The following is a 185,912-nucleotide window of genomic DNA, read 5'->3' on the forward strand; positions in this document are numbered from 1 at the left end:
GGTAGGTGAGGCGCACCACATTCCCGCGCGCCGCCCATGCCCCGCTCCCTGAGGAGGTGCACGCGTTGAAGAAGAGCAGCACGACGGTCCAGGAGCCCCCGGGTGCCGTCGTCCACCGGTCCACCCCGCCCCCGCCGTGGCAGCCCCGTACGGACCCCGCCCCGTTGCTCCCCGACCGCGAGCCGTACCGCGTACTGGGTACGGAAGCCGCGGCGGACGCCGACCCCGAGCTGCTGCTGCGGCTCTACGCGGAGCTGGTCCGCGGCCGTCGGTTCAACGCGCAGGCCACCGCCCTCACCAAGCAGGGCCGGCTGGCCGTCTACCCGTCGAGCACCGGCCAGGAGGCCTGCGAGGTCGCCGCGGCCCTGGTGCTCCAGGAGCAGGACTGGCTCTTCCCCAGCTACCGCGACACCCTCGCCGTCGTGGCGCGCGGTCTGGACCCCGTCCAGGCCCTCACCCTGCTGCGAGGCGACTGGCACACGGGATACGACCCGCGCGAGCACCGCATCGCGCCGCTCTCCACACCGCTGGCCACGCAGCTGCCGCACGCCGTCGGGCTGGCGCACGCCGCGCGTCTCAAGGGTGACGACGTGGTCGCGCTCGCCCTGGTCGGCGACGGCGGCACCAGCGAGGGCGACTTCCACGAGGCGCTGAACTTCGCCGCCGTATGGCAGGCGCCCGTCGTCTTCCTCGTGCAGAACAACGGCTTCGCCATCTCCGTCCCGCTCGCCAAGCAGACAGCGGCGCCGTCGCTGGCGCACAAGGCCGTCGGTTACGGGATGCCGGGACGGCTGGTCGACGGCAACGACGCGCCGGCGGTGCACTCGGTGCTCGCCGAGGCCGTGCGGCGGGCCAGGAGCGGCGGCGGCCCGACGCTCATCGAGGCGGTGACCTACCGCATCGAGGCCCACACCAACGCCGACGACGCGACGCGCTACCGCGGCGACGCCGAGGTGGAGGCGTGGCGCGCCCACGACCCGGTCCGGCTGCTGGAGCACGAGCTGACGGAGCGCGGGATGCTCGACCAGGACGGGATCAGGAAGGCCGCCGACGACGCCGACGCGATGGCCGCGCGGCTGCGCGACCGGATGAACGCGGAGCCGGAGCTGGACCCCATGGACCTCTTCGCGCACGTCTACGCGGAGCAGACCTCGCAACTGCGCGAGCAGGCGGCCCAGTTGCGGGCCGAGCTGGACGCGTCGCAGGAGCCGGCCGATTCGGTCGACGGCGTATCGGGACAGGGTGAGACGCGATGACCACCGTGGCCTCCAGGGCAGCCGGGACCGCCAAGGCGGCGAAGCCGGCCACCATGGCGCAGGCGTTGCAGCGCGCGATGCGGGACGCGATGGCCGAGGACCCGTCCGTGCACATCCTCGGTGAGGACGTCGGCGCGCTCGGCGGGGTCTTCCGGGTCACCGACGGACTCGCCGCCGAGTTCGGCGAGGACCGGTGCACGGACACACCGCTGGCCGAGGCCGGGATCCTGGGCACGGCGGTCGGCATGGCGATGTACGGGCTGCGGCCCGTCGTGGAGATGCAGTTCGACGCCTTCGCCTATCCGGCGTTCGAGCAGCTGACCAGCCATGTCGCCAAGATGCGCAACCGCACGCGCGGCGCGCTGCCCCTGCCGATCACCATCCGGGTGCCGTACGGCGGCGGGATCGGCGGTGTCGAGCACCACAGCGACTCCTCCGAGGCGTACTACATGGCGACGCCGGGCCTGCATGTCGTCACCCCCGCGACGGTGGACGACGCGTACGGGCTGCTCCGGGCCGCCATCGCCTCCGACGACCCGGTGGTCTTCCTGGAGCCCAAGCGGCTGTACTGGTCGAAGGCGCAGTGGTCACCCGAGGCGCCGGCCACGGTGGAGCCGATCGGCTGCGCCGTCGTGCGGCGTACGGGACTGAGCGCCACTCTGGTCACCTACGGCCCCTCACTGACCGTGTGTCTGGAGGCGGCGGAGGCGGCGCGCGCGGAAGGCTGGGACCTGGAAGTGGTCGACCTGCGCTCACTGGTGCCCTTCGACGACGAGACGGTCGTCGCCTCCGTAAGGCGCACGGGCCGCGCGGTGGTCGTCCACGAGTCCAACGGCTTCGGCGGGCCCGGCGGGGAGATCGCCGCCCGGATCAGCGAGCGGTGCTTCCACCATCTGGAGGCGCCGGTGCTGCGGGTCGCCGGATTCGACATCCCGTATCCGCCGCCGATGCTGGAACAGCACCATCTGCCGGGTGTGGACCGGGTCCTCGACGCGGTCGCGCGGCTTCAGTGGGAGGCGGACAGCTGATGGCCCAGGTGCTCGAATTCAAACTGCCGGATCTCGGCGAGGGACTGACCGAGGCGGAGATCGTCCGCTGGCTGGTGGCGGTCGGTGACGTCGTCGCGATCGACCAGCCCGTCGTCGAGGTCGAGACGGCCAAGGCGATGGTGGAGGTGCCGTGCCCCTACGGGGGCGTGGTCACCGCGCGGTACGGCGAGGAGGGCACGGAACTGCCGGTCGGCGCACCGCTGTTGACGGTCGCCGTCGGAGCGTCGGAGCCGCAGTCGCAGCCGGAGCGGGAACCGGCCCCGGTCGCCGAGGGCGGATCGGACGGGACGTCGGGCAACGTGCTGGTCGGTTACGGCACGGGTGCGCCGGCGGCCCGGCGGCGCCGGGTCCGCCCCGCGACGGCCGTGGTCGCGCCGGTGGTGCCGGTCGTGCCGGTGGTGCCCACCGCGCCGGTCGCGCCTGCCGTGCCCACCGGGCCCGTGCCGGTCATCTCGCCCCTCGTGCGGAGGCTGGCCCGGCAGAACGGGCTCGACCTCCGGGCGCTGGCCGGCTCCGGACACGACGGGCTGATCCTGCGGTGCGACGTCGAGCGGGCCATCGAGCGGAGAGAACAGGTCGCGGAGGCACCGCCCGCACCCACGCCCACGAGCGCGCCGGCCCCGTCCGGGGCGGTCACCGAGCGCGTACCGCTGCGCGGTGTGCGAGGCGCGGTCGCCGACAAGCTCAGCCGCAGCCGGCGCGAGATCCCGGAGGCCACCTGCTGGGTCGACGCGGACGCGACGGAGCTGCTGGCGGCCAGGACCGCCGCGAACGCGGCGGGTGGCCCGAAGATCTCGCTCATCGCGCTGCTGGCGCGGATCTGCACGGCGGCGCTCCAACGATTCCCGGAGCTCAACTCCACGGTGGACATGGAGGCCAGGGAGATCGTCCGCCTGCGCGACGTCCATCTCGGGTTCGCCGCCCAGACCGAGCGCGGGCTGGTCGTCCCCGTCGTACGGGACGCGCAGGACCGCTCGGCGGAGTCGCTGAGCGCGGAGTTCGCCCGGCTGACCGAGGCGGGCCGGTCGGGGACGCTGACCCCCGGCGATCTGACCGGCGGGACGTTCACGCTGAACAACTACGGCGTGTTCGGCGTCGACGGCTCCACGCCGATCATCAACCACCCGGAGGCCGCGATGCTGGGCATCGGCCGCATCGTCGCGAAGCCGTGGGTGCACGAGGGCGAGCTGGCCGTACGCAAGGTCGTCCAGCTCTCGCTCACGTTCGACCACCGGGTGTGCGACGGCGGCACGGCGGGCGGCTTCCTCCGGTACGTGGCGGACTGCGTGGAACAACCGGCGGTGCTGCTGCGCACGTTGTAGGCGCGGCGGGGGAGCCGCGTCATGTGCCGCGCCGCGGGCCGGTGGTGCCCCGGCAGGGCGTACCTCTCGGGTCTTGCCGGGCTCGCGTGCCCCGTGCCCCCGTGCTGCGCTCTGCCGCGTGCCGGGGAGCCACGGCGTACCACCGTGACAGCAGCCGTCGCGCGCCGGGCGCTCCCCGATCCGGCCCCGTCGACAACCCGTCCCGAGGGAAGTCGGCGGCACGCCCGCGATGAGGTTCGGAGTCTCCGCCAGAAGCCGTCCCGCGCGTGCCCCGCGCGCGTTCGCGTCGGCGGGCTCGCCCCCTCGGTGGAGAGTGCGCTGTGCCGGGCATGACGCGGCTCCCGGCCGCCCCACAGCCCCCTCAACACCCCTTCAACATCACGGTCGTACATCGCATACGTTCTGACGCGCGATCGCGGACCATACTTCACTCATGACCATGAGCGCCCATGACGCCATCGTGCTCGCCGGAGGTGCCGCCAAGCGGCTCGGCGGGGTGGACAAGCCCGCCGTCAGCGTCGGCGGGCGGGCTCTGCTCGACCGGGTGCTCGGTGCGTGCGGTGGTGCCGGGCGGACCGTGGTCGTGGGGGGCCGACGGGCCACCGTGCGGCCCGTGCACTGGGCGCGTGAGGAGCCGCCCGGCGGCGGGCCGGTCGCCGCGCTCGACGCGGGGGTGCGGCACGTCCAGGCGGACACCGTGCTCGTGCTGTCGGCGGATCTGCCGTTCCTGACGCGGGAGACGACGCGCCGGCTGCTGGACGTACTGGCGGCGGACCCCGAGCGGGAGGGCGCGCTGCTCACCGACCCGGACGGCCGGGACCAGCCGTTGGTCGCGGCGTACCGTACGGAACCGCTGCGCCGCGAGATCGCCCTCCTCGCCACCGAGTACGGCAGCCTCGCCGGGCTGCCGCTACGGCTGCTGACGCATGAACTCGACCTCGCCCGCGTCGCTGCGGACGCCGACCCGCTCGCGTCCTTCGACTGCGACACCTGGGAAGACATCTCCACAGCGCGGGCACGCATCAGGGAGCATGGGACCGTGCTGGACGAATGGATCACCGCAGTCAAGGACGAACTCGGCTACGAGCTCGACGTCGACATCACCGTCCTCCTCGACCTCGCCCGCGACGCCGCGCACGGTGTCGCCCGCCCCGCCGCGCCGCTGACGACCTTCCTGGTCGGGTACGCGGCCGGCCGGGCGGCGGCCGGGGGCGGCGGTCCCGAGGCGGTGGCAGAGGCGTCCCGCAAGGCCACGGCGCTCGCGCTGCGCTGGGCCGACGAGGCGGCCGGGGAAGACGGCAAGGCCAAGGGGGCCGAAGCCGGATGACGGCTCAGGACCGCGAGGTCGACGGCTCCGACGGGGTCGATGAGGTCCTGGCGCTGTTCGCCAGGCAGCCCGCAGCCGCAGCCACAGCCGCAGCCGAAACCGAAGCGACAGCCCCGGCCGCAGCCCAAGCCGCAGCCGCAGCCGGTGCGGGGCGTCGCCGCGCCTCGGCGTGGGCCGAGGCCCGTACCGTCGCCGCCCGCGCCGGTCGCCCCGCCCGCTCCGGCCACGACACCACCACCGCCCACGCCCGCCGGGTCCCGCTCCAGCAGGCCCTGGGGCATGTCCTGGCCGAGCCCCTGGCCGCGCTCACCGATCTGCCGTCGTTCGACACCTCCGCCATGGACGGCTGGGCGGTGTCCGGACCCGGCCCCTGGTCCGCGGAGCCGGAGCAGCCCGCCCAGGGCGCGGGCATACTCGCCGGCCACGCCGCCACCACCCCGCTCCCCGACGGCACCGCGGTACGCATCGCCACCGGCGCCCGCGTCCCGCCCGACACCACCGCCGTGATCCGCAGCGAGCACGCCCGCACGGACACCACCGGCCATCTCCACGCCGAACGCCGGGTGGTCCAGGGCCAGGACATCCGTCCACGTGGCCAGGAGTGCCGATCCGGCGACCAACTCCTGCCCGCCGGGGCCCTGGTGACCCCGGCCGTGCTCGGCCTGGCAGCCGCCGCGGGCTACGACGAGCTGCTCACCGCCCGCCGCCCGACCGTCGATGTCCTGGTCCTCGGCGACGAACTGCTCGTCAATGGACTGCCCCACGACGGTCTGATCCGCGACGCGCTCGGCCCGATGATCGCGCCCTGGCTGCGCGCGCTCGGCGCGGATGTCATCGACAGCCGCCGGGTCGCCGACGACGAACAGGCGCTCTACCGGGCGGTCACCGAGTCCGACGCCGATCTGGTCCTCACCACGGGCGGTACGGCCGCCGGCCCCGTCGACCACGTCCACCCCGTACTCGCCCGCGCGGGCGCCGAACTGCTCGTGGACGGCGTCGCCGTACGCCCCGGCCACCCCATGCTGCTGGCCCGGCTCGCCGCCGGCCGCCATCTGGTGGGCCTGCCGGGCAATCCGCTCGCCGCCGTCTCCGGGCTGCTGACGCTCGCCGAGCCGCTGCTGCGGACGCTCGCGGGCCGGGCGAGCCGGCCCGCGTACCACGCGCCCGTACGGGACGAGGTGCACGGCCACCCGCACGACACCCGGCTCGTGCCCTTCGTCCATCACGACGACCGGCTCGTGCCCCTGCGCTACAACGGCCCCGCCATGCTGCGCGGGATCGCCGTGGCGGACGGGCTGGCGGTCGTACCGCCCGGTGGCGCGCGGCCCGGGGACGAGCTGGAAGTACTCGACCTGCCGTGGGCCGCCGACGCTGCCTGGGCCGACACCACCGCCTCCATCGATGACGGGTGTTTCACGTGAAACTTCCCGGCCACGACGCGATGGCGCGTCATGCCGACGAACATCTGGTCACCGGCCGGGTGAAGCTGCCCCGCCGGATCGTCGACCGGCCGTTGCGGCAGGTCAGCAAGCGACTGCTGATGGCGCTGGGGGTGCTGGCCACCACGGTCTTCATCGTCTGGATCGACCGCACCGGCTACCACGACAACGCCGACGACTCGGTCGATTTCCTCGACTCCGTCTACTACGCCACCGTCACGCTCTCCACGACGGGTTACGGCGATATCGTCCCGTACAGCGACGCGGCCCGGCTCATCAATGTCGTGCTGGTCACGCCGCTGCGCGTGCTCTTCCTGATCATCCTGGTCGGCACCACTCTTGAGGTCCTCACGGAGCGCACCCGGGAGGAGTGGCGGCTGAACCGCTGGAGGTCCAACTTGCGTGACCACACTGTCATTGTCGGCTTCGGTACCAAGGGCCGGTCGGCGATGCAGACGCTCTGTGCCACCGGGCTCAAGAAGGACCAGATCGTCATCGTCGACCCGAGCGCGAAGGTGATCGAGGCGGCCAACGCGGACGGGTTCGTGGGCGTCATCGGCGACGCGACCCGCAGCGATGTGCTGCTACGGGCCGAACTCCAGCGGGCACGGCAGATCGTCATCGCCACCCAGCGCGACGACACGGCCGTGCTGGTCGCGCTGACCGCGCGCCAGCTCAACCGCGGGGCGAAGATCGTCGCCGCCGTGCGTGAGGAGGAGAACGCGCCGCTGCTGCGCCAGTCCGGCGCGGACGCCGTGATCACCAGCGCCAGCGCGGCGGGCCGGCTGCTCGGGCTCTCGGTGCTCAGCCCCGTCGCGGGCACGGTGATGGAGGACCTGATCCAGCAGGGCAGCGGCCTCGATCTCATCGAACGGCCGGTGATAAAGGCCGAGGTGGGGCGGAGCGTACGGGAGACGGACGACCTGGTGGTCAGCGTCCTGCGCGGACACCGGCTGCTGGGGTACGACGACCCCGCCGCCAGCCCGCTCCAGCTCACCGACCGCCTGATCACGATCGTGCGGGCGGACCCGCCCAACCCCGAGCAGGCCAAGGCCGATTGACCGTACGGCCGATTTGCACAGCACACGATTCCCACGCCCCCGGGTCCGTTCATACCGGCCCGGGGGCGTTCGTACGGGCCCGGGAGGGCGTTCGTACGGGCCCGGGACCGGTAGCGCGGACACGACCGGGGGTAGCCTCCCGACCATGTATGCGATCACGATTCCGGAACCCGGTGGCCCCGAGGCGCTCGTCTGGGACGAAGTGCCCGATCCCGTACCCGCCGAGGGCGAAGTCCTCGTCGACGTCGTGGCGAGCGCGGTCAACCGCGCCGATCTGCTGCAACGCCAGGGTTTCTACAACCCGCCGCCCGGCTCGTCCCCGTACCCCGGTCTGGAGTGTGCGGGCCGGATCGTCGCGCTCGGACCCGGTACCGAGGGCTCGGGGTGGTCGGTCGGCGACGAGGTGTGCGCACTGCTCTCGGGCGGTGGTTACGCGGAGAAGGTCGCCGTTCCCGTGGGCCAGTTGCTCCCCGTACCGGAGGGCGTGGACCTGGTCACGGCCGCCGGGCTGCCCGAAGTGACCTGCACCGTCTGGTCGAACGTCTTCATGATCGCCCATCTCCGCCCCGGCGAGACGCTGTTGGCGCACGGCGGCGCGAGCGGTATCGGCACGATGGCGATCCAGCTCGCCAAGTCGGTGGGCGCGCGTGTCGCCGTCACCGCGGGCGGGCCCGAAAAGCTGGCGCGCTGCGCCGAGTTGGGCGCGGACATCCTGATCGACTACCGCGAACAGGATTTCGTCGAGGAGCTGAAGAAGGCCACGGACGGGGCGGGCGCGGACGTCATCCTCGACATCGTCGGCGCGAAGTATCTCGACCGCAATGTGAAGGCCCTGGCCGTCAACGGACGGCTCGCCGTGATCGGTATGCAGGGCGGCGTGAAGGGCGAGCTGAACCTGGGCGCGCTCCTCGTCAAGCGTGCCGCGATCACGGCGACCTCGCTGCGGGGGCGCCCGCTCGGCGAGAAGGCGTCGATCGTCGCCGCCGTACGGGAGCATGTCTGGCCGCTGATCGGTGCCGGGCAGGTGCGGCCGATCGTGGACCGTACGTTCCCGATGTCGGACGCCGCGCAGGCGCACCACGCGCTGGACGCGGGCGACCACATCGGCAAGATCCTGCTGACGCGCCCGTAGATACGCCCGTAGGTACGCGAGTAGGTACGCCCGTAGATAGGCCCGTCGATACGCACCGGTCGGTCTTCGTGGGCCCGCGAAGACCGACCGGATCGCCAGTCCCTGCGGTTCACGGCCAGGGCCGAGAGCAAGGAAAAGCCGCCGCTTGCGGCGGCGGCGACTATTCCTGTGCCGGTTCTGAGCAGTGTGCGACGGCTTCAGAGGTACGGGCCCGACCTGATCGCGCCGTGGCCGCCCGGGTCCTCGCCGTCCTCGTCGTCCTGCGGCGACGCACCGGGCGGCAGCGCCCTGCGCATCTGCTCCAACTGCGCCCGCGCCGCCATCTGCTGGGCGAACAGCGCCGTCTGGATCCCGTGGAAGAGGCCCTCCAGCCAGCCCACCAACTGGGCCTGCGCGATGCGCAGTTCGGCCTCCGAGGGAATGGCCTCGTCGGTGAACGGAAGCGAGAGGCGCTCCAGCTCGTCGACGAGTTCGGGGGCGAGGCCGTCCTCAAGCTCCTTCACCGAACCGGCGTGGATCTCCTTGAGCCGTACCCTGCTCGCCTCGTCCAGAGGAGCCGCCCGCACTTCTTCGAGCAGCTGCTTGATCATGCTGCCGATGCGCATGACCTTCGCCGGCTGTTCGACCATCTCCGTCACCGGGATCTCGCGCGGCTCGTCGTCCCCGTGTCCGCCGCCGAGCGCCATCCCGTCCTGTCCCACCACGAGAACGTGGGGGTTGCTCTCCTGCGACCGTTCGTTCCTCGGCATTTCCATATGTTCATTGTCGCGCACCCGGGTGTCGGCGCGCGGTGGGGCCTGTGGCGGAGCGAATCGCTCTGCCACAGGCCCCCACAGGCCCTCACCGGCCCTCACCGGCTCCGACGCGCCGGGGCCCGGTGTCAGATCGCCGCGCGGCGAGCCAGTGCGCCCCGGGAGCGGGTGACCAGCGCGGCCAGTACCGCCGCGCCGAGCGGGACCACGACGAGCAGCATGCCCAGCGTCTCCCACGGGATGACGACCGGCACGAACGGTGCCGTGGCCTCCTGCATGCCGCCCCAGCCCTCGTCCAGCGCCTGCGCGTACATCTGCTCCTCCGCGCGCCGTTCGGTGAAGCGCAGCCCGATCGCGGGCAGAATCCCCGACGCCGAGCCGAGTACGACACCCATCGCGGCCACCACCCCGCACTGGAAACCGCTCAGTGCCTTGCGGACCCTCGGCGGGGCTCCGACAGCGGCGAGGGTCTTGAGGTCGGGTTCCGCGTCCGCCTGGGCGAGGCCCGTGGCGATACCGGCGGCGCCGATGGTCACAAGACCCGCGAAGACGGCGAGCGCCAGCAGCGTGCTGTCGTTCTCGGGGGTGAAGCCCTTCTCGATGGTCAGCGGGGAATCACTGCCGGTCTTGGCCAGTTCGCTGTTGAGCCGCTGCTCCTGGGCGTCGCTCGGCAGCCGCTCGGTCGAGAAGAAGGAACCGTACGGGACGGTCGTGAAGCCCGCCTTCTCGGCCGCCTTCGGAGGCACGATCATCGTGACGCCGTAGGCGTTTTGGCTGCCGCCGTACTGGTGGGCCGGGATGGACTTGACGGCGCCCGGCGGCTCCTCGCCCTTCATGTCGGCCGCGTCCGCCTCTTCGATGTCGGCCGCCTCGATGAGACGGACGGTGATCGTGCCGTTCGCACCGTCCTTGGGAGCGGGCACGCTCTTGGCGGTCACCGCCCCGCCGCGCGCGCCGCCCTGGTCGGCGGCCTGCCCGGTGTCCTGACCGGCACCCTTGCCGCTGCCGTCGGGGACGATGTTCTGCTTGAGGAAGGACACGGCCCGCCCGTTCGCCAGCGCCTCGCGCGCGTCCGGATCGTCGATCTTCAGCACCTTCAGCAGCCGGTCGTCGCCGATCAGGATCTCGCCGCCGGAGTTGCCGATGCCGTACTCGTCGTGGACGCAGCGCCAGTCCTTGGCGAGCTTGCGGCGCTCGGCCTTGGAGTACTTCTCCGCCGGGTCCTCGCCGGAGGCGTCGTACGCCCACAGGGGGCACTCGTACGCCTTGGGCCGGACGATCTCGTACCGTCCGCAGTCCTCGCCGCCGCCGTAGGCGGAGCAGTTCTTCTTGCCGACCACGACCCGGTCCACATCGGCCCGTACGTCCGTCGGAAGCAGCTTCTGCGTGTTGTCCCGCATCGACGGGACGTCCACGGCGGAGTCCGGGGACAGGATCGCGACCGCCCCGTACGGGAGCAGCGGCTCGTACCGGGCCTCGGACTGGGCGTCCGAGCTGGCCGTGTACGTCGCCACCGCCACCGTGCCCGCGACCGCCGCCAGCACCGCCGCCACCGCGGGAGCCGTACGCCCCCTGTTCCGCACGGCGTCCCGCAGGGCGAGGCGCGGCGAGAGCGGCAGCCAGCGGCCGATCCGGCCGAAGAGGCCCACGAGGGTGGGTGTCAGCGCCACCACACCCAGTTCGGCGAGCGCGCTGCCGCCGCCGACGATCATGGACTGGTCGGAGACCGTCGAGCCGTACAGCGCGGTGCCCGCGCCGAGCACGACGGCGCTCAGGCCCAGGATCGGCAGCACCCGGTTGGCCTTCCGGACCCCGCGCCGGCCGGTGAGCGAGGCGACGACGGTCTGCCGCGACGCGGTCACGGCGGGCACGATCGCGGCCAGCAGGCCGGTGACCACCGCGAGCAGCGCGATGCCCAGCAGTTCCAGCGGCCGGATGTCGAAGCCGCCGAAGCGCTTGCCGAGCACGTCTTCGAGGACGGGCCGGAGCGCGAAGGTCAGGCCCATGCCCAGGGCCGTGCCGACCACGGCGGCCACCGCGCCGATCACCAGTCCGCCGCTGAGGACGATGGCCCTGATGTGGTGCCGGTCGCCGCCGTTGGCGCCGACCAGACCGAGCTGGCGGCGGGAGCGGCGGGCGCCGACGGCGAAGGCGGGGCCCGCCAGCAGGCAGATCTCCAGCATCACGAGGCCGACGACGGTGCTCAGGATGGCCAGCTGGGTGGCGTTGTTGCCGGAGCTGTTGTCCCGCGCCCACTCCTCCTTCTGGTACAGCAGCACGTCCGAGTCCGGCGGCGGGCTGAGCGCGACCGCGCGGGAGGTGACCGTGGCGCCCTTGGTGTTGACCTCCTTGACCATGTTCCACGTGAAACCGGCGTCGCCGGGGACGGTGGTCAGATAGGTGTCGCTCGCGTCCGTGCCGGGCAGCTCCGCTGCCGCCAGTGCCTTGTCGAGCGGGGCGAGCAGGGCGCCGGGAAGGGCGTTGACCTGGGCTTCCTTCAGCTCGTTCGGCAGTTCGTACGCGCCGACGATCCGGTACGTGGTGTCGAGACCGCGCGCGGTGAGCTTCGAGCCGACCCGCAGACCGCTGCTCTCCAGGAACGCGTTGGTCGCGGCGACCTCACCGGGCTTGCCGGGGAACCGGCCGCGGTCGAGGACCATGATGCCCTCGGCCATCGGGTCCGCCGCCTTCAGCTCGCGTACGGAGGTGTTGCGCAGGCCGTGCGCGGTCTTGAGCTTGGCCATGCCGACGGTGTCGACGAGGGACTTCGTGCCGGCCGGGAGGGCCGCCTCGATGTCCGTCTTCCCCTCGGGCCACGGCTCGTTGTCGTAGTTCTTGACCGGCTGGTAGTTGTCGCCCTTGGGGTTCTGCATGATCGCGGCGCCGCCGAGGCCGGGGTCGTTGACGCGGGCGTCCGCCTTCCCCAGCTCGCGGTCCATCTGCTGGGCGGTGGACAGTTCCGAGCTGCGCTGCGTCAGATCGGCGGCGCTCACACCGACGATCGGCAGGGCGAGCATGGCGAGGACGAGGAAGCTGCGTCCCTTGAAGCGCCAGGCGTCACGGCGGGCTATGCGGATCGCGGCGCGCCAGGAGTGGTACCAGTTCCTCACCGTTCGGCCGCCTGGCCCGTGAGGAGCGACTCGGCGTCGCTGCGGATGGTCTGGTCGACGACGGCGCCGTCCCGGAGGAAGACGACCCGGTCGGCCCAGGCCGCGAAGCGCGGCTCGTGCGTGACCAGGACACCGGCCGCGCCCGCGTCGCAGCGGCTGCGCAGCAGGGCGAGGACGGACTCGCCGGTCTCGGAGTCGAGGGCGCCGGTGGGCTCGTCGGCGAGGACGAGGCGGCGGTCGCCGACGAGCGCGCGGGCGATGGCCACGCGCTGCTGCTGGCCGCCGGACATCTCGTCCGGAAAGCGGTCGGCGAGCTGTTCGAGGTCCATCTCGCGCAGCGCGGCGACGGCCTCGCCGCGGGCCTTGCGGGCGGATGTGCCGTCCAGCTCGCGGGGGAGGGCGACGTTCTCGGCGGCGGTGAGGGCCGGGATGAGGTTGTAGTCCTGGAAGACGTAACCGATGCTGCGGCGGCGCAGCGCGGCTATCTCCTTGCGGCCCGCGGTGGTGAGGTCGGTGTTCTCGACGATCACCTGGCCGGACGTGGGGGTGTCGAGCCCGCCGGCGATGGTGAGCAGCGTGGACTTGCCCGAGCCGGACGGGCCCATGACGGCGACGAGTTCGCCGGGGAACACGTCGAGGTTGATCCCGCGCAGGGCGTGGACCTCGGTGGCGCCACTGCCGTGGACGCGGGTCAGGTCCTTGAGCTGGAGCACAGGATGCGATGCCTGGTCAGGCATGGGTGGATCCCCCTTGAGAATGGATCTGGTACGTGGGGTCTGTGGTGCGGATTTGGTTCGTCGGTGATGCGTTCGCAGCGCGAGCGGGCTTCGCGACGGCGGGTGTCGGTCGCGTCAGCGGGCCTTGGGGCGGCCGAGGCCGGCCCGTGGGGCGGACTTGCCCGGCTCCCCCGCCCCCGCCCCTGTCGGACGCCGATCGGCGTCCCGCTCCTCCCCGTCCTGCCTCTTCCGCTGCTTCTCCTTCTCAGCCGCCATCAGCGAGAGCCGGACGAGCCTGGCCTCGCAGTGGTCGAGCCAGCGCGCCTCGGCCTCGGTCTGGAAGATGAGCTGTTCGAGGACGAGCAGCCACGCCACGTCGTCCCGGTTGTCCGGGGAGACGTCGGTGGCCTGGGCCTTGAGCCGGGTGTAGTCCTGCATCGCCTGCACCGTGTGGTGGCGCTGGGACTGGATCACTTCCCGGATGTCGACACCGGGGGCGCCTACGGCCATCGCGAGCTTTATGGCGAGTTCGTCGCGCGGCGGACTGCGCCGGTCGACCGGTGAGCGGAACCAGTTCCGCAACTCCTCACGACCGGCGTCCGTGATCACGTAGAGCGCGTGGCCGGCCTCGTCCTCACCGTCCTGGACGACCATGCCGTCGCGCTCCAGACGGTTCAGCGTCGTATAGACCTGGCCGACGTTCAGGGGCCAGGTGGCGCCGGTACGGGATTCGAACTCCGTACGGAGCTGAGAGCCGTAGCGCGGTCCCGGTTCGAGGAGGGCCAGTAGGCCGTGGCGGATCGACATACTCAGTATGTATACCGAGTATGGCCTTCGCGGCAAGGGCCTTGAGAGGGACGTCGCGCGTCAGTCCTAAGGGGGACGTAAGGGCGTCGCGAGATGTACGAGGGCGATAAAGGTGCAGCTCAGAGCTGGTTCCGGAGTCGGTGTGCGGGGCTTCGCGGGTCAGCGTCGACGGAGTCGTACGCCCAGAAATCCGATCCCTAGTCCCATCAGCGCCATACCGATGCCGAGGGTCAGCGCCGGGACGGCGCGGGCGACCGGCTGGGGGACGGCCTGGCTGGTCTGCTCCTGCGCGGAGGCGTCCTGAGGGGACGTAGGGGGCGAAAGGGGCGTGTCCGCCGAGGCTTCCGAGTCGTCCGTCAGGTCCACGTCGTCGTCGCCGTCACTCTCGTCGCGGCGGTCGGGCTCCGGCTCGGGTTCCGTCTTCGGATCCTTCTTCCCCTCGTGCTTCTTCTCCTTCTTCGGCGCGGCGGAGCGTGACGCGGAAGTGGTGGCGGACGGCGAAGCGGAACCGGACGGTGTCATTCCGTTCGTACGCGGGGAGGTCGGCGTCGGTGACGGCGCTCCGTCCGCGGACCCCTCGACGGACTCCGGCTCCGAGACCTCGGGACTCGGGGACGTCCGGCCCGGCCGCGGCCGTCCCTGCCCGGCCTGGTTCCCCGCCAGCGAGGAGGTCGCGCTCGGGGTGGTGCGCGACGGGCCGGCACGTGGCGGCTCGCGCTCCTCGGCGTACGCGAGGGGCGCGGCGGTCAGTAAGAGGGAGGCGAGCGTGCCCGCGAGCGTGCAGGAGGTGCGGAGCCGTGCGTGGAGCCGTGACGTCACAGACTCAGCGTCACATGTGGTGACAGAAGCGGCATCTCGGCGACGACCGGGCGCAACGGCCGCCGTACACTCCCGCGATCACGCGCCGATCACGCGCCGGCCCATCACGCGCCGATCACGCGCCGACGGGACCCAAACCGCCCGGACCCGCGCCGTCCGAACCGGCGGCGCCGCCCGGACCTTCGCCGGCCACCGCGGCCCGCAGAGCTACTCCGGGTTGCCCGTCGAGATCTTCAGCTCGAACTCCTGGTCCTTGGGCAGCACCGCCGCGCCCTGGCGCGGGAACTGGTCGACCACGATGTCCTCCGCCTGCGTGGGGTCGTTGACGTCGGTCTCCGTCCACGTCCACCCCGCGGACCGCAGGCACTCCTTGACGGAGAGGATGTCCTTGTAGCGCAGGTCGGGTGCCTGGACCTTCTTCGGGTCGACACCGTCCTCGTACGCGTCCGAGCACTTCTCCTTGTCGATGGTCCGGTTGCGCTCGGGCGGCCGGTGTCCCTCCACCGCGGAGCCGCTGGGCTTGGCCTCCGAACCGCCCTCCCCCGCGTCGTCGCCCTGCGTCAGCGCGAACGTCAGACCGCCGATCGCCGCGATCGCGACGACGATCGAGCCGATGATCACCGGCATGTTCCGCTTGCTGCCCCCGCCCCCGCCACCGTGGGGCCCCATCGGCTGCTGCGGCGACATCGGGTACGTGGGCGCCGGTGTCTGGTAGCCCTGGTTGTGCTGCGGCGGGTAGCCGTACGTGGGCGGCGGCGTCTGCATCGGTGCCTGGCCCTGCATCGCCGGTGTCGGCGGGCCGTACGCCCCCGGCTGGTACGGCGTCTGCATACCGGCCTGCGGCGCCGGCGTCCCCTGGTCCACCGGCGGGAAGACCGCCGAGCCCACGCCCGCGCCGCTCGTCGACGGGGCGCCCTGCACGATCACCGGCGCGCCGGTCTGGCCCTGCGGAAGCACCCGCGCGCACTCGTCGCGCATCGCGGCGGCGCTCGGGAACCGCTCGTTCGGGTTCTTCTTCAGCGCCCGCGCGACCAGCGCGTCCATCGCGGGTGTGATCGAGCGGTTGATGGAGGAGGGCGCGACCGGCTCCTCCTGCACATGCGCGTACGCGATCGCCAGCGGCGAGTCCGCCTCGAACGGCAGCCGCCCCGTCAGCAGTTGGAAGAGCATGATGCCGACCGAGTACAGGTCGGAGCGGGCGTCGACACCGCGCCCCAGCGCCTGCTCGGGGGAGAGGTACTGCGGTGTGCCGACGACCATGCCGGTCTGCGTCATCGACGTGACGCCGGACTGCATGGCCCGCGCGATGCCGAAGTCCATCACCTTGACGACGCCGCGCTTGGTCATCATCACGTTGCCGGGCTTGATGTCGCGGTGCACCAGACCCATCTCGTGGCTGGTCTCCAGCGCGGCGAGCACGTCCGCCGTCACCTTCAGCGCGCGGTCTGCGGGCATCGCGCCGTAACTCTGGATGTCGGACTGGAGCACCGAGCCGAGCGGCTGGCCCTCCACGTACTCCATGACGATGTACGGCATGAGCGAGCCGTCCAGCTCGTCCTCACCCGTGTCGAAGACCGAGACGATGTTGGTGTGCGACAGCTTCGCGACGGCCTGCGCCTCGCGCCGGAAGCGCTCGCGGAAGGACTGCTCACGGCCGAGTTCGGTGTGGAGCGTCTTGATCGCGACCTGCCGGTCGAGCGCCGCGTCGTACGCGAGATAGACGGACGCCATGCCGCCCTCGCCGAGAAGGTCACGAAGCTGATACCGGCCGCCCGCGACCGAACCGCCCGCGTAGCGGCCCTGTGCGCCGTCGTGGCTCATGACTGTGCTTCCCCCTCGGCACGGCGACGCGGTGATGTCAGTGGCTTCGCGCTGATCCGCACCCGCACTCGCGTGATCCCGTGATCCCGTATTTACGGGCCAAGTCTGCCGCAGGGCAGTGACACGTCAAGCCAGGTGCCCGTTCCGTGACCCTACGCACAACAAGCGTCTCGGAAGCGTTACAGGAAAAGCATGGGACGAGCATGGAATTTGCGCGCGTGCGGCCGTACCGGGTTTGATGACCGGTCCATCTCCAATTGGCGTGCCGCGCGAAGGCTGTAGCGTGACCGGCACAGCGTCACCCAGGATCCGTACCGGCTCCTGGACCCGTGACTTCCCCCATCCATCCCAGGCACCACCGCGCCCCCGCGCACGCGGGCGGCACGCGGACAGAAACGACGGCGAGGACTGATGGCACCCGAACCCGAAGCAGACAGCGGCGGAGTGTCCGATGCCGCTGACTCGTGGGGCGTCGGCGGGCTGGTCGGAGACGGCCGCTACCGGATGACGTACCGCCTCGGCCGGGGCGGTATGGCGGAGGTGTACGCGGCGGAGGACGTCCGGCTCGGCCGTACCGTGGCGGTGAAACTGCTGCGGGCCGACCTCGCCGAGGACCCGGTCTCCAAGGCGCGCTTCACCCGCGAGGCCCAGTCGGTGGCCGGCCTCAACCACCATGCCGTGGTGGCGGTGTACGACTCCGGTGAGGATGTCGTGAACGGCCAGACCGTGCCGTACATCGTCATGGAGCTGGTCGAGGGCCGCACGATCCGCGATCTGCTGCTCAACGCCGAAGCGCCGCCGCCCGAGCAGGCGTTGATCATCGTCTCGGGTGTGCTCGAAGCGCTCGCGTACTCGCACCAGCACGGCATCGTGCACCGTGACATCAAGCCCGCGAACGTGATCATCACGCACGGCGGCGCGGTCAAGGTCATGGACTTCGGCATCGCGCGCGCCCTGCACGGCGCGCAGTCGACCATGACGCAGACCGGCATGGTCATGGGCACGCCGCAGTACCTCTCCCCCGAGCAGGCGCTCGGCAAGGCCGTCGACCACCGGTCCGACCTGTACGCCACGGGCTGTCTGCTCTACGAACTCCTGTCGCTGCGCCCGCCGTTCACCGGTGAGACGCCGCTGTCCGTCGTGTACCAGCATGTCCAGGACATCCCCGTCCCGCCGTCCGAGGTCTCGGACGTGGTGCCGCCGGAGCTGGACGGGCTGGTCATGCGCTCGCTCGCGAAGGACCCGGACGACCGGTTCCAGAGCGCCGAGGAGATGCGCGGTCTCGTCCAGTACGGCATGCAGATGCTCCAGCAGCAGGGCAGCCACGTCGGCACCTGGAACACCGGGCCCGTCGACCTGCACGAGGGCGGCACCCCGGCGATGGGCACCGCCGCGACGACCGCGCTCGGTCACCCGCCGCACAGCGACACCGCGCAGCGCCCGCTGCTGCCGCCGCAGAACCCGAACGACGGCGGTTACGACGGCGGCCACCACGGCGGCGACGGGCGCGGCGGCCGGGGCAAGATGTGGCTCTTCGCGCTGTTCGCCGTGGTCGCGATCCTGGCGGGCGCCGCGTACGCGGTGAACAACATGACCGGCACCACCGACGGGAACAAGCAGGACGAGAAGACCTCGCAGAGCCCGTCCAGCACCCCGAGCGACAAGCCGTCGAAGTCGGACGAGGAGTCCGCGCCGACCGAGGACGACCAGGACACCTCCACGGGCGGCAACCAGCAGCCGGAGTACCCGTCGGACGACGATTCCCCGAGCGAGCGGCCGTCGGAGTCGGACGAGCCGTCGAATCCGCCGTCCTCGACCGACCCGGGCGACGACGAGGGGACGACGGACGGTGGCAGCGGCGATCCGTCGTCGGATCCCACGCCGTCGGGCGACACGGGCGACCCGGAGGGCGGGACGAACGAGGGCGGGACCACGGAGGGCAACACGGGGACGCCGGGCGGCGCCGCGGGCGACCCGGGCGGGGGAGTCGTCGAGGGTACGGCGGCCGGCGCGGGAAGCCAGCGCTGACCGTCCGACGAGCGGCCGGGGCGGCGCCCCGGTCCCCGCGGCCTCGCGGTCACCCCGCGAAGGCCTCGCACACCTCTTCGTACCTCCGCGTCCACCACACCGCCAGGGCCGACACCGCGGGGAACTGCGGGTCGGCCCTTCGGTCGTCCAGCTGGTAGCGCCAGCGCAGTATCCAGAAGTCGTTCAGCCGCTCCCACCACACCCGGTGGACGGCGGAGGCCAGTTCGGCGGCGTCGGCCCCGGACACGAGCCGGTAGGCGCGCGCGTACGCCCGTACCTTCTCCAGGTCCAGCTCTCCTGACGGCCGTACGAAGAAGATCGCCGCCGCCCGGACCGCCTCTTCGGCGCGGGGCTGGACGGAGAGGCGGTCCCAGTCGACGATCGCGACGGGCTCGGTGCCCCGGTAGAGCAGATTCAGCGGATGGAAGTCGCCGTGCACCCAGCCGGTGGCCGCCTCGGCGGCCGGGGGCGGCCGGTGGTGGGCGTGCCGCTCCAGGAGGGTGCGGCGCTCGCGCAGCCGGTGTTCGGCGAGGGAGTCGAAGCCGTCGCGCGGGGTGCGCGAGCGGGCCAGGGCGAGTAACTCGTCGATGAGCGCGAAGGTGTCGGCCGGGTCGGCGGAGTCGTACGCCCCGTCGTACGCGAGGCGGTCCGTCCGGTCCGTCGCCGACTCCATGACCTGTCCCAGACAGGTGTGTACGGCTCCGAGGAGCCACCCGAGCCGCCGCGACGCGGCGGGCGTGAGCTGGGCGCCGGTGCGGTGGCGGCCGTCGATCCAGGGGTGGAGCGCGTAGCAGTGGCCGTCGACGACGGCGACGGTGCCGCCGTCGGTGTCCCGGACGGGCGGTGCGACGGGCACCCCGAGCGCCTGGAGGCGGCGGGTGGCGCGGTGCTGGCGGGCGATGGACTCGCGGTCGCCGTCGAGATGGTGCTTGAGGAAATAGGTGCCACGGGTGGTGGTGAGCCGGTACCCCCGGTTCAGCAGACCCTGGGCGACCGGCCGGCAGGCCAGGGGCTCGCCGCCGTGGTCGTAGCGTCGGAGCAGGTCACCGAGCGGCAGAAGGCCGAAGGGGAGGTCCACCACGGGTGGAGCGGTCGCGACATAGGGCATGGTCGCGGTCGTTGCAGATGAGCACGGCACCCTTCAAATGATAGATCACGCAGCGTGGCGATCGTGTCGCTGTCCGCTCCGGCCGTCACCACGGCCGCCGCTCGCGCTCGCGCTGCCGCTCAGCTCGGCCGGCTGCCGGGCCGGGTGCCCGTCGGCCCCCGCGGTCGAGTACTCAAGGACGTGCACCGTCACGAACTGCGGCGTCAGGCTCATGTAGACGGGCTCGAACGGCTCTCCGTCGACATGGTGCGGACCCGGCCCGAACAGCGCCAGCTCGTCCGTCGTCGGCCTGATCATGCTCGCGGTGCCGGTGAACTGGACCGACCAGAGATCGGGCTCGCCGGTGTTGAAGTTGTCGGCGCCGTACGCGACCACGCTGCCGCTGCACGCGCGGTGGTACCCCATGCCGCGGTGCAGGCGCAGGACCACGTTCTCGTCCTTGACGATGTGCCGGGCGGGGGCCACGAAGGGCATCGCCCGCATGCTGGTGGCCACCCGCCCGTACCGGACTCGGCCGAGGAGGTCGATCGCGCGCAGATCATCGGTGGACATGCCATCCACTCTCTGTCACCGATCGTCGACGGAACAGAGCAGCCCGCCCCGGAAGAAGGGGACCTTGGTCCTTGCCGGGCCTTCGGGGAACTCGGGCCGGGAAGGGCCCTTCGACAGGTTTCAGCGCCGTGCGCACCGCCCCCCACGGTCGCTCAGCGCTGCTCGGCCTGGATCCTCGCCACGTACGCGGCGGCCTGTGAGCGCCGTTCCATCCCCAGTTTGGACAGCAGGCTGGAGACGTAATTCTTGATCGTCTTCTCGGCGAGATGCAGCCGCTCGCCGATCGCGCGGTTGGTCAGTCCCTCGCCGATGAGATCCAGGATCTTGCGCTCCTGGTCGGTGAGGTTCGCGAGCTTGTCGTCGCCCTTGGGGGTGTTGCCCTCGCGCAGCCGCTGGAGCACCCGCGCCGTCGCGACCGGGTCCAGCAGGGAGCGGCCGGCCGCCACGTCCCGTACGGCGGTCAGCAATTCGTCGCCGCGGATCGCCTTGAGCACGTAACCCGAGGCGCCCGCCATGATCGCGTCGAACAGCGCCTCGTCGTCCGAGAACGAGGTGAGCATCAGACACTTGATGCCCTCGTCCCTGGAACGGATCTCGCGGCACACCTCGACCCCGCTGCCGTCCGGCAGCCGTACATCCAGCACCGCGACGTCCGGCCGGGTCGCCGGGATCCTGGTCAGCGCGTCCGCGGCCGTACCCGCCTCGCCCACGACCTCGATGTCGTCCTCGACGGCGAGCAACTCGTGCACACCCCGGCGCACGACCTCATGGTCGTCCAGCAGAAATACGGTGATTTTTCCCTTTTCAGGCACGAGATCAGTCAAACACACTTCCCCCTATCCCCGTCGTGGGCCGTCGGGATAACGTGCCGTTGTTCCGGCGGCCTGCAAGGCTGTGACCAGTGGTTGTCCCCGACTTTTGCGATTTACTTGGAAATCCAAGCAAAATCGCAGGTCAATAGGGGTTTCGCAGGAATGCGACCCACTGGGTAACGTGCCTGTGACAGGGCGCTCGCCGGGGCACCTGTCACGCCTGTCCCGGCCGGGCCGCACCCACCCCGTGCACGCGTCCGGAAGCAGGCGAGCCGCACTGGTTCCCGGCGGATCCCGGGGACCGGACCGACGGAGGAGCACGCACGTGACCGTGGAGAGCACTGCCGCCGCGCGAAAGCCGCGACGTAGCAGCGGCACCAAGCGCGCCGGCGCCAAGACGGCGTCGCAGCCGAAGGCTTCCGAGCCCCAGCTCGTACAGCTGCTGACGCCCGAGGGCGAGCGCGTCAAGAACGACGAGTACGACGGCTACGTAGCCGACATCACCCCCGAATCTCTGCGCGGGCTCTACCGCGACATGGTCCTCACGCGCCGTTTCGACGCCGAGGCCACGTCCCTCCAGCGCCAGGGCGAGCTGGGCCTGTGGGCCTCGCTGCTCGGCCAGGAGGCCGCCCAGATCGGCTCGGGCCGCGCGCTGCGCGACGACGACTACGTCTTCCCGACGTACCGGGAGCACGGCGTCGCCTGGTGCCGGGGCGTCGACCCGACGAATCTGCTCGGGATGTTCCGCGGTGTGAACCACGGCGGCTGGGACCCGAAGACCAACAACTTCCACCTCTACACGATCGTCATCGGCTCGCAGACGCTGCACGCCGCCGGCTACGCGATGGGCGTGACCAAGGACGGCGCGGACTCGGCCGTCATCGCCTACTTCGGCGACGGCGCGTCCAGCCAGGGCGACGTCGCGGAGGCGTTCACCTTTTCGGCCGTGTACAACGCGCCGGTCGTCTTCTTCTGCCAGAACAACCAGTGGGCGATCTCCGAGCCCACCGAGAAGCAGATGCGCGTGCCGCTCTACCAGCGCGCGCAGGGCTTCGGCTTCCCCGGCGTCCGCGTCGACGGCAACGACGTACTGGCCTGCCTCGCCGTGACGCGCGCCGCGCTGGAGCGTGCCCGCACCGGTCAGGGCCCGATGCTCGTGGAGGCCTTCACCTATCGGATGGGCGCGCACACCACCTCCGACGACCCGACGAAGTACCGGGCGGACGAGGAGCGCGAGGCGTGGGAGGCGAAGGACCCGATCCTGCGGCTGCGCGCCTATCTGGAGCGGGAGTCGGTCGCCGACGAGGCGTTCTTCACCGCCCTGGAGGAGGAGAGCGAGGCGCTCGGCAGGCGCGTGCGGGAGGCGGTGCGGGCGATGCCCGACCCGGACCACATGGCGATCTTCGACCATGTCTACGCGGACGGGCACGCGCTCGTCGACGAGGAGCGGGCGCAGTTCGCGGCGTACGAGGCGTCGTTCTCCGACGGCACGCACGCCGCTGAGGAGGGCAAGTAGCCATGACCGTACAGAAACTCCCCCTCGCGAAGGCGATCAACGAGTCGTTGCGCGTGGCCCTCGACACCGACCCCAAGGTCCTGATCATGGGCGAGGACGTCGGCAAGCTCGGCGGCGTCTTCCGGGTCACCGACGGTCTCCAGAAGGACTTCGGCGAGAGCCGGGTCATCGACACCCCGCTCGCCGAGTCGGGCATCGTCGGGACCGCGATCGGCCTCGCGCTGCGCGGCTACCGGCCCGTCGTGGAGATCCAGTTCGACGGCTTCGTCTTCCCCGCGTACGACCAGATCGTCACGCAGCTCGCGAAGATGCACGCCCGCGCGCTCGGCAAGATCAAGATGCCGGTCGTCATCCGTATTCCGTACGGCGGCGGCATCGGCGCCGTCGAGCACCACTCGGAGTCGCCGGAAGCCCTGTTCGCGCATGTCGCGGGGTTGAAGATCGTCTCGCCGTCGACGTCCGCGGACGGCTACTGGATGATGCAGCAGGCCATCCAGAGCGACGACCCGGTCATCTTCTTCGAGCCCAAGCGGCGCTACTGGGACAAGAGCGAGGTCGACACCGAGGCCATCCCGGGCCCGCTGCACAAGGCGCGGGTCACCCGGACCGGCACGGACCTGACGCTCGCGGCGTACGGGCCGATGGTGAAGGTCTGCCTGGAGGCGGCAGCCGCCGCGGCCGAGGAGGGCAAGTCGGTGGAGGTGCTCGATCTCCGCTCGATGTCCCCGATCGACTTCGACACGATCCAGACGTCGGTGGAGAAGACGCGCCGGCTGGTCGTGGTCCACGAGGCACCGGTGTTCTACGGCTCCGGCGCGGAGATCGCCGCCCGGATCACGGAGCGCTCCTTCTACCACCTGGAGGCTCCGGTGCTGCGGGTCGGCGGCTTCCACGCCCCGTATCCCCCGGCACGCCTGGAGGAGGAGTACCTTCCGGGCCTGGACCGAGTGCTCGACGCCGTCGACCGCTCGCTCGCGTACTGAGGAGTGCCGTGACCATGACTGCTGACACTTCTACCCGCTATCGAGAGTTCAAGATGCCCGACGTGGGCGAGGGACTCACCGAGGCCGAGATCCTCAAGTGGTACGTACAGCCGGGCGACACCGTCGTCGACGGCCAGGTGGTGTGCGAGGTGGAGACGGCGAAGGCGGCCGTCGAACTGCCCATCCCCTACGACGGGGTGGTGCACGCGCTGCGCTTCGAGGAGGGCACGACCGTCGACGTCGGCGCGTCGATCATCACGGTGGACGTGGCGCCGGGGTCTCCTGCGGAGGAGGCGCCCGCGCCCGCCCCTGCTCCCGCTGCGGCTCCCGCTCCTGAGCCCGAGGCCGCCGAGCCGAAGGGGCGCCAGCCGGTGCTCGTGGGCTACGGCGTCTCGGAGGCGTCCACGAAGCGGCGTCCGCGCAAGGGGGCGTCGTCGGTCCCCGAGCAGGGCGTCGCGGCTGCGGCGATCCAGGCGGAGATGAACGGGGTGGCATCGCCTCCCGCGGCCGAGGGCCTGTCCCGTCCGCTGGCGAAGCCGCCGGTACGCAAGCTCGCCAAGGACCTCGGCGTCGACCTGGCGACGATCACGCCCACGGGCCCGGACGGGATCATCACCCGCGAGGACGTGCACGCGGCGACGGCGCCTTCACCGGAGGCCGCCGCCCCGGTGGCGGCTCCGGCGCCCGCCCCGGCCGTGACCGCTCCGGCCGGCCGGGAGACCCGTATCCCCGTGAAGGGCGTACGGAAGGCCACGGCGGCGGCGATGGTGGGCAGCGCGTTCACCGCGCCGCACGTCACGGAGTTCGTGACGGTCGACGTGACGCGCACCATGAGGCTGGTGGACGAGCTCAAGTCCGACAAGGACATGGCGGGTGTACGGGTCAACCCGCTGCTGCTCGTCGCCAAGGCGCTCCTGGTCGCCGTCAAGCGGCACCCCGAGGTCAACGCCACCTGGGACGAGGCCGCCCAGGAGATCGTGGTCAAGCACTACGTCAACCTCGGCATCGCGGCGGCCACGCCGCGCGGCCTGCTCGTCCCGAACATCAAGGACGCGCACGACAAGACCCTGCCCCAACTCGCCGAGTCCCTGGGCGAACTGGTGTCCACGGCCCGCGAGGGCCGGACGACCCCGGCGGCCATGCAGGGCGGCACGGTGACGATCACCAACGTCGGCGTCTTCGGCGTCGACACGGGCACGCCCATCCTCAACCCGGGCGAGTCCGCGATCCTGGCGGTCGGCGCCATCAAGCCCCAGCCCTGGGTCCACAAGGGCAAGGTGAAGCCCCGCCAGGTCACCACCCTGGCGCTGTCGTTCGACCACCGCCTGGTGGACGGCGAGTTGGGCTCCAAGGTCCTCGCGGACATCGCGGCGATCCTGGAACAGCCGAAGCGACTGATCACCTGGGGCTGACGGCTCACGCGACGACCGGAAGGGTCGCAACTCCGCACGGAGTTGCGACCCTTTCGCTTCTACGCGCCCCTGATGGTCACGGAGCGGAGCGGGTATATCTGTTTCGGTGACCGACCGCAGTCGGCCGGTCAGGGACCGAGGGGAGACGTTCATGGGTGAGCACGGTGACGGCAAGGGCGGCACAGAAGGGGACCAGAAGCAGACACCGAAGGAGTCGGACGGTCAGTGGACCAGGCCCGTGCCGCCCAAGAAGTGACCGACGGCTACACGCGGTTGCTGGCGGGGCTGACCAAGTCCGGCGCGCTGGCCGAGGATTGGCGAGGCGCGTTCGAGCGCGCCCCGCGTGCGGAGTTCGTGCCGGAGACGGTATGGGCACCGGACGACACGTCCCCGACCGGCCACCGGCGGATCACCCGCGCCGCCGAGCCCGATGCGTGGCGGGCACTGGTCGACGCCGACGGGGTGGTCGTCACACAACTGGACGACGGCGCCCACGACGGCCCCGGCGTCCCCACGTCGTCCGCCTCCAAGCCCTCCCTGGTGGCGGTGATGCTGCGGCATCTGGATGTCGCCGCCGGCGCCCGCGTGCTCGACATCGGCACGGGCACGGGCTGGACAAGCGCCCTGCTGACGGCCCGGCTCGGCGACCGGGCCGTCACCACGGTGGAGGTCGACCCGCGCGTCTCCGCACAGGCCGCGCACCGCCTGAAGGACGCGGGGCTCCCGCCCGCGCGACTGGTCGTCGGCGACGGCCTGGCGGGCTGGCCCAAGGGCGCGCCGTACGACCACATCCACTCCACGGCGGCCGTCCGCCGCGTGCCCCGCACCTGGATCGGACAGACCCGCACGGGCGCGACCCTCGTGACACCGTGGGGCACGCCGTACGCCAACGCGGGCCTGCTGCGCCTGGTCCGGGGCGAGCCCGGCGCCCCCTCGTACGGCCGCTTCGTGGACAACGTCAGCTTCATGTGGATGCGCGCCCAGCGCCCCCACACGGTGACGCTCCCACCCACGGAACCGGACCTGCTCGGCCCCTCCGCGATGGACCCGGACCTGGCGGTGTCGAACGTGGACGTGGCGTTCACGATCGGCCTCCACGTCCCGGACGCGCGCTACGTCCACACCTGGGACGCCGCGAACCCGTCCGCCACCTACCGGATCATCCTCTCGGACGGCAACGGCTCCTGGGCGTCGGTGCGTTACGAGTCCTGGGACGCCCCGGACGCGGTCCGCCAATGGGGCACCCGCCGCCTCTGGGACGAGATCACCACGGCCCAATCCTGGTGGCAGGACCACGCCCGCCCACCCCTGACCCGCTTCGGCCTGACGGTGACGGCCCGGGGACGCCAGGAGGCATGGCTGGACGAACCGTCACACACGATCGGCCCGCCTCGACAGGGGACGCCTTCCGGCGCCGCCGGGGAGCCCTGGATATGAGCGAGACGCGTCGATCTGTCCGTTCGTGGCATTCAGGGAAGGGGCCCCGCTCAATGCGCGGTCAGGTGGAGGCCGCAGACGCCGCGTAGTGCTGCAAGTAATCACTCAGCAGCGGTTCGAGCTGGGCCAGTTCACCGTCGTTGGCCGCGTGCCAGAGACGGTTCTCGATCCAGAACCGATGGGCGAACTCCTCGAACGACGGCGCACACCACAGGATCGCGGCTCTCTGCTGCTCCGCATCGCCGAGATCGACGTCTGACTCTTCCCCGTCGCGCACTGCCTCGTACTCGTACTCGTAGTTGAAGCCGGAGTGCACCACGAACGCCTCGCCCGACGGGCGGAGGTAGAGGTACCAGATGACGCAGTCCTGCTGATCCCGCAGAAACGGCACGAGGAAGGCACCGGGCTCGACGGGACTGGGCACCGGATTCGAGATATCGGTCCAACAGCCGGTCGCCGAGACCGCGTCCAGCGAGAGGCGCAGATTCGCGCTGGTCTGGAACGTGACGAAATCCTGCGGCAGCGTGAGGCCCCTGGCGGACAGATCCTCGGCCAGTTGGCTGAGCCTCGCGACCTCTTTCGGGATGGGTTCGCCAATGCCCCCGAGCCATTGGAAGGCGCCCGTGAACCGGCTGGAGTCGAGCGGCGGCAGACTCTCGTAGGAGTAGCGCTCGTAGGTGAAACGGCAGGCACGGTACTCGCCGAGGTCGGTGGCGCACCAAGCGGCGTCGAATCGGACCGGAGGCGGGACGGACGCTGACTGCTTACTCATCGGAACCTCCATTGATCACCGCGAATTGATCACAGCGAGTGCACTCGCCGGCGTCAGCATCGCATCGGCCACTGACAATCCCCGCCACGGGCCGGGAGCGGCTGACGGGGCGCGCCGCAGTCCGCCCACAGCGTCTTGTCGCCTTGCGGGACTCCAAGGAGGGCGTTGACCGCGTATCTGGGGCCGGGGGCGTAACTCCCCGGCTCAGGCGCGGCGTTGGCGGGAGGCCTCGTAGAGGATGGCCGTTGCCGCGTTCGAGGCGTTCAGGGAGGTTGCCGAGCCCGACATCGGGATGCTCACCGTGTGGTCGCACAACTCGCGCCAGCCCGCGCTCAGGCCCGTCGTCTCGTTGCCGATCAGCAGCAGCGCCGGCTGGGTCAGGTCGAACTTGTCGGCGTGGGCGTCGCCGTGTTCGTCCGTGCCGATGACCGCGACGGGGCGGCCCTGGGCGCGTTCCTTCGTCAGCCACTGCGCGACCTCGTGGTGCGACGGGCTGCGGACGACGGGGAGGGCGAACAGCGAGCCCGTCGTGGCGCGTACGGCCTTCGGGTCGTAGACGTCCGCCGCGTGGCCGGTGACGATCAGGCCGTCCGCGCCGAAGGCGTCCGCCGAGCGGATGATGCTGCCGATGTTGCCCGGCTGGGTGGGGCGGTCGAACAGCACGCCCAGGAAGGCGTCATGGACGCGGATACGGCTCAGGTCGTCCGGTCGCATCTCGACCACGGCCAGGACCTCGGGTGCGCCGTCGGAGCGTTCGCCGAGTTCGGCGAGGAGTTCGGGGGCCATCGCGACCCGGTCCGTCACGTTGCCGCGCAGCAGCTCCTCGGCCCAGCGCGAGAGCGGGCGGCTCGCGTCGTACAGCAGGGCGCGTACGGTCCAGCCGTGTTCGACGGCCATCGTGATGGGGCGTACGCCCTGGACGAGGAACTCGTTCTGGCGCTTGCGCTTGTTGCGGTTGGCGAGCAGCGCGTGCCACTGCTGGAAGCGGGCGTTGCGGGTTGTGATCCGCTGACCGGCCACCCGTCCCCCTCGATGTCGGTCGACGTCTGACCGAGGAAGGTTACAGGGGGGCGCGCGGGGCTCGGTCCGCCGCGGACGGCGGCTCCGGCGACGACGAAGGCGCGGCCACCATGTGGTGGCCGCGCCTCTTACCGCATCCCGCAGGGGGGTCAGTCGCGCTGGGCGCCGGCCGGGAGCTGGCGGAGCTTCATCGTCTTCGCCGTCGACGCGCCGGAGTAGTAGTCGAGCAGCTTCGCCGCGTCGTTGTAGCGGTCGGTGCCGTTCAGGATGACGCCGACGTGCGTCTTGCCGTTACGGGTGGCCGCGAAGATCAGGCAGGGGCCGGCGGCCGTGCCCGTGCCGGTCTTGACGCCGAACGCGCCGCTGTACGAGCCGAGCAGCTGGTTCGTGTTGTGCCAGGTGTACGTGCGCGTGCCGCCCGTGCTGCTGGTGGCGGACGTCTTGATGGTCGTCGTCTTGACCACCGTGCGCAGCGCGGAGTTCTTCAGCGCGTACTGGGCGATGGTCGCCAGGTCGCGCGGGGTCGTGTAGTTGTTGCCGGCCTGGGAGATGCCGTCGAAGGAGTCGAACTTGGTGTTCTTCAGGCCCAGTTCGGTGGCCTTCGCGTTCATCTTCGAGATGAACGACTTGGTGCGCGCGGCCTCCGTGGAGCCGGTGCCGATCGCGTCCGCGAGGGCGTACGCCGCGTCGCAGCCGGACGGGAGCATCAGGCCGTAGAGGAGCTGGCGGATCGTGACCTTGTCACCGGTGCGCAGGTCCGCGGTGCTCGCGCCCTCGCGGACGACGTAGTCGCGGTAGGACTGCTTGACGGTGACCTTGCGGTTGAGGTCGATGCCCTTGGTGTTCAGCACCACGGCGGCCGTCATGATCTTGGTGGTGCTCGCCATCTGGCGACGGGTGTCCCCCGTCTTGGTGTAGCGCGCCTTGCCGGTGTCGCTGTCCAGCAGGAAGGCGCCCTTCGCCGACAGGGTCGGCAGAGCGGCGGCGGCCTGGGCGGCGGGCGCGGACTCGGTCGCCAGGGCCGCGGGGGCGGCCAGGGCCGTGCCCGTCAGCATCGCGCCGGCGGTGAGGGCTACGACCGTGGAACGGCGAACGTTTCGGACCACGCCCGGGAAGCTGGTTATCAAAGGAAGTCTCCGATGTCGCAATTGCCTTGGTCTGAAGTGAATTGGGGCCCCGTTGGTAAACGGGGGGTCCACAGAAAGACGTGTGAAACGGCGGAATGGATGTGCGACACGCCCGGGAAATCTGCCGTTCCGCGATGTGGACGGGATCCCCGTCGCATCCCTGTTGTATCTAAGCTGTGCGCATGCCTGCCGCCCCCGTCGTCCCCGTGAGACAGCCACCCGCCGCCGACCGTGTCTACAGCCACATCAAACAGGGTGTGCTCGACCGGCACTACCAGGGCGGCACCCTCCTTACGGAGGGCGAACTCGCCGAGGCCGTCGGGGTGTCGCGCACCCCCGTACGCGAGGCGCTGCTCAAGCTGGAGGTCGAGGGGCTGATCAAGCTCTATCCCAAGAAGGGCGCCCTCGTACTCGCCGTCTCCGCGCAGGAGATCGCCGATGTCGTCGAAACGCGCCTGCTGGTCGAGGAGTTCACGGCACGCAAGGCCGTCCCCGCGTCCGCGCCGTTCATCGCGCGCCTGGAGGAACTGGTCGAGGAGCAGCGCCGCCTCGCCGGTGAGGGCGACCTTGCCGCCGTGGCCGTCGCAGACCGGTGCTTCCACGCCGAGATCGTGCGCAACGCGGGCAACGAGATCCTGTCCAAGCTCTACGACCAGCTCAGGGACCGGCAGTTGAGAATGGGCGTCGCCGTCATGGAGGCGCATCCCGAGCGGGTCCGGACCAGCATCACCGAGCACAGCGAACTGCTCGAAGCCATCCGGGCCGGTGACGCCGACGCCGCCGCGCGGTGCGTGCGCGCCCACGTCGGCCGCGTCAAGGTGCTCATCCGGGGTGAGGGCCGGTGAGCGCGCCCTCGGCGGGAGGAAGTTCGGGTCGCGACAGCGCCGGGGCCGGCGGAAGTTCCGGTCGCGACGGTCGCGACGGCCGCGACGGCCGCGACGGCCGGGGCCCCGCCCTCAGCCTGCCCGGTGATCCGCCCGGCGGCCGGCGCGCCGTCGCCGTGTGGAGCATCGGCGTGGCCGTCTACTTCGTCGCCGTCATCTTCCGTACGAGCCTCGGCGTCGCCGGACTCGACGCCGCCGACCGCTTCGACGTCAACGCCTCCGCCCTCTCCACGTTCTCGATCCTCCAACTCCTCGTCTACGCCGGGATGCAGATACCCGTCGGCCTCATGGTCGACCGGCTCGGCACCCGCCGGGTCCTCACCCTCGGCGTGACGCTCTTCACCCTCGGCCAGCTCGGCTTCGCCCTCGCCCCCACCTACGGCATGGCCCTCGCCGCCCGCGCGCTCCTCGGCTGCGGCGACGCGATGACCTTCATCGCCGTACTGCGCCTCGGCGCCCACTGGTTCCCCGCCCGTCAGGGCCCGTTGATCGCGCAGTTCACCGGGCTCTTCGGGATGGCGGGCAATCTGGTCTCCACGCTCGTCATCGCCCGGCTGCTGAGCGACCTCGGCTGGACCACGACCTTCGTCGGCAGTTCCATGGCCGGTGTCGTCGTCCTCGTACTGATGCTGTTCTTCCTCAAGGACCACCCCGAGGGCCACGAGCCGCCCCCGGCCGAGCACGCCGGCGCGACCTATGTACGGAAGCAGATCGCCGAGTCGTGGCGGGAGCCCGGCACCCGGCTGGGGCTCTGGGTGCACTTCACCACCCAGTTCCCCGCCATGGTCTTCCTGCTGCTGTGGGGGCTGCCGTTCCTCGTCGAGGCCCAGGGGCAGTCCCGGGCGACGGCGGGCGATCTGCTGACGCTGATCGTTCTCGTCAACATGGTGATCGGCCTCGTCTACGGGCAGATCATCGCCCGCCACCACGCGGCCAGGGCCCCGCTCGCCCTCGGTACGGTCGGTGTGACCGCGCTCGTGTGGGGATCCACGCTCGCCTACCCCGGCCCGCACGCGCCGATGTGGCTGCTGATCACGCTCTGCGTCGTCCTCGGCGCCTGCGGACCGGCCTCGATGATCGGCTTCGACTTCGCCCGGCCCGCGAACCCGCCGGCCCGTCAGGGCACCGCCTCCGGCATCGTCAATATGGGCGGTTTCATGGCCTCGATGACGACACTGTTCGCGGTCGGCGTGCTGCTCGACGCGACCGGCGGCGACTACCGCGTCGCGTTCTCGTCCGTCTTCGTCCTCGAAGCGCTCGGGGTCACGCAGATCCTGCGGCTGCGGGCGCGCGCGGCACGACGGGAGCGGGAGCGGCTGGTGGCGAGCCGGGTGGAGGCCGTGCACGTACCCGCGTAGCCGCCGCGTCCCCCGCCGGTCCCCCGCCGAGTCTTCGTCGGGCGGCGGGAGCCGCTACGGCGTGACCGCGAACTCCCGCAGGATCGCCGCCGCCAGCTGCGCGTCCCCGTCCGTCTTGATCCGGTCCGGCACGGCGGCGGCCCGTACCCGCCCGCACGCCAGCCGGAAGTACGTCTCCCAGTCCATCACCAGCGTCACCGCGGGACCGAGCGAGGGCGAGCCGTCGATCGTGCCGCGGCCGTCCGCGTCGACCCGGACCGTCCGCAGGAACTCGACGGGGCCGTGCACGTCGAAGACGATCGCCGTGTTCGGCGGCGCGCCCGCGTCCTTCGCGACGACCTTCGGAAGGGCTTCGAGGAGCATGTCGCGCGTGACGAGCGCGCCGGCGGAGTCGAGATTGCCGGGCTTGCTCAGCGTCGTACGCAGATCCTGCTCATGCACCCAGATGTCGAACGCGCGGTTGCGCATGGCGTGTTCGAGCGTCTGCTCGGTGCCGAGCGGGGCACGGACCATGGTGTCGGGCTGGCGGTTCTCATTCCGCAGCTGACGGTTGCGGCGGATGATCGTGTACTCCAGCTCGGAGGTCATCTCCGGGGCGGTGTGGTGGCGCCGTACGTCCACCTGCATCTCCATGTAGCGGGAGATCTCGCTCTGTACGTGGTACAGGTCGCGGGGCAGTGTGTGGATGGGCCGTGGATCCCCGAGCATCTCGGTTTCCAGCCCGATGACGTGCGAGACGATGTCCCGCACCGACCAGCCGGGGCACGGCGTGCGCCGGTTCCACTCACCCTCGACGAGTGGCTGTACCAGCTCGGCTATGGCTTCAATGGAGTGGGACCAGGCATCGGCGTAGGTTTGAAGGCTGGGATGGACGGTCACGGGACCCCTCGACGGTTCTGCGGTTAGCGGGCTGGGCTGCTGGATGCGGGCGGCGGGCTGTGGGCTGCGTGGGAGGTTCGAGAGCCTAAGTTACGCTGCCCGTTGGCACCCCGGCAGTGCTTTCGTGTGACGATCGTAGGCCCGTGTAGAAGGCTCGAATGCCAGGACGGTGGTAGTGTGCGCGCCTCCCTCATCCAGATCGCAGTAGACCCGGACGAATCGGTCAATTCCCGTAGGGAGCGCGCGGCCTCCTTGGTGAGGCAGCAGCGCGGCGCCGATCTGGTGGTCCTGCCGGAGCTGTGGCCGGTGGGCGCTTTCGCTTACGAGTCGTTCGCCGCCGAGGCCGAGACGCTGGACGGTCCGACGTTCCGGGCGATGTCCGAGGCGGCGCGCGACGCGGGCGTCTGGCTGCACGCGGGCTCCCTGGTGGAACGCGCCCCCGAGGCCGTCCTGGACGGCGCCGCCGACCTCTACAACACCGCGCTCGTCATCTCGCCCGACGGCGCCCTCGTGCGCTCGTACCGCAAGATCCACCGCTTCGGTTTCGACAAGGGCGAGGCAACGTTGATGGGCGCGGGCGACGAGTTGGTGACCGTCGCCCTGCCGGATGCGGTGCTGGGCCTCGCCACCTGCTACGACCTGCGCTTCCCCGAGCTGTTCCGGGGGCTGCTCGACGAGGGCGCGCAGGTCTTCGTGGTCCCGGCGGGCTGGCCGGCCCGCCGCCGCGCGCACTGGACCCTGCTGGCCCAGGCGCGCGCGGTGGAGAACCAGGCGTATGTGCTCGCCTGCTCGACCGCCGGTACGCACGCCGGGGTGGAGCAGTCCGGGCACAGCATCGTGGTCGACCCGTGGGGCGAGGTGCTGGCCGAGGCGGGGACGGGCGAGGAGGTCCTGACCGTCGAGTTCGACCCGGCGAGGGTCGCGACGACGCGCGAGCAGTTCCCGGTCCTGAAGGACCGGCTGCTGGGCGTGACCGCGCCCGGCCGCTGACATCCAGCCGCCGACGTCCCACCGTTGACGCCCCGCCGCTGACGCCCCGAGCCCGCCCGCTCAGTCCTCCTCGCGCTCCTTCTCCGCCATCCGGATCACGCACACCGCGACCGCGATCAGCAGCGACGCGTCCGCGTCGTCCCTGAGCACGTCGATGGCGTACGTCTCGCGCACCCGGAACCACCGGCGCGAGACATGCGCCAGCAGTTCGCCGTCGTACTCGATCGCGAACTCGCGGTCCAGGATCCGCCCGCTCACGTCCAGTTCGGTGCCCTCGGCCAGGGCGACGCGGTAGTGGTTGCGCAGCAGCGACAGCCTCTTCTTACGGATGGTGGCCAGCGGCTCACCGTCCCGCTCGATCGTCATCGCGTCCCGCAGGCTGAGCAGCTTCTGACGGAGTGTGACCAGTACGCGCCCCTGAGGGTCCTTCAGCTCCAGGGTGTCGCGCAGCCGTAGCGCCTTTCCGTCCACGAGGAAGGCCTGGCGGCCCTGCTCGTCCTCGATCCAGTAGTCGTCGCCGATGGCGAAGATCTTGTCGCGCACCAAGTACTTCATGCGCCATCCGTACCCACCGGACTGCCGGGGGACGGCGGTACGGCCTCAGCTGTACGCGTACGGGGGACAGAGCCGCCCTTCGCGGCCGGCTCCGCGCGCAGTCCGCGCGCCAGCATCAGGGTCACCGCGACGGAGGCCGCCGCCAGCACCGTGATGCCCGTCGCCGGGGAGGTCCGCTCGGCGACGGCGCCCGCCACGAGCGCGCACACCCCCTGCATCGTGAGCATGCCGGCGGAGTGCAGCCCGAGGGCGTGCCCGCTCAGTTCTTCCGGGGTCAGGGCCATGAGGCGTTCCTGGGAGACGAGGCTCGCCCCGTAGCCGACCGTCGCGAGCGCGACGACGGCGGCGGCGACCGGCACCGACGGGCTCAGGAAGAAGAACAGGTGCGGCACGGCGAGCAGCAACAGCAGCGGGACCGTGAGCCGCGAGCGCAGGCGGCGGGGGACGAACCGGCCGATCAGGATGTCCCCGGTGAGCATGCCCGCCGCACCGGCGGCGAAGAGGAGCCCCGCGTGCTCGGGTGCGTAGGGCACGTACAGGGACTCGCAGCCGACGACCAGACCGTTGGGCACCCACAGCGCCAGATAGACGGTGCGACGGGGCGGGGACGACAGCAGACGCGCGTTGTTGCGCCAGGTCTGGCCGATCGACGCGCGGCCCGCGGCGCGCGGCGGCCTCCTACTGAGGCCGAGCCGCGCGACGCCCGCCGCCACCAGATACAGCGCGGCGCCGGTGAGCAGCGCGCCGCGCGGGGAGAGGAGGGCGACCAGCAGACCGCCGGTCGCGAAGCCGCCGATCTGCATCAGGCCCGAGGACATGTTGATGGTGGACCGGCCGAGCAGATAGCCCTCTTTGGAGAGGATCTCGTTGAGCAGCCCGAGGAGCACCCCGCCGCCGAGCGCGGAGAGCACACCGAGACCGAGCACGATCCCGAGGACCGCCGGCACGGGCAGTCCGGGCAGGGCGGCGGCGGCCATACCGAGGGCGAACAGCAGCGACAGCGTGACCAGGGTGGCGCGCGGGGGCAGCCGGTCGGCCGCCGACAGCAGCATCGTCGCGCCGATCACCTGCGCGAGGGAGGGGCCGAGCATGGCGAGCGCGGAGAGCAGCGGTGAGCCGGTCGCCGTGAAGACGAGCGTGCCCAGCGCGAGCCCGCTGACGGTCTGGGCCGCGACCTTGCCGGCGGAGGTGAGGAAGAGCGGGGTGAACTCCGGTGTGCGGAACAGCTCTTGGTAGGTGCGCATGCGGGGAGTCTCCGAGGCGCCACGGGCGGGACGTTAATGTTTCGCGACAGCGCGAAACATGGGAAGGGCGGGCGGGACATGGGCTGGTGGCAGGTCGACGCGGACACGCTCGCCGGGAGCCGGTTCGTCGTGTCGCCGCTCACCGAGGCGGTGGCGAGCCTGCGCGCGCTGGAGGAGGGCGGGGCCGCGCATCCCGGCGAGCGCGCGTGGCTGGACACCCATCTGCCGGCGTACCGGGCCCGGCAGGCCGCCGACCCGGTCACGGCGCTGCTGGTACGGGCGGCCTTCGGCCGCACCTGGAACGCCGACTTCATCACGCCCACACCCACCGGCCAGACCCTGACCGACCAGACCTTCGAGGACGAGCTGACCCGGATCCGCGACACCCCGCCGGCCACCGTCCGCGCCGATCTGCTGGTCTCCCTCGACGGCCCGCTGCCCGCCCTCCTCGCGGGCCGTGACGACCTCCCGGAGCGGGCGGCCGAGGCCGTGGAGTGGGTGTGGACGGAGACGGTGCTGCCGTACTGGCCACGGCGGCGGCGTCTCATCGAGGCCGATGTCGTCGCGCGTACGACGCAGTTGAGCCGGGGCGGCTGGGCGGCGGCGATGGGTGACATGCGCCGGGGGATGCGCTGGCTCGGCGGCAGCCGCCTCCAGATCTCCACCCGCGCGGACCGGTCGCAGGAGATCCCCGGGGTGCGGCTGATGTTCGTGCCGGTGACGCCGCAGCAGAGCTGGGTGTCGTGGGACGCCGACCGTTACGCCGTGGTGTACCCGTGCGCCGGAGCCCTGGCCGACGAGGGCGCCCGCCCGCCGGTCCCCGAACCCCTGCGCGCCCTGCTCGGCCCCGGCCGGGCCGGGGTGCTCGCCCTGCTCGGCTCCCCGAAGTCCACGACCCAGCTGGTGGCACTGACGGGCCAGGGCCTCGGCTCGGTGGGCCGCCATCTGCGGGTCCTGCTGGACGCGTCCCTGATCGGCCGCCGCCGGTCGGGCCGTTCGGTGCTCTACTTCCGTACGGAGGCGGGCGAGGTCCTGGTCCGCGCGAGCCGCCCCGGGGCCCGCGGGGCATGACCACCGGGCCCCGGAGGGCCGGGCGGGGCGGTACGCGGTAGCCCGTAATCCTGACGTCCGCGGGCTCGGGGGAGCGGCTCTCCGGACTGTTTCGGCCGCCGTGCGCGGGGTGCCGGAGCGTGGTGTCCGACCCGGGTGGCACCCTTGAACCATGAACGACGCGTCCGCAGCCGTGCCCGCCCCCGCGCCCCGCCGCCGTGCCCGTGTCCGTGCCCCCGAGCTGGTCGGCAGGGGCGGCTGGCTCAACACGGGCGGCACCGACCTCACCCTGGCCGACCTGCGCGGACGTATCGTCCTGCTCGATTTTTGGACGTTCTGCTGCATCAACTGTCTGCATGTCCTGGACGAGCTGCGCGAGTTGGAGCAGAAGCACAGCGACACCGTGGTGATCATCGGTGTCCACTCGCCGAAGTTCGTCCACGAGGCCGAGCACGCCGCCGTCGTGGACGCCGTCGAGCGGTACGAGGTGCACCACCCCGTCCTGGACGACCCGGAGCTGGTGACCTGGAAGCAGTACGCGGTACGGGCCTGGCCCACGCTCGTCGTCATCGACCCCGAGGGGTACGTGGTGGCGCAGCACGCGGGCGAGGGGCACGCGCACGCCATCGAGAAGCTGGTCCAGGAGCTGGAGGCCGAGCACGCCGCGAAGGGCACCCTGCGGCGCGGCGACGGGCCCTACGTCGCGCCCGAGCCGGTCGCCACCGACCTGCGCTTCCCCGGCAAGGTGCTCGCGCTGCCCTCGGGGAACTTCCTCGTCTCCGACTCCACCCGGCACCAGCTGGTCGAGCTGGCCGCCGACGGCGAGAGCGTCGTGAGGCGCGTCGGCAACGGTCTGCGGGGCCTCGGGGCGGACGGGCCCGACGCCGCGTTCAACGAGCCGCAGGGGCTCGCCCCGCTGCCCGACGGCCGGATCGCCGTCGCCGACACCGTGAACCACGCGATCCGCGCCTACGATCCCGCCACCGGCGCTGTCGAGACCCTGGCCGGCACCGGCCGGCAGTGGTGGCAGGGCTCACCCACCCAGGGGCCCGCGCTCGACGTGGCGCTGTCCTCGCCGTGGGACGTCGCCTGGTGGCAGGACCGGCTGTGGATCGCGATGGCCGGGGTGCACCAGCTGTGGACGTACGACCCGGCGACCGGCACCGTCGAGGTCGCGGCCGGCACCACCAACGAGGGTCTGGTCGACGGGCCCGCCGCCGAGGCGTGGTTCGCGCAGCCGTCCGGGCTCGCCGCGGCCGGGGACCGGCTGTGGGTGGCCGACTCCGAGACCAGCGCCCTGCGGTACGTGGAGCCGGACGGGAACGGCTTCGTCGTACGGACCGCCGTCGGCACCGGGCTCTTCGACTTCGGCCACCGCGACGGCCCCGCCGGACAGGCCCTGCTCCAGCACCCGCTCGGCGTGACCGCGCTGCCGGACGGCTCGGTGGCCGTGTCGGACACGTACAACCACGCCCTGCGCCGCTACGACCCGGCGACCGGCGAGGTCACGACGCTCGCCACGGATCTGCGGGAGCCTTCCGACGCGGTGCTCGTCGGTGACGACATCGTCGTGGTCGAGTCCGCGCGCCACCGGCTGACCCGGCTGCGGCTGCCCGACGAGGCCGTCCGCGTCGAGTCGGTGGCGCACCGCACGCGGCGCGCCTCGACCGACATCGCGCCGGGCACGCTGCGGCTCGACGTCGTCTTCGAAGCGCCGGGCGGCCAGAAGCTGGACACCCGTTACGGCCCGTCGACCCGGCTGCTGGTCTCCGCCACACCGGCGGAGCTGCTGGCCGAAGGCGCCGGCGCGGGCACGGACCTCGGCCGTGGGCTGGTGGTGGCCGACGGTGTCACCGAGGGCGTGCTGCATGTCTCGGCCATGGCCGCGTCTTGCGACGACGCGCCGGAGATCGAGTACCCCGCGTGCCATGTCCACCAGCAGGACTGGAGCATCCCCGTACGCGTCACGGCGTCGGGCACCGGCCGGCTGGGACTGGTGCTGGCCGGCCTGGACGCGTAGCGGTACGAGGACGCGCAGGGGTACGGCGCCGCGTAGAGGTACGGCGCCGCGCAGGGGTGCGGGGCGCCGGCGGGCCTACCGGTCGCGTTCGATCACCGTCGGCGGTTGTACGACCGCCCGCCGGCGCTTGGCCATGCTCGTGAACGTCGCGATGCCGATGAGGCCGACGGCCATGAGGATCACCCCGACCAGATCGAGGTTGACGCTCTCCGCCTCCCAGTCCGTCGCGAAAGTGAGGATCGCCCCCACCGCGATGAGTGCGATACATCCGCCAACGCCCATGAATCCCGCCTCCTGATACGAATGGTGGCCGTTCGGGGGCCGCTTACGCGGGTACCCGGCCCCGGAACACCCATGCAGGAGAAGGGAATTCAGCTTTCCAGAAACGCCGTCAGCGCGTTCGCGAGGAGGAACGGGTCGTCGGCGCCGCACAGTTCGCGGGCGCTGTGCATGGAGACGATGGCCGCGCCGATGTCGACGGTCTTGATGCCGTGCCGGGCCGCCGTGATCGGGCCGATGGTCGTGCCGCAGGGCATCGAGTTGTTCGAGACGAACGACTGCCACGGCACCCCGGCCCGCTCGCACGCCGCCGCGAACACCGCGCGCCCGCCGCCGTCCGTCGAGTACCGCATGTTGACGTTGACCTTGAGGATCGGCCCGCCGTTGATCCGCGGGTGGTGCGTCGGGTCGTGGCGCTCCGCGTAGTTGGGGTGCACGGCGTGCCCGGTGTCGGAGGAGAGGCAGACCGTGCCCGCCAGCGCCCGCGCCCGGTCCTCGTAGGAGCCGCCGCGTGCCAGCACCGAACGCTCCATCACCGTGCCGAGCAGCGGTCCGTCGGCGCCCGTGTCGGACTGGGAGCCGCTCTCCTCGTGGTCGAAGGCGGCGAGGACCGGGATGTACGGCAGGGCCGTATCCGAGTCGGCGGCCCCGGCGACGGCGGCCAGCGCGGCCGTACCGGCGTGCACCGACAGCAGGTTGTCCATGCGCGGCCCGGCCACCAGGTCGAAGTCACGCCCGAGGCGGGCGGGCGGCTCGACGGAGTGCGGCATCAGGTCCCAGCCGGTGACGTCGGCCGCGTCGACCCCGGCCTCCTCGGCGACGAAGCGGATCAGATCGCCCTCCTCGGCCTCGCCGAGGCCCCAGACGGGCTGCATGTGCCGCTGCGGGTTGAGCTTCAGACCGTCGGTGTTGACTCCCCGGTCCAGATGGACGGCGAGCTGCGGCACCCGCAGCAGCGGCCGGTCCACGTTGACCAGGCGGTGGCTGCCGTCCCGCAGGGTGAGCCGGCCGGCCAGCCCCAGGTCCCGGTCCAGCCAGGTGTTGAGCAGCGGCCCGCCGTACACCTCGACGGCGACCTGTCGCCAGCCGTACGCGCCGGTGTCGGGCAGCGGCTTCACCCGGAGGTTGGGGGAGTCGGTGTGCGCGCCGACGATCCGGAACGGGGTGTGCGGCTCGGCTCCCTCGGGGACGTACCAGGCGATGAGCGCCCCGCCGCGCAGGATGTACTTGCCGCCGGTGGTCCCCTCCCACGCGTCCGTCTCCCGGACCTGCCGGAAGCCGGCCTTCTCCAGGCGCTCGGCCGCGTTCGCCACCGCGTGGTACGGCGTGGGGCTGGCGGCGAGGAAGGTCATCAGGTCGTCGGTGTGGCCGCGGTCGAAGCGGGCGGATGTGCTCATGTGTTCACCCTAACGAGCCAAGCCGCGCGGCCTCCGACGCGGATGGGCCTTGCGTGCGTACGCCGGGCGGGGTAGTGACCCCGCCCGGCGTACGGACAGCCCTTCCGAACGGCGCGCCCTAGAAGGCCGCCTCGTCCAGCTCCATCAGCGAGTTGTCCACCGACTCGGCCACCACGCGCTCCACCGAGACGCCCGGCAGCACGTTCGCCGCGAAGAACTTCGCCGCCGCGATCTTGCCCTGGTAGAAGGGCACGTCCTTCGCGGAGGCCGTCTCCAGCTTCTCCACGGCCACCGCGGCGCCGCGCAGCAGCAGATAGCCGACGACGACGTCGCCGGACGCCATCAGCAGGCGGGTGGTGTTGAGGCCCACCTTGTAGATGTTCTTGACGTCCTCGGCGGTGGCGGTGAGGTCGGTCAGCATGCGCCCGACGATCGCCTCCAGGTCGACGGCCGCCTTGGCGAGCGCGTCACGGGCGGGCGCCAGCTCGGCGCCGCCCGTCCCGACGGCGAGGAACTGCTTGATCTCCTCGGACAGGCTGTTCAGCGCCTGGCCCTGGTCACGGACGATCTTCCGGAAGAAGAAGTCCTGACCCTGGATGGCGGTGGTGCCCTCGTACAGGGTGTCGATCTTGGCGTCCCGGATGTACTGCTCGATCGGGTACTCCTGGAGATACCCCGAGCCGCCGAGCGTCTGGAGCGACTGGGCCAGCTGCTCGTACGACTTCTCGGAGCCGTAGCCCTTCACGATCGGCAGCAGCAGGTCGTTGAGCGCGTGGTCCGCCTTGACGTCCTCGCCCTCCGCCTCCTTCTTGGCGATCTCGTCCTGGAGGGAGGCGGTGTAGAGCACCAGCGCGCGCATGCCCTCCGCGTACGCCTTCTGCGTCATCAGCGAGCGGCGTACGTCGGGGTGGTGCGTGATGGTGACCTTCGGCGCGCTCTTGTCCATGAACTGCGAGAGGTCGGGGCCCTGGACGCGCTCCTTGGCGTACTCCAGCGCGTTCAGATAGCCCGTCGAGAGCGCGGCGATGGCCTTCGTGCCGACCATCATCCGGGCGAACTCGATGATCATGAACATCTGGCGGATGCCCTCGTGCTTGTCGCCGACGAGCCAGCCCTTGGCCGGGTGCCGGTCGCCGAAGGTCAGCTCGCACGTGTTGGACGCCTTGAGGCCCATCTTGTGCTCGACATTCGTCGCGTACACGCCGTTGCGCTCGCCCAGCTCGCCGGTCTGCCAGTCGAACTCGTACTTCGGTACGAGGAAGAGCGACAGGCCCTTGGTGCCGGGGCCGGCGCCCTCGGGGCGGGCCAGCACGTAGTGAAGGATGTTCTCCGACATGTCGTGCTCGCCGGAGGTGATGAAGCGCTTCACGCCCTCGATGTGCCAGGAGCCGTCCTCCTGCTCGACGGCCTTCGTCCGGCCGGCGCCCACGTCCGAGCCCGCGTCGGGCTCGGTGAGCACCATCGTGGAGCCCCACTGCTTGTCGACGGCGATCTCGGCGATCTTCTTCTGCGCCTCGTTGCCCTCCTGGAAGAGGATGCCGGCGAAGGCCGGGCCCGAGGTGTACATCCAGATCGCCGGGTTGGCGCCGAGCAGCAGCTCCGCGTACCCCCAGATCAGGGAGCGGGGGGAGGTGGTGCCGCCGATCTCCTCGGGGAGGCCGAGGCGCCAGTACTCCGAGTCCATGAAGGCCTGGTAGCTCTTCTTGAAGGAGGCCGGCACCGGGGCGGTGTTGGTCTCGGGGTCGAAGACGGGCGGATTACGGTCCGCGTCGGCGTAGGAGGAGGCCAGCTCGGACTCGGCGAGCTTGGTGACCTCGGAAAGAATCGTCCTGGCTGTCTCGACGTCCATCTCCGCGAACGGGCCCGTGCCGTACAGCTTGTCGCGCCCGAGGACCTCGAAGAGGTTGAACTCGATGTCGCGGAGATTCGACTTGTAGTGCCCCATGGCGACGGCTCCGTAAGCGGTTGGGAGGCTAATTCCTCGTACGCGCAGGCGCACGCGTAATCAGTAACGACTCCGATGATGCTACCCGTCGGTAATAAGATGCAACCCCTCCCGGACATCTGTGACGAGGACGACGAGAGGCGCATGCGGCCCAACGCGTACATGGGTGAGTCTTTCCTCAGTACTCTTGGGCGCATGTACGGCTACGACCAGAACCCTGGCGCTCAGCAGCAGTACGCACCCCCGCAGCAGCCGATGGGCGGCGGATACGGGGAGCAGCCGCTGTACCCCGAGCCGTCCCCGCCCTCGCTGGCGGACGCGGTGCGCGCCTTCACGACCGGGTCGCTCTCCGCCGAGGACTTCCAGCAGATCTTCGCGACGTCGAAGGTCTACTGCCCGCGCGGTGACAACCCCGGGTTCCTGGCCCTGCACAACACCCAGCAGCCGGTCATCCCGATGTTCAGCACGCTCAAGGAGCTGCGGCGGTACGCGGGCAAGGAGTCCAAGTACTTCGTGATCACGGGCGCGGAGGTCATCGACCTGCTGCCGACGGGGTACGGCTTCGTGATCGACATGGAGGGCGACCACCGGATGGTCTTCGACGCGAAGGCCGTGGAGCAGATGGTCGACTTCGCGATGCGGCGGATGTACGGCTGAGCGGAGCGGATGCAGGGCTGTACGGCTGAGGCGGTAGCCCCGCCAATGGCGAACGCCGGGCCGGCCGCGTGTCGCGGCCGGCCCGGCGTGGTGTCGGGGCCGGGGATCTCCTAGCCGCAGTGCTCCGTGCGCTCCTGGTCCGTCATCGCGCGGGTGTGCTGCGTCTTGGTGCTCGGCGCGTCCGGCAGCGGGCCCGTGGCGTCGAACGGCACGTACCAGTAGTAGTGGCCGTAGAACCTGTCCGGGAAGTGCAGCTCGTACTGGCCGCTCACGCGCTGCATCTGCGCCTCGCGCGTCACCCAGCCGACCTCGCCGGGCCGTACGTCGACGTTCGTCTGCTCCGACTCGGTGTGCGAGCTCTCCCAGGTGTGGCTGTAGTTGGTCTCGATGCTCACCTTGAAGACCTTCGCGAAGCCGACCTCCGCGCTCAGGGACACCCCGACGCTGTTGGACTCGCCGGTGGTGTCCGACCAGCCGACGGTGGAGCGCTGGAGGTCCGCGGTGCAGTTGTAGGCGCTGTCGCCGACCTGGTGCGCCTCGCCCATGGAGACCTCGGGCGGGCCGGAGGGGTGGAAGACGCAGAGGTCGGTGCCGTTGTCGCACTTGTCGAGCAGCTCACGGATGGTGGGCTGCTCCTCGGCGGCCTGGGCGCTGGTGGGGGCCAGCGCCATGCCACCGGTGGTGAGGGCGGCGGCCAGCAGGATGGGGAGCCGGGCCTTCGTCCGGGTGCTCCTCGTGGCCTTGGTGTTCTTCATGGGTGCTCCGTGCGGTGTGGGGGGTTTGGTCTGTACGGGTCCGGTACGGCGCCGGCGGCTCAGCTGAAGCCGATCGACTGGGCGCGGTCGTTCATGAAGCTGCCGATGTCACCGGCGTTCTCCTCGAACGGGCCGTCGCGGTCGCCGCCGAGACCGGGCTCCGGGTAGAGCCAGAGCCAGCAGTTGGCCCAGGGCTGCACGGAGCTGATGCGGTTCTTCCAGTCGTCCGGGAGGTCGTACTGGTAGTTGACCCAGCCGTCCTTCTCGCACGGCGCGGTGCCGTAGACGGTCAGGGACGAGCCGCCGAACTGCGGGTCGTCGAAGAACGTGCCCTGGATGACGTCCCCGGCCACGGTCCGCGGGCCGTTGCCCTGGCCGCTCCCGGCGGCGTCGAGTGCTTCGGGGAGGGTCGCGAAGCACGTCTCCGCGTTCGTGGTGACGTCGGCGATGCAGTGCGGCTTCTCGTCGGCGGCGGCCGACGGGGCGGTGAGGGCTCCGGCGGCGAGCAGCGCCGCCGTGCCGGCCCCGGTGAGCCGGGCGAACCGAGCGAATCTTCTCGACATGGGCAACTCCATTTCGGTGGGGGGAAGTTGGCCGGTTGTCGCGGGGGCTTCTGCTCGGCGGAGTGAGCGGGAAACCGGATGCCCGCTCTTGCCCGCAATTCGGGTGCTGCGGCGCAGGTGACGCTCTGAGGCGTGACCGGTTCCGCGGGGTGAACGGGCACGGGAGTGACGGGTGTGGTGACCGGGATCGGCCAGGTTCGGCCGGGGCGGGGCCGGGCAGGGGCGCGGAATACTTCGGCGCTTGCCAGATGTTCACCGTTCAACTAAATTGGAGCCAAAGCCGAGGAGGCCCCCGATGCCCGCTGTGACCGTCGAAAACCCGCTGACCCTGCCCCGCGTCACGGCCGCCGCCGATGCGGTCGCCCGTCCCGTACTCGCCGTGTCCACCGCGCCCGGCGGCTTCGAGGGCGAGGGCTTCCCGGTGCGCCGGGCCTTCGCGGGGATCGCCTACCAGCACCTCGACCCGTTCATCATGATGGACCAGATGGGCGAGGTGGAGTACGCGCCGGGAGAGCCGAAGGGCACCCCGTGGCACCCGCACCGCGGCTTCGAGACCGTGACGTACCTGATCGACGGCACCTTCATCCACCAGGACAGCAACGGCGGCGGCGGCACGATCCGCAACGGTGACACCCAGTGGATGACGGCGGGCTCGGGCCTGCTGCACATCGAGGCGCCGCCGGAGTCCCTCGTGACCTCGGGCGGTCTCTTCCACGGCCTCCAGCTCTGGGTGAACCTGCCCGCGGCCGACAAGATGATGGACCCGCGCTACCAGGACATCCGCGGCGGCCAGGTCCAGCTGCTCACCTCGCACGACGGAGGCGCGCTGCTGCGGGTGATCGCCGGCTCGCTGGACGGGCACGAGGGCCCCGGCATCACGCACACGCCGATCACGATGATCCACGCGACCCTGCGGCCGGGTGCCGAGGTCACGCTGCCGTGGCGCGAGGACTTCAACGGTCTCGCGTACGTCCTGGCGGGACGCGGCGCGGTCGGTCCCGACCGGCGGCCCGTCCACAAGGGCCAGACGGCGGTCTTCGGCGCGGGATCGTCGCTGACGGTGCGCGCGGACGAGTCCCAGGACTCGAACACGCCGGACCTGGAGGTCGTCCTGCTGGGCGGCCGTCCGATCCGCGAGCCGATGGCGCACTACGGCCCGTTCGTGATGAACAGTCACGCCGAGCTGAAGCAGGCCTTCGAGGACTTCCAGTCCGGCCGGCTGGGCACGGTGCCGGCGGACGCCTCGTAAGCGGGCGGGCGTGGAGCGGGGCGGGGAACCGCCCCGCTCCACCTCTGAGTGACACCCCGTCACCCACCCGGCCCCATCCGTGGGACAGCGGCGCGAGCCCCGTGGTCGGGTGGGCGGATGGAGAACTCGCGCGGGAGCGGCACGCCCGGCGTGCTGCCCCCTGAGGTCTGGCGGGTGGGTGCCTGGTGCGCCGTCCTGCTGCTCGTCGCCGGGGTCGTCGGCGTCGGCGTGTGGATCGTCATCACCTTCAAGACCGCCGTCACCCCCGTTCTGCTCGCCATCCTCGGCACCGCGCTGCTCGGCCCGTTCTACCGGCGGCTCGTCGCGATGAGGATGCCGAAGTCCCTCGCCGCCGCGCTGACCTGTCTGGCCGTGGTCGCGGTCGTCGGCGGGGCCACGTACATCGTCGTCAGCGCGCTCATCGAGACCGGCGACCAGATCGTCAACTCGCTCAAGCAGGCCGGGCGGGATCTCAGCAAGCACCTCGGGGCGGCCGGGACGTCCCTGGACGATGTCGCGTCGAACGCGAAGAGCCTGCTCGGCAAGTTCGGCGGCACCGCCGCCTCCGGTGTGATCACCGGGCTGAGCGTCGTCGGTGAGCTGATCGCCACCGCCGTCCTCGCGCTGCTGCTGATCTTCTTCTTCCTCAAGGACTCCGACCGGGTCGCCGGGGCGCTGCGCTCGGTCACCCCGCGCCGTACCGGCGACATCGTCGAGGCGATGGCGCGGCGCGCGTACGGGGCGGTCGAGGGCTTCATGCGGGGGACGACGTTCATCGCGCTCATCGACGCGATCTGCATCACGGTGGGCCTGCTGATCCTGCGGGTGCCGGGCGCGGTCGGGCTCGGGGCGCTGGTGTTCGTGGGGGCGTACATCCCGTATCTCGGCGCCTTCCTGTCCGGCGCCGTCGCCGTGCTCGTGGCGCTGGCCGACCGGGGGGTGGTGATCGCGCTCTGGGCGCTGGGGGTCGTGCTGGCCGTACAGGTGCTGGAGGGGCATGTGCTCCAGCCGATGATCCAGAGCCGTACGGTGCAGATGCATCCGGCGGTCGTCATGCTCGCGATCACGGCGGGGGCGAGCGTGGCGGGCATCCTGGGGATGCTGCTGGCCGTACCGCTGACGGCGGCGGTGTTCGGGGTGATCGCGGAGATCCGGGAGCGGTACGAGGCGGCGGCCCCGTGACCGGGTCGGCGGCATCGCCCGAGGCGGCGTCTCGCGGCTCCGGCCGATGGCCGGTGACTCAGCCCGCGTCGCCGTTCTCGTAGATCTCGAACCACGTCGACTTCCCCTCCCCCCGCGGGTCCACCCCCCACGCGTCCGCCAGCATCTCCATCAGCACCAGTCCCCGCCCGCTCGACGCCAGCTCCCCCGGCCGTCGTTTGTGCGGCAGTTCGTCGCTCGCGTCCGCGACCTCCACCCGCAGCCGCCGCTTGCCGCGCTCCCCCGCCGCCTCGGCGATCAGCACCGCGTCGCCGTCGGTGTGGACGAGCACGTTGGTGGCCATCTCGGAGACCATCAGCACCGCCGAGTCGACCTGTTCCTCGTCCGCCCAGTCGTGCAGCAGGTCCTTCAACTGCTGCCGGGCGTCCGCGACCTGCTCCGGCTCGGCCTGGGAGATCGTCAGCACCGTACGGCGCGGCGGTCGCCGCGCGGGCGAGAAGTCCCGGGAGAGCAGCAGCAGCGCGATGTCGTCCTCGCGGCGGTCGGCGAGCGGGCCCGTCGTGTAGTGCGAGCTGGGCCCGTGCACCGCCGCGACCAGCGCGTCGGCGAGCTTCTCCAGCGACAGATCGGTGTTGTCCTCCAGTACGGGCCGCAGCCGTGTCCAGCCGCTCAGCATGTCGTGCCCGCCGGTCTCGATCAGCCCGTCGGTGCAGAGCATCAGGGTGTCGCCGGGCTCCAGGATCACCCGGCTCGTCGGATAGTTCGAGTCCGCCTCGATGCCCAGCGGCAGCCCGCCCGCCGTCTGCCGGATGAGCGCCGTGCCGTCCGCCGAGCGGATCACCGGGTCGGGGTGTCCGGCCCGTGCGATGTCGAGCGTGCCGTTGTCCGGGTCGACCTCCATGTACAGGCAGGTCGCGAAGCGCGGCACGGTGTAGTCGGAGTCCTCGCCCGGGTCGCTCTGGTCGGGGTGCGTGGGCCCCTCGGCGGTGGAGAACTCGTACATGCCGTGCAGGAACCGCGAGGCCCGCGACAGGACGGCGTCGGGCCGGTGCCCCTCGGCGGCGTACGCGCGCAGGGCGATCCGCAGCTGTCCCATCAGCCCCGCCGCCCGTACGTCGTGCCCCTGGACGTCCCCGATGACCAGCGCCACCTTGGCGCCGCCGGGCAGCGGGATGATGTCGTACCAGTCGCCGCCCACCTGGAGCCCGCCGCCGGTCGGCACATAGCGCGCGGCGACGCTCATCCCCGGGATCTCCGGCCCCAGCGTCGGCATCATCGAACGCTGGAGCCCCAGCGACAGCTCGCGCTCCGATTCGGCGACCTCGGCGCGCGCCAGCGCCTGGGCGAGCATCCTGGCGACCGTCGTCAGCACGGACCGCTCGTCCGGCGTGAATGTCACCGGGTTCTTGAAGGCGGCCATCCAGGCGCCCATCGTGCGGCCGGCGACGATCAGCGGCACATAGGCCCAGGACTGCCGGCCGAAGCCCTTCACGATCGACCAGGTGGCGGGGTAGCGGTCGTGGAACTCCTTGGCCGTCGGCAGATAGATGGCCCGGCCGGTCCGCACGACCTCGGCCGCCGGATAGTCCGTGTTCACGGACATGTCGGTGAAGGGCCCCTCGGCGCCGTCCGGGTTCCCGTGGTGCCCGATGATCGTCAGCCGCTCGCCGTCGACGCCGAAGACGGCGAGCCCGTCGGGGGAGAAGCCCGGCATCGACAGGGACGCCGCGACCCGCAGCACCTCGGCGGTGGAGCGCGCCTCGGCGAGTGCCCGGCCCGCGTCGAGCAGGAACGCCTCGCGTGAGCGCCGCCAGTCGCCGGCGACCGGGCTGCGGCCGGTCAGCGCGCCCGCCTGGGGTTCGACGATCTCCTGGAGGGTGCCGATCAGCTCGTAGTCCTCGCCGTACTCCCGGTGCGTGATCTGCGGCTTCGAGCGGGACCTGATGGTACGGAGCACCCGCCCCTCCTCGTCCACGACCCGCACCTGGGTCTCGGCGAGGGTCCCCTCGGCGACGGCGAGGCGTACGACGGCGTAGATCTCGTTCCAGTCGACGGGATGCAGGCGCGCGCGAGTGGCCGCCTCGCTGAGGACCGTGGGCTCGGCGGGCAGCCCGAGCAGCCGCGCCGCCTCCGCGTCGAGGGTGACGATCCCGGCCGCGTTGTCCCAGCGCCACAGACCGGTCGCGATCGCGGCCAGTACGTCCTCGGTGCGCATTGCACCACTTTAGACAGGTATGCGGGGTGAGTGCGGTGTCAAGGAGGCGTGCGGGTGGTCCGGCGACCACCGGGGCGGTCGCCGGTCGCCGGACCGTCCCCCGTATATACGGGGGAGGTGGCCTAGGCCGTGCCGGTAACCTGGTGCGGCCAAGCCCACCCGCCAAAAGCTAAGACTGGATGAACGACGATGCATCGGTACAGGTCCCACACCTGCGGCGAGCTCCGCGCCTCTGACGTCTCCACCGACGTCCGGCTGAGCGGCTGGCTGCACAATCGTCGAGACCTGGGCGGCATCCTCTTCATCGATCTCCGCGACCACTACGGTCTCGTCCAGCTCGTCGCCCGCCCCGGCACCCCCGCCAACGAGGAGCTGTCCAAGCTCACCAAGGAGACCGTCGTCCGTATCGACGGCAAGGTCTCCGCCCGCGGCGCGGACAACGTGAACCCGGAGCTGCCGACCGGCGAGATCGAGATCGAGGTCACCGAGGTCGAGATCCTCGGCGCCGCCGGACCGCTGCCGTTCACGATCAACACCGAGGACGGGGTCAACGAGGAGCGGCGGCTCGAATACCGCTTCCTGGACCTGCGCCGCGAGCGCATGCACCGCAACATCCTGCTGCGTACGGCCGTCATCTCCGCCATCCGGCACAAGATGACCGCGCTGGGCTTCAACGAGATGGCGACCCCGATCCTGACCGCGACGTCCCCCGAGGGCGCCCGCGACTTCGTGGTCCCCTCCCGGCTGAACCCGGGCAAGTTCTACGCGCTGCCGCAGGCCCCGCAGCAGTTCAAGCAGCTGCTGATGATCTCCGGCTTCGACCGCTACTTCCAGATCGCGCCCTGCTTCCGTGACGAGGACGCCCGCGCCGACCGCTCACCCGGCGAGTTCTACCAGCTCGACGTGGAGATGTCCTTCGTCGAGCAGGAGGACGTCTTCCGGCCGATCGAGAAGCTGATGACGGAGCTGTTCACCGAGTTCGGCAACGGGCGCGAGGTCACCTCGCCCTTCCCGCGGATCCCGTTCCGCGAGTCGATGCTCAAGTACGGCAACGACAAGCCGGACCTGCGGGCCAAGCTGGAGCTGGTCGACATCTCGGACGTCTTCGAGGGCTCCGAGTTCAAGGCGTTCGCGGGCAAGCACGTCCGCGCGCTGCCGGTGCCGGACACGGCCGGCCAGTCGCGGAAGTTCTTCGACGGCCTCGGTGACTACGCGGTCGAGCAGGGCGCCAAGGGCCTGGCGTGGGTGCGGGTCGGCGAGGACGGGACGCTGGCGGGGCCGATCGCCAAGTTCCTCACCGAGGACAACGTGAAGGTCCTCACCGAGCGCCTGTCGCTCGTGCCCGGCCACGCGATCTTCTTCGGCGCGGGCGAGTTCGACGAGGTCTCGAAGATCATGAGCGCGGTCCGCGTCGAGGCGGCCAAGCGGGCCGGTCACTTCGAGGAGGGCGTGTTCCGGTTCTGCTGGATCGTGGACTTCCCGATGTACGAGAAGGACGAGGACACCGGGAAGATCGACTTCTCGCACAACCCGTTCTCCATGCCCCAGGGCGGTCTTGAGGACCTGGAGACGAAGGACCCGCTGGACATTCTGGCGTGGCAGTACGACATCGTCTGCAACGGCATCGAGCTGTCGTCGGGCGCGATCAGGAACCACGAACCGGAGCTGATGCTCAAGGCGTTCGAGATCGCGGGCTACGACCGGGAGACCGTCGAGCACGAGTTCGCCGGCATGCTGCGCGCGTTCCGCCTCGGCGCCCCGCCGCACGGCGGCATCGCGCCGGGCGTCGACCGCATCGTGATGCTGCTCGCCGACGAGCCCAACATCCGCGAGACGATCGCCTTCCCGCTCAACGGCAACGCGCAGGACCTGATGATGGGCGCGCCGACGGAGCTGGACGAGACGCGGCTGCGCGAGCTGAACATCCAGCTGCGCAAGCCGGTCGCCAAGTAGGCACCCGCTCCGTGTAGGCACCCGCTCTGTTCGAAGGGCCCGGGATCGTACGTACGGTCCCGGGCCCTTCGCGTGGGTGCTCGTGGTGCTCGCCGTGCCCGGCGACCGGGCGACGCGTTGGACAGGGCGTCGGTGAACCGCCGACCGGTTCCCGGATCGTCGACGACGTACGCGACATGATCGCCGGTGCGCACCACTTGGCCCCCACGAGAGCTGAAAGGCCCCACATGTCTCACCGCGCACGGCCGCACGCAGTGGCCGCCCTCCTGCTCGCCACCGGTCTGCTGGCCGGCGCCTGCGCGGGCGGGCCCGGGTCCGGCGGAGGAGGACCGTCCGCCCCGACGGCGGTGGACGGCAAGGCGGTGACCGACGACGGGGGTGGCGAGGGAAGCGTCGACGCGCGCGGCGGTCTGGGCCGGGCCGTGCCCGACCCCCGGGCGGAGGGGCGGACCGTACGCCCGAGGGAGATCCCGTCGCTGGGCCCGAAGACCCGCGCCGCGATCCCCGACGACAGCCGCCAGGCGGTCGTGGTCACCGGCGACGCCCCGGACTCCAACCGGGCGATGCTGGTCCTCTACGAGCGCGATCCGGTGGAGGGCTGGCGGTCCGTCTCCGACCCGTGGCCCGCCCACAACGCGCTGAAGGGCTGGACCGACGACCACCGCCAGGGCGACCTCCGCAGTCCCATCGGTGTCTTCGGCCTGACGGACGCGGGCGGCCGGCTGCCCGACCCGGGGACGAGACTCCCGTACGACGAGGGCCCGGCCTTCACGATCGACGGTCTCGGCTTCGAGGGGGAGCGGCTGGCCGGGTCGTTCGACCATGTCGTCGCCATCAACTACAACCGCGCGCCGGGCACCACCCCACTGGACTGGACCCGCCCCCTGGGTGAGGACAAGGGCGGCGGCATCTGGATCCATGTGGACCACGGCGGCCCGACCCAGGGCTGTGTCTCGCTCCCGATCGCCCGGCTGACGGAGCTGATGCGCTGGCTGGACCCGGCGAAGCGCCCGCAGGTGGTGATGGGTGACGTGTCGGCGCTGGGGCGCTAGGGCGTGCCTTCGAAGTGGCGCCGTCCCGGCCGGTCATTTCTCGGCGAAACCGGAAGGGACGATGCGTAGTTTCTCCGCGATGTCCACCAGGGACCGCTGATCCGTCTCATTGAGTCGATCGAGGATGAGACGGCGTACCGAGCGGAGATGTGTGGGTGCCGCCGAGCGCACCATCGCGAAGCCGTCGTCGGTGAGTTCGGCCAGGGTGTAGCGGCCGTCTTCGGGATCGGGTGTCCGCTCGGCCCATCCCTGCCGTTCGAAGCGCTTGATGACGTTCGAGAGGCGGGAGAGCGACCCGCTGGCCAGGAAGGCCAGTTCACCCATGCGCAGCTTCCGCTGCGGAGCCTCGGACAAATGACTGAGCACGAGATATTCGAAGAGGGTGAGGCCGTGTTGGTTGCGCAAGGGGGATTCGAGTCTGCCCGGCAGAAGCAGAACGAGTGAGATCAGCCCCGTCCACGTTTCTTTTTCCTGGTCATCGAGCCACCGCGGTTCCTCGCCGTCCTCATCTCGGTCGTAGCCGTTCATGGAACCTCCCGATCCGGCAAAGAAATGTGCGCGACTTCACGCGTAAAGGTCCTTCGAAATCCCTGACGCACCTGGCGGAAATCCGGGGCCCGACGAGGAGAGTGTACCCCCCGGTACAATCCGGTCCTTGGGCACCGGAAAAGGCGTCGCCACCCGTCCGCGCATCATCGAGGCGGATACGGCCCAGGCCGTCGGGGGCGGGCTCAGGCAGGGACCTTTGAGAGCGCACCCACGATCTCGGCGACGCGGGTCTTGGCATCGCCGAAGAGCATCTGGGAATTCTCCCGGAAGAACAACGGGTTCTGGACACCGGCGTAGCCCACCGCCATCGAGCGCTTGAAGACCACCACGTTCCCGGCCTCCCACACCCGAAGCACGGGCATGCCCGCGATCGGCGAACTCGGGTCCTCGGTCGCCGCCGGATTGACCGTGTCGTTGGCGCCGATGACGAGCACGACGTCGGTGTCGGCGAGATCGTCGTTGATCTCGTCCATCTCCAGGACGATGTCGTACGGCACCTTGGCCTCGGCCAGCAGCACGTTCATATGGCCCGGCAGACGGCCGGCGACCGGGTGGATGGCGAACCGCACGTCCACACCCCTCTCCCGCAGCAGGCGGGTCAGCTCCGCGACCGGGTACTGCGCCTGCGCGACCGCCATGCCGTAGCCGGGGGTGATGACGACGGACGAGGCCGACAGCAGGAGGTCGGCGGTGTCACTCGCGGAGACCTCCCGGTGCTCGCCGTAGTCCCGGTCGTCCGACGGGTCGGCCTCGATCCCGAAGCCGCCGGCGATCACCGAGAAGAACGAGCGGTTCATCGCCTTGCACATGATGTAGGAGAGGTACGCGCCGGAGGAGCCGACCAGCGCTCCCGTGACGATCAGCAGGTCGTTCTCCAGCAGGAATCCCGACGCGGCGGCTGCCCAGCCGGAGTAGCTGTTGAGCATGGAGACGACGACGGGCATGTCACCGCCGCCGATGGAGGCCACCAGGTGCCAGCCCAGCACCATCGCCAGCACGGTGACCGCGATCAGCAGCCCGAGGCCGGGTTCGAGGACGTACGCCGCGGTGAGCGCCACGAAGGCGACCAGGGCGCCGATGTTGAGGATGTTCTTGCCCGGCAGAACCAGCGGGGCGGACTTCATCCGGGCGGAGAGCTTGAGGAAGGCCACGACGGAGCCGGTGAACGTGATCGCCCCGATGAAGACGCCGATGAACACCTCGGCCCGGTGGATGCCGTCGGCGTCCGGTCCGGCGTCGAGGTGACCGTTCCAGCCGATCAGCACCGCGGCCAGCCCCACGAAGGAGTGCAGCAGCGCGATCAGTTCGGGCATGCCGGTCATCTCCACGACCTTCGCGCGCCACAGCCCGATGACCGCCCCGACCGCGACGGCGGACAGCAGAACGACGACGGATGTGGCGTCGCCGGCGTCGACGACCCGCAGTACCGTCGCGGCGAGGGCGAGCGACATGCCCGCGACACCGTAGGCCCAGCCCTGGGAAGCGGTCTCGTGCTTGGAGAGTCCGGCGAGCGCCAGAATGAAGAGGAGGGCGGCGACCAGGTACGCCGCATCCGAGATCGAGAGGATGTCCACGTCGGTTCAGGCCTTCCGGAACATGGTGAGCATGCGGCGCGTGACGGCGAAGCCCCCGAAGATGTTGATCGAGGCGAGCAGCGTGGCCAGACCCGCGAGCACCAGGACCACGTTGTCGTTCACGGTCAGTTGAAGCAGCGCGCCCACCACGACGATCCCCGAGATCGCGTTGGTCACCGACATCAGCGGGGTGTGCAGGGCGTGGTGCACCTGCCCGATCACGTAGAAGCCGACCGCGACGGCCAGCGCCAGCACGGTGAAGTGCTGGGTGATCTGCGAGGGGGCGAAGGCGTTGAGCAGGAAGAGGGCGAGCGATCCGGCGCCCACGAGTGCCCGCTTGGCGCCGGGGGAGAGCTTCTTCTGCGCCTGCTGCGGCGGCGGGGCCGCGGGGGCGGCGGCAGGGGCCGCGGAGACCTGTACCGGGGGCGGGGGCCAGAGCACCTCGCCCCGGTGCACCACGGTCAGCCCGCGCTGCACGGCGTCATCGAGGTTCAGCGCGACCTGTCCGTCCTTGCCCGGGGCGAGCAGCTTCATCAGGTTGACCAGGTTGGCGCCGTACAGCTGTGAGGACTGCGCCGGCAGACGCGCGGGCAGATCGGTGTAACCGATGATGGTCACGCCGTTTCCGGTCGTGACGACCTGGTCCTTGACCGATCCCTCGACATTTCCGCCCTGACCGGCGGCCATGTCGACGACGACGCTCCCCGGCTTCATGGACGCGACGTCCGCGGCGGTGATCAGCCTCGGTGCCGGCCGCCCCGGTATCAGGGCCGTGGTGATGACGATGTCCACGTCCGCCGCCTGCTCGGAGTAGATCTCCGCGGCTCGCTTGTCGTACGCCTCGGACGTCGCCTTCGCGTACCCGTCGGTGGACTGCTCGACCTCGACGTCCACGGGGAGGTACTCACCGCCGAGCGACTTCACCTGGTCGGCGACCTCGGGGCGTGGATCCGTGGCACGGACGATCGCGCCCAGGGCGGCGGCCGAACCGATGGCGGCCAGGCCCGCCACACCGGCACCGGCGACGAGCACCTTGGCCGGGGGCACCTTTCCCGCCGCGGTCACCTGCCCGGTGAAGAAGCGTCCGAAGTGGTGCGCCGCCTCGATCACCGCGCGGTATCCGGCGATGTTGGCCTGGCTGGAGAGGATGTCCAGCGACTGCGCCCGGGAGATGCGCGGCACCGCGTCCATCGCGAAGGCGTCGACCTTGCGCGCGGCCAGCGCCGTGAGCAGCTCGCCGTTGGCGGCCGGGGCGAGCGGGGCGACCAGCATCGCCCCCTCGTTGAGCCGCTCCACCTCGGAGAGCGCGGGCGCGTTCACCCGGAAGACCAGGTCCGCGCCCCACGCGTCCGCGGCCGTACCGACGGTCGCGCCGACGTCGGCGTACGCCTCGTCGGTGAAGCTCGATCGCACTCCCGCCCCGGCTTCGATCACCACCTCGAAACCCAGGCCGGTCAACTGGCGTACGGTGGCGGGCGTGGCCGCCACCCGGGTCTCTCCCGGCTTGGTCTCTCGGGTCACTCCGATGCGCATCATGGGCTCTTCCGTCTGCTGAGTTCCACATAGCGGTTGCGGGGAAGCGTCCCCGAGGCGTCCCGACCGGTGCACAGTCGCCGCCGTCGTCCGTAGCTGACGCCCCGCGGCCGAGAGTCACGTTATGCGTGGCCCCTCCCCCGGACCAGAGTCCTGTCCGGCCTGGGATGTGGCAGGAGCCCCTCCGAGCCACGCCGCCCCGCTCTCCCGGTCCTGTCCCGGATCGAGGGGCGGCGCCGCCGCGCCGCCCCTCGGAGCTTCCGTACGGTCTACCAGGCCAGCGGGCCGTTCTCGTCCTGAAGCGTTCCGGTCGGACCGTCCGCGCCCGGGGTCGCGAATCCCACGACGACCTTGGCGCTCTCCTGCGCGGAGCGCCCGATGCCGAAGTCGGCGGTCATGTCGGTGGCGGTGGTGCCGGGCTCGACCGCGTTGAACTTGATGTCCGGCTGGGCCTTGGCGTACTGGACCGTCAGCATGGTGACCGCCGTCTTCGACGCGGAGTACAGCGGCAGGGGCAGGTTGAACTCCGGCCGGTCGGGGTTGTTCACCGCCCAGAACGAGCCGGCGCTGCTGGAGACGTTGACCACGACGGGGTTCGAGGATTCGCGCAGCAGGGGGAGCGCCGCCTCGGTGACCCGCACGATGCCGACCACGTTGGTGTCGAAGACGTGGAGGGCCGAGGGGCCGTCCAGGGGTACGTTGCCCAGGATGCCCGCGTTGTTCACCAGGACGTCGAGCCGGCCCTCGGCCGAGCGGATCGTCGCCAGCGCGCTGTTCACCGACGCGTCGTCGGTCACGTCCAGCCGCACGAACCGCGCGCCGAGCGTCGCCGCGGCCTTCTCGCCTCGCTCCGCGTCACGCGCGCCGAGGTAGACGACGTGGCCCAGCTCCAGAAGCTGCTTCGCCGTCTCGTAACCGATGCCCTTGTTGGCGCCGGTGATCAGTGTGACCGTCATGGGTCTTTCTCTCTCGATAGGCGGCCCGGACGGGCCGTCGAAAAGTGGGGCGGGGCTTCCGGGGGCGTCGAACGCGGTGCGTCCGGCGCCCCCGGTCCGGGGACCGGTCGGTCAGCTGGTCAGCTGCCGACGCATCTCCTCGGCGTCGTGAAGGGCCGTCATGTGCACGAATCGGCCGTCGCGGACCTGGTAGATGGCGTGCTCGACGATCTCGAACGAGGCGCCGGTGGGGGCGACCCCGAGCCATTCCTTCACCGGAGTACCGGTGTTGATGAGACGGGCGGCCAGCCGGTCACCGTCGAAGAGCAGTTCCTTCACCTCCCAGTGAAGGTCCGGGACCGCGTCGACGTCGTGCCTCTGTACCGCGAGGAGGTCGTCCCGGGTGGCCGGTTCGCCGTTGAGCGTGGTCCGGTCGTTGATGAACTCGTCCATACCGTCGAACTCATGGGCGTTGAGCGCCTTGATATAACGCTCGTAGAAAGCCCGTAGATCATTGTTGGACATGGAATATCCCTTCTGCGTGCCGGACTTTCGATGGGAGTGCTGTCGGATGGTGACCGCGCCTCAGATCTGGTTCAGTCCGCCGTCGACGTACAGGCTCGAACCGGTGATGAAGCTGCTCTCTCCCGAGGCGAGGAACGCCACGGCGGCAGCGATCTCCTCCGGGCGCCCGATCCGGCCGAGCGGCACACGCTCCGCCAGCACCCGCTTGAACTGCTCCGGGTCGGGGGTGAGCGCTGAGACGGCCGGGGTGTCCGTCGGGCCCGGGGTGACGGTGTTGACCCGGATGCCGCGCCCTTTGAGTTCATTGGCCCAGGTGCGGCAGAGCGATCGGATGGCGGCCTTGGTCGCGGCGTACACGCCGAGGCCCGCGTCACCGACGTCCTCGTTCGTGGAGCCGTTCAGGATGACGGAGGCGCCTTCGCCGAGGAGGGGCAGCGCTTTCTGAACGGTGAAGAGCGTGCCCCGTACGTTGACCCCGAAGTGAGCGTCGAAGTGATCCTCGGTGACTTCTTCGAGCGGCAGCCGCGAGGCGGAGGAGACGTTCGCGAACAGGACGTCCAGGCGGTGTCCCCGGCCGCGGATCGTCTCGTAGAGCCGGTCCAGGTCGGCCAGGTTCGCGATGTCGCCGGTCACGCCGTAAGCGGCTGACCCGATCTTCTCGACAGCGGCGTCGAGTTCGGCCCGGCGCCGGCCGGTGATGTACACATACGCGCCCTCGGCCGCGAGCCGCTCGGCACTGGCGAGTCCTATGCCGGCACTGCCCCCGGTGACGAGTGCGGTCTTTCCCTCAAGCAGTCCCATGGGGAACGTCACCCTTCAACTTCTGCATCGATCGCTACGGAAGGGAACCCTAGCACTTCCGCATCGATCGCTACGGAAAGGGTAGGCTGCGGGGGTGGAGACGATACGAAAGGGCCCGACAGGCCGACCGAGAGGCTTCGACGCCGACGCGGCTCTGGATCGCGCCATGCTGGTGTTCTGGGAGCACGGCTACGAGGGCACCAGCATGGCCACCCTGACCGGGGCGATGGGCATTTCCACCACCAGCCTGTACGCGGCCTTCGGCAACAAGCAGGAGCTGTTCCGCAAGGTCCTGGAGCGCTACGACGGCGGCCCCAGCGACTATCTGCACCGGGCCCTGGAGGAGCCCACCGCCCTCGGCGTCGCCACGGCGATCCTTACCGGAACCGTCCGGACCACCACCGGACCGGCCCACCCCCAGGGCTGCCTGGGGGTACAGGGCGCGCTGGTCGCCGGCGACTCCGGCCGGGAGGTGCGCGACCTCCTCATCGCCTGGCGCAACGACGGACACGCGCACGTGGAGGAGCGGTTCCGGCGAGCCGTCGACGAGGGCGACCTCCCGCCGGAGGCCGATCCCGCGCTGCTGGCCCGCTATGTCATCACCCTGGCGCACGGTGTCGCCGTGCAGGCCGCGAGCAATGTCTGCCGCGACGAGCTCCAGGAGATGATCGACGCCGCCCTGCGCAAGTGGCCGCCGGCCTGAGGGCTGCCAGGCTCGGTCGCGGCCGATCACGCGCGGCCGAGGACGTGGAGCGGGGTCGGACTGCGGGTGCCCCGGGCGTCTGCCGCGCAGTCGCCCGGGGCGGGGTCCGTGCCGGTGGTCAGGGGATGAGCAGCAGCTTCCCGGTGGTCGTGCGCGACTCGATGTCCTGATGGGCCCTCGCCGCCTCCGCCAGCGGGTAGCGGCCACTGATACGGACGACCAGCTCTCCCTTCTCGACGAGCGAGAACAACTCGGCCGTGCGCGCCCTCAGCTCTTCGGGCGTGCGGATGTGATCCTCGGTCACGCCGTAGGTGAGGCGGGTACTGCGGGGAATCTCGTTCATCTTGATGGTGGGCACGTCGCCGATCAGGGGCCCGTAGTACACGAAGGTGCCGTGCGTGCGCAGCACTTGGAGCGAGGCGTCGAAGGTCGTGGCCCCCGCACCGTCGAACACCACGTGCACGCCCTTGCCGTCGGTGAGCTTCCGCACCGGTTCGAGGAACGCGCCACCGGTCGACACCAGGACGTGATCGGCGCCGGCGGCGGTGGCTGTCTCGACCTTCTCCGGTCGCGACACCAGGCCGATCACGGTGCCGCCGCGGGACTTGACGATCTGGGTGAGCATCATCCCGACACCGCCCGCGGCGGCGTGCACCAGTGCGATCTCCCCCTCCCGCACCGGATGGGACACCGTGGCGAAGTGGTGCGCGGACAGGCCCTGCAACAGCAGGGCGGCGGCCGTCTCGTCGTCGACGGCGTCGGGCACCGTGACGAGACCCGTGGCCGGAATCACGATCTGCTCCGCGTAGCTGCTGTGGGTGTTGATCGTCAGCCACGCGACCCGGTCACCCGGCGCGAAGTCGAGCACGCCTTCACCGGTCTCCGCCACCACACCGGCGCCTTCGGCACCCGGCACCTCGGCGAGTGCCTGCCTGCGGATCGCGGTGTCGAAGAAATTCACCCCCACCGCGCGGACGTTCACCAGAACTTCTCCGGGACCCGGACGGGGCTCGGGCCGCTCCCGCAACCGCAGCACCTCGGGTCCGCCTGCTTGTTCAACAACGATCGCTCTCATGGGACGCGACAGTAGGCACGAGAAAATGTACCCGCGAGTACATTTTTCCGCCGGGGAGCCGCGCGGCATGCTAGTGTGTGACTACAAGCTTGAAGTCAAGCGTGAAGTCAAGCGTGAAGTAACTTTCCGAGAGGAATCGATCACGATGAGCGACCTGACCTTCCACGTGACTCCCGGGTACGGCGAAACCCTGCACAAGGCACTCGGCTACAGCCAGGCCGTCCGGGTCGGTGACCGCGTCGAGACGTCCGGGCAGGGCGGCTGGGACGACGACCTCAACATTCCCGACAGCATCGAGGAGGAGATCGTCCAGGCATTCGACAACGTCGAGCGGACGCTCGCGACCTGCGGAGCGACGTGGCGGGATGTCATCCACGTCAACTCGTACCACAAGGTGCCGCAGGGCCAGGACGTCATCGCGCAGGACCACAACGACGTGATGGCGGCGCAGTTCCGCGCGCGCCTGGGCGGTCGCGCCCCGGTCTGGACCCAGACGGGCGTCACCGTGCTCGGACTGTCCGCCATGCGGATCGAGATCCGCGTCACCGCCGTCATCGGCGACGAACGCTGACCGAACCGCTCCTCGAACCCGGCGCCGGGGACAGGCGGGAGCGAAAATGCGCCGGGCCATGTGCCGGGCCTTTTCCTCCGGTCGCGGCGAGCGTCGCCGGGGAATGCAAACATTCGACATTCTTTTCCCAAGCTTTTCGCACGGGCCCACCCGTGGGAAGAAAGGGAATCGGTCCGGAGGCGGGCACTTTTAAGGCAGTCATGCGTCGGTTCGTTACACTCGCAAGAGAATGAAACGGCCAGGGTTCATTTTCTTGAGTCGCCCTGCCGGCGAATAGGCCGAACCGGCCGGGGCGACTGATCTGGACTCGCCCGGCATGTCATGTCAGTGCATACAGCAGGAGTTGACTCGTGGCTGACGCCGCCAGCGTATTCGACGGACTCGTGGCCGCCCGGCCTCCCGTGGACACGCACATCGCTTTCGACACCGCCTGTGTGCTGGGAGGGAGTGTGGCCGGGCTCATGGCGGCCCGGGTCCTGTCCGATCACGCGCGCCAGGTCGTCATCGTCGAACGGGACGAGCTGCCCTTCGCGTCCGTGCCGAGGCCGGGGACACCGCAGGATCAGTACCTTCACTCGTTGCTGCCCGCCTGTCTGATCTGGCTGGACGGATGGCTGCCGGGTTTTTCCGACGAGGCGCGGGGTCTGGGCGCCGTCAGCGGTGAAGGGTTCGTCTCGGTGGACGGCCTGCTCAAGCCGCCGTTGAAGAACACGTCGGCCCTGCTTCTGGGAACCCGGCCGTTCCTGGAGGGTCGTATACGCGCGCGCGTGCTGGCTCTTCCCAACGTGACGGTGCTACGGGGACTGGCCCGGGGGATTCGCTGTGAACAGGGCGCGGTCACCGGAGTGACCTACGCGGAGGGCCAGGGAGCGGGCACCGTCCGGACGCTGGCGGCGGACTTCGTCGTCGACGCCATGGGCCGTCCGAGCCGTATGGCCGAATGGGTGTCCGCGGAGGGCTTCGACAAGCCGCCGCTGGAACGGCTGGTGCTGCCGATCAACTACTCCGCCGCCCGCTTCGCCCGCGATGAGCGGTCGGAGGACCTCGACCTGGCCATCGGGCTGAGCGTGTACACGCCTCAGCACGTGGTCGACGGTGTGTCGGCCGCCGCGGTGAACGCCGTGGAGGACGATCAATGGCAAGTGCTGCTGGGCGGCTACGGCGAGGACCGACCGGGCTCGACTCTCGACGCGTTCCGGGCGACGGCCGCCAAACTCCATCCGCTGTACGGTCGGGCGACGAGTGGCGCCGTCACCCGCGACGTCATGACGTTCCGCCACTCGGACAGCCGACGGCGTGACTTCACCGGTCTGAGCGACTACCCGGCGCGACTGGTGAGTACGGGTGACGCGGTGGCGTCCTTCAACCCGATCTACGGCCAGGGCATGAGCGCCGCCGCCCTGCACGCCTCCGCGCTCTCGGCCTACCTCCTGTCCGGCCCGGACCCCTCCGCCGCGGCGACCGACTTCTTCGAATTGCAGAAGGTGGTGACCGACGCCGTCTGGACCACCTCGGCCGGCCCCGACGCCGCCCGGCTCGACGCGATCAACCAGGCGACGGTGTCCGAGGAGGTCCGCCGGGCGCGCTGGGTGGGCGAGCAGATCCAGCGGGCGAGCATGGTGGACGCCGACATCGACATAGAGACGCGCCGGGTCGCCTACCTGCTCAAACACCCCTCCACCCTGGCCGACCCGGAACTCCTGGAGCGGGCGATGGCCGTCAACGCGGACGCCGCCTCACCGCCCGGTCCGGGCGTGGCGGGCGGCTGACAGCGAGACGTTCGTGGCCGTACCGGAGCCGCACACCACCACGGCCCGACCGGAGCTGGAGCGCTGCCGCACGCCACCTCGGGGGCGGCCTGCGCGCCAGGACGCGCGGTGCGGTTCCGTACGCTCCCGACGCGTCCGGGAAGGAAGTGCTCATGCCGTCCGCCGCACCTCGCGCGTCGCTCAGGAACGGAGCACTCTGGCGCTCGACACCACCATGTCCGTGAAAGTGCCGCCCGGCTGGGGGCCGGTTCCCCCTCCCGGCCACCACTCGTAGCCGACCCACTCCCCGTCCTCCCCGGCGCTGTCGGCATGCAGTACCCAGCAGCCACCGGCACCGCCGTCGTCACGGGAGATCAACAGGCACCGTTCGAATTTCTCGAGATGCTCGGCGAAGTACCCGGTGCCCGGCGACGACCAGTAGTCGAGGAGGTCGGTCATGTCGCGGAACCAGCCGATCTCGTCCACCGCGAGAAGTTCGAGCAGACCGATGTCGGCCCACCCGTTGCTGGTCAGCAGGAAATTCCGGTACGACGGCGGCAGCCGGACGCCGAGTCGCTCCTCGGCGTCCGCCACCGCCCGCGGGCCGGCCGGCTCGTAACCGAGCCATCCGCTCTCCCGCTGGGTCCGGCTCAGCCTCGCACTCAGATACGGAGAGGAATCCACCAGCTCCAGGGCTTTCGAGCTGTAATCGCCGAGGAACTCGCGCCACTCGGTGACCGTCCGGGGACGGGATGCGGGCACAGGTGAACTCATGTCGCTCTCTTCCGGCTCTCTCGGCCCACCAGGAACCTCGGCATCAGCCCTGCCTGGCGGAGCCTTGGATGTCGGGGCGTCAGTGCCGGGCGTCCTGCGCGGTGCCGAGCGGCGCGAAGTCCTCGCGGTGGTCGTCGGCCCACCGGGCGAACGAGCGGGCCGGATGCCCGGTGACGCGTTCGACGTCGTCGGAGACCCGCTCGGGGTCGGCGACCAGAGTGGCGTAGTACCCGAGGGTGGCCTCGGCGAACGCGCGGCCGGACCACGCCGCGTACTGCTCCCGCGCCTCGTCGGCGTCCTGCCGGCGCACCACGACCGGGCGGCCGACGGCCTCGCCGATCGCCTCGGCCTCCTGGCGCTGGGTGAGCTGCTGGGGGCCGGTTATCTCGTAGGCCTGCCCGCGGTGGATGGGCTCGACCAGACAGCGCAGGGCCACCTCGGCGATGTCCGCCTCGTGCACCGATGAGCGCACCGCGTCGGGGTACGGCATCAGTACCGGCTCGCCGGCCCTGATCGCCTGGGCCCAGCCGAGCGTGTTCGCGGCGAATCCGCCGGCGCGCAGGAACGTCCAGTCCGTGCCGGTCGCCTCGATGGCCGCCTCGACGTCGCCCCAGACACCGGGCAGGACGCCCCGCGTCCCGTGCTGCAACTGCGCCGCGGAGAGGTAGACGACGTGCTCGACCTCCGACGCCAGGGCGCTCACGCTCTCGGCCGCCCCGGTGGCGTCGAAGCCCATCCAGTTCCAGAACGCGGCATCGGCTCCCCGGGCGGCGTCGGCCACCGCGTCGGGCCGGGTCGGGTCACCGAGGCGGAGGTCGACCTCGGCGGGCAGCCCCGCGGAGTCCGGACGCCGGGTCAGGGCACGGACGGTGTGGCCGTCGTCCAGCAGACGGCGCACGAGGTGTCGTCCCACCTTGCCGGTGGCGCCGGTGACGAGGACCGTCAGCGGGCGGGTGGTGGTTTCATTCGACGTCGAATTCATAGGCCGAGCTGTCGTATTCACAGGGCGAGTTTACGACTTCTCGGCGACTCGGGCTTTCGCGCTTCTGTGATTTCCGTCATGACGACGATAAGCAGCGAGAATCGCTTGCGTCAGGTACGTTTTTATCGGCGCGTCCCGCCACCTTGCAAATTAATTGCTTTCTCGCGCTTTCCGGTGTCGCCGCGGGCCAGGACGGCCCGCGGCGATATCCGAGGTCACCCTCGCGGAAGCCTTACGCCGGCTTCTCCTCCAGGCGCGGGAACAGCACCGCGCCCTTCGTCACCGTCGTGCCCGCCGGGAGCCTGCCCCACGTGCCCGCGTCCTGCACCCGCTGGTCCGCCAGCGCGCCCAGCGCGGCGTCCGCGCCGAGGGAGTCCCACAGCTTCTGCGACGTCTCCGGCATCACCGGGTTCAGCAGCACCGCGACACCGCGCAGCGCCTCCGAGGCCGTGTAGAGGATCGTCGCGAGAGCCGCCTGGCCCTCGGGGGACGTGTCCTTGGCGACCTTCCACGGCTCCTGCTCCGTGATGTAGCCGTTGACCTGCTTCACGAAGTCGAAGATCGCCAGGATGCCGCCCTGGAAGTCCAGCTCCTCGCCGATCTTCCGGTCGGCCTCGGTGACGGCCTTCGCCAGCCCGTCCCGTACGGCCTGCTCGGCGGCCCCGCCGGACGTCGTCTCCGGCAGCGTGCCCCCGAAGTACTTGCCGACCATCGCCGCGACGCGCGACGCGAGGTTGCCGTAGTCGTTGGCCAGCTCGGAGGTGTACCGGGCGGAGAAGTCCTCCCAGGAGAACGAGCCGTCCTGGCCGAACGCGATGGCCCGCAGGAAGTACCAGCGGTACGCGTCCACCCCGAAGTGCGAGGTCAGGTCCTGCGGCTTGATGCCGGTCAGATTCGACTTGGACATCTTCTCGCCGCCGACCATCAGCCACCCGTTCGCGGCGACCTTGCCCGGCAGCGGCAGGCCCTGCGCCATCAGCATCGCGGGCCAGATGATCGCGTGGAAGCGCAGGATGTCCTTGCCGACGAGATGGACGTCGGCGGGGAACGTCTCCTCGAACTTCGCCGGGTTCTCGTTGTAGCCGACGGCCGTCGCGTAGTTCAGGAGCGCGTCGATCCACACGTAGATCACATGCTTCTCGTCCCACGGCACCGGTACGCCCCAGTCGAACGTCGACCGCGAGATCGACAGGTCCTGAAGCCCCTGCTTGACGAAGTTCACGACCTCGTTGCGCGCGGACTCCGGCTGGATGAAGCCGGGGTTGGCCTCGTAGTGCGCGAGAAGCTTCGGACCGTACTCGCTCAGCTTGAAGAAGTAGTTCTCCTCCTTGAGGATCTCCACCGGCGTCTTGTGGATCGCGCAGAGCTTCAGCCCGGCGAACTCACCCTCGCCGTCGAGCAGTTCGCCCGGGAGCTTGTACTCCTCGCAGCCCACGCAGTACGGGCCCTCGTAGCCGCCCTTGTAGATCTCGTCCTTGTCGAACAGATCCTGGACGAATTCCTGGACGCGGTCCGTGTGCCGCTTCTCCGTCGTCCGGATGAAGTCGTCGTTGGCGACGTTCAGGTGTTCCCAGAGAGGCCGCCACGCCTCGTCGACGAGCTTGTCCGCCCACTCCTGCGGGGTGACCCCGTTGGCCTCGGCCGTGCGCATGATCTTCTGACCGTGCTCGTCGGTGCCCGTGAGATACCACACCTTCTCGCCCCGCTGGCGGTGCCAGCGGGTGAGCACGTCGCCTGCGACGGTCGTGTAGGCGTGGCCCAGGTGAGGAGCGTCGTTGACGTAGTAAATGGGGGTGGTGACGTAGTACGCCCGCCCACCCTGCTCTTCGGATCCAGTGGCGGCCATGGTCGAAATCCTAACGGCCCGCCGACGATGCCCTCACACGGTTAAACGCCGGAGCGACGGCCGGAGCGACCGCCGAAACCTGAGAGTGTGCTTAAAGAGTGTGGATCCGGCACAACCTCCGCCCCCCGTTGGCGCATCTTATGAAGGAGAGGGACGACGGAGCCGCGGCGGAAAGGATCATCATGCGGGTGCTGGTCGCCGAGGACGAGGAGATCCTGGCGGAGCTGATCGCCACCGGCCTGCGCCGGGCCGGTTTCGCCGTCGACACCGTCTACAGCGGGGACGCCGCGCTCGCCTATCTCGGACTGCACGACTACGACGTCGTCGTACTCGACCGTGACCTCCCCCGTGTGCACGGCGACGACGTGGCCCGCAAGCTCGTCGCGGACGAGTCCCGGACCCGGATCCTGATGCTCACGGCGTCCTCCTCCATGGAGGAGCGCGTGAAAGGGCTCGACCTGGGCGCGGACGACTACTTGGGCAAGCCCTTCGAGTTCCCCGAACTGGTCTCGCGGGTACGGGCCCTGCGCCGGCGCAGCGCGCGGGCGTTACCGCCCACGCTGGAGCGGCGCGGCGTCCGGCTCGACACCGTGGAGCGCAGGGCGGACCGGGACGGACTGGCCCTCGATCTCTCCGTGAAGGAGCTGACCGTGCTCCAGATCCTGCTGGAGGCGGACGGCAAGGCCGTGACCGCGCAGCAGTTGCTGGAGCGGGCGTGGGACGCGCAGACCGACCCGCTCGCGGGTGTCGTACGGGTGTGTGTGGGGCAGCTCGGGGTGAAGCTCGGCGATCCGGCGCTGATCCGCACGGTGGACGTGGACGGGGACGGCGGGGGCTACGTCCTGTGAACAGAGGCGTTACGTCTTGTGAGAGGTGACGCGAGTGAGGGGTGACGCGTGGTGACCGGTGCCATCCGTAAACGGATCGCCCTCGTCTACGGCGCGGTCTTCCTCGTCCTCGGCGGCTGCCTGCTCACGGTGGTGAATCTGCTCTCCAGCGCCGGTACGGAGTCGGAGGCCGCCGAGATCGCGGCCCGCGTCGTCCCCGCCAACCCGCCCACCTCGGGCAACGGCTACTTCCTCACCGAACGCGGCGAACTCGCGCCCGTCACCGTCACCCAGCTCACCGACAACGTCAGCGACGCCGCGTCGGACGAGCTGATGTTCTGGTCGGTGGGCGCGCTGCTGGTGATGGCGCTGTGCGCCGTCGCCGTCGGCTGGTGGACGGCGGGCCGGGTGCTGCGCCCCGTGCACGCCATGACGGCGAAGGCGCGGCTGCTCTCCGAACGCAACCTGCACGAGCGGATCGGCGCCACCGGCCCCGACGACGAGCTGAAGGAACTGGGCGACACGCTCGACGCGCTGCTCGGCCGGCTCCAGAAGGCGTTCGACAGCCAGAGCCGTTTCATCGCCAACGCCTCCCACGAGCTGCGTACGCCGCTGGCCACGCAGCGCACGGCGATCCAGGTGGGCCTCGCGGGCGCGGGCTCGCCGGAGGACCTGGCCCACACGAAGGAGATGCTGCTCGACAACAACCGGCGCAGCGAACGCCTCATCGACGGCCTGCTGCTCCTGGCGCGCAGCGAGCGCGAGGTCGAGGACCAGGAGGAGATCCGCTGGGGCGAGCTGGTCACGGAGGAGGCGGCGCGGCACGGTCTGACGGCGACGGTGGAGGAGCCGGGCCGGATACGGGGCAACCGGGCGCTGCTGGACCGGCTGGTCGGCAATCTGCTGGCCAACGCGCAGGCGTACGGGAAGGGCGAGGTCGCCGTCCAGGTGTCGGGGACGGCCCTGACCGTACGGAACAACGGCCCGCACATCGCGCCGGAGGAGATCGCGGCCTTCTTCGAACCGTTCCGCCGGGGCGAGGGCCGCGACCGGATGGGTCCGGGCGCGGGCCTCGGCCTCTCGATCGTCCGCTCGATCGTGACGGCGCACGGCGGCCGGGTGACGGCGGAGCCGGGCGGCGCGGACGGCGGGCTCGCGGTACGGGTGAAGCTGCCGGCGGCGCCGGGGCGGTGACGGGCCGGGGCGGTGACGGGCCGGCGCGGGCCTCAGAACTCGTTGACCTTCTCGCCGTCGGGCACCTGGTAGCAGCCGGAGACGACCATCAGGTTGAGGTTCGGCGATTCATCCTTTGCGAAGTGCCCGATCTTGACGCTGTGCTTCTTCTCGTCGTTGTCGGCGGTGAGGGTGAGGTTCTCGTTCTTGCTCGTGTCCGGCCCGTAGTCGACGACTTTCCAGCCGTGCTCGGGCAGTTCGGTCCTGAGCCGCTCCATCACACCGTCGAGCTGGTCGGCCGATGCCGGGGTGAAGGTCCACGCGTGGAAGACCTGGAAGTACTTCTCCGGGTCCTTGCCGTCGCACTCCGCGACGCCCGGTCCGGGCTCGGACGCCTTCCCCTTGATCCCGATCAGGTCGTACAGCTCGCTGGAGATCCGCTCCGCCGCGTCGGCGGCATCCGCCGAGCTGCTGGTCCCCGCGCCGGGCAGGTCGCCGGAGCCGCCGGAGGTCCCGGACGTCTCGGAGCTGCCCGAGCCGTCGGGGCCGTCTGATCCTTGGGTGTCAGTCATGCCGCATCCAGTGAGGGTCGTGAGGGCGAGGGACAGGAGGAGCGCGGACGCGCCCAGCTTGGTCTTCAATCGGGGGCTTCTTTCCTACTTCGTGTACCTGTAGTGGTCCGGCGGCGGCTTCAGCTCGGCGTCGTCACCCTTGCCCGCCACCACCAGCCCCTGGTTCCGCAGGCTGTCGGTGCTCTCTTTCCAATAATCGCTGTGGCCCTCGGTGTCCGTCTGCAACTGGTTGGCGCCGAAGCGTTCGTCGCTGGGCGTGGTGAAGGCCCCGTGCCAGTCGGTCCCGCCGTGCCCGAAGCGTCCGACGTCCGGCACGACATCCCCCTTCGCCTCCTGGTTCCAGACGTGCCCCTTCGGGACGTCCATCTGATCGGCGTTGCTCACCTGTACGCCGGGGCTGCCCGCGAGGATCACGTCGTCCACGTTGAGATCACCCTGCCGGGCCGCCGATCCGATCAGGGTCGTGCCGTACGAGTGGCCGACCGCCGTACGGTGCGGGTCCGATTCGGCCGTACGCGACGCGTCGAGCCCGTCGAGGAAGCGGTTGTAGGCCGGGGCGCCGTCATTGGCGTAGTGGCTGAACGGCGAGTCCTTGACGATGTCCTGCGGGGCGTCGTACCCGAGCCAGGTGATCGTGGACACCGAGCCGTTCTCGGCACCGGCGGCCACGCGCCACAGATTCTCCATCCGGCCGATGTCACCCCCGATACCGCCCAGGTTCGAGGTCGTGCCCGGCACATAGACGGCCTGGTGGTCGGCCGTGTCCGGATTGCCGTTGGCCACGATCGCGCGGCCGTTGCCCTCCGGGCTGAAGCCGAGGAGGTACGCCTCGGGCAGACCGCGCTGACCGGTCCGGTCGAACCGGTCCTGGATGCTGCCCATGCCCTTGAGGGACTTGTTGAGCTGCTCGTACCGGTCCCCGTACTTGTTGTGCCAGGCCATCCACTCGTCGGTGTGCACCTTGGACGGGTACATCCCCGCGGTGATCCACGTCCACTCGTTGGCGGGCGGCTTGGGCATGGCGTCCAGCTCCATCTGGAGCTGGCCCCGCTTCTCCTCCAGGACGACGCGGTTCGCCTCGTCGCGGACCGTCGCGGGCAGCCCGTCGAGCGCCCCCACCGTGTCCGGCCGCAGCGCGAGCCATGCCGCCTGCTCCTCCGGGCTGAGCTTCTTCCACCACTCGGCGTTCTGCGCCGGGGTGCCGTCCTTGGGGACCTGCGGCAGCGAGTCGAGATAGCTCTGGCCCGCCTCGCGGACCCCGCCCATGTCCGACTGCGCGTCGGCCCAGTCCGCCTTGGAGACGGTCAGATCGTCGTCGGCCTTCAACGCGCGCAGTTTCGGGGCCCACTTGGCGTCCGCGTCGGTGGCTTCCTTCACGGCGTCGGCGATCCGGTTCGCGTACGCCATCGCCCTGCCGTAGTACGGATTGGGGTGGATGCCCGCCGCCTGCCGCTCCAGCGCGTCGGACGTCGGGCTGCCCCCGGCGCTCCCGGACACCGTGCCGCCCGGCTCGTCCTTCTCCGCGCCGGGCTTCCTGCCGGCGGGGTAGCCGACCGAACCGTCCTGCCGCACCGAGCAGTTGTCGGCCTCGGCGTCCGCGACGGCCGCGTCCAGCTTCCGCTTCGCGGCGGCCATGTCGAAGGCGAAGCCGGTCAGCGCGGTGCTCACCAGTCCGCACTCGGTCTGCGCGTAGTGGAAGTTCTTCGACAGATTGCCGAGTTCGCGCAGGGCGGCCGTGGCCGCCGCGCCCTTCAACTGGGCGCTGATCCCCGCGGTGATGCGGTTGTTGATCGTGTCCTTGGCGGCACTGGCCATGTCACCGGTCGTCCGGTAGCCGTCGGCGGCCTCTTCGTATTCCGACGGTTTGAAGCTCTTCAGCGTCGCGAGATCCATGACCGCCGATCACCGTCCCTTCGGCGCCTGGCCGCCGACGGCCTCGGTGTCCGCGTACTTGACCTTGAGCTGGTCGATGTCGTTCAGCACGGACTCGTCGGACTTCGCGAGGTCGTGGCCCGACCTCTCCAGCAGCCCGCCGAGTTCACCGCAACGGGCGCTCACGTCGCCGACGTACTTCTTCCAGGAGTCGTACAACTCCTTCTGCGCGGCGGCACTCTGGCAGCCGCTGGTCTCCCCGAGCCCGGCCTGTCCGTTCTCCAGCGCGGTCAACGCCTTCGTGATGTCGGCCTTCAGCCCGGTGACGCCCTCGCCGGCCTTCACCCAGACCTTCTTGTCCGACTTCAGACTGTCGGAGAACGGGTTACCGCCGCCGGCGCCGTCGTCGGCCGGATACTGGTTGAGCTGCATCTGCGTGGAACCCCGGGCCGCCACATCGGCCTTGAGTCCCTCCCACTCGTCCCACGCCATCCGCGCGTTCCCCCTCCTGTCGGACACGGCGTTACGTATGAGCCAGGAGAGCGTAGTGGGTCGACAACGCCTGTGTCGCGAAAGGCGTGTCCGACGGGTGGAATTGTCGGCCCGGCCGTCCGCGGTCCTGCTAGACAGCGGCCATGAACAAGGTCACGATCCGCCCCGCCGGTCTCGCCGAGGTCCCCGCGCTGCTGGCCTTCTGGGCGCGGTCCGCCGAGGGCGTCAGCATCACGGACGACCTGGACGGGGTCACGCGTCTGATCGTCCGCGACCCGCAGGCCCTGCTGGTGGCCGAGTCCCACGACGGGGCCGTTGTCGGCACGGTCATCGCCGGTTACGACGGCTGGCGCTGCCACCTCTACCGGCTGGCCGTCGACCCGGACCACCGCCGCCGGGGCATCGCCGCCGCGCTGCTCGCCGCCGCGCACGAACGCTTCGTGGCACTCGGTGGCCGCCGGGCCGACGCGATGGTCCTGGACGACAACGAACTCGCCCGACACGCCTGGCGCGACGCGGGTTACGAGGCGCAGGAGCAGTGGAGCCGCTGGGTCAGACCGCTCTGACCGCGGCCCGCACTCGCGCGGCCAGGTCGGCGACCTCTTCGGGGGTCGGCGCCAGCACCCCGTTCTCGGTCATCAGCGCGTGATACTGCTGCCGCTCCGGCGGCACCCGGGCGGCAACGCGGCGATGTGCCAGTGCAGATGGGAGTTGGCGCGCGTTGCTCGTACGCGGCGATGTCCATCTCCATGGAACTTCACCCTACGGGCAGGGTGAAGTTCCCTGGGCGTGTCGTCTCCGTTCGGGGCCGGACGTTGGAGACTGCGGAGTATGCCCTCTCCGCGTTTCGTCTTCATCGACCCCGACGGCACCGGCGGTGACTGGACGCATGTGGTGGTCGAGGCACCCACGGGTGTCGTCTACCAGCAGGAGTACGGCGGCACTTCGCGCCGGCAGGGCCAGGCCGAGGGCTACTTGGTGCCCCTGTCCGGAGGGTCGGACAGGGTCGACGCCCTGGCTGCGGTCTTCGAGCCGTTCCGGGGCGGCGGGGCCGGAGACCATGTCTGGGCCGGGGCGGAGCTGGACGCCCTGCGGGCGGCCGTCGGTGCCGTCCGCTACTGGCTGTGCGACGGCACGGCGGAGACGCCCCACCCACTACGCCTGGACGAAACCCGGCTGACCGAGGCCGACGAGGCGTGGCTGCCGGTGCACACGCCCGACGGCCCCGGACTCCTGGTCTGGTCGGCCAGACGCGTCAGACCACTGTGAGGTCGGGCCGAGCACGCCGAAACTCATCAGGGCGTCACACCACCCGGTCGGCGGTGAGCTTGCGGGGCGTCCGCGCCAGCAGCGTACGCAGCCGGTCCGCGGGCGCCGGAGCCCCCGGGTCCACCGGCATGGCGAGCATCGGGCCGCCGGAGCGGATCGCCTCGCCGAACTTGAGCCACGTGGCCCAGTACGCGTCCGGGTCGGCGTAGTACGGCTTCACGTAAGCGTCGGTCTCCGGCTCGAAGCGCCAGCTCTCGGCCAGGGGGCCGACGTCGACGGTGTCGAAGCCCAGCCGGTCGATCAGGGCGGCGGCGCTCGCCTTCGCCTCCGCGTCGTCGCCCGCGATCGGCAGCGCGCTACGGTCGGGGGCGCCCGCCGGACGGGCGAGCGGCAGGATGTGCTGCTCGTTCATGTTGTTGAACGCCTTCACGAGCTTCGCGCCGGCCAGGTGCTCCTGGACGAGTTCGCTGGAGGTGGTCCTGCCCGAGTCGAGCACCTCAATGGCGCCGGCGAGAAACGGGTAGTAGTTCATCGTGTCGAACACAATCTTGCCTGCCAGCGGGGCGGCGGGAAGCTGCCGGTAGGCGCCCAGCGGAATGCTCGCCACCACCCAGTCGCCCGCCCGTGCCGCCTCCTCTGGCGTCGCCGCCCGGGCCCGCCCGCCGAGTTCCGCCACCGCGTCGGCCAGGGTCTCGGGCCCGCGCGAGTTGGACAGGACGACGTCGATGCCCGCCGCGACGGCGAGCCGGGCGAGCTTCGTGCCGATGTTGCCGCTGCCGATGAAGCCAAGAGTTGCCATGGGAAGGGTCTCCTCAGGTTGCGGACGGTCCGGTCCGCCGGTGGTTCCGCCCAAGAGCCGGGGCAGGCGGGATCCCGAACCGGAGCAAGCGCTCCTCTTGAACGTAACACAACCGGAGCGCGTGCTCCGTTAAGAGTCGGGGGCCGCTGTAAGCTGAGCGCCGTGCCCTCTGCCGACCAGCCCGTTCCCACACCCGCGCAGCCTCCCAGGCGCGCCCGCCGAGCGGACTCCGAGCGCAACCGCGCCGCGATCACCGACGCGGCCACGGCCGTCCTGGCCGAGCAGGGCATCACGGCGGACGTCCGCGAGATCGCCCGCCGCAGCGGCGTCGGCATGGGGACGCTCTACCGCCACTTCCCCACGAAGGACGACCTGCTCTCCACCGTCCTGAAGCAGATGTTCACGTCCTGGCTGACCGCCGCCCACCGGACGGCCGCCGCCACCGAAGATCCCTGGCAGGCCCTGACCGGCTTCTTCGAGCAGACCCTGACCAACCAGTCCCACAACCGCGCTCTCGTCGAGAGCTACGCCGCCACCGTCGACTGCGCCCAGCAGCGCGACACCGTCATCGACGACCTGCGCACGCGCTGCCTGGACGCCGGCCTTCTGCGCGCCGACGTCACCACCGCGGACCTCGTCCTGCTGCTCACATCCCTGAGCCAAGCCGTCCAGCTGACCGGTGACACCCACCCCGGCCAGTGGCACCGCCTCCTGCGCATCTCCCTGGACGGCCTCAGCAGCCGCAACCCCGAACCGCTGCCCGCGCGTAGGTGAGGAAACCGGACCAGGCGGCGGGGGTGAGAACGAGGACCGGGCCGGTGGGGGTCTTGCTGTCGCGTACGAGGACGAGACCGGGGTGCTGGTCGGCGACCTCGATGCAGTTGCCGCCGTCGCTGTTGCTGTAACTGGACTTACGCCACGGGCTAGCCATTGGCGCGGTCGCCGACGAAAGCGACGAAGTCGCCCCAGGCGGCGGGGTTGATGAGGAGCACCGGACCGGTGGGGGTCTTGCTGTCGCGGACGGGGATGACGCCGGCGTGCCCGTCGGCGACCTCGATGCAGTTACCGCCGTCGCCGTTGCTGTAGCTGGACTTACGCCATTGGGCGGTGCTCAGGTCGGGTCGGGGGCGCATGGTGTTTTCTCCTCCAGCAGTCGCTCAATGAACGCCACGGAATCACGTGGCGACAGGGCCAAGTCCCTCAGTAGATCGTAGGACAGGCGGAGTTTCTCGACCTCTGACGGATCTTCGATCAGCGTCCCCGAGTGAGCGTCTTCCGTGTACGCGACGGCCCTGCCGTCCGGAAGCCAGAGGATGGTGACCGACGTGCCCAGCAGGGCGTGCGGCCCCGCATCAAAAGGCAACACCTGAAGCATGACGTTTGGCAACTGGCTTGCTTCCAGCAGTTGTTGAAGTTGCTTCCTCCACTCCTTCGGGTCGCGAGTCTTGCGGCGCAGTACGGATTCGTCCAGGATCGCGCGGAAGTGGGGTGCGTCCTCGCGGCGCAGCAAGTCCTGGCGACCCAGTCGCGCGGCGACCTCTTCCGACAGTTCGTTCTCGTCGCGGGGGCGCGTCGCCTCGAACACCTCACGGGCGTACCCCTCCGTCTGGAGCAAGCCCGGAATGGCGCCGACCCCGTACTCGTACCGAACCCTGGCCTTCGCCTCCAACTGCATGAACAGCTTGTACTTGTCGGCGAACGCGTCCTCGCGTGCGAGCACCCACAGCATCGTCAGATGCTCGGCCGCCGTCCCGTACACCGCCCCCAACGCCGCGATCACCTCCGGTGACCCCACCCGCGCCCCCGTCTCCAGCTTGTGCAAGTACGCACGGTCATACGTCGTCTCTTCACCCAACTGCGCCAGTGACTTGCCCGACTCCTCCCGTAGCCGGGCCAGTTCCTTCGCGAGCATTTGGCGGGCCGACGGCCTCTGACCTGCGTTCGACTTCCGTGCGCCCATGACAACTCCCCTGTGTCCCACGCCAACCGGGCTATGGCCGAGCCCTTTTGGACAGGGCCGTATCTGCCGATTCTTGATGCACGGAACGTAGTTGCGCAATGACGGAAAGGTGCGTCCCTCTTATGTTCGAACCTGACACTCGAACGCCGTCCCGCGTCGTCACCGATCTGGCCGAGTTGGAATCCGTCGTACACGCGGGCGGTTTCTGGCGGCTCGTACCGGAGGTTGTCCCCCGTGTGTACGCACCGGTGACACCTGAGCTGCTGCGGCGCGTTGAACAAGGACTGAAGCGGGTGGCCGGATGAGCGGCAGTGACGCGCGGCGGTTTCTGTCCCGGTTGATGAGTGCGTTCGGTACGGATGGGGTGCTGGTGGTGCGGAAACTCGACAGCAAGGGTGACGGCGACGGCGACGCCGACACGGAACAGATTCTCGGGCCGGGCGCGGCGCTGGCCTGGCCCAAGTGCCAGTGCGGCAATCCGAAGTGCCCGGACTATGTGCCGCCTCCGTCGGAGCTGAGCGTGCGCCTCGCGGAGCGCAACCGAAACAGTCGGCGGGGCGGCATTTGAGTGTGGAAGTCTGACGCGATGACCATGCACGACGATCAAGTGGACGTGACCGCGGAGACGGTCGGGGAGTTGATCCGGGAACAGTTCCCGCAGTGGCGCGGCAAGGAGATCCGGTTCCTGCCGTCGGCGGGGACGGTGAACGCCATCTTCCGGGTCGGGGACGATCTCTCCGCCCGTTTCCCGTTGCGGCTGACCGAGCCCGCCGAGGTGCTGGCGCTGCTGGAGCGGGAGGCCGAGGCGAGCGCGGAGTTGGCGGGGGTGTCCCCGTTCCCCGTACCGGAACCCGTCGCCCTGGGGGAGCCCGGGGCCGGCTACCCCATGCCGTGGTCGGTGCAGACGTGGTTGCCGGGAACGGTCGCCTCGGACGCCGACGCCGACGCCGGTCTGCGTGGGTCGGACGCCTTCGCGCGGGACCTCGCGGTGTTCATCGCCGCTCTGCGCACGGCGCCCACGCGGGGACGGGTCTTCAGCGGCGGCGGGCGGGGCGGCGAACTCACGCAGCACGACGGGTGGATCGAGAAGTGCTTCGAGGAGAGCGGGGATTTGCTCGACGTGCCCCGGCTGCGGGAGGTGTGGAGCGAACTGCGGGAGCTGGGGCGCACGGGGGCCGATGTGATGAGCCACGGCGACTTGATACCGGGCAACGTGCTGGTCGTGAGTGATCGGCCGTCCCGGCTCGGGGGCGTCCTGGACACGGGCGGATTCGCCCCGGCAGACCCGGCGTTGGATCTGGTCGGCGGGTGGCATCTGCTGGACCGGGGGCCGCGGGATGTGCTCCGGCGCGAGCTGGGCTGCGACGACCTGACCTGGGAGCGCGGAAAGGCGTGGGCGTTCGCACAGGCGATGGGGCTGGTCTGGTACTACGTCGAAAGCAATCCCACGATGAGCACGATGGGGCGGCGGACACTCGGCCGCGTTCTGGAATCGACGTAGGAGTGCCGGGCGGCCTGCTGCTTTCCAATTGGAGGGTGGGAGGAATCCGGGCGTCGTCCGTTCCGGCGGGTGCGCGTGAACCGCGGGATGTCTTCGACCGTAGTAGGGGCGGCTGTCGAGTGCAGCCGGACGCCACCAGCCCCGTCACTACACCGAAGGAGCAGCCATGGACGACGCGTCGATGCCGGATTATCAGGGGGATCCCTCCCAGGACAATCCCCTCTGGGATAACGAGTTCATGGATCTCAGGGAATTCGAGAACTTCTGGGCCATGCAGTTGACGTATCTGGATCTGCAAATGCAGTCCACCCGTCTCGGAGATACGCCGCAAGCGGCCGGGATTCTCAGCGAAATGGCTGAAATGCATCCCCGGTACAGTCAGGCACACAACTATCACTACCGGCCGGAAGCGTACCGTCCGGAGCTGATTCCGCCGGTCCTGCGGCGGCAGTCCGCGACGCCTCCGGAGCCGGATTCATCGACGACTGCAAGCCGAAGGACCGCTGTGGCGGCCCAGCCGCCGGGACAGCTGACCGTTCCGGCGACGGATCGCCGATCCAGGGCGGTGCGTGAAAGCCGGCGATCGAACAGCTCGGCCGCTTCGAGTTCACGTGCGAGCCAGGGCAACAGCCAGAGCACTGAACCGAGGAAGAGGCAGAAGCACTAGCCAGTCGCACGGCCTCCCCACGAGCGACGTCAGTGCCTCGCCGAGCGACCGTAGACTCCCGGCCCTTGTGGGGCCGGGTCGAATGACCCAGTTCGGCACTCCGCCCGACGGGTCCGTACATGTCGTGAAAGGAAGGTCCGACGATGACTGAAGCGATCGTGAGGACCGGTGGGGACGGCGACGGCGGCCATCGCAAGTGACGCTCAGCTCTGAGCGGGACGACCGCGCCGGTGGGGAGCTGGTGCGGTCTCTCCTTGACAGCGGTGCCCTGACGGACGATTGGGCCGAGACCTTCAGGGCCGTGCCGCGCGCGTGGTTCCTGCCGGATCTTGTCTGGGTGTACGACATGGGCACCGGGCGCAGCGTGCCCGTGTCCCGTGTCGAGGAACCCGACGCGTGGGAGCGGGCCGCGTACGCGAATGTGCCGCTCGTGACGCAGTGGGACGACGGCCGGCACAGCGGCGCCGAGCCGGGGGTCGTGGCGACCAGTTCCGCGAGCATGCCGTCCGTCGTGGCGGCCATGCTGCGGGACCTGGACGTACGTGACGGCATGCGGGTGCTGGAGATCGGCACCGGTACCGGCTGGAACGCCGCGCTGCTCGCCCACCGGCTGGGCGGCGGCAACGTGGCGAGCGTCGAGATCGACGCCGAGGTCGTCGCGCGGGCCCGGACGGCGCTGGCGCGCGTGGGGCTGGGGCCCGAGGTGGTCCACGGGGACGGGCGGGACGGGTGGCCGGGCCCGGCGCCGTACGACCGGGTGATCGCCACGGCGGGCGTACGGGCGCTGCCGCCCCGCTGGCTGGCACAGACCCGGCCCGGCGGGGTCGTCCTCGCCCCGTGGGGCACGCACTACAGCGACCAGGACGCGCTCCTCCGGCTGACCGTGGGGGACGACGGCGGGGCGGAAGGGCCGTTCCTGCGCATGGTCGAGTTCATGAAGCTGCGTGACCAGCGGCTGGACTGGGACCGATTCCGCGCGTACGTACCCGCGGGCCCCGACTTCCCCGGTGACGCCGATGTGTCCCGAACGACCCTCACCCTGGGGGACTTGGGAGGCCGGTACGAATCCGTGCGGTTCGTCGCCGGGCTTCGCGTGCCCGATTGCGCCCATGTCGTCAACCGGACCGGCGAGGCCGCCGGGAAGGCGTGGTTCTTCGATCTGGGCGGTGGCCGGTCGTGGGCCGTCGCCGAGTTCCGCGCGGGGGAGACGGCCTCAACTGTCCATCAGTCGGGGCCGCGCCGGCTCTGGGACGAGGTGGAGGCCGCCGTGACGTGGTGGGCCGGGCGGGGTCGGCCGGGTGTCGAGCGGTTCGGGCTCACCGTCGGGCCGGACGGGAGCGCGCGGTCCTGGGGCGGTGGTGACGGGACGTAATCGTCGCAGCCCCTTGCCATGGACCTATCGAATAACGATATGCTCCTCGCGTCTTGGCATATCGAGAATCGATAAGGAGCGGCGAGATGGACACGCGACTCACGAGGACCCTGGCCTCGGTGACCTTCGTACTGGCGGTGCTCTCCGGGCTCGCGTTCCTCGGCAAGGGCGCCATACGCATGGCCGACGACGGCGACATCTGCGTGCGGACGGGCTTCTGGGCCAACGCCGCGCTGGAGGGCGGACTGCCAGTCGGCAAGGGCGTTGACGCGTCCAGCAGCGCCGCGCGGCTCTGTCAGGAAGGCCCCTCCGTGGGGCAGCGGGCCGCCGACCTCGGGGGTGAACTCCCGTGGCTGCTCTTCGGGTTCGTCGCGCTGCTGCTGTTCTCGCTGCTGATGAAGGCCGTCGTGCGGGAGGGGCCCTTCACCGGGACCGTGGCGCGGCGGCTCTCCGTGCTCGGCTGGTCCGTCACCGTCGGTACGCCGCTGGCCGGGCTCGTCGTCGGGTGGTCGCAGTCCTGGCTGGTGGACAGCATGGCGCCGATCGTGGGGTCGGGGCCGGAGGTGGCCGGGCCGCAGGTGCTGATCCTCGCCGGGCTCACCGCGGTGATCATGGGGCGGATCATGCGTGAGGGTGTGCGCATGCGAGAGGACCTCGAAGGGACCATTTGATGGCCGAAGAGGAACTTCACGGGATCCAGATCCATCTCGACCGGATCCTCGCCGAGCGCGGGATGACGCTCACCGAACTGTCCGCGCGGGTCGGGATCACCGTCGTCAATCTGTCCGTACTGAAGAACGGGCGGGCCAAGGCCATCCGCTTCTCCACCCTGTCGAGGATCTGCGAGGTCCTGCGGTGCCAGCCCGGAGACCTGATCACGCACGATCCCGAGGGGCCTTCGGCGCCGTAGGGCGGTGGCCCGGCAACGAGACGCGCCCTCCGTCGTCGTTCACCGGAGGGCGCGTCTCGTGGTGTCTCGGGTGCGATCAGGCCTTGTTCGCCGCCCACCAGGCGGGCAGCGCCGCGAGCAGGTTGGCGTACAGCTCGGTGTCCGGGAGGTCCTTCGGCGCCGGGCCCGCGTGGAAGAACGCCACGTTCGCGGCCTTCGCGTCCGCGCCGAGCTTCCTCGCGAAGTCGAAGCCCTTCGCCTCCCGCTCGCCGAACGCCACGATCTGCCAGAACAGCGGCAGCTTCGCCGCCTCGGCGAACGCCTTCTCCGCCACCAGCTTTGCCTCGGGCGCACCGTCCGTCTGGAAGATCACCAGCGCCGGGCCGGGGTTGCCGGCCTTCTCGTGCAGGGCGACGACCTCTTCCACCGCGGCGGCGTAGTTCGTCCGGCCCATGCGGCCGAGTCCGGCGTTGAGTTCGTCCACCCGGTTCTCGTACGAGGAGAGGGAGACCTCCCCCGTACCGTCGATCTCGGTCGAGAAGAAGACGATCTGCACGGTCGCCTTCTCGTCCAGCTGCGCCGAGAGCGCGAGCGCCTGCTCGCCGAGGCGCTGGGCGCTGCCGTCCTTGAAGAAGGGGCGCATCGAACCCGAACGGTCGAGCACGAGGTAGACGGTCGCCCGCTCACCGGCGAGGCCGAGGTCCTTGAGCGCGGCGCCGGCGGCCTTGTACGCGTCGACAAGGCCGGGCGCGCGGGTGTTGACCTGCGCGAGGGAGTGCGCGGGCTTGCCGGCGGCGGCCGGGGCGGGGGCGGGGGCGACGGCGGAGACCGGCTCGGCGGCGGCAACCGGCTCGGGGGCGGCGACCGGCTCGGGCTCGGGTACGACGACGGGCTCGGGGGCCGCGACGGGCTCGGCCACCGCGACCGGCTCCGGCTCCGGTACGACGACGGGCTCGGGCGCGGGGGTGGGCTCCGGGGTGGGTTCCGGTACGACGACCGCGGCCACGGGCTCGGGCTCGGGGACGACCACCGGCTCGGGCTCGGGGGCGGGCACGACCACCGGCTCGGGTACGACCTCCGCGACCGGCTCCGGCTCGGGCAGCGCCACCGGCTCCGGCTCGGGCGCCTTCACCGGCTCGGGCACGGGCGCCGCCTGCGCCGGGACCGTCGCCGTCTTCGGCTCCTCCCGCTTCGTCTGCGCCGGGACGCTCGGCTCCGGCGTCGACGTACGCGGGTTGTCGAACGCCGCGGCGACCAGGTCGTCGGCCTTCTCCGCCTCCGACCGCTCCGCCTTCGGCGGCTCCGTCTTCGTCTTCGTCGTGGACTTCTCCGCCGTCACTCCCGAAGAGGCGGCGGGTGACGGCTCCTTGGCCGGTGCGGGCACCGTGGCCGTCGTCGTGGTCGTGGTCGTCGTCGAGGTGACTGGCGTCGAGGGCTCTGGCTGATGCGTACGTTCGGTCTGGGCCGGTACCGTCGTGGCCGCCGACTCGTCACGCTCCGCACGCTCGCGACCAAACACCTTGCGCAGCAAGCTCCGAATGCCCATGGGCGAGGCCTTTCAGATGAGTTGGGTGCGGCATATATCCGTACTTGGAACAGGGGATCCGGGGGCATACCCCGACCGGAACTCAGCTTCCCTGGCCACGGCGGATACGTAAGGTTAGCGGCCACTTGGCGCCCGCTCCGGCAGGGGCGCCCCGGGACCTGGAATGTGGTGGCCGTGTGGCGGCCTCAGGACCCCGGTCGACGCACATTCATTCCGTGTTCATCTTCAGGCCGCTGAACCGGGTGCCTACGCGCATAGCGTCGCCGCCGTACATATCCCGACACATTGTCGGCGCAGGGCGCGCCGAGCAAAGCCCACCGGAGGGGAAAGTGCGCAAACTGCTGCCGCTGCTCAACTCGCACCCCGGCGGACGTTCCGCCATGACTTGCCGTTACCGCTGTGGTGACGCCTGTTTCCACGAGACGCCCAACACCAGTGACAACGAGTACGTCGGCGACGTCATAGCGGGTGCGCTCTCCCGCCGGTCGATCATGCGCGGCGCCGCCGTGGTGACCGTCGCCGCCGCCGCGGGTACCGCGATCGTCGCGGGCACCGGCAACACCCCCGCCTCCGCCACCCCTCTGGTCGGGGCCGACAAGGGCCACGGCAAGGGCGGCAAGAAGCCCGACGGCGCGCGTGGGCTGCGCTTCACGCCGGTCGCGCCCAACACCGCCGACAAGGTGACCGTCCCCGACGGCTACACGCAGAACATCGTCGTCCGCTGGGGCGACCCGATCCTGCGCGGCGCCCCCGAGTTCAACCCGAACAAGCAGACCGCCAAGGCGCAGGCCGGCCAGTTCGGCTACAACAACGACTTCCTGAGCCTGCTGCCGCTCAAGAGCGAGCGCGGCAAGCAGCTCCTCGTGGCCAACCACGAGTACACGGACGAAATCCTGATGTTCAAGGATTACGACGCCGACAACCCCACCCGCGAGCAGGTCGAGATCGCCTGGGCCGCGCACGGCCTGTCGGTCGTCGTGGTGGACGAGCAGCCGCGCAGCGGAAAGCTCACCGTCGTGCCGCGCCACGAGCTGAACCGCCGTATCACCGTCACGAGCGAGTTCCGGCTCACCGGCCCGGCCGCGGGCTCCGACCTGCTGCGCACGTCGGCCGACCGTTCGGGCAAGAAGGTCTACGGCACGCTCAACAACTGCGCCGGCGGCACCACCCCGTGGGGCACGATCCTGTCGGGCGAGGAGAACTTCAACCAGTACTTCGCCAACGGATCGAGCGACACCGACAAGCGTTACGGCATCGGCACCGCCGCCACCGAGCGCAAGTGGGAGCGGTTCGACAAGCGCTTCGACCTGAAGAAGGAGCCCAACGAGGCGCACCGCTTCGGCTGGGTCGTCGAGCTGGACCCGTACGACCCCGACTTCACGCCGCGCAAGCGCACCGCGCTCGGCCGCTTCAAGCACGAGGCCGCGCAGCCGCGCCTCACCGCCGACGGCCGCGCGGTCGTCTACATGGGCGACGACGAGAAGTTCGACTACTTCTACAAGTTCGTGTCGTCCAAGGCGATGAAGAAGGGCAACAGCCGCGCCGCCCGCGACCACAACCTGACGCTGCTGGACGAGGGCACGCTGTACGTCGCGAAGCTGACCGGCGACAGCCCCGTCGAAGACATCGACGGCAGCGGCAAGCTGCCCAAGGACGGCGAGTTCGACGGTTCGGGCGTGTGGATCCCGCTCGCCACCGGCGACGTGTCGCACGTGCCCGGCATGACCGCCGACGAGGTGTACGTCTTCACGCGCCTGGCCGGTGACAAGGTCGGCGCCACGAAGATGGACCGCCCCGAGGACGTCGAGCCCTCGCCGCGCACCGGTCGCGTGTACGTCGCGCTGACCAACAACACCGACCGCGGCGCCGCGGGCAAGGCCCCGGCGGACGAGGCCAACCCGCGCAAGGCCAACAAGCACGGGCAGATCCTGGAGCTGGCCGAGAACTGGGACGACCCGGCGGGCGACGGCTTCGCCTGGCGGCTGTTCCTGGTCGCGGGTGACCCGAAGGACCCGGCGACCTACTTCGCGGGCTTCCCGAAGGACAAGGTCAGCCAGATCTCGTGCCCGGACAACGTGGCCTTCGACGACCACGGCAACCTGTGGATCTCCACCGACGGTGCCCAGCTCGGCTCGCACGACGGCCTGTTCGGCGTGGCGACGCAGGGCGAGCGGCGCGGTGAGCTGAAGCAGTTCCTCACCGTCCCGAACGGCGCGGAGACCTGCGGCCCGATCATCCAGGACCGGCGCGTCCTGGTCGCGGTGCAGCACCCGGGCGAGATCGACGGCGCCACCGTCGACAACCCGCTCAGCGCGTGGCCCGACGGGCGCGGCAAGATGGTCCGCCCGGCGGTCGTGGCGGTCTGGCGCAAGGACGGCGGCGACATCGGCGTCTGAGTCACCTGACGTCTGACACATCTGACGTCTCCGATCGCCGGACGGGCTGTTCCCAGCCCGTCCGGCGATCGTCATCTGCGGATGCGCGGGGTCATCTGCCCGGCGGCGAGTGCCACGGCAGCCGCGCGCTCAACGTGAACGTGCCGTCCACCGAGCCGTGCCGCAGTGTGCCGCCGTCCAGTTCGACGCGCTCGTGCAGACCGGTGAGGCCCGCGCCCGCGCCGGGGATCTCCGACTCGGCCAGCCCCGCCGGCAGCGGATTGCTGACCTCGACCGTCACCTCGTCACGCGGCGGGCCCGCGTACACCCTCACCCTCACCCGTGAACCGGGCGCGTGCTTGCGGGCGTTGGTCAGCCCCTCCTGGACCACGCGGTAGGCCGTGCGCTGGAGCTGGGGCCGGGGCGCCTCGGACTCGGGGCCGATCTCCGCGCCGTAGTCCACCGTCTGGCCCGCCGCCCGCGCCTCGGCCACGAGATCCAGCAGATCGGCCATCTTCGGCTGCGGCGGGGCGGGTTCACCGCTGTCGGTGTCGGTGTCGGTGCGCAGCACGTACAGGACGTCGCGCAGCTCGTTCAGCGCCTGGTGCGCGTTGTCCCGGATGACCTGCGCGCTGTCGGCGATCTCGGCGCCGGTCAGCCGCACGCCGGAGCCCGCCTCGGACTTCCGTGTGCGGTACGCGAGCGCTCCGGCGTGCACGGACAGCAGCGAGATCCGGTGGGCGAGGACGTCGTGCATCTCGCGTGCGATGGCGGTGCGTTCGGCGCGTCTGGACTCGGCGAGGCGGCGGGCGTGCTCCGTACGCTCCCGGTCGGCGTCCTCGCGCAGCTTCAGTACGAGCAGCCGGCGGGCCCGGAGCGCGCTGCCCCAGGCGAAGAAGACCAGGAAGTAGGCGAGGACGAAGACCGCGGCGGCCCAGCCGCCCTCGTGCGGGACGGAGTAGATCAGTACGTACGGGGTGACGGCCGCGATCATCAGGCACAGCACCGGCAGCGACCGCTGCCACGGGACGCGCAGCGCGAGGTTGAGGATGATCACTATGCCCGCGCCGGTGCCGGTGTTGGTCAGGGCGCCGACGGGCACCTGGATCAGCGCCAGGGCGAGCGGGAAGCGGCGGCGCCACCAGAGGGCGAGGCAGGCGACCGCGCCGAGCGGCGCGTCCAGGGCGAGGAGCCAGTCCGGGAGGTAGTCGTAGGTGTCGAGGCGGCTGGCCATCAGCGCCCAGATGCCCGCGGCCCAGGCGAAGGCGAGAGCGTCGACGGTCCAGTCACGGGCGGTGCGGCGGACGGGGCCGGCGGGACGGCCGCCGTCGCCGCTCCCGCCGGGGAAGGCCAGCGCGCCGGGCAGTATCGACCTCGGTACGGAGTCGCGCTCGCCGCTGTCGCCGGCGTGGTCGTCCCTGTGGTTGTCCCTGTCGCGGTGCGGCCGGCCGGGGTCGGTCATGGCCCGAGCCTAAGCGGGCGCCGTCGGACGGCGAAACGCCTCGCCCGGGCCATGACGGCTCAGTGGGCGGCGGGCTTGCGGAAGCTCTCGATCAGGCTGGTGAAGCTGTCGTCGGCGTGCCCGGCCGCCATGCCCCGCTCGAAGACCGCCAGGACGGCAGCGATCAGCGAGGGGTCGACCCCGGCGTCCTCGGACGTCCGCACCACGTGGTCGACGCTCGCGACGCCCATGGCGAGCCGGTCGACGTCGCCGGGGTGCTCGCCCGCGTCGACGCGCGGGGTGTAGAAGCCGAAGAAGTCCGGCATCGAGGCGGCCGTGCCGGAGAGGTACGGCAGCATTTCCGCGGCCGTGATGCCGTGCGCGTCGGCGACCGCGAGGGAGTGCAGGAAGGCCAGCGACGTCGTCCAGAAGACACCCATCTGGAGTTGGTAGTACAGCGCGGCCAGCCCCGGGTCCTCGCCCCGGTAGTCGGTCGATGTGAGGACTTCCAGCACCTCCCGGGCGCCCTCGAACACACTCTTCGGGCCGCTGTAGAAGGTGACGGAGTCCCGTTTGCCGATCCCGGCGGGCGACACCGACACACCGCCCGTGAGGTGCCGCGCACCGTGGCCGGCCGCCCAAGTGGCCGCCGCCCGCGCCTTGTCGGGGGTGTCCGAGGTGAGGTTGATCAGAGTCCGGCCCGGCAGGGCGTCGGTGGCGGACCCGAGGACCGCGTACATCGCGTCGTAGTCGGTCAGGCTGATGACGACGAACTCAGCGGCGGACAGCGCGTCGGCCGGGGTGGCGGCGAGGGTGGCGCCCCGGGCGACCAGGCCGTCGGCCTTGCCGCCGGTCCGGTTCCACACGGTCACGGGGTGGCCGCTGTCCAGGTACGCGCTGGTCATCGCCCGTCCCATCGGGCCCAGTCCGATGACGGTGACCGACTGCTTGCGCATCACAACTCCTTCTGTCCTTCGGGTGGTTGGGGCAATCGCCCCGGATCTCTGGAGTGATCGTTCTATCCGGCGACGAGGCTAGCACCTCACTAGAGCGAACGCTCTATTTAGTGAAGATCCGAAACTCGTTGCCCTCCCCCGGCCGCCTCGCCTATCGTGGGCGGCGTCCTTGTTGTCTCCGATAGAGGTGGACGTTGCGCATCTGAGGTTCGCGATCATCACGTGGTACGGCTCCAGGCCCCGGTCTGCGCCCGTACGCCCGCGTGAATGCGACCTCGATGCATGTGCCGTCCCGGGCCTCTCGGATTTCCCGCCGCTTGGATTCCCGTCTCCCGGACAGCCGCATCCCCCTTTCCGGCTCAGGCCCGGTCGCCACGTGGTGCTCGCATACGACGCCCCCATCCCACCGCGCCCGCGAGGACCACGAACATGTCCACTGCCCCGCCCCCCAGCACCCCCAGCGCCTCCCTCACCTGCTCCGCGCTCTCCTTCCGGTGGCCGGACGGCACCCCCGTCTTCGACGGGCTGTCCCTCAGCATCGGCCGGGGCCGCACCGGTCTCGTCGGCACCAACGGCACCGGCAAGACCACGCTCCTCCAGCTGCTGGCGGGCGTACTGCGCCCCTCCGGCGGCTCGGTCACCGTCGGCGGCAGCCTCGCCCACCTCCCGCAGAACATCACCCTCGACACCGGCCTGCGCGTCGAGGCGGCACTCGGCATCGCGGAGCGCCGCGCGGCGGTGCGCGCCATCGAGAGCGGAGACGTACGCGAGGAACACTTCGAGACGGTCGGCGAGGACTGGGACGTCGAGGAGCGCGCCGTCGCCATGCTCGGCTCCCTGGGCCTCGGCGCGATCGACCTGGACCGCACCGTCGGCGAGATCTCCGGGGGCGAGACGGTCCTGCTACGCCTGGCAGCGCTGCTCCTGGAGCGGCCCGACGTCCTCCTGCTCGACGAGCCGACGAACAACCTTGACCTGCCGGCCCGCGACCGGCTGTACGAAGCCGTCGACTCCTGGCGCTCCGGCGTGCTCGTCGTGGTCAGCCACGACCGGGAACTGCTGGAGCGCGTCGACCGGATCGCGGAGCTGCGCTCCGGGTCGGTGAGCTGGTACGGCGGCGGCTGGTCCGCGTACGAGGAAGCCCTCGCCACCGAACAGGAGGCGGCGGGCCGCATGCTGCGCACCGCCGAGGCCGACGTACGGCGCCAGAAGCGGGAGTTGGAGGAGACCCAGATCAAGAACGCGCGCAGGCAGCGCCAGGACAAGAAACTCAACGCCCAGCGCAAGGCCTCCCGGATCGTCGCGGGCGGACTCAAACGCGCCGCGCAGGAATCGGCGGGCAAGTCGCGGGTCCTGGCGGAGGAGCGGCTGAGCGACGCCCGCGAGCGGCGCGAGGAGGCGGCGGACGCGATCCGCGACGACGACGAGATCCGGGTGAGCCTGCCCGGCACCGCCGTGCCCGCGGGCCGTACGGTGCTGACGCTGCGCGAGGTACGGCCCCGCTTCGGGCGGCTGCGGGAAGCGACGCTCGACGTACGCGGCCCGGAACGGATCGCGCTGGTCGGACGCAACGGTTCCGGCAAGACGACCCTGCTGCGCACCCTCACCGGGGACCTCGCGCCGCTGTCCGGCGAGGCGGACGTCCACGTACCGGCGCGGTTCCTGCCGCAGCGTCTCGACGTGCTCGACCCGGAGCTGAGCGTCGCGGCGAACGTCGCCCGCCTGGCACCCGGCACCACGGACAACCACATCCGCTCACAACTCGCGCGCTTCCTCTTCAAGGGCGCGCGGGCCGAACAGCTCGCCGGCACGCTCTCCGGCGGTGAACGCTTCCGCGCGGCGCTCGCGGCGATGATGCTCGCCGCGCCCGCCCCGCAGCTGCTGATGCTGGACGAGCCGACGAACAGCCTCGACATCGCGAGCGTGCGGCAGCTGACGGGCGCGCTGGAGTCGTACGAGGGCGCGCTGCTGATCGCGAGCCACGATCTGCCGTTCCTCGAATCGGTGGGGATCACGCGCTGGTTGGTGGTCGGGGAGGAGTTGCGGGAGACATCGGCGGACGAGGTGCGCGACGCGCTGTCGGACCGCGGCGACAGCGCCGGGAACACGGCCGACTGAACCGACTGAACCGGCTGAACCGCTGAACCGCTGAATCGGTGAACCGTCCGGATCGGCCGCCCGTGCCTTCGCGCGGCGGCTCGCGGGTACTCGTACGGCGCCGCGTCCCGCGCGCTCGGGGCCCTCGCGGTGAGCGGCGTTCCGCACGCGTCGTCGAGCTCGTAAGCTCGGGGGCATGGCCGCTGCTGAAGCTCACGCCGGGACCGGGGACCAGGGCACCGTACGCGCCGACGTCTGGATCTGGTCGGTGCGGCTGACCAAGACCCGGTCCCAGGCGGCGTCCGCGTGCCGCGCGGGCCATGTCCGCGTCAACGGCGAGCGGGTGAAACCCGCGTACGCGATCAAGCCGGGTGACGAGATCCGGCTCCGGCACGCGGAGCGCGAGCGGGTCGTCGTGCTCACCCGTGTCGTACGCAAACGGGTGGGCGCCCCGGTGGCCGTGCAGTGCTACGTCGACAACAGTCCCCCGCCCCCGCCCCGCGAGTTCGCGGGGCCGGTGGCGGTGCGGGAGCGCGGCGCGGGCCGCCCGACGAAGCGCGAACGGCGGATCCTGGACGAACTCCAGGGGCACTGAGGCCACGGCGCCACGGAGGAGCGAAGCGTAACCGCACACAGTCACCTCATGTGCACGGAAAGTAAAAGTCGTTGTCGTGGGGAAGGTCATCTTCATGAACCACGACTGTGACCAGCACCTGAGGCTCCGACTCCCCCGCCACCCCCGCAGCGTCGCCCGTGCCAGGGAGGCGCTGTCCGGGCTTCTGACCGTGCCGGGGGACCTCCCGGGGGACCTGGGCGACACGGCCGCGCTGCTGCTGTCGGAGTTGGTCACCAACGCGGTGCGGCACGGGTCGCCGCCGGGCCGGGAGATCGTGGTGACGGTGCACCGGGCGGACGGGCTGCTGCGGCTGGAGGTCGAGGACGCGGGCGACTCGCTGCCCCGGCCGCGCAGGCCCGATCCCATCGACGAGTGCGGGCGCGGGCTGGCGCTGGTCGCGGCGCTGGCGGACGACTGGGGGGTGGCGCCGAGGCAGGGCCCCGGCAAGCGGGTCTGGGTGACGCTGAAGGCACCTTGAGCGCGGGAGTGTTCACGGTCCCCGGCGCCGGCGCCGTCAGCGGCGCTGGGACGTGATCGCCTGCGCCGACCGCAACTCCTGCCGCAGCGGCGCCAGTACCCCCTTCTCGTCGTCGGCCGGCGACCACCCCTTGCGTACGTCCACCAGGACGACACTGGAGCGCACCCGCGCCGCCAGTTCCCGCAACTGCCTCTCCGCGTCGGCGATCTCGGCCGCGCCCGGCGGCGGCGCCCCGTGGTTGACGCGTACCCGCGCCGCCGTCGTCGCGTCGATGATCCGCTCCAGCGCCACGACCAGCGGCCACCAGGCGGCGGCGCGGGTGCCGGTGGGCGGCGGCTCGGTGAGGGCGCGCTGGAACTCGCTGCGTACGACGGACAGATCGCGGTAGATCACACGCCGCCGCCGTACGCGCTCGGCCTGGTTGGCCGCCGTCTCCGCCTCCGTGAGACCGGCGGTCGGGCCGAACGCGTACGTCAGATAGTCCGCCGTGTCCTCGACCGCGTCCGCGAGCCGGTCGCCGATCCGGGTGTGCCAGCTCTCCGGCCAGAGCAGATAGCCCGCGACCAGGGCGATGGCGCAGCCGATGAGGCTGTCCACGAGCCGGGGGACGACCAGCGCGAACCCCTCGTGGTTGAGCACGTCGGAGAGCAGCAGGATCACGGGTGTGATGGCCGCCGTCTGGAAGCCGTAACTCTTCGCGGAGAGCGCCGGGATGAACGCGGCGAGCACCACCATCACCGGTACGTCCCACCAGCCGCGCGGTACGTGCGACAGCACGGCGGCGGCGACCACGAGACCGGCGGCCGTGCCGAGCGCGCGCAGCACGGCGCGTGAGAAGACCGAGCCGAAGTCCGGTTTGAGGACGAAGGTGACGGTGAGGGCGACCCAGTACGAGCGCGGTACGTCGATCAGCGAGACCAGGGACTGCGCGAGACCGATGCAGAGCGCGAGGCGCAGCCCGTACCGCCACGACGACTCGCTGAGCAGCACATCACGCCCGGCGCGCCGGATCCGGACGCCGAGCGCGGCGGGGCGGCCGAGGCGGTCGTCGACGTTGTACGGGTCGGGGTCGGCCTTGTGCACGACGGACGCGGCGCGCCGCAGCGCGACATCGACGGCGCGCTCGGAGGGAGTCCCGGGGGCCGGCAGATCGAGGTCGGGGTCGCCGAGCGTGCTGGTCTCGACGGCCCGGGCCAACTCCCGTACGGCGGCCGGGATCGCGTCCGGCAGCGGGCGGCGCCGCAACTGCGCGGCGGGGGCGGCCTCCACGAGCGGGATGAGCACGTTGAGCTGCGACAGCAGCCGTACGAGGGGGCTGCGCCTGCCGTGGTCGCGGGCGCGGCGGGCGAGGACGAGGTCGTACGCCTGGTTGAGCGCCTCGGTGACGGCCTGCCGCTTCGCGTCGTAGTCGCCGCCCTCACGGGCCGCGGACTCCAGCAGATCGGCGCAGGCGCGGTAGGCGTCGGCGACGGCGGTCCGCTCCGCGATCCGCCCCCGGAACGGCCAGCCGAGCAGCGACAGCAGCAGCACGAAGAGCCCGCCGCAGGCGAACAGCAGCGGCGCCACCCACCAGGGGTCGGGCATCGGGAGACCGGCGCCGACGACGGCGTTGATGAGCAGGAGCAGCCCGGAGACGGACGCCACCGCGCCGATCGAGGAGATCATCCCGGAGACGAGCGCGACGAGGGTCAGCACGGCGACGGCGAGCCAGCCGCGGTCGAAGACGAGGGTGCCGAGGGTGACCCCGAGCGCACCCAGGAGCTGGGGGATCGCGATGTTCAGTATCCGCAGCCGGTAGGCGTCCGCGGTGTCGCTGATCACGCCGTACAGGGCGCCCATGGCGGCGAGGGCGCCGTAGGCGGGCCGGTCGTGGGCCAGCCCCACGGCGAGCGGCGCGGTCAGCGCGACGGAGGCGCGGACGACGGCGGCCCAGGGGATGGGGGCGGCCTTCGGGCGCAGGCCGCTGAGCAGCCACTCGGGAGGCGTGAGCCGGGCTGTCGGCCGGGTGGGGCGGGGAGGGATCACGGTGGTCACAGTGACGTATGGGGGCCGGGGCTGTCAGCCCCGGGCCGTCCGAGTTGCCGGGGAGCGGTGGCGGGTGTGCCCTGGAAGAGGGGCGAGCGGGAGGAGTTCTCTGCCATGGCCACTCAGGCACCGACGTCCAGGACCACGACCGGCCCCCGGCACGCACGCCCGTCGCGCCTGTCGCGTCTCCCCGGGCGCACGCGGCTCCCGGTCCCCCTCCGCACCATCGCGGTGCCGGTCACGCTGGGCATCCTGTACGGCGTCTGGGCACCGTTCATCCAGCGCCACGGCAACCCGCTCAACGCACTCCAGATCACCCTCGGCGTGGTCTCCGGCCTGGTGCTGGCCGGCCTGGTCTTCCTGCTGATGCGACTGCCCACGACCATCCAGCCCGAGCTGCGGGCGGCGGCCTTCGGCGTGGTGGCGGGAGTCTCCGTGGGCTTCCTGCACAGCCTCACGTACGCGAGTGTGCTGCGGTCGTCCGGGATCGGCCTGGCGGTGGGCGGGGCGGCGGCGATCGCGACGTTCTACTTCTTCCACACGCGGGAGAGATGAGCGGGGCGGGTTTGCGGGCGGGTGAACGTGCCGGGCGCGGCGCCTCCCGCCGGTCACTCCCAGCCGGCGGTCTCCGGGTCGACGCCGTGCGCCTCGGCGTTGGCGAAGATCACGTCGCGCAGCCAGCCGGTGAGGCCCGGCGCGAGCGCGTCGTAGAAGGCGGTCCAGCCGGCGTCGCCGACGTACATCCGCCCGAGGCACGCGTGCATCGAGTGCGTGCAGTCGAAGTACGTGGAGATCGACGCGCGGTGCCGCTCGGCGAGGGCGTTCGCCTCGGCCGAGCCGGGGGCGACACCGGCGCGCCCGGCGGCGGCGAGCGCGGTGTTCAGCGCCTCGGTCGCGGCGGCGATGTCCCGCCAGTCCTCCGGCGTCTTCCCGGCGGCCCGTTCCGCGTACTGCGCCCACTGGGCACTTTGGCCCCAGCGGTCCTCGGCCTGTTCGACCCAGGCGGGTTCCCAGTCGTCGCCGAAGATCGCGACCTGTTCCTCCGGGCTGAGCCGGATCCCGGGCTTCGACGCCTCCAGCATGTGATCGACCGCGCCGAGCGTCTTCTGGAGGCGTGCGATCCGGTCCGCGAGCTGTGCGCGCTGGCGGCGCAGATGGTCGCGGGCGTCGGCGGCGGGGTCGTCGAGGATCCGGCCGATCTCGGCGAGGGGGAAGCCGAGTTCGCGGTAGACGAGGACCCGGTGGATCCGGGCGATGTCGTCGCCCGAGTACAGGCGGTGCCCGGCCCAGGTGCGTGCGCCGGGCCGGACCAGACCGATCGTGTCCCAGTGGTGCAGGGTCTTCACGCTGACGCCGACCAGCGCGGCGGTCCGGCCGACGGCGTGCCCGTCACCCTCGTTCGTCACCATCTCCCGCACCTTACGCAGCGGTCGGCACGCCCGCGTCGGTGAGGATGTCACGCACCGGCAGCGCGACGCTCCGGGCGGCGGTCAGACCGGTGGCCGCGAGATGGGCGTCCACGATCCGCAGACCGACCGCGTATCCGGCGAAGTCCGGCAGCCCGACGGGCTCGTGGCCCATGGCGCGGGCGGTGGCGTCGCCGAAGACGTACGCGGGCAGATTCGCCATCCCCGCCACATCGATACCGGCGGTCACTGTGGCGTAGGCGTCGTCCAGTTCGGGGCCGCGCAGCGCCGTCGCCCACGGGACCATGGCGTCCTCGCCCGCCAACTCCCGTACGAACGCCTCGGCGAGCCCTTCGGCCACGACGTGTTCGCCGACCGTGACGGTCATGGGATCCCAGACGACATTGGCGTACCGCACGTTGTGGTGCAGCTCGTGCGCGGCGGCGTACTCGATCTTGGCGAGGCTCGTCGCGGTGGGCCACATCGTCAGCAGGATCGCGCCCGGGAAGCCGCCCATGCCGAAGTAACCGGCACTGCGGACCGTGAGGTGCTCGTCGTCCGGATTGCCGAGCGTGAGGACGACATGCACGGTCTCGGCGCTCCTGACGCCGGGCGCCTCCGCGCTCAGCCGCCCCCACGCGGCGGCGAGACATCTCTCGATCCGCCCCCACACGTCGGCGTCCCGCATCTGCCCGAGCGCGGCCCGGTGGCGCGGATCGTCACGGTCGACGCGGAAGCCACTGCCCGTCTGGTGCGTCCGGACCAGGTCCGTCTCGCCGAGCACGGGGGTCAGCCCGTGCCGGAGCGGGCTGAGCATGTCCCGTAGCGCGTCGGTCCGTTGTGCCACCGGGCGGCGCAGGAGATCGGCCATGGCGGACGCCGTGTCATGAACGACAATCTTCATGCGCCGGACGCTAGAACCTCCTGTTACGGGAGGAGCAAGCCGGACCCGCAACGCCCGTTCCGGGCCCGGCTCCTGGCGTCAGCCCACCGCGCCGTCGAGAAGACGGCTGTAGCGCAGGCGCAGCGCGCGCTCCGTGCTGGCCAGCGCCGTACAGACCACGACCGTGGCGTTGAGCCACGCCGGCAGGTCGACCGGTGAGTCGAACGTTCCGAAGCGTTCGGCGACCGGCGGCACCTCGCTGAGGGGTTCGACGATCTGCGGGATGAGCATGAGCAGGGCGATGACCAGGACGGTCGCCGAGACGAAACCGATCCAGCGGCTCAGCGCGGGGTGCGACCGCTCCAGACGCGCGCGGCGCCCTTCCGCGGAGTCGGGGTCCGGATCGAGCTGCCGCTCGGCCCCCTTGTCGCTCACGTAGTGGCAGCGCTTGAGTCCGAAGGCGCTCATCCGCACCTCGATGGTGCCGCCCTGGACGGGGAAGACGGCAGGGAGTTTGGACCGGGCGTGATGCCTGCCGTCGAGATACAGATCGGCCCTCAGCTCGCCCGTCTCCTTGTCCCCCCAGCGCCCGACGTCAACGGCGTAGACGGTCCGGCCGCCGTCGGGCGATGTCAGCCGGAGATAGAACAGCACCCGGCCCATCAGCTGCCACCAGCGGAAACGCTTCAGCGGTCGGCCGTCCCCGGGCTTGACGCGGCGCGCGACCCGCCGCTGGTTCCACTCCTTGAGCATGCCCGCGCTCCTCTACTCTTTCGGCTCGGCCGCGCAGGCGAGATCGCGCGCGGGGCGCTGTCCGGTGGTCAGGAAGGTGGTCGCCGCGTCGTCCGCGCACTTGTTGCCGGTGAAGAGATAGACACCGTGCCCGCCCGCGTCGGCCGTCACCATCACGGCCCGCTGCCCGAGCGCCCGCCGCAGCTTCACCGCGCCGGCCAGCGGGGTGCCCGGGTCGCGCTCGTTCTGCATCATGAGGACGTTCGACGGGCCCCGGTCACCGATCCGCACCGGCGGCTCGACCCGATCGCCGGGCCAGAACGCGCACGGGTTGATGCTCGCCGTGGACCCGCCCAGCATCGGGTACCGCAGCCGGTCGATCGCGACGTTGCGCTGATAGTCCCGGACCTTCCCCGGCCAGCGCGTGTCGCCGCAGACCACCTGGAAGCGGCTGGCCATCAGATTCTCCACGTCCCCGGGCGACGGCGCCTCGGGCACCGGCCGGCCGTTCTCGAGCGCCTGCCAGCTCATGGCCAGCAGAGGCAAGGTCGCGTCGGAGTAGAGGTAGCTGAACGTCATCCCGCGGAACAGCGTCCCGTCGATGCCGTGGACCGGCTTCGTGTCCAGCCGCGCGGCGAGTTCGTGGAACTTCGCCTTCACCTGCTCCGGCGTGCTGCCCAGGTCGTACTCGGGGTGCGCGACGGCGAACGCCGCGAAGTCGGGGAAACGGTCCTCCAGCCCACGCGCGAACATCCGCATGGCCGTGATGTCGTAACCCCCGGGGCCCAGATTGCTGTCGAGCACGATGCGATCACCGCGCTTCGGGAACAACGTCGTGTACACGGCGCCGAGATAGGTCCCGTACGACATGCCGAGATACGAGAGCTTCGGCTCACCCAGCGCCGCCCGTATCCGGTCCATGTCGCGCGCGGTGTTCGCGGTGGTGGTGTGCGGCAGCATCCACGATGTCTTCGACGCCGCGCACTGCTCGGCGACGGTCCGCGCGTTCGGCGCCTCCCGGGCGACATCGGCGGGGGTGTGCGCGTACGGCGGGAAGTTGCCGCGCGCCTGCTGTTCCGGCGTCAGGTCGCAGCTCACCCGGGTGCTCCGGCCGACACCACGCGGGTCGAAACCGATCAGGTCGTACGAGTCCAGTACCGCCTTCGGGAGTCCCGAGGCGGCGAGATCGGCGGGGAAGCTGAGTCCAGAGCCGCCGGGGCCGCCCGGGTTGGTGAGCATGACGCCACGGCGCTTCGACGGGTCGGTGCTCGCCAGCCGCGAGAGCGCGATGTCGATCTGCCGGCCGTCCGGATCGCGGTAGTCCAGCGGGACTTCGAGCGTCGCGCACTCAAGACCGGGAGCGGCCTTCTTCTCCGGGCACGGGCCCCAGCGCACGGGGTCCGGCGTCCCTACGGTGCCGGGCTTTCGTACGGTCTCCTGCGCCGCCGCCGACGCTCCGGGAATCGCGGTCGTGGTGGCGGCCACCGCCACGGCGGCGAGGGTGAGGGACAGAGTTCTGCGCATCTGATGTCCTCCTGAGGGGAGCGTGGGGGGCGCCGCACTCTCGGGCCGGGCAAGGCCTTGCCACCGGCCGCTCGTGCGCGGCGAGTTCAAGTCTTCTGCCGGGGGCGGCGCGTGGGTGGTGACATTCGTCATCGATTCGCCATGCGTTATCGCACCTTGTGGAGCGCGGCTCGTGGAGCGCACCTCGTGGACCGCAGCGTGCGGACGTGAGGCGCGTGGACCGCACCGCGCGGGCGTGAGGCGCATGGACCGCAGCCCGTGGATCGCACCCCGTGGATCGCAGCGCGCGGGCGTGAGGCGCGTGGATCGCGCCGCGCGGATCGCAGCCCGTGGATCGCAGCGCGCGGGTGCCCGGCGTTACGCGGGAGGGGCCTCGTCCGCGCTGAGCGCCTCGTCCGGGGCGAGCGCCTCGTCCGGGGCGAGCGTCTCGTCTGCGGCGAGCGCCTCGTCCGGGGTCAGCGTCGTGCCCCGGGTGAACGCCTCGTCGAACGCGCCCGCGCCCAGGGCGGTTCGGGCCGCGCGCGTGATGCGGTCGACGTCGGCGCTCTCGGCCCGGGGGAGCGGCGCCCCCGTCCGCGCTCTGGCCGCCGTCGCCGCGCCCAGCAGCAGGGCCGCCGATCCGGGGCGGCCCGCGAGGGTCCGGGCACCGGCCAGGCCCTCCAGCGCGAGCGCGACTGCGCGCAGGTTGCCGGTCGCGCGGGCCGCCGTGAGGCCGGCCAGGTGGGTGGCCAGGGCCGTGGCCGCGTCGCCGCGCTGCTCGGCGACGAAGCCGAGTTCGGCGAGGACGAGCGCGTTGCCGGCCCCGGTGGACACCTCCGCGTACCAGTCACGGACGCGTACGAGACGTGCCTGGGCCCCGTCCAGGTCACCCGTGCGACGGGCGCCGAGGGCGAGGCCGATCTCCGCGTGGATCTCACCGAACCGGTACCCCTGTTCGGCCGCCACCCGGCGGGCCCGCTCGTGCAACTCCCGCGCCCGGTCCGGCTCGCCCGTCAGGAGGGCGAGCCGGCCGAGGCCGGAGAGCCGGGAGGAGACCTCCGTGTGCAGCTCCAACTCCTCGGCGATCCGCAGCCCTTCGTGGTGGACACGGGCCGCCTCCGCGTAGTCACCGTCGATCGCGGCAAGGCCGGCCAGCGGCATGACCGACTGCAACTCGCCCCAGGGGTCGCCGAGTTCGCGGAAGATCCGCGCACTGCGTCCGCCGGCGTCGCGCACCACGGCCAACTCGCCCCGGATGGAGGCGTGCACGGCCCGCCGCCCCAGGGACGCGGCGATGCCCCACCGGTCGCCCAGGGCCTCGAAGCCATGCAGGGCAAGGGTGTTGAGTTCGTCCGCGGCGACGACGGCCCCGGCGTTGAACAGGCCGTACGCCCCGAGCCACCGCGCCGACGCGCGTCGGCGAGGCGATTCGACGGCCGCGTGGTCGCGCGCCATCGCCTCCGGGGTGGCGGGGGTGACGGGCGCGCCGCCGAGCAGGCCGAAGGCGGTGTGGAGGGCGCGGGCCTCGGCGTGGAGGGAGGCGAGGGACGGGTGCGGCGATGGGTCGGCGAGTGCCGATTCGAGGGCGCGGCGGGCCTCGTGGAGATGGCCGCCGAGGAGCCAGTACCAGGACACGGACGTGACGAGGCGCAGCGCGTCCGCCCTGGCATCGGTCGCTGTCCCCGTCCCCGTCCCCGTTCCCGTCGCCGTCGTCAGCGCCGTGCGCAGATTCGCCGTCTCCGCCCGCAGAAGCGCCATCTGCCCCCGCTGCTCCGGACCGCGCAGGCGGGGCCCGGTCTCCTCGGCCAGCCGCAGGTAGTACCGGAGGTGCCGGCCGCGTACGGCGGTGAGGTCGGCCATCTCGTGGAGCCGTTCGGCGGCGTACGCGGCGACGGACTCCAGCAGCCGGTAGCGCGGGCCGGCCGGCCCCTCCACCCGTACCACCAGCGAACGGTCCACCAGACGCGCCAGCAGGTCCAGCACCTCTTCGCGCGCCACGCCCTCGCCCGCGCACACCGCCTCGGCCGCTTCGAGCGCGCAGCCGTCGGAGTGCGCGGCGAGACGGCGCAGGACGATGCGTTCGGGGGCGGTCAGCAGCTCCCAGCTCCAGTCGATCACCGCCCGCAGGGTCTGCTGGCGCGCGGGCGCGCCGCGACGGCCCGCCGTGAGCACGCGGAAGCGGTCGTCCAGCCGGGCCGCCAGCGCGTGGACGCCGAGTGCGCGTACGCGGGTGGCGGCCAGTTCCAGTGCGAGCGGGATGCCGTCGAGGCGGCGGCAGACGGCCCCGACGACCGCTTCGGTTTCGGCGTCGGCCACCGTGAAGCCGGGGTCGGCGGCCGTGGCGCGGTCCATGAACAGCCGCACCGCGTCCGCCTGTTGGAGCGGTTCGACCGGGAGAATCGTCTCGCCGGAGACCCCGAGCGGTTCCTGGCTGGTCGCGAGTACGCGCAGACCGGGGCACGCGCGCAGGAGCCGTTCGGCGAGGCGGGCGGCCGGCTCGACCACGTGCTCGCAGTTGTCGAGCACCAGGAGCGTTCGGCGCTCCCGCAGCGCTGCCGCGACGCGGTCCCCGGCGGTCGTGGCCGCCGCCGCGTCGTCCCGCAGACCGAGCGCCGCCGCGACCGCCCCCGCGAGGTCGTCGGCGCCCACGCCCGCCAGCTCCACCAGCCGTACACCGTCCGGGAAGTCGCTCGCGCACGTGTCGACGAGACGGCCCGCCGCCGCCAGCGCCAGCCGGGTCTTTCCGACGCCGCCCGCGCCGACGAGGGTCACGAGCCGGGCGGTGGAGAGCAGCCGGCCGACCTCGTGCACGGCGTCGTCGCGGCCGACGAGAGAAGTCAGGGGCGGACCCAGGGGCGGTACGGAGGGCAGTGATACGGACGGCGGCGGTACGGAGGGCGGCGGTACGGGAGGTGTGCTCGCGTTCAGCGACGGGTCCTGGCGCAGGATCGCCGTGTGCAGCGCGCTGACCTCCGGTCCGGGATCGGCGCCCAGCTCCTCCGCCAGCAGCGCCCGAAGCTCCGCGTACGACTCCAGCGCCTCACCCTGCCGCCCGGCCCGGTAGAGCGCCCGCATCTGTAGGAGGCGCAGCCGTTCACGCAGCGGGTGCCGGGCGGCCAGTGCCGTCAACTCCTCCGCCACCTGGGTGTGTTCGCCCAGGTCGAGCCGGGCCTGGGCCTGCTCCTCCAGGGCAGTGAGCCGCTGCTCCGCCAGCCGCCGTACCGCCGTACGTACGAAGGACTCGTCCCGGAAGTCCGCGTACGCCGCCCCGCGCCACAGCCCCAGCGCCTCGTCAAGGAGGTCGACGCGCGTCCGCGCGGTGACGGCGGACCGGGCCCGTACCAGCAGCTCCCGGAAGCGGTCCGCGTCCACCTCGGCACCGGTCAGATCGAGCGCGTATCCGGCGGGCCCGAGCACCACCCGGTCGCGGCCGATCGCGCGGCGCAGCTGGGAGACCTTCCCCTGGAGGGCGTTCGCGGGCTTGCCCGGCGGCTCGGCGCCCCACAGGTCGTCGACGAGCCGGTCGGGCGGGACCGGTCGGCCCTCGTGGGTGAGGAGGTTGGCGAGCAGGGCGCGGACCTTGGCCTCGGGCACCCGTACGACGGAGCCGTCCCCGCTGTGCACGGTCAGTGGACCGAGTACTCCGAACCGCATGCCTGAACCGTACCTACCTGCCCCGTACCCCCCACCCGCAGCCGTCCCCGTACTCCCCACCCGCAGCCGACCGTCAGCGGATCATCAGCGCCCGCGCGCAGCCTGGCTTGCGCCAACACCGGCCACGAGCACAGGGAGCGGGACGGACATGAGTACGTACAAGGGGCTGAAGGCAGTCGTCATCGGCGGTTCGATGGGCATGGGTCTGGCCATGGCGAAACGCCTGGTCGAGGGCGGCGCGGAAGTCCTGCTCACCGGGCGCAACCCGGTGAATCTCAAGGACGCGCGGAACGAGCTGGGCCCGTCGGCCCACATCGTCAGCTCGGACATCGCCGACCTCACCGCCGTCGCGGCGCTCGGCGACCTGGTCGCCGAGAAGCTGGGCCGGGTCGACCACCTCTTCGTCAACGCGGGCATCGCGCGGCTGGGGACGATCGAGGAGGCCACGGAGGAGGACTACGACGCGCTGTTCGCCGTCAACACGAAGGGCGCGTTCTTCACCGTGCAGCGGCTGATGCCGCTGCTCAACGAGGGCGGCTCGATCGTCTTCACCACCTCCGTCGTCGACGGCACGGGCACCCCGGGCATGGGCGTCTACGCCGCCACCAAGGCGGCCCTGTGGTCGTTCGCGCAGACGCTGGCCGCCGAACTGGTGTCGCGCGGCATCCGCGTCAACGCCGTGGCACCCGGCTACATCGACACCCCGGGCGCCGGGATCCAGGGGCTGCCGGCCGAGGTGGTCGAGGCGTTCCAGCGCAAGGGCGACGAGCTGACGCCCATGAAGAGGCACGGCACCTCGGACGAGGTGGCGAGAGCGGCGCTGTTCCTCGCGACGGAGGCGACCTTCACGACCGGACTGAAGATGTCGGTCGACGGCGGACTCGGCAAGCAGATCGCCACACCGGAAAGCTGACTTTCCGGACACACCCCGGGGCCCGGGGGGGCCCCCCCCCGGCGGGGGGGGGGGGGGGGGGGGGGGGGTGGGGGGGGGGGGGGGGGGGGGGGGGGGGGGGGGGGGGGGGGGGGGGGGGGGGGCGCCGCCGGCGGGCGCCCCCCCCCCCCCCCCCCGCGGCCGGCGCCCCCCCCCCCCCCCCGGGCGCGCCCCCCCCCCCCCCCCCCCCCCCCCCCCCCCCCCCCGCCCCGTCCGTCGTGGTGCGCCTCTGAGAGGATCGGAGACATGACGGACATACACCTGAGCGGCGACCGGGTGGGCCCCGCCGTGACGCTGGGGCTGCTGGCTGCCTGGGTGCTGCACGATGCCGAGGAACTGGCCACCGGCCCCCGCTGGATCAGTGAGAATCTGCCGTCCCTGCGTGAGCGGTTCCCCGGCGTGCCGGAGCCGGTGTGGGGTGCCATGGCGGCCGTCGAACTCCGTGAGTTCGCGGTGGCCGTCGGGGTGATGGCCACGTTCGTCGGTTCCGCCGCCGTCGCGGGGCACCGTACGGGGGGCCGCTCCGGCTTCTACCAGGGAGCGCTGGACGGGTTCGGGCTGCACGGACTGGTGCATCTCGCGCAGGCCGCCGTCGTACGTGGATACACCCCCGGGTCCGTCACGTCGCCGCTCGTCGTCGTGCCGTTCGCGCTGTGGGCGCGGGGCCGACTGCGTAAGGCCGGTGTGTTGAAGCCGGCGCGGGCACGTGACGTCGCGATGGGGCTGGCCATCGCCGCGGGTGCCACCGCCGTCTCGCACGCCGTCGCACGCGGGGTCGTCGGAGGGCGCTGAACTCCGGCCCCGTACATGGCGGTTGGGGCGGGACCCTCGGGCCGTCGGCGGTGGCGGAAGCCCGGCCCCGTCGCATCTGCGCAGCGCCCCGCCGCCCCGCACGGGCTCGCTCCGCCCCGTACAGACCCGGCTCGGCCCGCCCCGCCTTCCCTATGCCTTCGGTTCGTCCGGCCGGCCGGTGCGGAGCAGATTCGCCAGCACGTCGATGCGGTTGGTGGTGATCGAGTCGACCCCTGCACCGACCAGGCGTCGCATGCTCCGTCCGGTGTCCACCGTCCAGGCGGAGACCAGCAGCCCGTCCCGGTGGACCCGCTCCGTCAGCTCCCGACTCACCAGACCGAAGCGGTAGTTGAGCCAGCGGGGCCGTACCGCTTCGAGCAGCGCGGGGCGCGGCGGGGCCAACGACTGCCACGTCATGGCGATTTCGGCGGCCGGATCGGCCGCGCGTACGGCGAGCATCGCGTCGGCGCCCGCGCAGTAGTACACCCGCTCCGCCGCGCCGCACTCGCGCACGGTCGCGACCACCGTGCGCACCGACTCCGTTGTGGCGTCGGGCAGGTCGACCATGAGGCGCGCGTCCGTCAGCGGCCCCGGCGCCAGCAGCACCTCCTGGAGCGTCGGCACGCCGCCCTCTGTCAAGGCGCTCAGTTCGTCGTGGGCGACCTTCGCGACCTGGCGGTCATGCCCCCAGAGCCGCCCCAACGAGGAGTCGTGGAGGAGGACCGGCATCCCGTCGCGGGTGACGCGTACGTCGATCTCCACGGCGTCGGCGCCCCGTTCCAGGGCGGAGCGCACCGACGGCAGGGTGTTCTCGCGGACGCGGTACGGATCGCCGCGGTGCCCCACGGCCACGACGGCGCCCCGTAGGGCCGTCACTTGGCGAGCCACTGGGCCGTGTACGTGTCGATCTCGCCGCTCAGCCGGTCCTTGCCCGCCCGGTCGAGGAACGACGCCTCGACGGCGCCCTTGGCCAGCCCCGCCACCCCCTGCTCGTCCAACTCCAGCAGCCGCGCGGCCACCGCGTACTCGTTGTTGAGATCGGTGCCGAACATCGGCGGGTCATCGCTGTTCACCGTCACGAGCACACCCGCCGACACGAGCGTCCTGATCGGGTGCAGCTCGATGTCGGTGACCGCCCGCGTGGCGATGTTGGAGGTGGGGCAGACCTCCAGAGGGATGCGGTTCTCGGCGAGATACGCCATCAACTCCGCGTCCTGGGCGGAGCTGATGCCATGTCCGATCCGTTCGGCGCGCAGCTCCTTCAGCGCGTCCCACACGGTGCCGGGCCCCGTCGTCTCGCCCGCGTGCGGCACGGAATGCAGCCCCTCCGCGACGGCCCGGTCGAAGTGGGGCTTGAACTGCGGCCGGGGTACGCCGATCTCGGGCCCACCGAGACCGAACGACACCAGTCCCTCGGGCCGGACGTCGACGGCGAGCCGCAAGGTCTCGTCCGCGGCCTCCAGACCGGCTTCGCCGGGAATGTCGAAGCACCACCGCAGTACGACCCCGAACTCCGCCTCGGCCGACTTGCGGGCGTCCTCGATCGCCTCCATGAAGGCCTCTTCGGGGATGCCGCGCCGGGTCGAGCTGAAGGGAGTGATCGTCAGCTCGGCGTAGCGGATGTTCTGCCGGGCCATGTCGCGGGCGATCTCGAACGTCAGCAGCCGGACGTCCTCCGGGGTGCGCAGCAGATCCACGACGGAGAGGTAGACGTCGATGAAGTGCGCGAAGTCGGTGAAGTCGAAGTAGTCGGCCAGCGCCTCGGGGTCGGCCGGCACCTTGGAGCCGGGGTGCCTGGCGGCCAGTTCGGACACGATACGGGGCGAGGCCGAGCCGACGTGATGGACATGCAGCTCGGCCTTGGGCAGCCCTGCGATGAAGGGATGAAGGTCGGTCATCGGGTCCTCCGCGTACTGAGCGGCGGCGGAAAAGGTGTCGCCGTCCGCCGGGCAGGACGTCCCCCTGCCCAGGGCTTTGTCGGACAGGGATCATCGTAGGCGGGGCGGAAACCCGGTTCGGCAGAGGCCTTAGCATGACGGAATCACGATGGGGGAGGACCATGTCAGACAGCAGCGCGCGGCCGCCGGGCGCCCACGAGCCGAACGATCCCTGGGCACCGCCGGAGCGCGGGGTGCCGCTGGACAAGCCGGCGCAGACGCCGGGGCCCGTCCAGGACCAGCCGCCGGTCCGGCCCGTCTACGACCAGCCGACGGTCACAGCCATGCCCGGCGTGGGGCCGGGACCGGGCACCGCCGGTGCCGGGCCGGCTCCCGGAGCCGTACCCCCACCGCCCATAGCCCCCGGGGGACCGGCCCCGTCGACCTCCGGTCCGTACGGCTACCCGGGCGCGCCCAGCGGCCCCCCGTATCCCGGCTCGTCCTATCCCGGATATCCGGGCTACCCCGGCTATCCGGGATACGGGCAGACCGGCTGGCAGCCCAGCCCGGCGAACGGCATGGGCGTCGCCGCGATGACGCTCGGCATTCTCTCGATCTGTCTGTTCTGCCTGTACGGCGTGGTCGGCATCGTGCTGGGCATCCTCGCCGTGATCTTCGGCGTCGTCGGCAGGAAGCGTGCCGAGCGCGGTGAGGCCACCAACAGTGGTCAGGCCCTCTCCGGGATCATCATGGGCACCATCGGGATCGTCATCGGCGCGGTCTTCATCGGTCTCATCGTGTGGGGCATCACCGACGCGATCAACGAGGACAACAACGATTACGACTACGACAGTGGCACCGACGGCTACTCCGCCATGCTCATCGTGGACGCCAACCGCTGAACCCCGCGGACCGCGTGGCGTCAGGCGCCCGCCGACTCCGCGCGGAGCCGTTCCCTCGCCTCCATGAGAGCGAAGCCCAGCAGATTGAGCCCGCGCCAGCGCGCGGGATCCTGCGCCCGTTCGTCGTCCGCGGCCAGTCCGATGCCCCATATCCGGTCCATCGGGCTGGCCTCGACGAGCACCCGGTCACCGGTGCCCAACAGGTAGTCGCGCAGCCGGCCGTCCTGCCGGAACTTGTGGACGCTGCCTTCCACGACGATGCCGGACCGCTCGCGCTCCCACACGGTCTCGTCGAACCCTCGCACCAGCCGTCCGGCCTTCTTGGCAACCGCCGGGCCCGACGCGGCCAGAGCCTTCCGCTCGGCCTCCTCGTCGTCGAAGAGCCGGGCCTTCTCGGCCATCATCCAGTGCTCCGCCGTCGCGTACTCGACCCCGTCGACCGTGAAGGGCGACTGCCACCACTGGCTGAGACAGCTCGCGCCGATGACGCCGTCCGGCCGCGGGGTGTGCCCCCAGAAGTGCAGATACTTGACCTTCACGCCGCAGTCCGTACGGTCGATCAGCTCGGCAACCGTGATCATCCCCATGCACGTGAGTCTGCCAGCCACCACTGACAGTCCGTATGCCGATCAAGGGGATGGAGCGACACATGGTCAACCGATTCCGTCGCGTAACCAAAAGGCAACAACGGAATCACTTGTTGGACGCCCGGTGCTCTGTCAGTATCGGCACTCAATTCAGGCCAGAACAACAACACTCACGGCTTCGGATCAACTGCGGCGACAGCCGGACACACGGAGGGCGCCATGGGCAACCGCTTCCCCGCACGGGACCGCTTCGCGGACGGTGCGCAGTTCATCGACGGGCGGCTGCGTCCCGGCACCTCGGGCCGTACGCACGCCGTGGTCGACCCGGCGACGGGTGAGGAACTGCTCACGTACGAACTGGCGGGGGCGGCGGATGTCGACGCCGCCGTGGCCGCCGCGCTGGCCGCGTATCCGGGCTGGGCGGGCGCCACACCGGGGGAGCGTTCCGACGCACTGCACCGTTTCGCCGCGGTACTCGCCGAGCGCGCCGAAGAATTCGCGGCGGCCGAGTCGCTCCAGTGCGGGAAGCCGATCAAGCTGTCCACGGAGTTCGACGTTCCGGGCACCGTCGACAACGCCGCCTTCTTCGCCGGCGCCGCGCGTCACCTGGAAGGCGCGTCGGCGGGTGAGTACAGCGGCGATCACACCTCCTACGTACGCCGCGAACCGATCGGCGTGGTCGGCTCCATCGCCCCCTGGAACTATCCGCTTCAGATGGCCGCCTGGAAGATCCTCCCGGCGGTCGCGGCGGGCAACACGATCGTGCTGAAGCCGTCCGAACTGACGCCGTTCACCTCCCTGATGTTCGCCCAGGCGGCGCAGGAGGCGGGCATCCCCGACGGCGTGATCAACATCGTCAACGGCGCGGGCGCCGACGCGGGCGAACGCCTCGTGGGCCATCCCGATGTCGTCATGACCTCCTTCACCGGCTCCACCGCCGTCGGCAAGCGCGTCGCCGAGATCGCCACGGCGACCGTCAAGCGGCTGCATCTGGAACTCGGCGGCAAGGCCCCGTTCCTGGTCTTCGACGACGCCGACCTGGAGGCGGCCGTCCAGGGCGCCGTCGCGGGTTCGCTCATCAACACGGGGCAGGACTGCACGGCCGCCACCCGCGCCTACGTACAACGTCCTCTTTACGACGCCTTCGTGAGCGCCGTCGCGGCGCTGATGGAGACGGTGCGCCTCGGCGACCCGTTCGCCCCGTCGACGGACATGGGGCCCCTGATCTCGCACGCCCACCGTGACCGGGTCGCCGGCATCGTCGACCGGGCACGGGGCTACGCCCGCGTCGTCTCCGGCGGCACCGCGCCGGACGGTGCGGGCCTCGCCGACGGCGCGTACTACCGCCCCACACTCGTCGTGGACGCCGCCCAGGACAGCGAGATCGTCCAGTCGGAGATCTTCGGCCCCGTCCTGGTCGTGCTGCCCTTCGACTCCGACGACGAGGGCATCCGCCTCGCCAACGACACCCCGTACGGCCTCGCCGCGTCCGTCTGGAGCCGCGACGTGTACCGCACGGGGCGCGCCACCCGCGAGATCAAGGCCGGCTGTGTGTGGGTCAACGACCACATCCCGATCATCAGCGAGATGCCGCACGGTGGCTACAAGGCCAGTGGTTACGGAAAAGACATGTCGGCGTACTCGTTCGAGGAGTACACACAGGTCAAACATGTGATGTACGACAACACCGCGGTCGCCAGGAAGGACTGGCACCGCACAATCTTCGGGGACCGTCTCTAACTCTCCTCACCCTCTCCTCACCCGAAAGGGCACCGCCCATGGAGCTGTACGAGCCCGACCGCCTCTCCGCGGCTCAGATAGCCGCGACGCGTCGCAGCCTCAGTAACGGACGAGGCGCGCTCAGCCGCCGTTCGCTGCTGCGCGCCACCGGCGCCGGGGCGCTCACGATCGGCGGCGTGGCAGGCCTCGGCGCCTGCGGGATTCCGCCCGCGAAGGGGGAGAGCGGCGGCCCCGCGTCCACCGATCACTCGGCGAAGGAGAAGCGCGTCGTCTTCTCCAACTGGACCGAGTACATGGATGTCAGCGAGGACGAGAAGAGCTACCCCACCCTGGAGGCGTTCACGAAGCGCACCGGGATCCAGGTGAAGTACACGGCGGACATCAACGACAACGTCGAGTTCTTCGGCAAGATCCAGCCGCAGCTCGCGGCCGGCCAGGACACGGGGCGCGATCTCATCTGTGTCACCGACTGGCTCGCCGCCCGCATCATCCGGCTCGGCTGGGCGCAGAAGCTCGATCCCGCCAACTTGCCCCACGCGTACGCGAATCTGTCGCAGCAGTTCCGCTCGCCGGACTGGGACCCGGGGCGCGCCTACACGTATCCGTGGACCGGTATCCCCTCCGTCATCGCCTACAACACGAAGGCGACGGGGGGCCGCAAGATCGAATCCGTCTCGCAGCTGCTCGACGATCCGGACCTCAAGGGCCGGGTGTCGTTCCTCTCCGAGATGCGCGACTCCATCGGACTGACGCTGCTCGACATGGGCAAGGACCCGGCCTCGTTCTCCGACGACGACTTCGACGGCGCCGTCGCCCGTATACAGAAGGCCGTCGACAAGAAGCAGATCCGGCGCTTCACCGGCAACGACTACACGGCGGACCTCAGCAAGGGCGACATCGCCGCGTGCATCGCCTGGGCGGGCGACATCGTGCAGCTCCAGGCGGACAATCCGGATATTCAGTTCGCCATCCCGGAATCCGGCTACATGATCTCCAGCGACAACCTCCTGGTCCCGGCGAAGGCACGGCACAAGACCAACGCCGAGAAGCTCATCGACCACTACTACGAGCTTCCGATGGCCGCGCAGCTCGCGGCGTACATCAACTACGTCTGCCCCGTCGAAGGCGTCCGTACGGAGCTCGCGAAGATCGACGAGTCGATGGCGTCCAACCCGCTGATCCTCCCGGACGCGGAGATGGCCTCGAAGTCCCACGCCTTCCGCTCGCTGAGCGGCGAGGAGGAGACGGCGTACGAGGAGAAGTTCGCCAAGCTCATCGGCGCCTAGCCGGCAGAGCCGCACCGGGCCGTCGGCCACAGGGGTCCAGAGGCCCCGTCCGCACCGTTCCTCCCCTCCCAAGCCTCCGGGATCGTGACCCATGACTGAGACCGCATCCACCGACCGGGGCGGCGACGACGTCCGCCTCACCGGGATAAGCAAGTCGTACGGCTCCTTCCACGCCGTCAAGCCCCTCGACCTCACCGTCCCCGAAGGCTCCTTCTTCGCCCTCCTCGGCGCTTCGGGCTGCGGCAAGACCACCACGCTGCGGATGATCGCCGGCCTGGAGGACCCGACCACCGGATCGGTCTTCCTCGGTACGAAGGACGTCACGGGACTGCCGCCGCACAAGCGCCCCGTCAACACCGTCTTCCAGAGCTACGCGCTCTTCCCGCACCTCGACATCTACGAGAACGTCGCCTTCGGCCTGCGCCGTCGGGGCATCAAGTCGGTGAAGAAGCAGGTCGGCGACATGCTCGACCTCGTCCAGCTCGGTGACTTCGCCAAGCGCAAGCCGCACCAGCTCTCCGGCGGCCAGCAGCAGCGAGTCGCCGTGGCCCGCGCGCTCATCAACCATCCGAAGGTGCTGCTGCTCGACGAGCCCCTCGGCGCCCTCGACCTCAAGCTGCGCCGCCAGATGCAGCTGGAGCTCAAGCGCATCCAGACGGAGGTGGGGATCACCTTCGTCCATGTCACGCACGACCAGGAGGAGGCCATGACGATGGCCGACACGGTCGCCGTCATGAACGCGGGGCGGGTCGAGCAGCTGGGCGCGCCGGCCGAGCTGTACGAGAATCCGCAGACCACCTTCGTCGCCAACTTCCTCGGCACCTCCAACCTCATCGAGGCGGACGTCGCGGAGAAGACCGGCGGCGAGGTGGTGGTGACGTCGGCCGGTGTGAAGCTGCGGCTGTCCTCCGACCGTTGTCCGTCGCAGGTCGTGGACGGCAGCAGGCTGCTCGTGGGCGTACGCCCCGAGAAGATCTCCCTCGCGCACGTGGACGACGCGGGTTCAGTCCCCGCGGGACGTAACCGGATCACCGGGCGCATCGCCGACTCAAGCTTCATCGGGGTGTCGACGCAATACGTCATCGACAGCCCCGTGTGTGGGGAGTTGGAGGTCTACGCGCAGAACATCGAGCGCGACGGCCGGCTGGTTCCCGGGGCCGAGGTGGTCCTGCACTGGAACCCCGCGCACACCTTCGGACTCGACGCCGCCCAGGACATCGACGCGGGCGTCAAGACGGTGGACGAGGAGGGGGCGTGACCGCGACGGAAGCACCCCCGGCGCCACCGAGCCCACCGACACCGCCCGCCAGCGAGGCGGCGGTGCGCAAGGTTCCGCGCCGCAAGCGCCTCGTCCCGTACTGGCTGCTGCTGCCCGGCATCCTGTGGCTGCTGGTCTTCTTCGCGCTGCCGATGGTCTACCAGGCGTCGACTTCCGTACAGACGGGCTCGCTGGAGGAGGGCTTCAAGGTCACCTGGCACTTCGCGACCTACTGGGACGCGATCCAGGAGTACTACCCGCAGTTCGTGCGCTCGCTGCTGTACGCGGGCACCGCCACCGTCCTGTGTCTGCTGCTCGGCTACCCGCTGGCGTACCTCATCGCCTTCAAGGCCGGCCGGTGGCGCAACCTCCTGCTGGTCCTGGTGATCGCCCCGTTCTTCACCAGCTTCCTGATCCGTACGCTCGCCTGGAAGACGATCCTCGCGGACGACGGCGCCGTCGTCGGGGCGTTGGACACCCTCCGGGTGCTGGACGTGACCAGCTGGCTCGGCTGGACGGCCGACGACCGGGTCCTGGCCACGCCCATGGCCGTCGTCTGCGGCCTCACGTACAACTTCCTGCCGTTCATGATCCTGCCGCTCTACACGTCGCTGGAGCGCATCGACGGCCGGCTGCACGAGGCGGCCGGGGACCTCTACGCGCGGCCGGCGACGACCTTCCGCAAGGTCACCGTCCCGCTGTCCATGCCGGGCATCGTCTCCGGCACGTTGCTGACCTTCATCCCGGCGAGCGGCGACTACGTCAACGCGGAACTGCTCGGCTCGACCGACACCAAGATGGTCGGCAGCGTGATCCAGAGCCAGTTCCTGCGGGTGCTCGACTATCCGACGGCGGCGGCGCTCTCGTTCATCCTCATGGCGGTCGTGCTGGTCGTGGTCACCGTCTACATCCGCCGTTCAGGGACGGAGGACCTGGTCTGATGCGCTCGATACGACGCAATATGGTCGTTGTCGCGGGCCTGCTCACGCTCGCGTACATGATCCTGCCGAACCTCGTCGTGATGGTGTTCTCCTTCAACAAGCCGAAGGGGCGCTTCAACTACGCCTGGCAGACGTTCTCGCTGGACGCCTGGAAGGACCCGTGCGGCGTCGCCGACCTCTGCGGATCGCTGGCGCTCTCGTTCCAGATCGCCGTCTGGGCGACGATCGGGGCGACTGTCCTCGGCACCATGATCGCCTTCGCCCTGGTCCGCTACCGCTTCCGGGCGCGCGGCGCGATCAACTCGCTGATCTTTCTGCCGATGGCCATGCCCGAGGTCGTGATGGCCGCCTCGCTGCTGACTCTCTTCCTGAACATGGGGGCGGAATTGGGCTTCTGGACCGTCCTCATCGCGCACATCATGTTCTGCCTCAGCTTCGTGGTGACGGCCGTCAAGGCGCGCGTCATGTCGATGGATCCGAAGCTGGAGGAGGCGGCGCGAGATCTCTACGCGGGGCCGGTGCAGACCTTCGTACGGGTCACCCTGCCGATCGCCGCACCGGGGATCGCGGCGGGCGCTCTGCTCGCCTTCGCGCTCTCCTTCGACGACTTCATCATCACCAACTTCAACGCCGGCTCGTCCGTCACCTTCCCCATGTTCGTCTGGGGCTCCGCGCAGCGCGGCACACCGGTGCAAATCAACGTCATTGGGACGGCAATGTTCGCCATTGCGGTACTGATGGTGATCGGCGGCCAGCTGGTCAGCGACCGGCGGAAGAAGGCCGCAACACCCTGAGCAGGACCTGAAGGAGTTGGAAGACATGGCCCCTGGAGCCATGCGTACAGCAGCCGCCTCACTCGCCGACGCGCAGCCCGTCGCCTACTGGCTCGACGACCCCGGCAGGCCGGGCGCGGTGCCCGCACTTGCGGGCGACGAACGCTGCGACCTCCTCGTCGTCGGCGGCGGCTACAGCGGCCTGTGGACCGCGCTCCTCGCCAAGGAGCGGGATCCGCACCGCGACGTCGTACTGATCGAGGGCCGTGAGGTGGGTTGGGCGGCCTCCGGGCGTAACGGCGGCTTCTGCTCGGCCTCCCTCACCCACGGCCTCGCCAACGGGCTCAGCCGCTGGCCCGGCGAGCTACGGGCCCTGGAGGACCTCGGCGGAGCCAATCTCGACGGCATCGAGTCGGCCGTCGAGCGCTACGGCATCGACTGCGACTTCGAGCGCACCGGCGACATCTCCGTCGCCACCGAACCGCACCAGCTCGACGACCTCCGCCAGTTGCACGACGAGGCGACCGAGGCCGGTTTCACCGGCCTGGATCTGCTCGACGGCGAGGCGGTACGCGCGGAGGTCGACTCGCCGACCTTCCTGGGCGGCCTCTGGGACCGGCGCGGCGTCGCCATGCTGAACCCGGCCAGGCTCGCGTGGGGGCTGAAGCGCGCCTGCCTCGACCTCGGCGTACGGATCTACGAGAACACGCCCGGTCTCGAACTGGCCCGCTCCGGCTCCGGCGTGGCCGTCCGCACTCCGTACGGCCGCGTCCTGGCCCGCCACGTCGCACTCGGCACGAACGTCTTCCCGTCGCTGGTACGGCGCGTGCGGCCGTACACGGTGCCCGTCTACGACTACGCCCTGACGACCGAGCCTCTTGAAGAGGGCCAGCTGGGCGCGATCGGCTGGAAGGGCCGGCAGGGGCTCAGCGACGGCGCCAACCAGTTCCACTACTTCCGGATCACCGCGGACAACCGCATCCTGTGGGGCGGTTACGACGCGATCTATCCGTACGGAGGGCGACTCGACGCCGCCCTCGACCACCGTCCCGAGACGTATCTCAAGCTCGCCTCGCACTTCTTCGCGTGCTTCCCTCAGTTGGAGGGCCTGCGGTTCAGTCACGCGTGGGGCGGCGCCATCGACACCTGTTCGCGGTTCTCGGCCTTCTTCGGTACGGCGCACGGGGGGCGGGTCGCCTACGCCGCCGGGTACACCGGTCTCGGCGTCGGCGCCACGCGCTTCGGCGCCGACGTGATGCTCGATCTGCTCGCGGGGGAGCGAACGGAGCGTACGGAGCTGGAGATGGTCAGGACGAAGCCGGTGCCCTTCCCGCCCGAGCCCGCCGCGTGGGCCGGTATCGGGCTCACCAAGTGGTCGCTGGCCCGCGCCGACGCCAGAGGTGGACGGCGCAATCTGTGGCTGAAGGCCATGGACCGGGTGGGGCTGGGCTTCGACAGCTGACCTCCCGTCGATCACCGGCGCCTCCGTACGGAGGTGCTGTCCTGGGCCGCGGCCAGGGCTGCCGCCCGGGTCGGTGGTGATGTGATCCACATCACCACCGACTGCCGACCGGAACTCGCGTAATGATCCGCCACAACCTCCCTCTCCCTCTGTGGACGCACTGTCCAACAACGTGGAGTGGAGGCCGCATGATGACTGATTCGAGGGCCGACTCGGGGGCGAGGGCCGCGCTGGAGTGGCTGGCGTCGGCGGCGCCCGATCCCGACGCCTGCCGGTGGGAATGGGAGCGGAACCCGCACGGGGTCGCCCTCCTTCCCGCGGGGGAGCGCTGGGACGTCCTGATCCTCCCCGGCGAGCTGGGTTATCCGACGCTTGACGTGCTGAACCGTCTCGTCGACCGGCCGGGCCCGGTCCTGGCAGATTTCGGCGACACCCGCCTCGGTTTCTTCGTGCCGCCGGGCACCGTCTCCCGCTGGATCGGTACGGGGGTACGGGGCGCGGGCGGCGGCACCTGGATCGTCGTCCCGTATCCGGGCCGTACCGGCGGCGGCGTCCGCTGGCAGGTGCCGCCGGACGGCTCTGGCACGCTCACCGATCCGCCGTTGCTGGAACTGGCGATGCATGAGGCGGCGGCCGGGATCGCGGGGGCCGCCGGCGGTGACAGCGCCGGTGACAGCTGCGGCAGCTGCGGCGAAGGAGGGGGCGGTGCGCGCGGTGGTGGCGTGGGGGAGTCGGAGCGGTAGGGCGCCAGAGGTCTTGACAACATGATTGGTCTGGACCATGTTGTGCCCGGCTCGGTCACTCAATTCCGCCATGCCCGGAGGCAGTTGTGGAACGCAACAGACGACCTTCTCGGTACCCCAGACTCTTGGCCGCTCTCGCGGCTGCCGTACTCACCGCCGGTGGCCTCGTCGTGTCCGCCGAGACGGCCCGCGCCGCCGACGCGGACGTCGCCACCAACGGTGGCTTCGAATCCGGCCTCGCGGGCTGGAGTTGCACGGGTGGCAGCGGCGTGACCGTCAGTACCCCCGTGCACGGCGGCACGGCCGCGCTCAAGGCCACCCCGGCGGGCAGCGACAACGCGAAGTGCGCCCAGGCCGTCACCGTCCGGCCAGACTCGGCGTACACGCTCAGCGCCTGGGTGCAGGGAAGCTACGTCTACCTCGGCGCCTCCGGGACCGGCACCACCGACGTCTCGACTTGGACCCCGTCCGCGCCCAGTTGGCAGAAACTGACCACCTCCTTCCGTACAGGCCCCGCCACCACATCGGTGACCCTCTACACCAACGGCTGGTACGGCACCCCCGCCTACCACGTCGACGACCTCAGCCTCGTCGGGCCGGGCGGCGAGACCGGACAGCCGCCGGCCGCCCCCGCGGGGCTCAGAGCCGCGACGGTCACCGCGTCATCGGTCGGCCTCGCCTGGTCCCCCGTGGCGGGCGCCACCAGCTACACGGTGCACCGTGACGGCGCCCCGGACGTGAACGTCGCCGGCACCTCGACCACGATCACCGGGCTGAGCCCCGCGACCGCCTACCGCTTCCAGGTCTCGGCCACCAACGCCGCGGGCCGCTCGCCGCTCTCCTCCGCCGTCACCGCCACCACCCAGGCCGGAGGCGGGGGCGGCAACGGGGCGGACCTTCCCGCCCACGCCCTGGTCGGCTACCTGCACTCCAGCTTCGCCAACGGCTCCGGCTACACCCGCATGTCCGACGTACCCGCCTCGTGGGACGTCATCAACCTCGCCTTCGGCGAACCGACATCGGTCACCTCGGGCGACATCCGCTTCAGCCTGTGCCCCGTCGCCGAATGCCCGAACGTCGAATCCGCCGCCGAGTTCAAGGCCGCCATCAAGGCCAAGCAGGCCGCGGGCAAGAAGGTCCTGATCTCGATCGGCGGCCAGAACGGTCAGGTCCAACTCGCCTCGACCGCCGCGCGCGACGCCTTCGTGAGCTCCGTTTCCAAGATCATCGACGAGTACGGCCTCGACGGCCTCGACATCGACTTCGAGGGCCACTCGCTCTCCCTCAACACCGGCGACACCGATTTCCGCAACCCCACGAGCCCCGTCATCGTCAACCTGATCTCCGCTGTGAAGAGCCTGAAGGCCAAGTACGGGGCGGACTTCGTGCTCACGATGGCCCCGGAGACGTTCTTCGTGCAGCTCGGCTACCAGTTCTACGGCTCCGGCCCCTGGGGCGGCCAGGACCCGCGCGCCGGGGCGTACCTCCCCGTCATCCACGCGCTGCGCGACGACCTCACCCTGCTGCACGTCCAGGACTACAACTCGGGGCCGATCATGGGGCTCGACAACCAGTACCACACGATGGGCGGCGCCGATTTCCACATCGCGATGACCGACATGCTGCTCACCGGCTTCCCGGTGGCCGGCGACACCACCAAGGTCTTCCCGGCGCTCGACCCGGGCCAGGTGGCGATCGGCCTACCGGCGTCGTCGCAGGCGGGCAACGGCCACACCGCCCCGTCGGAGGTGAACAAGGCCCTGGACTGCCTGACCAAGAAGACCAATTGCGGGTCGTACCAGACGCACGGGACCTGGCCCACGCTGCGCGGCCTGATGACCTGGTCGATCAACTGGGACCGCTTCAACCAGTGGGAGTTCTCCCGCAACTTCGACGGGTACTTCGGAAGCTGAGCCGAGCTGTGCCCACCGGGCCTGCCTCGCGCTACGGGGCGCCGGTGCCCGAGCCGGCGGCCCCGCGGCTGTCGATCCGCCGCAGGGCCGCCACCAACAGGGCCAGCAGCATGCCGCAGAGCAGCCAGCTGCCGAGAACGTCGAGGGGCCAGTGATATCCCCGTAGCACCAGTCCGATGCCCGTCGCCGCACTGAGCACCACGGCGACGGGCATCGTCCATACGCGCCATCCGCGCCCCGTGCGGGGCGACAGCAGCAGCGCGGCGCCGCAGTAGGCGACCATCGCCGTCGCCGTGTGACCGGACGGGAAGTAGCCGGACTCCGCCGTGAGCGGCCCTGGCCGGTCGATCCACAGCTTGAGCGGCATGACGAGCACCGGTACGGCCGCCATGGCCAGCACGACCGCCAGCGCCCGCGCCCGGTGCCCCCGCCACGTCGCGTACCCGGCCGCGACGGCCAGGACGGGAAGGGCGACCGGGACGCCGCCGAGATCGGCCAGGAACTCCGTCAGTCCGACGGGGCCACGTTCGTAGGAGGAGCGTCCCAGGCGTTCGTCGGCGTCACGGAGCGGGCCACCGGCGACGACCTGCCAGGTGACGAGCGCGAAGAGAACGGCGCAGAGAGCGAATGCCCCGTGCGGGGCGAAGTGTCCGAAGGGGCCGTCGGAGCCGAAGCGTCCGGAGAGGAATGTCGGCCGCCCCGGAACAGGGGGGGTAGTTCCGAGACGGCCGCCGGGACCGGGTCGCCGCGCGCCCCGGGGGGTTTGGGGCGGGCGGCCGTCCGATCGGTGAGGAATTCCGGAGCTGGATGCTCCAGTGCGCCCGAAGACGCGACCAGAACGGGGCTGGGGACGCCCCGCCGTGGGTTCGCCCGCAGTCTCCTGCGAGCGGGGTGTTTCGTTCATCTGCCGAAACCGTACGTCAGCGCCGTGAGGTCCGACAGCGGGAAGGTGAACCCGCCATCGGCCCCGCACAGCTTCTTCACAGGCCCCGACCCGGGGCCCGGCGCACCACCCGGTCAGAGTCCGGCGAGCGCCTGCTCCAGGATGTCGAGGCCCTCCGTAAGGAGGTCCTCGCCGATCACCAGCGGCGGCAGGAAACGCAGCACGTTGCTGTAGGTGCCGGTGGTGAGGACCAACAGCCCCTCCTGGTGGCACGCCTTGGCGAGCGCGGCCGTCGCCTCCGGGTCCGGCTCCTTGGTGTCCCGGTCCTTGACCAGTTCGAGTGCGAGCATCGCGCCGCGGCCCCGTACGTCGCCGATGACGTGGAACTTCTCGGCCATCTCCTTGAGACGGGGCTTCATGATCTCTTCGATGCGCCTGGCCTTCGAGGCGAGGTCCAGCTCGCGCATCGTCTCGATGGCACCGAGCGCGGCGGCGCAGGCCACCGGGTTGCCCCCGTACGTACCGCCGAGGCCGCCCGAGTGCGGCGCGTCCATGATCTCCGCGCGGCCCGTGACGGCGGCGAGCGGCAGCCCGCCGGCGATGCCCTTCGCCGTCGTGATCAGGTCGGGTACGACGCCCTCGTCCTCGCACGCGAACCACTGCCCCGTCCGGCAGAAACCGGACTGGATCTCGTCGGCCACGAAGACGATGCCGTTGTCCTTGGCGAACTTCGCGATGGCGGGCAGGAAGCCCTTCGCCGGTTCGATGAAACCGCCCTCGCCGAGCAGCGGCTCGATCACGATCGCCGCGACGTTGTCCGCGCCGACCTGCTTGCTGATCTCGTCGATGGCCTGCGCGGAGGCCTCGGCGCCCGCGTTCTCGGGGCCGGTCGGCCAGCGGTAGCCGTAGGCCACGGGTACGCGGTAGATCTCCGGGGCGAACGGACCGAAGCCGTTCTTGTACGGCATGTTCTTCGAGGTCAGCGCCATCGTGAGGTTCGTACGGCCGTGATAGCCGTGATCGAACACCACGACCGCCTGCCGCTTGGTGTACGAGCGGGCGATCTTCACCGCGTTCTCGACGGCCTCGGCGCCGGAGTTGAACAGCGCGGACTTCTTGGCGTGGTCGCCCGGGGTCAGCTCGGCGAGCTGCTCACAGACCTCCACGTAGCCCTCGTAGGGCGTGACCATGAAACAGGTGTGGGTGAAGTCGGCGAGCTGCGCCGTGGCGCGGCGTACGACGGCCTCTGCGGAGGAACCGACGGACGTCACCGCGATGCCGGACCCGAAGTCGATGAAGCTGTTGCCGTCCACGTCCTCGACGACGCCGCCACCCGCGCGGGCGGCGAAGACGGGCATCACGGAGCCCACACCGGCGGCGACCGTGGCGGTACGGCGGTTCTGCAGCTCCAGCGACTTGGGACCGGGGACGGCGGTGACGACGCGCCGCTCCTGCGGGATTGCGGTCATGAGGGGCTCCTGGGGGTGGTTCCGGACGCTACGTGTCTCGACGTGTCTGGCGTTCTCGTATCTGCCTTCACTTCGCAGGCTAGGGGCGGAGGCAAGCGGCGGGCATGCGCCGTTCGGGAGTGTCCGCGACGTGTCGTTGTCCGTCACGGACATAGGACCTGGCGGACCTCTCCGCGCACGCCGGGGGCGCGCGAACAACACTCCGTACGGCCAGAACGGTGAACTCCCCCTACGTGGGCACTAGATTGAGGCGTGTACAGGGCGGACCTGGCTGGTCAGGGGACAGGGGTTCATGAACACCGACGGCACGCACGACTCACGCGGCACACGGCCCAATCCCGTGCCACGTCCGGCGGGGCCACCGCCTCAGCCCCCCACGTCGCCGCCGTCGACCCCGCCGCCCACGGCCCCCTCGGAATCGCCGGCGGTACCCGCCCCGGCCTCCGGTCCGGAGGCGTACCCGGCCCCGCCGGTCGCCCCGGTCCCCCCGCCCTCGCCGACGCACGCGCCGGCCCCGGGGATCGGCGCGTCGGTCGCCGAATGGCTGCGGATCCCCCGACCCCAGGCCGAGCCGGGTATCTGGCGCCTGGGCCACCGCCCGCGCCCGCCGGAGGCGCCCCAGCAGGTGCCGGCGCGCCAATTGTTCAGCGGTGCTCTCGTCGCCTACCTGTGCGGCTGGCTGGTCTGGTCGCTGCTCTGGAACGGCTATCTGGGCGGCTGGTGGATCTTCGGCGACAGGTGGTGGCTCCTGCCGATCCAGTGGCTGACCCCTGAGAGCTGGCGGTCGAGAGACAGCCCGAACGTCGAGCTGTACGTGGCGGCGAGCTATCTCTACTACGCCCTCGTCGTCGGCCTGCTGGCCGTCGCCTTCGGCCGTATCGGCAACTGGAACGAGGTCTGGCGCCGATACGGGGTGCCACTGTGGCCGCTCTTCGTACTGCTGCCGGGCTTCTGGCGTGAGATGCCACGCACCGTCGACTGGCTGACCTGGGTCTCGAACATCTACTACGTGCTCCTCGTCGCCGCCGTGCTGGCAGTTGTCGGGCGCGCCGGTACCTGGCCCCCCGTACGGCGCCGCCTCGGGATGGCCACGCCCGACGAGGCGCCACCACCGCCGCCCGCCGACGCCGACCCGGCGGACTGGCCCGAACTCCGTGCCGCGGGACTGACCGAAGCCGCGGCCAAGCTCGCCGAAGCCGTACGGCGAGGCACCCTCAGCGACGTCGACTACGCGCGGATCCGCCGCGCCTGGCAAGGTGTCCGCACCCGGCCCGAGAGGCTGCCCGCTTTCACCGACACCGTCCGAGCCCACGGGGCGGGCGCCTGCGCCCATCCTTCGGGTGCGCGGGACCTGCCGCTGCGCACGGCTCACCACGACCTCGCCACCGGGCAGGTCAGGATCGGCACCGTGGCGGACCACCCGCGCAACCCCTACGCGCGGCGTACCACCGGCGTCGCCCTGGAGCCGGGGCTGCTCGGCACGTCGCTGCTCGCCGTCGGCCCCGCGGGCTCCGGCAAGACGGTCAGGCTGGTCCGCCCGGTCGTCGAGTCGCTCTGCCTCCAGGCGCTCGCCAACCGCGCCGCCGTCGTCGCCGTCACCGCCTACGGGGCGGCGCTCGCCCCCGACGACTCCTTCGACCTCGTGATCGCTGTCGGCCGCCCGGGCGCCACGCACGACCTCGACCTCTACGGAAGCGCCGACGACCCCGACGAGGCCGCCAGAACGCTGTCGGAGGCCCTCGTGGGGGATCTGGCGGCCGGTCTCCCGGGTGGCGACCGACGCAGGGCGGCGACCGCGCTCGCCCAGCTCATCGGGCCCTATCGCAGCGTGCACGGACATTTCCCCGCCGTCCCGGAACTGCGGGAGCTGATCGGCGGTTCCACCGTGGCCGTGCAGGCCCTGCGAAGCGCGCTGGAGTCGTCCGGCGGCGCCGACGCGGCGGCCCAACTGCGCGAGCTCGACGCACGTGAGCGGCAGTCGACGCGCGGCGACGACATCGGCGTACTCCTGGCCGAACGCCTGGCCTTCCTCGACCGGCCCGCCTTCGCCGACTTCTTCCGTACGGACGGCAGCAGCCGCTCGTTCTCGCTGCGCGCCGTCGAGCATCCGCTGCGCGTCAGGATCGACCTGCCCGAGCGGGGCCACGCCGAGGCGTCGCGGATCATCGCCCGGCTTCTCCTCGCCCAGTTCACGGACGCCGCGCTTGCTCGTGCCGACCGTTCTCTGTTCGCGTGCCTCGTCCTGGACGACGCGACGTACACCGTGACGGGCGACTCCGTCCGTGCCATCCAGCGACTGCGCTCGGCGAACGCCGGAGTGGTCCTGCCGCTGCGCACGCTGGAAGACGTCCCGGAGCCGCTGCGTGGCCCGCTCCTGGGCGCCGTGGGGTGCCGCGTGGCGTTCTCCGGGCTCGGTCCCTGGGACGGCGGACGTTTCGCTGAGAGCTGGGGGACCGAGTGGGTCCAGACCCGCGACGTCACCAACCGGCAGATCGTCTCCGACGAGCCGCTCACCAAGGCGCTGCACTTCATGCGGCGGCTGGTGACCGGCAAGGCGGCCACTGCCGAGGCGGTCACGGTCCGGGAGGTCGAACGTGAACGCTGGTCCGCCTCGGAACTGGCCCACTCCGTCCCGGCGGGCCACGCCGTGCTCTCGCTGACCACGGTCGGCGGGGAGCACGCGCCGCCCATGCTGGTGGACCTCCGTACGTAAGCGGGCCGACCCGAGCGCGGGGGCCATCACCGTACGTCGGCGGCGTCATTTGGACGCCGCCCCCTGTTCTCGTACACCCTGGCAGAATTGGTGTCAGTCGTTTCTACGAGACGGCGAAAATGTCCGCCCGCCCTCTTCATGAAGGTTCTACGGTCCACCATGCCGCCCACCCTCGCCTCGCTCATCCAGCACTCGGCGCTCAAGCTCACCGTGCGCGCGGGGGAGGACCGGCTCGATACGCCGGTGCGATGGGCGCATGTCAGTGAACTCGAAGACCCGGTGCCGTACATGGACGGCGGCGAACTGCTGCTCGTCACCGCCGTCACCCTGCACGCCGAGGATCCCGAGGCCATGCGGCGCTACGTACGGCGCCTCGTGGGCGCCGGCGTCGTCGGTCTCGGCTTCGCCGTCGGCGTCAACTACGAGGACATCCCGGATGCCCTGGTCGACGCCGCACGGGCGGAGGGACTGCCGCTGCTCGCGGTCCCTCGCCGTACTCCTTTCCTCGCCATCAGCAAGGCCGTCTCGGCGGCGATCGCGGCCGATCAGTACCGGTCTGTCACGGCGGGTTTCGAGGCACAGCGGGAGCTGACCCGCGCGGCGCTCTCCGAGGGCCCCGCCGTGCTGCTGGCCCGTCTCGCGGCGCATATCGACGGCTGGGCCGCGCTGTACGACGCGACGGGCGCCGTGATCGCCGCCGCGCCCGACTGGGCGGCACGCCGCGCCGCCCGCCTCTCTCCCGAGGTGGAACGGCTGCGGGAGCGGCCGGCGCCCGCCAGCGCCGTGGTCGGCGATCCCGGCGACCGGGTCGAGCTCCAGTCACTGGGCAGCGGCCGTCGCGTACGGGGTGCCCTGGCCGTCGGTACGGGGGCGGCGCTGGGCACGGCTGAGCGGTACGCGGTGCACTCCGCCGTCGCGCTCCTGACACTCACCACGGAGCGGTCCCGCGCGCTCCAGGAGGCCGAGCAGCGGCTCGGCTCCGCGGTACTGCGGATGCTGCTCTCCGGCCAGCCCGACCACGCGCGAGCGGTGGCGGGGGATCTGTACGGCGGGTTGCTGGACGCCCCGTTCCGGCTGCTCATCGCGGAACCGGCCGAGGCGGGTGCCGAGCCCCGTGACTCCGCCGCGGGTCATCCGCTCCAGTCGCTGACCGATTCGCTGGAGGCGTCGGCGGCACACGGAGGCGAAGCGGTGCTCGCCGTCCCCGACGGCGAGGAACGGCTCGTCGTGCTCGCGGCTGACGCGGGAGCGGTCACCGGTGCTTGCGAGGCGTACAAGCAGCAGGAGGCGGACGAAGCGGGTGTCGTCATCGGCCTCTCCGCCCCGACGGGGCCGATCGCGGCCGCGGGCGCGTACAAGCAGGCCGAACAGTCGCTGTCCGTCGCGCGACGGCGCGGCCGTGCGCTGGTGGAGCACGAGGAACTGGCAGCCGGTTCGCTCCTGCCGCTCCTTGCCGACGACGCCGTGCGGGCCTTTGCCGACGGCATGCTGCGCGCGTTGTACGAACACGACGCCAAGGGGCGTGGTGACCTGGTGGACTCCCTCAGGGCCTGGCTCTCGCGCCATGGCCAGTGGGATGCCGCTGCGGCAGATCTGGGCGTCCACCGGCATACGCTGCGCTACCGCATGCGCCGTGTGGAGGAGATCCTGGGCCGCACCTTGGACGACCCGGACGTCCGCATGGAGCTGTGGCTGGCCCTGAAGACCACTTCGGCGACACCGCCTGGTCCCTGAGCGACGTCCGCCCTCACCATGCTGTGCGCCCCAACTGGCGCGACGTGTTCGGCGTTTACCGCGCGTGCCCGCTTCGGGCGATGCCTGGGCGGTCGACGGCCCACGGGCCCCGGCGAGGGTCCTGCCGCGTATGCCAAAGCGTCACAGCTCGCACCTACCACCACTCCATCCCGGACAAATCCTGTGCGCGCCCCGGACCCCTACGGTGGAGGAGACAACTCCACCACTTCGGAAGGGCCGGGACTCGCAATGCCGAACGAAACTGTGGCAGCCACCCATGCCTTCTGGCTCGCGGGACGCCAGGCCACCGGTGAGGAGACCTTCGACGTCACGTCCCCGTGGGACGGCCGGCTCGTCGGCAAGGTCGCCGTGCCCACAGAGGCTCAGGTCGAGGAGGCCGTGGCCGCCGCGTACGCCGTGCGCGACGAGTTCGCCGCGACGCCCGCGCATGTCAGGGCCGCCGCGCTCGACCACGTGTCGCGGCGTCTCGTCGAGCGCACCGAGGAGATCGCCCGGCTGATCTCCGCCGAGAACGGCAAGCCCATGAAGTGGGCACGCGGCGAGGTGGGCCGCGCCGTCTCCGTCTTCCGGTTCGCGGCGGAGGAGTCCCGTCGGTTCAACGGCGGCGAGGCCCAGCGACTCGACACCGACCTCGGCGGCGCCGGCCGCCTCGCGCTGACCCGTCGCTTCCCGCGCGGCGTCGTCCTCGGCATCGCGCCGTTCAACTTTCCGCTGAATCTCTGCGCCCACAAGATCGCCCCGGCCATCGCCGTAGGCGCCCCGATCATCCTCAAGCCCGCCCCGGCGACGCCGCTGTCCGGGCTGCTCATCGGTGAACTGCTCGCCGAGACGGAGCTGCCCGTCGGCGCCTGGTCGGTGCTGCCCGTCGCCAACGACCGGATGCCCACCCTCGTACAGGACGAGCGCCTGCCGGTGATCTCCTTCACCGGCTCCGACAAGGTCGGCTTCGCCATCATGGACTCGGTGCCGCGCAAGCACTGCACCCTCGAACTCGGCGGCAACGGTGCGGCAGTTGTCCTCGCCGACTACGCGAGCGAGAAGGATCTCGACTGGGCGGCGACCCGGATCGGCACCTTCTCCAACTACCAGGGCGGCCAGTCCTGCATCTCGGTGCAGCGTGTCGTCGCGGACGCGTCCCTGTACGAGCGACTGGTGCCCAAGATCGTCGCCGCGGTGGAGGCGCAGGTCACCGGAGACCCGTCCGACGACGCGACGGACGTCGGTCCCCTCGTCAGTGAGGACGCCGCCAAGCGTGTCGAGGCGTGGGTCGACGAGGCCGTACGGGCGGGCGCCCGGCTCCTGGCCGGCGGCAAGCGCGACGGTGCCTCGTACACGCCCACCGTCCTCGCCGACGTCCCGGCGGACGTCACGATCTCCTGCGAGGAGGTCTTCGGCCCCGTCCTCACCCTCACTCAGGTCGACGGCGAGGACGCGGCGTTCGACACGGTCAACGATTCCAAGTACGGCCTCCAGGCGGGGGTGTTCACCCACGACGTGCAGGCCGCGTTCCGCGCCCACCGGGCGCTGGAGGTCGGCGGCGTCATCGTGGGCGACGTCCCCTCCTACCGCGCCGACCAGATGCCGTACGGCGGTGTCAAGCAGTCCGGCGTCGGCCGCGAGGGCGTGAAGTACGCGATGGACGACTACACCTACGAGCGCGTGATGGTCTTCACCGGCCTCGCCCTCTGACGGACCGCACGCGCCACCCGCATTCGTACTGAGGAGGCCGGGACCGCCGCACGGCGGTCCCGGCCTTTTCCGTGTAGGCGTACGGATCCCGCGCCACGGCTCCGGCGGTGTGCGACAGGACTGGCCACACTCTCGGTATTCGGGTAGATACGGACGAGTAGTACCGGCCGGTACTTTTCTCACCAGGGCGACAGGACAACGCCTTGGCCGGTCGGGCCCATCGACCCGACGTTCGCGGCGAGGTGAGTTCCCGATGTCCGCTCCATCCGATTCATTCGACACGGCCCAAGTCCCGGAGCCCAAGGTCTCCGAGCGGGAGGCACGACGGGTGGCCGAGGCCGCCCGTGAGCAGGGTTGGCGCAAGCCGAGCTTCGCCAAGGAGCTGTTCCTCGGCCGTTTCCGGCTCGATCTCATCCACCCCCACCCCGCACCCCCGGCGGAGGACGTACGGCGCGGAGAGGCCTTCCTGGCCACGTTGCGCGAGTTCTGTGAGACGAGGATCGACGGGGCGCGGATCGAGCGCGAGGCGCGCATCCCCGACGAGGTGGTCGACGGCCTCAAGGAACTCGGCGCCTTCGGCATGAAGATCGACAGGAAGTACGGCGGTCTCGGCCTCACCCAGGTGTACTACAACAAGGCACTGGCTCTGGTCGGCATGGCGAACGCGTCGATCGGCGCGCTGCTCTCCGCGCATCAGTCGATCGGCGTACCGCAGCCGCTCAAAATGTTCGGCACGCAGGAGCAGAAGGACGCGTTCCTGCCGCGCCTCGCCCGTACGGACATCTCGGCGTTCCTCCTTACGGAGCCCGACGTCGGCTCCGACCCCGCGCGGCTCGCCACCACGGCGGTGCGTGACGGCGACGACTACGTCCTGGACGGCGTGAAGCTCTGGACCACCAACGGCGTCGTCGCCGACCTCCTCGTCGTGATGGCCCGCGTTCCGAAGTCGGAAGGGCACAAGGGGGGCATCACCGCCTTCGTCGTCGAGGCGGACTCGCCCGGCATCACGGTGGAGAACCGCAACGCGTTCATGGGCCTCCGCGGCCTGGAGAACGGGGTCACCCGCTTCCACCAGGTACGAGTCCCTGCCGCCAACCGCATCGGCCCCGAGGGCGCCGGTCTCAAGATCGCCCTCACCACCCTCAACACCGGTCGTCTGTCGCTGCCCGCGATGTGCGTCGGCGCCGGCAAGTGGTGCCTCAAGATCGCGCGGGAGTGGACGGCGGCGCGGGAGCAGTGGGGCAAGCCCGTCGCGTACCACGAGGCGGTGGGAGAGAAGATCTCGTTCATCGCGGCGACGACGTTCGCGCTGGAGGCCGTGGTCGATCTCGCGTCCCAGATGGCTGACGAGGACCGCAACGACATCCGTATCGAGGCGGCGTTGGCCAAGCTGTACGGCTCCGAGATGGGCTGGCTGATGGCAGACGAACTCGTCCAGATCCGCGGCGGACGGGGCTTCGAGACGGCGGACTCGCTGGCGGCCCGCGGCGAGCGCGCCGTACCCGCCGAGCAGGTCCTGCGCGACATGCGGATCAACCGGATCTTCGAGGGCTCCACGGAGATCATGCATCTGCTGATCGCCCGCGAGGCGGTCGACGCGCACCTGGCGGTGGCCGGCGACATCATCGACCCCGACAAGACGTTGTCCGACAAGGCCAGGGCCGGGGCGCAGGCGGGCGCCTTCTACGCACGCTGGCTGCCGAAGCTGGTCGCCGGCGCCGGTCAACTGCCCGGTTCCTACGCGGAGTTCCACCCCAAGGGGCATCTCGATCTCTCCGCGCATCTGCGTTACGTCGAGCGGACGTCGCGCAAGCTCGCCCGCTCGACCTTCTACGCCATGTCGCGCTGGCAGGGCGGGATGGAGACCAAGCAGGGCTTCCTGGGCCGCATCGTGGACATCGGCGCCGAACTGTTCGCGATGAGCGCGGCGTGCGTGCGTGCCGAGATGCTGCGCACCAGTGGCGAGCACGGCCGCGAGGCGTACCAGCTCGCCGACGTGTTCTGCCGGCAGTCCCGGATTCGCGTCGAGGAGCTGTTCACACGGCTGTGGTCCAACACGGACGACATCGACCGCAAGGTCGTGAACGGCGTGCTGTCCGGCACCTACACCTGGCTGGAGGAGGGCGTCATCGACCCGAGCGGCGACGGCCCCTGGATCGCCGACGCCACGCCGGGCCCGTCCGAACGGGACAACGTCCGTCGGCCGATCCGCTGAGCGACCGCGACCGCGAACAGCGCTCGTGACTGGCGCCCACGCCCACGCCCGCAGTGGCGGTCGCCAGTCCGGGCCTGGCCCGCCCGTACGAAGAGACCCCTGGCCGCGTCCTCCTTACGGAAGACGCGGCCAGGGGGCGTGACGACGCGCTGCCTCGCCTCAGTTGAACGGGTCGAGCGTGAGGTACGCCTGCCGAGGGTCACCGTCGTGCACCAGCGACTCGTGGGCCCCGACGTCGTCGAAGGCGAAGCCGTACGCCTTGCCGTCGACCATCTGCTCGTGGATCTTCTTGGAGTAGTGGTTGGTGACGGAGTCCTTGTAGAAGTCCGCCGAACCGGCGTCCGGCTGGTTGGGGTTGGTCAGAAGAGTGGAGCGGTTGAACCCCGCGCACAGGGTGCGCGAAATCGGGCCCCGTACTTGGTCGTTGGGGGCGTCGAGGAGCTTGTAGCAGCCGAAGATGCTGTCCGCGTCGGGCTTCTGGAACGAAGTGACCACCGCGCCGGAGGTGTTGGTGAAGTTCATGGTGTTGCCGGAGACCCTGCCGACGTACTTGACCGCCGGCTGATTCGCGAACGGGGTCACCGTGAGTGGGGAGTTGGCGTACTTCGCCCACACCCGGTCGATGTAGTCGTTCATGACGCCGGCCGGCAGAGCGCCGGACGCGATGCCGTGTCCGGGGGCCAGAGCCCGCAGGACGGTGCCGTCCGACCGGGTCTGGATCAGCCCCGCCCAGCCGCCCGGCTGCGCCCTGAGAGAGTTGAAGAAGCCGTTGTAGCCACCCGGCTTCAGATGGCCCGTGGTCTTCGTGGCGCCGTCGGGGCCCTTGACGCCGACCGCGTACGGCGCCGAGAACATGTCGACCTGGGTGCTGTTGATCCACAGTCCGGAGTCGTTGAGCGTGTACTCCGACCAGTTGAAGAGGATGTTCCTGTTCGGGTCGTTCGGATTCTGCACGGCGGGCTGCACCAGTCCGCCGGTGGCCAGTCTGAAGTCGAGCTTCTGGCCGTACGAGAAGTAGACCCGTCCCGAGAACTTCGGCAGTTGGATCGTCTTGCTCTGGCCCGGGGCCGGCCCGGCGATCGAGGCGTCCGGCGCCGGTGTCGGCGGATTGCCGCCGGCGGGCCAGGCGTGGAAGGTGCCGTTGGCGTCGGCCCAGCCCTGCCTGCCGGACGAGAGCTCCGTACCGAGGTTGTAGATGTAGACCTGTTCGCCACGTGCGGAGCTGTTCGTGATGGTGAACGGAATGGTGTTGGGAACGGCGGCCTCGGCCGGGGCCGCGGCGGTCAGGGCCGTGAATCCGGTGGTGAAGACCACCGAGGCGGCCAGAGAAGCCAGCAGCTTGCGTATCGCAGGCACTCGCTCTTCCTCCTCGTCAGGTAGATCCCAGTGGGGGCGGTGGGGGGCGGAATCTGACGTACGACGCCGCCGATGAGGCGGGTGCGACTGAAGGGCCGGGCGCGCAACCGGTAGCGGGGAGCGGAGAAACCGGAAGGCGGCGGCTCTTCAGGTACAGACCTTTCTGAGAGCGCTCTCAGAATCACGCCGCGCGTCAGGCGTGTCAATGCGGATGCCGCAACTCGCCGAAGTGTCCTCACCCCGCGAGTCCCCAGTCGGCGTGGTGTTCCCGCTCGGCTCATGTGTGACCCCGGTGGCCGGCATGCAGCACAATCGAGCCTCCACGTGACCACACGGAGCACCGACCGCGTGATCGGTCGCGGGCGCCGTCGACCGACGATTGGGGCAGACATGTTCGGGGCGGGCAATCAAGGACGGTCCGGCGGCCGGCACGCACGGCTGCGCCGCGCCGCGGCTCTCACGCTCGTCGGAGCCGTGCTGACCGGTGCTGCCGCCTGCGGCGGCAACACGTCCGACGGCGACGACGGCGCCAAGGGCGGCGGAACGGACGGCAAGGCGCCCGCGTCCACCCCCGCAGGCGACGCCGCAGACTCCGCGGACGCCGCCGAATCGGCCGAGTCCGCCGGCTCCGGCGAGTCCGGGAGCTCCGGCGCTTCCGGCGGAGGCGGAGGCGGGGCCCTGAGTCAACGCGACCTCACGGCGCTCGCGTTCACCGACGGCGAGAAGATCGGCAAGTACACGGCCGGGGAGTTCTCCCTCGGCGAGCCTCAGGGCGAGGACTACACGGCCACCCCCGCCACCTGCCAGCCGCTCGTCAGCCTGGCCAAGGGCGCCACAGCCTTCGACCCGGCGTCCGAGGTCCACCGCAACGTCGACGTCGCCGAGGAGATGGTGGGCACGACCGTCGCCGTACAGCTCCGCTCCTACAACGGAGGCGGAGCGAGCGGCGTCATGAAGGCCCTCGGCGCGGCCGGCAAGGCCTGCGCGGGCGGCTTCGTCGAGAACCGGGCCGTCGCCAAGGGGCAGTACCTGAAGGTCGAGCCGGTCAAGGCGCCCGACCACGGCGACGAGGCGCAGGCGTACCGCTTCACGATCCTCGACGTGAAGGGCACGCTGAAGCTGTACGAGTACCTCACCGTCGTACGCTCCGGCACCACCACCCTGTCCTTCCGGGCCGACATCCTGGACACGAAGGACATCGGCAAGGTGCCCGAAGAGGTCGTCACGGCGCAGTGGAAGAAGTTCGAGGCGGGCTCGACCGGCTGACGGCCGGGACCGGCCGGGGCCCGCCCCACGCCCCGTTTTTGGCCCTCACCGCCCGCACCGTCGTCCGATGCGGCAAGAATGGGGCCATGAGCGACAGTCCAGCCCCACTCGCCGACCCCCACATCGCCTTCGACGCGTCCGAAGGCCGCCGCGACATCGTCGTCCTCGGCTCCACCGGGTCCATCGGCACCCAGGCCATCGACCTGGTCCTGCGCAACCCCGACCGCTTCCGTGTCACCGCGCTGTCCGCCGCAGGCGGACGGGTCGGACTGCTCGCCGAACAGGCGCGACAGCTCCGGGTGCGCACCGTCGCGGTCGCCCGCGAGGACGCCGTTCCCGCGCTGCGCGAGGCGCTGGTCGCGGAGTACGGCTCCGAGCCGCTCCCCGAGATCCTCGCGGGGCCGGACGCCGCCACCGACCTCGCGACGTCCCCCTGCCACACGGTGCTCAACGGCATCACCGGATCCATCGGTCTGGCGCCGACCCTCGCCGCCCTCGAAGCCGGCCGCACGCTCGCCCTCGCCAACAAGGAGTCGCTGATCGTCGGCGGCCCGCTGGTCAAGGCACTCGCCAAACCCGGACAGATCATCCCGGTCGACTCCGAGCACGCCGCGCTCTTCCAGGCCCTCGCGGCGGGCACCCGCGCCGACGTACGCAAGCTGGTCGTCACGGCCTCCGGCGGCCCCTTCCGCGGCCGTACGAGGGCGGAACTGGCCCACGTCACCCCCGACGCCGCCCTCGCGCACCCCACGTGGGCCATGGGCCCCGTAATCACGATCAACTCCGCGACCCTTGTCAACAAGGGGCTGGAGGTCATCGAGGCGCATCTGCTGTACGACATCCCGTTCGAACGCATCGAGGTCGTCGTCCACCCCCAGTCGTACGTCCACTCCATGGTGGAGTTCACCGACGGCTCGACCCTCGCGCAGGCCACGCCGCCCGACATGAGCGGTCCGATCGCCGTGGGCATCGGCTGGCCGGTACGGGTACCGGACGCCGCGCCCGCCTTCGACTGGTCCACCGCGTCGACCTGGGAGTTCTTCCCGCTCGACAACGAGGCCTTCCCTTCGGTGGGGCTCGCCCGGCACGTCGGATCGCTGGGCGGTACGGCTCCGGCGGTGTTCAACGCCGCCAACGAGGAGTGCGTGGACGCGTTTCTGGCAGGGCGCCTGCCGTTCAACGGCATCATGGATACCGTCACCGAAGTCGTCGCCGAGCACGGACAGCCCACCGGGGGAACCTCGCTCACTGTGGCCGACGTCCTAGAGGCGGAGACCTGGGCGCGTGCCCGGGCCCGCGAGATGGCAGAGAAATTCGGCGAAGCACAGCCAGCGGAGGCCCGCGCATGACGATCCTGTTGACAGTTCTCGGCATCGCGATCTTCGCCGTGGGACTGCTCGTCTCCATCGGGCTGCATGAGCTGGGCCATCTGTCGACGGCGAAGCTCTTCGGCATCCGCGTGCCGCAGTACATGGTCGGATTCGGCCCCACGATCTGGTCGCGCAAGAAGGGCGAAACCGAGTACGGGCTCAAGGCGATCCCGCTCGGTGGCTACATCCGCATGATCGGGATGTTCCCGCCGGGGGCCGACGGACGCATCGAGGCGCGGTCCACCTCGCCCTGGCGCGGCATGATCGAGGACGCGCGCTCGGCCGCCTTCGAGGAGCTCAAGGAGGGCGACGAGACCCGGCTCTTCTACACGCGAAAGCCGTGGAAGCGCGTGATCGTGATGTTCGCGGGACCGTTCATGAATCTGGTCCTCGCCGTCGTGATCTTCATGGGCGTCGCGATGAGCTTCGGCTTCCAGACCCAGACCACCGAGGTCGCGGGGGTTCAGAAGTGCGTCATCTCTCAGGACGTGACGCGTGAGAAGTGCAACGCGAGCGACCCGGTGTCACCCGCTCGCGCCGCCGGTCTTAAAGAGGGTGACAAGATCGTCGCCTTCAACGGAGAGCATGTCGACGACTGGTCCACGCTGTCCGGCCTCATCCGCGAGACGATCGGCCCCGCCACCATCACCGTCGAACGTGACGGCAAGGAGCAGGTCCTCCAGGCGACGCTCGCGAAGAACATGGTGGCGGAGAAGAACTCCGACGGTGAGGTCGTCCCGGACAAGTTCGTACCCGCCGGCTACCTGGGCTTCGCCGCGGCCACCGAGATCGTCCCGCTCTCCTTCGGCGAGTCAGTCGATCGCATGGGCGACATGATCGTGACCGGTGTCGAGTCGATCATCGCGCTGCCGTCCAAGATCCCTGACCTGTGGAACGCCGCCTTCTCGGACGGCGACCGCAAGGACGACTCGCCGGTGGGTGTGGTCGGCGCCGCGCGGATCGGCGGCGAGGTGATGACGCTGGACGTCCCGGCGCAGAACCAGATGGCGATGATGCTGTTCCTGCTGGCCGGATTCAATCTCTCGCTGTTCCTCTTCAACATGCTGCCGCTGCTGCCGCTCGACGGCGGGCACATGGCGGGGGCCCTGTGGGAGTCCGCGCGGAGGAAACTCGCCCGCATCTTCAAGAGGCCCGACCCGGGGCCGTTCGACGTGGCGAAGCTCATGCCCGTCGCGTACGTCGTGGCCGGTGTCTTCATCTGCTTCACGCTCCTCGTACTGATCGCCGACGTGGTGAACCCGGTGAAGATCTCGTAAGGCGGCGGGCGAGCCCGGCGCGCGCGAGATCTCCCTGCGACGGGGAACAGCTCGCACCGCCGAGGCGGCTCCAGGTTTACGGCCGGGTGTCTCTTTGCTCCCGGCCGTAAGCCTTTGGGGGGTTTGCGCGCAGCGCTGTCCTCGTACGGCGGGCCGGTGCCGTAATCTCGGTGGTTGGAGCCCGCCGAACTCGGGACCACGGTCCACACCTTGGGGTTGTACAGCAGATGACTGCGATTTCTCTCGGAATGCCGGATGTTCCGACGAAGCTCGCCGACCGGAGGGTCAGTCGACAGATCCAGGTCGGTTCGGTGGCTGTCGGTGGGGATGCGCCGGTGTCGGTGCAGTCGATGACGACGACGCGGACGTCGGACATCGGGGCGACGTTGCAGCAGATCGCGGAGCTGACGGCGTCGGGGTGTCAGATTGTGCGGGTGGCGTGTCCGACGCAGGATGACGCGGACGCGTTGGCGACGATCGCGCGGAAGTCGCAGATCCCGGTGATCGCGGACATTCATTTCCAGCCGAAGTATGTGTTCGCGGCGATCGATGCCGGGTGTGCGGCGGTGCGGGTGAATCCGGGGAACATCAAGCAGTTCGACGACAAGGTGAAGGAGATCGCGAAGGCGGCGTCGGCGGCGGGTACGCCGATCCGTATCGGGGTGAACGCCGGGTCGCTGGACGCGCGTCTGCTGAAGAAGTACGGCAAGGCCACTCCCGAGGCGCTGGTGGAGTCGGCGTTGTGGGAGGCGTCGCTGTTCGAGGAGCACGGTTTCCGGGACATCAAGATCTCGGTGAAGCACAACGATCCGGTGGTGATGGTCAACGCCTACCGTCAGCTGGCCGCGCGGAGTGATTATCCGCTGCATCTGGGGGTGACGGAGGCGGGTCCGGCGTTCCAGGGGACGATCAAGTCGGCGGTCGCGTTCGGGGCGCTGCTGAGTGAGGGCATCGGGGACACGATCCGGGTGTCTTTGTCGGCTCCTCCGGCGGAGGAGGTGAAGGTGGGGCTTCAGATTCTGGAGGCGTTGAATCTGAAGCAGCGGCGGCTGGAGATCGTGTCGTGTCCGTCGTGCGGGCGGGCGCAGGTGGATGTGTACAAGCTGGCGGATCAGGTGAGTGCGGGTCTGGACGGTCTTGAGGTTCCGTTGCGGGTGGCGGTGATGGGCTGTGTGGTCAACGGTCCGGGTGAGGCGCGTGAGGCGGATCTCGGGGTGGCGTCGGGCAACGGGAAGGGTCAGATCTTCGTCAAGGGCGAGGTCATCAAGACGGTGCCCGAGTCGAAGATCGTCGAGACCCTCATCGAAGAGGCGATGAAGATCGCCGAACAAATGGAAAAAGACGGCATCGGTTCCGGCGAGCCGCAGGTCTCCATCAGCTGACGGCCGTCGATCGGCCGGCTGTCGGAGCGGTGGCGATCCGCTCGCCCGCCTGAGGTGCCTCGGAGTCGTACGTCGTACGTGTTCTACGTAGTACGTCGAGCGCCCTGAGCGCCGTACGCGCCTCGTCCCGACATGGGCTCCGCACCCCACGCCCCAGGCGTCCGGGGAGCGGGGCCCTTCCGTGTGCGCGGCAGGCCACAGGCGTGGCGGGTACAGTGCGGAGAATCAGCAGACGTATCGTGAGGCCCCTCTCGTGTTGACGCAGACCACCACTCGGGTCCTCGACCCAGGCGAACTCGGCGCCGCGCTCGCCATTCTTGAGAGTGAGCCCGTCGCCAACGCGTTCGTGGCTTCCCGCGTCCAGGCGGCGGGACTCGACCCCTGGCGCCTCGGCGGCGAGATGTGGGGCTGGTACGCGGACGGGCGTCTGCGCTCCCTCTGCTACTCCGGCGCCAACCTGGTGCCGATCTGCGCCTCCCCCGAGGCCGTACGGGCCTTCGCGGACCGCGCCCGCAGGACGGGGCGCCGCTGCTCGTCGATCGTCGGCCCCGCCGAGCCCACAGCCCTCCTCTGGCGGCTTCTGGAGCCCAACTGGGGCCCCGCACGCGAGGTTCGCGCGCACCAGCCGCTCATGGTCACCGAGCGGGTGCCCGACACGGTGCGGCCGGACCCTCTCGTACGCCGCATCCGTAAGGAGGAGCTGGAGACGATCATGCCGGCGTGCGTGGCGATGTTCACCGAGGAGGTCGGCGTCTCACCGCTGGCCGGCGACGGCGGGCTGCTCTACCAGGCGCGCGTGGCCGAACTCGTAGGAGCGGGGCGGTCGTTCGCCCGTATCGACGACGGCAAGGTGATCTTCAAGGCGGAGATCGGCGCGGCCACGTCGCACGCGTGCCAGATCCAGGGTGTCTGGGTGGCGCCGGAGTTCCGTGGCCAGGGACTCTCGGAGAGCGGCATGGCGGCCGTCGTACGGTACGCGCTCGCCGACGTCGCCCCCGTCGTCAGCCTCTACGTGAACGACTACAACACCCCGGCCCGCGCCTCCTACCGACGGGTCGGCTTCCGTGAGGTGGGCGCTTTCATGAGTGTCCTCTTCTGAAAGTAGGGTTCGGCCATGCCGACCGTGCCGAGCTTCCCCGGGAGCGGATCCCAGATCCCCGACGTACACGTCGGGCCGATCGACCTCGCGGCGCGCGTCGACGAGGCGCTTGCCGTACAGGCGCTCGCCTTCGGGCTCAGCGAGGGCGAGATCGGCGTACGGCGCCAGATCGTGCTGCGGCATCTCCTCGCCCCCGGTGCGCGCGCGTACGGGGCGGTCACGGTGGAGGGGCGGCTCGCGGGGTTCGTCTACGGCATGCCGAACGACCGTTCCCACTGGTGGTCCACGGTCGTGGAGCCGTATCTGCGCGCCGACGGCTCCGACGGCTGGCTCGACGACTCCTTCGTGATCACCGAACTCCATGTCCACCCCGCGTTCCAGGGCCGGGGCATCGGGCGCACCCTGATCACCACCATCACGGACATCGCGCGGCAGCCCCGCTCGATCCTCTCCGCCATCGACACCGAGAGCCCCGCGCGCGGCCTCTACCGCACCCTCGGATACCAGGACCTGGCGCGCCAGGTCCTCTTCCCGAGCGCCGCCAAGCCGTACGCCGTGATGGGCGCCCCGCTCCCGCTGCGGCGGTGCTGAGCGCCGTACGGCGTGCGATTACTGATTTCCGCCTGCCGGTGTGCCCCGGCTAACCTCCTGCCAACACCCGAGAAGAAACGCAGGAGTGCTCCCCATGTCCCAGGTCCAGCGCATGTCCCGTTTGATGGCCAAGACACTGCGCGACGACCCGGCGGACGCGGAGACCCTCAGCCACAAGCTTCTGGTCCGTGCCGGGTACGTACGCCGCACCTCCGCCGGCCTCTGGAGCTGGCTGCCCCTCGGTAAGAAGGTCCTCGACAACATCTCCCGCGTCGTGCGCGAGGAGATGGACGCCATCGGGGCGCAGGAAGTACTGCTGCCGGCGCTGCTTCCCAAGGAGCCCTACGAGGCGAGTGGCCGCTGGGACGAGTACGGCGACCTCCTCTTCCGTCTCAAGGACCGCAAGGGCGGCGAGTACCTGCTCGGGCCGACGCACGAAGAGATCTTCACCCTGGTCGTCAAGGACCAGTGCACGTCCTACAAGGACCTGCCGGTGATGCTCTACCAGATCCAGACGAAGTACCGGGACGAGGCCCGTCCCCGCTCCGGTGTGCTGCGCGGCCGGGAGTTCCAGATGAAGGACTCGTACTCCTTCGACACCACGGACGAGGGCCTCGCCGAGTCGTACGCGCTCCACCGCGCGGCGTACCAGAAGATCTTCGCCCGCCTCGGGCTCGACTACCGCATCGTCTCCGCCATCTCCGGCGCGATGGGCGGCTCCGCGTCCGAGGAGTTCCTGGCCCCGGCCGCCGCGGGCGAGGACACCTTCGCCGACTGCCCCAACGGCGACTACGCCGCCAACACCGAGGCCGTCACCTTCGCCCTCACCCCGGTCGACGGGGCGGCGCACGGGGCGCTGGAGGAGCTGGACACCCCCGACACCCCGACCATCGAGACACTGGCGACGTTCCTGGGCGTGCCCGCCTCGGCGACGCTGAAGAACCTGCTCGTGAAGGTCGACGGCGAGATCACCGCTGTCGGCGTCCCCGGCGACCGTGAGGTGGACCTCGGCAAGCTCGGGGAGCACCTGGCGCCCGCCGTCGTGGAGCTGGTGACGGCCGAGGACTTCGAAGGCCGGCCCGAGCTGGTACGCGGCTACGTGGGCCCTCAGGGACTGAAGATCCGCTACATCGCCGACCCCCGCGTGGCGCCCGGCACCGCCTGGGTCACCGGCGCGAACAAGGCCGACACCCATGCCCGCAACGTCGTCTGCGGACGTGACTTCGAGGTCGACGACTACCTCGACGTCGTGGTCGTCGAGGAGGGCGATCCCTGCCCCGTGTGCGGCGCCGGCCTGAAGCTGGGGCGTGCCATCGAGATCGGTCACATCTTCCAGCTGGGCCGTAAGTACGCCGACACCTTCCAGCTCGACGTACTCGGGCAGCAGGGCAAGCCGGTGCGGGTGACCATGGGCTCGTACGGCATCGGCGTCTCCCGCGCCGTCGCCGCGCTCGCGGAGCAGACGGCCGACGAGAAGGGGCTGTGCTGGCCCCGTGAGATCGCCCCGGCGGACGTGCACGTCGTCGCGGCGGGCAAGGCGCTCCAGACGGAGCTGGCGGTCGACGTCGCCGAGCAGCTGGCGGCGGCGGGACTGCGGGTGCTGGTCGATGAGCGCGCCGGTGTCTCGCCGGGTGTGAAGTTCACGGACTCGGAGCTGATCGGCGTTCCGCAGATCCTGGTCGCGGGGCGCCGTTCGGCCGAAGGCGTGCTGGAGCTGAAGGACCGCCGCACCGGGGAGCGCGAGGAGCTCACCGTCGCCGAGGCGATCGCGCGTCTGACGGCCACCGCCACCGCTTGACGCTCGGCGCCGCCCTCCAGGGATATCGGGGACGTCGGGGACGCACAGCGGAGTGCGAACGCGAACGAAGGACTACGGGGCGGGTGGGCCCGGTCCCGTGTGACGGGGCGGGACCACCCGCCCCGTAGTCGCGTTCCCGCTGGCCCGTGACGCGCCGAGTCGAATGCGCCGGGGGCAGTGGTGCGAGCGGCCGACGCGGGCCGGGCCCCGCTAAAGCCAGTCGGCGAACTCCAGCAACAGTTCCCCGTCTTGGCGGCGTCCGGCCTCCAGCGCGCGTACGCCCGACTCCACGGCGCGGAAGAGCGTCCAGCCACGCAGCCGCTCACGGTCGATGTCCAGCGAGTCGGCCAGCTTGTTCACGCGGCGCCGCGTCGCGGACGCGCCCGACGCCGCGGCGACGAGGTCCTCCACCCGGTCCCGTACCAGCCGCGCCAAGTCGTACGCGCGCTCACCCACCACAGGCACGGGGCCGACCGCGAGCCACGGCGCCCGGTCGCCCGACAGCACCTTGCCCTGGCGGAACGCGCCGTGCAGCAGCATCAGCTCCGCCGGCCCGGCCGCGAGCAGTTCCTCACGGGCGTCGAGCGCCGCCGAGACGAGCGGAACGACCTCCGGGGCCGTCGAACCCCGCATCGCCTCGGCCTGCCCCGCCGTCCGCTCGGCGACCGTTTCGAAGCCGTGGTCGGCGACGGGCTCGACCCACAACTTCCGCACCGTTCCCGCCGCTTCGAGCAGCGCCTTGGCCTCGGGCAGGGAGCGCAGCGACGTCTCGGTGTGGAGCCGCTCCAGCAGCAGGGCACCGTCGGAGCCCGAGATGAGCTCCACGCAGCCCCAGCCCTTCCAGTGCGTCAGCGCCGCGCTCTCCGACTCCGGGGCGGCGAACGGGGGGACCACCTTGAGTGCGGCAGGGGCGCCGTCGGGGCGGCGTACGAGCACCACCAGGCTGCTCCCGCCGCCCGGCGCCACCACCCGCTCGACCGTCAACTCCCGCCGCTCCAGCGCTTCCTGGGTGATCGCGGGCAGCTGTCCGAGCCACTGCCCGGCGACGGACTCCCCGTACGTCTCACTCAGGGTGCGCACCAGCCGCTGCGGCGGTTCGAAAGCCATACGTGTCGGGATCCCTTTCGGAGCGAGCGGGCTCACAGTCGCTCGGCGAGCCCAGGAAAGGCTACGCCGCTGCCCCGCCACCGCACCGCCCGCACCGCCGCCTCGCGCAGCGCCCCGGCGGCGTCCTGGCGCAGCGGCCCCTCGGCGGCCCGTACGAGGTCGGAGTAGACCCCCGCGATCCGGTCCTCCAGATCCGCGGCGAGCCGTACGGCGGCTGCCGCGTCGGGCACCTCGAACGGCAGGGCGTACGCCGCGGCGGCGGCCACCGGCTTGCCGCCCAGATCGCGCACCGTACGCGCGAGAGCGTCGCGCCGGGCACGGTGCGCGTCGTAGGCGTTCGTCGCCTCCGGACGCCGTTCGTCGCCCACACGGCCGCCGACGACGCCGTATCCGTACACCGCGGCGTGCTCCGCGGCGAGGGCTGCCTGCGCGGCGTCCAGCGCACGGTCCTTGCTCACGAGGAGGGCCCTTCCGTCAGCAGGTACGCGTGGGCGGCGCCGGCCGCCGCGAGGGAGGCCAGCAGCCGGGCGAGCTCCGGCGGCGCGTGAACCAGCGCCTCGGCGTGCGCGTCGGCGGCACGGCGCTCCGCGGCGGCCAGCTCCCTGACCGCCGTGCCGGGGTCGGCGTTGACGGACGGCATCGGCCCGGTGTCCCCGGCGTCGCCGACAGGTGTCCCGCGCGACGCGGACGCCGACGCGGAGGGTGATGCGGACGCCGAGGGCTTCGGCTTCGCCGACTCGTCCTTCTCAGGAGGCGGCGGCGACAGGGCGGTCACATGCCGCGCGACGGCGCCCCGCAAGGGCGTCAGCCGCGCCGTCTGATCCGGATGACGCTCAAGCACCGCGTCGTAGTGCCGCAGCACGTCGTGGCTGGTACGGGCGGACCTCGCCCGCAGCGTCTTCTCGGCCCGGACAGCCGCCGCGCTCGCCCGAGTGTCCGATCCGTCGCCGTCGTCCCCGCCGGAGCAGGCGGTCAGCAGACCCCCCGCCGCGGCCCCCGCCGCCAAGAGCGCACCCCTCCGTGTCGTCCCCGTGCGCCCCACGCGTGTCTCCCTCGGGCCTCGCAGTGATCACCGCAGGCGAGCGTACCTGCGGGTCAGCCGCAGGTGGACGGCAACACCCCCCGCGACCGGATACCCTTTGCCTGACACGCGACGATCCCACAACAGCACACACGCGGCCGAGGAGTCACCCGGATGAGCACCACCCACAGCGAGAGGCTGCGCGGACTGCTGGAGCCGCTCGTCAGCGAGAAGGGCCTGGATCTCGAAGAGATCGAGGTGTCCCGGGCGGGCAGGCGTCGTGTGCTGAGGATCGTGGTCGACTCCGACGACGGCGTGGACCTCGACGCCTGTGCCGAGCTGAGCCGCACCATCTCCACGACTCTCGACGAGACGGACGTGATGGGCGAGGACGAGTACCAGCTCGAAGTGACCTCCCCAGGAGCCGACCGCCCGCTGACCGAGCGCCGTCACTACACGCGCGCCGTCGGCCGTCTGGCGAAGATCCAGCTTCACGAGGGCGGAGAACACGGCGCCGCACAAGGCGGCGAATTCGTGGCCCGCATTCTCGCGGTGGACGAGGAAGGGCTCGACCTCGAAGTGCCGGGCGTGAAGGGGCGTAAGCCGACCGCCCGCCGGGTCGAGTTCGCGTCGATCGCCAAGGCGCGCGTCGAGCTGGAGTTCAACCGCAAGGACAAGAAGGAAGAGGAGGCGTAGCCATGGACATCGACGTAAAGCTCCTGAAGGGCTTGGCACAAGAGAAGGAGATCCCCTTCGACCTGTTGGTCGAGGCGATCGAATCCGCCCTCCTCATCGCCTACCACCGCACCGAGGGAAGCCGCCGTCTCGCCCGCGTCGTCCTCAGTCGGGACAACGGTCATGTAACGGTGTGGGCCAAGGAGGACCCGTCGGAGCTGGAGGAGGGCCAGGAGGCGAAGGAGTTCGACGACACCCCGTCGGACTTCGGCCGTATCGCCGCCACCACGGCGCGGCAGGTCATCCAGCAGCGGCTGCGGGACGCCGAGAACGACGTCACCTTCGGTGAGTACGCGCGCCGTGAGGGCGACGTCGTCGCCGGGCAGGTCCAGCAGGGCAAGGACCCCAGGAACGTCCTCGTACGGCTGGACGACAAGCTGGAGGCCATCCTCCCGGTGCAGGAGCAGGTGCCGGGCGAGGAGTACACGCACGGTCTGCGGCTGCGTACGTTCGTGGTCCGCGTCGCCAAGGGCGTACGTGGCCCGTCGGTGACCCTGTCGCGCACCCATCCCAATCTCGTGAAGAAGCTCTTCGAGCTGGAGGTCCCGGAGATCGCGGACGGCTCCGTGGAGATCTGCGCGATCGCCCGTGAGGCCGGCCACCGGACGAAGATCGCCGTACGGTCCACCCGTTCCGGGCTCAACCCCAAGGGCGCCTGCATCGGCCCCATGGGGTCGCGGGTGCGCAACGTGATGGCGGAGCTGCACGGCGAGAAGATCGACATCGTCGACTGGTCGGACGACCCGGCCGAGATGGTCGCCAACGCCCTCTCGCCGGCCCGGGTCAGCAAGGTCGAGGTCGTCGACCTCGGCGCCCGCTCCGCGCGCGTGACGGTGCCGGACTACCAGCTCTCGCTGGCGATCGGCAAGGAAGGCCAGAACGCCCGCCTCGCCGCCCGCCTCACCGGCTGGCGCATCGACATCCGGCCGGACACGGAGCAGACCGACGGCGCGGACGGCGCGGACGGGGCGCAGGACAGCGGGGCCGCCGCGGGCGGCCGGCCGTCCCGCGACGACCGGGGCTGACCCCGCGGCGGTGCGGTAGGCACCGGGCGAGCCGGCGGCGTACGGGGCGAGAATGCCGCGACGTACGCCGCGGGTGAAGGTGACAAACGGGGCCGGGAGACCGCGACGTACGCCGCGGATCACGGTGGCGTACGGCACGGGGCGGCGGCGCTGGCCTTTCCGCCGAGCACGGTCGTTTCCCGGCCACCGTGGTGGCCCGACGCACGGCCGCACCGGCACGCCGCGGCGGCCTGTCGGTCGCACCGTATCCGGCCATCGGCGGCCACCCGTCGGCCACCGGAGGTCGCGGGCGACCACCGACGATCAAGGCCGCCCGGGGCCCGCGATCCGCGGCGACGTGGGACGACGCACCGTACGGAGATCAACCGAGTCTTTTTGGCCAGCAAGCGTTCGACCGTTGCCCCAAAGGGGTGAGGGCGGCGCGGGGAGGTAGACTTGAACATGTCTGGCCGGACGCACGCCCGCGCCTGCCCTGAGCGAACCTGTGTGGGATGCCGGGAGCGAGCGGTCAAGAGCGATCTGCTGCGCATCGTGGTGGTCGAGGGTGCTTGCCTCCCTGATCCACGCGGTACGCTGCCCGGCCGGGGTGCGTATGTACACCCCGCCTCGTTCTGTCTCGATCAGGCGGTCCGCCGCCGGGCGTTTCCCCGGGCCTTCAGGGTCAAGGGACCGCTCGACAGCACGGAACTGCTGCTCCACATCGAGCAGATCGAGCAGGCAGCAATGCACGAAGACGTACGGCACGGAACCCCGTGCGGTTCAGGTACCTCGCGAGTTGGAAGTAGGTCGAGATTGCGATGAGCACTCGATGAGTACGCGATGAGTACGCCCATGAAGTAGCGACGGTCCGGCGGTAACCCGGACCTAAAAGGAGCGAAGTGGCTAAGGTCCGGGTATACGAACTCGCCAAGGAGTTCGGCGTGGAGAGCAAGGTCGTCATGGCCAAGCTCCAAGAACTCGGTGAATTCGTCCGTTCGGCGTCGTCGACGATCGAGGCGCCGGTTGTACGCAAATTGACTGACGCTTTGCAGGGGCCCGGCGGCAACGCCGCGAAGCCCGCAGCGAAGCCCGGGGCGCCTCGTAAGGCGAGCCCCGCCAAGCCCGCCGCGCCCTCCCCGGCGCAGGCGGCACGTCCGGCTGCTCCCAAGCCCGGTGTCCCGGCTCCCAAGCCGGCCGCCGCCGAGGCCCCGCAGAGCAGCACCCCTTCCTCTCCGGCTCCGGCCGCGACGCCCGCCTCCGGCCCGCGTCCCGGTCCGAAGCCCGCGGCGTCCAAGCCCGCGCCGGCTCCGGTGCCCGCGGCCGAGTTCTCGGCCCCGGCTCCGGCCCAGCCGCAGGCGCCGCAGTCCCCGGCGACCCCGCCGCGTTCCGGTGCGGCCACCCCGGGGCCCCGCCCCACCGGTGGTCCCGCCGCCCGTCCGGCTCCGGCCGGCGGTCAGCGCGACGGCGGCCGTGACGGTGGCCGCGGCGGCGAACGCCCTGCGCGTCCCGCGGGTCAGGGCGCCCGTCCGGGTGCTCGTCCGGCGGGTCCCCGTCCGGGCAACAACCCCTTCACCTCGGGTGGCTCCACCGGAATGGCGCGCCCGCAGGCGCCCCGTCCGGGTGGCGCCCCGCGTCCCGGCGGCGCGGGTGCGCCCGGTGGTCCGCGTCCGCAGGGCGCCGGTCAGGGCGGTCCCCGTCCGCAGGCCGGTGCCGGTGGCCAGGGCGGTCGCCCCAGCCCCGGTGGCATGCCGCGTCCGCAGTCCCCGCGTCCCGGCGGCGCCCCCGCCGGTAACCGTCCGAACCCGGGCATGATGCCGCAGCGTCCCGCCGCGGGTCCGCGTCCCGGCGGTGGCCCCGGCGGAGGCCGTGGTCCCGGTGGTGCCGGCAGGCCCGCCGGTGGCGGTGGCGGCGGTCGTCCCGGTGGCGGCGGCGGTTTCGCCGGTCGTCCCGGTGGCGGTGGCGGCGGTGGCTTCGCCGGTCGCCCCGGTGGTGGCGGTGGCGGTGCCCCGGGTCGTCCCGGTGGTGGCGGTTTCGGTGGCGGCGGTGGCCGTCCCGGTTTCGGCGGACGTCCGGGTGGTCCCGGCGGCCGTGGTGGAACACAGGGCGCGTTCGGCCGCCCCGGTGGACCGGCCCGTCGTGGCCGTAAGTCGAAGCGGCAGAGGCGCCAGGAGTACGAGGCCATGCAGGCCCCGTCGGTAGGCGGCGTGATGCTGCCGCGTGGCCAGGGACAGGTCGTCCGGCTGTCGCGCGGTGCGTCGCTCACCGACTTCGCGGAGAAGATCAACGCCAACCCGGCGTCGCTCGTCGCCGTGATGATGAACCTCGGCGAGATGGTCACCGCCACGCAGTCCGTCTCCGACGAGACCCTGCACGTGCTCGCCGGCGAGATGAACTACGTCGTCGAGATCGTCAGCCCGGAGGAGGAGGACCGCGAGCTTCTCGAGTCCTTCGACATCGAGTTCGGCGAGGACGAGGGCGGCGAGGAGTTCCTCGTCGCGCGTCCGCCGGTCGTGACCGTCATGGGTCACGTCGACCACGGTAAGACCCGGCTGCTCGACGCCATCCGTAAGACGAATGTCGTCGCGGGCGAGGCCGGCGGTATCACGCAGCACATCGGCGCGTACCAGGTCGCCACCGAGGTCAACGACGAAGAGCGCAGGATCACCTTCATCGACACCCCGGGCCACGAGGCGTTCACCGCCATGCGTGCTCGTGGTGCCAAGTCCACCGACATCGCGATCCTCGTGGTGGCGGCGAACGACGGTGTGATGCCCCAGACGATCGAGGCGCTGAACCACGCCAAGGCGGCCGACGTGCCGATCGTGGTCGCGGTCAACAAGATCGACGTCGAGGGCGCGGACCCGACCAAGGTGCGCGGTCAGCTGACCGAGTACGGCCTCGTGGCCGAGGAGTACGGCGGCGACACGATGTTCGTCGACATCTCCGCCAAGCAGGGTCTGCACATCGACAGCCTGCTGGAGGCCGTGGTCCTCACGGCTGACGCCTCGCTCGACCTCCGGGCCAACCCGGAACAGGACGCGCAGGGTATCGCCATCGAGGCGCACCTCGACCGCGGTCGCGGCGCCGTCGCCACCGTGCTCGTCCAGCGCGGCACGCTGCGCGTCGGCGACACGATGGTCGCCGGTGACGCGTACGGCCGTGTCCGGGCGATGCTCGACGACAACGGCAACAACGTCGAGGAAGCGGGTCCCGCGACCCCCGTCCTGGTCCTGGGACTCACCAACGTCCCCGGCGCCGGCGACAACTTCCTGGTCGTCGACGAGGACCGCACCGCGCGGCAGATCGCCGAGAAGCGTGCCGCTCGTGAGCGGAACGCGGCGTTCGCCCGCAAGGGCGTCCGGTTCTCCCTGGAGAACCTGGACGAGGCCCTCAAGGCCGGCCTGGTGCAGGAACTCAACCTCATCATCAAGGGCGACGCGTCCGGTTCGGTGGAGGCTCTCGAGTCCTCGCTGCTCCAGCTCGACGTCGGTGAAGAGGTCGACATCCGGGTCCTGCACCGCGGCGTCGGTGCGGTCACGGAGTCCGACATTGACCTGGCGATGGGCTCCGACGCCATCGTCATCGGCTTCAACGTGCGGGCCGCGGGGCGTGCCTCGCAGATGGCCGACCGCGAGGGTGTCGACGTTCGCTACTACTCGGTGATCTACCAGGCCATCGAGGAGATCGAAGCGGCCCTCAAGGGCATGCTCAAGCCGGAGTACGAGGAGATCGAGCTCGGTACGGCGGAGATCCGCGAGGTCTTCCGCTCGTCCAAGCTCGGCAACATCGCGGGTGTTCTCATCCGGTCCGGCGAGGTCAAGCGCAACACCAAGGCCCGGCTCGTCCGCGACGGCAAGGTCATCGCGGAGGACCTCAACATCCAGGGCCTGCGCCGCTTCAAGGACGATGTCACCGAGATCCGCGAAGGCTTCGAGGGCGGTATCAACCTCGGAAACTTCAACGACATCAAGATCGACGACGTCATCGCGACGTACGAGATGCGCGAGAAGCCGCGCGGCTGACGTACGGGCGGCGAGGTACGGGGCGGCGTGCCGCTCACGTACAGCTGACCGCGTACGGCTGACCAGGCACGGTTGGTGACGCGTTCCGGGGCCGGTCGACGGATGCATAATCCGTCGATCGGCCCCGGCCGTTCCGTGTACGGTTTATGTGCCCCTGCCAAGCGCTGGCGGGCCTGAACCCGTACCGGCGGGACATCCGGATACACATGTATGTGGGGACACTGTCCTTCGACCTGCTCCTCGGCGACGTACGGTCGCTGAAGGAGAAACGCTCCGTCGTCAGGCCGATCGTCGCCGAACTCCAGCGGAAGTTCGCGGTGAGTGTGGCGGAGACCGGCGACCAGGATCTCCATCGCAGGGCCGAGATCGGACTCGCGGTGGTGTCCGGGGACACGGCGCATCTGAGGGACGTACTGGACCGGTGCGAGCGCATGGTCGCGGGCCGGCCGGAGGTGGAGCTGCTGTCGGTACGACGGCGGCTGCACGGAGACGACGACTGAGCCACCCGCCCCCCCGGCGGGCGGCCCCGGTCGCGGCAGCAAGAGCAGCAGACAAGAAACCCAGAAGGAAGAGTGACGGACCGGTGACCGACAACGCGCGGGCCCGCAAGCTGGCCGACCGCATCCAGGTCGTGGTCGCGGAGACCCTGGACCGGCGTATCAAGGATCCGCGGCTCGGCTTCGTGACCATCACGGACGCCCGGGTCACCGGCGACCTGCGGGAGGCCACGGTCTTCTACACGGTCTACGGCGACGACGAGGAGCGCGCGGCGTCCGCCGCGGCCCTGGAGAGCGCCAAGGGCGTGCTCCGCTCCGAGGTGGGCCGTCAGACCGGTGTCCGGTTCACGCCGACGCTGGCGTTCGTCCCGGACGCCCTGCCGGACAACGCCCGCACCATAGAGGACCTTCTCGACAAGGCGCGCGCCAAGGACGCCGAGGTGCGCGAGGTGTCGACCGGTAAGACCTACGCGGGCGACGCCGACCCTTACCGCAAGCCCGAGGATGAGGGCTACGACGAGGACGACGCCGAGCCCGCGGGCGCTGACGGCGGCGTCGACGCCACGGGTGGCGCCGGTGGTGGCACCAGGGACGCCGGTGGTGGCACCAGCGATGCCGGTGGCGACGACGACACGGACGGCGCCGCCGCTAAATGACACAGCAACTCCCCACGCCCGACGGCCTTGTCATCGTGGACAAGCCGTCGGGCTTCACTTCGCACGATGTCGTGGCCAAGATGCGCGGCATCGCCAGGACCCGCCGCGTCGGCCACGCCGGCACGCTCGACCCCATGGCGACGGGCGTACTCGTCCTCGGTGTGGAGCGGGCCACCAAACTGCTGGGGCACCTCGCCCTGACCGAGAAGGAGTACCTCGGCACGATCAGGCTGGGGCAGGACACCGTCACCGACGACGCCGAGGGAGAGATCACCTCGTCCACCGACGCGTCCGGTGTCACCCGCGAGGGCATCGACGCCGGGGTGGCCGCCCTCAGCGGCGCGATCATGCAGGTGCCGTCGAAGGTCAGCGCCATCAAGATCGACGGGAAGCGGTCGTACGCGCGCGTACGGGGCGGCGAGGACTTCGAGATACCGGCCCGGCCGGTGACCGTCTCGTCGTTCCAGGTGTACGACGTCCGCGCGGACGTGGCCGAGGACGGTACCCCCGTGGTCGACCTGGTCGTGTCGGTCGTCTGCTCCTCCGGTACGTACATCCGTGCCCTCGCGCGTGACCTCGGCGCGGGACTCCGCGTCGGGGGGCATCTCACGGCGCTGCGCAGGACGCGGGTCGGTCCGTACGGTCTCGACGAGGCCAGGACGCTGGACCAGCACCAGGAGCGGCTGACGGTCATGCCCGTCGCCGATGCCGCCGCGACGGCCTTTCCGCGCTGGGACGTCGACGAGAGGCGCGCCAAGCTGCTCCTCAACGGCGTACGGCTGGACATGCCCTCGCGCCGGGACGGGGCGGGGGACGGGGCCGCCGGATCGGGCCCCGTGGCCGCGTTCGGGCCTGACGGGCGGTTCCTGGCGCTGGTGGAGGAGCAGGGCGGCAAGGCGAAGAGTCTGGCCGTCTTCGGCTGACGGGCGCGCGGGGGTGGTCGTACGGCCGGAGGCGCGGTGGTGGCGCTGGTTGTGCACGGGGCGCGAGGGTGGCGGGGGCTGCGTGCCACGTACGGGCCGCGCGGGTGGCGGGGGTCGTGTGCGGGCCGCGCCGTGGAGCGGGTACGGCGGCCTGCCCGCGCTCCTCGGCACGCCTTCCCGGGGATCTGATCGCCCCCCTGTGCGGGATTCACTCCACCGGGCGGGCGCTCGGCGTGAATGGACGGTGCACTGGGGGCGCCTTCGGCCGGCATCCTTCTCCGGTTGATCAAGATCCGCCTACCGTCTGAGCCATGGGTAGCGCGGACCGGACGACGCTGGTGCGGATCTGTGATCTGGCGGGTCGGCCCCGTGGGACCGGCTTCGTCGCCGACGCCGAGGGGACGGTGATCACCAGCCACGAGGCCGTCGACGGCCTCGTACGGCTGGTCCTGCACGCATCGGGGGAGCGGACCTGTCTGGCCGGCGCCGACGCGATCGTTCCGCTGCCCGAGGTGGGCCTGGCGCTCGTGCGCACCGAGGGCCTCGACGTGCCACCGCTGCCGGTCTCACCCAGGGACAGCCCCGAGGCCGGGACCTACGTACGGATCGCCGCTCACGGGTGGCGTCAGGCACGAGTGCTGGGCGCCGTCCCGGCCACGTACACGGCGACCGATCGCTTCCATCTCCTGGACACGGTGCTGGAGTTGGCGATCGGCACGGGCGGCAGTGACGCGCTGCGGCTGGGTGGCGCGGCGGCGGGCGGGCCGGTGCTGGACGCCGCGACCGGCGCCGTACTGGGCGTCGTCGGTACGGCGCTGCACACACAGCACCGTGCCGCCGGACTCGCCATCTCCCTGAGGGCGGCTGCCGCGACGGACCCGTCGGGGCCACTCGCGGCGCTGCTCCGTCTGAACGACGCCACCGTCCCGGGCTACGGAGACGACCTCAACCTCGCCGGCGCACTGCACCTCACAGCGTCGATCGGGGATGGGGCAGGGGGTGGGGGCGGTGGGTCGGCTGCTGTGCCGGGGCTCGTCCAACGGGCGAACACGTCGCGTGAGTTGAGCGTCTTCACCGATGCGCCGATCGGCGGCGCCGCCTTTGACACGCTCGTCCTCGGCCTGGTGGGTGACCCGGGCAGCGGCCGTACGACGGAACTCACCGCACTCGCCGACCGACGGGCCCACGGGGCGGCGCCCGCCCCCACCGTCCGGCTACGTGGCGCCGACCTGCGTGCCGACGACGCGTCTCTCGCCGACGCCTTGGGGCGCGCGCTCGACGGGGCGGCCCGCACCGTCATCGCGTGCGGCGCGCCGGGGGCCGCGGCGTCCGCGACGCCCGAGCAGGTGGCGAGAGTCGCTCGGGGCGCGGGGCGAGCGCTGCTCGTCGTGCTCGACGGACCGGAAGAGTCTCCGCCCCAGTTGGCCCACGTTCTGCCCGACTGGACGGCGCGCACCGTTGACTGGCTCCGTGACGAAGGGGCCAGACTGGTCGTCGCCTGCCGCCCCGAGTTCTGGGAGAGGGCGGGGGCGCTCTGGCCGCCCGACGTTCTGCACCGTCCGGCCCTGGCCGCGCGCCGGCTGCCTCCCGCCGTACGCATCGGCGACCTACGGCCGCCGGAGGCGGAACAAGCCCGTGAGCTGTACGGGATCCCCCACGGGGCCCTCGCCGACACCGAGGCGGTTCATCCCCTGTCGCTCCGACTGATGGGCGAACTGCGAAACGCACTCGGCGGCGACGTCCCGGGGCGCCCCGACCGGGCGGACATCTTCACCGCGTATCTGGACCTCATCTGTCTGCGGATCGCGGAACGGCTCGCCGTGGCGACCGCGCCCGGGCTCCACGGCGCCGCCGTCGGGAGGCTGGCCGCGCGGGTGGCGGGGCAGGCGCACGAGGCGGCACGACGCTGTCTCGGCCCCGGACGGGGCGAGTTGGACCACGAGTCGTTCGACGCGATCTTCCCGCGAAGCACGGGATGGGCGGCTGCCGTCCTCGCCGAGGGCCTGCTGGTACGCGCCGGCCACGGATACCGCTTCGCCCACGAGGAACTGGGTGACTGGCTCCAGGGCGTACACCTCGACGTCGACAGCGCCCTGCACCTCCTGGTCCATCACGCGTCTCCGGCGGACGGTCCGACCGTCCCGGCGCAGCGCACCCCGGCGTCGGTGGCGCGCCACAACGGTGCACGGCAGGACGGCCCGCGCGGCCCCGCACAGCGCACCGCCCCGTCAATCCCACGGCATCGCATCGGCCCCGTGGTGCACGCTCTGCTGCTCCTCGGCCGCGATCGCGGCCCCGTCGCGCTGGGGCTGCGCCTGGACGGCCTGATCGACGCCCTGGACCGCCTCGGCGACGGGGCGGGCGACGGGGCGCCGCACGCCACCACCGGCGCCGCCATCGGCTCAGCCGCCTGCGACGGAGCACGGCGCGTCGAGGCTCGCTGGTGGGGCGCGCACCTTCTCGGCGAGGTGCTGTTGCGGGTACCCGACACGGGGCCGTACCTCCCCGTACTCAGACGCCTCGCCGCGCGCATCACGCGACGTTCCGTGCGGGAGGGAGGGCCGCACCGTCTCGGTGGGCTCGCCGAGTTCGGCCCCTGGTTCTGGACGCGACTGCGCGTGGACGAGGCCGCGCGTGTGGATCTCCTGAGACTTCTGCTGCCCGCAGACGGGGCGCCCGAGGCGCCGGGCGACCGCTCGCGGTACCTGGACGCCGCCGCAGACCTGCTGGACGCCGACCCCAGGGGCGTACAGCCACTGCTGTGCGGATGGTTCACCGACGAGCGCCGGCTGCCCACGGGGCCCGACGCCGCTGTACGGCCCACCGTCGCCACGGCGGCGCAGGCACTGCTGCACTCGCGGCGCGCCCTCGCCGTCGACGACCTCACCGAGGTGCTTGCCGCCGCGGCTCACCCCCGCGCCGACGAACTGCTCACCGCCCTCGCCGAGGACGAGCCGTCGGCGCTCTGCCGCGCCGTCGACCGCTGGGCGCACGACGCGCGCCCCGAACGCCGCCAGGCCGCCGCCAGCCACGCACCGATGGTCGCCCGCCATGTCACCGGCGCCGCCGACCGCGAACTGCTGCGCCGCGCCGCCTTGGCCCTCCTGGACGACCCCCGCACACACGGGGCGGCGCTGGGCCTTCTCGTACGGGACCCGGTGACCCGCCCACGCCATCTGGACCAGGCCGTTGTCGCCTTCGTACGGGGCGACGCCGGGCCGTCGGCGAGCGCACTCGCCGACGCGCTCGGCACGCACCGCGAGCCCGTCCTCGCCGCCTTCCGCGCGCGGTTGCACAACCCCGCGGCCGACCCCACCGACCCGCTGACCGTCCTCGCCGAGCTCCAAGAACCTCAACTCACCCACCATGCCGCGGCACTTGTGAGTGAGTACGTCGCCAGAAGCCCGGCAGCGGCCGAACACGTAGCCCAATTCGTCAACCGCCGACTGGCGCACGGTCCGTCCGCCAGGGCGGCGCTCCTGCCCCTTGTGACGGGGCTGATCCTGCACCGCCCCGTCGAGGTGCGTACGGCGCTGGTTCCGGTACTCGCGGCGCCCGGCAGCGGTGCCTCGTCCGTGCTGCGGGCCGAGCTGCTCGACGTACTCCTGGCCCACGAGCACCGTAACGGCCTCGACACGTACGGCGAGAGGGCGCGAGAGGAGACTCTGGTGCTGGACGCCCTGCTGCGGGCCGCCGCCACCGGGTGCGCCGAGCGGCCGGAGGCCGCCACGCGAGACCTCGTCCTCCGCACCGGACTGCTGGCCGTCCGCACCCCCGACGGGGCCACTCGTTTCGACCGGCGGCTGGTGGATCTCGGCCGTGAGATGCCCGGCTTCGCCGCACTCCTGGCCACATGGCTGACCGACGACCCGCGCCCATGGGCGACCGTGATCGGCCCCGGCGCCCGCAAGTCCGTCATGTCGCTCGCTACCCCGATGCCGATGCGGGTCAAAAGCCACGGGCATGGCAGTCTTAGACCTGCGTAAGAGGCATTCACGTACACGGGTTCGGGCGAGGAGAGCGGTCACAGTGCAGCGCTGGCGCGGCTTGGAGGACATCCCCCAGGACTGGGGACGCAGCGTCGTCACCATCGGCTCGTACGACGGGGTGCACCGCGGACACCAGCTGATCATCGGGCGCACCGTCGAGCGGGCCCGGGAGCTGGGAGTCGCCTCGGTGGTCGTGACGTTCGACCCGCACCCGAGCGAGGTCGTCAGGCCCGGCACCCATCCGCCGCTGCTCGCGCCGCACCACAGGCGGGGCGAGCTGATGGCGGAGCTGGGGGTGGACGCCGTGCTCGTCCTGCCGTTCACGGCCGAGTTCTCGAAGCTGTCGCCCGCCGACTTCATCGTGAAGGTGCTGGTCGACAAGTTGCACGCGCGCTCCGTCGTCGAGGGCCCGAACTTCCGCTTCGGCCATCGGGCGGCCGGCAACGTGGGCTTCCTGGCCGAGCTGGGCGAGACGTACGACTACGAGGTCGAGGTCATCGACCTGTATGTGACCGGTGCGGCGGGAGGCGGCGAGCCCTTCTCGTCGACCCTGACCCGACGGCTGATCGCGGAGGGCGACGTCGACGGCGCGGCCGAGATCCTGGGCAGGCCGCACCGGGTCGAGGGCGTGGTGGTGCGCGGCGCACAGCGCGGGCGTGAGCTCGGCTATCCCACGGCCAACGTGGAGACCCTGCCGCACACGGCGATCCCGGCGGACGGCGTGTACGCGGGCTGGCTGACGGCCGACGGTGAGCGGATGCCGGCGGCGATCTCGGTCGGTACGAACCCACAGTTCAACGGCACGGAGCAGACCGTGGAGGCGTACGCCATCGACCGCGTGGGCCTCGACCTGTACGGGCTGCACGTCGCCGTGGACTTCCTGTCCTACGTACGGCCCCAGCGGACGTTCGACTCCATCGAGTCACTTCTCGACGCCATCGCCGACGACGTGAAGCGCTCGCGCGACCTCGTCGCCGCGTACGACGCCCGCTGACGCGACCGCGCTAGACCCCCAACTACCGGCCCCGTACCTCCGAGTTGGGAACTCGACGGCGCCCCGGCTCAGAGCGCCTTCTCACTCCGTGCGCCGACCGTGCCGCCGGCAGCCGCGGCCCAGTGACAGGCGACCTGGGTGGTGGCGCCGCCCGTCAGTGTCGGCAGGGCCTCGGTACGGCATTTGGCGGCGACACCGGAGCGTTCCGCCTCGCCCGAGGCGAGGATGTGACATCTGGCGTGGAAGCGGCAGCCGCCCGGAATGCGCGACGGGTCCGGCGGCTCACCCGCCAGGACGACCGCTTCGGTGGCGGACTCCGGCAGTACGGACAACAAGGCCTGCGTATAAGGATGCTGAGGGGACGTCAGCACCTGCTCGACCGGCCCCGTCTCGACGATCCGGCCCAGATACATCACGGCCACCCGGTCCGCGATGTTCCAGGCGAGCCCGAGGTCATGCGTCACGACCAGCGCGGACAGGCCGAGTTCGTCGCGGAGCGACAGCAGCAGCGCCAGGATCTCGCCCCGTACGGAGGCGTCCAGTGACGCCACGGGCTCATCGGCGACAATCAGTTCGGGCTTCAGGACCAGCGCGCCCGCGATGACGACCCGCTGACGCTGGCCGCCGGACAACTCGTGCGGATAGCGCAGGAAGAACCGCTCCGGCGGCCGGAGCCCGGCGCGGGACAGCGCTTCGGAGACGGCCTCCCGCTCGTTGCCCTGGTAGCGGTGGATGCGCAGGCCCTCGGCGACCGCGTCGTACACAGTGTGCCGCGGGTTCAGCGAACCGCTCGGGTCCTGAAGCACCAGTTGGACCCGCTTGCGGTACGCCTTGAGGGCGGCGGACTGGCGGCCGAGAGGAACGCCGCCGAAGGTGATGGCGCCCGTCGTCGGCGGCACCAGGCCGAGCAGGGTCCGCGCCAGCGTCGTCTTGCCGCAGCCCGATTCCCCGACCAGAGCGACGATCTCGCCGCCACCGATGTCCAGATCGACGCCGTCGACGGCCCGCGCCGCCGGGGCGCCGCGCCGCCCGGGGAACGTGACATGCAGCCCCGTGGCCGAGAGCAGAGGCGTGGGCGTGGTGGTCATGACTGGCTCCTGAGAGATGGCCGCCGGGCGGCCGTACGAGCGAGACGGTGCGGGCACGGTGCTGACCGCGGCGTCGGCCGCGCCGTGCGCGGGAGCGGGGCAGCCGCCCCGTCGGCGTGTGCGGACGTCATGGGAGTCGTTCCGCGGGCGTCGCAGGCACCTGCGCCGGTACCGCCACTCCGACGTGCACGCACGCCGCGCGCCGGCCCGGCCCCGCCTCACGCAGCGACTGGTCCTCCCGTGCGCAGTCGTCCAGCGCGACGGGGCAGCGTGGATGGAACGTGCAGCCCGACGGCAGCGCCGAGGGATCCGGCGGGTCGCCCGGCAGACCGCGTGGGGCCCGCCGCGATGAGGGGTCGCCGATCCGGGGGAACGCCGCGGAGAGCGCGCGGCTGTACGGGTGCTCGGCGGCGTCGTACACCGACTTCGCCGGCCCCTCCTCGACGATCCGGCCCGCGTACATCACGGCGAGCCGGTCACAGGTGTCGGAGAGCACCGCCAGGTCATGACTGATCATCAGCAGGCTGATGTTCTGCTCGGCGACCAACTGCTCGATAAGTCGCAGGATTTGGGCCTGGATCATCACGTCGAGCGCCGTCGTCGGCTCGTCCGCGACGATGAGCCGGGGATCGCAGGCCAGCGCCATCGCGATCATCACGCGCTGCCGCTGTCCGCCGGACAGCTCGTGCGGATAGGCGTCGGCGCGGGCGGCCGGCAGGCCGACCTGTTCCAGCAGTTCCACGGTGCGCCGGCGCGCGGCGGCCGGTGTGGCGCCGCGGTGCAGCAGCACCGGTTCGGCGATCTGGTCGCCGATCCGGTGCACGGCGTTGAGCGAGTGCATGGCGCCCTGGAACACGATCGAGGCCCCGGCCCAGCGCACCGCGCGCAGCCTGCCCCACTTCATGGTCAGGACGTCCTCACCGTCGAGCAGCACCTGGCCGGTCAGCTTCGCGGAGGCGGGCAGCAGCCGGAGCAGGGCCAGCGCCAGGGTGGACTTCCCGCAGCCGGACTCGCCCGCGATGCCGAGCTTGCGGCCCGCTTCGAGGACGAGGTCGACGCCCCGTACGGCGGGCACGGCGGAGGGCCCCGTACCGTACGTGACCCGCAGATCCTTGATCTCCAGCAGACTGGACGCCGGGCCCGGCGCCGCCCCCTTCGAGGTCTCTGCCTTCGGTGATTCGGTCAACGCGACACCCCAAGCTTCGGGTTGAGCACGGCCTCGATCGCACGGCCGCAGAGCGTGAAGGCGAGCGCGACGAGCGCGATCGCGATACCGGGCGGCGCCAGATACCACCAGTGTCCGGACGATACGGCGCCCGCCTCCCGGGCGTCCTGGAGCATCCCGCCCCAGGAGACGACCGACGGGTCGCCGAGCCCGAGGAACGCGAGCGTCGCCTCCGTCAGGATCGCGGTGGAGATTCCGAGCGTCGTCTGGGCGAGGACCAGAGGCATCACGTTGGGCAGCACATGCCGCGTCATGATGTGACCGTGTCCGCCGCCGAGGGCCTGGGCCCGTTCGATGTACGGCCGCGACTCGACCGCGATGGTCTGCGCGCGCACCAGGCGCGCCGTCGTCGGCCAGGCCGTCACCCCGATCGCCAGGATGACCGTCCAGATACTGCGCGACATCACCGTTGCCAGGACGATCGCCAGTACGAGCGCGGGCATCACCAGGAACCAGTCGGTGATCCTCATGACCACCGTCGCGAACCAGCCGCCGAAATGCCCGGCGATGATGCCGACAAGGGTGCCGATCGCCACCGACAGCGCCGCGGCGAGGAGCCCGACGACGAGGGAGATCCGGGCGCCCCAGATCAGCAGGCCGAGCAGCGACCGGCCGAACTGGTCCGTACCGAGGGGGAATTCACCGCTCGGGCTCTCCAGCGCCGTGCCCGGCGCGTCGGTGACGCTCTGCACGTCGCCGCCGATGAACAGCGGCGACGTCAGCGCGATCAGGGCGATGATCGCGAGGCCGGCGAGACCGATGAGGCCGGCACGGTGCGTACGGTACTGGCGCCAGAAACGGGACACCGAGGCGCGGCGCCGCGCCCAGGCGAGCGACGAGGCGGACGGGGCGGACGCGGACGGGGCCGACGCGGACGGCGCCAGCTTCTTCGCGCTCTCGCCAGTCCCCGCGGTCTCGTTCGTCCCCGTGGACTCGGTCGTCTCGGTCGTTTCAGGCACCGTCTCCGCGGGGCCCGCAGGGTCCGCGGGCTCCGAGGGATTCGGCGGCGTCTTGTCGATGGTCATCGGCCCACCCGGGGATCGAGCAGCGGATAGAGCAGATCGGCCAGGAGGTTCATCAGGATCATCGCGCCCGCGAAGACCACGAACAGCCCCTGTACGACCGGCAGATCAGGAACGCTCAGCGCCTGGTAGAAGAGCCCGCCGAGGCCCGGCCACGAGAAGACCGTCTCGACGAGGATCGAACCGGCGGCAACGTGGCCCAAGTTGATGAAAACCATCGTGACCGTCGGCAGCATCGCGTTGGGCACGGCATGCCGGCGCCGTACGAGATCGTCCCGCAGGCCCTTCGCCCGTGCCGTCGTCAGATAGTCGCTGCCCATCTCGTCCAGCAGCGACGACCGCATCACCAGCAGCGTCTGCGCGTAGCCGACCGCCACCAGCGTCACCACCGGCAGGACCATGTGGTGCGCGACGTCGAGCACGTGGGCGAAGCCGGTCTCGTTCCCCGACTGCATCCCGCCGCTGGGGAACATGCCGGGAACGGGGCCGATGCCCACGGAGAACACGATGATCAGCAGCAGCCCCAGCCAGAACGACGGTACGGACCAGAGCGTGAGCGCCACACCCGTGTTGACCTTGTCGCCGAGGCCGCCGTGGCGCCACGCGGAGCGCGTACCGAGCCACAGACCGAGCGTCGAATAGATCAGTACGGCGACGCCCGTCAGCAGCAGCGTCGCGGGCAGCTTCTCGGTGATCAGCTCCCCGACCGGGGCGTGGAACTGGTACGAGGTCCCCAGGTCACCCGTCAACGCCTTCGCGCAGTACTCGGTGAACTGCTGCCACATCGGCAGGTCCAGGCCGAACTGCCTGCGCAGCGTCGCCATCTGCTCCAGCGACGTCGGCTTGCCATGCGTCATGGCCTTCACCGGGTCGCCGGGGATGATCCGGAACAGAAAGAAGCTGGTGACGAGGACGGCGAACAGCGAGACCGCCGCGCCGCCCAACTTGCCCGCCACGTACAGCAGATAGTCGGTCCTGTGTCCTCTGGCACGGGTGCGGGACCCGCCGGACGGCCCGGTCTTCACCGGGTCGTCGACGGCGTCCCGCACCACACCGGGGGTGCGTGAGCTGCTCATACGGTGTCTTTCCGGGGAAGCCTCCCGGACCCCCTGTTCGCGATTCCGCTCGCGGCCTTGCCTGTCGCCTCGCCTGCCGCCCTGCCCACAGCCCTACTCACGGTCCTCGGCGGTGGAACGGCGCCGCATCACGAAGAAGAGCCCGAGTGCGACCACGACCACCACCGCCGCGCCGATCCCGATCATCGTGCCGGTGGACGAGCCGCTTTCGGAACTCGCCTCTCCGGTCCCGTCGGCCGGTACGGCGGACCACCAGCTCCAGTAACCGTCCTGGCCCCAGATGTTGCCGGCGGCCTCGGGCATGGTCGTGATGGACTTGATCTGGTCCGTTCGGTACGCCTCGACGGCGTTCGGGTAGACCATGACGTTCATGTACCCGGTGTCGTACAGACGCGACTGGATCTGCTTGACGAGGTCGGTGCGCTTGGCGACGTCGTACTCGACCGACTGCTTCGCGTACAGGTCGTCGTACTTCTTGTCGCAGATGAAGTTGTCCGTCGCGCCGGTGTCCTCGGCCGTGGCCGGCAGAGCGCCGCAGGTGTGGATCGACAGGACGAAGTCCGGGTCCGGGTTGACCGACCAGCCGTCGAAGGCGAGATCGTAGTTGCCCGCGAGCCACGGGTCGGACACGTTGTCCAGGCACTCGACCTTGAGGCCGATGCCGAGGTCGCCCCACCACTCCTGGAGGTACTTGCCGACGGCCTTGTCGTTGGGGTCGGTGGCGTGGCAGAGGATACGGAAGTTGAGAGGCTTGCCGTCCTCGCCGACGCGCTTGCCGCTGCCGTTCTTCTCGTAGCCAGCCTTGTCGAGGAGGGCCGCGGCCTTCGCCGGGTCGTAGCCGATCTTCTGGCTGTCCGAGGGCTGCCAGAAGTACGAGTCGAAGCGCGGCGGTATGTAACCCTGCCCCTCCACCGCGTGGCCCTGGAAGACCTTGTCGACGATCGTCTTGCGGTCGACCGCGTGGAACAGCGCCTTGCGGACGTCCGGGTCGAGCAGCGCCTTGTGGCCGTTGCCGAACTTCTCGCCGTCCTTCGCCTTCGCGCCCGGGTTGGTGGCGAGTGCGAAGAAGCGGCGTCCGGGGGCGTCGTTGACCTTGATGTTCTCGGCGTTGCCGAGCGCGGCGGCCTGGGCCGGCGTCAGGCCGGAGACGAACGAGACCTCGCCCTTCTGGAGGGCGGCGACCGCGGCGTCACGGTCCTTGTAGTACCTGAAGACCAGCTCGTCGAACTTCGGGGCGCCGCGCCAGAAGTCCTTGTTCGGCTTCAGCCGGATGTACTGGTCGACCTTGAAGTCCTCAATGATGTAGGGGCCGTTGCCCACGATCGGGAACTTCTTGTCGTTGTTGAACTTGGAGAAGTCGTCGACCTTCTCCCAGATGTGCTTGGGCACGATCGGCACGTCGAGCGACGTCATCGTGGCCTGCGGCTTCTTGAGCTCGATGACGAGCCGCGTGGGGTCGGGCGCGGTGACCTTCTTGAAGTTCGACGTGAAGCTGCCGTTCGCCGTGGCGGCGTTCGGGTCCGTCATCATCTTGTTGAAGGTCCAGGCCGCGTCCTCGGCGGTGGCCTGCTTGCCGTCGGACCACTTGGAGTCGTCGCGGATGGTGAAGGTCCACGTCAACTTGTCCGGCGAGGATGCCCACTTGGTGGCGAAGCCGGGGATGGTGCGGGCGTCCTTGGCGTCGTAGTTCGTCAGGTACTCGTAACTCAGCCGATGGACGCTGGTGGCGAGCAGGGTCTGCGCCAGGAACGGGCTCAGCGAGTCGACGCTCTGGTCGACGGCGACCGTGAGGACCTTCTTGCCGTCGGCAGCCGCCGGGGCCTTGGGGGCCTTCGGGGCGTTGGGCGCGTTCACGGAGTTCGGCGCCGCCTGGGCCTGCGGCGGCGAGGGCAGCAGCGGACTCAGCGGGATCACGGAACCCGCCGCCATCGCCGTGGCAGCGGCCCCGGAGGCCAGGAAGAGACGGAATCGGAAGCGTTGCCGGGTGGGCTGCCGCGTCGTACGGGGCGGAATCCTTGTGACCATGGGTCGTGACCTCGCGTCATCACTCGCACGGAGAAACAGAGAAGCATATAAGCAGAGACTGAGAGCTGAGAAGAAGAACAGACAAGCGGGCCACGCCGGAGACGAGCGAAGTGAGACGAGTGAAGTGAACGGCAGAAGACGGGTGGTCGGGATTGCCGACGGTTCAAGCGGTCACTCGAAGCGGCGGCGTGTATCGGTTGCTCGCGTTGTCCGGTAGTGGCAGCTGCGTTGACTTCAGCTCACCAACTGGTGAAGCGAAGGTCTATCAGCGGTGATCGGGCCACGTCAACGGGCGTCGAAACCCCGTGTGGGCTGCGGGAATGCGATGAGGGTCCGCACCGTGAAGACGGTGCGGACCCTCATTGGTCTCAACCTCTGACGCCTTACTGCTGAGGCGCTGGCGGAGCCTGCGGGGGCTCCTGCGGTGGCCAGCCGGCGGGCGGAACCGGACCCTGCAACTCCCGCTGTCCCGCTTGACCCGGATGCCCTGGTTGACCGGGTTGGCCCGGATGCCCCGGCGCGCCCGGCTGCGAAGGCTGCTGGTGGTGGTGCGGTTGATGCTGCGGAAGCGGTTGTGCGCCGGGGTGCGCGCCCGGCTGCTGACCGGGCTGCTGGCCGGGGTACTGACCCGGCGGCAGCCCGGCCGGGCCGCCGGACGACTGCGCCTGAGAGGGCAACGACTGCTGCCAGCCCTGCTGCTGCGGATAAGGCTGCTGCGGGTGGTACGGCTGGCCGGGAACCGCCGGCTGCCCCGGAGCCCCGCCCGGCGTCTGGCCGGGGGCCTGACCGTGCCCGTACTGTCCCGGCATCTGCGGCTGTCCGTACGGGGCGTGGCCCGGCGCCTGTCCCGGCGCCTGCTGTCCCGGCTGCCCGTACGGTGGCTGCGCCCCGTGCTGCTGGCCCGGAAGCTGCCCCTGCGGCTGTCCCTGCTGCTGGCCCTGGTGTCCCGGCATCGGCGGCGCGAGGTGTGGCGGCGGGTTGCCGTCCGCCGTCCACAGCCCCTGCTGCTGCTGTGCGCGCGAGAAGTCCTCGGCGATCAGCGCGGACAGGTTGAAGTACGCGTCACGCGTCTTCGGCCGCATCATGTCGAGGTCGACCTCGGCGCCCGCGGCCAGATGCTCGTCGAACGGCACCACGACGACGCCGCGGCAACGCGTCTGGAAATGCTGCACGATGTCGTCGACCTTGATCATCTTTCCGGTCTCGCGTACGCCGGAGATGACGGTGATCGAGCGCTGCACCAGGTCCGCGTACCCGTGCGCCGACAGCCAGTCCAGCGTCGTCGACGCGCTGCTCGCCCCGTCGACCGACGGCGTCGAGATGATGATCAACTGGTCCGCGAGGTCCAGCACTCCACGCATCGCGCTGTAGAGGAGACCGGTGCCCGAGTCGGTGAGGATGATCGGGTACTGCTTGCCGAGCACATCGATCGCGCGCCGGTAGTCCTCGTCGTTGAACGTCGTGGAGACCGCCGGATCGACATCGTTGGCGATGATCTCCAGCCCGGACGGCGCCTGCGAGGTGAACCGGCGGATGTCCATGTACGAGTTCAGGTACGGGATCGCCTGCACCAGGTCGCGGATCGTCGCCCCGGTCTCGCGGCGTACGCGCCGGCCGAGCGTCCCGGCGTCCGGGTTGGCGTCGATGGCCAGGATCTTGTCCTGCCGCTCCGTGGCCAGCGTGGAGCCCAGGGCGGTCGTGGTGGTCGTCTTGCCGACGCCGCCCTTGAGGCTGATGACCGCGATGCGGTAGCAGGAGAGCACCGGCGTACGGATCAGCTCCAGCTTGCGCTGCCGCTCCGCCTCCTCCTTCTTCGCCCCGATCTTGAAGCGGGAGGCGCCTGAGGGGTTGCGGCTGCTCTTGGCCTTCGGCTTGTTGTTGCGCAGGAGGCGGTCGGAGGACAGCTCGACGGCGGCGGTGTAGCCGAGCGGCGCGCCCGGCACCGAACGCTCGCGCTGGTCGTGCGCCATCGCCGTCGGCCAGCCCGTGCCGGAGCGCGGGTCGGCGGGCGGCGTACCGGGCGCGCCGTGCGGCTGCTGTTGCTGGTACGGCTGTTGCTGCTGGGCCGGCAGATTGGGCGTCGGCGACGCCGGTACGGGAAGGTGCGGCTGCTGTTGCTGCTGCTGCGCCTGCGCGGGCGGCGTCTGCGGGGCGTGCGGCGCCTGCGGCGACTGTTGCTGTACGGGGGCGTACGGGGCGGGCTGGACGGACTGCCCCGGCTGTACGGGCTGGCCCGGCTGCGGGAATCCGTACCCCTGCTGCGGGCCTTGGTGACCCGGCTGGCCCGGCTGCCCTGGCTGGCCGGGCTGGGGGAAACCGTAACCGCTCTGCGCGTACGGGGCGTTGGGCCCGGCGTTGAGGGGCGCGGGTCCCCCCGGCTGCCCCTGCTGGCCGGGCTGCGGGAATCCGTAGCCACTCTGCTGCGCCGTCGCGGCGGGAGTCGCCGGCGTGGCGGGGGACACCGGAGGCTGCTGCTGCGACGGGGCGTGGGACGGCGAGACCACGGGCGGCGGCGACTGCGGCTGGGCCTGCGACACCGACTGCGGCTGCGGCGTCGAGGAGCGATCGGCGGGCCACTGCGGCGCGGGCGCCGGCGCGGCCGGCTGGAAGGCCGGCGGCAACGGGGGCAGGCCGGATTCCGGCACGGCGGGGGACGGGGCCCAGGGCAGCGCGGGCGCGGGCGGGGCCGCCGGAGTGTCCGGCGACGGGGCGGCGTCGGAGGGCCCGTCCGTGGGCACGGCGTCGGCCGGTTCGTCGGCGGCGCCGGCCGGCTCTGCGGGGCGGCCTCGGAGCTCGTCCGGGAGATCGGTGATGTCCGCGCCGGCTACGGCGGGTTCCCCGGAGTCGGTCGCGCTTTCGTCGTCATCGTTGTCGGCGCGGGTGTCGGGGTCGGTCGACGAGGCAGAGCTTTCCTCGGCCTGGTGGTCGGACTGGGCGGACCCGGTCAGGCGATTCCCGGCCCGGTCCTCGTCGCCCTCGCCCTCGCCTTGACGTTCGCGTTCGCCCGTGTCCTCACCGCGAGCGGCATCAGCGTCGGCAGCCGCCCCGTCGGCGGCCCCGTCGGCGCCTCGGTCCTTGTCTTCGTCAGCATCGGCATCGGTATGGGCGTCGGCATCGGCGTCGCTCTCAGCGCTCTGCGCCGCGCTCTTTGCGGCCTCGATCTCCGCCATCTCACGCTTCAGCGAGGCCGGAGAGAAGCGCATCGTCGCCCCGCTCTCCAGATCGCCGGCGCCGAAGGGCTGCGCGTACGGCTCCGACGCGGCGGCGCCGTCAGTTGACGGGGCGGACGGGGGAGCGGACGGAGAGGCGGAGGGCGCCTCGGGAGGCGTCGTGGGCACCACGGGATCGATGGAGGGTGACAGGGGCGCGCCCTGCGCGGGGATCGGCGGCGGAGGCTGCCGGTGCGGCCAGTTCGGTTCGTACCCGCTCCCCGCGGGCAGCCCCGGTACGGCCACCGGAGCCCCGTTCGGAGGCGGCGGCGGAGGCGTGGAACTCCGCTGCCCCGCACCGTCGCCCGACGCGTCCCCGGAGGCGTTCTGCGTGTACCAGGCCGGCGGGGTGTAGTCGATGGTGAACTCACCCGTCATCTCGGCGGGCTCCGCGTCGGACTGATCATCGACGGGAGTGTTCCAGTCCCTACGGATCTCGTCCCGATCGCCGTTCACTTTGCCTCCTGGTGTGGTCGAGCACCCTTGTGCCGTGTCGGGTGGGGGCGACCCCTGTCGCGCGATCAGCCCGGCTCTACCCTGTGGGACGCTCCCGACATGCCTGCGGGTTCTTGTGCGCCCCGACCCAGCCTAATCGCCCGCGAGCCCACTCCGTCAGGCCCGCCCATCCGTTGTCCGCCGCCCCGTACGCCAGCCCTTGCCGCCGGGTGATTCGGGTGCGGCAGACGGTCAGGGAGAGGATGGGGTGAATCGGGACAACAGCGCACGAATGCTTGCCCGTTCGTTCCACCCCGGGCGCGACCCAACAATCCGGTATCGGCGTCCGGACGTGCTCCGGTCCGGGCGTCCGTCACCGCCGGCGCCCGGATCGGAAGGTTCCACCGCATCCGCCGGATCTTCGGTGCGGCTTGCGGCTCTCAGGCGTGGCTCCCCGGCACGGACCTCTACCGGATGTCGAACTCCCCGTCGCGAGCGCCCAGTACGAACGCCTGCCACTCCGCCTCCGTGTAGCGCAGCACCGTGTCGGGATCCACCGACGATCGCATCGCCACCGCCCCGCCGGGCAGATGCGCGATCTCGACCCGCTCCTCGTCCTCGCTCGTGCCCGGGGCGCTGAGCCACTCGACATCAGAGATGTCGAGGGCGTACAACTCGTCCTTCTCCTGCGCGGTCCCCATCGGTCCGGCCTTCCTTCTACAGCGGCTGAGTTGAACGATCTCCACGCACCGGCGAAGACAGACGGCCCCACCGACGCGTGCTCCCAAGGAGCTTAGATCCGCCCGGCACGTCCGGTCCGGCGATTGCCGCCCCGTCACCCCCGCCGGGAGCCCAGCCCCGTGCGCCGCCCCCCACGCCGCCCCGTGCCCCGCCCCGTAAACCGCCTGTACGCCGCCCCGTACGGTGCGGCTCAGTCCATCCTGCGCGCAGTACCCAGCAGACCCGACTCGGCGTCCGTGGGGCTCGTCATCACCCAGTGACGCTCCCGCCCGGCACACCACAGGGTGACGCCGTCAGCCAGCGTCGGCAGCGCTTCACTCTCCGCGGCGGACAGTCCGAGAATCCGGCCGATCTGCTCGGCCTCGCGCGGCGACACCCGCTGTATGCCGACCAGCGTCGAGTTCCGCATCAACCGGGGCGCCACGGGGCTCAGATACGGCAGCAGCGTCAGCACGGACTGCCACGGCCCCGACACCACACGGCCACGAGGCGGTCGCATGCCGGCGTCCCGTACGACAACCACGGGGCTGCCCACCGTCGCTCCCTGCGGCGGCACCCGCCCCACGTCGTGCAGGGTGATGCACTCAAGCCCCGCGCCGGCGGCCTGCGCCAGCAGCGTCCATGCCTGGGCGCGCCCCGTCTCGACCACCACACGGGCCCCGGTGCCCGCCGCGCGGAGCGCGATCACCTGCGCCGTCCAGAGTCCGCCGATCAACAGGACGTCGTACGGGGCGGAACGGTGGAACCCCACCATCTGGGGGTGCCCCTCCGCGTCGTCGCCGATCACCACGCCGTCGTCGCCGACCGGCAGGGAGAGCGCGCCGAGTTCGTCGACGGGCATGGTGTGCCCCGCGTGTCGCGGGCCGAGCAGCGTACGCAGCCCGCTCATCGAGCGCCTCCCAGAGGAAGTGTGGCCAGGGCCCCGGGCAGTTGCTCACGGTCGAGGCGTACGAGTCCGACTTTGGCCGACCGCGCGGCCTGCTCCAGCAGCCGCCGCACACCGACGAGTTCGGTGTCGCTGCCGCCGGTGATCCGGACATGGCCGTTCACCGTCATGGCGCCCAGATGGGCGCCGCGCCGCAGGGTGAGGCTGAAGGTCGTCGCGTACGCCGGCGTGGCGGTGAGCAGCGACACCAACTTGGGCAGCGGAGCCGCACCGCGCCCCAACTCGGGCCAGCGGCCCACCGCGTACGTCGTGTGCCACCGGTCGTCGCACCGCCAGACGCGCGGCGTCTCGGCCGTACGTCGCGACGGGGACGCGTCGGGACGGCCCGCGAGGGCGGCCTGGGCGGGGCTGGCGCAGGCCGATGTCGCGATGGTGGAGTTCAGCTCCTCCTGGTCCAGCACGACGGCCCGGAAGCCCGCTCCGGTGATTCGGCTCGCCACATGGTCCGCGACCCGTACGAGGCAACGCTGCGCGCCCTCAACGCCGCCCCCGCGCGCGTCCACCGCCTCCTTGCACAGCTCGGGATCGAGCTTCACCGCCACCCACGTCAGCCGCAACGCCGGGGCGCCGGTCTTCTCCTGAAGAGGGATGTACGAGAGCCGGGCGACCGACTGCGGCGGCAGGTGCGGCGCGGGCGCGGAGCGCACCTGCTGCACCAACTGGACCGATTCCAGCTTGATGTCGTCGACCTCCAGGGCCCCGCCCAGGAGCGACAGCGGCAGCGCCCGCGCGCCGAAGGCGGGCCGCAGCGCGGACCCGCTCGCCTCGACCCGTACGACCGCCGTGAGGAAGCTCCCGTCGCCGAGCATCCCGACGGTGCGGCGGTCCCGGTCGACGTAGGTGTACGGGCGCAGCGCCGGGAGGCTCTCCGTCACTGGGGCCAGCGACGGATCGACGTCCACCGGGGCGGGCTCGGCGGCCCGCTCGCGCGCACGGAGGGAGAGGACGGTCGAGAGCCAGTCCTGGACAGCGTGGCCGCGGCGGCGCAGGACGGCGAACACGACCAGCACACAGGCGACGGCGACGGTGGGGACCAGCCACAGTCCGCCGAGTACGGCGCCGACGGCGGCCAGCGCGAGGGCCAGCTCGACCAGTACCAACTGCCTCAGTTGGAAGGGGCCGACATGGCTGGTGCGGGAGAGCGCGCGCAGTGTGGTCGTCGCCGGGGGGCGTGGCGGCGTGGCGCCCACCGGGGGCACCGGGCCGGCGCCGGGGGCATTGCGGCGTTGCCGCCGGGAAGATCGGGAAGGGCCGGGGGCCTGTCCGGAAGTCCGCCCATCGCGTGCGCGCGTCGCCGTACCCATCCCCGCGTTGCCCCCTCTGTCCGTAATGGCCGTTTCCCCGTGGGCCGTTGACCGGGCGATCACCCTACCTGAGCAGTGAGGCGTGATCTCCAGCATGCATAGTAGGGGGCCGGAACGACGGTGCCCCTCTGCGAGAGGAGAGGGAGCCGGCCGCGCAGTGGGGGAGAGGGACAGCGGACAGATGGCATCACGACGGGACGAACTCAACGCCTACACCTTCGCGAAGCGAAGGCTGATCGCGCAGTTCGTGCAGCCGAACTCGACCGGCTCCGAGGAGGGCGCGCCCCGCCCGCTGCGTGGGGTGGTGCCCGGGATGATCGTCGCGGTGGTCATCCTGGCGATCTTCGGCGCCTGGGGGATGTTCAAGCCGGTGGCGCCCAAGAAGTGGAACACACCTGGTGAGAACGTCATCATCGCCAGCAAGTCCACGACCCGTTACGTGGTGTTGGAGACCAAGGGCAAGATCCAGCTCCACCCGGTCCTGAACATGTCGTCGGCGAAGCTCCTCCTGGACCCCGACAAGGGCAAGGTCATCAACGTCGACGAGTCCGTGCTGGACAACGGGAAGATCCCGCGCGGTGCCACCCTCGGCATCCCCTACGCCCCTGACCGGCTGCCCGACGCCAAGGAGGCCGGTGCCGCCAAGCGCTGGGCTGTCTGCGAGCGCCCCGGCGAGGGTGGCCAGGCCATCGAGAAGGCGGCGTTCGTCTTCGCGGAGCGCGAGCAGAAGAAGACCGAGGGCACGAACCAGCTCGTCGGCGGTGAGCTGATGTACGTGGAGGGGCCCGACGAGACCCGCTACATCGTGGACCGGGCCGGAAAGGCGTACACCGTCGACGCGAAGGACGACGTGCTGCTCCAGGTCCTCGTCGGGGACACACGTGAGCCCCAGCGCGTCTCCGCCGCGTGGCTGGAGACGCTGCACGAGGGCGACCCCGTCGACTTCCCCGACATCAAGGAAACGCCCGGCGTCGACGCGGGCGTCGGGGGCGACCTGGATCCCGAGCTGGACAAGGTCGGCACCATCCTCAACGCGGCGGACGGGACGAAGAACCAGAGTTACGTCGTACTCAAAGGACGGGTCGCCCCGATCTCCGACTTCACCGCGAAGCTCCTGCTCAACGGCCCCGATCTGATCGACGTGGGCCAGAACGGCGAGGCCACGTCCGTGAGCGCCGCGACCTTCCGGCCCGGCGAGCCGTTCGGCCAGGACAAGGACTGGCCGGAGGACGAGCCCGACGCCGTCAACTCCGCGAGTACGTCGGACGGAAGCCGTAACACCGTGTGCAACGTGCTCGGCAAGGTCGACCCGGACGGCGGCGACACCACGCTCACCACCTGGGCCGGCACCGGTTTCCCGGCGACGCTGCCGACGGGGGCCACGAGCGCGTACGTGACACCCGGGTCGGGCCAGCTGTTCCGTCAGTTCACGGGCGGCACGACCAAGTCCGGCTTCCTCTTCCTCGTTACGGACACCGGACTGCGGTACGCGATGCAGTCCAACGGCGACAACGCGACGGAGGACTCGGGAATCGGTGAGTCCGGCTCGGAGAAGGACAAGCAGGCCAGCCAGAGCGAGGTGCAGAAGGCGCAGAACAGGCTCGGTTACCAGAACGTGGACGCGGCGCCCGTGCCGGCCGCCTGGTCCTCGTTCCTGCCGACGGGGCCGCGACTGTCGACCAGCGCCGCGGGTCAGCCGCAGGGTTCGTGAGGGGCGGGTCAGCCATGACGTACATCAACACGCGCGCACGTACACATGCGCGCACGCATTCACGCACGCATCGACACACGCGTACACGCACGCCCAACTCCGCACCCACGTACCGCAAGTTGGCCGCCGCGACGACGGTCCTGGCCACCGCCGCGCTCTCGCTCGTGACCCTGTCGGCGCCGACCGCGACGGCCGACACGGGGCAGTGCGACTTCCCCGGGGAGAAGTACGCGGGCCGGCCGTGGTCCTTGCAGCGCGTGCTCATGGACGAACTGTGGAAGCAGTCGACCGGCAAGAACGTGCGGGTCGCGGTCATCGACACCGGCGTCGACATCAAGAACCCGCAACTGACCAAGGCGGTGGACGTCGGCAGCGGCCGCAATCTGATTCCCACGAACGCCAAGGACGACAGCGGGAACAAGCTCGAACGGGGCAAGTCGAACGGCACCACCGACGTCGTCGGTCACGGCACCAAGGTCGCCGGCATCATCGCCGCGCGCCCCGGCGACGAGACCGGCTTCGTCGGTCTCGCGCCCGACGCCGAGATCATTCCGATCCAGCAGAACGACGCGTACGGCAACGGCACCGCCGAGACGCTCGCCACCGCGATCGACCACGCGGTCAGCGAGAAGGCCGACGTCATCAACATCTCCCAGGACACGGCGAACGCCGTGGAGCCCACACCGGTGCTGAAGCAGGCCGTGGACGCCGCCCTCGCGGCGGAGATCGTGGTCGTCGCCTCGGCGGGCAACGACGGCGCGGACGGTAAGGACAAGAAGACCTACCCCGCCTCGTACGACGGCGTACTCGCCGTGGCGGCGTCCGACCGTAACAACGAACGGGCCCCGTTCTCCCAGCCGGGCGACTTCGTCGGCATCGCGGCGCCGGGCGTGGACATGGTCACCACCGTCCCCGGAGGCGGCCACTGCGCCGACAACGGCACCAGCTTCTCCGCCCCGTACGTCGCGGGAATCGCCGCGCTGATCAAGAGCAAGCACGAGAACTGGACGCAGGAGCAGATCGTCGCGCAGATCCAGCAGACGGCGGAGCGCTCCATCCCAGGCCGGGACCGTCTCGTCGGCTGGGGCGTCGTGGACCCGGTCCGCGCGCTGACCGAGGATGACAAGCCTGTCGAGAAGCCGGTGGCACACGAAGGTGTGACCCGCGCCGACGCCCCGACCCCGGCCGAAGTCCACCTCGGCGAATCCGCCGAGGAACGGAACTCCCGGCTCGCCACCTACGTCCTTGTCGGGGGCGCCGTCCTCGTGGCGGCGATCACGGGCGGTTCGGTCGCACTGCGTGATTCACGTCGCCGGGCGCGGCGGGTTGAGGAGAGTCGGTGAAAGTGGTGACGGTTGAGGGAGCTGTTGCCACAGTCAAGTCACGTGATGGATAACGCCCTTCGACGTTTACGGCTGAGTAGTTAGAGTGTTACGTGCGATCACCGGTTGAACGGGGAAGACCGGTCCGGGAAACCCCGTCCGCGTGATCGCGCCGTAGGACAGAAGCAAACGGGGAGAGGAACGGGCATCGTGCCTGAGTCGGTGTGTGGCGTGAGCGGGGGCTCCGATGGCGAGTGATCTTGAGCGCGGTGTAGGCGCGTTGAAGCAGTTCCAGAGCAAGATCAACATCTTGCTCTCGGAGTTCGAGCGCGGCGCTGGTAGCAAGGGTGAGATCGAGGCCCAGCGCGTGCCGCGAGCCTCGTTCAGCGGCCCCGGAAAGTTCGACGAGGCCGAGGGCTTCTCGAAACAGTACGACCGTGTGCACACGTCGCTCATCACCCTGTCGAAGTCCCTCGCGGACCAGATAGAGCTGCTGAGCATCGGAGTTCACGCCGCCGACGTCGGCTACAACAACGTCGAGGACGATCTGCGGCACCGCTTCCACACGATCCAGACCCGTCTGGACGAGCAGCGTGAGGCTCAGGAGAAGCAGCAGCGGCAGGAGAAGGGCGGGGCGCCCGAGGCGCCGCGTCAGGACGCCACCGGCGGCACGAAGGACTTGGGGTGATGAGACATGACTGACGAGAAGAAACCGCCGCTCTCCCCCCAGGAGCAGCAGCAGAACGAAGAAGCCACGCAGATCCGGACAGAGTTCGGCGTGGTCGACGTCACGGAGCGCATGGCGTCGTCCATGGGTGGACTCTTCTTCGGCACCTCCGGTGGGTTCTTCGGCAGGACGAGCTTCGAGGAGCGGGGGCTCAACGACATGCTCGACCTGCTGGACGGCGCGAACCCCTCGGATCTGGAGAACGCCGGCAAGAACCTTGAAAGGGCTAAGAAAAGCCTCAACGACGCCGCGCAGGAACTGAGCGACTTCGTCAAGGCCACGGACTGGCACGGTGAGGCAGCTACCCAGTTCCAGAGCTACGGCAACGAACTGGCGAGGTACGCCTGGGACCTGGGCTCGTTCGCGAACGTCGTCGGCACTCAGATGACCGTCGCGGCGACCGGCCTGACATCGGTCCGCAGCGCCAAACCGCCCCGCGACAACCGGGGTGACCCCAGGCGCCCCAAGGACTTCCCGGTCTCGGAACAGCGGGAGGACAACCCGGAGTACAAGCAGGCCGTGAAGGCGGAGGAGAACCGCCAGGAGGCCATCAACCAGATGAACCGCCTGGCGTCGTTCTACGCGGTGTCGGAACAGTCGCTGGCGGGTGCGAAGGAGCCGGTGCTGCCGGAGATGCTGGCGACGCCGGTGCCGCCGCCGTCATACGGTGAGTGGAACGAAGAATTCGTTTCGGGGGACTCCGGCGGCACGCGCGCGCTGGACTCGTCGTCCCAGCAATCGAGCGCTGTTCGCACCGATGCTGGTGGCACTGAGGGCGTAGTCCGGACTGGCACTGACGGCTTGGTTACGGAAAAGCCCCTGCCGAACACCTCGATGGAGATCGACAGCGTCACGACGCTGCCGCCCACGCCCACGAATCCTGCGCCCACGCAGCCCACCCCAGTGACTGGTGGGCCGCCAGTGTCAAACGCGCATGTCCCCCCGTTGGGCCCCAACTTCAGTCCTCCAGTACGTGGCGGCGGCCCTCGTTCCGGGCCCCCGCTCGGGCCCAGGGGAGGGGGGCCGGGGCCGGTCTCCAACGCGAGAACGGGTACGGGCGGTGGCGGTCGTCCCGGTCCCGTAGGGCGCCCCACCCCGATGAACGGCGGCACCACCTCGGGTTCCCAGTCGGGCAGGGGCCCCGTCGGCAGGCCGACGACACCCATGGGCCCCGGTGCGGGACGCGGCGGCACCAATGCGACCCGGAGTCCCATGGTCGGCCGACCGAGCACCGGAGGGCAGCCCATGGGCGGGCGTTCCGGCTCGGGGACATCCTCAGGCTCTCGTACGGGCGGCCGTAACAACGGCATCGTAGGAGGAACGCCGCAGCGCACCTCCGGTGGGAGCAAGGGCAACTCCGGATCGCGAATTCCCCGCGGAAACGTCATCGGCGGGCAGGGGCAGGGGAATGCGCCGGGCCGGCCTGCGTCGGCGGCGCGTCCCAGTCAGTCCGGTGTCGTGGGAAACAAGCCCGCACAGGGCGCTACACGGCCCACCGGGCGAGGCATGCCCAGTTCCAACGGTGTTGTAGGCACTCCACGGAACGGTGGTAAGTCTCCCCGCGGTGGCGGTTTCACAACTGGTGGCTCAGGCCTGACCGGTGACCGACGCGGTCGGAAATCCGACGACCAGGAGCCGGAGCGCCCTGAGCAGTCCCGTCCGGAGAACCGGGCGGACGAGGAAGAAACGCGGACGGTGCGGCGCCGTGATGCCGTACCGCCAGTCATCGACTAGGCACAGCGGAAGGTTCGGAAGTCGGGATGACGGCAGGAATGAACCAGGTCCGGAAGCGATTCGGGTCGTACGGCTTTCGGCGCGGTCCGCTGTGCGCGGTGGCCGTTATTGCGGCCTCGATGGTGGGGGCGATCGGTGCCCCGGCGGCGGTCGCCGCAGACGTGCAGGCGAAGCAGTGGTACTTGGACGCCATGCGGGTCGACGAGATCTGGAAAACATCTACGGGTGAGGGCGTCAAGATCGCCGTCATCGACACCGGCGTCAATGCGTCTACCTCGTCGCTCAAGGGGCAGGTACTCAAGGGCTTGGACGCCACTAAGACGGACGGGACGACGGACGACTACGACGGACATGGGACGACCATGGCCGAGTTGATCGCAGGAACAGGCGCAGGTGGCGGACTCAAGGGGCTGGCGCCCGGGGCGAAGATTATCCCGATGCGCGTGGCCAACAAGGAGTTCGAGGAGAAGCACAAGTCGAAAACTTTCGATAGCGCCAGCGCCATCCGCGCGGCTGCCGACGGTGATGCCAAGATCATCAACTACTCGGGCGGCAGTGTGTTCATGCACGCGGCGGAGAAAGAGGCGGTGGAGTACGCGTACAGCAAAGGAAAGTTGTTCTTCGCCGCCGTTGGAAACACTGGTGACGAGGCGAACAAACCAGGCTACCCGGCCAATTATCCCGAAGTAGTCGGCGTGGCCGCGACCGACCGCGAGGGCCAGGTGGCCAAGTACTCGCAACATGGTGACGTCGTCGACATCGCCGCCCCTGCCAACGACATTCCCGGTTGGTGCGACGCAACCTTCACCAAGTACTGCGACGGCGACGGCGGTACCAGCGCCGCCTCCGCCCTCGCCTCCGCCTCCGCCGCCCTCATCTGGTCCGCCAACCCCGACTGGACCGCGAACCAGGTCCTGCGCGTCATGTTCGAGTCCGCAGGCCGTGGCGAGGACTGGAAGCCCGGCACCGTCAGCAACTACCTCGGCCACGGGATCGTCCGCCCCAACGCCGCCATCAACCGCGGGATCGGCAAGCCCGGCGATCCGGACCTCAGCCCGCTCACCAACGAGCGGACGACGAGCGGCGATTCGGCCGACGCGGGTGCGCCCTCGGAGGGGTCGGAGAAGGATGGCGACGCCTCCTCCAAGCCCGGGGCCGGCGGCGCGAAGGACACGGGAACCGACAAGGGCAAGGACGCCGACACCGACACCGTCGCGGCAGGCAGTGCGGAAGACAGTGGCGAAGACAGCCAGTTGGGGCTGATCCTTGGCGGAGTGGCGGTTGTCGCCGTACTCGCCGGGGGCGCGTTCGCCGTCGTACGCAAACGCCGCACCGCGTGACCGGGCGGCACAGACCACTCACCGAAGCACCCACGCAGTAACGAGCACATACGAAAAGGAGACTGACATATGGCAGTCCAGAAGGTCGGCGATCAGGCACTCAAGGACGTCCAGGACCAGATCACGGTCCAGTTCGAGGACGTCAAAGGCCAGCTGAAGAACCTCCAGGGCGTCATCGACAGCCTGGAAGGTGCCTGGAAGGGCATCGGCGCCAGCGCCTTCGATGTGAAGCAGGCCGAGATCAACTCCGGCATGGTCCGCATCGCGAAGATGCTGCTCAACTTCCAGGAAGCGATCCAGGTCACCCGTACGACCGCGGGCAACACCGAGGACGAGGTCTACGCGGCCCTCAACGGCGTCGACGTGACCGCCGGCTTCTCCGGTGACGCTGCCGCGACCGCGAAGGCGACGTCGAACATCAACGGCTACTGACGGACCGTCAGTCAGCCGCGTATACGTACCGCACAGCACGCACCACACAACACACTGACAGGAAACAGGAGGACTCGTGGCTCAGCAGAACGACGGCACCATGGTCGTGACTTACGGCTCGCTGGAGCAGGCCGCCGGGGTCATCGAGAAGCAGGCCGCCCGGCTCGACCAGAGCCTTGAGGCCATTCAGACGAAGATCCGCGGCGTCTCCTCGACCTTCGAGGGTGAGGCCAAGACCGCGGCTGACGCGGCTCACAAGAAGTGGGACCACGAGACGCGTCTGATCCACAACGCGCTCAAGGACATCGCCCGCAGGGTCCGCGAGGCCGGCCCGACGTACCAGGCGGGCGACAAGAAGTCTGCCGGCTACTTCTAAGAAGTCCCAGAGATCTGAGAACTTCCCCGAAGCAACCGGCAGTTGCGGCGACTGGGGGGCACGCGCGGGAGGTGCCCCCCTTTGCCGTGCCTAATCCGTGGTAGTGCATCAGGGCATTCACGGTACTTCGATCAGTGTTCCGGATACTCCGGCAAGCTCTCGCGAAAAGGTTCGCGCGTATCGTCGCGAGCGTCGTGCGTCCAGCTGCGGACGCCTCAGCGCAGAGCATCTCGGTGCATCTCTTGCTCCTGCGCCCGGGAGCACTTTCTCCTCCCCTCAGAATCCACAGCTGGACTGCCGAGACCTACTCGGGCAATTTGGAGGGGAGGTTGCAGTCCGTCTCGTTGTGTGCGAAGCGCCCCGCCTCGATTGCCAGGTCCTTCAGGCCCTGGCGCACCTCGTTCGATGCCTTGTTCGACCTCAGGTCAACGACAACTCTGATGCTGTATTCGCCGCCAGGAATGGTTCCTGCTTTGGCGCAGGGCACCTGAATGGCGACTGTGTTACCCGCTGTGATGAAGCCGCCGGATCCGGCTTCGAAGCTCTCACGAGACTCGTCACCAGCCTCCAGTGAATACTTCGCCCAACTGTCGCTGGACTGGGTTTCCATCACCAACGTCCCGGCGCTCAGGAGCGTTTCCTCCTCGCCGTAGACGGCGCAATCGCTCCTGAACCCGTTGCTCTGCTGTGTCACGAGTCCGCCGGTCACTCTACCCCTGAAGGAGTATTCGGGTTCCTTCGGCAGGACCGTTCTGAGTGTCGAGGCCGCTTGCTGCGAGTCGCCGAGCGACTCGCAGACTTTGGTTGCCTGTATTTCGCCGCGTTTCTCGAACGGAGGCAATCCGAGTGCATAAAATGCCCCGGCTGTCAGGCAGGCGGCCACAAGTACCGCAGCTGGAATCAGGAACTTCTTCGACATAGATTTCATGCGTTTACTTCTTCGGCTCGAGTTGCCGGGGAGTTCCTTCACCGTCGATAAAGTCGCTGAGGTTCGTGCGGGCGTTGTTAAAGCCCTCCTCCGCTGCGTTCGCGGCAGCGTCGACAATCGCTGGCGACGGATTCTTCGCGCTCTCGCCCGCCTTTTCGGCAGCTGCTTCGACAAGCGTGTAAGTGGACTGTCGTGTCGCGTCTATTTCCTGGCCGTTGCGGTAGATGACTTCGCCGGAACTGTCTTTCAGTGACCCTTCAGTGAGACCGCCGAGAATCTCATCCACTGCGGTGCCCGCCAATCCACCCGCCACTATGCCACCAGGGCCGATGAACGGAGCCGTCGCCAGTCCGACCCCGATGCCGATCCCGGAGCCGACCCAGGTACTGGTGGTCTGGATCGCGTCGTTGAAGTCTTGGTCCTTTGTGCCCCCCTCCTCCTCGCTCGCGAAGGCGCGGCCTGCCCCGATCGTTCCCTGGACTTCGCCACTCATTTTCGCAACACCCTCAATTCCCTGCTTCAGGTTGTCGCTATCGCTGAAATTAGAGTCCTGAACGAAGGCGCCTGGATTGGTGAAGTGATATTCCATCAGGGACGTCGTATAGGCTGCCTGTCCTGCGTTGACCGCCGCGTATCCCTCGGGATTCTGCCCCACCGTGTAGAGGAACCTGGTGATGTCGACCTCAGGGATCTTCGCCGCTTCGCCGACCACCGGAAACAGATCGTTCGCCGACTCTTTCCCGGCGTACAAACCTCGATTGATGTCAGGCATATATTCGGCGGCGATCTGGCCCACGCTGTCGGACATGTAGCCGTGCTCGGTGAGCCGATCCGGCTTTTCCGAGATTGACACCATCAAGTTCTTCGCCAGTTCCGCCTGCCCGGCGTTGTGGGCAGGAGTGTCGAGAGTCGGCAGTTCGCCCGCCGGGTGACCCGTCGTCGCCGCCTCCAGTGCAGCTCCCAGGTTGTTACGGCCCGAGATGCTGTTCTCGCCGTCCTTGTCGCGCTCCGGTGGCCAGTCGCGCTCTTCGAAGAGATAGTCGAAGTTGGAAAGCGAGGCCTTGACCTCTTTGCCATCCGCGTTCTTCTCCTTGAAGTCGTGGTCCTCGTCCTTCGACAGGAACGGATCGTTGAAGAAATCCGTCGCGGCGTCCGGGCTGTTCGACAGCGCCTTCAGATAGCCGATCATGGGGTCCGATCCGGAGTCCTCACCGGTGCGGTTGAGATTCGGGTCCATGCCCATATGGGTCCAGACCGTCGCCCCGTGGCGGCCGTTGCTGGTGGCCGCCTTCTCGGTCTCCATGAGTTCGGTGCCGTAGCTCTTGAGAAACTGGTCGTCGAAATTGCCCCAGCGCATCAGGTTGCTCATCACCTGGAAGCCCATGGTGGTGCTGTTCTTGTGTACGGGCTGGCCGCCCAGCTCCGTCATCTCATACGTCCACCTGCGCATTTCAGGCGTGTCGGCCTGAGTCGCCGTGGCGAGCGTGAGACTGAGGTTCTTCTGTAGATCACCGAGCTGTTCGCGCCGCTCCGAGTACACTTCCCGGTTCGTGGCGGGATCGGTGATGGCGTCCCAGAATTCGAGGGTTCCCTTGGGGCCCAGCTGCTCGGCGAAGCGTTCGGAGAAGAGTTCGTCGCCCGAGTACTTCTTCAGGCCGGCGTTGAGCGTGTCGAACTCCTTGACCGTGAGGTCTTCCGGGTTCTTCTTCGCGAGACGGGCGAGATTCTCCGCCTCTTTGATCGCGTTGGCGGCGGAATCGCGGTCCGCGTACTTCTGCCCCGAGAAGCCGTAGTCGGTAAGGTCGACCAGTGCCTTGAGCGACGTGGACGCGGTGTTGTCCACCTCGGTCGCCGTGTTGAGAATTCCCTGAAGTTCGTCCCGCAGCGCGTCGACATCCTTCTGGCCGTTCGCGGGCTTCGGATCGGGATTCGGGGTGACGGTGAACCCGCTGCCGGCGGACTTGACGGACATGTGGTTGTTCCGCCCCCGCTCCATGGCTTCCTTGAGCAGGCGCTGCTGGGTCTTCAGCTCACCCTGGGTGTCGCGGATGATGTTGCGGATCGACTCGGCCTGGGTGTGCGCGTCGTTGAACTCCTCGGCGGTCTTGCCGATGAACTCACGCGACACCGTGGCGTTGTACCCGGCCCAGTTGGCCTTGTTGGCCTTGCCCCTGAGCCCGTCCTGAGCGTCCTTCTTCAGGTCGACGAGTTTCGCGAGCATCTTGGTCCAGGCGTCGACCGTGTCATCGAGTGTCTTGAAGTTGGCGGAGTGAAGAGCTTCGAAATCCATGAGTCTGCTCCTCTAGTCCTTCTCGTCCTTCTTGGGGTCGCCGTAGACATCGTTCTTCTTGCCTGGGGGCGCCCACGACTCGTCGAAGCCCGCGTCAAGAGTGGAGATGCTGCTCACATGGCGCTCGATGAAGATTTCGTCGCCCTCGTGTGCTTTCTTCGTGAAGTCCATGTGGTTGGAAATCAGCGCGCAAGCGTCCATGACCGATCCGAGCTGCCGGTCCCAGCGCAGCGAGACATGGCTGAGCGCCCCGCCCAGGGCGAATCCCTGGGTTTTCAGATCGGACGCCGCCGTGTCGGTCTGGGTGACCCGTGCCTCTTCCCACAGCCGGTTGTACAGCTTGAACGCCTCGTCGCCGATCGCGGCCAAGTCCTTCTGATCGACCGAGAGGTCACCGGTGGGACTACCCGCGTTGGGCCTGTCCTCTTCCGGGATCCCGTTGATCTGCATCTGTGTCTGCCCGTTGCTCGCGGCCGACGCCTTCAGCTGGTCCCATTCGTCCCATGCCATCTGGGATTCCTTCCCCCGTGCTGGTGCTCACTGATTGATCTCGTCATTCCGTATCAACCTATTGACGCGCACTGACCGCACGCAAGTGTCGTCCGGCGTAAACAGGTTGACCCTCACACGCCCCATTCCGGCCCGCCTCACTCCATCCCCGCCAGCCGGAAAAACTCCACCGCCTGCCACCCCAGGAACAGCGCCAGCACGATCAGCGCGATCTTCCGTCCCCGGATCAGCCCGTCCGACGGCTCGTGGGCCGCCGGGTTGTCGAAGCGTCTCGCCTGGAAGCGCCACCACACCTTGCGCTGATCCACGAAGGCCAGGCCCAGGAAGAGCACCGCGAAGAAGGCCACGAAGACCCCCGCCGCCGTCACCGCCCCACCTCCAACGCCATATCCAGCGTCATATCCATCACCGACTCCATCACCGGCACCGACTCCATCACCAATTCCGTCACCGTCACCGACTCCATCACCAATTCCGTCACCGACTCCGTCACCGCTCGTCCATGGACGGCATCAGGCCGGTCTGCACCAGCGGGTTGCCGCGCTGGCGGGAGATGAAGATGCCACGGCCCGCCGGCATCGGACGCGCCCGTACGCCGCCGAGGATGTCGCCCTCCTGCGGGTCGCCCGAGAGCAGTACGCCCTGCGCGCCGAGCTCCATCATCCGCTGCATGAACGGCTCGTACGAGGCCCTGCTCGCCCCCGCCGCGCTGCGCGCGATGATGAAGCGGACACCCACGTCACGCGCGAACGGCAGCTGCTCCGTGAGCTTGTTGAGCGGGTTGCCGCTGGAGGTGGACACCAGGTCGTAGTCGTCGACGACCACGAACACCGTCGGCCCCCGCCACCAGCTGCGCTCACGCAGCTGCTGCGCCGTGACGTCGGCCGCGGGCGTACGGCGCTGCATCAGGTCCGACAGCGCGTCCACGTGGTGTTCCATGTTGTTGGACATCGGGACGTACTCCGCCAGGTGCGTAGACGGCGTCACGTCCAGCAGCGCGCGCCGGTTGTCGATGACGAAGAACTTGGCGGAATTCCCGTCGTACCGCTCCGACAGCTGCTTGATCAGCAGGCGCAGCAGGTTCGACTTGCCGGACTCGCTCTCGCCGAACACCAGAAAGAACGGATCGCGGTCGAAGTTGACGAAGACCGGCTCCAGCAGGTTCTCGTCGATCGCGAACGCCACGCCGCGCTGCGGCTGCTCGGCCCCCGCCGGCAGCGTCGCGGCGTCCAGCTCGCGCGGCAGCAGCCGTACGGCCGGGGCGCCCGGCCCCGTCCAGTGGCGGCCGACCTCCTGTGTCATGGCGGCCGTCGCCTCCGACAGGTCGCTGTCGGAGTTGATGGAGTCGATGCGCGGCACCGCCGCCATGAAGTGCAGCCTCTCCGGCGTCAGACCACGGCCGGGCACCCCCGTGGGGACGTTGACCGCGGCCTTGCGGTCCAGGTCGGAGTCCATCGTGTCGCCGAGCCGCAGCTCCAGCCGGTTCATCAGGTGGTCCTTGAGATTGGCGCGCACCTCCATCGAGCGTGACGCGGTCAGCACCACATGGATGCCGTAACCGAGTCCGCGTGCCGCGATGTCGAGGACGGCGGGCTCCAACGCCTCATAGTCGGTGCGGAAGTTGCCCCAGCCGTCGATGATCAGGAAGACGTCGCCCCACGGCTGGTCCGCCGCCGAGATCTCGCCCCGTTGGCGCATCCTGCGGAAGGTGTTGATGGAGTCGATGCCCGCCGTACGGAAGTACTCCTCGCGCCGTGTGAGGATCCCGTACACCTCGGCCGTCGTCCGTCGCACCTTCTCGGGGTCGAGCCGTGACGCCACCCCGCCGACATGCGGCAGTCCGGCGATCGACGACATGCCGCCGCCGCCGAAGTCCAGCCCGTAGAACTGCACTTCCTGCGGCGTGTGCGTCAGCGCGAACCCCGCGATGAGCGTCCGTAGCAGCGTCGACTTGCCGGACTGCGGACCGCCCACGATCTGCATGTGCCCCGCCGCACCGGAGAAGTCCCGGTACAGGGTGTCGCGGCGCTGCTCGTACGGCTTGTCCACCACGCCCAGCGGCACGATCAGACGCCCCGCGCCCTCGAAGCCCGGCTGTGTCAGCCCGCGCCCCTCCACGTTCGACAGCCCCGGCAGCAGCTCGTCCAGCGACGGCGGATTGTCCAGCGGCGGCAGCCACACCCGGTGCGCCTCCGCGCCGCGCCCTTCGAGCCGGCGCACGATCACGTCGAGCACCGTGTCGGCCAGCGCGTCGTCCTCGGGAGTGGTGCGCGCGTCCGGTACGGCGGGCCGGGTGGCCGGCTGTACGTAGTGCACCGGCACCGGCGCCGCGGTGAACGGCACGGGCCTGCGGTCGACCGGCAGCGGCCCCCCGGTGCCCGCGACGGCCTGGGCGTTCGCGCGGTACACCCCGGAGACGTACGCGGCCTTGAACCGCACCATCTCGTCGGTGCCGTACTTCAAATACCCGGAACCGGGCACGTTCGGCAGCTGGTACGCGTCCGGCACACCGAGCGCCGCGCGCGACTCCGCGGCCGAGAAGGTACGCAGACCCACCCGGTACGACAGGTACGTCTCCAGACCGCGCAGCCGGCCCTCCTCCAACCGCTGCGACGCCAGCAGCAGATGAACACCCAGCGAACGCCCGATGCGCCCGATCTGGACGAACATCTCGATGAAGTCCGGCATCGCTGTCAGGAGTTCACTGAACTCGTCGATGACCAGGACCAGCGACGGGATGGGCTGCAACGGCGATCCCGCCGCGCGCGCCTTCTCGTAGTCGTGGATGTTCGCGTAGTTGCCCGCGTCGCGCAGCATCTCCTGCCGGCGGTTCAACTCGCCGCGGATCGAGTCACCCATGCGGTCGACCAGCGTCAGGTCGTCCGCGAGGTTGGTGATCACCGCGGCGACGTGCGGCATCTGCGACATGCCCGCGAAGGTGGCGCCGCCCTTGAAGTCCGCGAGGACGAAGTTCAGCGTTTCCGAGGAGTGCGTGACGGCGAGGCCCAGCACGAGCGTACGCAGCAGTTCGGACTTGCCGGAGCCGGTGGCCCCGACGCACAGCCCGTGCGGCCCCATGCCCTCCTGCGCGGCCTCCTTGAGGTCCAGCATTACGGGCGCCCCGTCCTCGCCCACACCGATGGGCACACGCAGCCGCTCCGCCTGTGAACGGGGCCGCCAGGTACGGGTGACGTCGACCGACGCCGCGTCCCCGAGGTTCAGCAGATCGGTGAAGTCCAGGTTGGCGAGCAGCGGTTCGTCGTCGTCGTCCCCGCCCGTCGCGGCCCGCAGCGGCGCGAGCTGACGGGCCAGCGCCTCGGCGGCCTCCAGGCTCAGCCGGTCGGGCTCCCCGTCGTACACCATGCCGTGCCCCGACTCCAGCCGCAGCGAGTCGGGGTGCACCACCACGGAGAGGCCGCCGCGCGCGCCGGTGACCTCGCCCGGTACGACCTCGACGACCGTGACGCCCTGGAGTCCCTCGGCCGACGCCAGCATCGACACGGGGGGCAGCGACATGCCGTCCAGGACGACCACGATGTGCGGCTGGTCGAGCAGCGGGTGCCCGCCCGGCTGGAACCGCGGACGGCCCTCCAGCCGCGCCGCCAGCATCTCCTCCAACTCCCGTACGTCGGAGGTGATCAGCCGGCGGCTGCCCGCCCCGTCCCCGGGACCCTGCGCCTGGACGTGCGGCAGCCACTTCGCCCACTCCCACCCGGGCGCCGCCTCCCGCCCCGCGACCACGGCGATCACCAGGTCCTCGGGGGAGTGCAGCGAGGCCAGCGAACCGACCATCGCGCGCGCCGTGGAGCGCACCGACTCGGCCTCGCCGGTGACCGTCAAGTGGTAGAAGGCGCGCAGCGAGACGGCCATCGGCAGACCCTCCACGACGCTGTGCGCGTTGAGGAACTGCCGCATCGCCCCGGCGGTGAGCGGCTCCAGCTCGTCCACCGGCGCGGTCTCGGGCTCGATGAGCGCGGTGGCGAGCTGCTGACTGCCCAGCCCGATACGTACCTGCCCGAAGTCCTCGTCGGCCACCCGGCGTTCCCACACCCGGCTGCCCTCGGCGACCAGCGCCCACAGCTGCTCCGGCGACGGGTGCAGGTAGTACTGCGCGTCGCGTTGCAGATGCGCGGTCCGCAGCACCGTACGCCGCGTCTGCGTCAGGTACTTGAGGTAGTCACGCCGCAGGTCGGCGAGTTCACCCTGGGTGCCGCGCCGGTGCCGCACCAGCATCGCGATGGCCATGGCGATCGTCGAGGCGATCATCACCATGCCCATGATCCGCATGATCGGGTTCGGCGTCATGAAGAAGAAGACGACCGAACCGCCCATGCCGAGCATCGGCAGCAGCTGCATGAGCGCGCCCTCCTGCTGCCCTCTGGGCAGCGGCGGAGGGGGTTGTACCTGCACATGCTCGCCCGGTACCTCGGCGGGCAGGGCCCGCGGTGGGCGCTTGACGACGATCTGACTCACTGCTCACCAATTCCCTTGCCGGACGAAAGAGTTCCCACCGGCGCCCCCGTGGCGACGGGCCTACATCCGCGGGCAAGGATCCTACTTGCGTGGGTGCCCACCACCCGGCGGTAGGGTGACCGGACTCGTTCGCGCACGCGTGAACCATCCGCGGAAATGCGGTCATTCGGACCAGAAGCAGCGCAAGCGAGCGCGAACAAGTGCAAACGGCGCAAGCAAACGGGAACAAGCGCGAAAAGGCGCGAAGAAGCGCGAACGCAGGCATCGGGCGTATGGATCCACGAGGGGGATGCAGCACGTGAGTATGACGGCCCAAGCGGCGGCCACCGGCACCGGTCAGCCCGGCGCACCGGCCCCGTCCAGCGGTGGAACCGGCTTCTGCCGGATCACAGTTGTCGCACCGGACGGCCGGATCGATGTGGCGCTGCCCGAGGACATCCCCGTCGCCGACCTCCATTCGGAGATCCTGCGGCTGTCGGGGCAGAGCCCCGCGGCCGGCGCCCCGGTCGGGTATCACCTGGTACGCCGCGACGGCACCGTCCTCGACAGTGCCCGCTCGCTGGCCTCCCAGCGCATCCTCGACGGCGAACTGCTGTCGCTGCGCCCCTTCTCCGAGTCCCTGCCCCCGGCGGTCTTCGACGACGTCTCCGACGCCGTCGCGTCCGCGGTCGCCCGCGACCGCACGCTGTGGACCGACAGCGCCATGCGCGGTGCCGGGCTCTTCGGCGGCTCCGTCCTGCTGGTGCTGCTCGCCTTCGTCCTGTGGACCGCCGACCCCCGGCACGACACCCACGGCCTGCCGGGCATCCTGGCCGGCGTCACCGCCGTCCTGCTGGTCGCCCTCGCCGGCGTACGGGCCCGGGTGTACGACGACCGCGGCTCCACCGTCGCGCTCGGCATCGGCTCGCTGGCCAACGCCGCGGTCGCCGGCTCCGGACTGCTGCCCTTCGCGGACGGCCAGGGCATCGGCAGGCTCCAGTTCCTGCTCGCGTGCGCCGCCGTACTGGTCGCCTCGGTGATCCTGGTGATCGTCGCCCCCGGCGGCGACGGCCCCTTCGTCGCGTTCGTCTTCGCCTCCGCCGTCGGCCTCCTGGTGACGTTCATCGCCATCACGACCGACATGGCGCCCGCCGAGACCGCCGCCGTCTGCGCCGCGCTCTCCGTAGGAACACTCGCCTTCCTGCCGGGCCTCTCCACCCGCTTCGCCCGCCTCCCCATCGGCTTCGAGCCGCCCCGTACCGCCGCGGGCGACTACGGAAGCGACCCCGCGCCCCCCGCCCCCGTCGACCCCGAGCGCATCGCCGCCCAGGCCCGGCGCGGCCACGAGCTGCTGGTCGGCCTGGTCGGCGGCTGCGCGCTGGTGGCCGTCGGCGCCGCCGGCGTCCTGGGATTCTCCGACGGCCTGTGGGGCCAGCTGCTCGCCCTCGCCACCGGCGTCGCCATGCTGATGCGCGCCCACCTCTTCAGCTACACGGCGCAGGTCGGCTGCGCCCTCGCCGCGGGCCTCGGCGCCCTCGTCCTGCTGGGACTCGGGCTCTGCCTCAACCCCCCGGAGGGGCTGATCCGCGAGGCGCTGCGCGGTGACGGCACGGCTCTCGACATCCGTACGGTCTGGCTGACCGCCGCCATCGCCGGGATCGCCGCGCTGATCATCGCCATAGGGCTGATCGTGCCGCGCAAGGGCGTCACGCCCTTCTGGGGCCGTTTCCTGGAGATCGCCGAGTCCTTCGTACTACTGACGGTCGTCCCGCTCTGTCTGGCGGTGTTCGACGTCTACCACTCCATCCGTGCGTTGACGTCTTGACTGGCTGGTACGCTGTGTGACGGCCGTTTGTGTACGCGTTCCGGTCTGTCCGGAACCAGCGACCGAACATCATCGGCCGATCACCCCCGCCACTCGAGTAACCGAAGATCCCCAGCGAATTCGACCTGGGGCGCTCGATGGCTACGAAGACCACACGAGGAGTACGCGTGCCGCTTGCCGCCGCTACGAAGAAGCAGATCATGTCGGAGTTCGCCACCAAGGAAGGCGACACCGGCTCCCCCGAGGTCCAGGTCGCGATGCTCTCGCGCCGTATCTCGGACCTGACCGAGCACCTCAAGACGCACAAGCACGACCACCACTCGCGTCGCGGTCTGCTCATCCTGGTCGGCCAGCGCCGCCGCCTGCTGCAGTACCTGGCGAAGAAGGACATCCAGCGCTTCCGTGCGCTGGTCGACCGCCTGGGTATCCGCCGCGGCGCGGCCGGCGGCGCCAAGTAGTACGCCGTGAAGGGAGCGGTTCCCACACACCGGGGACCGCTCCCTTCGCCGTATGCGCAAGAAGCTCAGTAACCTGTTCGCAGGAGCACAGCTCCCGGACACCACTGAGAAGCACCACGGAACCACCGAAGAAGCAGCACAAGAAGGCACCACCCACTGACGAGGGGGAGCGCCCCTCCGCCGCCGCCGGTCCTCGGTAGTGGCCCCCGGAACGGCGCGGCGAACGCCGCCCGCGGCCCACGCCGCCGCCCCGGGAGCTTCGATCGAAGACCGGCCCGCAGGAGCGCTTCTCCGCCTGTCCCCCGCCACACGGGCGCGGGACGAAAGACGACAACGACGAGTATGGAGAACCACTGGTGGAGAACGAGACCCACTACGCCGAGGCCGTTATCGACAACGGCACGTTCGGCACCCGCACCATCCGCTTCGAGACGGGCCGCCTGGCCAAGCAGGCCGCCGGCTCCGCCGTCGCGTATCTGGACGACGACACCATGGTGCTGTCGGCCACCACCGCTTCCAAGAAGCCCAAGGACAACCTCGACTTCTTCCCCCTCACGGTGGACGTCGAGGAGCGGCAGTACGCGGCCGGCAAGATCCCCGGCTCCTTCTTCCGCCGCGAGGGCCGGCCCTCCGAGGACGCGATCCTCACCTGCCGCCTCATCGACCGCCCGCTGCGCCCCTCTTTCAAGAAGGGCCTGCGCAACGAGATCCAGATCGTCGAGACGATCATGGCGCTCAACCCCGACCACCTGTACGACGTGGTCGCGATCAACGCCGCCTCCTGCTCCACGCAGCTGGCCGGCCTGCCCTTCTCCGGCCCGATCGGCGGCACCCGTGTCGCCCTGATCAAGGGCCAGTGGGTCGCGTTCCCGACGCACACCGAGCTCGAGGACGCCGTCTTCGACATGGTGGTCGCCGGCCGCGTCCTGGAGGACGGCGACGTCGCGATCATGATGGTCGAGGCCGAGGCCACCACGAAGACCATCCAGCTCGTCGCCGACGGCGCCGACGCTCCCACCGAGGAGATCGTCGCCGCCGGACTGGAAGCCGCGAAGCCCTTCATCAAGGCGCTCTGCAAGGCCCAGGCCGACCTCGCCGCCAAGGCCGCCAAGCCCACCGGCGAGTTCCCGGTCTTCCTCGACTACCAGGACGACGTCCTGGAGGCCCTCACGGCCGCCGTGCGGAGCGAGCTGTCGCAGGCGCTCACCATCGCCGGCAAGCAGGACCGCGAGGCCGAGCTGGACCGCGTCAAGGAGCTCGCCGCCGAGAAGCTGCTCCCGCAGTTCGAGGGCCGCGAGAAGGAGATCTCCGGCGCGTACCGCGCGCTGACGAAGTCCCTGGTCCGCGAGCGCGTCATCAAGGACAAGGTCCGCATCGACGGCCGCGGCGTCACGGACATCCGTACGCTCGCCGCCGAGGTCGAGGCCATCCCGCGTGTGCACGGTTCCGCGCTGTTCGAGCGTGGCGAGACCCAGATCCTGGGCGTCACCACCCTCAACATGCTCCGCATGGAGCAGCAGTTGGACACCCTGTCGCCGGTGACCCGCAAGCGCTACATGCACAACTACAACTTCCCGCCGTACTCCGTCGGTGAGACCGGCCGCGTCGGTTCGCCGAAGCGCCGCGAGATCGGCCACGGCGCGCTCGCCGAGCGCGCCATCATGCCGGTGCTGCCGACGCGCGAGGAGTTCCCCTACGCGATCCGCCAGGTCTCCGAGGCGCTGGGCTCCAACGGCTCGACGTCCATGGGCTCGGTCTGCGCCTCCACCATGTCGCTGCTGAACGCCGGTGTGCCCCTCAAGGCCCCCGTCGCCGGTATCGCCATGGGCCTGATCTCCCAGGAGATCGACGGCAAGACGCACTACGTCGCCCTCACCGACATCCTCGGTGCGGAGGACGCCTTCGGCGACATGGACTTCAAGGTCGCCGGCACGAAGACGTTCGTCACCGCGCTCCAGCTCGACACCAAGCTCGACGGCATCCCCGCCTCGGTCCTGGCCGCCGCGCTGAAGCAGGCCCGCGACGCCCGCCTCCACATCCTCGATGTGATGAACGAGGCCATCGACGTCCCGGACGAGATGTCCCCGAACGCCCCGCGGATCATCACCGTCAAGATCCCGGTGGACAAGATCGGTGAGGTCATCGGCCCCAAGGGCAAGATGATCAACCAGATCCAGGAGGACACCGGCGCCGACATCACGATCGAGGACGACGGCACCATCTACATCGGTGCCGCCGACGGACCGGCCGCCGAGGCCGCCCGCGCCACGATCAACGGCATCGCCAACCCGACCATGCCGGAGGTCGGCGAGCGCTACCTGGGTACGGTCGTCAAGACCACCACCTTCGGCGCGTTCGTCTCGCTGCTCCCCGGCAAGGACGGTCTGCTGCACATCTCGCAGATCCGCAAGCTCGCCGGCGGCAAGCGCGTGGAGAACGTCGAGGACGTCCTCGGCGTCGGCCAGAAGGTCCAGGTCGAGATCGCTGAGATCGACCAGCGCGGCAAGCTCTCCCTGATCCCCGTGATCGAGGGCGAGGACGAAGAGAAGAACGACAAGCAGGACGACCAGAAGGACGAAGCCTCCCAGTGACGTTTCGTAGTTCCACGACGACGGCCCGCACCTCCTCGGAGGTACGGGCCGTCGCCCGTACCCAAACCCTCCTCGAGGGGCAGAACGGCATCGGCACCGTCCGCCGCACGACCCTCCCCGGCGGCCTGCGCGTCGTCACCGAGTCGCTGCCGTCCGTACGGTCGGCGACCTTCGGCATCTGGGTACAGGTCGGCTCGCGCGACGAGACGCCCACGCTGGGCGGCGCCACGCACTACCTCGAACACCTCCTCTTCAAGGGCACCCGGAAACGCAGCGCCCTCGACATCTCCTCCGCCATAGACGCGGTCGGCGGCGAGATGAACGCCTTCACGGCGAAGGAGTACACCTGCTACTACGCGCGCGTGCTCGACACCGACCTTCCCCTCGCGATCGACATCGTGTGCGACATGCTCACGGGCTCGCTCATCGAGGCCGAGGACGTCGACGCCGAGCGGGGCGTCATCCTCGAAGAGATCGCCATGACCGAGGACGACCCGAGCGACTGCGTGCACGACCTCTTCGCGAAGACGATGTTCGGCGACACCCCCCTCGGCCGCCCCGTCCTCGGCACCGTCGACACCGTCAACGCCCTCGACCGCGGCCGGATCGCCCGCTTCTACAAGAAGCACTACGACCCGACGCACCTGGTCGTGGCCGCGGCGGGCAACGTCGACCACGACACCGTCGTACGACAGGTGAGCCGCGCCTTCGAGAAGGCCGGCGCCCTGTCTCGTACGGACGCCGTCCCCGTCGCCCCGCGCGAGGGCCGCCGCGAGCTGCGCACCGCGGGCCGCGTCGACCTGCTGAACCGCAAGACGGAGCAGGCACACGTCGTCCTCGGCATGCCGGGTCTCTCCCGCACGGACGAGCGCCGCTGGGCGCTGGGGGTCCTCAGCACGGCCCTGGGCGGCGGTATGAGCTCCCGCCTCTTCCAGGAGGTACGGGAGAAGCGCGGCCTCGCCTACAGCGTGTACTCGTACACCTCGGGCTTCGCCGACTGCGGACTGTTCGGCGTGTACGCGGGCTGCCGCCCCAGCCAGGTCCACGACGTACTGAAGCTCTGCCGCGACGGGCTCGACCAGGTCGCCTCCGACGGACTCAGCGACGAGGAGATCGGCCGCGCCGTCGGCCAGCTCTCCGGCTCCACCGTCCTCGGCCTGGAGGACACCGGCGCGCTGATGAACCGCATCGGCAAGAGCGAGCTGTGCTGGGGCACCCAGATGTCCGTGGACGACATGCTGGCGCGGATAGCGGCCGTCACCCCCGACGACGTACGCGCGGTGGCACGCGACGTACTGGGACAGCGCCCCTCGCTGTCGGTCATCGGCCCCCTCAAGGACAAGCAGGCCGACCGGCTCGACGAAGCGGTCGCCTGACCGCACCGCCTCACCGCGGCCTCCTAAGGAAGCAGAAGGAAACAGAGCGATGAGCACCAAACTGCGGGTGGCCGTTCTCGGCTCCAAGGGCCGGATCGGCTCCGAGGCCGTACGGGCCGTCGAGGCCGCCGACGACCTGGAACTGGTCGCCGCCCTGGACCGGGACGACGACCTGGACACCCTCGCCGACTCGGGGGTCCAGGTCGCCGTCGAACTGACCGCGCCCTCCGCGGTGATGGGCAACCTGGACTTCCTCGTACGCCACGGCATCCACGCCGTCGTCGGCACCACCGGCTGGACCGACGACCGCCTGGCGCGGCTGCGGACGCTGCTGGCGGACTCCCCGGGAACGGGCGTGCTCGTCGCGCCCAACTTCTCCATCGGGGCCGTCCTCACCATGAAGTTCTCCCAGGCCGCGGCGCGCTACTTCGAGTCCGCCGAGGTGATCGAACTCCACCACCCGAACAAGGTGGACGCCCCGTCGGGCACCGCCAACCGCACCGCCCAGCTGATCGCCGAGGCCCGCGCCGACGCGGGCTGCGCGCCCCAGCCCGATGCCACGGTCACGGCGCTGGACGGGGCGCGCGGCGCGGACGTCGACGGTGTGCGTGTGCACTCCGTACGGCTCCGAGGACTGCTGGCGCACCAGGAGGTGCTGCTCGGCGCCGAGGGGGAGACGCTCACCATCCGCCACGACTCCCTGCACCACAGCAGCTTCATGCCGGGGATCCTCCTCGGCGTCCGCCGGGTGGTCGGCACACCGGGCCTCACCTACGGCCTGGAGCACTTCCTCGACCTGAACCTGCCGGGCTGACCGCCGTGCGCGCCAAGATCATGTACTTCGTCATGGCGGCGCTGCTCGTCGGCTACTTCGTTCTGGCCGGCGGCCGGGGCGTCGCGCTCATCGGGATCGGTACGCCGCTGACCGTCACGTTCGGCATCGCCGTGCTGGTGATGCCGGTCATCGGCGCCTGGTTCCTGTGGAAGAACACCCAGTTCGTCCGGCGGGCCAACCGGCTCGCCGCCGAGCTGGACGCCGAGGGCGGGCTGCCGGTGGACGAACTGGTGCGCACCCCGGGCGGCCGGGTGGACCGCGCGTCGGCGGACGCCGTCTTCGCCGCCCGGCGCGCCGAGACCGAGGACACCCCGGGGGACTGGCGCTGCTGGTTCCGTCTCGCGGTCGCGTACCGCGACGCGGGGGACACTCCCCGGGCCCGCGAGGCGATGCGGCGCGCGATCACGCTCCACGGGGCCGCCCCGGCGGCAGCCGCGCGATGACACCCCCGACACCTCTGACACCGCGCTGAGCCGCGGTCTCCACAACACAGCGGCCGGGGGGGGGGGGGGGGGGGGGTGGGGGGGGGGGGCCGCCCCCCCCCCCCCCCACCCCCCCAACAAACAACGCGCGCATCGAGCACACCCGCCCCGCCAAGCGCACCACCCACCCC

At 70.6% G+C, this 185,912-nt stretch carries 157 protein-coding genes; 86 read left to right on the forward strand and 71 right to left on the reverse strand.

Translation table 11 applies throughout. The annotated features are described in order from the left end of the window. The first annotated feature begins 65 nt into the window (after positions 1–65). From pdhA (ACFYNU_RS22070) to ACFYNU_RS22100, 7 genes are all read left to right on the forward strand, one after another. Positions 66–1,256 (forward strand): pyruvate dehydrogenase (acetyl-transferring) E1 component subunit alpha, encoded by a 1,191-nt coding sequence (gene pdhA / locus ACFYNU_RS22070; protein ID WP_388767091.1) that lies wholly within the window; start codon positions 66–68, stop codon positions 1,254–1,256. After that, positions 1,253–2,284: an alpha-ketoacid dehydrogenase subunit beta gene (locus tag ACFYNU_RS22075; protein ID WP_356591168.1), complete on the forward strand. Its 1,032-nt coding sequence runs from the start codon at positions 1,253–1,255 to the stop codon at positions 2,282–2,284. The genes pdhA (ACFYNU_RS22070) and ACFYNU_RS22075 overlap by 4 nt, the downstream gene beginning before the upstream one ends. Then, a complete protein-coding gene (locus ACFYNU_RS22080; protein ID WP_356591166.1) occupies positions 2,284–3,627 on the forward strand; it encodes a dihydrolipoamide acetyltransferase family protein in 1,344 nt (447 codons plus the stop codon). Before ACFYNU_RS22075 ends, ACFYNU_RS22080 begins: the two co-directional genes overlap by 1 nt. Positions 3,628–4,066: 439 nt before the next feature. After that, positions 4,067–4,954 (forward strand): NTP transferase domain-containing protein, encoded by an 888-nt coding sequence (locus tag ACFYNU_RS22085; protein WP_356591164.1) that lies wholly within the window; start codon positions 4,067–4,069, stop codon positions 4,952–4,954. Then, on the forward strand, positions 4,951–6,375 hold the full coding sequence (locus ACFYNU_RS22090) for a molybdopterin molybdotransferase MoeA (protein WP_356591162.1): 1,425 nt from the start codon (positions 4,951–4,953) through the stop codon (positions 6,373–6,375). The genes ACFYNU_RS22085 and ACFYNU_RS22090 overlap by 4 nt, the downstream gene beginning before the upstream one ends. A 20-nt stretch (positions 6,376–6,395) precedes the next feature. Further along, positions 6,396–7,454: a potassium channel family protein gene (locus tag ACFYNU_RS22095; protein ID WP_356591267.1), complete on the forward strand. Its 1,059-nt coding sequence runs from the start codon at positions 6,396–6,398 to the stop codon at positions 7,452–7,454. 145 nt (positions 7,455–7,599) lie between these two features. Beyond that, positions 7,600–8,586 carry an NAD(P)H-quinone oxidoreductase gene (locus ACFYNU_RS22100; RefSeq protein ID WP_356591160.1) on the forward strand — a complete coding sequence of 329 codons (987 nt, stop codon included), beginning with the start codon at positions 7,600–7,602 and terminating at the stop codon, positions 8,584–8,586. Positions 8,587–8,783: 197 nt separating this feature from the next. Here the strand turns inward: ACFYNU_RS22100 and ACFYNU_RS22105 are convergent, their stop codons facing one another. From ACFYNU_RS22105 to ACFYNU_RS22130, 6 genes are all read right to left on the reverse strand, one after another. Beyond that, a complete protein-coding gene (locus ACFYNU_RS22105) occupies positions 8,784–9,341 on the reverse strand; it encodes a bacterial proteasome activator family protein (protein WP_356591158.1) in 558 nt (185 codons plus the stop codon). A gap of 125 nt (positions 9,342–9,466) precedes the next feature. Next, a complete protein-coding gene (locus ACFYNU_RS22110) occupies positions 9,467–12,448 on the reverse strand; it encodes an ABC transporter permease (RefSeq protein ID WP_356591156.1) in 2,982 nt (993 codons plus the stop codon). Continuing rightward, the gene (locus ACFYNU_RS22115; protein WP_356591154.1) at positions 12,445–13,185 is read right to left on the reverse strand and encodes an ABC transporter ATP-binding protein; all 741 of its coding nucleotides are present in this window, start codon (positions 13,183–13,185) and stop codon (positions 12,445–12,447) included. The genes ACFYNU_RS22110 and ACFYNU_RS22115 overlap by 4 nt, the downstream gene beginning before the upstream one ends. A gap of 114 nt (positions 13,186–13,299) precedes the next feature. Continuing rightward, on the reverse strand, positions 13,300–13,971 hold the full coding sequence (locus ACFYNU_RS22120) for a PadR family transcriptional regulator (protein ID WP_356591152.1): 672 nt from the start codon (positions 13,969–13,971) through the stop codon (positions 13,300–13,302). A gap of 159 nt (positions 13,972–14,130) precedes the next feature. Then, on the reverse strand, positions 14,131–14,790 hold the full coding sequence (locus ACFYNU_RS22125; protein WP_356591150.1) for a hypothetical protein: 660 nt from the start codon (positions 14,788–14,790) through the stop codon (positions 14,131–14,133). A 207-nt stretch (positions 14,791–14,997) separates the two neighbouring features. Continuing rightward, positions 14,998–16,611: a protein kinase gene (locus ACFYNU_RS22130; RefSeq protein ID WP_356591148.1), complete on the reverse strand. Its 1,614-nt coding sequence runs from the start codon at positions 16,609–16,611 to the stop codon at positions 14,998–15,000. Positions 16,612–17,022: 411 nt separating this feature from the next. Between ACFYNU_RS22130 and ACFYNU_RS22135 the strand changes: the two genes are divergently transcribed. Next, positions 17,023–18,639, forward strand: a complete 1,617-nt coding sequence (locus ACFYNU_RS22135; RefSeq protein WP_356591146.1) for a protein kinase — start codon at positions 17,023–17,025, stop codon at positions 18,637–18,639. Positions 18,640–18,688: 49 nt separating this feature from the next. Here the strand turns inward: ACFYNU_RS22135 and ACFYNU_RS22140 are convergent, their stop codons facing one another. The 3 genes from ACFYNU_RS22140 to ACFYNU_RS22150 form a co-directional block, all read right to left on the reverse strand. Further along, positions 18,689–19,747 carry a phosphotransferase gene (locus tag ACFYNU_RS22140; protein WP_356591144.1) on the reverse strand — a complete coding sequence of 353 codons (1,059 nt, stop codon included), beginning with the start codon at positions 19,745–19,747 and terminating at the stop codon, positions 18,689–18,691. Between the two features lie 45 nt (positions 19,748–19,792). Further along, positions 19,793–20,299 carry a pyridoxamine 5'-phosphate oxidase family protein gene (locus tag ACFYNU_RS22145; RefSeq protein ID WP_356591142.1) on the reverse strand — a complete coding sequence of 169 codons (507 nt, stop codon included), beginning with the start codon at positions 20,297–20,299 and terminating at the stop codon, positions 19,793–19,795. Positions 20,300–20,451: 152 nt separating this feature from the next. After that, positions 20,452–21,111: a response regulator transcription factor gene (locus ACFYNU_RS22150; RefSeq protein ID WP_356591140.1), complete on the reverse strand. Its 660-nt coding sequence runs from the start codon at positions 21,109–21,111 to the stop codon at positions 20,452–20,454. A gap of 325 nt (positions 21,112–21,436) precedes the next feature. On the opposite strand from ACFYNU_RS22150, the gene pdhA (ACFYNU_RS22155) reads away from it, so the two are divergent. From pdhA (ACFYNU_RS22155) to ACFYNU_RS22170, 4 genes are all read left to right on the forward strand, one after another. Continuing rightward, the gene (gene pdhA / locus ACFYNU_RS22155) at positions 21,437–22,627 is read left to right on the forward strand and encodes a pyruvate dehydrogenase (acetyl-transferring) E1 component subunit alpha (RefSeq protein ID WP_356591138.1); all 1,191 of its coding nucleotides are present in this window, start codon (positions 21,437–21,439) and stop codon (positions 22,625–22,627) included. 2 nt (positions 22,628–22,629) lie between these two features. Beyond that, on the forward strand, positions 22,630–23,610 hold the full coding sequence (locus tag ACFYNU_RS22160; RefSeq protein ID WP_356591136.1) for an alpha-ketoacid dehydrogenase subunit beta: 981 nt from the start codon (positions 22,630–22,632) through the stop codon (positions 23,608–23,610). A 14-nt stretch (positions 23,611–23,624) separates the two neighbouring features. Next, entirely contained in the window at positions 23,625–25,022 is a 1,398-nt protein-coding gene (locus ACFYNU_RS22165) for a dihydrolipoamide acetyltransferase family protein (RefSeq protein ID WP_356591134.1), read from the forward strand. 225 nt (positions 25,023–25,247) lie between these two features. Continuing rightward, entirely contained in the window at positions 25,248–26,459 is a 1,212-nt protein-coding gene (locus ACFYNU_RS22170; RefSeq protein ID WP_356591132.1) for a methyltransferase domain-containing protein, read from the forward strand. A 61-nt stretch (positions 26,460–26,520) separates the two neighbouring features. On the opposite strand, the gene ACFYNU_RS22175 is transcribed toward ACFYNU_RS22170, so the two are convergent. The 3 genes from ACFYNU_RS22175 to ACFYNU_RS22185 all read right to left on the reverse strand — a co-directional run bounded on the left by ACFYNU_RS22175 (position 26,521) and on the right by ACFYNU_RS22185 (position 29,306). Continuing rightward, entirely contained in the window at positions 26,521–27,231 is a 711-nt protein-coding gene (locus ACFYNU_RS22175; protein WP_356591130.1) for a hypothetical protein, read from the reverse strand. Positions 27,232–27,435: 204 nt separating this feature from the next. Beyond that, entirely contained in the window at positions 27,436–28,251 is an 816-nt protein-coding gene (locus ACFYNU_RS22180) for an RNA methyltransferase (protein ID WP_356591128.1), read from the reverse strand. A gap of 149 nt (positions 28,252–28,400) precedes the next feature. After that, a complete protein-coding gene (locus tag ACFYNU_RS22185) occupies positions 28,401–29,306 on the reverse strand; it encodes a serine hydrolase (RefSeq protein WP_356591265.1) in 906 nt (301 codons plus the stop codon). Positions 29,307–29,560: 254 nt separating this feature from the next. On the opposite strand from ACFYNU_RS22185, the gene ACFYNU_RS22190 reads away from it, so the two are divergent. Both ACFYNU_RS22190 and ACFYNU_RS22195 read left to right on the forward strand, forming a co-directional pair. Then, positions 29,561–30,223 carry a GntR family transcriptional regulator gene (locus ACFYNU_RS22190; protein WP_356591126.1) on the forward strand — a complete coding sequence of 221 codons (663 nt, stop codon included), beginning with the start codon at positions 29,561–29,563 and terminating at the stop codon, positions 30,221–30,223. A 116-nt stretch (positions 30,224–30,339) separates the two neighbouring features. Beyond that, complete coding sequence (locus ACFYNU_RS22195) at positions 30,340–31,620, forward strand: MFS transporter (RefSeq protein WP_356591263.1); 1,281 nt, start codon at positions 30,340–30,342, stop codon at positions 31,618–31,620. A gap of 54 nt (positions 31,621–31,674) precedes the next feature. On the opposite strand, the gene ACFYNU_RS22200 is transcribed toward ACFYNU_RS22195, so the two are convergent. Next, positions 31,675–32,499, reverse strand: a complete 825-nt coding sequence (locus ACFYNU_RS22200) for a maleylpyruvate isomerase family mycothiol-dependent enzyme (RefSeq protein ID WP_356591124.1) — start codon at positions 32,497–32,499, stop codon at positions 31,675–31,677. 177 nt (positions 32,500–32,676) lie between these two features. Here ACFYNU_RS22200 and ACFYNU_RS22205 point away from each other — a divergent pair, with 177 nt between their 5' ends. Beyond that, entirely contained in the window at positions 32,677–33,489 is an 813-nt protein-coding gene (locus tag ACFYNU_RS22205; protein ID WP_356591122.1) for a carbon-nitrogen family hydrolase, read from the forward strand. 60 nt (positions 33,490–33,549) lie between these two features. Here ACFYNU_RS22205 and ACFYNU_RS22210 read toward each other — a convergent pair whose 3' ends face one another. Beyond that, positions 33,550–34,044 (reverse strand): LURP-one-related family protein, encoded by a 495-nt coding sequence (locus ACFYNU_RS22210; RefSeq protein WP_356591120.1) that lies wholly within the window; start codon positions 34,042–34,044, stop codon positions 33,550–33,552. Further along, positions 34,041–35,288, reverse strand: coding sequence for an MFS transporter (locus ACFYNU_RS22215; RefSeq protein ID WP_356591118.1), 1,248 nt, complete (start codon positions 35,286–35,288; stop codon positions 34,041–34,043). Before ACFYNU_RS22215 ends, ACFYNU_RS22210 begins: the two co-directional genes overlap by 4 nt. 78 nt (positions 35,289–35,366) lie before the next feature. Between ACFYNU_RS22215 and ACFYNU_RS22220 the strand changes: the two genes are divergently transcribed. Both ACFYNU_RS22220 and ACFYNU_RS22225 read left to right on the forward strand, forming a co-directional pair. Continuing rightward, the gene (locus ACFYNU_RS22220; RefSeq protein WP_356591116.1) at positions 35,367–36,359 is read left to right on the forward strand and encodes a winged helix-turn-helix domain-containing protein; all 993 of its coding nucleotides are present in this window, start codon (positions 35,367–35,369) and stop codon (positions 36,357–36,359) included. A gap of 151 nt (positions 36,360–36,510) precedes the next feature. Next, positions 36,511–38,358, forward strand: a complete 1,848-nt coding sequence (locus tag ACFYNU_RS22225; RefSeq protein ID WP_356591114.1) for an NHL domain-containing thioredoxin family protein — start codon at positions 36,511–36,513, stop codon at positions 38,356–38,358. Between the two features lie 75 nt (positions 38,359–38,433). On the opposite strand, the gene ACFYNU_RS22230 is transcribed toward ACFYNU_RS22225, so the two are convergent. The 3 genes from ACFYNU_RS22230 to ACFYNU_RS22240 all read right to left on the reverse strand — a co-directional run bounded on the left by ACFYNU_RS22230 (position 38,434) and on the right by ACFYNU_RS22240 (position 41,979). After that, a complete protein-coding gene (locus ACFYNU_RS22230; protein ID WP_356591112.1) occupies positions 38,434–38,640 on the reverse strand; it encodes a DUF6458 family protein in 207 nt (68 codons plus the stop codon). Positions 38,641–38,729: 89 nt separating this feature from the next. Then, the gene (locus ACFYNU_RS22235; RefSeq protein ID WP_356591110.1) at positions 38,730–40,034 is read right to left on the reverse strand and encodes a M18 family aminopeptidase; all 1,305 of its coding nucleotides are present in this window, start codon (positions 40,032–40,034) and stop codon (positions 38,730–38,732) included. A gap of 118 nt (positions 40,035–40,152) precedes the next feature. Beyond that, the gene (locus ACFYNU_RS22240) at positions 40,153–41,979 is read right to left on the reverse strand and encodes an acyl-CoA dehydrogenase (RefSeq protein WP_356591108.1); all 1,827 of its coding nucleotides are present in this window, start codon (positions 41,977–41,979) and stop codon (positions 40,153–40,155) included. 195 nt (positions 41,980–42,174) lie between these two features. On the opposite strand from ACFYNU_RS22240, the gene ACFYNU_RS22245 reads away from it, so the two are divergent. Then, positions 42,175–42,636, forward strand: coding sequence for an SseB family protein (locus ACFYNU_RS22245; RefSeq protein WP_356591106.1), 462 nt, complete (start codon positions 42,175–42,177; stop codon positions 42,634–42,636). Between the two features lie 110 nt (positions 42,637–42,746). Here the strand turns inward: ACFYNU_RS22245 and ACFYNU_RS22250 are convergent, their stop codons facing one another. Both ACFYNU_RS22250 and ACFYNU_RS22255 read right to left on the reverse strand, forming a co-directional pair. Further along, the gene (locus tag ACFYNU_RS22250) at positions 42,747–43,391 is read right to left on the reverse strand and encodes a hypothetical protein (protein ID WP_356591104.1); all 645 of its coding nucleotides are present in this window, start codon (positions 43,389–43,391) and stop codon (positions 42,747–42,749) included. Positions 43,392–43,450: 59 nt separating this feature from the next. Further along, positions 43,451–43,954: a hypothetical protein gene (locus ACFYNU_RS22255; protein WP_356591102.1), complete on the reverse strand. Its 504-nt coding sequence runs from the start codon at positions 43,952–43,954 to the stop codon at positions 43,451–43,453. Between the two features lie 295 nt (positions 43,955–44,249). On the opposite strand from ACFYNU_RS22255, the gene ACFYNU_RS22260 reads away from it, so the two are divergent. Beyond that, positions 44,250–45,203, forward strand: a complete 954-nt coding sequence (locus tag ACFYNU_RS22260) for a pirin family protein (RefSeq protein WP_356591100.1) — start codon at positions 44,250–44,252, stop codon at positions 45,201–45,203. Positions 45,204–45,320: 117 nt separating this feature from the next. Beyond that, a complete protein-coding gene (locus tag ACFYNU_RS22265; RefSeq protein ID WP_356591098.1) occupies positions 45,321–46,385 on the forward strand; it encodes an AI-2E family transporter in 1,065 nt (354 codons plus the stop codon). Between the two features lie 58 nt (positions 46,386–46,443). On the opposite strand, the gene ACFYNU_RS22270 is transcribed toward ACFYNU_RS22265, so the two are convergent. Further along, the gene (locus tag ACFYNU_RS22270; RefSeq protein ID WP_356591096.1) at positions 46,444–48,579 is read right to left on the reverse strand and encodes a SpoIIE family protein phosphatase; all 2,136 of its coding nucleotides are present in this window, start codon (positions 48,577–48,579) and stop codon (positions 46,444–46,446) included. A 189-nt stretch (positions 48,580–48,768) separates the two neighbouring features. Between ACFYNU_RS22270 and aspS the strand changes: the two genes are divergently transcribed. After that, a complete protein-coding gene (aspS, locus tag ACFYNU_RS22275) occupies positions 48,769–50,532 on the forward strand; it encodes an aspartate--tRNA ligase (RefSeq protein WP_356591094.1) in 1,764 nt (587 codons plus the stop codon). Positions 50,533–50,759: 227 nt separating this feature from the next. Then, positions 50,760–51,584 carry a hypothetical protein gene (locus ACFYNU_RS22280; protein ID WP_356591092.1) on the forward strand — a complete coding sequence of 275 codons (825 nt, stop codon included), beginning with the start codon at positions 50,760–50,762 and terminating at the stop codon, positions 51,582–51,584. 33 nt (positions 51,585–51,617) lie between these two features. On the opposite strand, the gene ACFYNU_RS22285 is transcribed toward ACFYNU_RS22280, so the two are convergent. The 6 genes from ACFYNU_RS22285 to ACFYNU_RS22310 form a co-directional block, all read right to left on the reverse strand. Further along, positions 51,618–52,112, reverse strand: coding sequence for a MarR family transcriptional regulator (locus tag ACFYNU_RS22285; RefSeq protein WP_356591090.1), 495 nt, complete (start codon positions 52,110–52,112; stop codon positions 51,618–51,620). 203 nt (positions 52,113–52,315) lie between these two features. After that, on the reverse strand, positions 52,316–53,707 hold the full coding sequence (gene pntB, locus ACFYNU_RS22290; RefSeq protein ID WP_356591088.1) for a Re/Si-specific NAD(P)(+) transhydrogenase subunit beta: 1,392 nt from the start codon (positions 53,705–53,707) through the stop codon (positions 52,316–52,318). Positions 53,708–53,713: 6 nt separating this feature from the next. Then, positions 53,714–55,243, reverse strand: coding sequence for a Re/Si-specific NAD(P)(+) transhydrogenase subunit alpha (locus ACFYNU_RS22295; protein WP_356591086.1), 1,530 nt, complete (start codon positions 55,241–55,243; stop codon positions 53,714–53,716). A gap of 266 nt (positions 55,244–55,509) precedes the next feature. Further along, positions 55,510–56,196 carry an SDR family NAD(P)-dependent oxidoreductase gene (locus ACFYNU_RS22300; RefSeq protein WP_356591084.1) on the reverse strand — a complete coding sequence of 229 codons (687 nt, stop codon included), beginning with the start codon at positions 56,194–56,196 and terminating at the stop codon, positions 55,510–55,512. A 111-nt stretch (positions 56,197–56,307) separates the two neighbouring features. Next, positions 56,308–56,700 carry an ester cyclase gene (locus ACFYNU_RS22305; protein WP_356591082.1) on the reverse strand — a complete coding sequence of 131 codons (393 nt, stop codon included), beginning with the start codon at positions 56,698–56,700 and terminating at the stop codon, positions 56,308–56,310. Between the two features lie 60 nt (positions 56,701–56,760). After that, entirely contained in the window at positions 56,761–57,501 is a 741-nt protein-coding gene (locus ACFYNU_RS22310; protein WP_356591080.1) for an SDR family oxidoreductase, read from the reverse strand. Between the two features lie 94 nt (positions 57,502–57,595). On the opposite strand from ACFYNU_RS22310, the gene ACFYNU_RS22315 reads away from it, so the two are divergent. After that, entirely contained in the window at positions 57,596–58,204 is a 609-nt protein-coding gene (locus ACFYNU_RS22315; protein ID WP_356591078.1) for a TetR/AcrR family transcriptional regulator, read from the forward strand. A 118-nt stretch (positions 58,205–58,322) separates the two neighbouring features. Here the strand turns inward: ACFYNU_RS22315 and ACFYNU_RS22320 are convergent, their stop codons facing one another. Then, positions 58,323–59,279 carry a quinone oxidoreductase gene (locus ACFYNU_RS22320; protein ID WP_356591076.1) on the reverse strand — a complete coding sequence of 319 codons (957 nt, stop codon included), beginning with the start codon at positions 59,277–59,279 and terminating at the stop codon, positions 58,323–58,325. A 145-nt stretch (positions 59,280–59,424) separates the two neighbouring features. On the opposite strand from ACFYNU_RS22320, the gene ACFYNU_RS22325 reads away from it, so the two are divergent. Both ACFYNU_RS22325 and ACFYNU_RS22330 read left to right on the forward strand, forming a co-directional pair. Then, positions 59,425–59,850 carry a Rid family hydrolase gene (locus tag ACFYNU_RS22325; protein ID WP_356591074.1) on the forward strand — a complete coding sequence of 142 codons (426 nt, stop codon included), beginning with the start codon at positions 59,425–59,427 and terminating at the stop codon, positions 59,848–59,850. A 350-nt stretch (positions 59,851–60,200) separates the two neighbouring features. After that, positions 60,201–61,619, forward strand: coding sequence for a hydroxylase (locus tag ACFYNU_RS22330; RefSeq protein WP_356591072.1), 1,419 nt, complete (start codon positions 60,201–60,203; stop codon positions 61,617–61,619). A gap of 180 nt (positions 61,620–61,799) precedes the next feature. Here the strand turns inward: ACFYNU_RS22330 and ACFYNU_RS22335 are convergent, their stop codons facing one another. The 3 genes from ACFYNU_RS22335 to metG form a co-directional block, all read right to left on the reverse strand. Continuing rightward, positions 61,800–62,372: an SMI1/KNR4 family protein gene (locus tag ACFYNU_RS22335; protein WP_356591070.1), complete on the reverse strand. Its 573-nt coding sequence runs from the start codon at positions 62,370–62,372 to the stop codon at positions 61,800–61,802. A 79-nt stretch (positions 62,373–62,451) separates the two neighbouring features. Next, on the reverse strand, positions 62,452–63,354 hold the full coding sequence (locus tag ACFYNU_RS22340) for an NAD(P)H-binding protein (RefSeq protein WP_356591068.1): 903 nt from the start codon (positions 63,352–63,354) through the stop codon (positions 62,452–62,454). Positions 63,355–63,586: 232 nt separating this feature from the next. Next, entirely contained in the window at positions 63,587–65,200 is a 1,614-nt protein-coding gene (metG, locus tag ACFYNU_RS22345) for a methionine--tRNA ligase (protein ID WP_356591066.1), read from the reverse strand. A 182-nt stretch (positions 65,201–65,382) separates the two neighbouring features. Between metG and ACFYNU_RS22350 the strand changes: the two genes are divergently transcribed. After that, a complete protein-coding gene (locus tag ACFYNU_RS22350; RefSeq protein ID WP_356591064.1) occupies positions 65,383–66,048 on the forward strand; it encodes a response regulator transcription factor in 666 nt (221 codons plus the stop codon). A gap of 48 nt (positions 66,049–66,096) precedes the next feature. Continuing rightward, positions 66,097–67,221 (forward strand): ATP-binding protein, encoded by a 1,125-nt coding sequence (locus ACFYNU_RS22355; protein ID WP_356591062.1) that lies wholly within the window; start codon positions 66,097–66,099, stop codon positions 67,219–67,221. Between the two features lie 32 nt (positions 67,222–67,253). Here the strand turns inward: ACFYNU_RS22355 and ACFYNU_RS22360 are convergent, their stop codons facing one another. From ACFYNU_RS22360 to ACFYNU_RS22370, 3 genes are all read right to left on the reverse strand, one after another. Beyond that, entirely contained in the window at positions 67,254–67,772 is a 519-nt protein-coding gene (locus ACFYNU_RS22360; RefSeq protein WP_356591060.1) for a hypothetical protein, read from the reverse strand. 84 nt (positions 67,773–67,856) lie between these two features. Then, positions 67,857–69,665 (reverse strand): alpha/beta hydrolase, encoded by a 1,809-nt coding sequence (locus ACFYNU_RS22365; protein ID WP_356591058.1) that lies wholly within the window; start codon positions 69,663–69,665, stop codon positions 67,857–67,859. Positions 69,666–69,674: 9 nt separating this feature from the next. Beyond that, positions 69,675–70,136 carry a hypothetical protein gene (locus ACFYNU_RS22370; RefSeq protein ID WP_356591056.1) on the reverse strand — a complete coding sequence of 154 codons (462 nt, stop codon included), beginning with the start codon at positions 70,134–70,136 and terminating at the stop codon, positions 69,675–69,677. A 143-nt stretch (positions 70,137–70,279) separates the two neighbouring features. Here ACFYNU_RS22370 and ACFYNU_RS22375 point away from each other — a divergent pair, with 143 nt between their 5' ends. Both ACFYNU_RS22375 and ACFYNU_RS22380 read left to right on the forward strand, forming a co-directional pair. After that, entirely contained in the window at positions 70,280–70,702 is a 423-nt protein-coding gene (locus ACFYNU_RS22375) for a GNAT family N-acetyltransferase (RefSeq protein ID WP_356591054.1), read from the forward strand. A 265-nt stretch (positions 70,703–70,967) separates the two neighbouring features. Continuing rightward, a complete protein-coding gene (locus ACFYNU_RS22380; protein WP_356591052.1) occupies positions 70,968–71,405 on the forward strand; it encodes a DUF6210 family protein in 438 nt (145 codons plus the stop codon). A 34-nt stretch (positions 71,406–71,439) separates the two neighbouring features. On the opposite strand, the gene ACFYNU_RS22385 is transcribed toward ACFYNU_RS22380, so the two are convergent. Continuing rightward, entirely contained in the window at positions 71,440–72,204 is a 765-nt protein-coding gene (locus ACFYNU_RS22385; RefSeq protein ID WP_356591050.1) for an NAD(P)-binding domain-containing protein, read from the reverse strand. A 162-nt stretch (positions 72,205–72,366) separates the two neighbouring features. On the opposite strand from ACFYNU_RS22385, the gene ACFYNU_RS22390 reads away from it, so the two are divergent. Continuing rightward, complete coding sequence (locus ACFYNU_RS22390) at positions 72,367–72,978, forward strand: helix-turn-helix domain-containing protein (RefSeq protein WP_356591048.1); 612 nt, start codon at positions 72,367–72,369, stop codon at positions 72,976–72,978. Here the strand turns inward: ACFYNU_RS22390 and ACFYNU_RS22395 are convergent. From ACFYNU_RS22395 to ACFYNU_RS22405, 3 genes are read right to left on the reverse strand one after another with little or no spacing between them, the layout of a single operon-like run. Further along, entirely contained in the window at positions 72,938–73,135 is a 198-nt protein-coding gene (locus ACFYNU_RS22395) for a DUF397 domain-containing protein (RefSeq protein WP_356591046.1), read from the reverse strand. The genes ACFYNU_RS22390 and ACFYNU_RS22395 overlap by 41 nt on opposite strands. Continuing rightward, entirely contained in the window at positions 73,128–73,337 is a 210-nt protein-coding gene (locus ACFYNU_RS22400; protein ID WP_356591044.1) for a DUF397 domain-containing protein, read from the reverse strand. Before ACFYNU_RS22400 ends, ACFYNU_RS22395 begins: the two co-directional genes overlap by 8 nt. After that, positions 73,316–74,164 carry a helix-turn-helix transcriptional regulator gene (locus tag ACFYNU_RS22405; RefSeq protein ID WP_356591042.1) on the reverse strand — a complete coding sequence of 283 codons (849 nt, stop codon included), beginning with the start codon at positions 74,162–74,164 and terminating at the stop codon, positions 73,316–73,318. Before ACFYNU_RS22405 ends, ACFYNU_RS22400 begins: the two co-directional genes overlap by 22 nt. A 122-nt stretch (positions 74,165–74,286) precedes the next feature. Here ACFYNU_RS22405 and ACFYNU_RS22410 point away from each other — a divergent pair, with 122 nt between their 5' ends. The 7 genes from ACFYNU_RS22410 (at position 74,287) to ACFYNU_RS22440 (ending at position 78,614) form a co-directional block, all read left to right on the forward strand. After that, positions 74,287–74,469 (forward strand): hypothetical protein, encoded by a 183-nt coding sequence (locus tag ACFYNU_RS22410; protein WP_356591040.1) that lies wholly within the window; start codon positions 74,287–74,289, stop codon positions 74,467–74,469. Then, positions 74,466–74,732 (forward strand): hypothetical protein, encoded by a 267-nt coding sequence (locus ACFYNU_RS22415; RefSeq protein WP_356591038.1) that lies wholly within the window; start codon positions 74,466–74,468, stop codon positions 74,730–74,732. The genes ACFYNU_RS22410 and ACFYNU_RS22415 overlap by 4 nt, the downstream gene beginning before the upstream one ends. Before the next feature lie 18 nt (positions 74,733–74,750). Beyond that, complete coding sequence (locus tag ACFYNU_RS22420) at positions 74,751–75,665, forward strand: aminoglycoside phosphotransferase family protein (RefSeq protein ID WP_356591036.1); 915 nt, start codon at positions 74,751–74,753, stop codon at positions 75,663–75,665. Between the two features lie 166 nt (positions 75,666–75,831). Continuing rightward, positions 75,832–76,332, forward strand: a complete 501-nt coding sequence (locus ACFYNU_RS22425) for a hypothetical protein (RefSeq protein ID WP_356591034.1) — start codon at positions 75,832–75,834, stop codon at positions 76,330–76,332. 196 nt (positions 76,333–76,528) lie between these two features. Then, positions 76,529–77,704 carry a methyltransferase domain-containing protein gene (locus tag ACFYNU_RS22430; protein WP_356591032.1) on the forward strand — a complete coding sequence of 392 codons (1,176 nt, stop codon included), beginning with the start codon at positions 76,529–76,531 and terminating at the stop codon, positions 77,702–77,704. Positions 77,705–77,790: 86 nt separating this feature from the next. After that, entirely contained in the window at positions 77,791–78,375 is a 585-nt protein-coding gene (locus tag ACFYNU_RS22435; protein WP_356591030.1) for a DUF2975 domain-containing protein, read from the forward strand. Beyond that, positions 78,375–78,614, forward strand: coding sequence for a helix-turn-helix transcriptional regulator (locus tag ACFYNU_RS22440; protein WP_356591028.1), 240 nt, complete (start codon positions 78,375–78,377; stop codon positions 78,612–78,614). Before ACFYNU_RS22435 ends, ACFYNU_RS22440 begins: the two co-directional genes overlap by 1 nt. Before the next feature lie 76 nt (positions 78,615–78,690). Here the strand turns inward: ACFYNU_RS22440 and ACFYNU_RS22445 are convergent, their stop codons facing one another. Beyond that, on the reverse strand, positions 78,691–80,139 hold the full coding sequence (locus tag ACFYNU_RS22445) for a VWA domain-containing protein (RefSeq protein ID WP_356591026.1): 1,449 nt from the start codon (positions 80,137–80,139) through the stop codon (positions 78,691–78,693). 329 nt (positions 80,140–80,468) lie between these two features. Between ACFYNU_RS22445 and ACFYNU_RS22450 the strand changes: the two genes are divergently transcribed. Beyond that, complete coding sequence (locus ACFYNU_RS22450; protein ID WP_356591024.1) at positions 80,469–82,535, forward strand: PhoX family phosphatase; 2,067 nt, start codon at positions 80,469–80,471, stop codon at positions 82,533–82,535. A 91-nt stretch (positions 82,536–82,626) separates the two neighbouring features. Here the strand turns inward: ACFYNU_RS22450 and ACFYNU_RS22455 are convergent, their stop codons facing one another. Together ACFYNU_RS22455 and ACFYNU_RS22460 are read right to left on the reverse strand one after the other, a co-directional pair. Continuing rightward, entirely contained in the window at positions 82,627–83,976 is a 1,350-nt protein-coding gene (locus ACFYNU_RS22455) for a histidine kinase (RefSeq protein WP_356591022.1), read from the reverse strand. 59 nt (positions 83,977–84,035) lie between these two features. Beyond that, complete coding sequence (locus ACFYNU_RS22460) at positions 84,036–84,911, reverse strand: NAD(P)-binding domain-containing protein (protein ID WP_356591020.1); 876 nt, start codon at positions 84,909–84,911, stop codon at positions 84,036–84,038. Positions 84,912–85,340: 429 nt separating this feature from the next. Between ACFYNU_RS22460 and ACFYNU_RS22465 the strand changes: the two genes are divergently transcribed. The 3 genes from ACFYNU_RS22465 to ACFYNU_RS22475 all read left to right on the forward strand — a co-directional run bounded on the left by ACFYNU_RS22465 (position 85,341) and on the right by ACFYNU_RS22475 (position 88,102). Further along, positions 85,341–87,029, forward strand: a complete 1,689-nt coding sequence (locus ACFYNU_RS22465; RefSeq protein WP_356591018.1) for an ATP-binding cassette domain-containing protein — start codon at positions 85,341–85,343, stop codon at positions 87,027–87,029. 175 nt (positions 87,030–87,204) lie between these two features. Then, positions 87,205–87,603 carry an RNA-binding S4 domain-containing protein gene (locus ACFYNU_RS22470; RefSeq protein ID WP_356591016.1) on the forward strand — a complete coding sequence of 133 codons (399 nt, stop codon included), beginning with the start codon at positions 87,205–87,207 and terminating at the stop codon, positions 87,601–87,603. 76 nt (positions 87,604–87,679) lie between these two features. After that, the gene (locus ACFYNU_RS22475; protein WP_356591014.1) at positions 87,680–88,102 is read left to right on the forward strand and encodes an ATP-binding protein; all 423 of its coding nucleotides are present in this window, start codon (positions 87,680–87,682) and stop codon (positions 88,100–88,102) included. 36 nt (positions 88,103–88,138) lie between these two features. Here ACFYNU_RS22475 and ACFYNU_RS22480 read toward each other — a convergent pair whose 3' ends face one another. After that, positions 88,139–90,127, reverse strand: a complete 1,989-nt coding sequence (locus tag ACFYNU_RS22480) for an FUSC family protein (protein WP_356591012.1) — start codon at positions 90,125–90,127, stop codon at positions 88,139–88,141. A 114-nt stretch (positions 90,128–90,241) separates the two neighbouring features. Between ACFYNU_RS22480 and ACFYNU_RS22485 the strand changes: the two genes are divergently transcribed. After that, positions 90,242–90,682, forward strand: coding sequence for a hypothetical protein (locus ACFYNU_RS22485; RefSeq protein ID WP_356591010.1), 441 nt, complete (start codon positions 90,242–90,244; stop codon positions 90,680–90,682). A gap of 53 nt (positions 90,683–90,735) precedes the next feature. On the opposite strand, the gene ACFYNU_RS22490 is transcribed toward ACFYNU_RS22485, so the two are convergent. From ACFYNU_RS22490 to ACFYNU_RS22510, 5 genes are all read right to left on the reverse strand, one after another. Beyond that, positions 90,736–91,536, reverse strand: a complete 801-nt coding sequence (locus tag ACFYNU_RS22490) for a MerR family transcriptional regulator (RefSeq protein ID WP_356591008.1) — start codon at positions 91,534–91,536, stop codon at positions 90,736–90,738. Between the two features lie 10 nt (positions 91,537–91,546). Next, on the reverse strand, positions 91,547–92,437 hold the full coding sequence (locus tag ACFYNU_RS22495; RefSeq protein ID WP_356591006.1) for a DUF2268 domain-containing putative Zn-dependent protease: 891 nt from the start codon (positions 92,435–92,437) through the stop codon (positions 91,547–91,549). Positions 92,438–92,515: 78 nt separating this feature from the next. Continuing rightward, positions 92,516–93,169 carry a hypothetical protein gene (locus ACFYNU_RS22500; protein WP_356591004.1) on the reverse strand — a complete coding sequence of 218 codons (654 nt, stop codon included), beginning with the start codon at positions 93,167–93,169 and terminating at the stop codon, positions 92,516–92,518. Between the two features lie 12 nt (positions 93,170–93,181). Next, positions 93,182–94,672, reverse strand: a complete 1,491-nt coding sequence (locus ACFYNU_RS22505) for an alpha/beta hydrolase (protein ID WP_356591002.1) — start codon at positions 94,670–94,672, stop codon at positions 93,182–93,184. Positions 94,673–95,029: 357 nt separating this feature from the next. After that, positions 95,030–98,305 (reverse strand): BTAD domain-containing putative transcriptional regulator, encoded by a 3,276-nt coding sequence (locus ACFYNU_RS22510; protein ID WP_356591000.1) that lies wholly within the window; start codon positions 98,303–98,305, stop codon positions 95,030–95,032. Between the two features lie 148 nt (positions 98,306–98,453). Here ACFYNU_RS22510 and ACFYNU_RS22515 point away from each other — a divergent pair, with 148 nt between their 5' ends. Together ACFYNU_RS22515 and ACFYNU_RS22520 are read left to right on the forward strand one after the other, a co-directional pair. Next, positions 98,454–99,218: an SDR family oxidoreductase gene (locus tag ACFYNU_RS22515; protein WP_356590998.1), complete on the forward strand. Its 765-nt coding sequence runs from the start codon at positions 98,454–98,456 to the stop codon at positions 99,216–99,218. Positions 99,219–99,482: 264 nt separating this feature from the next. Further along, entirely contained in the window at positions 99,483–100,028 is a 546-nt protein-coding gene (locus tag ACFYNU_RS22520) for an HXXEE domain-containing protein (RefSeq protein WP_356593979.1), read from the forward strand. A gap of 150 nt (positions 100,029–100,178) precedes the next feature. Here the strand turns inward: ACFYNU_RS22520 and ACFYNU_RS22525 are convergent, their stop codons facing one another. Both ACFYNU_RS22525 and ACFYNU_RS22530 read right to left on the reverse strand, forming a co-directional pair. After that, a complete protein-coding gene (locus tag ACFYNU_RS22525; RefSeq protein WP_356593981.1) occupies positions 100,179–100,904 on the reverse strand; it encodes a glycerophosphodiester phosphodiesterase in 726 nt (241 codons plus the stop codon). Further along, positions 100,901–101,926: an adenosine deaminase gene (locus ACFYNU_RS22530; protein ID WP_356593983.1), complete on the reverse strand. Its 1,026-nt coding sequence runs from the start codon at positions 101,924–101,926 to the stop codon at positions 100,901–100,903. Before ACFYNU_RS22530 ends, ACFYNU_RS22525 begins: the two co-directional genes overlap by 4 nt. Before the next feature lie 161 nt (positions 101,927–102,087). Here ACFYNU_RS22530 and ACFYNU_RS22535 point away from each other — a divergent pair, with 161 nt between their 5' ends. Beyond that, positions 102,088–102,807 (forward strand): DUF4190 domain-containing protein, encoded by a 720-nt coding sequence (locus ACFYNU_RS22535; RefSeq protein WP_356593985.1) that lies wholly within the window; start codon positions 102,088–102,090, stop codon positions 102,805–102,807. 20 nt (positions 102,808–102,827) lie between these two features. On the opposite strand, the gene ACFYNU_RS22540 is transcribed toward ACFYNU_RS22535, so the two are convergent. Continuing rightward, positions 102,828–103,388, reverse strand: a complete 561-nt coding sequence (locus tag ACFYNU_RS22540; protein WP_356594040.1) for an NADAR family protein — start codon at positions 103,386–103,388, stop codon at positions 102,828–102,830. Between the two features lie 225 nt (positions 103,389–103,613). Here ACFYNU_RS22540 and ACFYNU_RS22545 point away from each other — a divergent pair, with 225 nt between their 5' ends. From ACFYNU_RS22545 to ACFYNU_RS22580, 8 genes are all read left to right on the forward strand, one after another. Then, complete coding sequence (locus ACFYNU_RS22545) at positions 103,614–105,134, forward strand: gamma-aminobutyraldehyde dehydrogenase (RefSeq protein WP_356593987.1); 1,521 nt, start codon at positions 103,614–103,616, stop codon at positions 105,132–105,134. 38 nt (positions 105,135–105,172) lie between these two features. Beyond that, positions 105,173–106,420 carry a spermidine/putrescine ABC transporter substrate-binding protein gene (locus ACFYNU_RS22550; RefSeq protein ID WP_356593989.1) on the forward strand — a complete coding sequence of 416 codons (1,248 nt, stop codon included), beginning with the start codon at positions 105,173–105,175 and terminating at the stop codon, positions 106,418–106,420. Positions 106,421–106,511: 91 nt separating this feature from the next. After that, complete coding sequence (locus tag ACFYNU_RS22555) at positions 106,512–107,678, forward strand: ABC transporter ATP-binding protein (protein WP_356593991.1); 1,167 nt, start codon at positions 106,512–106,514, stop codon at positions 107,676–107,678. Further along, positions 107,675–108,619: an ABC transporter permease gene (locus ACFYNU_RS22560; protein WP_356593993.1), complete on the forward strand. Its 945-nt coding sequence runs from the start codon at positions 107,675–107,677 to the stop codon at positions 108,617–108,619. The genes ACFYNU_RS22555 and ACFYNU_RS22560 overlap by 4 nt, the downstream gene beginning before the upstream one ends. Beyond that, complete coding sequence (locus ACFYNU_RS22565) at positions 108,619–109,413, forward strand: ABC transporter permease (protein WP_356593995.1); 795 nt, start codon at positions 108,619–108,621, stop codon at positions 109,411–109,413. The genes ACFYNU_RS22560 and ACFYNU_RS22565 overlap by 1 nt, the downstream gene beginning before the upstream one ends. Positions 109,414–109,438: 25 nt before the next feature. Then, entirely contained in the window at positions 109,439–110,854 is a 1,416-nt protein-coding gene (locus tag ACFYNU_RS22570) for an FAD-binding oxidoreductase (protein WP_356593997.1), read from the forward strand. 191 nt (positions 110,855–111,045) lie between these two features. Next, entirely contained in the window at positions 111,046–111,597 is a 552-nt protein-coding gene (locus tag ACFYNU_RS22575; protein ID WP_356593999.1) for a hypothetical protein, read from the forward strand. An 86-nt stretch (positions 111,598–111,683) separates the two neighbouring features. Further along, complete coding sequence (locus ACFYNU_RS22580) at positions 111,684–113,510, forward strand: glycoside hydrolase family 18 protein (protein WP_356594001.1); 1,827 nt, start codon at positions 111,684–111,686, stop codon at positions 113,508–113,510. 31 nt (positions 113,511–113,541) lie between these two features. Here the strand turns inward: ACFYNU_RS22580 and ACFYNU_RS22585 are convergent, their stop codons facing one another. Both ACFYNU_RS22585 and gabT read right to left on the reverse strand, forming a co-directional pair. Further along, positions 113,542–114,414 (reverse strand): phosphatase PAP2 family protein, encoded by an 873-nt coding sequence (locus ACFYNU_RS22585; protein WP_356594003.1) that lies wholly within the window; start codon positions 114,412–114,414, stop codon positions 113,542–113,544. Positions 114,415–114,527: 113 nt separating this feature from the next. Further along, the gene (gabT, locus tag ACFYNU_RS22590; RefSeq protein WP_356594005.1) at positions 114,528–115,862 is read right to left on the reverse strand and encodes a 4-aminobutyrate--2-oxoglutarate transaminase; all 1,335 of its coding nucleotides are present in this window, start codon (positions 115,860–115,862) and stop codon (positions 114,528–114,530) included. Positions 115,863–116,154: 292 nt separating this feature from the next. Between gabT and ACFYNU_RS22595 the strand changes: the two genes are divergently transcribed. From ACFYNU_RS22595 to ACFYNU_RS22610, 4 genes are all read left to right on the forward strand, one after another. Then, a complete protein-coding gene (locus tag ACFYNU_RS22595) occupies positions 116,155–118,575 on the forward strand; it encodes an ATP/GTP-binding protein (RefSeq protein ID WP_356594007.1) in 2,421 nt (806 codons plus the stop codon). 159 nt (positions 118,576–118,734) lie between these two features. Beyond that, on the forward strand, positions 118,735–120,309 hold the full coding sequence (locus ACFYNU_RS22600; RefSeq protein WP_356594009.1) for a PucR family transcriptional regulator: 1,575 nt from the start codon (positions 118,735–118,737) through the stop codon (positions 120,307–120,309). Positions 120,310–120,573: 264 nt separating this feature from the next. Next, a complete protein-coding gene (locus ACFYNU_RS22605; protein WP_356594042.1) occupies positions 120,574–122,019 on the forward strand; it encodes an aldehyde dehydrogenase family protein in 1,446 nt (481 codons plus the stop codon). Positions 122,020–122,272: 253 nt separating this feature from the next. After that, the gene (locus ACFYNU_RS22610; protein WP_356594011.1) at positions 122,273–124,234 is read left to right on the forward strand and encodes an acyl-CoA dehydrogenase family protein; all 1,962 of its coding nucleotides are present in this window, start codon (positions 122,273–122,275) and stop codon (positions 124,232–124,234) included. A 159-nt stretch (positions 124,235–124,393) separates the two neighbouring features. Here ACFYNU_RS22610 and ACFYNU_RS22615 read toward each other — a convergent pair whose 3' ends face one another. Next, positions 124,394–125,590, reverse strand: coding sequence for a glycoside hydrolase family 64 protein (locus ACFYNU_RS22615; protein ID WP_388767071.1), 1,197 nt, complete (start codon positions 125,588–125,590; stop codon positions 124,394–124,396). Positions 125,591–125,980: 390 nt separating this feature from the next. Here ACFYNU_RS22615 and ACFYNU_RS22620 point away from each other — a divergent pair, with 390 nt between their 5' ends. From ACFYNU_RS22620 to ACFYNU_RS22650, 7 genes are all read left to right on the forward strand, one after another. Beyond that, positions 125,981–126,856 (forward strand): hypothetical protein, encoded by an 876-nt coding sequence (locus ACFYNU_RS22620; RefSeq protein ID WP_356594013.1) that lies wholly within the window; start codon positions 125,981–125,983, stop codon positions 126,854–126,856. An 86-nt stretch (positions 126,857–126,942) separates the two neighbouring features. Beyond that, complete coding sequence (dxr, locus tag ACFYNU_RS22625; protein WP_356594015.1) at positions 126,943–128,205, forward strand: 1-deoxy-D-xylulose-5-phosphate reductoisomerase; 1,263 nt, start codon at positions 126,943–126,945, stop codon at positions 128,203–128,205. Next, positions 128,202–129,503, forward strand: a complete 1,302-nt coding sequence (locus ACFYNU_RS22630) for a site-2 protease family protein (protein ID WP_356594017.1) — start codon at positions 128,202–128,204, stop codon at positions 129,501–129,503. The genes dxr and ACFYNU_RS22630 overlap by 4 nt, the downstream gene beginning before the upstream one ends. Positions 129,504–129,730: 227 nt before the next feature. Then, on the forward strand, positions 129,731–130,885 hold the full coding sequence (gene ispG, locus ACFYNU_RS22635; protein ID WP_388767095.1) for a flavodoxin-dependent (E)-4-hydroxy-3-methylbut-2-enyl-diphosphate synthase: 1,155 nt from the start codon (positions 129,731–129,733) through the stop codon (positions 130,883–130,885). 256 nt (positions 130,886–131,141) lie between these two features. Continuing rightward, positions 131,142–131,984 carry a GNAT family N-acetyltransferase gene (locus tag ACFYNU_RS22640; protein WP_356595989.1) on the forward strand — a complete coding sequence of 281 codons (843 nt, stop codon included), beginning with the start codon at positions 131,142–131,144 and terminating at the stop codon, positions 131,982–131,984. Between the two features lie 15 nt (positions 131,985–131,999). Beyond that, complete coding sequence (locus ACFYNU_RS22645) at positions 132,000–132,575, forward strand: GNAT family N-acetyltransferase (protein WP_356595904.1); 576 nt, start codon at positions 132,000–132,002, stop codon at positions 132,573–132,575. Positions 132,576–132,669: 94 nt separating this feature from the next. Beyond that, a complete protein-coding gene (locus ACFYNU_RS22650) occupies positions 132,670–134,373 on the forward strand; it encodes a proline--tRNA ligase (protein ID WP_356595906.1) in 1,704 nt (567 codons plus the stop codon). Between the two features lie 210 nt (positions 134,374–134,583). On the opposite strand, the gene ACFYNU_RS22655 is transcribed toward ACFYNU_RS22650, so the two are convergent. Genes ACFYNU_RS22655 through ACFYNU_RS22665 form a run of 3 tightly spaced genes read right to left on the reverse strand, consistent with a single transcriptional unit; the run spans position 134,584 to position 136,486 of the window. Further along, positions 134,584–135,480, reverse strand: a complete 897-nt coding sequence (locus tag ACFYNU_RS22655; RefSeq protein WP_356595908.1) for an aminoglycoside phosphotransferase family protein — start codon at positions 135,478–135,480, stop codon at positions 134,584–134,586. Between the two features lie 32 nt (positions 135,481–135,512). Beyond that, the gene (locus ACFYNU_RS22660; RefSeq protein ID WP_356595910.1) at positions 135,513–135,938 is read right to left on the reverse strand and encodes a ferritin-like domain-containing protein; all 426 of its coding nucleotides are present in this window, start codon (positions 135,936–135,938) and stop codon (positions 135,513–135,515) included. Continuing rightward, the gene (locus ACFYNU_RS22665; RefSeq protein WP_388767074.1) at positions 135,935–136,486 is read right to left on the reverse strand and encodes a hypothetical protein; all 552 of its coding nucleotides are present in this window, start codon (positions 136,484–136,486) and stop codon (positions 135,935–135,937) included. Before ACFYNU_RS22665 ends, ACFYNU_RS22660 begins: the two co-directional genes overlap by 4 nt. A gap of 189 nt (positions 136,487–136,675) precedes the next feature. Between ACFYNU_RS22665 and rimP the strand changes: the two genes are divergently transcribed. From rimP to ACFYNU_RS22710, 9 genes are all read left to right on the forward strand, one after another. Next, complete coding sequence (gene rimP, locus ACFYNU_RS22670; RefSeq protein ID WP_356595914.1) at positions 136,676–137,197, forward strand: ribosome maturation factor RimP; 522 nt, start codon at positions 136,676–136,678, stop codon at positions 137,195–137,197. A gap of 2 nt (positions 137,198–137,199) precedes the next feature. Further along, positions 137,200–138,261: a transcription termination factor NusA gene (nusA, locus tag ACFYNU_RS22675; RefSeq protein ID WP_356595916.1), complete on the forward strand. Its 1,062-nt coding sequence runs from the start codon at positions 137,200–137,202 to the stop codon at positions 138,259–138,261. 441 nt (positions 138,262–138,702) lie between these two features. Further along, entirely contained in the window at positions 138,703–139,062 is a 360-nt protein-coding gene (locus tag ACFYNU_RS22680) for a DUF448 domain-containing protein (RefSeq protein WP_356595991.1), read from the forward strand. Between the two features lie 77 nt (positions 139,063–139,139). Next, a complete protein-coding gene (gene infB, locus ACFYNU_RS22685) occupies positions 139,140–142,262 on the forward strand; it encodes a translation initiation factor IF-2 (protein WP_356595918.1) in 3,123 nt (1,040 codons plus the stop codon). 206 nt (positions 142,263–142,468) lie between these two features. Continuing rightward, complete coding sequence (locus ACFYNU_RS22690) at positions 142,469–142,762, forward strand: DUF503 domain-containing protein (RefSeq protein WP_356595920.1); 294 nt, start codon at positions 142,469–142,471, stop codon at positions 142,760–142,762. An 83-nt stretch (positions 142,763–142,845) separates the two neighbouring features. Beyond that, positions 142,846–143,415 (forward strand): 30S ribosome-binding factor RbfA, encoded by a 570-nt coding sequence (gene rbfA / locus ACFYNU_RS22695; RefSeq protein WP_356595922.1) that lies wholly within the window; start codon positions 142,846–142,848, stop codon positions 143,413–143,415. Continuing rightward, positions 143,412–144,338, forward strand: a complete 927-nt coding sequence (gene truB, locus ACFYNU_RS22700; protein WP_356595924.1) for a tRNA pseudouridine(55) synthase TruB — start codon at positions 143,412–143,414, stop codon at positions 144,336–144,338. Before rbfA ends, truB begins: the two co-directional genes overlap by 4 nt. A 311-nt stretch (positions 144,339–144,649) precedes the next feature. Continuing rightward, positions 144,650–148,324: a serine protease gene (locus tag ACFYNU_RS22705; protein ID WP_356595926.1), complete on the forward strand. Its 3,675-nt coding sequence runs from the start codon at positions 144,650–144,652 to the stop codon at positions 148,322–148,324. A 43-nt stretch (positions 148,325–148,367) separates the two neighbouring features. Beyond that, on the forward strand, positions 148,368–149,321 hold the full coding sequence (locus ACFYNU_RS22710; RefSeq protein ID WP_356595928.1) for a bifunctional riboflavin kinase/FAD synthetase: 954 nt from the start codon (positions 148,368–148,370) through the stop codon (positions 149,319–149,321). A gap of 68 nt (positions 149,322–149,389) precedes the next feature. Here the strand turns inward: ACFYNU_RS22710 and ACFYNU_RS22715 are convergent, their stop codons facing one another. The 9 genes from ACFYNU_RS22715 to eccE form a co-directional block, all read right to left on the reverse strand. After that, complete coding sequence (locus ACFYNU_RS22715; protein ID WP_356595930.1) at positions 149,390–150,409, reverse strand: ABC transporter ATP-binding protein; 1,020 nt, start codon at positions 150,407–150,409, stop codon at positions 149,390–149,392. Between the two features lie 127 nt (positions 150,410–150,536). Then, positions 150,537–151,535, reverse strand: a complete 999-nt coding sequence (locus ACFYNU_RS22720; RefSeq protein ID WP_388767097.1) for an ABC transporter ATP-binding protein — start codon at positions 151,533–151,535, stop codon at positions 150,537–150,539. A 56-nt stretch (positions 151,536–151,591) separates the two neighbouring features. Next, entirely contained in the window at positions 151,592–152,659 is a 1,068-nt protein-coding gene (locus ACFYNU_RS22725) for an ABC transporter permease (protein WP_356595934.1), read from the reverse strand. Beyond that, on the reverse strand, positions 152,656–153,732 hold the full coding sequence (locus tag ACFYNU_RS22730; RefSeq protein ID WP_356595936.1) for an ABC transporter permease: 1,077 nt from the start codon (positions 153,730–153,732) through the stop codon (positions 152,656–152,658). The genes ACFYNU_RS22725 and ACFYNU_RS22730 overlap by 4 nt, the downstream gene beginning before the upstream one ends. Positions 153,733–153,825: 93 nt before the next feature. After that, on the reverse strand, positions 153,826–155,757 hold the full coding sequence (locus tag ACFYNU_RS22735; RefSeq protein WP_356595938.1) for an ABC transporter substrate-binding protein: 1,932 nt from the start codon (positions 155,755–155,757) through the stop codon (positions 153,826–153,828). A 383-nt stretch (positions 155,758–156,140) separates the two neighbouring features. Then, complete coding sequence (locus ACFYNU_RS22740) at positions 156,141–159,422, reverse strand: SCO5717 family growth-regulating ATPase (RefSeq protein ID WP_356595940.1); 3,282 nt, start codon at positions 159,420–159,422, stop codon at positions 156,141–156,143. A 446-nt stretch (positions 159,423–159,868) separates the two neighbouring features. Next, positions 159,869–160,102, reverse strand: a complete 234-nt coding sequence (locus tag ACFYNU_RS22745; protein ID WP_356595942.1) for a DUF397 domain-containing protein — start codon at positions 160,100–160,102, stop codon at positions 159,869–159,871. Between the two features lie 230 nt (positions 160,103–160,332). Then, positions 160,333–161,031: a hypothetical protein gene (locus tag ACFYNU_RS22750; RefSeq protein WP_356595944.1), complete on the reverse strand. Its 699-nt coding sequence runs from the start codon at positions 161,029–161,031 to the stop codon at positions 160,333–160,335. Further along, on the reverse strand, positions 161,028–162,392 hold the full coding sequence (gene eccE / locus ACFYNU_RS22755; RefSeq protein ID WP_356595946.1) for a type VII secretion protein EccE: 1,365 nt from the start codon (positions 162,390–162,392) through the stop codon (positions 161,028–161,030). The genes ACFYNU_RS22750 and eccE overlap by 4 nt, the downstream gene beginning before the upstream one ends. A gap of 181 nt (positions 162,393–162,573) precedes the next feature. Between eccE and eccB the strand changes: the two genes are divergently transcribed. The 7 genes from eccB to ACFYNU_RS22790 all read left to right on the forward strand — a co-directional run bounded on the left by eccB (position 162,574) and on the right by ACFYNU_RS22790 (position 170,034). Further along, positions 162,574–164,103, forward strand: coding sequence for a type VII secretion protein EccB (eccB, locus tag ACFYNU_RS22760; protein WP_356595948.1), 1,530 nt, complete (start codon positions 162,574–162,576; stop codon positions 164,101–164,103). 14 nt (positions 164,104–164,117) lie between these two features. After that, entirely contained in the window at positions 164,118–165,446 is a 1,329-nt protein-coding gene (gene mycP, locus ACFYNU_RS22765; RefSeq protein ID WP_388767082.1) for a type VII secretion-associated serine protease mycosin, read from the forward strand. A gap of 226 nt (positions 165,447–165,672) precedes the next feature. Further along, positions 165,673–166,113, forward strand: a complete 441-nt coding sequence (locus ACFYNU_RS22770; protein WP_356595952.1) for a hypothetical protein — start codon at positions 165,673–165,675, stop codon at positions 166,111–166,113. Positions 166,114–166,119: 6 nt separating this feature from the next. Then, positions 166,120–167,886, forward strand: coding sequence for a hypothetical protein (locus ACFYNU_RS22775; protein ID WP_356595954.1), 1,767 nt, complete (start codon positions 166,120–166,122; stop codon positions 167,884–167,886). 26 nt (positions 167,887–167,912) lie between these two features. Further along, on the forward strand, positions 167,913–169,226 hold the full coding sequence (locus tag ACFYNU_RS22780) for a S8 family serine peptidase (RefSeq protein ID WP_356595956.1): 1,314 nt from the start codon (positions 167,913–167,915) through the stop codon (positions 169,224–169,226). A 69-nt stretch (positions 169,227–169,295) separates the two neighbouring features. Next, on the forward strand, positions 169,296–169,658 hold the full coding sequence (locus ACFYNU_RS22785; RefSeq protein WP_356595958.1) for a WXG100 family type VII secretion target: 363 nt from the start codon (positions 169,296–169,298) through the stop codon (positions 169,656–169,658). 76 nt (positions 169,659–169,734) lie between these two features. Then, positions 169,735–170,034 (forward strand): WXG100 family type VII secretion target, encoded by a 300-nt coding sequence (locus ACFYNU_RS22790; protein WP_356595960.1) that lies wholly within the window; start codon positions 169,735–169,737, stop codon positions 170,032–170,034. A 304-nt stretch (positions 170,035–170,338) separates the two neighbouring features. Here ACFYNU_RS22790 and ACFYNU_RS22795 read toward each other — a convergent pair whose 3' ends face one another. The 6 genes from ACFYNU_RS22795 to eccCa all read right to left on the reverse strand — a co-directional run bounded on the left by ACFYNU_RS22795 (position 170,339) and on the right by eccCa (position 178,235). Continuing rightward, a complete protein-coding gene (locus tag ACFYNU_RS22795; RefSeq protein ID WP_356595962.1) occupies positions 170,339–170,962 on the reverse strand; it encodes a hypothetical protein in 624 nt (207 codons plus the stop codon). 4 nt (positions 170,963–170,966) lie between these two features. Continuing rightward, entirely contained in the window at positions 170,967–173,252 is a 2,286-nt protein-coding gene (locus tag ACFYNU_RS22800) for a hypothetical protein (protein ID WP_356595964.1), read from the reverse strand. Between the two features lie 12 nt (positions 173,253–173,264). Beyond that, positions 173,265–173,762 (reverse strand): hypothetical protein, encoded by a 498-nt coding sequence (locus tag ACFYNU_RS22805; protein ID WP_356595966.1) that lies wholly within the window; start codon positions 173,760–173,762, stop codon positions 173,265–173,267. Between the two features lie 137 nt (positions 173,763–173,899). Next, entirely contained in the window at positions 173,900–174,130 is a 231-nt protein-coding gene (locus ACFYNU_RS22810; RefSeq protein ID WP_356595968.1) for a hypothetical protein, read from the reverse strand. Next, positions 174,127–174,255, reverse strand: coding sequence for a hypothetical protein (locus tag ACFYNU_RS22815; RefSeq protein ID WP_356595970.1), 129 nt, complete (start codon positions 174,253–174,255; stop codon positions 174,127–174,129). Before ACFYNU_RS22815 ends, ACFYNU_RS22810 begins: the two co-directional genes overlap by 4 nt. Continuing rightward, complete coding sequence (eccCa, locus tag ACFYNU_RS22820; RefSeq protein ID WP_356595972.1) at positions 174,252–178,235, reverse strand: type VII secretion protein EccCa; 3,984 nt, start codon at positions 178,233–178,235, stop codon at positions 174,252–174,254. The genes ACFYNU_RS22815 and eccCa overlap by 4 nt, the downstream gene beginning before the upstream one ends. 304 nt (positions 178,236–178,539) lie before the next feature. Here eccCa and eccD point away from each other — a divergent pair, with 304 nt between their 5' ends. The 6 genes from eccD (at position 178,540) to ACFYNU_RS22850 (ending at position 185,742) form a co-directional block, all read left to right on the forward strand. Further along, on the forward strand, positions 178,540–180,039 hold the full coding sequence (gene eccD, locus ACFYNU_RS22825; protein WP_356595993.1) for a type VII secretion integral membrane protein EccD: 1,500 nt from the start codon (positions 178,540–178,542) through the stop codon (positions 180,037–180,039). A 167-nt stretch (positions 180,040–180,206) separates the two neighbouring features. After that, positions 180,207–180,497, forward strand: coding sequence for a 30S ribosomal protein S15 (gene rpsO / locus ACFYNU_RS22830; RefSeq protein ID WP_023538273.1), 291 nt, complete (start codon positions 180,207–180,209; stop codon positions 180,495–180,497). A gap of 356 nt (positions 180,498–180,853) precedes the next feature. Beyond that, the gene (locus ACFYNU_RS22835) at positions 180,854–183,088 is read left to right on the forward strand and encodes a polyribonucleotide nucleotidyltransferase (protein WP_135072277.1); all 2,235 of its coding nucleotides are present in this window, start codon (positions 180,854–180,856) and stop codon (positions 183,086–183,088) included. Beyond that, positions 183,085–184,464 (forward strand): pitrilysin family protein, encoded by a 1,380-nt coding sequence (locus tag ACFYNU_RS22840; protein ID WP_356595975.1) that lies wholly within the window; start codon positions 183,085–183,087, stop codon positions 184,462–184,464. Before ACFYNU_RS22835 ends, ACFYNU_RS22840 begins: the two co-directional genes overlap by 4 nt. A gap of 49 nt (positions 184,465–184,513) precedes the next feature. Beyond that, positions 184,514–185,278 carry a 4-hydroxy-tetrahydrodipicolinate reductase gene (gene dapB, locus ACFYNU_RS22845; RefSeq protein ID WP_356595977.1) on the forward strand — a complete coding sequence of 255 codons (765 nt, stop codon included), beginning with the start codon at positions 184,514–184,516 and terminating at the stop codon, positions 185,276–185,278. A gap of 5 nt (positions 185,279–185,283) precedes the next feature. Beyond that, a complete protein-coding gene (locus tag ACFYNU_RS22850; protein WP_356595979.1) occupies positions 185,284–185,742 on the forward strand; it encodes a tetratricopeptide repeat protein in 459 nt (152 codons plus the stop codon). Positions 185,743–185,912: the final 170 nt, after the last annotated feature.

This window comes from Streptomyces sp. NPDC006643 (genome assembly GCF_042870175.1).
Classification (GTDB): Bacteria; Actinomycetota; Actinomycetes; order Streptomycetales; family Streptomycetaceae; genus Streptomyces.

What these genes read in the sequence shown, in the direction of transcription:
- ACFYNU_RS22295 (WP_356591086.1), bottom strand. Translation starts at nt 55,243, where the DNA reads ATGATGCGCATCGGAGTGACCCGAGAGACCAAGCCGGGAGAGACCCGG.
- ACFYNU_RS22305 (WP_356591082.1), bottom strand. Translation starts at nt 56,700, where the DNA reads ATGTCCAACAATGATCTACGGGCTTTCTACGAGCGTTATATCAAGGCG.
- ACFYNU_RS22555 (WP_356593991.1), top strand. Translation starts at nt 106,512, where the DNA reads ATGACTGAGACCGCATCCACCGACCGGGGCGGCGACGACGTCCGCCTC.
- ACFYNU_RS22440 (WP_356591028.1), top strand. Translation starts at nt 78,375, where the DNA reads ATGGCCGAAGAGGAACTTCACGGGATCCAGATCCATCTCGACCGGATC.
- ACFYNU_RS22610 (WP_356594011.1), top strand. Translation starts at nt 122,273, where the DNA reads ATGTCCGCTCCATCCGATTCATTCGACACGGCCCAAGTCCCGGAGCCC.
- ACFYNU_RS22705 (WP_356595926.1), top strand. Translation starts at nt 144,650, where the DNA reads ATGGGTAGCGCGGACCGGACGACGCTGGTGCGGATCTGTGATCTGGCG.
- ACFYNU_RS22080 (WP_356591166.1), top strand. Translation starts at nt 2,284, where the DNA reads ATGGCCCAGGTGCTCGAATTCAAACTGCCGGATCTCGGCGAGGGACTG.
- ACFYNU_RS22285 (WP_356591090.1), bottom strand. Translation starts at nt 52,112, where the DNA reads ATGAACGGCTACGACCGAGATGAGGACGGCGAGGAACCGCGGTGGCTC.
- ACFYNU_RS22435 (WP_356591030.1), top strand. Translation starts at nt 77,791, where the DNA reads ATGGACACGCGACTCACGAGGACCCTGGCCTCGGTGACCTTCGTACTG.
- ACFYNU_RS22690 (WP_356595920.1), top strand. Translation starts at nt 142,469, where the DNA reads ATGTATGTGGGGACACTGTCCTTCGACCTGCTCCTCGGCGACGTACGG.
- ACFYNU_RS22595 (WP_356594007.1), top strand. Translation starts at nt 116,155, where the DNA reads ATGAACACCGACGGCACGCACGACTCACGCGGCACACGGCCCAATCCC.
- truB (WP_356595924.1), top strand. Translation starts at nt 143,412, where the DNA reads ATGACACAGCAACTCCCCACGCCCGACGGCCTTGTCATCGTGGACAAG.
- ACFYNU_RS22185 (WP_356591265.1), bottom strand. Translation starts at nt 29,306, where the DNA reads ATGCTGACGGGCACGGCCCTGGCCGCCCCCGCGGCCCTGGCGACCGAG.
- ACFYNU_RS22175 (WP_356591130.1), bottom strand. Translation starts at nt 27,231, where the DNA reads ATGAGTAAGCAGTCAGCGTCCGTCCCGCCTCCGGTCCGATTCGACGCC.
- ACFYNU_RS22725 (WP_356595934.1), bottom strand. Translation starts at nt 152,659, where the DNA reads ATGACCATCGACAAGACGCCGCCGAATCCCTCGGAGCCCGCGGACCCT.
- ACFYNU_RS22535 (WP_356593985.1), top strand. Translation starts at nt 102,088, where the DNA reads ATGTCAGACAGCAGCGCGCGGCCGCCGGGCGCCCACGAGCCGAACGAT.
- ACFYNU_RS22135 (WP_356591146.1), top strand. Translation starts at nt 17,023, where the DNA reads ATGGCACCCGAACCCGAAGCAGACAGCGGCGGAGTGTCCGATGCCGCT.
- ispG (WP_388767095.1), top strand. Translation starts at nt 129,731, where the DNA reads ATGACTGCGATTTCTCTCGGAATGCCGGATGTTCCGACGAAGCTCGCC.
- ACFYNU_RS22395 (WP_356591046.1), bottom strand. Translation starts at nt 73,135, where the DNA reads ATGGCTAGCCCGTGGCGTAAGTCCAGTTACAGCAACAGCGACGGCGGC.
- ACFYNU_RS22120 (WP_356591152.1), bottom strand. Translation starts at nt 13,971, where the DNA reads ATGTCGATCCGCCACGGCCTACTGGCCCTCCTCGAACCGGGACCGCGC.
- ACFYNU_RS22545 (WP_356593987.1), top strand. Translation starts at nt 103,614, where the DNA reads ATGGGCAACCGCTTCCCCGCACGGGACCGCTTCGCGGACGGTGCGCAG.
- ACFYNU_RS22500 (WP_356591004.1), bottom strand. Translation starts at nt 93,169, where the DNA reads ATGCTCAAGGAGTGGAACCAGCGGCGGGTCGCGCGCCGCGTCAAGCCC.
- ACFYNU_RS22280 (WP_356591092.1), top strand. Translation starts at nt 50,760, where the DNA reads ATGTCTCACCGCGCACGGCCGCACGCAGTGGCCGCCCTCCTGCTCGCC.
- ACFYNU_RS22365 (WP_356591058.1), bottom strand. Translation starts at nt 69,665, where the DNA reads ATGGATCTCGCGACGCTGAAGAGCTTCAAACCGTCGGAATACGAAGAG.
- mycP (WP_388767082.1), top strand. Translation starts at nt 164,118, where the DNA reads ATGACGTACATCAACACGCGCGCACGTACACATGCGCGCACGCATTCA.
- ACFYNU_RS22490 (WP_356591008.1), bottom strand. Translation starts at nt 91,536, where the DNA reads ATGGTGACGAACGAGGGTGACGGGCACGCCGTCGGCCGGACCGCCGCG.
- ACFYNU_RS22620 (WP_356594013.1), top strand. Translation starts at nt 125,981, where the DNA reads ATGTTCGGGGCGGGCAATCAAGGACGGTCCGGCGGCCGGCACGCACGG.
- nusA (WP_356595916.1), top strand. Translation starts at nt 137,200, where the DNA reads ATGGACATCGACGTAAAGCTCCTGAAGGGCTTGGCACAAGAGAAGGAG.
- ACFYNU_RS22410 (WP_356591040.1), top strand. Translation starts at nt 74,287, where the DNA reads ATGTTCGAACCTGACACTCGAACGCCGTCCCGCGTCGTCACCGATCTG.
- ACFYNU_RS22310 (WP_356591080.1), bottom strand. Translation starts at nt 57,501, where the DNA reads ATGGGACTGCTTGAGGGAAAGACCGCACTCGTCACCGGGGGCAGTGCC.
- gabT (WP_356594005.1), bottom strand. Translation starts at nt 115,862, where the DNA reads ATGACCGCAATCCCGCAGGAGCGGCGCGTCGTCACCGCCGTCCCCGGT.
- ACFYNU_RS22380 (WP_356591052.1), top strand. Translation starts at nt 70,968, where the DNA reads ATGCCCTCTCCGCGTTTCGTCTTCATCGACCCCGACGGCACCGGCGGT.
- ACFYNU_RS22680 (WP_356595991.1), top strand. Translation starts at nt 138,703, where the DNA reads ATGTCTGGCCGGACGCACGCCCGCGCCTGCCCTGAGCGAACCTGTGTG.
- ACFYNU_RS22250 (WP_356591104.1), bottom strand. Translation starts at nt 43,391, where the DNA reads ATGAAGAACACCAAGGCCACGAGGAGCACCCGGACGAAGGCCCGGCTC.
- ACFYNU_RS22805 (WP_356595966.1), bottom strand. Translation starts at nt 173,762, where the DNA reads ATGGCATGGGACGAATGGGACCAGCTGAAGGCGTCGGCCGCGAGCAAC.
- ACFYNU_RS22220 (WP_356591116.1), top strand. Translation starts at nt 35,367, where the DNA reads ATGGGCTGGTGGCAGGTCGACGCGGACACGCTCGCCGGGAGCCGGTTC.
- ACFYNU_RS22260 (WP_356591100.1), top strand. Translation starts at nt 44,250, where the DNA reads ATGCCCGCTGTGACCGTCGAAAACCCGCTGACCCTGCCCCGCGTCACG.
- ACFYNU_RS22405 (WP_356591042.1), bottom strand. Translation starts at nt 74,164, where the DNA reads ATGGGCGCACGGAAGTCGAACGCAGGTCAGAGGCCGTCGGCCCGCCAA.
- ACFYNU_RS22320 (WP_356591076.1), bottom strand. Translation starts at nt 59,279, where the DNA reads ATGAGAGCGATCGTTGTTGAACAAGCAGGCGGACCCGAGGTGCTGCGG.
- ACFYNU_RS22530 (WP_356593983.1), bottom strand. Translation starts at nt 101,926, where the DNA reads ATGACCGACCTTCATCCCTTCATCGCAGGGCTGCCCAAGGCCGAGCTG.
- ACFYNU_RS22750 (WP_356595944.1), bottom strand. Translation starts at nt 161,031, where the DNA reads ATGAGCGGGCTGCGTACGCTGCTCGGCCCGCGACACGCGGGGCACACC.
- ACFYNU_RS22745 (WP_356595942.1), bottom strand. Translation starts at nt 160,102, where the DNA reads ATGGGGACCGCGCAGGAGAAGGACGAGTTGTACGCCCTCGACATCTCT.
- ACFYNU_RS22460 (WP_356591020.1), bottom strand. Translation starts at nt 84,911, where the DNA reads ATGCGCAAGCAGTCGGTCACCGTCATCGGACTGGGCCCGATGGGACGG.
- ACFYNU_RS22370 (WP_356591056.1), bottom strand. Translation starts at nt 70,136, where the DNA reads ATGGCGTGGGACGAGTGGGAGGGACTCAAGGCCGATGTGGCGGCCCGG.
- ACFYNU_RS22570 (WP_356593997.1), top strand. Translation starts at nt 109,439, where the DNA reads ATGGCCCCTGGAGCCATGCGTACAGCAGCCGCCTCACTCGCCGACGCG.
- metG (WP_356591066.1), bottom strand. Translation starts at nt 65,200, where the DNA reads ATGGCCGCCACTGGATCCGAAGAGCAGGGTGGGCGGGCGTACTACGTC.
- ACFYNU_RS22730 (WP_356595936.1), bottom strand. Translation starts at nt 153,732, where the DNA reads ATGAGCAGCTCACGCACCCCCGGTGTGGTGCGGGACGCCGTCGACGAC.
- ACFYNU_RS22095 (WP_356591267.1), top strand. Translation starts at nt 6,396, where the DNA reads ATGGCGCGTCATGCCGACGAACATCTGGTCACCGGCCGGGTGAAGCTG.
- ACFYNU_RS22335 (WP_356591070.1), bottom strand. Translation starts at nt 62,372, where the DNA reads ATGAGTTCACCTGTGCCCGCATCCCGTCCCCGGACGGTCACCGAGTGG.
- ACFYNU_RS22215 (WP_356591118.1), bottom strand. Translation starts at nt 35,288, where the DNA reads ATGCGCACCTACCAAGAGCTGTTCCGCACACCGGAGTTCACCCCGCTC.
- eccE (WP_356595946.1), bottom strand. Translation starts at nt 162,392, where the DNA reads ATGGGTACGGCGACGCGCGCACGCGATGGGCGGACTTCCGGACAGGCC.
- ACFYNU_RS22165 (WP_356591134.1), top strand. Translation starts at nt 23,625, where the DNA reads ATGACTGCTGACACTTCTACCCGCTATCGAGAGTTCAAGATGCCCGAC.
- ACFYNU_RS22255 (WP_356591102.1), bottom strand. Translation starts at nt 43,954, where the DNA reads ATGTCGAGAAGATTCGCTCGGTTCGCCCGGCTCACCGGGGCCGGCACG.
- ACFYNU_RS22785 (WP_356595958.1), top strand. Translation starts at nt 169,296, where the DNA reads ATGGCAGTCCAGAAGGTCGGCGATCAGGCACTCAAGGACGTCCAGGAC.
- ACFYNU_RS22385 (WP_356591050.1), bottom strand. Translation starts at nt 72,204, where the DNA reads ATGGCAACTCTTGGCTTCATCGGCAGCGGCAACATCGGCACGAAGCTC.
- ACFYNU_RS22565 (WP_356593995.1), top strand. Translation starts at nt 108,619, where the DNA reads ATGCGCTCGATACGACGCAATATGGTCGTTGTCGCGGGCCTGCTCACG.
- ACFYNU_RS22445 (WP_356591026.1), bottom strand. Translation starts at nt 80,139, where the DNA reads ATGGGCATTCGGAGCTTGCTGCGCAAGGTGTTTGGTCGCGAGCGTGCG.
- ACFYNU_RS22465 (WP_356591018.1), top strand. Translation starts at nt 85,341, where the DNA reads ATGTCCACTGCCCCGCCCCCCAGCACCCCCAGCGCCTCCCTCACCTGC.
- ACFYNU_RS22795 (WP_356595962.1), bottom strand. Translation starts at nt 170,962, where the DNA reads ATGAAATCTATGTCGAAGAAGTTCCTGATTCCAGCTGCGGTACTTGTG.
- ACFYNU_RS22455 (WP_356591022.1), bottom strand. Translation starts at nt 83,976, where the DNA reads ATGACCGACCCCGGCCGGCCGCACCGCGACAGGGACAACCACAGGGAC.
- ACFYNU_RS22085 (WP_356591164.1), top strand. Translation starts at nt 4,067, where the DNA reads ATGAGCGCCCATGACGCCATCGTGCTCGCCGGAGGTGCCGCCAAGCGG.
- ACFYNU_RS22115 (WP_356591154.1), bottom strand. Translation starts at nt 13,185, where the DNA reads ATGCCTGACCAGGCATCGCATCCTGTGCTCCAGCTCAAGGACCTGACC.
- ACFYNU_RS22360 (WP_356591060.1), bottom strand. Translation starts at nt 67,772, where the DNA reads ATGACTGACACCCAAGGATCAGACGGCCCCGACGGCTCGGGCAGCTCC.
- ACFYNU_RS22145 (WP_356591142.1), bottom strand. Translation starts at nt 20,299, where the DNA reads ATGTCCACCGATGATCTGCGCGCGATCGACCTCCTCGGCCGAGTCCGG.
- ACFYNU_RS22505 (WP_356591002.1), bottom strand. Translation starts at nt 94,672, where the DNA reads ATGCGCAGAACTCTGTCCCTCACCCTCGCCGCCGTGGCGGTGGCCGCC.
- ACFYNU_RS22375 (WP_356591054.1), top strand. Translation starts at nt 70,280, where the DNA reads ATGAACAAGGTCACGATCCGCCCCGCCGGTCTCGCCGAGGTCCCCGCG.
- ACFYNU_RS22770 (WP_356595952.1), top strand. Translation starts at nt 165,673, where the DNA reads ATGGCGAGTGATCTTGAGCGCGGTGTAGGCGCGTTGAAGCAGTTCCAG.
- ACFYNU_RS22645 (WP_356595904.1), top strand. Translation starts at nt 132,000, where the DNA reads ATGCCGACCGTGCCGAGCTTCCCCGGGAGCGGATCCCAGATCCCCGAC.
- ACFYNU_RS22235 (WP_356591110.1), bottom strand. Translation starts at nt 40,034, where the DNA reads ATGAGCACATCCGCCCGCTTCGACCGCGGCCACACCGACGACCTGATG.
- ACFYNU_RS22735 (WP_356595938.1), bottom strand. Translation starts at nt 155,757, where the DNA reads ATGGTCACAAGGATTCCGCCCCGTACGACGCGGCAGCCCACCCGGCAA.
- ACFYNU_RS22100 (WP_356591160.1), top strand. Translation starts at nt 7,600, where the DNA reads ATGTATGCGATCACGATTCCGGAACCCGGTGGCCCCGAGGCGCTCGTC.
- ACFYNU_RS22575 (WP_356593999.1), top strand. Translation starts at nt 111,046, where the DNA reads ATGACTGATTCGAGGGCCGACTCGGGGGCGAGGGCCGCGCTGGAGTGG.
- dapB (WP_356595977.1), top strand. Translation starts at nt 184,514, where the DNA reads ATGAGCACCAAACTGCGGGTGGCCGTTCTCGGCTCCAAGGGCCGGATC.
- ACFYNU_RS22780 (WP_356595956.1), top strand. Translation starts at nt 167,913, where the DNA reads ATGACGGCAGGAATGAACCAGGTCCGGAAGCGATTCGGGTCGTACGGC.
- ACFYNU_RS22240 (WP_356591108.1), bottom strand. Translation starts at nt 41,979, where the DNA reads ATGGGGCACTACAAGTCGAATCTCCGCGACATCGAGTTCAACCTCTTC.
- ACFYNU_RS22515 (WP_356590998.1), top strand. Translation starts at nt 98,454, where the DNA reads ATGAGTACGTACAAGGGGCTGAAGGCAGTCGTCATCGGCGGTTCGATG.
- ACFYNU_RS22420 (WP_356591036.1), top strand. Translation starts at nt 74,751, where the DNA reads ATGACCATGCACGACGATCAAGTGGACGTGACCGCGGAGACGGTCGGG.
- ACFYNU_RS22540 (WP_356594040.1), bottom strand. Translation starts at nt 103,388, where the DNA reads ATGATCACGGTTGCCGAGCTGATCGACCGTACGGACTGCGGCGTGAAG.
- ACFYNU_RS22485 (WP_356591010.1), top strand. Translation starts at nt 90,242, where the DNA reads ATGGCCACTCAGGCACCGACGTCCAGGACCACGACCGGCCCCCGGCAC.
- ACFYNU_RS22520 (WP_356593979.1), top strand. Translation starts at nt 99,483, where the DNA reads ATGACGGACATACACCTGAGCGGCGACCGGGTGGGCCCCGCCGTGACG.
- ACFYNU_RS22265 (WP_356591098.1), top strand. Translation starts at nt 45,321, where the DNA reads ATGGAGAACTCGCGCGGGAGCGGCACGCCCGGCGTGCTGCCCCCTGAG.
- ACFYNU_RS22325 (WP_356591074.1), top strand. Translation starts at nt 59,425, where the DNA reads ATGAGCGACCTGACCTTCCACGTGACTCCCGGGTACGGCGAAACCCTG.
- ACFYNU_RS22160 (WP_356591136.1), top strand. Translation starts at nt 22,630, where the DNA reads ATGACCGTACAGAAACTCCCCCTCGCGAAGGCGATCAACGAGTCGTTG.
- ACFYNU_RS22245 (WP_356591106.1), top strand. Translation starts at nt 42,175, where the DNA reads ATGTACGGCTACGACCAGAACCCTGGCGCTCAGCAGCAGTACGCACCC.
- ACFYNU_RS22775 (WP_356595954.1), top strand. Translation starts at nt 166,120, where the DNA reads ATGACTGACGAGAAGAAACCGCCGCTCTCCCCCCAGGAGCAGCAGCAG.
- ACFYNU_RS22585 (WP_356594003.1), bottom strand. Translation starts at nt 114,414, where the DNA reads ATGAACGAAACACCCCGCTCGCAGGAGACTGCGGGCGAACCCACGGCG.
- ACFYNU_RS22415 (WP_356591038.1), top strand. Translation starts at nt 74,466, where the DNA reads ATGAGCGGCAGTGACGCGCGGCGGTTTCTGTCCCGGTTGATGAGTGCG.
- ACFYNU_RS22270 (WP_356591096.1), bottom strand. Translation starts at nt 48,579, where the DNA reads ATGCGCACCGAGGACGTACTGGCCGCGATCGCGACCGGTCTGTGGCGC.
- aspS (WP_356591094.1), top strand. Translation starts at nt 48,769, where the DNA reads ATGCATCGGTACAGGTCCCACACCTGCGGCGAGCTCCGCGCCTCTGAC.
- ACFYNU_RS22105 (WP_356591158.1), bottom strand. Translation starts at nt 9,341, where the DNA reads ATGGAAATGCCGAGGAACGAACGGTCGCAGGAGAGCAACCCCCACGTT.
- ACFYNU_RS22190 (WP_356591126.1), top strand. Translation starts at nt 29,561, where the DNA reads ATGCCTGCCGCCCCCGTCGTCCCCGTGAGACAGCCACCCGCCGCCGAC.
- ACFYNU_RS22350 (WP_356591064.1), top strand. Translation starts at nt 65,383, where the DNA reads ATGCGGGTGCTGGTCGCCGAGGACGAGGAGATCCTGGCGGAGCTGATC.
- ACFYNU_RS22800 (WP_356595964.1), bottom strand. Translation starts at nt 173,252, where the DNA reads ATGGATTTCGAAGCTCTTCACTCCGCCAACTTCAAGACACTCGATGAC.
- ACFYNU_RS22210 (WP_356591120.1), bottom strand. Translation starts at nt 34,044, where the DNA reads ATGAAGTACTTGGTGCGCGACAAGATCTTCGCCATCGGCGACGACTAC.
- ACFYNU_RS22340 (WP_356591068.1), bottom strand. Translation starts at nt 63,354, where the DNA reads ATGAATTCGACGTCGAATGAAACCACCACCCGCCCGCTGACGGTCCTC.
- ACFYNU_RS22550 (WP_356593989.1), top strand. Translation starts at nt 105,173, where the DNA reads ATGGAGCTGTACGAGCCCGACCGCCTCTCCGCGGCTCAGATAGCCGCG.
- eccD (WP_356595993.1), top strand. Translation starts at nt 178,540, where the DNA reads ATGACGGCCCAAGCGGCGGCCACCGGCACCGGTCAGCCCGGCGCACCG.
- ACFYNU_RS22300 (WP_356591084.1), bottom strand. Translation starts at nt 56,196, where the DNA reads ATGACGGTCACACTGATCACCGGCGCCAACAAGGGCATCGGTTACGAG.
- eccB (WP_356595948.1), top strand. Translation starts at nt 162,574, where the DNA reads ATGGCATCACGACGGGACGAACTCAACGCCTACACCTTCGCGAAGCGA.
- rimP (WP_356595914.1), top strand. Translation starts at nt 136,676, where the DNA reads ATGAGCACCACCCACAGCGAGAGGCTGCGCGGACTGCTGGAGCCGCTC.
- ACFYNU_RS22470 (WP_356591016.1), top strand. Translation starts at nt 87,205, where the DNA reads ATGGCCGCTGCTGAAGCTCACGCCGGGACCGGGGACCAGGGCACCGTA.
- ACFYNU_RS22495 (WP_356591006.1), bottom strand. Translation starts at nt 92,437, where the DNA reads ATGAAGATTGTCGTTCATGACACGGCGTCCGCCATGGCCGATCTCCTG.
- ACFYNU_RS22655 (WP_356595908.1), bottom strand. Translation starts at nt 135,480, where the DNA reads ATGGCTTTCGAACCGCCGCAGCGGCTGGTGCGCACCCTGAGTGAGACG.
- ACFYNU_RS22225 (WP_356591114.1), top strand. Translation starts at nt 36,511, where the DNA reads ATGAACGACGCGTCCGCAGCCGTGCCCGCCCCCGCGCCCCGCCGCCGT.
- ACFYNU_RS22650 (WP_356595906.1), top strand. Translation starts at nt 132,670, where the DNA reads ATGTCCCAGGTCCAGCGCATGTCCCGTTTGATGGCCAAGACACTGCGC.
- ACFYNU_RS22130 (WP_356591148.1), bottom strand. Translation starts at nt 16,611, where the DNA reads ATGAGCCACGACGGCGCACAGGGCCGCTACGCGGGCGGTTCGGTCGCG.
- dxr (WP_356594015.1), top strand. Translation starts at nt 126,943, where the DNA reads ATGAGCGACAGTCCAGCCCCACTCGCCGACCCCCACATCGCCTTCGAC.
- ACFYNU_RS22425 (WP_356591034.1), top strand. Translation starts at nt 75,832, where the DNA reads ATGGACGACGCGTCGATGCCGGATTATCAGGGGGATCCCTCCCAGGAC.
- ACFYNU_RS22400 (WP_356591044.1), bottom strand. Translation starts at nt 73,337, where the DNA reads ATGCGCCCCCGACCCGACCTGAGCACCGCCCAATGGCGTAAGTCCAGC.
- ACFYNU_RS22510 (WP_356591000.1), bottom strand. Translation starts at nt 98,305, where the DNA reads ATGCGGTTCGGAGTACTCGGTCCACTGACCGTGCACAGCGGGGACGGC.
- ACFYNU_RS22075 (WP_356591168.1), top strand. Translation starts at nt 1,253, where the DNA reads ATGACCACCGTGGCCTCCAGGGCAGCCGGGACCGCCAAGGCGGCGAAG.
- ACFYNU_RS22630 (WP_356594017.1), top strand. Translation starts at nt 128,202, where the DNA reads ATGACGATCCTGTTGACAGTTCTCGGCATCGCGATCTTCGCCGTGGGA.
- ACFYNU_RS22600 (WP_356594009.1), top strand. Translation starts at nt 118,735, where the DNA reads ATGCCGCCCACCCTCGCCTCGCTCATCCAGCACTCGGCGCTCAAGCTC.
- ACFYNU_RS22140 (WP_356591144.1), bottom strand. Translation starts at nt 19,747, where the DNA reads ATGCCCTATGTCGCGACCGCTCCACCCGTGGTGGACCTCCCCTTCGGC.
- ACFYNU_RS22090 (WP_356591162.1), top strand. Translation starts at nt 4,951, where the DNA reads ATGACGGCTCAGGACCGCGAGGTCGACGGCTCCGACGGGGTCGATGAG.
- ACFYNU_RS22230 (WP_356591112.1), bottom strand. Translation starts at nt 38,640, where the DNA reads ATGGGCGTTGGCGGATGTATCGCACTCATCGCGGTGGGGGCGATCCTC.
- ACFYNU_RS22715 (WP_356595930.1), bottom strand. Translation starts at nt 150,409, where the DNA reads ATGACCACCACGCCCACGCCTCTGCTCTCGGCCACGGGGCTGCATGTC.